This is a genomic window from Salipiger pentaromativorans (assembly GCF_024721115.1).
Lineage (GTDB): Bacteria > Pseudomonadota > Alphaproteobacteria > Rhodobacterales > Rhodobacteraceae > Salipiger > Salipiger pentaromativorans.
Genome location: NZ_JAMDHK010000001.1, coordinates 1 through 192,441, shown reverse-complemented (window position 1 = coordinate 192,441; position 192,441 = coordinate 1). Strand labels below are relative to the sequence as shown.

General features: G+C 66.6%; 172 protein-coding genes. 119 read left to right on the top strand and 53 right to left on the bottom strand.

Going from position 1 to position 192,441, the window contains the following annotated elements:
* Positions 1-43: 43 nt before the first annotated feature.
* From M4578_RS00860 to M4578_RS00835, 6 genes are all read left to right on the top strand, one after another.
* On the top strand, positions 44-1,021 hold the full coding sequence (locus tag M4578_RS00860) for an ABC transporter permease (RefSeq protein WP_258091544.1): 978 nt from the start codon (positions 44-46) through the stop codon (positions 1,019-1,021).
* Between the two features lie 3 nt (positions 1,022-1,024).
* Positions 1,025-1,858, top strand: a complete 834-nt coding sequence (locus M4578_RS00855) for an ABC transporter permease (RefSeq protein WP_258091543.1) — start codon at positions 1,025-1,027, stop codon at positions 1,856-1,858.
* Positions 1,855-3,468, top strand: coding sequence for an ABC transporter ATP-binding protein (locus tag M4578_RS00850; RefSeq protein WP_258091542.1), 1,614 nt, complete (start codon positions 1,855-1,857; stop codon positions 3,466-3,468). The genes M4578_RS00855 and M4578_RS00850 overlap by 4 nt, the downstream gene beginning before the upstream one ends.
* A gap of 3 nt (positions 3,469-3,471) precedes the next feature.
* Positions 3,472-4,371, top strand: coding sequence for a 2-hydroxyacid dehydrogenase (locus M4578_RS00845; protein ID WP_258091541.1), 900 nt, complete (start codon positions 3,472-3,474; stop codon positions 4,369-4,371).
* A 24-nt stretch (positions 4,372-4,395) separates the two neighbouring features.
* Positions 4,396-5,784, top strand: a complete 1,389-nt coding sequence (locus M4578_RS00840; RefSeq protein WP_258091540.1) for an amidase family protein — start codon at positions 4,396-4,398, stop codon at positions 5,782-5,784.
* 274 nt (positions 5,785-6,058) lie between these two features.
* Positions 6,059-7,342, top strand: a complete 1,284-nt coding sequence (locus M4578_RS00835; protein ID WP_258091539.1) for a DEAD/DEAH box helicase — start codon at positions 6,059-6,061, stop codon at positions 7,340-7,342.
* Positions 7,343-7,544: 202 nt separating this feature from the next.
* Here the strand turns inward: M4578_RS00835 and gatB are convergent, their stop codons facing one another.
* Together gatB and M4578_RS00825 are read right to left on the bottom strand one after the other, a co-directional pair.
* Positions 7,545-9,059, bottom strand: a complete 1,515-nt coding sequence (gene gatB / locus M4578_RS00830) for an Asp-tRNA(Asn)/Glu-tRNA(Gln) amidotransferase subunit GatB (protein ID WP_258091538.1) — start codon at positions 9,057-9,059, stop codon at positions 7,545-7,547.
* Entirely contained in the window at positions 9,047-10,369 is a 1,323-nt protein-coding gene (locus M4578_RS00825; protein WP_258091537.1) for a hypothetical protein, read from the bottom strand. Before M4578_RS00825 ends, gatB begins: the two co-directional genes overlap by 13 nt.
* A 218-nt stretch (positions 10,370-10,587) precedes the next feature.
* Here M4578_RS00825 and M4578_RS00820 point away from each other — a divergent pair, with 218 nt between their 5' ends.
* The 3 genes from M4578_RS00820 (at position 10,588) to M4578_RS00810 (ending at position 14,103) form a co-directional block, all read left to right on the top strand.
* Positions 10,588-11,412, top strand: a complete 825-nt coding sequence (locus M4578_RS00820) for a transglycosylase SLT domain-containing protein (RefSeq protein ID WP_258091536.1) — start codon at positions 10,588-10,590, stop codon at positions 11,410-11,412.
* A gap of 156 nt (positions 11,413-11,568) precedes the next feature.
* Positions 11,569-13,224 carry a hypothetical protein gene (locus M4578_RS00815; protein ID WP_258091535.1) on the top strand — a complete coding sequence of 552 codons (1,656 nt, stop codon included), beginning with the start codon at positions 11,569-11,571 and terminating at the stop codon, positions 13,222-13,224.
* A 111-nt stretch (positions 13,225-13,335) separates the two neighbouring features.
* Positions 13,336-14,103, top strand: coding sequence for a DeoR/GlpR family DNA-binding transcription regulator (locus M4578_RS00810; protein WP_258091534.1), 768 nt, complete (start codon positions 13,336-13,338; stop codon positions 14,101-14,103).
* A gap of 45 nt (positions 14,104-14,148) precedes the next feature.
* Here M4578_RS00810 and M4578_RS00805 read toward each other — a convergent pair whose 3' ends face one another.
* Together M4578_RS00805 and M4578_RS00800 are read right to left on the bottom strand one after the other, a co-directional pair.
* Complete coding sequence (locus M4578_RS00805) at positions 14,149-15,459, bottom strand: aspartate aminotransferase family protein (protein WP_258091533.1); 1,311 nt, start codon at positions 15,457-15,459, stop codon at positions 14,149-14,151.
* Positions 15,456-16,457: a phosphotransferase enzyme family protein gene (locus M4578_RS00800; protein WP_258091532.1), complete on the bottom strand. Its 1,002-nt coding sequence runs from the start codon at positions 16,455-16,457 to the stop codon at positions 15,456-15,458. The genes M4578_RS00805 and M4578_RS00800 overlap by 4 nt, the downstream gene beginning before the upstream one ends.
* Positions 16,458-16,663: 206 nt before the next feature.
* Here M4578_RS00800 and M4578_RS00795 point away from each other — a divergent pair, with 206 nt between their 5' ends.
* The 7 genes from M4578_RS00795 (at position 16,664) to M4578_RS00765 (ending at position 23,740) form a co-directional block, all read left to right on the top strand.
* Complete coding sequence (locus tag M4578_RS00795; RefSeq protein ID WP_258091531.1) at positions 16,664-17,794, top strand: ABC transporter substrate-binding protein; 1,131 nt, start codon at positions 16,664-16,666, stop codon at positions 17,792-17,794.
* Between the two features lie 80 nt (positions 17,795-17,874).
* Complete coding sequence (locus M4578_RS00790; RefSeq protein ID WP_258091530.1) at positions 17,875-18,945, top strand: ABC transporter ATP-binding protein; 1,071 nt, start codon at positions 17,875-17,877, stop codon at positions 18,943-18,945.
* The gene (locus M4578_RS00785; protein ID WP_258091529.1) at positions 18,932-19,783 is read left to right on the top strand and encodes an ABC transporter permease; all 852 of its coding nucleotides are present in this window, start codon (positions 18,932-18,934) and stop codon (positions 19,781-19,783) included. The genes M4578_RS00790 and M4578_RS00785 overlap by 14 nt, the downstream gene beginning before the upstream one ends.
* Positions 19,783-20,589, top strand: coding sequence for an ABC transporter permease (locus M4578_RS00780; protein ID WP_258091528.1), 807 nt, complete (start codon positions 19,783-19,785; stop codon positions 20,587-20,589). Before M4578_RS00785 ends, M4578_RS00780 begins: the two co-directional genes overlap by 1 nt.
* A 22-nt stretch (positions 20,590-20,611) precedes the next feature.
* Complete coding sequence (gene fabG, locus M4578_RS00775) at positions 20,612-21,391, top strand: 3-oxoacyl-ACP reductase FabG (RefSeq protein ID WP_258091527.1); 780 nt, start codon at positions 20,612-20,614, stop codon at positions 21,389-21,391.
* A gap of 62 nt (positions 21,392-21,453) precedes the next feature.
* Entirely contained in the window at positions 21,454-22,122 is a 669-nt protein-coding gene (locus M4578_RS00770; RefSeq protein WP_258091526.1) for a cysteine hydrolase family protein, read from the top strand.
* Positions 22,123-22,465: 343 nt separating this feature from the next.
* Complete coding sequence (locus M4578_RS00765) at positions 22,466-23,740, top strand: hypothetical protein (RefSeq protein WP_258091525.1); 1,275 nt, start codon at positions 22,466-22,468, stop codon at positions 23,738-23,740.
* 400 nt (positions 23,741-24,140) lie between these two features.
* Here the strand turns inward: M4578_RS00765 and M4578_RS00760 are convergent, their stop codons facing one another.
* The 9 genes from M4578_RS00760 to M4578_RS00720 form a co-directional block, all read right to left on the bottom strand.
* Positions 24,141-24,587, bottom strand: coding sequence for a MarR family winged helix-turn-helix transcriptional regulator (locus tag M4578_RS00760; RefSeq protein ID WP_258091524.1), 447 nt, complete (start codon positions 24,585-24,587; stop codon positions 24,141-24,143).
* Between the two features lie 185 nt (positions 24,588-24,772).
* Positions 24,773-25,474, bottom strand: coding sequence for an ABC transporter ATP-binding protein (locus tag M4578_RS00755; protein WP_258091523.1), 702 nt, complete (start codon positions 25,472-25,474; stop codon positions 24,773-24,775).
* Complete coding sequence (locus M4578_RS00750) at positions 25,467-26,237, bottom strand: ABC transporter ATP-binding protein (protein WP_258091522.1); 771 nt, start codon at positions 26,235-26,237, stop codon at positions 25,467-25,469. The genes M4578_RS00755 and M4578_RS00750 overlap by 8 nt, the downstream gene beginning before the upstream one ends.
* Positions 26,237-28,093 (bottom strand): ABC transporter permease, encoded by a 1,857-nt coding sequence (locus M4578_RS00745; RefSeq protein WP_258091521.1) that lies wholly within the window; start codon positions 28,091-28,093, stop codon positions 26,237-26,239. Before M4578_RS00745 ends, M4578_RS00750 begins: the two co-directional genes overlap by 1 nt.
* A gap of 103 nt (positions 28,094-28,196) precedes the next feature.
* The gene (locus tag M4578_RS00740) at positions 28,197-29,405 is read right to left on the bottom strand and encodes an ABC transporter substrate-binding protein (RefSeq protein ID WP_258091520.1); all 1,209 of its coding nucleotides are present in this window, start codon (positions 29,403-29,405) and stop codon (positions 28,197-28,199) included.
* Positions 29,406-29,611: 206 nt separating this feature from the next.
* Entirely contained in the window at positions 29,612-30,190 is a 579-nt protein-coding gene (locus M4578_RS00735; protein ID WP_258091519.1) for an amino acid synthesis family protein, read from the bottom strand.
* On the bottom strand, positions 30,187-30,771 hold the full coding sequence (locus M4578_RS00730; RefSeq protein ID WP_258091518.1) for an amino acid synthesis family protein: 585 nt from the start codon (positions 30,769-30,771) through the stop codon (positions 30,187-30,189). Before M4578_RS00730 ends, M4578_RS00735 begins: the two co-directional genes overlap by 4 nt.
* A complete protein-coding gene (locus M4578_RS00725; protein ID WP_258091517.1) occupies positions 30,764-31,627 on the bottom strand; it encodes a UPF0280 family protein in 864 nt (287 codons plus the stop codon). Before M4578_RS00725 ends, M4578_RS00730 begins: the two co-directional genes overlap by 8 nt.
* Entirely contained in the window at positions 31,624-33,063 is a 1,440-nt protein-coding gene (locus M4578_RS00720; protein WP_258091959.1) for a 6-hydroxynicotinate reductase, read from the bottom strand. The genes M4578_RS00725 and M4578_RS00720 overlap by 4 nt, the downstream gene beginning before the upstream one ends.
* Before the next feature lie 339 nt (positions 33,064-33,402).
* Between M4578_RS00720 and M4578_RS00715 the strand changes: the two genes are divergently transcribed.
* The 4 genes from M4578_RS00715 to M4578_RS00700 all read left to right on the top strand — a co-directional run bounded on the left by M4578_RS00715 (position 33,403) and on the right by M4578_RS00700 (position 40,840).
* Positions 33,403-34,245: an FAD binding domain-containing protein gene (locus tag M4578_RS00715; protein WP_258091516.1), complete on the top strand. Its 843-nt coding sequence runs from the start codon at positions 33,403-33,405 to the stop codon at positions 34,243-34,245.
* The gene (locus M4578_RS00710; protein ID WP_258091515.1) at positions 34,235-36,946 is read left to right on the top strand and encodes a molybdopterin-dependent oxidoreductase; all 2,712 of its coding nucleotides are present in this window, start codon (positions 34,235-34,237) and stop codon (positions 36,944-36,946) included. Before M4578_RS00715 ends, M4578_RS00710 begins: the two co-directional genes overlap by 11 nt.
* Complete coding sequence (locus M4578_RS00705) at positions 36,943-39,000, top strand: hydantoinase/oxoprolinase family protein (protein WP_258091514.1); 2,058 nt, start codon at positions 36,943-36,945, stop codon at positions 38,998-39,000. The genes M4578_RS00710 and M4578_RS00705 overlap by 4 nt, the downstream gene beginning before the upstream one ends.
* Positions 39,001-39,157: 157 nt before the next feature.
* On the top strand, positions 39,158-40,840 hold the full coding sequence (locus M4578_RS00700) for a hydantoinase B/oxoprolinase family protein (RefSeq protein WP_258091513.1): 1,683 nt from the start codon (positions 39,158-39,160) through the stop codon (positions 40,838-40,840).
* Positions 40,841-41,063: 223 nt separating this feature from the next.
* On the opposite strand, the gene acnA is transcribed toward M4578_RS00700, so the two are convergent.
* A complete protein-coding gene (gene acnA, locus M4578_RS00695; protein ID WP_258091512.1) occupies positions 41,064-43,808 on the bottom strand; it encodes an aconitate hydratase AcnA in 2,745 nt (914 codons plus the stop codon).
* Positions 43,809-44,036: 228 nt separating this feature from the next.
* Here acnA and M4578_RS00690 point away from each other — a divergent pair, with 228 nt between their 5' ends.
* Positions 44,037-44,735, top strand: a complete 699-nt coding sequence (locus M4578_RS00690; RefSeq protein ID WP_258091511.1) for a DUF1223 domain-containing protein — start codon at positions 44,037-44,039, stop codon at positions 44,733-44,735.
* On the opposite strand, the gene M4578_RS00685 is transcribed toward M4578_RS00690, so the two are convergent.
* From M4578_RS00685 to purB, 4 genes are all read right to left on the bottom strand, one after another.
* A complete protein-coding gene (locus M4578_RS00685) occupies positions 44,699-45,634 on the bottom strand; it encodes a lysophospholipid acyltransferase family protein (protein WP_258091510.1) in 936 nt (311 codons plus the stop codon). The genes M4578_RS00690 and M4578_RS00685 overlap by 37 nt on opposite strands.
* A 307-nt stretch (positions 45,635-45,941) precedes the next feature.
* Positions 45,942-46,988 carry a flagellar motor switch protein FliG gene (locus tag M4578_RS00680; protein WP_258091509.1) on the bottom strand — a complete coding sequence of 349 codons (1,047 nt, stop codon included), beginning with the start codon at positions 46,986-46,988 and terminating at the stop codon, positions 45,942-45,944.
* A gap of 136 nt (positions 46,989-47,124) precedes the next feature.
* Positions 47,125-47,283 (bottom strand): carbohydrate-binding module family 14 protein, encoded by a 159-nt coding sequence (locus tag M4578_RS00675; RefSeq protein ID WP_258091508.1) that lies wholly within the window; start codon positions 47,281-47,283, stop codon positions 47,125-47,127.
* Positions 47,284-47,462: 179 nt separating this feature from the next.
* Positions 47,463-48,770, bottom strand: a complete 1,308-nt coding sequence (gene purB / locus M4578_RS00670; RefSeq protein WP_258091507.1) for an adenylosuccinate lyase — start codon at positions 48,768-48,770, stop codon at positions 47,463-47,465.
* Positions 48,771-48,921: 151 nt separating this feature from the next.
* Here purB and M4578_RS00665 point away from each other — a divergent pair, with 151 nt between their 5' ends.
* Together M4578_RS00665 and M4578_RS00660 are read left to right on the top strand one after the other, a co-directional pair.
* Positions 48,922-49,329 carry a DUF6314 family protein gene (locus M4578_RS00665; protein ID WP_258091506.1) on the top strand — a complete coding sequence of 136 codons (408 nt, stop codon included), beginning with the start codon at positions 48,922-48,924 and terminating at the stop codon, positions 49,327-49,329.
* Between the two features lie 130 nt (positions 49,330-49,459).
* On the top strand, positions 49,460-50,761 hold the full coding sequence (locus tag M4578_RS00660; protein ID WP_258091505.1) for a DUF3422 family protein: 1,302 nt from the start codon (positions 49,460-49,462) through the stop codon (positions 50,759-50,761).
* A gap of 16 nt (positions 50,762-50,777) precedes the next feature.
* Here M4578_RS00660 and M4578_RS00655 read toward each other — a convergent pair whose 3' ends face one another.
* Positions 50,778-51,524 carry a hypothetical protein gene (locus tag M4578_RS00655; RefSeq protein ID WP_258091504.1) on the bottom strand — a complete coding sequence of 249 codons (747 nt, stop codon included), beginning with the start codon at positions 51,522-51,524 and terminating at the stop codon, positions 50,778-50,780.
* A 101-nt stretch (positions 51,525-51,625) separates the two neighbouring features.
* On the opposite strand from M4578_RS00655, the gene M4578_RS00650 reads away from it, so the two are divergent.
* Complete coding sequence (locus tag M4578_RS00650) at positions 51,626-52,525, top strand: glycosyltransferase family 2 protein (protein WP_338054466.1); 900 nt, start codon at positions 51,626-51,628, stop codon at positions 52,523-52,525.
* A 129-nt stretch (positions 52,526-52,654) separates the two neighbouring features.
* Here the strand turns inward: M4578_RS00650 and M4578_RS00645 are convergent, their stop codons facing one another.
* From M4578_RS00645 to M4578_RS00630, 4 genes are all read right to left on the bottom strand, one after another.
* Positions 52,655-53,533 carry an alpha/beta fold hydrolase gene (locus M4578_RS00645; RefSeq protein ID WP_258091503.1) on the bottom strand — a complete coding sequence of 293 codons (879 nt, stop codon included), beginning with the start codon at positions 53,531-53,533 and terminating at the stop codon, positions 52,655-52,657.
* 46 nt (positions 53,534-53,579) lie between these two features.
* Positions 53,580-54,119, bottom strand: coding sequence for a hypothetical protein (locus tag M4578_RS00640; protein ID WP_258091502.1), 540 nt, complete (start codon positions 54,117-54,119; stop codon positions 53,580-53,582).
* A 293-nt stretch (positions 54,120-54,412) separates the two neighbouring features.
* Entirely contained in the window at positions 54,413-55,786 is a 1,374-nt protein-coding gene (locus M4578_RS00635) for a M20/M25/M40 family metallo-hydrolase (RefSeq protein ID WP_258091501.1), read from the bottom strand.
* 74 nt (positions 55,787-55,860) lie between these two features.
* A complete protein-coding gene (locus tag M4578_RS00630; protein WP_258091500.1) occupies positions 55,861-56,193 on the bottom strand; it encodes a 5-aminolevulinate synthase in 333 nt (110 codons plus the stop codon).
* 303 nt (positions 56,194-56,496) lie between these two features.
* On the opposite strand from M4578_RS00630, the gene hemA reads away from it, so the two are divergent.
* From hemA to M4578_RS00610, 4 genes are all read left to right on the top strand, one after another.
* The gene (gene hemA, locus M4578_RS00625; protein ID WP_258091499.1) at positions 56,497-57,720 is read left to right on the top strand and encodes a 5-aminolevulinate synthase; all 1,224 of its coding nucleotides are present in this window, start codon (positions 56,497-56,499) and stop codon (positions 57,718-57,720) included.
* A gap of 360 nt (positions 57,721-58,080) precedes the next feature.
* Positions 58,081-59,697, top strand: coding sequence for a helix-turn-helix domain-containing protein (locus M4578_RS00620; protein ID WP_258091498.1), 1,617 nt, complete (start codon positions 58,081-58,083; stop codon positions 59,695-59,697).
* A gap of 138 nt (positions 59,698-59,835) precedes the next feature.
* A complete protein-coding gene (gene ispG / locus M4578_RS00615) occupies positions 59,836-60,966 on the top strand; it encodes a flavodoxin-dependent (E)-4-hydroxy-3-methylbut-2-enyl-diphosphate synthase (protein ID WP_258091497.1) in 1,131 nt (376 codons plus the stop codon).
* 4 nt (positions 60,967-60,970) lie between these two features.
* Positions 60,971-62,323, top strand: coding sequence for a sensor histidine kinase (locus M4578_RS00610; protein WP_258091496.1), 1,353 nt, complete (start codon positions 60,971-60,973; stop codon positions 62,321-62,323).
* A gap of 4 nt (positions 62,324-62,327) precedes the next feature.
* Here M4578_RS00610 and M4578_RS00605 read toward each other — a convergent pair whose 3' ends face one another.
* Together M4578_RS00605 and M4578_RS00600 are read right to left on the bottom strand one after the other, a co-directional pair.
* Entirely contained in the window at positions 62,328-63,101 is a 774-nt protein-coding gene (locus M4578_RS00605) for a DsbA family protein (RefSeq protein WP_258091495.1), read from the bottom strand.
* Positions 63,102-63,150: 49 nt separating this feature from the next.
* On the bottom strand, positions 63,151-64,485 hold the full coding sequence (locus M4578_RS00600; protein ID WP_258091494.1) for a M48 family metalloprotease: 1,335 nt from the start codon (positions 64,483-64,485) through the stop codon (positions 63,151-63,153).
* A 56-nt stretch (positions 64,486-64,541) separates the two neighbouring features.
* Here M4578_RS00600 and M4578_RS00595 point away from each other — a divergent pair, with 56 nt between their 5' ends.
* The 4 genes from M4578_RS00595 to prfB all read left to right on the top strand — a co-directional run bounded on the left by M4578_RS00595 (position 64,542) and on the right by prfB (position 71,017).
* Complete coding sequence (locus tag M4578_RS00595) at positions 64,542-65,687, top strand: pyridoxal phosphate-dependent aminotransferase (RefSeq protein WP_258091493.1); 1,146 nt, start codon at positions 64,542-64,544, stop codon at positions 65,685-65,687.
* Between the two features lie 142 nt (positions 65,688-65,829).
* Positions 65,830-67,041 carry an N-acetylmuramoyl-L-alanine amidase gene (locus tag M4578_RS00590; protein ID WP_258091492.1) on the top strand — a complete coding sequence of 404 codons (1,212 nt, stop codon included), beginning with the start codon at positions 65,830-65,832 and terminating at the stop codon, positions 67,039-67,041.
* 103 nt (positions 67,042-67,144) lie between these two features.
* Positions 67,145-69,682 (top strand): penicillin-binding protein 1A, encoded by a 2,538-nt coding sequence (locus M4578_RS00585; protein ID WP_258091491.1) that lies wholly within the window; start codon positions 67,145-67,147, stop codon positions 69,680-69,682.
* A 213-nt stretch (positions 69,683-69,895) separates the two neighbouring features.
* Positions 69,896-71,017 carry a peptide chain release factor 2 gene (prfB, locus tag M4578_RS00580; protein ID WP_258091490.1) on the top strand — a complete coding sequence of 374 codons (1,122 nt, stop codon included), beginning with the start codon at positions 69,896-69,898 and terminating at the stop codon, positions 71,015-71,017.
* Between the two features lie 82 nt (positions 71,018-71,099).
* On the opposite strand, the gene M4578_RS00575 is transcribed toward prfB, so the two are convergent.
* Positions 71,100-71,924, bottom strand: coding sequence for a LysR family transcriptional regulator (locus tag M4578_RS00575; protein WP_258091489.1), 825 nt, complete (start codon positions 71,922-71,924; stop codon positions 71,100-71,102).
* Positions 71,925-72,022: 98 nt separating this feature from the next.
* Between M4578_RS00575 and M4578_RS00570 the strand changes: the two genes are divergently transcribed.
* Positions 72,023-72,448 carry a nuclear transport factor 2 family protein gene (locus M4578_RS00570; RefSeq protein ID WP_258091488.1) on the top strand — a complete coding sequence of 142 codons (426 nt, stop codon included), beginning with the start codon at positions 72,023-72,025 and terminating at the stop codon, positions 72,446-72,448.
* Positions 72,449-72,541: 93 nt separating this feature from the next.
* A complete protein-coding gene (locus tag M4578_RS00565; protein WP_258091487.1) occupies positions 72,542-73,348 on the top strand; it encodes a DUF2189 domain-containing protein in 807 nt (268 codons plus the stop codon).
* A 10-nt stretch (positions 73,349-73,358) separates the two neighbouring features.
* On the opposite strand, the gene M4578_RS00560 is transcribed toward M4578_RS00565, so the two are convergent.
* Entirely contained in the window at positions 73,359-74,177 is an 819-nt protein-coding gene (locus M4578_RS00560; RefSeq protein WP_258091486.1) for a helix-turn-helix domain-containing protein, read from the bottom strand.
* A 232-nt stretch (positions 74,178-74,409) separates the two neighbouring features.
* On the opposite strand from M4578_RS00560, the gene M4578_RS00555 reads away from it, so the two are divergent.
* Positions 74,410-74,775: a cold shock domain-containing protein gene (locus tag M4578_RS00555; protein WP_258091485.1), complete on the top strand. Its 366-nt coding sequence runs from the start codon at positions 74,410-74,412 to the stop codon at positions 74,773-74,775.
* Between the two features lie 12 nt (positions 74,776-74,787).
* On the opposite strand, the gene ilvN is transcribed toward M4578_RS00555, so the two are convergent.
* Together ilvN and M4578_RS00545 are read right to left on the bottom strand one after the other, a co-directional pair.
* Positions 74,788-75,351, bottom strand: coding sequence for an acetolactate synthase small subunit (gene ilvN, locus M4578_RS00550; RefSeq protein WP_258091484.1), 564 nt, complete (start codon positions 75,349-75,351; stop codon positions 74,788-74,790).
* 105 nt (positions 75,352-75,456) lie between these two features.
* Positions 75,457-77,211: an acetolactate synthase 3 large subunit gene (locus tag M4578_RS00545; protein WP_258091483.1), complete on the bottom strand. Its 1,755-nt coding sequence runs from the start codon at positions 77,209-77,211 to the stop codon at positions 75,457-75,459.
* A 460-nt stretch (positions 77,212-77,671) separates the two neighbouring features.
* Here M4578_RS00545 and M4578_RS00540 point away from each other — a divergent pair, with 460 nt between their 5' ends.
* Positions 77,672-77,884, top strand: coding sequence for a hypothetical protein (locus M4578_RS00540; protein ID WP_258091482.1), 213 nt, complete (start codon positions 77,672-77,674; stop codon positions 77,882-77,884).
* Between the two features lie 50 nt (positions 77,885-77,934).
* On the opposite strand, the gene M4578_RS00535 is transcribed toward M4578_RS00540, so the two are convergent.
* Both M4578_RS00535 and M4578_RS00530 read right to left on the bottom strand, forming a co-directional pair.
* Positions 77,935-78,579 carry a response regulator transcription factor gene (locus M4578_RS00535; protein WP_258091481.1) on the bottom strand — a complete coding sequence of 215 codons (645 nt, stop codon included), beginning with the start codon at positions 78,577-78,579 and terminating at the stop codon, positions 77,935-77,937.
* Positions 78,576-79,997 (bottom strand): cache domain-containing protein, encoded by a 1,422-nt coding sequence (locus M4578_RS00530; RefSeq protein WP_258091480.1) that lies wholly within the window; start codon positions 79,995-79,997, stop codon positions 78,576-78,578. The genes M4578_RS00535 and M4578_RS00530 overlap by 4 nt, the downstream gene beginning before the upstream one ends.
* Positions 79,998-80,224: 227 nt before the next feature.
* Here M4578_RS00530 and M4578_RS00525 point away from each other — a divergent pair, with 227 nt between their 5' ends.
* The 3 genes from M4578_RS00525 to M4578_RS00515 all read left to right on the top strand — a co-directional run bounded on the left by M4578_RS00525 (position 80,225) and on the right by M4578_RS00515 (position 84,741).
* Complete coding sequence (locus tag M4578_RS00525) at positions 80,225-81,310, top strand: TRAP transporter substrate-binding protein (RefSeq protein ID WP_258091479.1); 1,086 nt, start codon at positions 80,225-80,227, stop codon at positions 81,308-81,310.
* 132 nt (positions 81,311-81,442) lie between these two features.
* A complete protein-coding gene (locus tag M4578_RS00520) occupies positions 81,443-82,372 on the top strand; it encodes a TRAP transporter small permease subunit (RefSeq protein ID WP_258091478.1) in 930 nt (309 codons plus the stop codon).
* A gap of 14 nt (positions 82,373-82,386) precedes the next feature.
* Positions 82,387-84,741 carry a TRAP transporter large permease gene (locus M4578_RS00515; RefSeq protein WP_258091477.1) on the top strand — a complete coding sequence of 785 codons (2,355 nt, stop codon included), beginning with the start codon at positions 82,387-82,389 and terminating at the stop codon, positions 84,739-84,741.
* Positions 84,742-85,050: 309 nt separating this feature from the next.
* Here the strand turns inward: M4578_RS00515 and edd are convergent, their stop codons facing one another.
* A complete protein-coding gene (gene edd, locus M4578_RS00510; protein WP_258091476.1) occupies positions 85,051-86,856 on the bottom strand; it encodes a phosphogluconate dehydratase in 1,806 nt (601 codons plus the stop codon).
* 351 nt (positions 86,857-87,207) lie between these two features.
* Here edd and M4578_RS00505 point away from each other — a divergent pair, with 351 nt between their 5' ends.
* The 3 genes from M4578_RS00505 (at position 87,208) to M4578_RS00495 (ending at position 90,131) form a co-directional block, all read left to right on the top strand.
* Positions 87,208-88,404: an RSP_2647 family RNA methyltransferase gene (locus tag M4578_RS00505; protein WP_258091475.1), complete on the top strand. Its 1,197-nt coding sequence runs from the start codon at positions 87,208-87,210 to the stop codon at positions 88,402-88,404.
* Positions 88,401-88,943 (top strand): RSP_2648 family PIN domain-containing protein, encoded by a 543-nt coding sequence (locus M4578_RS00500; protein ID WP_258091474.1) that lies wholly within the window; start codon positions 88,401-88,403, stop codon positions 88,941-88,943. The genes M4578_RS00505 and M4578_RS00500 overlap by 4 nt, the downstream gene beginning before the upstream one ends.
* 108 nt (positions 88,944-89,051) lie before the next feature.
* Positions 89,052-90,131, top strand: coding sequence for an ABC transporter ATP-binding protein (locus tag M4578_RS00495; protein WP_258091473.1), 1,080 nt, complete (start codon positions 89,052-89,054; stop codon positions 90,129-90,131).
* 350 nt (positions 90,132-90,481) lie between these two features.
* On the opposite strand, the gene M4578_RS00490 is transcribed toward M4578_RS00495, so the two are convergent.
* On the bottom strand, positions 90,482-91,324 hold the full coding sequence (locus M4578_RS00490; RefSeq protein WP_258091472.1) for an AAA family ATPase: 843 nt from the start codon (positions 91,322-91,324) through the stop codon (positions 90,482-90,484).
* 478 nt (positions 91,325-91,802) lie between these two features.
* Here M4578_RS00490 and dksA point away from each other — a divergent pair, with 478 nt between their 5' ends.
* Both dksA and M4578_RS00480 read left to right on the top strand, forming a co-directional pair.
* Positions 91,803-92,225, top strand: a complete 423-nt coding sequence (dksA, locus tag M4578_RS00485; protein WP_258091471.1) for an RNA polymerase-binding protein DksA — start codon at positions 91,803-91,805, stop codon at positions 92,223-92,225.
* A gap of 133 nt (positions 92,226-92,358) precedes the next feature.
* The gene (locus M4578_RS00480; protein WP_258091470.1) at positions 92,359-93,534 is read left to right on the top strand and encodes an FAD-dependent monooxygenase; all 1,176 of its coding nucleotides are present in this window, start codon (positions 92,359-92,361) and stop codon (positions 93,532-93,534) included.
* Positions 93,535-93,683: 149 nt separating this feature from the next.
* Here M4578_RS00480 and M4578_RS00475 read toward each other — a convergent pair whose 3' ends face one another.
* Positions 93,684-94,145, bottom strand: coding sequence for a CreA family protein (locus tag M4578_RS00475; RefSeq protein WP_258091469.1), 462 nt, complete (start codon positions 94,143-94,145; stop codon positions 93,684-93,686).
* 165 nt (positions 94,146-94,310) lie between these two features.
* Between M4578_RS00475 and M4578_RS00470 the strand changes: the two genes are divergently transcribed.
* A complete protein-coding gene (locus M4578_RS00470; RefSeq protein WP_258091468.1) occupies positions 94,311-95,474 on the top strand; it encodes an isovaleryl-CoA dehydrogenase in 1,164 nt (387 codons plus the stop codon).
* A 73-nt stretch (positions 95,475-95,547) separates the two neighbouring features.
* On the top strand, positions 95,548-96,000 hold the full coding sequence (locus tag M4578_RS00465) for a lysozyme inhibitor LprI family protein (protein WP_258091467.1): 453 nt from the start codon (positions 95,548-95,550) through the stop codon (positions 95,998-96,000).
* 59 nt (positions 96,001-96,059) lie between these two features.
* Here the strand turns inward: M4578_RS00465 and M4578_RS00460 are convergent, their stop codons facing one another.
* Positions 96,060-96,668 (bottom strand): OmpW/AlkL family protein, encoded by a 609-nt coding sequence (locus M4578_RS00460; RefSeq protein WP_258091466.1) that lies wholly within the window; start codon positions 96,666-96,668, stop codon positions 96,060-96,062.
* A 155-nt stretch (positions 96,669-96,823) separates the two neighbouring features.
* Between M4578_RS00460 and M4578_RS00455 the strand changes: the two genes are divergently transcribed.
* From M4578_RS00455 to M4578_RS00240, 44 genes are all read left to right on the top strand, one after another.
* On the top strand, positions 96,824-98,404 hold the full coding sequence (locus M4578_RS00455) for an AMP-binding protein (protein WP_258091465.1): 1,581 nt from the start codon (positions 96,824-96,826) through the stop codon (positions 98,402-98,404).
* Complete coding sequence (locus tag M4578_RS00450; RefSeq protein ID WP_258091464.1) at positions 98,401-100,002, top strand: carboxyl transferase domain-containing protein; 1,602 nt, start codon at positions 98,401-98,403, stop codon at positions 100,000-100,002. Before M4578_RS00455 ends, M4578_RS00450 begins: the two co-directional genes overlap by 4 nt.
* 88 nt (positions 100,003-100,090) lie before the next feature.
* Complete coding sequence (locus M4578_RS00445) at positions 100,091-100,510, top strand: ASCH domain-containing protein (RefSeq protein ID WP_258091463.1); 420 nt, start codon at positions 100,091-100,093, stop codon at positions 100,508-100,510.
* 93 nt (positions 100,511-100,603) lie between these two features.
* Positions 100,604-102,553, top strand: a complete 1,950-nt coding sequence (locus tag M4578_RS00440) for an acetyl/propionyl/methylcrotonyl-CoA carboxylase subunit alpha (RefSeq protein ID WP_258091462.1) — start codon at positions 100,604-100,606, stop codon at positions 102,551-102,553.
* Entirely contained in the window at positions 102,550-103,209 is a 660-nt protein-coding gene (locus M4578_RS00435) for a glutathione S-transferase family protein (RefSeq protein ID WP_258091461.1), read from the top strand. Before M4578_RS00440 ends, M4578_RS00435 begins: the two co-directional genes overlap by 4 nt.
* 161 nt (positions 103,210-103,370) lie before the next feature.
* Positions 103,371-104,222, top strand: coding sequence for a hydroxymethylglutaryl-CoA lyase (locus tag M4578_RS00430; protein ID WP_258091460.1), 852 nt, complete (start codon positions 103,371-103,373; stop codon positions 104,220-104,222).
* Positions 104,219-104,731, top strand: a complete 513-nt coding sequence (locus tag M4578_RS00425) for a P-loop nucleotide/nucleoside kinase family protein (protein WP_258091459.1) — start codon at positions 104,219-104,221, stop codon at positions 104,729-104,731. Before M4578_RS00430 ends, M4578_RS00425 begins: the two co-directional genes overlap by 4 nt.
* On the top strand, positions 104,728-105,507 hold the full coding sequence (locus tag M4578_RS00420) for a crotonase/enoyl-CoA hydratase family protein (RefSeq protein ID WP_258091458.1): 780 nt from the start codon (positions 104,728-104,730) through the stop codon (positions 105,505-105,507). The genes M4578_RS00425 and M4578_RS00420 overlap by 4 nt, the downstream gene beginning before the upstream one ends.
* Positions 105,508-105,679: 172 nt before the next feature.
* Positions 105,680-106,051: a hypothetical protein gene (locus M4578_RS00415; protein ID WP_258091457.1), complete on the top strand. Its 372-nt coding sequence runs from the start codon at positions 105,680-105,682 to the stop codon at positions 106,049-106,051.
* A gap of 234 nt (positions 106,052-106,285) precedes the next feature.
* Positions 106,286-106,651, top strand: a complete 366-nt coding sequence (locus M4578_RS00410) for an NADH-quinone oxidoreductase subunit A (RefSeq protein WP_258091456.1) — start codon at positions 106,286-106,288, stop codon at positions 106,649-106,651.
* Entirely contained in the window at positions 106,642-107,175 is a 534-nt protein-coding gene (locus tag M4578_RS00405; protein ID WP_258091455.1) for a NuoB/complex I 20 kDa subunit family protein, read from the top strand. The genes M4578_RS00410 and M4578_RS00405 overlap by 10 nt, the downstream gene beginning before the upstream one ends.
* A gap of 13 nt (positions 107,176-107,188) precedes the next feature.
* Entirely contained in the window at positions 107,189-107,794 is a 606-nt protein-coding gene (locus tag M4578_RS00400; protein WP_258091454.1) for an NADH-quinone oxidoreductase subunit C, read from the top strand.
* Positions 107,794-107,994: a hypothetical protein gene (locus M4578_RS00395; RefSeq protein ID WP_258091453.1), complete on the top strand. Its 201-nt coding sequence runs from the start codon at positions 107,794-107,796 to the stop codon at positions 107,992-107,994. The genes M4578_RS00400 and M4578_RS00395 overlap by 1 nt, the downstream gene beginning before the upstream one ends.
* Positions 107,994-109,223, top strand: coding sequence for an NADH-quinone oxidoreductase subunit D (locus tag M4578_RS00390; RefSeq protein WP_258091957.1), 1,230 nt, complete (start codon positions 107,994-107,996; stop codon positions 109,221-109,223). Before M4578_RS00395 ends, M4578_RS00390 begins: the two co-directional genes overlap by 1 nt.
* 93 nt (positions 109,224-109,316) lie before the next feature.
* The gene (locus M4578_RS00385) at positions 109,317-109,625 is read left to right on the top strand and encodes a hypothetical protein (protein ID WP_258091452.1); all 309 of its coding nucleotides are present in this window, start codon (positions 109,317-109,319) and stop codon (positions 109,623-109,625) included.
* Positions 109,626-109,719: 94 nt separating this feature from the next.
* A complete protein-coding gene (nuoE, locus tag M4578_RS00380) occupies positions 109,720-110,808 on the top strand; it encodes an NADH-quinone oxidoreductase subunit NuoE (RefSeq protein ID WP_258091451.1) in 1,089 nt (362 codons plus the stop codon).
* Positions 110,809-110,844: 36 nt separating this feature from the next.
* A complete protein-coding gene (locus tag M4578_RS00375) occupies positions 110,845-111,684 on the top strand; it encodes an endonuclease (protein WP_258091450.1) in 840 nt (279 codons plus the stop codon).
* 150 nt (positions 111,685-111,834) lie between these two features.
* Positions 111,835-112,053: a DUF5337 domain-containing protein gene (locus M4578_RS00370; protein ID WP_258091449.1), complete on the top strand. Its 219-nt coding sequence runs from the start codon at positions 111,835-111,837 to the stop codon at positions 112,051-112,053.
* Positions 112,054-112,057: 4 nt separating this feature from the next.
* Positions 112,058-113,353 carry an NADH-quinone oxidoreductase subunit NuoF gene (gene nuoF, locus M4578_RS00365; protein WP_258091448.1) on the top strand — a complete coding sequence of 432 codons (1,296 nt, stop codon included), beginning with the start codon at positions 112,058-112,060 and terminating at the stop codon, positions 113,351-113,353.
* A 4-nt stretch (positions 113,354-113,357) separates the two neighbouring features.
* Positions 113,358-113,855 (top strand): DUF3291 domain-containing protein, encoded by a 498-nt coding sequence (locus tag M4578_RS00360; protein ID WP_258091447.1) that lies wholly within the window; start codon positions 113,358-113,360, stop codon positions 113,853-113,855.
* Positions 113,852-114,346 (top strand): DUF3291 domain-containing protein, encoded by a 495-nt coding sequence (locus tag M4578_RS00355; protein ID WP_258091446.1) that lies wholly within the window; start codon positions 113,852-113,854, stop codon positions 114,344-114,346. The genes M4578_RS00360 and M4578_RS00355 overlap by 4 nt, the downstream gene beginning before the upstream one ends.
* Positions 114,343-114,777, top strand: coding sequence for a DUF5333 domain-containing protein (locus tag M4578_RS00350; protein WP_258091445.1), 435 nt, complete (start codon positions 114,343-114,345; stop codon positions 114,775-114,777). Before M4578_RS00355 ends, M4578_RS00350 begins: the two co-directional genes overlap by 4 nt.
* 17 nt (positions 114,778-114,794) lie before the next feature.
* Entirely contained in the window at positions 114,795-115,148 is a 354-nt protein-coding gene (locus tag M4578_RS00345; protein ID WP_258091444.1) for a hypothetical protein, read from the top strand.
* A 128-nt stretch (positions 115,149-115,276) separates the two neighbouring features.
* Entirely contained in the window at positions 115,277-115,690 is a 414-nt protein-coding gene (locus M4578_RS00340; RefSeq protein WP_258091443.1) for a DUF5333 domain-containing protein, read from the top strand.
* 91 nt (positions 115,691-115,781) lie between these two features.
* Positions 115,782-117,803: an NADH-quinone oxidoreductase subunit NuoG gene (gene nuoG / locus M4578_RS00335; protein ID WP_258091442.1), complete on the top strand. Its 2,022-nt coding sequence runs from the start codon at positions 115,782-115,784 to the stop codon at positions 117,801-117,803.
* A gap of 2 nt (positions 117,804-117,805) precedes the next feature.
* On the top strand, positions 117,806-118,201 hold the full coding sequence (locus M4578_RS00330; protein WP_258091441.1) for a hypothetical protein: 396 nt from the start codon (positions 117,806-117,808) through the stop codon (positions 118,199-118,201).
* 10 nt (positions 118,202-118,211) lie between these two features.
* Positions 118,212-119,249: an NADH-quinone oxidoreductase subunit NuoH gene (nuoH, locus tag M4578_RS00325; protein WP_258091440.1), complete on the top strand. Its 1,038-nt coding sequence runs from the start codon at positions 118,212-118,214 to the stop codon at positions 119,247-119,249.
* 3 nt (positions 119,250-119,252) lie between these two features.
* Positions 119,253-119,747 carry an NADH-quinone oxidoreductase subunit NuoI gene (nuoI, locus tag M4578_RS00320; RefSeq protein ID WP_258091439.1) on the top strand — a complete coding sequence of 165 codons (495 nt, stop codon included), beginning with the start codon at positions 119,253-119,255 and terminating at the stop codon, positions 119,745-119,747.
* Positions 119,748-119,901: 154 nt separating this feature from the next.
* The gene (locus M4578_RS00315; RefSeq protein WP_258091438.1) at positions 119,902-120,309 is read left to right on the top strand and encodes a carboxymuconolactone decarboxylase family protein; all 408 of its coding nucleotides are present in this window, start codon (positions 119,902-119,904) and stop codon (positions 120,307-120,309) included.
* Positions 120,306-120,908: an NADH-quinone oxidoreductase subunit J gene (locus tag M4578_RS00310; protein ID WP_258091437.1), complete on the top strand. Its 603-nt coding sequence runs from the start codon at positions 120,306-120,308 to the stop codon at positions 120,906-120,908. The genes M4578_RS00315 and M4578_RS00310 overlap by 4 nt, the downstream gene beginning before the upstream one ends.
* Before the next feature lie 194 nt (positions 120,909-121,102).
* On the top strand, positions 121,103-121,408 hold the full coding sequence (gene nuoK / locus M4578_RS00305; protein WP_258091436.1) for an NADH-quinone oxidoreductase subunit NuoK: 306 nt from the start codon (positions 121,103-121,105) through the stop codon (positions 121,406-121,408).
* Positions 121,409-121,586: 178 nt separating this feature from the next.
* On the top strand, positions 121,587-123,680 hold the full coding sequence (gene nuoL, locus M4578_RS00300) for an NADH-quinone oxidoreductase subunit L (RefSeq protein ID WP_258091435.1): 2,094 nt from the start codon (positions 121,587-121,589) through the stop codon (positions 123,678-123,680).
* The gene (locus tag M4578_RS00295; protein WP_258091434.1) at positions 123,680-125,230 is read left to right on the top strand and encodes an NADH-quinone oxidoreductase subunit M; all 1,551 of its coding nucleotides are present in this window, start codon (positions 123,680-123,682) and stop codon (positions 125,228-125,230) included. The genes nuoL and M4578_RS00295 overlap by 1 nt, the downstream gene beginning before the upstream one ends.
* A 12-nt stretch (positions 125,231-125,242) precedes the next feature.
* Positions 125,243-126,685, top strand: a complete 1,443-nt coding sequence (nuoN, locus tag M4578_RS00290; protein WP_258091433.1) for an NADH-quinone oxidoreductase subunit NuoN — start codon at positions 125,243-125,245, stop codon at positions 126,683-126,685.
* Between the two features lie 123 nt (positions 126,686-126,808).
* On the top strand, positions 126,809-127,555 hold the full coding sequence (locus tag M4578_RS00285) for a biotin--[acetyl-CoA-carboxylase] ligase (protein ID WP_258091432.1): 747 nt from the start codon (positions 126,809-126,811) through the stop codon (positions 127,553-127,555).
* Positions 127,556-127,570: 15 nt separating this feature from the next.
* A complete protein-coding gene (locus tag M4578_RS00280) occupies positions 127,571-128,350 on the top strand; it encodes a type III pantothenate kinase (RefSeq protein ID WP_258091431.1) in 780 nt (259 codons plus the stop codon).
* A complete protein-coding gene (locus M4578_RS00275; RefSeq protein ID WP_258091430.1) occupies positions 128,347-130,014 on the top strand; it encodes a ribonuclease J in 1,668 nt (555 codons plus the stop codon). The genes M4578_RS00280 and M4578_RS00275 overlap by 4 nt, the downstream gene beginning before the upstream one ends.
* Before the next feature lie 288 nt (positions 130,015-130,302).
* A complete protein-coding gene (locus tag M4578_RS00270) occupies positions 130,303-130,872 on the top strand; it encodes a helix-turn-helix domain-containing protein (RefSeq protein ID WP_258091429.1) in 570 nt (189 codons plus the stop codon).
* A 93-nt stretch (positions 130,873-130,965) separates the two neighbouring features.
* Complete coding sequence (locus tag M4578_RS00265) at positions 130,966-132,153, top strand: glycine C-acetyltransferase (protein ID WP_258091428.1); 1,188 nt, start codon at positions 130,966-130,968, stop codon at positions 132,151-132,153.
* Entirely contained in the window at positions 132,150-133,190 is a 1,041-nt protein-coding gene (gene tdh, locus M4578_RS00260) for an L-threonine 3-dehydrogenase (RefSeq protein ID WP_258091427.1), read from the top strand. Before M4578_RS00265 ends, tdh begins: the two co-directional genes overlap by 4 nt.
* 94 nt (positions 133,191-133,284) lie before the next feature.
* Positions 133,285-133,929 (top strand): paraquat-inducible protein A, encoded by a 645-nt coding sequence (locus tag M4578_RS00255; RefSeq protein WP_258091426.1) that lies wholly within the window; start codon positions 133,285-133,287, stop codon positions 133,927-133,929.
* Positions 133,896-134,522 (top strand): paraquat-inducible protein A, encoded by a 627-nt coding sequence (locus M4578_RS00250; protein WP_258091425.1) that lies wholly within the window; start codon positions 133,896-133,898, stop codon positions 134,520-134,522. Before M4578_RS00255 ends, M4578_RS00250 begins: the two co-directional genes overlap by 34 nt.
* A gap of 6 nt (positions 134,523-134,528) precedes the next feature.
* Complete coding sequence (locus M4578_RS00245) at positions 134,529-136,634, top strand: MlaD family protein (RefSeq protein ID WP_258091424.1); 2,106 nt, start codon at positions 134,529-134,531, stop codon at positions 136,632-136,634.
* Between the two features lie 5 nt (positions 136,635-136,639).
* The gene (locus M4578_RS00240) at positions 136,640-137,191 is read left to right on the top strand and encodes a PqiC family protein (RefSeq protein WP_258091423.1); all 552 of its coding nucleotides are present in this window, start codon (positions 136,640-136,642) and stop codon (positions 137,189-137,191) included.
* A 75-nt stretch (positions 137,192-137,266) separates the two neighbouring features.
* Here M4578_RS00240 and M4578_RS00235 read toward each other — a convergent pair whose 3' ends face one another.
* The 4 genes from M4578_RS00235 to M4578_RS00220 all read right to left on the bottom strand — a co-directional run bounded on the left by M4578_RS00235 (position 137,267) and on the right by M4578_RS00220 (position 139,822).
* The gene (locus tag M4578_RS00235) at positions 137,267-138,079 is read right to left on the bottom strand and encodes an arginyltransferase (RefSeq protein WP_258091422.1); all 813 of its coding nucleotides are present in this window, start codon (positions 138,077-138,079) and stop codon (positions 137,267-137,269) included.
* 125 nt (positions 138,080-138,204) lie between these two features.
* The gene (locus tag M4578_RS00230) at positions 138,205-138,654 is read right to left on the bottom strand and encodes an RDD family protein (RefSeq protein WP_258091421.1); all 450 of its coding nucleotides are present in this window, start codon (positions 138,652-138,654) and stop codon (positions 138,205-138,207) included.
* A gap of 74 nt (positions 138,655-138,728) precedes the next feature.
* Positions 138,729-139,169, bottom strand: coding sequence for a DUF2852 domain-containing protein (locus M4578_RS00225; RefSeq protein WP_258091420.1), 441 nt, complete (start codon positions 139,167-139,169; stop codon positions 138,729-138,731).
* Positions 139,170-139,360: 191 nt separating this feature from the next.
* Positions 139,361-139,822 (bottom strand): Lrp/AsnC family transcriptional regulator, encoded by a 462-nt coding sequence (locus tag M4578_RS00220; protein WP_258091419.1) that lies wholly within the window; start codon positions 139,820-139,822, stop codon positions 139,361-139,363.
* A 109-nt stretch (positions 139,823-139,931) separates the two neighbouring features.
* Between M4578_RS00220 and M4578_RS00215 the strand changes: the two genes are divergently transcribed.
* The 10 genes from M4578_RS00215 to M4578_RS00170 all read left to right on the top strand — a co-directional run bounded on the left by M4578_RS00215 (position 139,932) and on the right by M4578_RS00170 (position 150,479).
* Complete coding sequence (locus M4578_RS00215; RefSeq protein ID WP_258091418.1) at positions 139,932-141,392, top strand: aminotransferase class V-fold PLP-dependent enzyme; 1,461 nt, start codon at positions 139,932-139,934, stop codon at positions 141,390-141,392.
* Entirely contained in the window at positions 141,389-142,726 is a 1,338-nt protein-coding gene (locus tag M4578_RS00210; protein ID WP_258091417.1) for an MFS transporter, read from the top strand. Before M4578_RS00215 ends, M4578_RS00210 begins: the two co-directional genes overlap by 4 nt.
* 39 nt (positions 142,727-142,765) lie before the next feature.
* The gene (locus M4578_RS00205) at positions 142,766-144,229 is read left to right on the top strand and encodes an NAD(P)-binding domain-containing protein (protein ID WP_258091416.1); all 1,464 of its coding nucleotides are present in this window, start codon (positions 142,766-142,768) and stop codon (positions 144,227-144,229) included.
* Positions 144,226-144,705, top strand: coding sequence for a hypothetical protein (locus M4578_RS00200; RefSeq protein WP_258091415.1), 480 nt, complete (start codon positions 144,226-144,228; stop codon positions 144,703-144,705). The genes M4578_RS00205 and M4578_RS00200 overlap by 4 nt, the downstream gene beginning before the upstream one ends.
* Complete coding sequence (locus M4578_RS00195) at positions 144,702-145,289, top strand: peroxidase-related enzyme (RefSeq protein ID WP_258091414.1); 588 nt, start codon at positions 144,702-144,704, stop codon at positions 145,287-145,289. The genes M4578_RS00200 and M4578_RS00195 overlap by 4 nt, the downstream gene beginning before the upstream one ends.
* Positions 145,286-146,386, top strand: a complete 1,101-nt coding sequence (locus tag M4578_RS00190) for an NAD/NADP octopine/nopaline dehydrogenase family protein (RefSeq protein WP_258091413.1) — start codon at positions 145,286-145,288, stop codon at positions 146,384-146,386. The genes M4578_RS00195 and M4578_RS00190 overlap by 4 nt, the downstream gene beginning before the upstream one ends.
* Before the next feature lie 56 nt (positions 146,387-146,442).
* Positions 146,443-147,549, top strand: coding sequence for an ABC transporter substrate-binding protein (locus M4578_RS00185; protein ID WP_258091412.1), 1,107 nt, complete (start codon positions 146,443-146,445; stop codon positions 147,547-147,549).
* 75 nt (positions 147,550-147,624) lie between these two features.
* Positions 147,625-148,611 carry an ABC transporter permease gene (locus M4578_RS00180; RefSeq protein ID WP_258091411.1) on the top strand — a complete coding sequence of 329 codons (987 nt, stop codon included), beginning with the start codon at positions 147,625-147,627 and terminating at the stop codon, positions 148,609-148,611.
* Entirely contained in the window at positions 148,608-149,393 is a 786-nt protein-coding gene (locus M4578_RS00175) for an ABC transporter permease (RefSeq protein ID WP_258091410.1), read from the top strand. The genes M4578_RS00180 and M4578_RS00175 overlap by 4 nt, the downstream gene beginning before the upstream one ends.
* Positions 149,394-149,396: 3 nt before the next feature.
* Complete coding sequence (locus M4578_RS00170) at positions 149,397-150,479, top strand: ABC transporter ATP-binding protein (protein WP_258091409.1); 1,083 nt, start codon at positions 149,397-149,399, stop codon at positions 150,477-150,479.
* 108 nt (positions 150,480-150,587) lie between these two features.
* Here M4578_RS00170 and M4578_RS00165 read toward each other — a convergent pair whose 3' ends face one another.
* The 4 genes from M4578_RS00165 to M4578_RS00150 all read right to left on the bottom strand — a co-directional run bounded on the left by M4578_RS00165 (position 150,588) and on the right by M4578_RS00150 (position 155,415).
* Positions 150,588-151,973 (bottom strand): DEAD/DEAH box helicase, encoded by a 1,386-nt coding sequence (locus tag M4578_RS00165; protein WP_258091408.1) that lies wholly within the window; start codon positions 151,971-151,973, stop codon positions 150,588-150,590.
* Between the two features lie 295 nt (positions 151,974-152,268).
* Positions 152,269-153,204, bottom strand: coding sequence for a glycosyltransferase family 2 protein (locus tag M4578_RS00160; RefSeq protein WP_258091407.1), 936 nt, complete (start codon positions 153,202-153,204; stop codon positions 152,269-152,271).
* Complete coding sequence (locus M4578_RS00155; protein WP_258091406.1) at positions 153,201-154,985, bottom strand: glycosyltransferase family 2 protein; 1,785 nt, start codon at positions 154,983-154,985, stop codon at positions 153,201-153,203. The genes M4578_RS00160 and M4578_RS00155 overlap by 4 nt, the downstream gene beginning before the upstream one ends.
* A 127-nt stretch (positions 154,986-155,112) precedes the next feature.
* Positions 155,113-155,415: a hypothetical protein gene (locus M4578_RS00150; protein ID WP_258091405.1), complete on the bottom strand. Its 303-nt coding sequence runs from the start codon at positions 155,413-155,415 to the stop codon at positions 155,113-155,115.
* Positions 155,416-155,557: 142 nt separating this feature from the next.
* On the opposite strand from M4578_RS00150, the gene tgt reads away from it, so the two are divergent.
* The 4 genes from tgt (at position 155,558) to lon (ending at position 160,885) form a co-directional block, all read left to right on the top strand.
* Positions 155,558-156,685, top strand: coding sequence for a tRNA guanosine(34) transglycosylase Tgt (tgt, locus tag M4578_RS00145; RefSeq protein WP_258091404.1), 1,128 nt, complete (start codon positions 155,558-155,560; stop codon positions 156,683-156,685).
* Positions 156,686-156,832: 147 nt separating this feature from the next.
* Positions 156,833-157,927, top strand: a complete 1,095-nt coding sequence (locus tag M4578_RS00140) for an alkene reductase (RefSeq protein WP_258091403.1) — start codon at positions 156,833-156,835, stop codon at positions 157,925-157,927.
* A 73-nt stretch (positions 157,928-158,000) separates the two neighbouring features.
* A complete protein-coding gene (locus M4578_RS00135) occupies positions 158,001-158,165 on the top strand; it encodes a hypothetical protein (protein WP_258091402.1) in 165 nt (54 codons plus the stop codon).
* 311 nt (positions 158,166-158,476) lie between these two features.
* Positions 158,477-160,885, top strand: a complete 2,409-nt coding sequence (gene lon / locus M4578_RS00130; RefSeq protein ID WP_258091401.1) for an endopeptidase La — start codon at positions 158,477-158,479, stop codon at positions 160,883-160,885.
* Between the two features lie 71 nt (positions 160,886-160,956).
* Here lon and M4578_RS00125 read toward each other — a convergent pair whose 3' ends face one another.
* From M4578_RS00125 to M4578_RS00095, 7 genes are all read right to left on the bottom strand, one after another.
* On the bottom strand, positions 160,957-161,415 hold the full coding sequence (locus M4578_RS00125) for a tail fiber domain-containing protein (protein ID WP_258091400.1): 459 nt from the start codon (positions 161,413-161,415) through the stop codon (positions 160,957-160,959).
* Positions 161,416-161,621: 206 nt separating this feature from the next.
* Positions 161,622-163,211, bottom strand: a complete 1,590-nt coding sequence (locus M4578_RS00120; RefSeq protein WP_258091399.1) for a gamma-glutamyltransferase family protein — start codon at positions 163,209-163,211, stop codon at positions 161,622-161,624.
* A gap of 59 nt (positions 163,212-163,270) precedes the next feature.
* The gene (locus M4578_RS00115; protein ID WP_258091398.1) at positions 163,271-164,299 is read right to left on the bottom strand and encodes an oligopeptide/dipeptide ABC transporter ATP-binding protein; all 1,029 of its coding nucleotides are present in this window, start codon (positions 164,297-164,299) and stop codon (positions 163,271-163,273) included.
* 2 nt (positions 164,300-164,301) lie between these two features.
* The gene (locus tag M4578_RS00110) at positions 164,302-165,276 is read right to left on the bottom strand and encodes an ABC transporter ATP-binding protein (RefSeq protein WP_258091397.1); all 975 of its coding nucleotides are present in this window, start codon (positions 165,274-165,276) and stop codon (positions 164,302-164,304) included.
* Positions 165,273-166,151 carry an ABC transporter permease gene (locus tag M4578_RS00105; RefSeq protein WP_258091396.1) on the bottom strand — a complete coding sequence of 293 codons (879 nt, stop codon included), beginning with the start codon at positions 166,149-166,151 and terminating at the stop codon, positions 165,273-165,275. The genes M4578_RS00110 and M4578_RS00105 overlap by 4 nt, the downstream gene beginning before the upstream one ends.
* Positions 166,148-167,098, bottom strand: coding sequence for an ABC transporter permease (locus M4578_RS00100; protein WP_258091395.1), 951 nt, complete (start codon positions 167,096-167,098; stop codon positions 166,148-166,150). Before M4578_RS00100 ends, M4578_RS00105 begins: the two co-directional genes overlap by 4 nt.
* Positions 167,098-168,705 (bottom strand): ABC transporter substrate-binding protein, encoded by a 1,608-nt coding sequence (locus tag M4578_RS00095; RefSeq protein ID WP_258091394.1) that lies wholly within the window; start codon positions 168,703-168,705, stop codon positions 167,098-167,100. The genes M4578_RS00100 and M4578_RS00095 overlap by 1 nt, the downstream gene beginning before the upstream one ends.
* A 221-nt stretch (positions 168,706-168,926) precedes the next feature.
* Here M4578_RS00095 and M4578_RS00090 point away from each other — a divergent pair, with 221 nt between their 5' ends.
* From M4578_RS00090 to M4578_RS00075, 4 genes are all read left to right on the top strand, one after another.
* Positions 168,927-169,568, top strand: a complete 642-nt coding sequence (locus M4578_RS00090) for a GntR family transcriptional regulator (RefSeq protein ID WP_258091393.1) — start codon at positions 168,927-168,929, stop codon at positions 169,566-169,568.
* 49 nt (positions 169,569-169,617) lie between these two features.
* Positions 169,618-170,442 carry a sulfite exporter TauE/SafE family protein gene (locus M4578_RS00085; RefSeq protein ID WP_258091392.1) on the top strand — a complete coding sequence of 275 codons (825 nt, stop codon included), beginning with the start codon at positions 169,618-169,620 and terminating at the stop codon, positions 170,440-170,442.
* A 103-nt stretch (positions 170,443-170,545) separates the two neighbouring features.
* Positions 170,546-172,333, top strand: coding sequence for a sensor histidine kinase (locus M4578_RS00080; protein ID WP_258091391.1), 1,788 nt, complete (start codon positions 170,546-170,548; stop codon positions 172,331-172,333).
* Positions 172,330-172,941, top strand: coding sequence for a response regulator transcription factor (locus M4578_RS00075; RefSeq protein ID WP_258091390.1), 612 nt, complete (start codon positions 172,330-172,332; stop codon positions 172,939-172,941). Before M4578_RS00080 ends, M4578_RS00075 begins: the two co-directional genes overlap by 4 nt.
* A 138-nt stretch (positions 172,942-173,079) precedes the next feature.
* Here the strand turns inward: M4578_RS00075 and M4578_RS00070 are convergent, their stop codons facing one another.
* Positions 173,080-173,949 carry a S1 family peptidase gene (locus tag M4578_RS00070; RefSeq protein WP_258091389.1) on the bottom strand — a complete coding sequence of 290 codons (870 nt, stop codon included), beginning with the start codon at positions 173,947-173,949 and terminating at the stop codon, positions 173,080-173,082.
* A gap of 307 nt (positions 173,950-174,256) precedes the next feature.
* On the opposite strand from M4578_RS00070, the gene dsrO reads away from it, so the two are divergent.
* The 9 genes from dsrO to M4578_RS00025 all read left to right on the top strand — a co-directional run bounded on the left by dsrO (position 174,257) and on the right by M4578_RS00025 (position 187,245).
* A complete protein-coding gene (gene dsrO / locus M4578_RS00065) occupies positions 174,257-175,030 on the top strand; it encodes a sulfate reduction electron transfer complex DsrMKJOP subunit DsrO (protein WP_258091388.1) in 774 nt (257 codons plus the stop codon).
* Positions 175,030-176,139, top strand: coding sequence for an NrfD/PsrC family molybdoenzyme membrane anchor subunit (gene nrfD, locus M4578_RS00060; RefSeq protein WP_258091387.1), 1,110 nt, complete (start codon positions 175,030-175,032; stop codon positions 176,137-176,139). Before dsrO ends, nrfD begins: the two co-directional genes overlap by 1 nt.
* A gap of 12 nt (positions 176,140-176,151) precedes the next feature.
* A complete protein-coding gene (locus tag M4578_RS00055) occupies positions 176,152-179,223 on the top strand; it encodes a molybdopterin dinucleotide binding domain-containing protein (RefSeq protein ID WP_258091386.1) in 3,072 nt (1,023 codons plus the stop codon).
* A 240-nt stretch (positions 179,224-179,463) separates the two neighbouring features.
* On the top strand, positions 179,464-180,483 hold the full coding sequence (locus M4578_RS00050; protein WP_258091385.1) for a TRAP transporter substrate-binding protein: 1,020 nt from the start codon (positions 179,464-179,466) through the stop codon (positions 180,481-180,483).
* A complete protein-coding gene (locus M4578_RS00045) occupies positions 180,480-180,992 on the top strand; it encodes a TRAP transporter small permease (RefSeq protein ID WP_258091384.1) in 513 nt (170 codons plus the stop codon). The genes M4578_RS00050 and M4578_RS00045 overlap by 4 nt, the downstream gene beginning before the upstream one ends.
* Before the next feature lie 4 nt (positions 180,993-180,996).
* Complete coding sequence (locus M4578_RS00040) at positions 180,997-182,277, top strand: TRAP transporter large permease (protein ID WP_258091383.1); 1,281 nt, start codon at positions 180,997-180,999, stop codon at positions 182,275-182,277.
* 129 nt (positions 182,278-182,406) lie between these two features.
* The gene (locus tag M4578_RS00035) at positions 182,407-183,414 is read left to right on the top strand and encodes an HlyD family secretion protein (protein WP_258091382.1); all 1,008 of its coding nucleotides are present in this window, start codon (positions 182,407-182,409) and stop codon (positions 183,412-183,414) included.
* Between the two features lie 4 nt (positions 183,415-183,418).
* Positions 183,419-186,124: a ribosome-associated ATPase/putative transporter RbbA gene (gene rbbA / locus M4578_RS00030; protein WP_258091381.1), complete on the top strand. Its 2,706-nt coding sequence runs from the start codon at positions 183,419-183,421 to the stop codon at positions 186,122-186,124.
* A 2-nt stretch (positions 186,125-186,126) separates the two neighbouring features.
* Positions 186,127-187,245 carry an ABC transporter permease gene (locus M4578_RS00025; RefSeq protein WP_258091380.1) on the top strand — a complete coding sequence of 373 codons (1,119 nt, stop codon included), beginning with the start codon at positions 186,127-186,129 and terminating at the stop codon, positions 187,243-187,245.
* Between the two features lie 240 nt (positions 187,246-187,485).
* Here the strand turns inward: M4578_RS00025 and M4578_RS00020 are convergent, their stop codons facing one another.
* Complete coding sequence (locus M4578_RS00020; RefSeq protein WP_258091379.1) at positions 187,486-188,859, bottom strand: FAD-binding oxidoreductase; 1,374 nt, start codon at positions 188,857-188,859, stop codon at positions 187,486-187,488.
* A 74-nt stretch (positions 188,860-188,933) separates the two neighbouring features.
* Here M4578_RS00020 and M4578_RS00015 point away from each other — a divergent pair, with 74 nt between their 5' ends.
* Complete coding sequence (locus M4578_RS00015) at positions 188,934-190,610, top strand: chloride channel protein (RefSeq protein WP_258091378.1); 1,677 nt, start codon at positions 188,934-188,936, stop codon at positions 190,608-190,610.
* A gap of 287 nt (positions 190,611-190,897) precedes the next feature.
* Positions 190,898-191,449 carry a CHAP domain-containing protein gene (locus M4578_RS00010; protein WP_258091377.1) on the top strand — a complete coding sequence of 184 codons (552 nt, stop codon included), beginning with the start codon at positions 190,898-190,900 and terminating at the stop codon, positions 191,447-191,449.
* 100 nt (positions 191,450-191,549) lie between these two features.
* On the opposite strand, the gene M4578_RS00005 is transcribed toward M4578_RS00010, so the two are convergent.
* Positions 191,550-192,395, bottom strand: a complete 846-nt coding sequence (locus M4578_RS00005; RefSeq protein ID WP_258091376.1) for a restriction endonuclease — start codon at positions 192,393-192,395, stop codon at positions 191,550-191,552.
* Positions 192,396-192,441 lie beyond the last annotated feature (46 nt).

Sequence of the window (192,441 nt, the reverse complement as noted above, 5' to 3'; positions counted from 1 at the left end):
GCCCCGGCCCCCGTTCCCCTCTGACACGGAGAAAGCGACCGGCATGTCCGTTCTCGCCGCTATCCTCACACGTCTGGTCAAGGCCGGGCTCACGCTCTTGGCCATCGCCGTGCTGAACTTCTTCCTGCTGCATGCCGCGCCGGGCGACCCTGCGGTGGTGCTGGCGGGCGAGGCGGGGGCCGCCGACGAGCAGATGATCGCGCAACTGCGCGAACGCTTCGGCCTCGACCAGCCGCTCTACGTGCAGCTCGGGAAATATATCGCCGGGATCGTGCAGCTCGATCTGGGCTATTCCTTCCGTCAGGGCGCGCCGGTGATCGACCTTATCGCCGAGCGGCTGCCCGCAACGCTGCTGCTGACCCTGACCGCCTTCGTCATCTCGCTGAGCGCGGGCATCGCGCTGGGCGTGGCCGCCGCCGCACGGGTGGGCAAGGTCTCGGACTCGCTGCTGACCACGCTGGCGCTGCTGTTCTACGCCACGCCGCTTTACTGGCTGGCGCTGATGGCGGTGCTGGTGTTCTCGGTCTGGCTCGGCTGGCTGCCCGGTTTCGGTTACGAGACCGTGGGGGCGGGCTATGGCGGGTTCGCGCGCGCCTGGGACATTCTCAAACACCTGATCCTGCCGGCGCTGACGCTGGGGCTGTTCTTCATGGCGGTCTACATGCGCATGACGCGGGCCTCGATGCTGGAGGTCTCGACCGCCGATTTCGTCAAGACCGCCAAGGCCAAGGGCCTCTCGGGCGCGGTCATCCGCCGCCGCCACATCCTGCGCAACGCGATCCTGCCGGTGGTCACGCTGGCCGGGCTTCAGGCTGGCCAGCTCGTGGGCGGCGCGGTGCTGACCGAGACGGTCTTTGCCTGGCCGGGCATCGGGCGGCTGATGTTCGAAAGCCTCGCCGCGCGCGATTACAACACCATTCTCGGGGTGTTCCTCGTCTCTGCCGCCATGGTGATCCTTTTCAACATCGTGACCGACATCGTTTATCGCATCGTCGATCCGCGGATCGGAGCGAAGGTCTGAGCCATGTGGAACCGTTTCAGATCCAATATCGGAGCCATGGTGGGCGTGCTGCTGCTGCTCGCCGTGATCCTCATCGCCATCTTCGCGCCGCTGCTGTTCGCCCATTCCCCCTGGCAGATGGTGCAGCGGCCCTTCCTGCCGCCCTTCTCGATGGACGGGCTGCCGCTCGGCACCGACACGCTGGGCCGCGACGTGGCCTCGCAGCTCGCCTATGGCGCACGGGTGTCGCTGCTGGTGGGGCTGGTCTCGACGCTGGTGGCGTTGCTGATCGGCGTGCCGCTGGGGGCGCTCGCAGGCTTCTACGGCGGCTATGTCGACGAGGGCGCCATGCGCTTCACCGAGTTCTTCCAGACCATCCCCAATTTTGCGCTGGCCATCGTGCTGGTGGCGATCTTCGAACCGACGCTGGCCTCGATCACGCTGGCCATCGCCATCGTGAGCTGGCCGCCGGTGGCGCGGCTGGTGCGGGCCGAGGTCATGTCGGTGCGCAAGCGCGAATTCGTCGATGCCGCCACGCTGGCGGGGCTGTCGAAACCGCGCATCCTGGTACGGCAGGTGTTGCCCAACACGGTTTCGCCGATCATCGTCATGGCCTCGCTGATGGTCGCCACCGCGATCCTGCTGGAAAGCTCGCTCAGCTTCCTCGGCCTCGGCGATCCCAACGCCATGAGCTGGGGTTACATGATCGGGGCCGCGCGCACGGTGATCCGGTCGAGCTGGTGGCTCAGCTTCTTTCCCGGCATCGCCATCGTGATCACGGTGCTGGCGCTGAACCTGATCGGCGAAGGGCTGAACGACGCGCTGAACCCGCATCTGTCGCGGAAGGGCAAGGCATGAGCACGACGCTTGCCATCGAGCATCTGACCATCGGTCTGCCGGAAGGTGCCGACCGGCCCTTTGCGGTCGAAGACGTGACCATGTCCATCGAGAAGGGCGAGATCCTCTGTGTTGTGGGCGAAAGCGGCAGCGGCAAATCCATGACCGCCAACGCGCTCATGGGGCTTTTGCCGCCGGGTGTGACGGTCAAGGCGGGCCGGGCGATGTTCGAGGCGCGCGACGTGATCCGCCTGCCGGAGCCCGAGAAACAGGCGCTGCGCGGCGCCTCCATCGCGATGATCTTTCAGGAGCCGATGACCGCGCTCAACCCGCTGATGCGCATCGGCGAGCAGATCGCCGAGGTCTTTGCCGCGCATGACCGTTACACGCAGTCCGAGCGGCGCGAGAAGGCGCTGGCGCTCATCCGCGAGGTGCAGCTGCCCGACCCGGAAAAGATCATCCGCGCCTATCCCTTCCAGCTGTCTGGGGGCCAGCGGCAGCGGGCGATGATCGCCATGGCGCTGGCGCTGGAGCCGAAGCTGCTCATCGCCGACGAGCCGACCACGGCGCTCGACGTGACGACCCAGGCGCAAATCCTGAAGCTGATCCTCGACCTGCGCGAGAGACGCGGCATGGCGGTGATGTTCATCACCCATGATTTCGGCGTGGTGGCCGAGATCGCCGATCAGGTGATCGTCATGCGCGAGGGCAGGGTGGTCGAACGCGGTATTGCCGCCGATGTTCTGGGCAATCCCCAGCACGAGTACACCAAGCGCCTGCTCGACGCGATCCCCACCGGCACGCTGCCGCAGGCGCGGCAGCTCAGCGACACCCCGGCGCTCGAGATCAAGGGGCTGCGCAAGGTCTACCGCACCGGCGGCGGGCTCTTCAAACCGGTGCGCGAGGTGCGGGCGGTGGACGATGTCTCGCTGACCGTGGCGCGCGGCGAGGTGCTGGGGCTGGTGGGCGAAAGCGGCTCGGGCAAATCCACGCTGGGCCGCACGGCGGTGCGGCTGGTCACCCCCGACGGCGGGCAGGTGCTGGTGGGCGGCACCGATCTGGCGGCGCTCAGCGACGAGGAGCTGCGCAAGCAGCGCCACAAGGTGCAGATGGTGTTTCAGGACCCTTATGCCTCGCTCAACCCGCGCCAGCGCATCATGGGGGCGATCACCGACGGGCCGATCACGCGCGGCATCCCGCGCAAAGAGGCCGAGGCGCGCGCCCGCGAGCTGCTGGAGATCGTGGGGCTCGGCGCCGAGGCGGCGAGCCGCTTCCCGCACGAGTTTTCCGGCGGCCAGCGCCAGCGCATCGGCATCGCCCGCGCGCTCGCCATGGACCCGGAGCTGATCATCGCCGACGAGGCGGTCTCGGCGCTCGACGTGTCGATTCAGGCACAGGTGCTGGACCTTCTGCGCGCGCTGCGGGAAAAGCTGGAACTGTCGATCCTCTTCATCACCCACGACCTGCGCGTCGCCGCCCAGCTTTGCGACCGCATCGCCGTGATGCAGAAGGGCAAGCTGGTGGAGATCGGCACGGTGCACGAGATCTTTCTGGAGCCGAAACAGGACTATACCCGCCAGCTTCTCGCTGCCGTGCCCGGCGCCGGCTGGGACAGACAGGGAGCCGCCTGACCCATGATCGGCGTCATTACGAATACCGGGTTCGAGATGTTCAACCGCTACAGGCCGCATTTCGAAACCGAGGCGCCGGAGATCCGTGTCGTCACGCCCGAGATGGTCGAGCGGCCCGAGGACGTGTCATTCGTCTTCACCTTCCGCCCGTCGCCGGATGCCTTTGCCCCCTATCCCAACCTGCGCGCGATCTTTTCCGCAGGGGCGGGAACGGATGCGATCATGGCATGCCCGTCGCGCCCCGAAGGCGTGCCGGTCTTCCGGGTCGAGGATGACGACCAGGCCTTGCAGATGGCGGGATATGCGGCATTTCACGTCCACTGGCACCACCGCCACATGGCGCAATATCTGCAACAGCAGCGCGCGCGGGACTGGGGCCGGGAGCTGAGCGGGCTGTCGCCCAGCCACAAACATGTGGGCATTCTTGGCTTCGGCCATATGGGGCGGGCGATCGCAAAGGGCCTGATGGCGCTGGGCTATCCGGTCTCGGGCTATTCCCGGTCGCTGCCGCAGCCGCCGGAGCCGGGCGTCACCCATTATACCGAAGGCCAGCTCGACGCGTTTCTGGCCCAAAGCGACATGCTGGTGAACGTGCTGCCGCTCACCGACGAGACGCGGGGCCTCATCGACGCGGAGTTCCTGCGCAAGCTGCCGCAGGGCGCGGCGCTGATCCATATGGGTCGGGGCGGGCAGGTGGACCAGACGGCGCTGGTGGCGGCGCTGGACGCGGGGCGCCTTTGCGGTGCCACGCTCGACGTGTTCGAGACCGAGCCGCTGCCCGCCGACGATCCGATCTGGTCCCACCCCAAGGTGGTGATCACCCCGCATGTGGCTTCCATTCCCGAGGCCGTCTTCGTTGTGCGCGGCATCCGTGACCGGCTGCGCGCGCTGCCGGACGGCTGACCCATGATCAAAGGCATCTGACTTATGGACCTCAACGCCCTTTCCGCCCGCGAACTCTCGGCCCGCATCCGGCGCGGCGAGCTGTCTGCCACTTCTGTGATCCGCGACACGCTCGACCGGGTGGCAAAGGTCAATCCGCAGATCAACGCCATCGTGCAGGACTGCGGCGCCGATGCGCTGGCCGAGGCCGATGCGCTGGACCGCCGCATCGCGGCAGGGCAGCAGGTGGGGGCGCTGGCCGGGGTGCCGGTGACGGTCAAGGTTGTGTCGGACCAGAAGGGTTATGCCACCACCAACGGCACGCGGATCTTCAAGGATGTGATCGCGCCGCAGGACAACCCGTTCCTGCGCCACATGCGCGAGAAAGACGCCATCGTGATCGGGCGCACCAACACGCCCGCCTTTTCCTATCGCTGGTTCACCACCAACCAGATGCATGGCGAGACGAAGAACCCGCACAATCCGGCGCTGACCGCCGGGGGCTCGTCCGGTGGTGCAGCGGCGGCGGCGGCGGCGGGGCTGGGCCATATCGCCCATGGATCGGACATTGCCGGGTCGATCCGCTATCCCGCCTATGCCTGCGGCATTCAGGGGCTGCGCCCGACGCCGGGCCGGATCCCGCAGTTCAACCATTCCGGCCCCGACCGGGGGATCGGGCCGCAGATCATGGCGGTTTCCGGTCCCATCGCGCGGCGGGTCGACGATCTGCGGCTGGGGCTCGAAGGGATGGCGGGCTATGCGCCCGACGATCCCTGGACAGCACCCGTGCCGCTCACCGGCCCGGCGTATCGCCGCCGCGTGGCGCTGGTCAAACGCCCCGGCGGGATCGCCACCGATCCGCGCATCCTCGACGATCTCGACCGGGCGGCGGCGATGTTCCGCGCCGCCGGATGGGGGGTCGAGGAACCCACCGAGATCCCCGAGATCCGCGAGGCGGTCGATCTTCAGATCGACCTCTGGCTGTCCGACGGCCATGCGGACAAGATGGCGCTGGCGGAACAGGAGGGCGATCCGGGCGCGCTGGCGCTGCTCACGCATTACGCCGACCGCGCCGCCGCCATCGACGTGAAACGCTTTGGCGAGATTTTCGCCCGCCGCTCGGCGCTGATCCGCGCCTGGCGCGGGTTCCTCCAGGACTACCCCGTGGTGCTGATGCCGGTCTCGGCGGAGCTGCCCTTCCGGCAGGACGAGGATCTGGAGGGCAGCGCCGTGCTGGCCCGCCTGTGGGAGTCGCAGCTGCCTCAGATCGCCATCCCGCTGCTGGCGCTGCCGGGCATCTCCATCGCCTCCGGCGTGGTCGACGGCATGCCCTCGGGCGTGCAGCTTGTGGCGCCGCCCTGGCGCGAGGACATCTGCCTTGAGGCGGGCGAGCTGCTGGAGCGCGGTTTCGGCTTTCCGGCGCTCGCGCTCTGAGAAAGCTTGACAGAACGGCGCAAAAGCCCCACATGCGAGGGTGACGCTGCGCTGCCGCGTGAGCCAGCCGCGCCCCTATGTCCATATGCATGGGCGCATCAGCGTTGAAACCTCCGGTTCCCCATCACGCAGGGTTCTGAACGCGACGGCCGGATGGCACGGGAGACGCCCGCGCATCCAGAGGCCGCGCGGCACCCTGTCCGGCCCGCCACATATGGTGGGCGGCACGCTTTGCCGCTGCCCAATGGGGTTGCGGTCCGACAAAGGATAACACTTGTTCGATTTCGACATGCTCGGCCTCGCGCCGGCACTGACCGAGGCGCTGAAGCGCCTGAACTTCACCCAGCCCACCCCGATCCAGAACCAGGCCATTCCGCTGGCGCTCGAAGGCCATGACGTGCTGGGCCTCGCCCAGACCGGCACCGGCAAGACCATGGCCTTTGGCCTGCCGCTGATTGACCACCTGCTGGCGCAGCCCGGCAAACCCGCGCCGAAGACCGTCAAGGCGCTGGTGCTGGCGCCCACCCGCGAGCTGGTCAACCAGATCGCCGACAACCTGCGTGTGCTGACCGACGGCACCAGGATCCGCGTCGGCACCGTGGTCGGCGGCCAGTCGATCAACCGCCAGATCAACTTTCTGTCGCGCGGCACCGACATTCTGATCGCCACGCCCGGTCGTCTCATCGACCTGATGGACCGCAAGGCGGTGGATCTGTCGACCGTGCGCCATCTGGTGCTGGACGAGGCCGACCAGATGCTCGACCTGGGCTTCATCCACGCGCTGCGCCGCATCGCGCCGGCGCTGGGCACGCCGCGCCAGACCATGCTGTTCTCGGCCACCATGCCCAAGCAGATGGAAGAGCTGTCGCAGGCCTATCTCAACAACCCGCGCCGCGTGCAGGTCTCGCCGCCGGGCAAGGCGGCGGACAAGATCACCCAGTCGGTGCATTTCGTGGAAAAGCCCGCGAAGCCGCACAAGCTGCGCGAGATCCTGTCGATGGATACCGAGGCGCTGACGCTGGTCTTTGCCCGCACCAAACACGGCGCCGAGAAGCTGATGAAAGGGCTTGTGGCCGACGGCTATAACGCCGCCTCGATCCACGGCAACAAGAGCCAGGGCCAGCGCGACCGCGCCATCAAGGCGTTCCGCGACGGCGACATCAACGTGCTGGTGGCCACCGATGTGGCGGCGCGCGGCATCGACATTCCGGGCGTGGCCTATGTGGTGAACTATGATCTGCCCGAGGTGCCCGACAACTATGTGCACCGCATCGGCCGCACCGCGCGCGCCGGGCGCGAGGGCGAGGCGATTGCCTTCTGCGCGCCGGACGAGGCGGATCTGCTGCGTCAGATCCAGAAGCTGATGAAGATCGAGATCCCCGTTGCGAGCGGCGAGGCGCCCGAGGCGCTGAACGGCAACGAGGGGCAGGGGCGCCGCCGGGGCGGTGGCGGTTCGCGCCGGAACGGCCCGGGCAAGGGCGGGTTCAAGCCGAGCGGATCGGCGCGGCCGGGCGGCGGCTCGGGCAGAGGGCGCCGGCCCCGCCGCCGCGCCGCCTGAGCGATGCCTGGGCCCAACACTCTTCGTTCGAAGAGTGTTGGGGAGGCGCGTTTGGGAAGGCCGAGCGGCAAGATTTTTCGGACGAAAAATCTTGCCGTGTTTCGCGGAACGGATCCTGCCGGCGCCGGTCGGGGGATGGAAACGGAAAACGCCCGGGCGTCGGGGCGCCCGGGCGTTTTGCCGTTTTGCGATTGCGTGGGGATCAGAGCCCCAGCTTCTGCGCCACCAGCTCGTTCACGGCCTTCGGGTTGGCCTTGCCGCCGGTGGCCTTCATCACCTGACCCACGAACCAGCCCGCGAGCTTGGGGTTCTGCTTGGCCTTCTCGACCTGCGCCGGATTGGCGGCGATGATCTCGTCCACCGCCGTCTCAATGGCGCCGGTGTCGGTCACCTGCTTCATGCCGCGCGCTTCGACGATCTCTTCCGGGTCGCCGCCTTCGGTATAGACGATCTCGAAGAGATCCTTGGCGATCTTACCGGAAATCGCGTCCGACTTGATCAGCCGGATGATGCCCGCGAGTTGTGCCGGGGTCACCGGGCTGTCCTCGATGACATGGTCTTCCTTCTTGAGACGCCCGAAGAGCTCGTTGATCACCCAGTTGGCGGCCAGCTTGCCGTCGCCTGCCTCGCCCGCGACCGCTTCGAAATAGGCGGCATTCGCCACCTCGGCGGTCAGCACGCCCGCGTCATATTCCGACAGGCCGAAATCGCCCACGAAGCGCGCCTTCTTGGCATCCGGCAGTTCGGGCAGGTTGGCGGCGATATCATCCACCCAGCCCTGCTCGATTTCCAGCGGCAGCAGGTCGGGGTCGGGGAAATAGCGGTAATCATGCGCCTCTTCCTTGGAGCGCATCGACCGCGTCTCGCCCTTGTCCGGATCGTAGAGCCGGGTTTCCTGATCCACCGAGCCGCCCGCTTCCAGAATGGCGATCTGGCGGCGCGCCTCGTAGTCGATCGCCTGCTGGATGAACCGCATGGAGTTCATGTTCTTGATCTCGCAGCGCGTGCCGAGATGCGAGAAATCCTGCGTTTCCTGATATTTCTCGTACTGGCCCGGACGGCAGACCGAGACGTTCACATCCGCCCGCAGGTTGCCGTTCTGCATATTGCCGTCGCAGGTGCCGAGATAGCGCAGGATCTGGCGCAGTTTCGCGACATAGGCGGCGGCCTCTTCCGGGCCGCGAATGTCGGGGCGCGAGACGATTTCCATCAGCGCCACGCCGGTGCGGTTGAGATCGACGAAGGACATGTTCGGGTCCATGTCGTGGATCGACTTGCCCGCGTCCTGCTCGATATGGATGCGCTCGATGCGCACGAGGCGGGCAATCCCCGGCTCCATATCCACGATCACCTCGCCCTCGCCGACGATCGGGTGGTAAAGTTGCGAGATCTGATAGCCCTGCGGCAGATCCGGGTAGAAATAGTTCTTCCGGTCGAAGGCCGATTTCAGATTGATCTGCGCCTTCAGCCCCAGACCGGTGCGCACCGCCTGTTCCACGCAGAACTCGTTGATGACGGGCAGCATGCCGGGCATGGCGGCATCCACGAAGGACACGTTGCTGTTCGGCTCGGCGCCGAACTTGGTCGAGGCGCCCGAGAAGAGCTTCGCCTCGGAAGCGACCTGGGCATGGACCTCCATGCCGATCACCAGTTCCCAATCGTATTTCGCCCCGGCAATGACCTTGGGTTTGGGGGTCTCGAAGCTCAGGTCAAGCATGGCGTGTCCTCGTCTCGCAATTCGGGACGGGGATACGCCAGAGCGGCACAGGGAGCAAGGGTGCAGGAGGCACAGGGTGTCGGCTCGAGTAGGACGCCCCGGTCGGTAAAGCGCAGCTTGCGGCCGCGCCGCAGGTGATGCGCGAAATGTTCCGCCAGGGCCGAGAGCGCGCGGCTGCGGCCCCGGCGCAGGGCGTCGCCGCCATCGGCGCCACCGGGGAGAGGGCGGGCCCGGGCCCAGAGATCGGGATGCACCTCGCGCAGATGGTCCTGCGCGATCCAGCCGAAACAGCCGGCGATCCGCGCCCGGGCCGAGCCCGGCGCGGCGGCGCCCGACAGCGTCAGCCCGCAATAGGCGGCGAGCAGGTTGACCATATGCTGATCCGGGCGGCGCTGGAGAATATCGTGCAGCCCCTCGGCGAAAAGCTCCGCATCGACATGGGCAAAGCCGCCGCCATCGGCGCCCGCCAGCGCGTCGAGCCAGACCCAGACATAGCCGCCGGTGCCCCAGAGATCCGCCGTGCGCCCGGCGGTGCGCCGCGCCTCGCGGTCGAGCCGGTCCCAGCTACCGAACCGGGCGGGGGTCAGGTCGCGCCCGAGCGCGCGCATGTGATCGGGACAGGCGGGATCGAGGTCGATCAGATCCTCGTAATCGTCGATGACCCGGCGGTCCGGGCGCGGGTCGAGCTCGAGCAGCCCGCAGCGCAGCGCCGCCAGCGCGGGCGAGTCGCATTCCAGCGGGTCGAAGCGCGCGGTCAGGCGCTGCGCGGTTTCGAGATGCTGGGCGCGGGCGTCGAGACGCAGCGCGGTGAGGGTGGGTGCGCCGGGGCGGGCGGTCCAGGCGCGGGCCACCGACAGATGCGCCAGCGCCTGCGTATAGGCGAGCCAGGGATCGCGATCGACCCGGTCGATGGCGTCGCGCAATCCGAAGAGGATGCTGCGCGCGGCGGTCGGATCGTCGCGGGTCACCGCCGCCAGCGCGCTGTCCAGTGCGTCCGAATGGGCGCCCTCGGCCAGCAGGCGGACCACCGGCGTGCCGCCGGTGGTGGCGGCGCGCTGGCTGTCGGCCTCGTGCAGACCGCGCGCGAGCGTGTCCCAATCCTCCTGACGGGCAAGAAAGCGCCCCTGGGTGCGCAGCCGGCCGCGGTCCGCCGCGTCGGGGGCGGTGTCGCGGACCGGGATCTCGATCTGCGGCGGGGTGATCCCGGCAGGGCAGGCGGGGTCCGCCGCCCTGACCGCGCGGGGCCGCGCGGCCGGGCGCCGCAGGGCCGAGAGCAGACGGACGGAGGGGAGCTTGGCGGTCATCAGCATGCGCCGATCATGGCGATGGATTCGGGCGCATTGAGGGCGAGAGGGGGAAGAAGCGGCGGCATTCCGCCCATCCGCGCCCGACCGCTGCCGTATTGGATTCCAAAGGGTTAACGGTTGCGGAAAACCATATGTGTCGCGCCGCGCCGCAGCGGCCGGAGCCCCGCGCTTTACCCGCGGGGCGCAATATGCCAAACGTCCCGGCCATGCTGCCGCGTTTCTTGAGTATTCTCGCCCTGTTGCTGTCCGCAACCGTCGCCTGGTCCGACCCGGTCCCGCTTCCGCCGACCCAATCGGTGCGGGCGGTTTACGAGTCCCTGCGCCCGCAGGCCCGCCGCATGGCGATCCCCGAGGCGCGCTGGGGCAGCGACGGCGGCCGCAAGTCCTGGTCGCTTGCGGTGCTCACCGCGTTGCGCAGCCATGCCAGCCACCTGCCCGAAACCGTGCCCGACGACATCGCCACCTGGTGCCCCGCCTATCCGAGCGCCGGGCGTGCCGATCGCGAAGCGTTCTGGCTCGGGCTGGTCTCGGCGCTGGCCAAGCATGAAAGCACCTACCGTCCCACAGCCGTCGGCGGCGGCGGGCTGTGGTACGGGCTGCTCCAGATCCTGCCCTCCACCGCGCGGCTCTATGGCTGCGAGGCGCGCAGCGGCGCGGCGCTCAAGGATCCGCGCCTGAACCTGTCCTGCGGCCTGCGCATCATGGCCAAGACCGTGGCGCGCGACGGGGTGGTCAGCCGCAACATGCGCGGCGTGGCGGCCGACTGGGGCCCGTTCCACTCCAGCAAGAAACGTCAGGACATGATCGCCTGGACGCGCGCGCAGCCCTATTGCGCCGGCCTGCCGCGGTCGCTGCGCCCGATCGCGCGGCCCGATGCCTGGGGCCAGCCGGCGCTGATGGCGACGGCCGGCCAGACCCGCCCGCAGGTGCCGGCCACCGACGGGGTCGTCGCCCGCACGGTCGATGGCACGGTGCTGCGCAAGGGCGATGGCATCATCGCCACCTCGGGCATGACATCCGAACAAAAGCTCCTGCGCGCCCGCTGAGCCGGAGGGGCTGCGGCGGACGGACCGTGCCAGTGCCTGCTGCGTGATCATCCGGGCGTTTGGCGCGCGTTGAGCCTGTGCTTTTGCGCGACCTTCGGCGCGGCGCCGCCTAGACTGCGGGTCAGCGGAAGACGCGCCAGCAGCAGGGGACAGGGAATGGACGGCTATTACGATCTGGGCGGCTACAGCCGGACGGTCTCGACGGAGTCCGCCGAGGCGCAGCGCTGGTTCGACCGGGGTCTGGTCTGGTGCTACGGTTACAATCACGACGAGGCGGTGGCCTGTTTCGAAAAGGCGCTGGTCGCCGATCCCGGTCTGGCCATTGCGCATTGGGGCGCCGCCTATGCCTCGGGCTGCAATTACAACAAGCCCTGGGAGGCGTTCGACGACGCCGACATGACCGCCTCTCTGGCCCGCGCCTATGACCATGCGCAGGCGGGGCTGGACAAGATCGCGGGCGCCTCGCCCGCCGAGGCGGCGCTGATCCGCGCCGTGGCGACCCGCTACCAGACCCGCACCCCGCCCGCGGCCGAACGGTTCTGCGTTTGGAACGACACTTTCGCCGATGCCATGCGCGAGGTGCACCGCACATATCATTGCGACCTCGACGTCGCGGCGATCTTTGCGGAATCCATCATGAACCGCACGCCCTGGGCGCTCTGGGATCTCCAGACCGGCGCGATTGCCGAGGGCGCCAGCACCGCCGAGGCCATCGAGGTGCTGGAGCGCGCGCTGGACAAGGAGGCCGCCTGGCGGCATCCGGGCATCCTGCACATGTATATCCACCTGATGGAGATGTCGCCGCATCCCGAACGCGCGCTGCGCATGGGTGACGCGCTGCGCCATCTGGTGCCCGATGCCGGGCATCTGTGCCATATGCCCACGCATATCGACGTGCTGTGCGGGCATTACGAGCGGGTGGTCAGCTCCAACGAGGCGGCGATTGCGGCGGATCGCAAATATCTCGACCGCGAGGGGGCGCTGAATTTCTACTCGCTCTACCGCTGCCACGATTACCACTTCAAGATCTACGGGGCGATGTTCCTCGGCCAGTACAAGCCGGCCATCGAGACCGCCGAGGAGATGATCGCGACGCTGCCCGAGGAGCTGTTGCGCATCGACAGCCCGCCAATGGCGGATTGGCTGGAAAGTTTCGTGCCGATCAAGCAGCACGTCTATATCCGCTTCGGCAAATGGGAGGAGATCGTCGCGCAGGAATTGCCGGCGGACCCGGAGCTGTTCTGCGTCACCACGGCGATGATCCATTATGCCAAGGCGGTGGCCTATGCCGCCACGGGACGGGTGCAGCAGGCCGAGGTCGAGGCCGAGCTGTTCCTTGCCGCCTATGCGCGGGTGCCGGCCAGCCGGTTCCTCTTCAACAACACCTGCCGCGATATTCTGGCGGTGGCGAAAGAGATGATGCTGGGCGAGCTGGAATACCGCAAGGAGAACTACGATCTGGCCTTCGCGCATCTGCGGGCCTCGGTCGCGCTGGACGATGCGCTGCCCTATGACGAGCCCTGGGGCTGGATGCAGCCCACGCGGCACGCGCTGGCGGCGCTGCTGCTGGAACAGGGCCGGGTCGAGGATTCGGCGGCGGTCTACCGCGCCGATCTGGGGCTGGACGACACGCTGTCGCGGGCGGTGCAGCACCCGGACAATATCTGGAGTCTGCACGGCTATCACGACTGCCTGACGCGGCTGGGCCGCGATGCCGAGGCCGGGGTCATCGGCCAGCGGCTCGAGATCGCGCGGGGCCGGACCGATGTGCCGGTGAAATCCTCCTGCTTCTGCAAGATCGGCAGTTTCTGACCCCGGCGGGCGGCAACGGGCCCTAGGGCTTGAATGCCGCCGGGGGCTCTGGTTTGGATTGAGGGACGGAGAGGGTGCCCGTGGCGGGCGCCTTCCGGGGCAGAGGGCGGCATGTCGCGCAAAAAGGACAAGCGCCAGAAGGCGATACTGGATCAGTTGTCGATCAATCCGACGATGCGGGTGGGGCGGCTTTCGGAGGCGCTGGAGGTGACCACCGAAACCATCCGCCGCGATCTCGAGGAGCTGGCGGCACAGGGGCTGATCAGCCGCACCTATGGCGGGGCCATGCTGCGCCAGCCGGTCGAGCCGGTGCTGTCGGAGCGCCACAAGGAGCTGGTCGAGGAACGCGCCGCCATCGGACGCGCGGCGGCGCCGCTGCTGGTGGGCGCGCGGGTGATCATGATCGGGTCTGGGGCGACGACGACGCAGCTTGCCAAGCGCGTCGCCTTCGAGATGAACAATGTCACAGTGATCGCGCATAGTTTCAGCGTGGCCACGGCGCTGTCGTTCAATCCGACGATTCAGGTGGTCATGGCGCCGGGGCTCTACCATTCGGGCGAGGGCGCGCTGCATGGCGCGCAGACCGTGCGCTTCCTGTCGGATTACTCGGCGGACTGGTCGGTCACCGGCGCCAGCGCCATGTCGCCGCTGGGCCCCTCGGATGCGCTGATGGAGGCGGGCGACGTCTATGCCACGATGCTGCGGCAGAGCGCGCGGCACATGGTGGTGGCGGATCATTCGAAATTCGACCGCATCGCCACGGCGCGCTATGCCGACTGGGGCGAGATCGACGTGCTGGTCAGCGACGCCCGTCCGCAGGGCCCGCTGCAACGGGCGCTGAAGACGGGCGGTGTGGATCTGCGGCTGGCGCGGATGTAGCGCCGGGGCAGGGACCTTTGGTCCGGTCCCCGCCGCCGGATGGCTTCAGAGCGCCACCGCGCCGGCAAAGGCCTCGATGAACCGGTCGGCCTCGGCGCGGGTCAGGCAGAGCGGCGGCCGCACCTTGAGCGTGGCGCCATAGCGCCCGGCGGCCCCGATCAGCACGCCTGCATTGCGCATCGCGTCGATGACCTTGACGGTGACTTCCGCATCCGGGCGCTCCGGGGCGTCCGGCGCGCAGAGATCGACGCCGATGAACAGCCCCGAGCCGCGCACCTCGGCCACCTGCGGGGCGTTCGCGGCGACCTCTTCCAGCCCGGCCTTGAGATGCGCGCCCACCACGCGGGCGTTTTCCTGAAGACCTTCCTCCTCGATCACCTGCAACACCGCGAGCCCCGCCGCCGCCGCCACCGGATTGCCGCCGAACGTGTTGAAATAGCCCACGTCCTGGCAGAAGGCGGCAAGGTGATCCGGCCGCGCCGCCATGCCCGCCATCGGAAAGCCGTTGCCCATGGGCTTGCCCATGGTGACGATGTCCGGTGCGATGCCGTGGCGCTCGAAGCCCCAGAAGGCGGTGCCGGAGCGGGCGAAGCCGGGCTGCACCTCATCGGCGATGTAAAGCCCGCCCGCCGCCTGCACGGCCTGCACCGCAGGCAGCAGGAAGCCCGGAGGATCGGCGAAGATGCCATCGGAGGAAAAGATCGAATCCGCCAGCAGCGCGGCGGGTTTCAGGCCGCGCCGCTTGAGTTCGGCCATCGCCGCCTCGACGGCGCGGGCAAAGCCGCCCGCGATGTCCGCGCCATAGGCGGCGCTGCCCGGCGCGGGCACGGTGACCACGAAATCGGGCAGAGAGCCGCGTTTCAGCGCCGAGGGCGAGGCATCGGTCACCAGCGCGGTGTTGCCGTGATACGCGGTCTCGGTGACGATGAACCCGGTGCCGCCGGTCGCCCGCCGCGCCACGCGCATCGCCAGATCGTTAGCCTCGCTGCCCGAGCAGGTCAGCACCACATTCGACAGATCCGCCGGCAGCTTCGCCTTCAGCGCCTCGAGATAGCGGTCCACCACCTCGACCAGATAGCGCATATTGGTGTTCAGCGTGCCGATCTGCTGCGTGACCGCCGCAACCACGGTCGGGTGCGAATGCCCGACCGAGGGCACGTTGTTGTAGAAATCCAGATAGCGCGTGCCGTCCTTCGCCACCATCCAGGCGCCGCTGGCCGAGACCATCTCGATCGGCTCGCGGTAGAACAGCACCGAAGCGGCGCCGAGATTGGCCAGCCGCCGCCCCACCGGGCCCGCGCCGCCCTTGCGGATGTCGAAGGCGTTCATCTCGAGGATCTGCCGGATCTGGGTCATGCGCCGTGCTCCGCCAGATAGGCCTCGGCCAGTGCTACCGTGCCTTCGGTATAGGCGGCATGCCCCGCCATGGCGGCGGTCTCGGTCTCGGCATGGCTGGCGATCCAGGCCGTCAGCAGCAGCCGGCGGAACAGGATGAAGGTGGGGATCATCGCCACATGCTCGTCCGAGAGCGGTGCCACCGAGCGATAGCCCTTGATCCACGCCTCTTGCAGCGCCGGCACGATGGGATCGGTTTCCAGGAAGGAGATCGCCGCAGCGAAATCGTAGATGAACCAGGAGAAGCCGCAATCGTCGAAGTCGATCACCCCCAGCCGGTCGCCCTCGACCAGCAGATTGGCAAGCCGCAGGTCCGCGTGCACCAGCCCGAACCGGTCGGCCCCCGCGCCATAGGCGGCGAGCTTGGCCTCCAGGACCGTGCAGAGCCGCTCGAGCACCTCTTTCTGCGCCGGGGTCAGCCCCAGCGCCGCGCGCCAGTCGCCCCAGAGCGGGGCGGGGCCGAAGGCCGTCTCGAAATTCCATGTCTTGCGGACAAAGCCCGCCGGCGGCGTCCAGCTGCGCACATGGCCGTGCAGCCGCGCCGAGATCGCCCCCAGCATCTCGAAGCCGGGCACGAGGCTGGCGTCGGCGTCGGGCTCTTTCCCCGACATGAAGGAGAAGCCCACCACATGGCGGGTCTGTCCGGCATCCTCGAACGAGGCGATATGCGTGCCGTTGCGCACCAGCAGGGGTTCGGGCGTATCGACTGCGCCGCTGTCGCGCAGCGCGTTGATCCAGGCCAGCTCCGATTCGATCTCGGCCTTGCTGTGATAGTCCGGGCGGTGCACCCGCAGGATCAGCGGCGTGTCGCGCGCCGGATCCTCGGCGATGAAGGTCGCGTTCTCGGACAGGGTCAGCAGGCGAATCCGGGCCTCCGGGCCCAGATCCCATTCCGCGGAAAGCCCCTCGGCGCCGCGCCGCAGCCGCTCTACGAAACCCTCGTCGTACAATCCTGACATCGGCCTGCCCTTTTCTTTTGCATCCCACATTCAGCTAAGCAGAAAATCTTTGTCTTGCAACATTTTTGCTTGCTCATCTCAACATTAGACGGATTCACTTGGATCAGATGTCGCAAATCGCGCATCTCGATACAAACCGGGCCGCGGATCAACGCGGCCACGGCCGGGCCGGGAGGCCGGCCGGCACATGCAGAGAGGATACCGCCATGAATCTGACACGCCGCGCCTTCACCGCCGGTCTCGGCGCCGCCGGTGCCACGTCGCTTCTGCCGCGCGCCGCCCGTGCCGCGCGCGAGACCGAGCTGAACATCCTGTGCTGGGAAGGCTACAACACCGACGATGTGCTGGGCCCGTTCCGCGACCTGCACCCGGGCGCCACGGTGCGCGCCGAAAGCGGCACCTCCGATCCCGACATGATCAACAAGCTGCGCGCCGGCGAGGTCAATGTCTGGGATCTCATCAACCTCAACCAGCCCTGGGCGCGTGGCCAGCTTTTGCCCGAAGGGCTGATCAAGCCGCTGAACAAAGAGCGCTTCCTGCCCTATTTCGAAAAGATGGCGCCGGAGTTCTCCGATCCCGCCTATCCGCTGGCCTTCTCGCCCGAGGGCGAGCTGATCGGCATGCCGCAGCGCTATGGCCCGTTCTCCTTTGTGGTGAACACCGACAAGATCTCCAAGGAGATGGCCGAGGACGAGGGCTGGAAGATCTTCCTCGATCCGGCGATGGCGGGGCGCTACGGCATCCTGACCTATGACAACTGGAACCTCATCCACATGTGCCTGACGGGCGATCTGAACCCGTTCGAGCCGCTGGACGAGGCGGGGTTCGCCGAGTTCGACGAGGTGGCCAAGACGCTGTTCAAGGGCGCCAAGCTGATGACCGACGATCTGGTCGCGATGAACACCGCGCTGATCAACGGCGAGATCGACGCCTATTTCACCGGCGGCACCTATACCGCCTCGCCAGCGCGTCTGGACGGGCTGACCAATGTGCGTGCGGTCACGCCGAAATCCGGCCCCATCGGCGGCAAGGGCGGCGTGGTCTGGATCGAGCTGACCTCGGTGGTCAACAACCCGCAGGGCTCGCCGCTGGCCGAGGATTTCCTGGAATTCGTGCAGAAGCCCGAGATCTGCAAGGCCGTGGGCTTTGCCGAGGGCACCTATAACCCGGTGGCGCAGATGGGCGACCCGGAGGTGTTCAAGCTGTGGGATGCCGACGAGCTCGACGCCATCCAGTGGGACACGCTGGAAGAGGAAATGGCCAATTCCGTGGAGTATGACGTGGTCGCCGATTACGACAAGCTCATGGAACTCTACACCGCTGCGCGCCGGTCCTAAGCGCGCTGTCCCTGGGGTCCCGCGCAGCTTTCGGATGCGCGGGGCCTTCCGGTTTCACAACGACAAGACCAAGAGGCCCCATGAGCGACATGCCGATCCTGCGCATCAACGCGCTGACCAAGCGGTTCGACGATTTCACCGCGCTGCACGGCATCAATCTTAACGTCCGCGACGGCGAGTTCCTGGCCATCGTCGGCCCCTCGGGCAGCGGCAAGACCACGCTCATCCGGCTGCTGGTGGGCATGGACGAGCCCACCGACGGGTCGATCTGGCTGCGCGACCGGCGCATCGACGAGGTGCCGGCCAACAAGCGCCCCACCTGCATGGTGTTCCAGTCGCTGGCGCTGTTCCCGCACCGCTCGGTCGGGCAGAACATCGAGTTCCCGCTGAAACTGCGCAAGGTGCCGGCGGCGAAACGCAAGGCCCGCGCGCTGGAGCTGCTCGAGCTGCTGCGCCTGCCTGCGCATTACTACGACAAGCGTATCGACGAATGTTCCGGCGGCGAGCGGCAGCGCGTGGCGCTGGCGCGCGCGCTGGCCTTCGATCCCGAGATCCTGTTTTTCGACGAGCCGCTTTCGGCGCTCGACTACCGGCTGCGCAAGACGCTCGAGAAAGAGCTGAAGGATCTGCACCAGCGCACCGGCAAGACCTTTATCTACATCACCCATTCGCTCGAGGAGGCGATGGTGATGTCCGACCGGATCGCCATCATGAAGGCGGGTCATTTCGAACAGATCGCCCCCGCGGAAGAGATCTATGCCCGCCCGGTCTCGCGCTTCGTGGCGGAGTTCATGGGCGAGGTGAACCTGTTCGACATGACCGGCGGCGCGGTGCCGGGCCTGCGCTTCGGCCCCGAGGCGACAGCGCTCTATGGCGGACAGAGCGGCGCGCTGATGGTGCGGCCCGAGAGCCTCTCGGTCCTGGCGCCGGGGCAGGGGGCGGAGATCGCCTTCGACGGGGTGATCGAGGCGGAATATCTGCTGGGCTCGCGCGTGCAATATACCGTCGCGCGCGACGGCGCGGCGCCGGTGATCGTCGAGGTGCTGCGCGAGAACGCGGTGTCCGGCGGCCCGGGCACGCCGGTGACGCTGGGCTGCCCGGCCTCGGCCTGTCATCTCATCGCGCAAGAGGTGCAAGATGCAGCGGCGTGACCGCCAGCTCGGCGCGCTTTACGCGCTGCCGCTGGGCGTTTTCCTGGCGCTCGCCTTTCTTGCGCCGATCCTGCTGGTCGCGGCGTTTTCCACCATGCCCGCCAAGGTGTTCTCGCTCGCCAACCTGCCGGATTTCAGCGCCTATTACACGGTGCTCACGCAGGGGTACTGGAAATCGGTGATGTGGTCTCTGGGCATGGCGCTGGCGGCAACGGCGATCCTCTTCGTGATCTGCTGGCCGCTGGCCTATGGCATGGCCAAGGTGTTCGGCCGCTTCTCGCTGGTGCTGACCATCGGTGTGGTGATGACGCTGTTCGTGTCCGAGAACATCCGGCTGTTCGGCTGGGTGCTGACGCTGATGAAGGGCGGGCTGATCGAGGGCTATGTGCGCCACTGGACCGGCGCGGGTTTTGACGGGCTGCTCTATAACGTGCCGATCATCGTCTTCGGCCTCTGCTACGTCTATCTGCCCTTCATGCTGTTCCCGCTGGCGCAGGGCATCGCCATGGTGCCCGACGATGCGCGGCAGGCGGCCTATGATCTGGGCGCCACGCGCTGGCAGATCCTCAGGGAGATCGAGCTGCCGCTGGCCATGCCGGGTATTCTCGTCGGCAGCCTGCTGACCTTCGTGCTGGCCGCCGGCGCCATCGCCGAGACCAAATTGCTGGGCGGGCAGGCGGTGATCGTCATCGCCGAAGAGGTCGAGACCGCCTTCACCTACGGCCAGAACTGGCCGCTGGGCGCGGCGCTGGCCATGGTGCTGATCGCCATCGTCGGCGGCATCGCGATCTGGGGCATCGGCAAGGCCGACCTCGACCGCATGATGGGGAGGCGCTGATGAAGACCTCGCGTTTCGCCGCATGGGCGCTGGTGGCCTATGGCTGCCTGATCCTCGCCTTTCTCTACGTGCCGCTGGTCTCGGTCGGGCTCGCCTCGATCTCCAAGGCGCGCTACCTCAGCTTTCCGATCCGGCGCTATTCCTATGACTGGTATGGCGAGGCGCTGGCCTCGGACACGGTGCGCGACCTGCTGGTCATCTCGCTCAAGGTGGCGGGGATCGTGACCGTCGTCTCGATGGTGATCGGCTTTCTGGGCGCGCTCGCCTTCGCGCGCTATTCCTGGCGCTTCCGCAAGACCTATCAAAAGCTCATCCTGCTGCCGATCTTCTTTCCGCAGACGGTGCTGGGGCTGGCGCTGCTCATGTGGTTCAACACGCTGGGCGTGGTGCCGTCGTGGAAGACCGCCGTCATCGCGCATCTGGTCTGGATCGCGCCCATCGCCACGCTGGTGATCTCGATCCGCGCCTACAGCTTCGATCCGGCGCTGGAAGAGGCCGCGCGCGACATGGGCGCCAGCACCTGGGACACGCTGCGCGAGGTGACCATCCCGCTGCTGATGCCGGGCGTGGTCTCGGCGGGGCTTTTTGCCTTCCTGCTGAGCTGGGGCAATTTCCCGCTGTCGCTGTTCACCACCGGAGCCGACAGCACGCTGCCCGAATGGCTCTATGCCAAGATGGTGGCGGGGTACTCGCCGCTGGTGCCGACGGTGGGAATCCTGACGGTCTGCACCTCGGCCGTGCTGCTGGCGGTCGGCCTGACCGCCGCCTGGATCTTCAAGCGCGCCCGCGCGGCGCGCGTCTCATAAGAAAACACTGGGAGAAACACTCATGCTTACATCCATTGCCGGGAAATCGGTGATCGTCACCGGCGGGTCCAAGGGGATCGGCAAGGGCATCGCCATGGTCTTTGCCAAACAGGGCGCCAAGGTGATGATCGCGGCGCGCGGCGAAGAGGCGGCCAAGGCCGCCGTGGCCGAGATCGAGGCGGCAGGCGGGACCGCCGCCTATCATCTGACCGATGTGGCCGACTGGGACAGCGTGCAGGAGATGGTCGCCGCGACCGCCGACGCCTTTGGCGGGGTGGACATCCTCTGCGCCAATGCGGGGATCTTCCCGCAGGTGAAGCTGGTGGATATGTCGCCCGACGACTGGGACACGGTCATGTCCACCAATCTCAAGAGCAGCTTTCTCTGCGTGAAGGCCTGCATCCCGTATTTCGAGAAGGCCGGCAAAGGCCGCGTGGTGCTGACCTCGTCGATCACCGGGCCGGTAACGGGCTTCCCGGGCTGGGCGCATTACGGCGCGTCGAAATCGGGTCAGCTCGGGTTCCTCAAGACCGCGGCAATGGAGCTGTCGCGCTACGGCACCACGATCAACGCGGTGATGCCGGGCAATATCTATACCGAGGGTCTGCAGGATCTGGGCGAGGAGTATCTCAAGACCATGGCCGCCTCGATCCCGCTCAAGCGGCTGGGCGCGGTGGAGGACATCGGCAATGCCGCGCTGTTCTTCGCCAGCGACGAGGCGGGCTATATCACCGGCCAGCAGATCGTGGTGGACGGCGGGCAGATCCTGCCCGAAAGTCTCGAGGCGATCGAAGAGATCTGAGCAGCGCCCGTGCGCGCCGGGTCTGGCATCGGGCGTGCGCGGGAGACGGAAAGGAAGATCGCATGAGCTGGAAGACCGCCTGGCGCTCGTTTTACTACGAGACCGCCGAAGAGCCCGAGGACATCGTTCTGGAGGCGCCGAAGACGGCGCTTCTGGTGATCGACATCCAGAACACCTATCTGGAGCTGCCGGACGACCCGGCAGAGGCCGCGCGCTGGGCGCCGTTCTTCGAGCGGATGCAGGGCACGGTGATCCCGAACACGGCGGCGCTGCAGGCTTGGGCGCGGGCGAATGGCATCGAGGTGATCCATGCGCGCATCGCCTGCCAGAAAGAGGACGGGCGCGACCGGTCGCTGTCGCAGAAGAAGCCGGGTTTCAACTATCTGCTGCTGCCCAAGGACCGCCCGGACAGCCAGATCGTCGATACGGTCGGCCCGGTGGGCGACGAGATTGTGGTGACGAAGACCACGGATTCGGCGCTGACCGGCACCAATCTGCGGATGATCCTGCACAATATGGGCATCCGCGATGTGATCGTGGCGGGGATTTTCACCGACCAGTGCATTTCCTCCACGGTGCGCTCGCTGGCGGACGAGAGCTTTGGCGTGGTGGTGGTCGAGGATTGCTGCGCGGCAGCGACGATGGAGCTGCACGAGGCGGAGCTGCGGATCATCAATATGATTTATTGCCATGTGGCGAGCAGCGCCGAGGTGCGGGGGTTTCTGGGGTGAGGTGCCGCAGACGCATGGCCGGTTAGGGGGCGGGCCCCGTTCGGCGCCCTGCGCATTCGATGCCCGCCCGCCTATCATTGTGTCTAGGGCCAAGAATGTGGTCGTGGCGATCCCCGACGCGCGGCCCATGCGGCACAGGCGTTACCAGGGGAGCCGGAGAGGCCCGCTCTGATGGGCTCCTGTCCGGGATCGAGGCGCGCGTTGGCGACGATCCAGGCATTGCGTTTGCCGGACGCCGCAAAATCTGAACTCATCGGTTCAAAGAGGTGGTGGCCATCAAAGCGGTTTGATAGCATTCAATAATCATTGACGAATGCATGCTCAGAAAGTGTCTAGGGTTCCCATGCAATACTTGAAGACCACCGCTTTTCTCCTGTTCGCAGCCGCCGCTTCGAATGCTCAGGCGCAAGCCTTTAAGCCCTTCATCACAACGACTGAGGAGCGTCAGACCGAGAAGCAGCAGGATGAAAACCCACCTGCCGCGCTAGAGGCGCAATCCCTTCAGTCCATCATCGAAACGGCTGAGGGCGAATATGGCGCCAAACTGTCCATCGGAATGGGATATGCCGATTTCCTCGTTTCGGTGACGCAGGAGGGGGTTCAGGTCGACATCAATGGCACGATGTGGAAGTGCACGCAGGTGGTCGATCCGGAGACGGCGGAAACCTATGTCTCGGAACAAGGCAGGGGCACCTGCGAGACCGGCAAGTTCGAGGCCGTCCGGAACGATGACAAAAGCCTGACCTTCAATATCGACACGATGCAGAAGCCGGTCACGCTACCCTTCCTGTCGGGGAACATGGGGGCCGGCTGGATCGAGACGGTGCCGTCCGTCGCGACCATCAAGGGGGTCACGCTCGGTCAGCCCATGCCGACCACGGCCGCCGATGTCGACGGGTACAGCGTGTTCCGGGATCGCGGTCGGCTTTCCAGATTTTCGGAAACCTCTATTGGCATGATGGGTTTCCGGAAAACCAATTATTTCGAGGGCGCGACCTATGTTCAGCTGACCGAGCCGCGCGATCTGCCCGATACGGCCGGTTCCGTCTCTCTCGATCACTTGGGGGTCTATGGCGTCAATGGCCGCGTCGTTGCCGTGCTGCGTCGCCAGGAGCCTTTGGCAGATGAAGCGCCAAGATATGAGGCGGTCCAGGAGGCTTTGGGTTCCACCTACGGGACGCCGACCATCACGCGCCGTTCCGGGGCCGGATCCGTCTATGAGTGGCATTTCAACGCTCAGGGCCAGCTCCTCGACAGTCAGGCCGGCAGCACCTGCCAGTCGCGGTTCGATTCCGATCGGACGGATTCCCGCTATGTCCTGCTCGAGCAGAAGGAGCTCAAGACCACTTTACAGGAAATCATGGAGGGCCAGCCCGTGAGGGTTGTGGATGCGGTTCAGGTGATGAAGCTGCGCGTGGCCGCTGCATGCAGCTATTCGATCCGCTACCACATCCATCCGAGCGATGAAGGGCTGCTCAAGACCATGACCGCCTCGATGTATGCCTACGATCCGGTTCGCACGGACATCTGGGGAGAGCGGAAGAAGACGCTGGAAAAGGAGATCGCGGAGAATCTCAGCCTTCAGAAGTCGTCGCGAAAGGTCGCGCCGGACCTCTGAGGTCCGTCGCAAAATCCACGGCACGCTGTCGATCACGCGGGGGAGGTGTTGGGCAGCGTCAGGACCCGAAGATAGGACCTGCGGGCCGGGCCGCGTGTGCCCAAGGGCGGTTTCTACTCAGGAAACGGGATGCGGCCCACTCGTCACGCAGAGCAGGCGCACCTTCCGCCTCAATGCCGGGAGCGGGCGATACGGCAGCCCTGGCGGTGTTGTCATCTGCGGGCCTTCGCGCCGGTTTAGGCCCCTGCGGGCACTCCTTTCAACCTGGAGCTCCCCCCTTCAGAGCCAGCCCTGCCGTCGTCCACGCAGAGGCGCCCTGTGCGACCGTTGCAGGATGTGCGGCGCATTTATCGGGGCGGACCGACAGACACCCTGTTCTGTCCGACCTGCAAACAGCGCGTTACCCCAGCTTCTTCAAAAGCCGCAGCAGCGTCTCGCGCTCGCGTTCGCGCAGCGGGGCCAGGGTTTCGGCGCTGACCTCGATCGCCGCCTCCACCGCCTCGTCGATCAGCGCCACGCCCTGCGCCGTCAGCGAGACCAGATGGCGCCGGCGATCATCGGGGTCGGGGGCGGTGCGCAGCAGCCCACGCGCGATCAGCCGGTCGACCACACCCTTGGTGGTCGCGCCGTCCATCGCCACCGAACGGCCCAGCCGGTTCTGAGACATCGGTCCGTCCTCGGCCAGCCGGTGCATCACCGAGAACTGCGTCGGCGTCAGCTTGCCCGGCACCGTCTCGGCAAAGATGGTGGAGTTGCGCTGATAGGCCTTGCGCAGCAGAAATCCGATCTGTTCGTCCAGCAGATAGCCGTGCTCGGCGCTGGTGCGGGCTTTGGGGAAATCGTTCAAGGGCTACGGTCTCCTGTTCGGTGGGTTGCCCTAGCGTTAATGTCGTCCGAGGGCAATGCCGCAGCGGCGTGTTAGCGACGAAGGCCGCATGCGTTGTGGGCGATTCCTTGCGGGGGGTGTGCCTGGCTCTCCTTGCGGTCGAATGCGACGCGCTCCTCGATCTCATAGGGGGCGCCAGACCCGCCTCAGACCGAAAGATAGGCGTCGCGGATTTCGGGGTGTGCCTCCAGCTCGGCAAAGCTGCCGTCGAATTTCTTTTCCCCGCCCTCGATGATGATCGCGCGATCCGCCACGGCGCGGGCGAAATGCAGGTTCTGCTCCGAGATCATCACCGTCAGCCCCTCGGCCTTCAGCGTCTTGATGGTCTCGGCCATCTGCTCGACGATCACCGGCGCGATGCCCTCCGAAGGCTCGTCGAGCAGCAGCAGCGCCGGGTTGCCCATCAGCGTGCGCGCGATGGTCAGCATCTGCTGCTCGCCGCCCGACATGTGCTTGCCCCGGTTGGCGCGGCGCTCGAAAAGGTTGGGGAAGATCTCGAAGAGCTGCTCCTGCGTCCAGAACGGCGCGTCCTCGCGCTTTGGCTGGCGGCCCACCTCAAGGTTCTCAAGTACCGTCAGATCGGTGAAGATGCGCCGGTCCTCGGGCACGTAGCCGATGCCGCATTTGGCGACGCGGAAGGCGGGCTCGCCCACCAGCTCACGGCCCTGAAACGTCACCTGTCCCTGACGCGGGCGCACCAGCTGCATCACCGATTTCATCGTGGTGGATTTGCCGGCGCCGTTGCGGCCCAGCAGCGCCACCACCTCGCCGCGCCGCACCTCGAAGGACAGGTCGTTGAGGATATGCGCCTTGCCGTAATAGCTGTGGATGCGCTCGACGCTAAGCATTTGCGTCCTCCTTGAAGAGCGTGCCGCCGCCCAGATAGACCTCTTGCACCTGCGGGTTGTTGCGCACCTCGGTCGCGGAGCCGTCGGCGATCAGCTCGCCCCGGTTCAGCACCATGATGTGATGGGCATGGGCAAAGACCACGTCCATGTCATGCTCGGTAAAGAGCACCGAAACGCCCTGATCCCGCACGATGTCGGCCACCAGCTGCATGAGTTCGATCCGCGCCGAGGGCGCCATGCCCGCCGTGGGCTCGTCCATGAGCAAGAGGCGCGGGCGGTGGCAGAGTGCAATCGCCAGCTCCAGCCGCTTGAGATCGCCATAGGCCAGCACCGAACAGGGCCGGTCGGCTTGATCGGCCATGGACACGGTGTCGAGAAACTCGAACGCCTCGTCGCGGTAGAGCTTCCAGGCGCGGGGCGCGATGGAAAAGATCCGCTTGTGGTGGCTCATCAGCGCCATCTGCACATTCTCGATCACGCTCATCGATTGATAGGTGCCGGTGATCTGGAAGGTGCGCCCGACGCCGCGCCGCCAGATTTCGCGCGGACGCTTGCCGGTGATGCGCTGGCCGTCGAGATAGACCTCGCCGGCGCTGGGTTTGAGCTGCCCCATGAGCATGTTGAAGCAGGTGGATTTGCCCGCCCCGTTGGGGCCGATCAGCGCCTTCAGCTCGCCCTTCGCCACCGCGAAGGACACGCCGTTGACAGCGAGAAAGCCGTCATAGCTCTTTCTGAGGTTTTCGACACGCAGGATCTCGGACATCAGACCGCCTCCTCATCGCTGTGGCGGATGCGCCGCCAGAGCGTGCGCAGGGTGCCGACGATGCCTTCGGGCATCACGATCACCACCGCGATGATCACCAGCCCCAGCAGCAGGCGCCAGTATTCCAGCCGCACCAGCCAGTCCTCGACCACGGTCATGAAGCTGGCGCCCACGACGCCCCCCGCCAGCGTCTTCACCCCGCCGAGAAAGACCACGATCAGCGCGTCGAAGCTCTTGGCGATCTCCAGCTCCGTCGGGAAGACCGAGCCCTTGGAGAAGACAAAGATCCCGCCCGCGAGCCCCGCCATGGCGCCCGCCAGCGCGAAGGCCACAAATTGCACGCGCTTCACGTCGATGCCGGTGGCCTCGGCCTGGCGCGGGCTGTCGCGCCCGGCGCGCAGGGCGTAGCCGAAGGGCGCGTGAATGACATGGCGCAGGAAAAGGATGCCGCCGACGCCAAAGGCCAGCGCGAAATAGTAATAGGGTACGCTGCCGTTCAGCCAGTCGGCGGGCCAGATATTGACCAGCCCGTCATCGCCGCGCGTGACCGAGCGCCACTGGAAGGCGAGGCTCCAGACGAGCTGCGAGAAGGCCAAGGTCAGCATGGCGAAATAGACGCCTGTGAGGCGGATGCAGAACCAGCCGATCCCCAGCGCCAGCAGCCCGGCGGCGAGCGGCGCGAAGAGAAAGGCCAGCTCCATCGGCGTGCCGGTGTGATAGACCAGCAGCGCCGCCGCATAGGCGCCGCCACCGAAAAACGCCGCATGGCCAAAGCTGACCAGCCCGCCGGAGCCGAGGATGAAATGCAGGCTGGCGGCGAACAGCGCAAAGACCACCATATCGACCACCAGCGTCAGCACGAAGGGCTCGGCAAAGGCGGGCAGCAGCGCCAGAAGGGTGAGCAGGGCGGCGACCAGCGCCATGCCCTTGGGGCCGTAGGGGCGGATCGGGGTTTCCGGCGCGCCGACCTGACCGTGTTCGCCCGCGACCTCCTCGCGGCCCAGAAGGCCGTAGGGGCGCACGATCAGCACCACGGCCATGACCACATACATCAGCACCAGCGTCGATTGCGGCAGGTAGGTCACGCCGAAGACGTTCAGCACCGAAATCAGCACCGAGGCGATGAAGGCGCCGGGCAGGGAGCCCATGCCGCCGATGACGACCACGACGAAGACCGCGCCGATGATGTTGAAATCCATCAGCAGATCGGCGCCGCCCTTGGGCAGTTGCAGCGCGCCGCCGAGCCCCGCCAGCGCCGAGCCGAGCGCAAAGACCCCGGTGAAGAGCCAGGCCTGGTTGACGCCGAGCGCGCCGACCATCTCGCGGTCCTGCGTGGCGGCGCGCACCAGCACGCCCAGCCTTGTGCGGGCGATGAGATACCAGAGCGCGAAGAGGATGAAGGGGGTGATGGCGATGAGCACGATGTCGTATTTCGGCACCGGCTCGCCGAAGATCCGCCAGACGCCGCGCAGGCCGGGGGCGCGGGGGCCGAGCCGGTCTTCGGCGCCCCAGATCATCAGCGCCAGATCCTGGATGACGAGGATCACCCCGAAGGTGGCGACAAGCTGGAAGAGCTCCGGCGCGCGGTAGATCGGGCGCAGCACCACCATCTCGACCACGGCGCCGATGAGCCCCACCGCAAGGCCGGTGAGCAGGATCGCGCCCCAGAAGTCGACATGGCCGGGCAGCAGATCCATCAGCACGATGCCGATGAAGGCGCCGAGCATGTAAAAGGAGCCATGCGCGAAATTCACGATCCGGGTAACGCCGAAGATCAGCGACAGGCCGGAGGCCACGAGGAACAGCGCGGCGGCATTGGCAAGCCCGGTGAGGAACTGGGCGAAGAAGAAGGCCATGGGAGGGACTTTCGTGCAGGCGCGGTGGGGCGGTGCTCGTCAAGCCCTTGCGGGCTTTCCTCGCAGGGGGGCGGTAGCCGTCCCCCCTGCGAGGCGAAGCGTGTCACTCGGCGGGGCGCATCGCCTTGATGTCCTCGTCGGAGGGCGTGTAGGGCGCGGGGTCGTTATATGTCCAATCGACCATCACGCCCTTGCCGTCCACCACCGCCGTGGTGCCGGTCCAGGCGCCCAGCGTCGACTGGTTGTCGATCTCGCGGTAATGCAGCGTGCCGATGGGGGTGTTTTCGACCTCGAGCCCCTCGAAGGCCATGCGCAGCGCCTCGGTATCGGTGGCGCCCGCCTTGGCAATCGCGGCGGCGATGCTCTGCGCGGTCATGTAGCCCACCAGCGAGCCGATCTTCGGCGTCTCGCCGGTAAAGGCCTCATAGGCATCGACAAAGGTCTTGCCCGGTGTGCCGTCCTCGAACCCGTACCAGGGGAAGCCGGTGACGAACCAGCCCTCGGGCGCCTCGTCCTCCAGCGGTTCGAGATATTCCGGCTCGCCGGTCAGCAGCCCGTAGACGGGACGGCCGTCGAACAGCCCCCGGTCGGTGCCCTCGCGCACGAATTTGGCAAGGTCGGTGCCGAAGGTGACGTTGTAGATCGCGTCGGGCTTGGCGCGTTCGATGGCCTGCACCTCGGCGCCCGCGTCGATCTTGAACAGCGCCGGCCATTGCTCGGCGACGAATTCCACCTCGGGCTTCAGCATCTTGAGGTTGGCCTTGAACGCCTCGACCGCATCGGTGCCATAGGCGTAGTTCGGCGCGATGGTGGCGTAGGTCACCGCGTCGGTCTTGGCGGCCTCCTCGGCCAGCATGGCGGCCTGCACCCAGGTCGAGACGCGCAGGCGGAAGGTGTAGGGGTTGCCGGATTTCCACACCAGCGTGTCGGCCAGCGGCTCGGAGGCGAGGTAGAGATATTTCTTCTCGTTGGCGAAGCTCGACAGCGCCAGCCCGACGTTGGACAGGATCGAGCCGGTGAACATCACCGCGCCGTCGCGGGTCATCAGTTCTTCGGCGATCTTCACCGCCTCGGCGGGGTCGCCCTGGTCGTCGCGGAAGATGAATTCCAGATCCTTGCCCAGCACGCCGCCATCGGCGTTGATCTCGCTCAGCGCCAGTTCGATGCCCTTCCTGTAGGGCTCGGCAAAGGCGGCCATCCGTTTGTAATGGTTGATCTCGCCGACCTTGATCGTGTCCTGCGCAAAAGCTGCGGCAGGGGTCAGGGCCAGGGCGGCGGCCGTGGCCAGCACGGTGCGTCTCATCAGGTTCATCGCGTATCACTCTCCTGTTGGTCGGGGCCCTCGGGGCTCCCTGGGATGATCCGGTCTTTGTGCCGGGTATCGGGTTCTGAAAGGGGCGCCGGACGGGCGGCGGGTCGGGACGGGGCGTCCGCCCCGAGCTTGGGCGATCGCCGCCGGCCAGGCAAGCCGGGCGCGGCGCGAAGCGGCGCCAAGGGCCTGTGGTGGCGCGCAGACGGTCATCGCAGCCCGTCCTCGCCAAGGACCTCGTCATGTCGCAGCCCGCCGACGCGGGGCAGCGGGCGGCCGGTCTGCTGCAACGCCACCGCCACCACGATCTCGCGCGGGCGCGGGGCGTCGGGCAGGCGCAGCCGCATGCCGTCGAAATGGCTGCGCACATAGGCGGCGTCCTTGTGCCCCAGCGGAATATCGAGAATCTCGCCCGCGCGTCCGATGGCCTTGGAGGAGGGCACCAGCGCCTTGCCGCCGCCTAGCACCGCGCGCAGCGGCGCGCCGAGCCTGGGGTGCAGCAGGGCGGCGGCATGTTCCAGCTCGCCCAGTTCGCCCACCAGCGCGGCCTTGCCATAGCCCTCGACCGCCTGCGCGCCGCAGCCGAGCGCCGCCAGCGCCTCGCGGCCCAGCAGATCGCCCAGCGTGGCGCCGGTGTCGATCAGCTCCGACAGATCCTCTGCATAGCGCCCGGCAAACGGGTTCTCGATCACCGCCGCCGCGAGCGCCCGGCGGGCGGGCGGCGTCACCGCCCGCCCCATCTCCGAGCGGGTCTCCTCGACCTGCGTGATGATCTTGCGCAGTTTCACCGCAATCCGTCCTCGCCCTTGACGTCCTCTTTCGTCAGGCCGCCGACACGGGCATGCACCCGGCCGCCGGTGGTCATCACCAGCACCAGCACCAGTTCGTCGGGGCGCGGGGCGTCGGGGATGCCGACCTCGACCGCATCGTAATGCGAGCGCACGTAAGAGGCGTTGGTATGGGTCACCGGCACGTCGAGCCGTGTGCCCGCCGCGCCGACCTTCTTGGTCGAGGGCACGATGGCCATGCTCTTCTCGATGGAATCGCGCATCGCATAGCCGCCGGGCACATGCCAGAGCGCGCCATGTTCGACCTCGCCGTTCACCCCGACGATGGCGCCCTTGCCATAGCCCTCGATTGCCGTCGCGTCGCCGCCGAGCGCGGCGATCAGCTCGCCAGCCATCTGCACCCCCAGGGGTTCCAGATCCTTCATGAACGGCGCGATGTCCTCGGTGTAGCCGCCGGCGAAGGGGTTTTCGATGACCGCAAGCGCGGCGGCGCGTTTCTGCGGCACCTCGGGGGCGGGACCGCCCTCGTGATAGATGGTCTCGACCTGAATCAGCGTCTTGCGGAGTTTGACGTCAGCCATGGCATGGCTCCTTTTCGGCAATCATGGACCCGAGCACCACCCGTTCGCCGGCCAGCGCAAGGCAGGCGGCATGGAGGAGACCCCGGCTGCTGTACTCTTCGGCCAATGTCCGCCCGGCGTCCAGCGCCTTGCGGATCTCGGCCGCGCCCAGCGGGCCGACCGCGACCGTGACCGGGCGGTCGCCCAGATCGCTGTCGGGCGCGAGGGCCGAGGCGGGCCGGCGCGCGATGGCGGGGTGGCCGGGCAGGTCCACCGCATTGGCGATCAGCGTGGCGGCGGCATCGGCCTGCGCCGCGTCGCGCGCCAGCACGGTGACCGCATCGGCGATGCCCAGCGACTGGGACCGCCCGCGCCAGCCCGAGGTCGCCACGCCGCCGATGCCGGCGCCGGCGGCGATGGTGGCACGGGCGCCGGGGGCGCGGGTCAGCGGGTCTTCGCAGACCGCCAGCCGCAGCGGCGCGGCGCCGGTCCAGAGCGCGATGTCGCCGCCATTGTTCACATGCGCGCGCTCGAGCCCGTGGCCGGGGATCAGCATCGCTGCAAGCAGGTGATCGGCGATCGCCCCGGCCACCGCCGCCATCGGCGTCACGAAGGCGGGCGCGAAACGATCGGTCGCGCGCTGCATCCGGCGGGCGACGGCGCCGCGTGGCGCCGGCCCCTGCGCCGCGCGCAGCCGGGGCAGTTCGGCGCAAAGATCGTTCAGCACCGGATCGAAAGCCACATGCGCCCGGCGCAGCGCGGCGCGGGCCGCCTCGGCCGGGCCCTCGGCGGTCACGATCACGTCGATGGGGCCGTGGCTCAGCCGCATCCGGCCATCCCGGGCCATCCGCACGATGGGCGCCTCGTGAAAGCTCATTCCCGGCGCTCCCCGGGCAGCGGCCAGGGCGCGCCCGACTTGCGGCTTTCGGCGCGGCGTCCGGAGAGCCGGTGATCGCTCTGCCGTCCGGTAACGCCCTTCAGTGCGTCCTCCAGCGGCATCACGTAATCCATATGTCCGCCAAGCGCCTGATAATCGGCGCGCGTCATGGTGAATTCGATGGGGGCGACCAGCGCCGGGGTCGGCACGTAGCCGAAGGCGTTCTTCGGCATCTGCGTCACGTCCGACATGAAGGTGATGCCGCCGCCGGGCCACATCATCACCGGCGCGCCGCCGCAGGTCACCCGGGTGAGCCGCGACTGCACCGAGCGCGTCAGGCCGACGGGGTTCTCGGTGACGCCGGAGCGCAGCGAGCCGCCGGCGCCGGCCATGAACAGCACCGAGGCCAAGGAGGGTTCGCAATTCTCCTCGATCCGCCGGACCGAGGGCCGCAACCGCGCCGGCATCTCCTGCTGAACCGGGCGCAGATCGTCATCCAGTTCGTAATAAGCGGCGTGCTCGCCGGTGGTCGAGACCATGAGCAGCGACAGGCCGGGCCAGGCGATTCCGGTCTTCCACGGCCCCAGGATCGTCAGCGGGTCGGTCAGATCGGTGCCGCCCCAGCCGGTGCCGGGCTCGGCCACCTGGAAATAGCGCCCCGGGGTGGAGCGGCGCCCGTTGATCTTGATCCCCGTGGGGCGCCAGCCGATCACCTTGCCCGCCTGATGTTCGGACATCACGCCGGTGATATGATCATCGACCACGACAACCTCGTCCACCAGCCCCTTCCACTGCGCCGCGAACATGCCCACCGTGGCCGAGCCGCAGCCCACGCGCATGCGCTCTTCACGCTGGCCATTGACCACCGGTGCCTGCCCGGCGGCAATCTCCAGCTCTGCGCCATTGTCGATGCTCAGCGCGACGCTTTCGCCATTGCATAGCGCCAGCAGCGCGGCGCAGGTCGCGCGGCCCTCTTTCTTGGAGCCGCCGGTGAGGTGATTGACCCCGCCGAGGCTCAGCATCTGGCTGCCGTATTCCGAGGTGGTCACATGGCCGATCACCTCGCCTTCGGCGCGCACCCAGGCGCATTCGCTGCCCAGATGCCGGTCGGTGTCGATCTTCACCTTGGCGCCGCAATAGGAAAAGATCCCCTCGGTCACCACGGTGATCATATCCGCATCCGCCGCCTTGGAGGCGACGATGAAGGGCGCGGGCTTGTAATCGGGATAGGTCGTGCCGGAGCCCACTGCGGTGATGAAGGTCTCTTCGCCCGACACGATGTCGCCGTCCCATTCATGTTCGAGAAACGGGACCAGCGCGATGTCTTCGTCGGCGCGGTTTTGCAGGATGGTCAGCGGGTCGAGCCGCACCAGCGTGCCGCCCTCGTTGGCGTAGCGGTCGCAGGCGCCGGCGCGGCCCTCGGCGATGAAGCACATCACCGGGCAGGCGTCGCAGCGAATCTTCTCCGGACGGTCCGGGCCGCTGCGGTTCACTGAAGACGTCTCAGCCGTCACGTCGCGGGCTCCTGTCGCTGGCCTGGTGGCGTCAATTCGTTTGTATACGAACGCATGTTCGGGGGCTTTCTGTCAAGCGGCGGCAGGGCGGGGGCGGGGGCGGGCCGGCGCCGTGGTGAGAATTTCAGCATTCCGCGCGGCGGCGGGGCATGCCGCGTGCAAGCGGATTGACAGGTTCCGCGCCGCGCTCATAGGCTGCGGGTATCTTCGTTTGCATACGAATGAAAAGACTCGTCCAAGCGACAAGCCCGGAGACTCGCCATGTCCTTGCATCGTCCCGAATCGCTCGACGCCGCGCTGGCCCTGATGCGGGCGCCCGGAGCGGTGGTGCTGGCGGGTGGAACCGATCTATATCCGGCGCTGCGCGATGGCCCGCCGCCCGGCGAGATGGTCGATCTGACGCGCGTTGCCGGGCTGCGCGGCGTGACCTCCGGGCCGGAGGGCTGGCGTATCGGCGCCGCGACCACCTGGAGCGAGCTGCTGCGGGCCGATCTGCCGCCGCTCTTCGACGGGCTCCGGGCCGCCGCGCGCGAGGTCGGGTCGGTGCAGATCCAGAACGCGGGTACGGTGGCGGGCAATCTCTGCAACGCCTCTCCGGCGGCGGACGGGGTGCCGGCGCTGCTGGCGCTGGATGCCGAGGTCGCGCTGCAATCGGAGACGGGCACGCGGCGGCTGCCGCTCGACGCCTTCATCACCGGCCCGCGCGCCACCGCGCTGCGCCCGGGCGAGATCGTGACCGCGGTGCATGTGCCCGCCGCCGAAGGGCGGGGGGCGTTTCGCAAGCTCGGGGCGCGGCGCTATCTGGTGATCTCCATCGCCATGGTCGCGGCGACGGTCGAGACGGAGGCGGGCCGCATCGCGCGCGCGCGCATCGCCGTGGGCGCCTGTTCGCCGGCGGCGCGGCGGCTGCCCGATCTGGAATCCGTCCTGAGCGGCAAGCGCCTTTCGGACGTGCCCGAAATCGCGCAGGACTATCCGTTTCCAGAGCTGGCGCCCATCGGCGATGTCCGGGCGCCGGCGGCCTATCGCGACGAGGCGGTTCGCATACTTGTGACCCGCACGCTCGTGGACGCCATGGCAGAGGAGGCCGCTCATGTCGCTTGATGCACCGCAGGGCCATATCGGCTTTGTCCTCAACGGCGCCGAGGTCACCGTGCCCGCCGAGGCCACGGCGCGGCTGTCGGATGTGCTGCGCGAGGTGGCCGGGGCGAAGGACGTCAAGGTCGGCTGCAACGCGGGCGATTGCGGCGCCTGCACGGTGCTGGTCGATGGCGCGCCGGTCTGTTCCTGCCTGATGGCGGCGGGGCAGGTGCAGGGCTGCGCGGTGGAAACCCAGGCCGGGCTTGTGGCGGCGGATCGCGACGCGGCGCGGCTGGCGCAGAGCTTTCAGCGCCATCAGGCGGCGCAATGCGGGATCTGCACGCCCGGCATGATGGTCTCGGCGGTGGCGCTGCTGCGCTCGGGGGCGGCACTGAGCGAGGAGAATGTCGCGGATGCGCTCGGTGGCGTGCTCTGCCGCTGCACGGGGTATCGCAAGATCGTCGCGGCGGTGCTCGATGCGTCCGGCACCGAACCGCTGACCGAGGGCGGCGTGGGCGCGCCCATCGCTCGGCTCGACGGCGGGCCTAAACTCTCCGGCGAGGAGCGCTTCGGTGATGATGTGGCGCCCAGCGACGCGCTGGTGGTGCGGGTGATCCGCTCGCCCTATCACCGGGCGACCTTTCGTTTCGGCGATCTTGAGGCGTTTCGCGAGGCCAACGGGCTCGACCTGATCCTCACCGCCGCCGACATCCCCGGCGAGAACCGTTTCGGCGTCATCCCCGGTTTCGAAGACCAGCCGGTCTTTGCCGAGGGCGAGGCGCGATTCAAGGGCGAGGCGGTGGCGGCGGTGGTCGGCACGCAGGAGGCGCTCGACGCCATGGCAGCGTTTCCGGTCGAGTGGGAGGAACGGCCCGCGATCCTCACCCCGGAGGGGGCCGAGAGCGCCGCGCAACTGCACCAGAGCCGCGCCGAAAACGTCATGTGCCGGGGCTATGTGGCGCGCGGCGATGCCGATGCCGCGCTGAAGGGTGCCGCGCATGTGGTCTCGGGCCGCTTCTCCACCGGTTTCATCGAGCATGGCTATATCGAGCCCGAGGCGGCCTCGGCCCGCCGGGTCGGGGACCGGATCGAGATTTCCTGCTGCACCCAGGCGCCCTATATGAACCGCGACGGCATCGCCACGATCATGGGGCTCGCGCCCGAGGCGGTGCGCATCCTGCCCACGGCGGTGGGCGGCGGCTTCGGCTCCAAGCTGGATCTCACCGCGCAGCCCTATGTGGCACTGGCCGCCTGGCATCTGAACCGCCCGGTCCGCATCGCCTATACGCGGGGCGAGTCGATCTCGACCTCGACCAAGCGCCACCCCTCGGACATGGTGATGGAGATCGGCGCCGATGCCGATGGCCATATCGTCGCCGCACGCTTTGACGGCGTGTTCAACACCGGCGCCTATGCGAGCTGGGGGCCGACCGTGGCGAACCGCGTGCCGATCCACGCCAGCGGGCCGTACCGGACGCCGAATTATCAGGCGAAAAGCGCGGGGATTCACACCAACACCGCGCCCGCCGGGGCCTTTCGCGGCTTCGGCGTGCCGCAATCGGCGCTGGCGCAGGAGCAGCTCTACGACATGCTGGCCGAAAAGTTGGGCCTCGACCGGCTGGACTTCCGCCGCCGCAACTGCCTGGTGAACGGCGATCCGACCGTGACCGGGCAGGTCTTTGACACCGGCATGGGCATCGACGCCTGTCTCGACGCGCTGAAACCGCATTGGGACAGGGCGCAAGCCGAGGTGGCGGCGTTCAACGCCAGCCATGAGGACCGCAAGCGGGGGGTCGGCGTGGCGGCGGGCTGGTATGGCTGCGGCAACACCTCGATGTCGAACCCCTCGACCATCCGCGCGGGGGTGACGGCAGAGGGCATGCTGATGCTGCATCAGGGTGCGGTGGACATCGGGCAGGGCTCGAACACGGTCATCACCCAGATCTTTGCCGAGGCCCTGGGCGTGCCGGTCTCCGCCGTGACGCGGGTGGGGCCGGATACCGACATCACCCCCGATGCGGGCAAGACATCTGCCAGCCGCCAGACCTATATCTCCGGCAATGCCGCCCGGCTTTGCGGCGAAGCGCTGCGGGCGCAGATCCTGCGGCTGGGCAATGTCTCGGACGCCGCCGAGATTGCGTTCACCGAAGAGGGCATCCTGCTCACCGACGGGGGCACCACCGTGCGGGTCGAGCTGCCGCCGGGCGCGCCTTATGCGCTGGAGGCTATCGAGAGCTACGATCCACCGACCACGCCGCTCGACGCGAACGGGCAGGGCGACCCCTACGCCGTCTTCGGCACCGCCGCGCAGATCTGCGAACTGGAGGTCGATATGGCGCTTGGCACGGTGAAGCTGCGGCGTATTGTGGCGGCGCATGATGTCGGCAAGGCCATCAACCCGCTGCTGGTCGAGGGCCAGATCGAGGGCGGCGTGGCGCAGGGCATCGGCATGGCGCTGATGGAGGAATTCCTGCCGGGCCGCACCGAGAACCTGCACGATTACCTCATCCCCACCATCGGCGACGTGCCCCCCATCGACACGCTGATCGTCGAGAGCGGCGACGCGCACGGGCCTTACGGCGCCAAGGGGTTGGGCGAGCATTGCCTCATCCCCACCGCGCCCGCCGTGCTGAACGCCATCGCCCATGCCACGGGCGCGCGCATCCACCATCTGCCCGCGACCCCGGACAAGATCCGCGCGGCCATCCTGTCGAGGACCACATGACAGACGAGCTGACCGGCGCCTTTGCCGGGATCGACGTGGGCGGCACCTTCACCGATCTGGTGTTCTATGACAGCCGCGCCGCGGCGGTGAAACTCGCCAAGGTGCCGACCACGCTCGACAATCAGGCGATGGGGGTGCTGGCGGCGCTGGATGCGGCCTCGGTCGATGCCGCCGCGCTGGATCTCATCGTGCACGGCACCACCACCACCACCAACGCGGTGCTGGAGCGTCGGCTCTGCAAGACCGGGCTGATCACCACGCAGGGGTTCCGCGACGTGCTGGAGCTCGGCCGCCGCACAAGGCCGCATGCCTATGGCATGACCGGCCAGTTCCGCCCGATCATCCCGCGCGACCTGCGGCTGGAGATCCCCGAGCGGCTGCTGGCCGATGGCAGCGTCTATCTGCCGCTCGACGAAGACGCCCTGCGCGTCGCGCTGTTCGCACTGGTGGAAAAGGGCTGCGAGGCGCTGGTGATTCATTTCCTGCACGCCTATGCCAACCCCGCGCATGAGATCCGCGCCGGAGAGATCGCCCGCGAGATCTGGCCCAACGGCAATATCACCCTCGGCCACGCGCTGATTTCGGAAAGCCGCGAATACGAGCGCGGGGTGACGGCGGCGGTCAACGCCTCGGTGCAGCCGCTGCTGCGCCGCTATGTGGAGCGGCTGGCCGACCGGCTGTCGGAGCGCGGTTACGGGCGCGACCTGCTGGTGATGAACGGCAATGGCGGCATGGTCTCGGCACGGGTGGTGGCGGAGGAGGCCGCCAAGACGGTGATGTCCGGCCCGGCCTCCGGCGTGATGGCGGCGGCCTATACCGGGCGCCGCGCGGGCATCCCGGACCTGCTGACCTACGATATGGGCGGCACCAGCACCGATGTGGCGATGATCCGGGGCGCCGACCCGGCGGTGAGCCACGAGATCGAGATCGAATACGCCATGCCGATCCATGTGCCCATGGTCGATGTGCGCACCGTGGGCGCGGGCGGCGGCTCCATCGCGCGGGTCGATGCGGCGGGGCTGTTGCAGGTGGGGCCGGAAAGCGCGGGCTCGGTGCCGGGACCGATCTGCTACGGCAAGGGCGGCACGGAGCCGACAATCTCGGATGCCAATATGCTGCTTGGACGGATGAACCCGGAGCGGCTGAACACCGGCGCCGGAGGGGTGTCGCTGGAGACGATCCGCGCCGCCTTTGCCGAAACGCTCGGCGACCGGCTGGGGCTCGATGCGACAGAGGCGGCGGCGGCGGTGCTGCGCATCGCCACGGCGAAGATGGCCGATGCGGTGCGCATGGTCTCCGTTTCGCTGGGCGAAGACCCGCGCGATTTCGCGCTCTTCGCCTTCGGCGGCGCCGGGCCGCTGCATGCCTGCGCCATCGCCCGCGAGCTGGGCGTGCCGCGCGTGCTGGTGCCCGCGCGCCCGGGCATCACCAACGCTCTGGGCTGCATCGTCGCCGATCTGCGCCACGATTACGTCGCCACGGTGAACAAGCCGCTCGATGTCTGCGACATGGAGGAGGTGCATGCGCTCTTCGCACGCCAGACCGGGGAGGGCCGCGCCGCCATCGCCCGCGAGCGGGTCGAGATCGCCGAGCTGCACGTGACCCATTCGGTTGAGATGCGCTTCATCGGCCAGACCCATCTGCTGCGCGTCCCGCTCGCCTCCGCCACGCCCACACGCGACGATCTGCAAGCGCTCTTCGAGGAGGCCTATTTCCGCCGCTTCCAGGTGCGCCTGCCGGAAATCCGCCCGGCGCTGGTCAATCTCAACACCTCGGTGATCGGCCGCCGCCCGGAGATCGACCTCTCGGCGCTGATCGACGCGGCGGGCCGCAAGGCCACGCTGGCCGAGGCGCGGACCGGCACGCGCAGGGTCTATTTCGAGAGCTGGACCGACACGCCGGTCTACTGGCGCGATTTTCTGCCGCCCGAGGCCACGCTCACCGGCCCGGCGATTGTCGAGCAGATGGACTGCACGCTGGTGCTGGAACCGGGCGACCGGGCCACCCAGGATGGCGACGGCAATCTGATCGTCACGCTGGGGGGCGGATCATGAGCGCCGCGCCCTCGACCGGACCCGCGACCCTGCCATGGCCGATGCCGCATGCGTATTTGTCAAAGAGAAGAAGGGGCAAAGAGGCGCCCCTGTCTTCTTCTCTTTCCAAATACGCACGGCGCGCCCCTGTGGCCGGGCGATCCTTTGGAGGAAGGTCATGAGTCTCGATCCCATCACCCTCACCGTTATCCAGTCGGGGCTGCAACAGGTCTGCGACGAGATGGATCTGAGCTTTTCCCGCGCCGCGTTTTCGCCGGTGATCGCCGAGGCCAACGACCGCTCGGACGGAATCTATGCCGCCGAGGATGGCAGCCTGATCGCGCAGGGCTCGCAAGGCTTGCCGGTCTTTGTCGGCGTCATGCAGCATTCCACCCGCAAGATCATCGAGATGATCGCCGAGGGGCGCGTCGCGGCGCCGCGGCCGGGGGACATCTATATCGTCAACGACCCCTATCTCGGCGGCACCCATCTGATGGATGTGCGCTTTGCCATGCCGGTCTGGCGCGGGGGCGAGATTTTCTGCTGGCTCAGCAATACCGGCCACTGGCCCGATACCGGCGGCGCGGTGCCCGGCGGGTTCTCGGCCAGCGCCACGGCGGTGGAACAGGAGGGGCTGCGCCTGCCGCCGGTGCGACTCTTCAAGCAGGGCGAGCTCGATCCGGAGATCTACGCGATCATCTGCTCCAACATCCGCGTCGCCGATCAGCGCATCGGCGATGTGAAGGCGCAGGCGGCGGCGCTTTACGTGGGGCAGGCGCGGCTGACGCGGCTGCTCGACCGCTATGGCGACGACACCGTGCGCGAGGCCATTGCCGAGCTGCGCCGCCGTGCCGCCGAGCAGATGCGGGCGCAGATCGCGGCGATTCCGCCGGGCGTCTATCGCTCGACGGCCTGGATCGACAGCGACGGGGTGGTGAACGACCCCCTGGAGATCCGGCTTGCGATCACCGCCGACGGGGAAAAGCTGACCTTCGATTTCACCGGGTCCAGCGCGCCCTGCGCCGGGCCGATGAACTCGGTTCTGGCGACCACGCACAGCTCGGTCTATCTCGCCATGCGGCACATCTTTCCCGATGTGCCGATCAGCGCCGGGGCCTTCGAGCCGCTGGAAATTATCCGCCCCGAGGGCACATTCCTCGATGCGCATTATCCGCGGCCGGTCTCGGGCTGCGCGGCGGAGGTCAGCCAGCGTATCGCCGAGGCGGTGTTTGCCGCGCTGGTGGACGCGCTGCCCGACAGGGTGAGCGCGTCGCCGGCGGGCTCTTCGGGCAATTTCGCGCTGGGCGGCGAGGTGGCCGAGACCGGGCAGAGCTATGTGATGTATCAGATCTCGGGCGGCGGCTATGGCGGCTATGCGGGGGGCGACGGTATTTCCAACGGCTGCTCGACCATCGGCATTTCCAAGGCGCCGCCGGTGGAGATCATGGAGCAGCAATTCCCGGTGCTCTATCACCGCTACGCGCTGCGCGAGGGCTCGGGCGGGGCCGGGGCGCATCGCGGCGGGTTCGGGCTGGATTACGAGGTGGAGATCCTCAGGGGCACGGCGCGGGCGAGCTTCGTGATGGATCACGGGCGGTTCGGCCCGCAGGGCGTGCTGGGCGGCGGCGACGGCGCGGTGAACGAGGTCGCGGTGACGCGGAGCGGCGAGACATTCACGCCGGAGCATCTCTCGAAGGCGCAGGACATTGCGCTGAGTGCCGGCGACCGGGTGCGGGTCAAGACGCCGGGCGGCGGCGGCTACGGCGATCCGGCGGCGCGCGACAGGGCGCTGGTGGAGGAGGATGTGCGGCTGGGGCGCTACAGCGCGGAAGAGGCGGAGCGGCTGTTCGGCGCAGGGTGAGTTCCGGCCTCCGGGGCGGCGCGCGGGACTGTCACGCCATGAAGGGCAAACCATGCCCGACACCCGGCACGCTGCGCTGGCCGCGGGCAGGAGCACGCCGGACCTCTCGGCGACGTGCTCGCGAAAGAGACAGAGCAACAAAAAAGCCTGCCGGACCATCCGGCAGGCTTTTTTGTCTGTCACCCGCCCGCTGGGTCGCGGGCGGGGATCGCTTCTGTGCCGATCAGGACTTGGCGAGGTTGCGCAGCACGTAGTGCAGCACGCCGCCGTGCTCGACATATTCCTTCTCGATGGCCGTATCGATGCGGCACTTGAGCTGGATCGTCTTGGTCGACCCGTCCGCGAAGGTGATGGTGCAGGGCACCTCGGCCAGCGGGGTCACGGTGTCGAGCCCGGCAATCGCCACGGTCTCGTCGCCGGTCAGACCCAGCGATTTGCGGGTGTCGTCGCCGGTGAACTCGAAGGGAATGACGCCCATGCCCACCAGGTTCGAACGGTGGATCCGCTCGAAGCTTTCCGCGATCACGGCCTTCACGCCCAGCAGAGCGGTGCCTTTTGCCGCCCAGTCACGCGAGGAGCCCGCACCGTAAAGCTCGCCACCGAAGATGACCAGCGGGGTGCCGGCCTCCTGATAGGCCATCGACGCTTCGTAGATCGAGGTCTGCGCGCCATCGGGCCCTTTGGTGTAACCGCCTTCGACGCCGTCCAGCATCTCGTTCTTGATGCGGATGTTGGCGAAGGTGCCGCGCATCATGACTTCGTGGTTGCCGCGACGCGAGCCGTAGGAGTTGAACTCGCGGACCGGAACCTGATGCGAGACCAGATACTGACCTGCGGGGGTGCTTTCCTTGAACGAACCGGCGGGCGAGATGTGGTCGGTGGTGATCATGTCGCCGAGGACCGCGAGGATGCGCGCGCCTTCGATATTGGTGATCACGCCCGGTTCCTGGCTCATGCCCTGGAAATACGGCGGGTTCTGCACATAGGTCGAGGTCGGCGGCCAGTCATAGGTTTCGCCGCCTTTGACTTCCACGCCCTGCCACTTCTCGTCGCCCTTGAAGACGTCGGCGTATTTCGACTGGAAGGCCTCGCGGGTGACGACTTTCTCGACCAGCTCGGCGATCTCCTGGTTGGAGGGCCAGATGTCTTTCAGATAGACGTCCTTGCCGTCCGGCGTCTGGGCGATCGGGTCGCTGGAGATGTCGATGTTCATGTCACCGGCCAGCGCATAGGCGACGACCAGCGGCGGCGAGGCCAGGTAGTTGGCGCGCACGTCGGGCGAGATCCGGCCTTCGAAGTTCCGGTTGCCCGAAAGCACCGAGGTCGCGATCAGGTCGTTTTCGTTGATCGCCTTCGAGATTTCCGGCTGAAGCGGGCCGGAGTTGCCGATGCAGGTGGTGCAGCCATAGCCCACGAGGTTGAAGCCCACCGCGTCGAGATCTTCGGTCAGGCCGGCGGCGTCGAGATATTCGGTCACCACCTGCGAGCCGGGCGCCAGCGAGGTTTTCACCCAGGGCTTGCGGTTCAGGCCCAGTGCACGGGCCTTGCGGGCGACAAGGCCCGCGCCGATCAGCACATAGGGGTTCGAGGTGTTGGTGCACGACGTGATCGAGGCGATCACCACCGAGCCGTCTTTCAGCTCGTATTCCTCGCCCTCGACCTTGGCGGTCTTGTGGACGTTGACCGGCTTGGTGGCCACCGGGCCCTCGTCCGCCATGTCCTTGGCCGCATCCGAGATGTCGATGCCGCGATAATCCGCGACGACCTTGGTGAAGGCCGGGGCGGCATCGGTCAGCTTGACGTAATCCTGCGGACGCTTGGGGCCGGAGATGGCGGGCACGATGGTGCCCATGTCGAGTTCCAGCGTGTCGGTGTAGATCGGATCGTAATCCGAGGTCCGCCAGAAGCCGTTCTCCTTGGCATAGGCCTCGACCAGCGCGATGCGGTCTTCGTCACGGCCGGTCTGGCGCAGGTAACGCAGCGTCTCGTCGTCGATCGGGAAGAAGCCGCAGGTGGCGCCGTATTCCGGGGCCATGTTGGCGATGGTGGCACGCTGCGCCAGCGGCAGGGTGTCGAGGCCCGCGCCGTAGAATTCCACGAACTTGCCGACCACGCCCTTGGCGCGCAGCATTTCCACGACCTTCAGCACGAGGTCGGTGCCGGTGGTGCCTTCGACCATCTCGCCGGTCAGCTTGAAGCCGACCACTTCGGGGATCAGCATGGAGACCGGCTGGCCCAGCATCGCGGCCTCGGCCTCGATGCCGCCCACGCCCCAGCCCAGAACGGCGGCGCCGTTGACCATGGTGGTGTGGCTGTCGGTGCCCACCAGCGTGTCGGGATAGGCGACTTCCAGGCCGTCCTGATCGGTGTCGGTCCAGACGGTCTGGGCCAGATATTCCAGGTTCACCTGGTGGCAGATGCCGGTGCCCGGCGGCACAACGCGGAAGTTGTTGAAGGCCGACTGACCCCACTTGAGGAATTCGTAGCGCTCGATGTTGCGCTCATACTCGCGATCCACGTTCATCTGGAACGCACGCGGGTTGCCGAACTCGTCGATCATCACCGAGTGGTCGATCACGAGGTCAACGGGGTTCAGCGGGTTGATCTTCTGCGCGTCGCCGCCCAGAGCCTTGATGCCGTCACGCATGGCGGCAAGATCGACCACGGCGGGAACGCCGGTGAAGTCCTGCATCAGCACGCGGGCGGGGCGATAGGCGATCTCGCGAGGGTTCTTGCCGCCAAGGGCACCCCATTCCGAGAACGCCTTGATGTCGTCCACCGAGACGGTCTTGCCGTCCTCGAAGCGCAGCATGTTCTCCAGCACCACTTTCAGAGCGGCGGGCAGGTGCGAGAAGGCACCGAGCCCCGCTTCCTCGGCGGCGGGGATGGAATAATAGGCATAGGTCTTGCCGTTCACCTCAAGCGTCTTGCGCGTCTTGGATGTGTCCTGACCGACTGTGATGGGCATAGGTGGCTCCCTTGCAAGGACTGAAAAAAAGGGTTCGCTTGCCCTGCCTTCTGCCCGAAGCCTTCTTTGCATTCAAGAGGGATGCGGTGTTTTGTATACCGTAGAATACTAAAAAACGCCCATCTGCCACAGTTCCGGGGGTTCACTGCCTCTCGCAAAACCTTGATTGGTTATTTCACACGCGCTTCGATACCCCGGACAGGGGCAGAAACAGGGATGACAGAGCCTATGAACCGACTCACCTCCTGGATTGCGGCGGCATGCTGTGCGCTAAGCGGCGCGGCGGCTCAGGCAGAGGACAATCCGGTCGTGGTGGAGCTTTTCACCTCGCAGGGCTGCGCCTCCTGTCCGGCGGCGGATGTGGTGCTGGCCGAGCTGGGCGAGACCGAGAACGTCATACCGCTGGCGCTGCATGTGGATTACTGGGACTATATCGGCTGGCCCGATGCCTTTGCCGATCCGGCCTTCACCAAACGGCAGAAAGGCTATGCGCGCGCCTCGGGGCGGCGGTCGATCTACACGCCGCAGATGGTGATCGGCGGGCGCTACGATGTCGTCGGGTCGCGCCCGATGAAAGTGGTCGATGCAATCCGGCACGCCGCGGCGAAACCGGCGCTGGTGCGGCTGACGCTCACGCGCGACGGCGCGACGCTGCTGGTGCAGGCCGAGCCGCTGGGCACCCTGCCGATGATGCTGGTGAACATGGTGCGCTACACGCCGCAGGCGCGGGTCGAGATCCTCGATGGCGAGAACGCCGGGCATGCCTTTACCTACACCCATATCGCCCATGGCTGGCAGGTTCTGGGCGAATGGGACGGTGCCGCGCCGCTGGAAATGTCGGTGCCCGTCGAAGGCGACGATCCGGTGGTGGTGATGGTGCAGGAAGAGGGTTACGGACCCATCCTGGCCGCCGCGCGCTTGCGCTGACGTTTCGCCTGCCGTCTGGGCTTCCAGCGGCGGTGAATCCAGAACCATTGCCCGGGGTCCGCCGCGATGCGCGCCTCCAGCCGCCGCGTCGCCTCTTTCATCATCTCGACCGGGTCGCCATGCGGAATCGGCGCCTCGAACACCGCGTCGAAACTCTGCCCGTCCGGTCGGCGGATGCCGAAGAAGGGCACAAAGAGCGCCCCGGTCTTCAGCGCGATCTCGGCGGCGGAGGTGAGCGTGGGAGCGGGCTGGCCGAGAAAGTCGATGGGCACGCCGTCGCTGCTGTAGACATCGAAGAGCAGCACGCCCATGCCGCCGCCGCGGATATGTTTCAGCAGCCCCATGGTGCCCCGCCGGCCCTGTTCGAAGACCGGATCGGAGAGCGCATGCATATTGGCGGCGTAATGTTCGTTGAAGAACGGGTTGGCCATGGGTCGGTAAAGCCCGCCGATCCGCCAGCCGCGCGCCACCAGCGCGGCGCGCGGGGCTTCGAAATTGCCGTAATGGCCGGTGACGAAGAGGATGGGGCGGCCCTCGGCGCGGGCGCGTTCGATCTCGGCCAGGCCGTCGCCGGTGACCGGCGCGTCCGCCATCCGCGCCAGCAGGCCCGTCACGTCGTAATTCTCGATCATCGTGCGACCGGCATTGTCGGCCACGCGGTCGGCGATGGCGCGGCGCTCGGCCTCGGGCATCTCGGGCCAGACATGGGCGAGGTTCTCCATCGCCCGCCGTCGGTAGCCCGCCAGCGGCGCGATGATCCGGCGCACGGCCCAGCCCATCAGCCGCAGTCGCGTGCGGTGGGGCAGGGCGAGCGCCAGCCCGATCAGCCCGCGCAGCACCCGGTCCGAGATCCAGTCGGCCCAGCCGCCGCGTGCCTTGTCGTCCTCGCGCTTGCCCACTCGCCGTTCCCCTCGTTGCGGGCGAAGAAATAGGCCGCCCGGCGCCGGGGCACAAGCGCAGCCGGCCGGGCGCGCGCCGCAGGCGCTGGCCGAGTCGGCGCGCTCTTGCCGGCGCCGTGCGGTCGGGACGTTCAACCTCTCCGGTGCGCGACCGAGGGCGCAACCTTGTTGAGAGGTGTGTCCGCCAGCTCAAACATTTGCGAAGGGTTGTGGCCCGTTTCGAGAAGACCGCCCACAACCTCCTTGCCTCCGACCTCCGCGTATTCTCCCGCCTATGGCTCAGATTTCATGAGTGCGCGTCCTGGTCCTAGTCCTCGTCGTCGTTGTCGGGATCTTTCAGCTCGATTTCTCCGGCGCTCACCAGATCGCGGATCGCGGCGACGACCTGGTTCATCGCCGCCTCGCCCTTCTTGGCGTTCACCGTCAGCCCCGCCGCATCCTCGCGCAGCGAGCCCGACATGCGTTTCGACATGTTCTCGAGCAGATACTCCGCCGCTGCCAGATCGGCCTCGCCGTTTGCGGCGGCGATGGCCGCGGTCAGCACATCCACGGGCACGTCGCGGGTGATCTTGGGCACGTCGAGCTTTTTCAACCGGTCGGGAATGTTGGCGAAGGTGAAGATCGCCTTGCGGACCGCCTCGGCAAAGGCCTTGTCGGTCTCCTCCAGCCCCTCCAGAACCTCGTCGCGCTTGGCGCTGGCGGCGAAATTGAGGATCGCGCCGACCCGTTCGTCTGGCTTTTTCGCAAAGGCCTTTGGCGGTTCCGCATCCAGCTGGGCGGCCAGGCTCAGCCCGATCCGGTCCACCGCATCGGGGCTGACCCCGGCGGTCATGGAAATCGCATAGGAAATGCGCCGCGCCCGGTCGCCGGGCAGCCGGGCCAGCACCTTGGCGGCCTTGGCGGTGTCGATCTTGGACATGGCGACCGCCGCCACCTCGGTCGATTCGCCAAGGATCAGCCGTTCGATCCGCTCTTCCTCGAGCGCGTTGATCCGCTCCCACGGGTCGCCGGTCTGCCGCACGCCCGCCTCCTTGCGCAGCCGCGCGGCGGTGCGATGGCTGATCTTGCCGTCGAGCGCGGACAGCGCGCCCGCCATGTCGCCGGGAAAGGACAACCCCACCGAGTCGAGCTCGTCGGAAAACTCCTGCACCACCGCGTTCAGCGTCTCGCGGTCGACATAGCGCATGCGCCCCAGCTGCTGGGTCAGTTCGGCCTGCAGCGCCTCGGGCAGCGCGGCGAGCGGCACGTCGGCGCCCTCGTTCAGCAGGAACTGCACGATGATCGCCGCCTTGGCGCGCCGTGTCAGCGGCGGCCGGGACTCGCCGGCGAGGGCCATGGGGGGGAGAGAGGACATCTGAAACCGCTCCGTAATCGTCTCCCCAGAGCTATCGCGCCGAGGTTAACGAAGCCTCTCCAGCACCGCGGCCCACTTCAAAACGAAAAAGGCGGCCTCGCGCGGCCGCCTCATCCGGTCCGGTTTTCCGGGCGGGTCAGCCCGACACCACCTTGCAGCTGTTGGTGGCGGCGTCATACATCTGGCCCGCCGCGCAGGTCATGGTGACCTCCTGCTTCGACGGGCATGTGGCCATGGCGAGGGCCGGCGTCACCGCGAGGGCGGCGGCGGTCAGTAGCGTCTTGATCGTCATCATGCGTCCTCCTGTTGGAATATTCCAAAGCTAGCATGGACTGACGTAACGGCAAAAAGATTCCCGCAAAAGGCGAGGATCACAGGGGCGTGAGCGCCGGATTTCGCGCCGCTCCCCTGTTTCTTCTCTTTCTAAAATACGCAACTCCGGCAGCGCCGTTTGCGCCGCCGCCGGAGGGTCGCTCAGGCCTCGCCAAAGACCCGCTTGAAGATCGTGTCGACATGCTTGGTGTGATAGCCCATGTCGAATTTCTCGTTGATGCCATCGACGCCAAGCGCCTTGACCACATCCGGGTCGGCCAGCAGCAGTTCGCGGAAATCGAGCCGCTCTTCCCAGACCTTGAGCGCGTTGCGCTGCACCATGGCATAGGCGTCCTCGCGGCTGACACCGGCCTGGGTCAGCGCCAGCAGCACCCGCTGCGACATCACGAGGCCGGGGAATTTGTTCATGTTGTCCAGCATGTTCTGCGGATAGATGATCATCTTGTCCACGACGCCCGCGAGACGGTTCAGCGCGAAATCGAGGGTGATCGTCGCATCCGGGCCGATGCCGCGCTCGACCGAGCTGTGCGAGATGTCGCGCTCGTGCCAGAGGGCGACGTTCTCCATCGCCGGGATCACCGTCATGCGCACCAGCCGCGCAAGGCCGGTCAGGTTCTCGGTCAGCACCGGGTTCTTCTTGTGCGGCATCGCCGAAGAGCCCTTCTGGCCCATCGAGAAGAACTCCGCACCTTCCAGCACCTCGGTGCGCTGCATGTGGCGGATCTCGATGGCGACGTTTTCGATGCTGCTGGCGATCACCCCCAGCGTGGCAAAGAACATCGCATGACGGTCGCGCGGGATCACCTGGGTGCTGATCGGCTCGGGGCGCAGGCCCAGCTTTTCGCAGACATGCTCCTCGACCGCCGGGTCGATATTGGCAAAGGTGCCGACCGCGCCGGAAATCGCGCCGGTGGCGATCTCCCATTTGGCCTTTTCGAGCCGGTTCTTGTTGCGGTCCATCTCGGCGTAGAAGCGCGCGAAGGTCAGGCCCATGGTGGTGGGCTCGGCGTGGATGCCGTGGCTGCGGCCGACGCGGACGGTGTCCTTGTGCTCGAAGGCGCGTTTCTTCAGCGCGGCGAGGACCTTGTCCATATCGGCGAGCAGGAGGTCGGCGGCGCGCACCAGCTGCACGTTGAGGCAGGTGTCGAGCACGTCCGAGCTGGTCATGCCCTGGTGCACGAAACGGGCTTCTTCAGAGCCCACATGCTCGGCCAGATGGGTGAGGAAGGCGATGACATCGTGTTTGGTGACGGCTTCGATCTCGTCGATGCGGGCGACGTCGAACTCTACATCCCTAGCTTTCCAGACGGCCTCGGCGTTCTCTTTCGGGATGACGCCAAGCGCGGCCTGGGCGTCGCAGGCGTGCGCCTCGATCTCGTACCAGATGCGGAACTTGGTGGCGGGCTCCCAGATCGCGGTCATTTCCGGGCGGGCATAACGGGGGATCATCGGCTATCCTCGGCTTGTGGCGGGTTGTGTGGGCGTCGCGGGCGTCATAGGGCGTGCGGCGCGGGGCGGCAAGGGTTTGAGGGGGCTTCGCCCCTCGCGCGCCGGAGCGCGCTTCCCCCGCGTATTTGGAAAGAGAAGAAGGGCAGAGGGCGTGTGCGGGCTGGAGGCGTTTTTCGGAGAGTGGCGGCTGGAGCGGGAGATCCGTCAGGGCGACGGCGGCGACGGGCGGTTCGAAGGCGTGGCGCGCTGGCTGCCCGAGGGGGAGGGCGCGCTTTATGTGGAGGAGGGCGCGCTGCTGCTGCCGTCCGGGCGTTTTGCGGCGGAGCGGCGCTATCGCTGGGACCGGGATCTGCGGGTCTTTTTCGAGGACGGGCGGTTTTTTCATCAGGTCCCGGCAGAGGGCGGTCCGGCGGGGCATTGGTGCGATCCCGACCAGTATGACGTGGAGTACGGCTTCGGCGACTGGCCGGTCTGGTGGGCGCGCTGGCGGGTGACCGGCCCGCGCAAGGATTACGTCATGCTGTCGCGCTATGCGCGTTTGACGGCGGCAAAGCGGTGAGATTTCCGGGACTTGCCGCTCGGTATACAGCGGCATTCCTGTAACGTGCTGAAACCGCTGGAAAAAATTTCTTTACTTTGAGGCGCGCGACGGTAGGTTGCGGCGACATTCCGCCCGAAGGACGCTCCCGATGCCGCCGATCCAGGACCACCCGCTGCGCTATCAGCTTGCCAATGAGCTGCACGCCCGCCCGTTTCCGGCGCTGCGCGCGCCCTGCCGGGCGGTCTATCTGGCGGTGAAGAAGGCGCAGGACGCGGCCTCGCGCGACCGGGCGCTGGATGTGGCGCATCTTTGCGATCTGCTCGACCGCTACGGCACCCAGCATCCGCAGCCCGGCGCCACGCATTTCTCGGCGCCCATCGGCCAGCATGTGCTGAAATGGGAGCAGCATACCGAATTCGTCACCTACACGGTGTTTCTGAACGGGCTGGGCGAGCGGCCTTTCGATCCGGCGGATTTCGAGGTCTTCCCCGAGGACTGGCTGGAGACGGCGCCCGGCGTGCGGGTGACCTCGGCGATGATCCGGATCTGCGAGCGGCCCGAGGATGAGGACGAGGTCAACGCGCTGGCCAACCGCTGGCTGGTGGCCGACAGCATGGCGGTGAGTCGGGTGCTGGACGACGCGATGATCGTGGCGGGGGATTTCCGCATCGACCAGGGCGGCCATCTGCGCTTTGCGGTCTTTCCCGAACGCGGGCTCGGCGAGCGGCGGGTGGGCCGCGTGGTGCAGCGGCTCTGCGAGATCGAGACCTACAAGGCTCTGTCGATGCTGGGCTTTACCCGCATCCGCGGGGTCTCGCCCCGGATGACCGAGATCGACGAGGAACTGACCCGGCTGATGACCGTGATGACCCATGGCGACGCGCCGGAGGAGGAGACCTTGCAGGCGCTCTTGCGGGTCTCCTCGGAGCTGGAGACGCTGGCGGCGCAGACCGCCTTCCGGCTGTCGGCCACCGGGGCCTATGAGGCGCTGGTCACGCAGCGCATCGCGGTGCTGCGGGAAGAGCGGTTCCAGGGTCGGCAGACCTTTCGCGAATTCATGGCGCGGCGGTTCGAGCCCGCCATGCGCACGGTGAAAAGCGCCGAGAAGCGGCTGGAGGCGATGTCGGCGCGGGCGATGCGGGCGGGGGATCTGCTGCGCACGCGGGTGGAGGTGAAGCGCTCGGCGCAGAACCAGGAGCTTCTGGAGAGCATGGACCGGCGTGCGGATCTGCAACTGCGGCTGCAACACACGGTCGAGGGGCTCTCGGTGGTGGCGATCAGCTATTACGCGGTGTCGCTGGTGGGCTATCTGCTCTATCCGGTCGCCTCGGCGGTGGGGATCAGCAAGGGCATGCTGACCGCGCTGGCGGTATTGCCGGTGATGGCGGCGGTCTGGCTGGGGATCCGGCGGATCCGACATTCGGTCGAGAAGGCCGGGCCGGGGCACTGACGGCGCGCGGGCGCGCTCAGTAGCGATAGCCCAGATCCGCCTCCTGCCCGAGATCGAGCTGGCAGCGCAGAAAGGTGAGGTCGTCTTCGCTGAGTTGCACGGGGGAGGCCGGGCGGGGTTCAACCGCTGGCAGGAACCTGGACCCCAGACGTTTGACCACCGGGCGATAGCCCTGTGGCGCGGGGGGCAGGGAAAGCTGCGTTTCGAGCGCCGAGAGAAAGCTCTGCGGGGCGCCCTGAACCGCCTCGAGACGGCAGAAGATCACCGAACAGCCCCGGTTGAAGAAGCTCAGCAGACCTTGCAGCTTGGCGCGGCGCAGCGCGAAGAGATTGGCATAGGGCAGGCCGGTCAGCGGATCGCGGTCGAGTTGCAGCGCCTCTCCCACGCCGCCAAGCGCCTTGACCTGCGGGAAATAGCGCGCGCGGTCGGCGATGGTTGCCCATTCCGCACGGAGGAAGTCGGAAAAACCGAGCCGCTGCATCTCGGGCGGGCAATGCCAGGGTTTGGCATGCATCGAGCGGGCCCAGTCTCCGGCATGGCGCAGCACGCAGACGATGGCCAGATCCGCCGGGATCGCGGTCATGTGGGGCAGCGCGTGCTTCCAGCCCAGATCCTCGGTCGGGGCCAGCGGGGTGTTGCGCCCGATCAGGCGCTTGATGAAATTCGTGCCCGAGGAGCGCTCGCCGAAGACCTGAAACCGGGTGATCGGATGGCCGGTGAGGGCGAATTGCCAGCCGGTTTCGGGGAAATTCTCTGCAATCATGCGCGCCTGCCTCACGTGTTTTGCACGCAACGATAGCCGCCGCCCGCGCGATTGGCGATTCTCTTTCGCCGGGCGCGCGGGTAAGCTCGGGCGCAAGACCCATGTCAGAAGAAGGGCTGGAGCAGATGCAATCGGTGGCCGCCGCGGTAACCATGGTGCGCGACGACGCGTTTTTCCTGAAGGCCTGGGTGCGCTATTACGGCGATCTGCTGGGCCGCGAGAACTGCTATGTGGTGAACCACGGGCGCGGGGCCGAGGTGGCCGAGCTCGCCGAAGGCTGCAATATCGTCGGCATTCCCGGCGATCCGCACCCGAATTTCGACATGAAGCGCTGGCGGCTGCTGAACGGGCTCGTGGCCGGGCTGCGCAGCTATTACAGCCATGTGATCGTGGGGGATGTGGACGAGCTGGTGGTGCTCGACCCCGCCGAGGGGCGGTCGCTGCGCGACTGGCTGGCCGATCAGCCGATCCGCCGGGTGCTGACGCCGCTGGGGCTGGAGGTGATCCATCGCATCGACCTCGAACCCGAGCCGGTGGCGGCGCAGATCCTCGGGCCGCGCCGTCACGTTCGGCTGGCGCCGCATTACTCCAAACCCTGCGTGCTGTCGCTGGGGACCAAGATCGCGCGGGGCGGGCATTTCACCCAGGCCTCCAAGCTTTTCACGCCGGAACCGCTCTATCTGTTTCATCTGAAGTTCTGCGATTTCGAGAATTACGTGGCGGTGATGGACCGGCGCAACGCGGTCACCGAGGCGGTGGGCGCCGGGGTGAAGGAGGCGGCCATCGGGCGGCACTGGTTCGCCGAGGCGCGGGGAGAGGACCGCGCGGTGTTCGAGGGGTTCGCGGCGCTCAGGCAGGAAGACGGGTTCGCGCTGGACTGGGTGCGCAAGCGCATGCAGCGAAGCTGGAAACCGCGCGGCGAGACCGGGTTCTGGCAGTTCGACCGGCCGGAGTACGATCTGCAATACGCGCTGCCGGAACGGTTTTTCGGGCTGTTCTGAGGCTCCGTTGCGCTTGCGAAAAGCGCGGGCCTTTCAAACGTCGCAGAACGATGTGTGCGACTGTTCCCCGGCCAGAGGCGCGGGGATGGACCGGGCTGCCAGAGAGCGGCATGCCCCAGAGATCGGGACCTACCCGTCCCCCGCATGTTTCAGATGAAACGCCCGCAGCGCCTCTGCCGTCTCGCGGGGCGACTGGTCGGGGAAGAAATGCCCGCCGGGGATCGCCTGCGCCTCCATCCGCGCCAGCCGGTCGGCCCAGGTGGCGGGCACATCCATCAGCCGGGCCATGGCCCCTTCGGCGCCGTAGAGCACCTGGGCGGGGCATTCGACGCGGCGCCCAAGATCGGCGGCATCGTGGTGGAAATCCACGTCGATGGCGGCACGATAATCGTTGCAGCCCGCACGGATCGCGCCGGGCTGCGCCCAGGCGCGGCGGTATTCCGCCAGCAGCTCGGGGTCGAAATCCGACAGCGCCGCCTTGCCGAAGCCCAGCAGGCAGCGTTCGAAATAGGTTTGCGGATCGTGGCCGATCAGCGTTTCGGGGAAGGGGGCGGGCTGAGCCAGAAAGAACCAGTGGTAATAGGCGCGGGCCACCTCCTGCGTGCAGTGGCTGAGCAGGTGATGCGTGGGCACGATGTCGAGCAGCGAGACCGCGACGGGCCGGTCCGGGGCATCCAGCGCCAGCCGGTGGCTCACCCGCGCACCCCGGTCGTGACCGGCCAGGTGGAAGCGGCCGAAGCCCAGATGATCCATCAGCGCCAGCATATCCTCGGCCATGGCGCGAAAGCTCATCGCCTCGACGCTGTCGGGCATGGAGCTGTCGCCGTAACCGCGCAGATCCGGTGCAATCACCGTGAAGGCATCGGTCAGCAGCGGAAAGACCGGACGCCAGAGCGCGCGGCATTGCGGATAGCCATGCAACAGCAGCAGCGGCGGGCCGTTTCCGGCGATGTCATAGGCGATGGTCTGGCCGTTGACGGCGGCTTGCTGCGCAGAGGACTGGGTCATGGCGGGTACAGAAGCGCAGCCCGCCCGGAGCGTCAAGCGCGGGGGCTCAGTAGTTGCCCTGCGAAGAGACGAAGGCGACCGATGCGAAATCGACCGGTACGGCGTTCTTGACGCCGCTCGAGGCGGCCAGGATCACCGCGCGGGAATTGTCGTCGAGCATGCCGAACCCGGTCTCGAAGACGCCGGGCGGGGTATAGACCAGCAGCGCGGCGGCGGTGGCGCCCATCAGCAGCCCGCCGGAATTGCGCTTGGCGGGACCGCTGCGGCGCAGGCAGTAGCGGAAGAGATGCAGCAGCATCATCACGGCCGAGACCGACAGCAGCGCCGCCAGCCCGTGGAAGATATAGCCGTGATATTCCGCCGGCAGGCTGCCTTGCAGCAGGCTCTGTTCGACATAGGCGCGGTTGCGGGCGACGGAGATCACCAGATAGGCCCAGGCAAAGCCCATCGACAGGAACAGGAAGGGGCGCGCGGTGCCGGATTGATGGATTTTACGGGGACCGTGACGGAAATACTGAGGATCGACACGCTTCACACGTGCCTGGAAGTCTTCGCGAGTCATTTTGCGAAAGGCGTACTTCCTCATCTTCCTTGTCCTGACCGCTCCGCTTGTCTGCTTCGGCGAGAGGGTTTCCCGTATCCGATGATTAAGGGCTAGGCCGAGATTGTGGCAAATTCATGTGTCGAATACGTCTGACAAACGGTTTGATATTGTCACTTTTACCGAACTGGGCCGTGGCGCCCCAAATTGGTCAAATTGATCGGGAAATTCCCTAAAATAAGCGCAAAACATGGCGTTACGACGGGGATTTGATCTGTCGCACAAAGAAAAAAAGCACCGGAGACCGGTGCTTTCTGCATCGTTTTTGGGCAAGCGCCTCAGGCGCTCATCGCCGCCAGGATCCGGGCCCAGCTCCGGATGCCCTTGTGAAAGCTCTCGAGGTCGTATTTCTCGTTCGGCGAGTGGATCTGGTCGTCGTCCTTGCCCCAGCCCACCAGCATCGCATCCATGCCCAGGATGGTCTTGAAATAGCCCGCGATCGGGATCGAGCCGCCGCAGCCGGCATAGGCCGCCGGATCGGGCCATTCGTCGGAGAGCGCCATGCGCGCGGCTTCGAAGGCGGGATGCTCGGTCGACATCTGCGAGGCGGGCGAGCAGCTATGATCGGTCCAGGCGATCTTGCAGTCGGCGGGGAGCTGCGCCTCGACCCAGGCGCGGAAATTCTTGCGGATCGCCTGCGGATCCTGCGTGCCCACCAGGCGGAAGCTCACCTTGGCATGCGCCTTGGAGGGCAGCACCGTCTTGAACCCGTCGCCGGTATAGCCGCCCCAGATGCCGTTGATCTCGGCGGTGGGACGTGCCCAGATCATCTCGAGCGGCGTGACGCTGTCCTCGCCCGCGGGGATCGACAGGCCCACATCCTGGAGGAAGGCGTCGTAATCGAAGCCCAGCCCTTCCCATTGTGCCTTCAGCTCCTCGGTCAGCACCGGCACGCCGTCATAGAACTCGGGCACCTGGATCACGCCGTGATCGTCGAACAGCCCGCCCAGGATCCGGGTCAGCACGCGGGCGGGGTTCATGGCGACGCCGCCATACATGCCCGAATGCAGATCCTTGTCGGGGCCGGTGATCGTTATCTCCTCGCCCAGCAGCCCGCGCAGCATGGTCATGATCGCGGGCGCCTTGGACTGGAAGAGGCCGGTGTCGCAGATCAGCGCGAGATCGGCTTTCAGCTCCTCGGCGTTCTCCTTCATGAAGGGCACCAGCGAGGGCGAGCCGGATTCCTCCTCGCCTTCGAGGAAGAAGGTGATCTTGCAGGGCAGGGTGCCGTATTCCGCCTTCCACGCCCGGCAGGCCTCGATAAAGGTCATGAGCTGGCCCTTATCGTCCGAAGAGCCGCGCCCGCGGATGACCTTGCCCTTGGCGGTCTCCTCGATGGCGGGATCGAACGGATCGCGGTCCCAGAGCTCCAGCGGATCGACCGGTTGCACGTCGTAATGGCCGTAGAACAGGATATGCGGGCCGGGGCCGTCCACATGGCCCACCACCATCGGATGGCCGGGGGTGGGGCGTTTCTCGACCGTTACACCCAGCGATTGCAGATCGGTCACCAGCCAATCCGCCGCGCGGTCGCACTCGGCCTTGAAGGCCGGATCGGTGGAGATCGAAGGGATTCGCAAAAGCTCGATCAGCCGGTCGGTCGCGGCGGGCAGGTCGGTGTCGATACGGGCAAGAACGGCGTCGAGGGACATGGAGGGGCTCCTGTTCGGGATCATTTCGGCGCGAGCCTAGCAGCGCCGCCCCGACTGTCCAGAGCGCCCGGGCGTCACACCGCCACCACCGCCAGCCCCGCCAGCACCATCAGCGCGCCGAGCGTCTGCCGCAGGCTGAGCCCCTCGCCGATCCAGGAGGCGTAAAGCATCACCAGCAGCGTTTCCGCGGCGATGATCGCGATATAGACGACCGAAAGATCGGCCCGCCGCATGAGCAGGATCTTGGCCACAAAGGCGGCAAGAAAGCCAAGCCCGGCCAAGAGGATACCGGGGTTTGTATGCCCTTGAGAGACGAGCTTCATGCCGACGGTGGCAAGCGCGTAGCCGATGGCGGTGCCAAGGATCAGCAAGGGCGAAGGGGGCAGGATGGAAAGCGCAGAGGGCATGGAAAAGCCTGAAATAATGACTGGACCGCAAGACGGAAAAGCGCCGCGCGGCGAAAGGAATGAGACCTGGTGAAGATGCGCCTATCGGCGCCGGCTGACGAGTATGGGAAACCTGACTTGGCCGACCCGCGCCGAAAGTCTTGATGCAAATCAAGGCCGCGACTCTTAGTCTCTTTCTAAACCGTGGACAGAAAGATGTGTGAGCGTTATCCATTCACGAACCTGAATGCGGATGTATACAGCCGCAGAGACGCCACGCAGCCCGGAAAACGACGTGGCCCGAAGATGAAGGAGGAGACCACGGTGGACTACACCGCGAAGCTCGACGAAGCCCTGAACCGCCTGCATGAAGAGGGGCGTTACCGCACCTTCATCGACATCGAACGCAAGAACGGCCAGTTCCCCCACGCCACCTGGCGCAAGCCCGATGGCAGCGAACAGCCGATCACCGTATGGTGCGGCAACGATTATCTGGGCATGGGCCAGCACCCGGTGGTTCTGGCCGCCATGCACGAGGCCATCGACGCCACCGGCGCCGGCTCGGGCGGCACGCGCAACATCTCGGGCACCACGGTCTATCACAAGCGGCTCGAGGCCGAGCTCGCCGATCTGCACGGCAAGGAATCGGCGCTGGTCTTTTCCTCGGCCTATATCGCCAACGACGCGACGCTCTCGACCCTGCCGAAGCTGTTTCCGGGGCTCATCATCTATTCCGACGAGCTGAACCACGCCTCGATGATCGAGGGGATCAAGCGCAACGGCGGCGCCAAGCGCATCTTCCGCCACAACGATCTGGCGCATCTGCGCGAGCTGCTCGAGGCCGACGATCCCAAGGCGCCCAAGCTCATCGCCTTTGAATCGGTCTATTCGATGGACGGCGATTTCGGCCCGATCAAGGAAATCTGCGACCTGGCCGACGAGTTCAACGCGCTGACCTATCTCGACGAGGTGCACGCGGTGGGCATGTATGGGCCCCGCGGCGGCGGCGTGGCCGAGCGCGACCGGCTGAGCCATCGCATCGACATCATCAACGGCACGCTGGGCAAGGCGTTCGGCGTCTTCGGCGGCTATATCGCGGCCTCGTTCAAGATGTGCGACGCGATCCGCTCCTATGCGCCGGGTTTCATCTTCACCACCTCGATCCCGCCGGCGGTGGCGGCGGGGGCGGCGGCCTCGATCGCGCATCTGAAGACCGACCAGGCGCTGCGCGACAAGCATCAGACCCAGGCCAATATCCTCAAGACCCGGCTCAAGGGCATGGGGCTGCCGATCATCGACCACGGCTCGCATATCGTGCCGCTGATCGTGGGCGATCCGGTGCATACCAAGCAGCTCTCCGACATGCTGCTCGACGGTTACGGCATCTATGTCCAGCCGATCAACTTCCCGACCGTGCCGCGCGGCACCGAGCGTCTGCGCTTTACGCCTTCGCCGGTGCACGGGCCCAACGAGATGGACAAGCTGATCCGCGCCATCGACGAGCTGTGGTCGCATTGCGCGCTCAACCGTCAGGAACTGAGCGCCTGATCACGGCCCGCGCCGGGGCGCGTGTCCTGCCCGTTTCGAAACCTCCCGCGAAAGACCGCGGGAGGTTTTTTCTATCCGGTCTCCAACAGGGCCGGGGCGGCGGCGGCCCGGGAAGGGCGAAAGAGGGAAGGGGATTCGCGTGACATATGAACGGGTTCGGGAAAGACGCTCTGAAACGGGCGCGGCCTGCACGATCCAGGGCAAGACGGGGGCGGCTGCGCAGAACCACGCTCATGCCCCTTGGAAACCCTGTAAAACGGGTTGTGATGTGCTAACGTTGTATCAATAAAACACGCAGCGCGAATCGCGAAAGCGTGAAGTGGGCAGGCAGACTGGGACATCGGTAACTGGGTTGAGCGCATGATCGGGCGGAAATCCACACGCAAGCCGGAAGAGGTGGCTGAAGACGGGCCGCGCGGCTTTGACGATTTCGCGCTGCGTCTTGGCGACGTGATGCGCGGCGAACGTGCGACCATGGGGAAATCCCTGCTCGACGTGCAGCGCGAATTGCGCATCAAGGCGAGCTATATTGCCGCCATCGAGAATTGCGATCCTTCCGCATTCGATACGCCGGGCTTCATCGCCGGCTATGTCCGCTCTTACGCTCGGTATCTGGGGATGGATCCGGACGAGTGTTTCCAGCAGTTCTGCGCCGAAAGCGGGTTCTCCGTGGCGCATGGCATGTCGGAAAAGGCCTCGACCATCCGCAAGCCGCATCCGGGCGACCTGCCGCGCCCCGCGGCGCGCGACCCGTTCGAACAGCCGCGCCTGCCGTTCGCTCCGTCCGGAGACTCGGTGCTGTCGCGGATCGAACCCGGCGCCATCGGCTCGGTCCTGGTGCTGATCGCTTTGATCGGCGGGATCGGTTATGGCGGCTGGACGGTTCTGCGCGAGGTGCAGCGCGTGCAGCTCGCCCCGGTGGATCAGACCCCGGTGGTGCTGAGCGAGCTGGATCCGCTGGACGGCGCAGCATTGCCCGTCGAGGACGAGACCGGCGCCGAGGATGTGGCTCAGGCCGAGGGGGTGGGGGCGTTCTCGCCGCCCGGCTCCGAGGCGATGGACCGTCTCTATCGTCCGCAGGCGCTGGATGTGCCGGTGCTGATTGCGCGGGATGCGCCGATCTCTTCGCTGGACCCGGCAACCGTGGGCGCCTTTGCCCAGCGGGGCGTGACCGCGCCCTCGCCGGTCATGGCGCCGGACGGGTCCGAGCGCCGGCTGGCACAGATGCCCTCGCCGCAGCGGCCCGGGGCCTCTGCGGCGCTGCCGGGGGCGGTGACGCTGGTTGCGGTGCGCCCGGCCTGGGTGCGGGTGCGCGGCACCGAGGGCGATGTGATCTTTGAACGCGTGATGGCGGCGGGCGAAACCTGGACCGTGCCGCGCGACGAGGCCGAGGCCAAGCTCAACGTGGGCGAATCCGGCGCCGTCTATTTCGCGATGAACGGCCGGACCTATGGCCCGGTGGGCCCGAACGGTGCGGTGACCAGCGATCTGCCGCTGGTGCCCGAACTGCTGAACGCCGCCTATACGCCCGCAGATCCGCAGCGCGATGGCGATTTGCAGCGCGTGCTGGCCGATATGACCCAATTCGCGGCGGTGCCGGCATCGCCCTCGATGCCCAAGGTTCTCGAAGACGGCGCGCCCGGGGTGATGATGATCGCCGTGCGCCCGGCCTGGGTGCGGGTGCGCGCCGCCGACGGATCGGTGATCTACGAATCGATCATGAACGCCGGCGACACGTTCAAGCTGCCCGCCACCGAGGATCCCGCCACGCTGCGCGTCGGCGAATCCGGGGCGATCTATTTCGCGGTGAACGGCCAGACCTACGGTCCTGCCGGTCCGCGCGGATCGGTCACCGCCAATCTGGCGCTCTCGGTCGATCACCTGACGCAGACCTATCAGGTTGCGGATACCGCGCGCGATGCGGATCTGGAGCGGGTGGTGGCCGAGCTGAACGGCGGGCTGCCGGTCGCCGACTGACCCGCCGCCCGCGCGGCGGGCGGCCGGAGCGTCACATCTTGCACAGCAGATGTCACATGGCGGTGACTGGTCTTGGCGCCGCCGGGGCGGTAAAGTCGTTTCCGAAACGTATCAGCGCCTCAGCAGGAGCTTTGCGGCATGAGCCATAACCCCATCCGTCCCTGGCGCAGCATTGCGCGGCGCAAGTCGCGCCAGATCATGGTGGGCAACGTCCCCGTCGGGGGCGACGCCCCGATCAGCGTGCAGACGATGACCAATACGATCACCTCCGACGTGGCGGCGACGGTGGCGCAGGTGCAGCGCGCCGCCGAGGCCGGCGCCGACATCGTGCGGGTCTCTGTCCCGGACGAGGCCAGCTCGAAGGCGCTGAAGGAGATCGTGCGCGAAAGTCCGGTGCCGATCGTCGCGGACATCCATTTCCACTACAAGCGCGGCATCGAAAGCGCCGAGGCGGGCGCCGCCTGCCTGCGCATCAACCCCGGCAATATCGGCAGCCCCGAGCGTGTGCGCGAGGTCATCGCGGCCGCCCGCGATCACGGCTGTTCCATGCGGATCGGGGTGAACGGCGGCAGCCTGGAAAAGCACCTGCTCGACAAATACGGCGAGCCGTGCCCCGAGGCGATGGTGGAGAGCGCGCTCGACCATATCCGTATCCTCGAAGACAACGATTTCCACGAGTTCAAGATCTCGGTGAAGGCGTCGGACGTCTTCCTTTCGGCCGCCGCCTATCAGGGGCTGGCCGAGGTCACCGACAAGCCCATCCATCTCGGCATCACCGAGGCGGGCGGGCTGATGTCGGGCACGATCAAATCGGCCATCGGGCTGGGCAACCTGCTCTGGATGGGCATCGGCGATACGCTGCGCGTTTCGCTTTCGGCCGATCCGGTGGAAGAGGTCAAGGTCGGCTACGAGATCCTGAAAAGCCTCGGGCTGCGCCATCGCGGCGTGAACATCATCTCCTGCCCCTCCTGTGCGCGGCAGGGGTTCGACGTGATCAAGACCGTCGAGGCGCTGGAAAAGCGGCTGGAACATATCAAGACACCCATGAGCCTCTCGATCATCGGCTGCGTGGTGAACGGCCCGGGCGAGGCGCTGATGACCGATGTCGGCTTTACCGGCGGCGGCGCCGGCAGCGGCATGGTCTATCTGGCGGGCAAGGCGAGCCACAAGATGTCGAACGATCAGATGATCGACCACATCGTCGAGGAGGTCGAGAAGAAGGCCTCGGAGATCGAGGCACAGGCCGCCAGGGCCCAGGCGGCGGAATAAGCCGATGGCGGACGGGCTCGGCAAGCTGCTTGGCACCGCCCCGACCGTCCCGAATGTGCTGGACTACGCCCAGATCAAGCGGTTCGAAGAGCCTTTCGCCGGCGGGCGCTATCTGCGCTTCGTGCTGCTGGGGGTCTGCTGCCTGCTGTATTGGCGCGCCTATGGCGGTGCGTTGCTGCTGTGGTGGTTCGCCGGCCTGATGGCGGCGCAGCTTCTGCATTACGCGGCATTGCGCAGCCTGCCGGATGCCGGGCCGCGCCAGTTGATGTGGCGCATTCTCGTGACCCAGGCCCTTGGCAGCGCGGTCTTCTGTCTGCCGGGCCTCTATCTCTGGACGCTCGATACGCCCGATGCGCGGATTTTCTCGCTGCTGTTCCTGGTGGCGGGGGCGCTGAACGCGATCACGCTGCGGTCGCATCTGCGGGAGCCGCTCTGGATCGACCTGGGATTGCAGAGCTTCACCGTTCTGGCGCGGGTCGGCTGGGTGCTCTGGCAGGCGCCGGGGGCGGCGGAAAGCTGGGCGCTGGTCGTGGCGCTGATGGCCTTGCATCTGTTTTTCGTGAAGGCGGTCTGCGATCTGCGCGGGACGCGGGTACAGCTACAGGCACGGCTTGCCGAGCAGACCGAGCGCGACCGGCAGCGCGCGCTGACGCAGTTCACCGGCGGGGTGGCGCATGATTTCAACAACCTGCTGACCGTTGTGCTGGGCAATATGGAGCTGGCGCGGCTGAGCGAGGCGCCGGGCGAGCGCGACGCGCTGATGAACGAGGCGGAGCTTGCGGCGCGGCGCGGTGCCGAGCTGACGAACCAGTTGCTGACCCTGTCGCGCAAGGCGCATCTGAGCCCGGTTTCGGAACGCCCCGAGCGGCTGCTGGGCCCGGTGCATGAGATCGCGCAGGGTCTCGTGGGGCCGGGACACCGGCTGCGGCTGGCGCTGGCGCCCGATCTGCCGGCGGTCTTTGTCGATCCCGCCAAGTTCCAGGCGGCGCTGCTGGAGCTGATCTGCAACGCCCGCGACGCCATGCCCGAGGGCGGCGAGATCGTCCTGAGCGCGCAGACCGCACCGCAGCAGGATGGCGGGGGTGCCGTGCGCTTCGGTGTCGCGGACAGCGGCAGCGGCATTCCCGGGCATATGCTCAAGACGGTGTTCGAACCCTATTTCACCACCAAGCCGCGGGGCAGGGGCTCGGGGCTGGGGCTGCCGATGGTGCGGGGGTTCATCGAGCAATCCGACGGTGAACTGCTGCTCGAGTCGGTCAATGGCGCGGGCACGCAGGTCTGGATCGACCTGCCCGCCCGGCCGGAGAACCTGTCCGCGCCGCCGCCCGGATCCGGGCGGGGCAGGGACCGGGTCTGAGGGGTCAGCCTTTCGAGCGGAGCTCGTCGACGAGCTGGCGCATCCCGTCGAGCGGCACGTAGCCGCGCAGCATCTCGCCACCGAAGACAAAGCTCGGCGTGCCGTTGATCTGAAGCCGGGCGGCCAGCGACCGGGTCTCCTGGATCCGGCGGGTGATTTCCTCGTCCGACATGCGGGCGATGATCGCATCGGCATCCAGACCGAGCGTGCCCGCCAGCCGGCGCAGCACCGGCTCCGACGGGTCGCCCTCGAGCGTGATCAGCGCATCATGCATCGCCTTGTAGGCATCGGGGCCGGCCTCGAGCAGCGTGGCGATGGCGAATTGCGACGACACCAGCGAGGCGTCGCCCAGGATCGGGAATTCCTTGACGATCAGGCGGATATTGCCGTCGCTTTTCACCAGCTCCTCGACCTCGGGAAAGGCCTTGCGGCAATAGCCGCAGCGGTAGTCGGAGAATTCCACGATGGTGATGTCGCCCTCGGGGTTGCCGCCGACCCAGGAATAGCCATCGCGATAGAGCGCGTCGGCATTGTCGGCGACGATCTGGTCGTCGGCGGCGGCCTGTTGCTCGGCCTGTTTGGCCTCGAGCACGCCCACCGCTTCCATGATCACCTCGGGGTTCTCCATCAGATAGGCGCGGACCTGCGCGCCGAAGGCCTGGCGCTGCTCGGGCGTCATGGCCTCGAAATCGAAATCCTGCGCCAGCGCAGGCACCGAGGCGAAAAGCCCGGCGGCGAGGGTGAGCGCGGTGGCGGGGCGGGTCAGTCGGGTCAGCATCGGATCTCCGTTTGTCTGTCTTGTCCGGTGTCGGCCTTCCGGCCTGTGATCAGCGGGCCTTGGCGGCGCGTTCCGCCGCATCTAGCACGTCTTGCGCGCGGCGCCATGGGGCGGAACCGCGCGGCAGCAGGCCAAGCGCGCGTTTGGCGTGAATGCCCGCATCCTTCGGCCGTCCCTCCAGCGCATAGCGCTGTGCGGTGGCCTCCGAGGCCATGCCGGGATTGCCGGTCTTGGCATAGGCCACGGCCAGGTCGCGCAGCACCCGCGAATCGCGCCAGTCGCGGCCGCGCGCCTCTTCCAGCGTGCGGAGGGCGGCGCTGTATTGTCCGGCGGCAAGCTGCGCGCGGCCCAGCCCGCCAAGGATCTGCGCGTTGCGCGGGGCGAGCCGCCGGGCCTGGTCATAGACCTGCACCGCCGGGCCCGCCTTGCGGGACTCGAGCAGGATCTGGCCCTTGAGATCGTGCAGGAACGGGTCGCGGGGGCGCAGGGCGATGGCGCCGTCGATGGATTTCAGCGCGCGCGTCAGATCGGATTGCCGGTGCCGCGCCACCGCCTCGCTCATCAGCGCGATGTCGCGGCTGGGCGCGCGATCGAGCCGGCGCAGCGTCCAGTTCGGGGCGCGCAGAAAGGCCGAGAGCTTGGCGCGGGTGCGGGCGAACCAATAGTCGGCCTCGGGATCGTCGCGGGCCTTGTCGCCGGCCGCGGCGACCAGCCCCTTGAGCGCGCGCAACCGGTCGCGGGTCAGCGGGTGGGTGAGCATGTAGGGGTCCTGCCGGCTGGACGAGAGCGCCTCCTGGCCGCGGAACAGCTCCTGCACGTCGAGCGCGCCCTGCGGGTCGATGCCGGCGCGGATGAGGGTGCGGATCGAGGTGAGGTCGGCAGAGCTTTCCTCGGCCCGGGTATGGGCGAGAAAGTTCCGCATCGCCGCGCTTTGCGTGCCCAGCAGCACGCCGGCCATCGCGTCGCCGTTGCCGGTGGCGGCGCCGGTGGCCGCCGCGAGCAGCATCCCCAGCGCCGAGGCGGTGCGGGCGCTGCGCATATTGCCGAGCCGCCGGGTGATATGTCCGTTGGTGATATGCGCCGCCTCATGGGCGATCACCGCCTGCAGTGCCGCGGCGCTGTCGAGCTTCATGATCAGCCCGGAATGGATGAAGATATGCTGGGTGTCGGCGATGAAGGCGTTGAGGCTGCTGTCATGCACCACCAGCACCTGCACCTGCGACGGGCTGAGCCCGGCGGCGCGCAGCACCGGGGCGGCGAGTTCGCCCAGGGCATATTCGATGTCGGCATCGCGCAGCAGGCTGACGGCACGCGCGGGCATTGCCACCAGCAACAGCGTTGCGGCGATCAGCAGCACGGCCAGCGGTCTTGCAGCGGTCGACATTGACCCTCCCTTGCATCGCCCGTAATCGGAGATCCGGGCCACCATGGGAGAGCGGGATGCGAAACTCAAGCCGGGGGGCGGTCGATGCCTTCATTGTGATGGACGTGATGGAGGCGGCCCGCGCCGCCGAAGCCGCCGGGCGCCACATCGTGCATATGGAGGTGGGACAGCCCTCGTCGCCGGCGCCCGCCCAGGCCCGCGCGGTGCTGGCCGAGACGATGAAGACCGACCCGCTGGGCTATACCGTCGCGCTGGGGCTGCCGGCGCTGCGCGCGCGCATCGCCCGGCTCTATGGCGAGTGGTACGATGTCGACCTCGATCCCGCCCGCGTGGTGGTGACGCCGGGATCGTCGGGCGGCTTCATCCTGGCCTTCACCGCGCTGTTCGATGCCGGCGACCGGGTCGTGGCGGGGCGGCCGGGCTATCCCTCTTACCGGCAGATCCTGAAGGCGCTGAACCTGGAACCGGTGGAGGTCCAGGCGTCGGCGGAGAACGGGTATCAGCTTGTGCCCGAAGATCTGGCGGGGCTGGACTATCAGGGGCTGATGATGGCCTCGCCGGCCAATCCCACGGGCACCATGCTCGACCGGGCGCAGCTCGGGGCGATGATCGGCGCCTGTCAGGAGGCGGGGGCGGCCTTTCTGTCGGACGAGATCTATCACGGTATCGAATACGATCAGCGCGCTGTGACGGCTCTGGAACTGTCGGACGATGTCTGCGTGATCAACTCCTTCTCGAAATATTTCTCGATGACCGGCTGGCGCGTGGGCTGGCTGGTGGTGCCCGAGGCGCAGATCCGGCAGGTCGAGCGGCTGGCGCAGAATTTCTTCATCTGCCCGCCGCACGCGGCGCAGGTCGCGGCGCTGGCGGCGCTGGATGCGCGCGAGGAGCTGGATGCGAATCTCGCGGTCTACAAGCGCAATCGCGCCCTGATGCTGGAGGGCTTGCCCAAGGCCGGGTTCGACCGCATCGCGCCGCCGGACGGGGCGTTTTATGTCTATGCCGATGTGAGCCATCTGACCTCGGACAGCCACGCCTTTGCCGCCGAGATCCTCGACAAGGCCGGGGTCGCGGTGACCCCGGGGCTGGATTTCGATCCCGACCGCGGCAAGGGCACGCTGCGGTTCTCCTACGCGCAGGGCACCGCCGAGATCGAGGAAGGTCTGGACCGGTTGCGCCGCTTCATGGCGGCGCGGGGCTGACCCGAGATTTTTTCGCAGGAAAAAATCTCTTCGGCACGGGCGGCGGAGAGATTTTTCGGACGAAAAATCTTGTGAGGGGGGCGTGGGGTGCGAATCTCCGGCGCCCGTGCTAGGCTGCCCGAAACACTAATCGAACGGGCGGATGAGCAGGATTTTCCTTTTTATGGCAGCGCTTTGGCTGGCCGGAGCCGCCGTGGCGCAGGAGCTGGGCGGGCGCGCACGCTTTGAAGAGGGCGCGGCGACCGATGCGCGCTGGGGCGGCGGCGCCGAACTGACGCTCACGCTCAGTCAGGGCGTGCCCTGGCGCGCCTTCACCCTGACCGATCCGGCCCGTCTCGTGCTGGATTTCCGCGAGGTCGATTGGACCGGTGCCGATCCCGAGGCGATGGACCGCTCGGACGCGGTGGGCGCGCTGCGCATGGGCGGGTTCCGGTCGGGCTGGTCGCGGCTGGTTGCCGTGCTGTCCGGTCCCATGGTGATCGGCGAGGCGGGCATGCGCGTGACCGAGGGCTCGGGCCGCGCCGAGCTGGCGCTGCGCCTGATCCCGGCAAGCGCCGACGAGATGGCCCGCGCCTCGGGCGTGCCGCGCGATCCGCGCTGGGATCTGCCCCGGCCCGCCGCCGTCGCACCCGCGCCGCGCCGCGCCGAGGGCCCGCCGTTGCGCATCATGCTCGACCCGGGCCATGGCGGCATCGACCCCGGGGCCGAACGCGCCGGGGTGAGCGAGGCGGCCCTGATGCTGATCTTCGCCCGCGAGCTGCGCGATGTGCTGCGCCGGGCGGGCTATGACGCCCTGCTCACCCGCGACGACGATGTCTTCGTGTCGCTCGAAGGCCGGGTCGCGCGGGCGCATGAGGCGCGCGCCGATCTATTCGTGTCGCTGCACGCGGATGCGATCGAGGAGGGGGTCGCCCATGGCGCCACCGTCTACACGCTGGCCGAGGACGCCTCGGACGCCGCTTCGGCCGCGCTGGCCGAGCGTCACGACCGCGACGATATTCTCGCCGGGCTCGATCTGTCGGGCTCGGACGACCGGGTGGCCAATGTGCTGCTCGACCTCGCCCGTCTCGACAACACGCCGCGCAGCCTGTCGCTGGCGCGCCATCTGGTGGACGGGATCGAGAACGCCGTGGGTCATGTCCACAAGCGGCCGCTGCGCCGGGCGGGATTTTCGGTGCTGAAGGCGGCAGACATCCCCTCGGTGCTGGTCGAGGTCGGGTTCCTGTCGACCGAGGCGGATCTCAAGAACCTCGCGGATCCGGCCTGGCGCGCGGGCATGGCGGCGGGGCTGCGCGACGGGATCTCGGCCTGGGCCATCGAGGATGCGGCGCTGGCGCGGCTGCGCCGGCAATGAGACGTTGCGTCAACCGGCGATCCGTCGCTGTCACGCGCGCGTGTGTTTTGACCGCCGTGCCCCCGGGGTATAAGAGGAACGGCAATCTGGAAGGGCTTCCTGCGTGACTCGGTTTATTCTGTCTTTCTTCGGCGGCATCTTCAGCGTGATCACGCTGGGGGCGATGATGGTCGCGCTGACCATCGGCGCGGTGTTCTGGATGTACGGCCGCGACCTGCCGAGCCACGAGAGCCTCGCGCAATACACCCCGCCGACGATCAGCCGGATCTATTCGCAGCAGGGCCGGGTCATCGACGAATTTGCCCAGGAACGGCGGCTTTTCACCCCCGCCGACCAGATCCCCGATCTGGTGAAACAGGCCTTCATCTCGGCGGAAGACAAGAATTTCTACACCCACCAGGGCTATGACATCCGTGGCATCGCCGCCGCCGCCATCGACGCGGTGCGCTCGCGCGGGCGCGACGTGCGCGGCGCCTCGACCATCACCCAGCAGGTGATGAAGAACTTCCTGCTCTCGGGCGACCGCCGGGCAGAGCGCAAGATCAAGGAGATCATCCTGGCCTCGCGGCTGGAGAAGACGCTCTCGAAAGACAAGATCCTCGAGCTTTATCTGAACGAGATCTTTCTCGGCCAGAACTCCTATGGCGTGACCGCCGCCGCGCAGGTCTATTTCAACAAGACCCTGTCCGAGCTGGCCCCGCACGAGGCCGCGACCCTGGCCTCGCTGCCCAAGGCGCCCTCCGATTTCCATCCCGTCCGCCGCAAGGACCGGCTGCTCGCGCGGCGGAACTTCGTGCTGAAGGAGATGATGGAGAACGGCTATATCGACGAGCCGACCTATGAGACCGAGGTCGCTCAGCCCTTGAAATCGGTGCAGAACGGCGATTACGAGCCCTATCAGAAATCGCTGCCGCCGCGCGATTACTTCACCGACGAGATCCGCCGCCAGCTCTCGCAGGATTTCGGCGAGGGCGAGTTCTTTTCCGGCGGGTTCAGCGTGCGCGCCACGCTCGATCCGGAAATGCAGGTGGAGGCGGCCAAGAGCCTGCGCATCGCGCTGGAGCAATACGACCGCAGCCTGGGCCGCTGGCACGGCACCGGCAAGACCATCGCCGAGGACAGGCTGGGCAGCGAAGAGACCTGGCGCGCGGCATTGGCCGAGGTGCCGGTCGCCCGCGACATCGACCTCGAAAGCAAGTGGCTGCCGGCGGTGGTACTGGAGGTCGGCGACCAGTCGATGCGGCTGGGCATCGAGGATGTGGCCAGCGACGACCCGCGCGGCACCTCGGTGCCGCGCAAGGACATCTCGTGGATGCGCGGCAGCTTTCGCGACAATTTCGAGCGCGGCGACGTGGTGCTCGTGCGTGAGATGGTGGCCGATAACGACAACAGCTTCATCCGCTGGACGCTGCGCCAGGTGCCGCGCGTGCAGGGCGCCTTCATGGCGATGGACGTGAATACCGGCCGGGTGATCGCCATGCAGGGCGGTTTCTCCTATCAGGATTCGGTCTTCAACCGCGCCACCCAGGCGCAGCGCCAGCCGGGCTCGTCCTTCAAGCCCTTCGTCTACGCCTCGGCGCTCGATTCCGGCTATGCGCCTTCGACCATCATTATCGACGCGCCGATCGAGATCGACACGCCGCAGGGGGTGTGGCGGCCCAAGAACGCCTCGAACACCTATTACGGCCCGACGCCGCTGCGCACCGGGATCGAACGGTCGCGGAACCTGATGACCATCCGTCTCGCGCAGGAGATCGGCATGGACACGGTGGCGCGCTACGCCGAGAAATTCGGCGTCTACGATCACATGGGCCGGGTTCTGGCCAATGCGCTCGGTGCCGACGAGACCACGCTTTACAAGATGATCTCGGCCTATGCGATGTTCGCCAATGGCGGCGAACGGGTGGAGCCGACGCTGGTCGACCGGGTGCAGGACCGCTACGGCCGCACGATCTACAACCACGAAAGCGCCAAGGGCAACGAGCGGGTCTGCGAGGATTGCGCCGATCCGAACCTGCCGCCGGGGCGCGGCCCGACCATCCGCAACAATCGCGAACGCATCATGGACGCGGTGACCGCCTATCAGCTCACCTCGATGATGCAGGGCGTGGTCGAGCGCGGCACCGCCGCCAAGACCGTGAATCTGCCGGTGCCCACCGCCGGCAAGACCGGCACCACCAACGACGCCAAGGACGTGTGGTTCCTGGGCTTCACCTCGAACATCGTCGCCGGCTGCTACATCGGCTACGACACGCCGCAGTCGCTGGGGCGGGGCGCCTCGGGCGGCGGCATGTGCGGACCGGTGTTCCAGCGCTTCATGACCGAGGCGGTCAAGAAATACGGCGGCGGCAGGTTCAAGGTGCCCGAGGCCTGCGAATTCATCAATATCGACCGCTTCACCGGGGCCCGGCTTGGCGCCGGCGCGTCGGGGCCGAATGTGGTGGCCGAATGTTTCCGCCGCGGCGAAGAGCCGATCTTCGGCATTCAGCTCGATGGCGGCTGGGCAATGACCGGCAATTTCGATCTGATCCGCCCCGATGGCAGCACCCAGGCGCGCCAGGTGACCACCTCGACCGGCAAGAAGGCCGTGGTGGGCCCGAAGGCGGGTTTCGGCACGCTCAGCTCGGGCGGGCTTTACTGACGCGGGAAGGTGGGCAGGATTGCCCACCCTACGGGGCGCGAGGCGTCTCTGCCTTTCATCTTTCTGAAAATACTCAAAAAAAATCCTGCGGATCCGACAGTGCCTCCGGCGGGAGTATTGTCTGGAAAGATGAAGACAGGGGCTGGGCGCTTGAAGGGCGCGCGGCGCTGGTTTATGTCCGCCTGACCATTGTTTTGCCGAAGAGAGCCTCTCATGCGCGCCGAGACCCAGAAAACCGTCGACAAGATCGAGAAGTCGCTCGACCTGCTGGGCCAGCGGCTCGACTGGGAGACGGCGCCGCACCGGCTCGAGGAGTTCAATGCGCGGGTCGAGGACCCGAACCTGTGGGACGATCCGCAGGCGGCGCAGAAGCTCATGCGCGACCGGCAGATGCTGGTCGATGCGATGGAGACCTACAATTCGATCAAGCAGGAGCTGTCCGACAATGTCGAGCTGATCGAGCTGGGCGAGATGGAAGAGGACGAGGAGGTTGTCTCCGAGGCCGAGACGGCGCTGAAAGCGCTGGCCGAGAAGGCGGGCCAGAAGGAGCTGGAAGCGCTGCTGGATGGCGAGGCGGACGGCAACGACACCTTCCTCGAGATCAACGCCGGCGCCGGCGGCACCGAGGCCTGCGACTGGGCGCAGATGTTGCAGCGCATGTATGTCCGCTGGGCCGAGAAGCGCGGCTATGACGTGGAGCTGCAATCGGAGGAAGCGGGCACCGAGGCGGGGATCAAATCGGTGGCCTACAAGATTTCCGGCCCCAACGCCTATGGCTGGCTGAAATCGGAAAGCGGCGTGCACCGGCTGGTGCGGATCTCGCCCTTCGGCAAGGGCACGCGCGAGACCTCCTTTGCATCGGTCTGGGTCTATCCGGTGGTGGACGACAATATCGAGATCGACGTGGCGCCGAACGACATCCGCATCGACACCTACCGCTCTTCGGGCGCGGGCGGGCAGCACGTGAACACCACCGACTCGGCGGTGCGGATCACCCACATCCCCACCGGGATCGTGGTGACCTCGTCGGAGAAATCCCAGCACCAGAACCGCGACATCGCCATGAAGGCGCTGAAATCGCGGCTCTATCAGATGGAGCTGGACCGGCGGAACGCCGAGATCAACGCCCAGCACGAAGCCAAGGGCGATGCGGGCTGGGGCAACCAGATCCGCTCCTACGTGCTGCAACCCTACCAGATGGTGAAGGACCTGCGCACCAGCCACGAGACCAGCGACACGCAAGGGGTGCTCGACGGCGATCTCGACCCGTTCATGGCGGCGACGCTGGCGCAGCAGGCCTCCGGCAAATCGCGCGCGGACGCGCAGGCGGAATAGGGCCGGGACGCCCGGGTTTTCCCGGCACGGCGCGCGTTTGACGGTCTTCGGGGGGCGGGGCCGGCGGTGCGGAACGCTGCGCCTAGACCAGCTCCGACCGTATTCCGCGCAGGGCGTCGGCCAATGCCTCGGCCATCCGGCGGATGCGCGGGCTGCGCGCCTTGTCTTCGTGCAGCACCAGATAGAGCGGACGGGTGAGCACCGCGTTGCCCACCGGCAGCAGCCCTGCGGGACGCGCAAGAAAGACCGGCAGGACCGCGATCCCCAGCCCGGCCCGCGCCGCCGCCAGCATGCTTGGCACGTCTCCGGTATAGAGCGCCACCGCACGGTCCTCGGCCCAGTCGCGCGCCCAGGCAAAGACCTCGCCGGCGCTTTTCTCGGGCCGGATCACCGCCTCCGTGGCAACGCCATCCGCGCGATAGGGGCGATAGGCGACCTCGGCCAGCTTGCGGGCGCGCAGCGTCTGGCCCTCGGGGGCGCCGACCCGCAGGGCGAGGTCGATCTCGCCGCTTTGCAGGTTGCTGCGGGCCGCCAGCCCATCGAGCCGGATCGACAGATCCGGATGCGCCGCGCGCAGGTTTGGGAGCAGCGGCACCAGGATCTGCGCCTGGAACTGCGGCGGGGCCGAGATGCGCACCGGCCCGCCCGCATCCGCGCCGCGCGCGCGGCGGGCAAAGCTCTGCGCCGCGCGCTCCATCTCTTCCGCCTCGGGCAGCAGCGCCCGGGCCTCGGCCGTGGGGTGCCAGCCGCGCGGCAGGCGGTCGAAGAGCTTCAGGGCCAGGGCGCGTTCGAGCCGGTCCACCCGGCGCGCGACCGTGGCGTGTTCGACGCCGATCTCGCGCGCTGCCCCCGACAGGGAACCCTGCCGCATCAGCGCCAGAAAGACGGTCAGATCGTCCCAGTTCATCCGGTCGTTTTCTCCCCATGACTGGGAGAAAATCCCAGGTTTCGGTGAAAATTCTCCCCTCTATCCTTGGCGTCGTTCAGACAGAAAGGAAAGCTCTCATGCTGGATGTCAAAGATCCTGCCGCCCCGGCCGAAACCCTGGCGCGCCGGTTCATCGACCATATCTTTGCCGGCGACATGGCGCGGGCGCTTGAGATGGTCGCGCCGGAGGCGCAGCTTATCCCCGCCCGGGCCGAAGCCTCGGACGCCAACCCGATGTTCGGCCGGTTCACCGGGCCGGAGGGGGCGGCGGAGTTTTTCGGTCGCTTCGGCACGCTGCTCGAACCGCAGGCGTTCGAGATTGCCGCCGGCTTCGGCGATGACACGCATGCCTGCCTGTTCGGGCAGCTACGCCACAGGGTCCGGGCCACGGGCAAGCCTTTTGCGTCGGATTGGGCGCTGGTCACCGAATGGCGGGCAGGCAGGCTGGTGCTTTATCATTTCTACGAGGATACGGCGGCGCTGGCCGACGCCATGGCTGTCTGAAATCCAGGACGCGCGCAAATCTCTTGCGCGCGTCCCCGGTTCCCGGGTTAGACTTCTCCCCAGAGGAGAGGTCGGACCAAAGGGAGGGCTGGGATGACCGTGATGCCGGAGCCGGGGGTGCCCCCGCTGGCAGAGGTGGGGGTCGCCACCTTGAAGGAAGCGCTGCGCCGGGGCGTGGCCGATCTGAAACGGGCGCCGGGCTTTGCCCTGGTTTTTTCCGGCTTCTATGTGCTGGCCGGGCTGGCGATGAGCTGGATCACCTGGGTGACCGGGCAAAGCTACTGGCTGGTCCTGGCCGCCATCGGCTTTCCGCTGCTCGGGCCCTTTGCCGCTGTCGGATTCTACGATGTGAGCCGGCGGCTGCAACTGGGGGCGCCGCTGGACTGGATGCAGATCTTCAGCGTCATCCTGCGGCAGTCGAAGCGCCAGCTTCCCTCGATCTGCGCGGTGATCGTGATCGTCTTCCTGTTCTGGTTCTTTCTTGCGCATATGATCTTTGCGCTGTTCCTCGGGCTCTCGGTGATGACCAATGTCTCGTCGAGCTACGAGGTCTTCCTGACCATGAACGGGCTGACCATGCTGGCGGTGGGATCGGCGGTGGGGGCGGGGTTCTCGGCGCTGCTCTACATGATCACCGTGCTGGCGCTGCCGATGCTGCTGGACCGCGAGATCGACTTCGTCACCGCGATGATCACCTCGTTCCAATATGTCGCCAGGAACCCGGCAGTGATGTTCGCCTGGGCCTTCTTCATCGCGGCGGTGACCTTTCTGGCCATGCTGCCGGCGTTTCTGGGGCTGTTCCTGGCGCTGCCGCTGCTCGGCCACGCCACCTGGCATCTGTACGACCTGCTCAAGACCGGCGCGGCGCCGCAGACCGCGGGCGCGCCGGTGACCGTCTGAGCCCGGGGGCTCAGACGAAGGGTTCGTCGATGCGCAATTGCTTGCGGTGGAAGGGCACGAGGTCCTCGGCATTCGCATAGCCCGCGCTGCGCGCTGCCGTGAGGATCTGCTTGGTGTCGCGGCCGAGATATTCGTAGATCAGCCGCGCCGCGCGCCGTCCGGTGGGGTTTTCCTGCGTGGTGCGCACGGTGTAGCCGACCCAGTAGGTCTTTGCGAGCGCGGGCATCCGGGCGAGGTAGTTGAACGAGGTGGTCACCGCGTCGCGGCGGCTCACCAGCATTGCGAGCCCCTCGGCCTGCGGCATCACCAGCCCGCGGAATTCCCGCGTGCGCGGGTCGGTCGGCATGGCGTGGTTCGACAGCGCCTCCTTGGGTTCGAACCCGCGCAGGAAGGTGAAGCCGTCATCGCGGCTGATCCGGACAAGCCCGACGACAAAGCGGTTTTCCTCGGAAAACGCCGCTCGCGAGAAGCGGTAGAACCCCGACGGGAACTCGTCTTCGGCGAGGCCGGTCATGCCGGCGCCGATGAAGTCGGAAATGAAGGGGTGGCTTAGCAAGGCATTGGGTTGGTTGCGGATTTTCTCGACGGGTTCGAGCAGAATCCGGGCATCGACGCCGAAGAACCGGCAGATCCGGTGCAGCACGTCGGGCCTCGGGAAACTCTCGCCCGCGAGATAACGATTGAACTGCGTTCGGTTTATGCCAAGATCGCGACAGAGAGCCGAGATCGACGGGGCATCGCGCCCCAGACGTCGTAGATTGGCGCCGAAGACGCTGCGCAGCTCAGCCGGGCTTGGTTGCAGATCGTCTCGGCGCAGGTCTTTGGTCATTCCGTTCCTCTCCCGCCAGCGGGGCTCTTCCGGCGGGATTTTCCGCCTTTATTGGGGTCGTGGGGTGCACGGGTTACCGGAACTGATGCTGATTGACGTCACATGTGACGCCCAATCGCGCCACTTCATAGCGTAATGGTCACAAATTGCAACCCGAAGACACTTTTCTCCACATGTGCGGGCGACAGGAAATGCGCAACCCTGTGTCAGACGGAACGGTAAGGGCGTGACAATGTCACAGAAGATGTATGGGGTTGTGCTTTGGGCCGACCACAGAGATCAGAAAGCTGTTATTTGGTGCGAAGACCACGGCGATCTTGCGTTCTATCACGACACGGGTGTGAGCGCGCATGACGGTCTGTCTCTGGATGCCGGGGATCTGATACAATTCGATCTCAAGCAGGAGCACAACCTGCGCTATGCGCGCAATCCCGAGCGTCTGGCGCATCAGCAATATGCCGGGCTGGCACAAAATCTGCGCTCCGCGGATCGGGGCAGGGGCGCGGGCGCGCCGCGCCCGGCCGGGATCCGTCCGGCGGGGAACATCGTCCCGTTCCCCGGCCAGCGGATGTTGGTGGAGACGCTGCAAGCCTCCTGAGGCGCGCCGGCGTCAGTCCTGGCCGCGCGCCAGGGCTGCCACACCGGTGCGCGCCACCTGCACCAGACCGAGCGGGCGCATGAGATCGGCGAAGGCGTCGATCTTTTCGGGTGCGCCGGTGAGCTGGAAGATGAAGCTCTCCAGCGTCGAATCCACCACATTGGCGCGGAAGATATCGGCGAGGCGCAGCGCCTCGACGCGCTTGTCGCCGGTGCCGGCGACTTTCATCAGCGCCAGTTCGCGTTCGACCGAGCTGCCTTCGGCGGTCAGGTCGTGCACGTCGCGGACCGAGACGATGCGGCCGAGCTGGGCCTTGATCTGCTCGATCACCTGCGGGGTGCCGGTGGTCACGATGGTGATGCGGCTCAGATGGCCTTCGTGGTCGACCTCGGCCACGGTGAGGCTGTCGATGTTGTAGCCGCGGCCCGAGAACAGGCCGATGACCCGGGCCAGCACGCCCGGTTCGTTTTCGACCAGCACGGTGATCGTGTGCGATTCCTGCACATCCGAGAAGGTCGGGCGCAGGTTGTAGGCCGAATGCTTGCTCGACCCTTTTTTGATCTGTAGCGCGGACATGGGCATTCCTTTCCGGTCGGAACCGAGAATTTTCGTTCGAAAATTCTCGTATGGGCAGGGGAGGGAGCAAGAATTTTCGGACGAAAATTCTTGCTCTCCAGAGCGTCAGACGAGCACGGCACCCTTGCCGGCAATCGCGTTCGTGGCCTTGGCATCGCCGAGCAGCATCTTGTTATGCGGCTCGCCCGACGGGATCATCGGGAAGCAGTTCTCGTGCTTCTCGACCAGGCAGTCGAAGATCACCGGCCCGTCGTAATTGATCATCTCCATGATCGCATCGTCGAGATCCTTGGGATCCTTGCAGAGAATGCCCTTGGCGCCGAAGGCCTCGGCGAGCTTGACGAAATCGGGCAGCGCCTCGGACCAGCTATGCGAATAGCGCTCGCCATGCAGCAGCTGCTGCCACTGACGCACCATGCCCAGCCGCTCATTGTTGAGGATGAACTGCTTGACCGGCAGGCGGAACTGCACCGCCGTGCCCATCTCCTGCATGTTCATCAGCCACGAGGCCTCGCCCGCCACGTTGACCACCAGCGCGTCGGGATGCGCCACCTGCACGCCGATCGAGGCGGGGGTGCCGTAGCCCATGGTGCCCAGGCCGCCGGAGGTCATCCAGCGGTTGGGATCCTCGAAGCCCAGGAACTGCGCCGCCCACATCTGGTGCTGGCCGACCTCGGTGCAGATATAGCGGTCCATGCCCTTGGTCAGCGCTTCCAGCCGTTCCAGCGCATATTGCGGTTTGATGGTGGTCTCGGAGGGTTTGTATTTCAGGCAGTTGACCTGTTTCCATTCCTCGATCTGCCGCCACCATTTCGCCAGCCCCTCGCGGTTGACCTTGCGGCCGCGCGCCTTCCAGACCTTGAGCATGTCTTCCAGAACATGCGCCACGTCGCCGACGATTGGCAGGTCGGCCTTGATCACCTTGTTGATCGAGCTCGGGTCGATGTCGATATGCGCCTTCTTCGACTTCGGCGAGAACGCGTCGATGCGGCCGGTGATCCGGTCGTCGAACCGCGCGCCGATATTGATCATCAGGTCGCAGCCATGCATCGCGAGGTTGGCCTCGTAAAGCCCGTGCATGCCCAGCATGCCCAGCCAGTGCTTGCCCGAGGCCGGGTAGGCGCCGAGCCCCATCAGCGTCGAGGTGATCGGAATGCCGGTGGCATCGACCAGCTCGCGCAGGAGCTGGCTTGCCGCCGGGCCGGAGTTGATCACGCCGCCGCCGGTGTAGAAGACCGGGCGCTCGGCGTTTTCCAGCGCCTCGACCAGCTGGGTGATGGTCTCCATGTCGCCCTTGACCTGCGGCTGGTAATGGCCGACCGGCGCCTTGGGCTTGGGCGTGTATTCCGCGCTGGCGAACTGCACGTCCTTGGGAATGTCGACCAGAACCGGGCCGGGGCGGCCCGAGCTTGCGACGTGGAACGCCTGGTGGATCACCGAGGACAGGTTGGCCGTGTCCTTCACCAGCCAGTTATGCTTGGTGCAGGGGCGGGTGATGCCGACGGTGTCGGCCTCCTGAAAGGCGTCCGAGCCGATCATGAAGGTCGGAACCTGACCGGACAGAACGATGATCGGGATCGAATCCATCAGCGCATCGGTGAGCCCGGTGACGGCGTTGGTCGCACCGGGTCCCGAGGTGACAAGCGCGACGCCGACCTTGCCGGTCGAGCGGGCATAGCCTTCGGCAGCGTGCACCGCGCCCTGTTCATGGCGAACGAGGATGTGGCGGATGTCGTTCTGCTGAAAGATCTCATCGTAAATGGGTAGAACGGCGCCGCCGGGATAGCCGAATACCGTGTCCACACCCTGATCCTTCAGGGCCTGAACCACCATTTTCGCTCCGGTCATCTGACGTGTCATCGCGTGTCTCCGTTTACGACGTCATTCACATTTTTGCTGCGCAATAAAAAAGCCCCCGAGGATGTCGGGGGCGCATGGGGATCCGTTATGGTTCCGAGTTACCGGCCCATGCGCCATTTTCCTACGATAAGTACCAGCCGTGCCACTGGGGTGACTCCTTCTTGTGCGCGGCGGACCTTAGGAGCATGGGGCAGGGGCGTCAACCTTGGATTTCGCAAAATATTCATCGGTGCGCGGGAATATGTTTTCGAAAATGTCTTTCGGGAGAGGATATGGGACATTTTCGGAAAGAATTTCCGGGTTTTTCGAAATAGGACAGCATCTCTCACTCATTTGCGGCGCATATGGCGGAGCCGTGAGTGGCCCGTCTCGGCGGTGCGCGCGGCTTCGTGAATTGCGTGAAACATGGTTTCGGGGCAAGGTGAACCTAACGGTTCAGTTTTCGCCGAGGGAGGGTGACATGGCCATTTATCGAACACTTCGCCGGACAGCCCGCGATTTCACCATGGTGAGGGCGGGACTGCTGCTTGCGCTTCTGGCGCTGGTGCAGCTTCTGGGCGCGGTGCAGGACAGCCGCGGTGAGATGGCAAGCGGCATGATGCTGCCTTTCGAGGCCATCCCGGCGCTGCTGCAGGATTGCGACAAGGCCGCTGAGCCGGGGCCGCTGATCTAGGCTTTTCATCGGGGGGCGGTGGGCAGATTGCCCACCCTACGGGCTCTGCGTCAGACGTTGACGCCGGTGCCCTGCAATACCCCGTGTTCCAGCGCGTAGCGGGTAAGTCCGGCGGTGGAGCTGATGCCGAGCTTGCGCTTGATGTTCTTGCGATGCGTCTCGACCGTGCGCACGGAAATATCCAGCGTCTGCGCCACTTCCTTGTTCGACTTTCCCTGCGCCAGTTGCAGCAGCACCATCTGTTCGCGGTTGGTGAGCTGTTCGCGCCCGCCCGACATCACGGGGCGCAGTGCGCCCTCGGCGCCGGTGCAGAGATAGCGCTCGCCGGCCATCACCGTGTCGATCGCATGCTTGATCTCGTCGGTGGGCACGTCTTTCAGCACATAGCCCACCGCGCCATGGCCGAGGGCGGTGGAGATATATTCCGGCGTGTCATGCATCGACAGCACCAGAATCCGCGTCTCCGGGCGCTGTTCGAGGATCATTTCCGTCGCCGACAGCCCGTTGAGGCCGGGCATGTTCAGATCCATCAGGATCACATCCGGGGCCAGCTCTTCCAGCCGGTCGATCATGTCCTGCCCCGAGGAGAGCGTCGCGGCGACTTCGATGTCGTCATAGCTTTCCAGGATCGCCTCGATCCCCTCCGCCACAAGCGGGTGATCGTCGACGATGGCGACACGGGTGGGGCGGGTCATGCGCGGGCCCTCGGCGGTTGAGCGCTGCTCTCTTCGGGAGGCAGCAGATGCGACAGCGGAATTTGCGCTTCGATAACGGTGCCGGACTGCGAGGACAAGACGCGCAGGCTGCCGCCGAGCTGGTCCATGCGCTCCTGCATATTGCGCAGGCCGATGCCGGGGTGACCCTTGTGCCGCTCGGGGTCGATGCCGCAGCCATTGTCCGACACCCGCAGCGTCGCCCCCTTGCGGTGGCCGCGCAGATCCATCTCGACGCGGCTGGCGCCCGAGTGACGCTCGATATTGGTCAGCGCCTCCTGCGCGATGCGGTAGAGCGCGATGCGCCCCTCCTGGTCGATGCGGTTGCGGAAGACCACGGTCTCCAGGCTGGTTTCGATCCCGGTGCGGGCGCTGAAATCCTCGGTCAGCGATTTCAGCGCCGGGCCGAGGCCCAGATCGTCGAGCACACCGGGCCGCAGGTCGCGGCTGATGCGGCGCACCTCCTGTATGGCGCCCAGCAGGTTGTCCTGCCCGCGCTCAAGCGCTTCGGAGGCGCGCGTATCGCCGGTGGCCAGCCGCCGGCGGGCGATGTCGAGCGCGTATTTCACCCCCACGAGAATCTGGCTGATGCCGTCATGCAACTCGCGCGCCACGCGCCCGCGCTCTTCCTCCTGCGCGTCAAAGACCCGCTGGGTCAACTCCTTGAGCTTGGCATCGGCCAGCCGCCGTTCGCGGATATTCATCACCAGACCGGAGAGGAACACCGTCAGCAGCGCGGTTAGGGTGATGCCGCCGATATAGAGAAAGGTGCGCCGCACGCGCTGTTCCACCCCGGCCCGCGCCACCGCCACCTGTTCGACGATGTCGTCGATCCACACGCCGGTGCCCACCGCCCATTGCCAGTCCTGAAACCCCAGAACAAAGGTGATCATTCGCGCCTCGTCCCCGGTCGAGGGCTTCGGCCAAAGATAGGTGTGATAGCCCGAGCCCTGCCGCGCGATCTCGATCAGCCGGTCGGTGATCGGCGTGCCTTCGCTGTCGGTGAGGCCCGTCCAGTTGCGCCCGATCAGCTCGGTGCGGCGGGGAGAGACGAGATTGGTGCCGTCGTAATCGTAGACAAAGAACGACCCGTCATCGCCGTAGATCATCGCGGCAAGGATCTGCGCCACGCGGGTCTTGGCCTCTTCGTCGTCGGGGGCAGCCACCCCGTAGATGAAGTAAAAGCCGTTGCGCGCCTGGGTCACGTAATTGCGCAGCTCGGCCTTCTTGGTCTCGATCAACTGGCGCTCGAGCTCGCGGATTTCGCGATCGGCCATGGCGCGGGACTGATAGGCGACCAGCACGGCAATCGCCGCCGCCGCCAGGATCAGCGGCACCGAGGCGAGCAGAAAGAGTTTCTGCCCATAGCTGAGGCGCAGACGGTCGAGAAGCGCGGGCATGAGGCTCCGAAGATGATTCGCACCGATTCAAGCACGTTCCAGTGCCTTGCCCCAAGAAAATGCCGTCGTTTCGTTGCGGAAACCCTGAACAAACCCGCAATTTTCGTGCCCGTCTCAGGGGCATTGGGTATTTTCCGGCCCCGGGTCCACGGATAGTCTGCCGGCACTTCACGATCCGCGCGGCCCGGAGGAGCGGGGCGCGCCGTTAATACCATGGGAGGATATTCATGGATCGTCGTTCTTTTCTGAGGGCCACCACTGCCGGTGGCGCTGCCGCTGCCGCGACTGCTCTGGCCGCTCCGGCCTATGCGCAGGGCAAGCGCACGCTGACCCTCGTCACCACCTGGGGCCGCGGCCTCGCCGGGGTGCATGACACCGCGCAATATTGCGCCGACCAGATCACCGCCGCCACCGACGGCGCGCTCACCGTCGAGCTGAAGGCCGCGGGCGAGCTCGTGGGTGCCTTCGAGGTGTTCGATGCGGTCTCCGCCGGCCAGGCCGACATGTATCACGGCGTGGATTACTACTTCCTCGGCCAGCACCCGGCGCTGAGCTTCTTCAGCCAGGTGCCCTTCGGCATGACCTTCATGGAATATGCCAACTGGTACTACCACGAGGGCGGCGAAGCGCTTTGCGACGAGCTCTATTCGATCTTCGGCCTCAAGGCGTTTCCCTCGGGCAACACCGGCCCGCAGTCGGGCGGCTGGTTCGCCAAGGAGATCAACTCGCCCGAGGATTTCCAGGGCCTCAAGTTCCGCATGCCGGGCCAGGGCGGCCAGGTGCTGGGCAAGCTCGGCGCCTCGGTGCAGAACCTGCCGGGCTCGGAAGTGTATCAGGCGCTGTCCTCCGGCGCGATCGACGGCACCGAGTGGATCGGTCCCTGGGCGGACGAAAAGGCCGGCTTCCAGGAGATCACCAAGATCTACTACACCGGCGGTTTCCACGAGCCGGGGCCGAACCTGAACCTGACCATGAACCTCGAGATTTTCGAGAGTCTGTCGCCGATGCATCAGCAGATCGTGACGCAGGTGGCCCGCGCCGCGAACATCTGGTCGATGTCGCTCTTCATGGCCAACAACTCGGCCGCGTTGCAGCGTCTTCAGGCCGGTGGCGTGAAGCTGATGGAATTCCCCGACAGCGTCTGGGATGCCTTCGGCGCCGCGGCCAAGGAAGTGGTCGAAGAGCCGATGGGCGACGAGCTTTATGCCAAGTGCTACGAAAGCTACATGGCCTCGCTCCAGTCCTCGGCACAGTGGATCGCGAAATCCGAGGGCACCTTCTCGGCACAGCGGAACCGCGTGATGGGCATCTGAGCCCGCAGACAGGGTTCAAGACGCCCCCGCTTTATGCGGGGGCGTCTGCATTCAATAAACGACGCCGCACCACCCGCTTGGGGATGTGAAAGCGGCGGCTGGGGATAGCACCACAAGAGGGAGGCCCGCGCCATGGAAGAGGCGGCCACGGGCGGAGCGTTCAGCGCAATCCTGAACGGCTTGGTCTGGTTTTTCGGCAATATTGCCATGTCCTTCTACAATCTCGGCTACGCTGTGACGCATCCGTCAAGCTGGCTGGACTGGTCGGACAAGGAATCGATCATGCGCTTTGTGTATTACGGCGCATCGACCGAACTGTTCTTTGTCGTGTTCACCACGTTCCTGGTGCTGACGGCCATCGGCATCTGGCGCAACAACGTCATGTGGGCCATGGTCCGGGGGCTCGAGGCCTTTGGCAACACCGTCGGCCGCACCGCCGCCTGGGCGGGGCTCATCATGGTGCTGCAGCAGGTCGTCATCATCTTCGTGCAGCGCATCTTCGCGCGGCCCGACATGGCCTTCGGCTTTGGCGTGCCGGTGACCTTCGACATCAGCTGGTGGTCGGAAGAGCTGAAGCTCTACAACGCCATCGTGGTGACGCTGTGCCTTGCCTACACCTTCATCCAGGGCGGGCATGTGCGGGTCGATCTGGTCTACGCGCCGGTGAAATACCGCACCAAAAAGATCATCGACATGACCGGCAGCCTGATCTTCATGCTGCCCATGGCGACGCTGATGTGGCTTTATTCGTGGTTCTTCCTGTGGCGCCACCTCATCGTGCCCAAGCCCTCGGCCTCGGAAACGCTGGAGCGGCTGGTGGGCAAGGCCCGTGCGCTGCGCTGGAACGTCGAGACCATCGGCTTCAGCCCCAACGGCTTTTCCGCCTATTTCCTCTTCAAGATCCTCATCGTGCTGATGTGCGGCTTTATCTTCCTGCAGGGCGTGACCTTCTTCTGGCGCTCCTATCTGGAATGGAAGGAAGGCGAGGAGAGCGAGGGGAAATACCACGATCACGACCGGGTCGAGGCAGGCGAAGAAGCCTACGACCACGCAGAATTCTGAGAGGGGCAGGGTAAATGCTATTCGGACTCGATGGCGTCGAGATCGGCCTGATCATCGTCTTTCTCACGCTCTTTTCCGCCATTCTCTCCGGCTTTCCGGTGGCCTTTGCCATCGGTGGCGCGGGGGTCATCTCCTTCGGCATCATCGCTGCGCTGGATAGCGCGGGGCTTTTGGTGCACCAGGCCATCGACAGCAGTTCGGACGCCTATCGCGAGCTGGTCGCGAGCGGGGTCAAGGAGGATCTGATCTCGATCTTCCGCTACCCGGACCTGCCGCGCTACGCGACACCGGTGTTCGAACGCGGCTGGGAAGTGGCGCTGGACCGCAACGTCTCCTTCATCGTGAACCGCATCAACGAGCGGGTCATCGCGGGCCAAAGCATCGAGACGCTGCTTGCGGTGCTGATGTTCGTGATGATGGGCATCGTGCTGGAGCGCTCCAAGATCGCCGATGATCTGCTCAAGACCATGGCGCGGGTGTTCGGCCCGCTGCCCGGCGGTCTGGCGGTGTCCATCGTGGTGGTGGGTGCGTTTCTTGCCGCCTCCACCGGCATCGTCGGCGCCACCGTGGTGACCATGGGCCTGCTGGCCCTGCCCACGATGCTGCGCAACAACTATTCGCCCGAGCTGGCAACCGGGGTCATCGCGGCCTCGGGCACACTGGGGCAGATCATCCCGCCCTCCATCGTGATCGTGCTTCTGGGCACGCTCGCGGGCGATCTCTACTCGACCGCACAGGAGGCGCGGGCGCAGGCCGCGGGCTGTACCGATGCGCTCACCTATCTGGGCAAGCCCGCGGTGGTCTCGGTCGGCACGCTCTTTCAGGCGGCGCTGCTGCCGGGGATCCTGCTGGCGGTGCTCTACGCAGCCTATGCCTTCGGCTTCGCCATGCTGAACCCGTCCAAGGCGCCGCCGGTGCGCAGTGCGGCGGCCATGGGCGAGCCGGTGACCCGCAGCGAGGCGCTGACCTGGTATCTGCTGGTGCCGGTGCTGATCATCGTGGGCACCATCGGCCTTGGCCAGATCAACGTGGTGGGCTCGCAATCGCTGACCGTGTCGAGCTTTTCCGATGCCGGCCAGAACGCCACCCTGCGCACCAATGTCGGTGAGCAGTGCCAGGCGTCGATGATCGAGCTGCACGGGCAGTCGGCCTGGGACGAGGCCGTCGCGCAGCAGGCCGAAATCGACGCCGCCGGCGGTGTCGAGGAAAGCCACCGTCTGAGCGCGGAAGAGCTGGTTGCCGCCCGCGACGCCAAGATCGCCAATGCCGCGCCGATCGGCACCGGCATCGCGGTGATCTCGGTGCTGATGGGCATCGTGCTGGCCTGGGGGCGGGCGGTGTCGCCCAGCTCCGATCCGCTGCCGCTTTATGTCGGCGCGGGCGGGATCGTGCTGGGGCTCATCGTGGATGCGCTCTTCATCTCTCCCGTCACCTCTTCGGGCGTGACCGTCGTGCTGATGGCGGTGCCATGGCTATTGACGCTCTGGGGCGCTAAATATGCGGCGCAGCGGCTGGGGCAGAACGATCTGATCCGGGTGGTGTTCCCGCCGCTGGTGCTGATCGTGGCGGTTCTGGGTTCGATCCTCGGCGGCATCACCAACCCGACCCCTGCGGCGGCGCTGGGGGCGGCGGGCGCGATCATGCTGGCCGCCTATCGCAAGCTGGGCGATCAGGAGAAATCGCCCCGCATCGTGCTCTGGTCCACCTTTGCCGTGGTGATCATGATCCTCGTGGGGGTGAATTTCGACCTGCGGGTGAACGCGGAAGAGGTCAGCGCAGAAAGCTGGATCGCCTTCTTCGTGGCGCAGGCCGCCTATCTCTACGCGCTCTTCGGGCTGTTCTTCTCCTGCTGGGTGCTGCTCAAGGCCGGGGTGCTTGGCCCGGCGGTGCGCGAGACGGCGAAGGTGACCTCAATGGTCTTCACCATCCTCGTGGCCTCGCAGCTTCTGAACCTCGTGGTGATCTCCTTCGGGGGCGAGCATTACATCCAGGGCTTCCTGAAAAGCTTCGATGACGAGCACAAGGTCTTCCTGATCGTCATGCTGGTGCTGTTCATCCTGGGCTTCGTGCTGGATTTCCTCGAGATCATCTACATCGTGGTGCCGATCGTGGGGCCGGTGATCTATGGCGGGTCCTTCGATCCGAAATGGGTGACGATCATGATCGCGGTGAACCTGCAAACCTCGTTCCTGACCCCACCCTTCGGCTTCGCGCTGTTCTATCTGCGCGGCGTGGCGCCGGCGAGCGTGACCACGGGCCATATCTATCGGGGGGTGCTGCCCTTCGTGGCGATCCAGGTGGCGGGTCTGGCGCTCTTGTGGTTCGCGCCGGGGATCGTGACGATCATCCCGGACCTGATCCCGAACTGATCGGGGATGCTGGTTGAGACATGGAAAAGCGGACCCTCGGGTCCGCTTTTTCGGTTCTTGGGGGCGTGTCCGGCAAAGCCCCTAGCTCAATCCTCGCACCCAGGCCCGGAACAAGGCGCGTAGCGCCGCCGGGCCCAGCGGCTGCCCGTCCCGGCGGGCTGCCGCTTTGGTGACGTGGGCGCTGAGCTGGGAGGTCCTTCGGATCTGGCCGGGATAAAGTACGGGATTCAGCGGGCAGAGCGTCAGCCCACGGGCCGCCGCTGGGCCCGGCTTCCGTTGTGTATATGGTGCATGATCCGACAGTAGGGGTTAGACCACCACCGCCGCCCCGTTCGATGCCAGCCCCACATTCTGCCGGAACGCCTCGAACAGCTCGCGGCCCACACCGTGACCATTCCCCGTGAGATCCGCCGTCACCGGCTCCCGCGCCTCGAAGCCCTCTTCCAGACAGCTCAGCGTGCCTGCCACCGCATCGACCCGCAGCAGATCGCCGTCGCGCAGCTTGGCCAGCGGCCCGCCATCGGCGGCCTCGGGGCAGATATGGATCGCCGAGGGCACCTTGCCCGAGGCGCCCGACATACGCCCGTCGGTCACCAGCGCCACCTTGAGCCCGCGATCCTGCAACACCGCCAGCGTCGGCGTCAGCGAGTGCAGCTCGGGCATGCCGTTGGATTTCGGCCCCTGAAAGCGCACCACCACAATCGTGTCCTCGGTGAACTCGCCCGCCTTGAAGGCCTCCTTCACCGCCTCCTGATCCTGGAAGATCCGCGCCTTCGCCTCGATCACATGGCGCTCGGGCGCCACGGCGGAGATCTTCATCATGCCGTGACCGAGATTGCCGTAAAGCTGCTTGAGCCCGCCGGTGGGCTGGAACGCCTCTCCGGCCGGGCGCAGGATCTTGTCGTTCTGGCTGCCCTTCGGCGCCTCCTCATAGCTCAGCACGCCCCCCTTCAGCTTGGGCTCCTGCGTGTAAAGCGACAGCCCGTCGCCGGCGACGGTTTTCACATCCTCATGCAGCAGCCCCGCGTCCAGCAGCTCGCCGATGAGGAATTGCAGCCCGCCGGCGGCGTGGAAATGGTTCACGTCGGCAAGCCCGTTGGGATAGACCTTGGCCATCAGCGGCGTGACCGAGGAAATCGCGTCGAAATCCTCCAGCGTCAGCTCGATCCCCGCGGCGCGCGCCATGGCGGGCAGGTGCAGCACGAGGTTGGTCGAGCCGCCGGTGGCCATCAGCCCGACAATGCCGTTCACGAATGCCTTGGCGTCGAGGATGTCGCAGACCGGGCGATAATCATTGCCGAGCCGGGTGATCTCCAGCGCCCGCGTCGCACCCACCGTGGTCAGCGCGTCGCGCAGCGGCGTGTTGGGGTTCACGAAGCTCGCGCCCGGCAGGTGCAGCCCCATGATCTCCATCAGCATCTGGTTGGAATTGGCGGTGCCATAGAAGGTGCAGGTGCCCGGCCCGTGATAGGAGGCCATCTCCGCCTCCATCAGCTTGTCGCGTCCGATCTCTCCGGCGGCGTATTGCTGGCGCACCTTGGCCTTTTCGTCATTGGGCAGCCCGCTGGTCATCGGGCCCGCGGGCAGGAAGATGCCGGGGATATAGCCGAAGGTCGCCGCCGCGATCACCAGCCCCGGCACGATCTTGTCGCAGACGCCGAGATAGACCGCCGCATCGAAGGTGTTGTGCGAGAGTGCCACCCCCGCCGCCAGCGCGATCACGTCGCGCGAAAACAGCGACAGCTCCATGCCGGTCTGGCCTTGCGTGACCCCGTCGCACATGGCGGGCACGCCGCCCGCCACCTGCGCGGTGCCGCCCGCCGCGCGCGCCGCGTCGCGGATGATCTGCGGAAAGCGCTCGAAGGGCTGATGCGCCGAGAGCATGTCGTTATAGGCGGTGACGATGCCGATATTGGCCGCACGCCCCTCGGCCAGTGCTGCCTGATCCGCGCCCATCGCCGCATAGGCATGAGCCTGGTTGCCGCAGGTCAGATGCGCCCGGCGCGGGCCTTCCTCGGCGGCGCGGCGCATGCGGTCGAGATAGGTGGCGCGGCGGGATTCCGAGCGCGCTTCGATGGCCTCGGTGACTTTGGCGATCGTGGCGTCGAGCGGCATGGCGGGCTTCCCTCCTCTGGCCGCCGTGCGGGGGCGGCGGAATTTCACGATGCCCCAGCATGTAATTTGGTTAGCGCTAACAGTAAAGCCATATGCGCCGTGAGACCGATTATCGGCGCGCAATGGCCGCGATTGACGGAAAGACAGGCCGGGTCTGCTCTGATTCTGATCGCTTTGCGGGCTGGGCGGCAACCGGCGGCGCATTTGGGGCATCGCACGGCAGGGGCGAATCCCGTGGCGGCCCGTCCTTGGGGCAAAGCGGCGGCAGCGCTGTGAAAAGGCGCGTTTGCGCAGGGGCATATCCGATTTCGGCGCTTTCCCTCGGACGGCGGGGCAGGGTATAGGAGCGGCATGAGTGACGCCCTTTTGCCCGTCGTCCGTCTGACGCCCAAAGCCAATGTCCGCGCCATCCGCCGCGGCTTTCCCTGGATCTATGCCAACGAGCTGGTACTCGACCGCCGCACCAAGGCGCTGGCCCCCGGCACCGTGGCGGTGCTGGAAGACAGTGCGCGCATGCCGGTGGGGCTGGTCGGGGTCACCCCGGCCTCCAAGATCGCCGCGCGCATGCTCGACCGCGATGCCCAGGCCGAGATCGGGCGCGACTGGCTGACGGCGCGGTTGACCCGCGCGCTGGCGCTGCGCGAGCGGCTCTATCCCTCGCCGTATTACCGGCTGGTGCATGCGGAGGCCGACGGGCTGCCCGGTGTGATCATCGACCGTTTCGGCGACACCGCCGTGATCCAGCCCAACGCCGCCTGGGCCGAGCTGCTGCTGACCCCGCTCGCCGAGGCGTTGGCCGAGGTCACCGGCGTGACCAATATTCTGAAAAACGCAGGCTCGCGCGGGCGCCAGCTCGAAGGGCTCGACGACGCCAATGCGGTGCTCCTGGGTGCCGCGCCCGAGGCGCCGCTGCCGGTGGAGATGAACGGCGCCACCTATATGGCCGACCTCACCGGCGGGCAGAAAACCGGGCTTTTCTACGACCAGCGCCCGAACCACGCCTTTGCGGCGCGGCTCGCCGGAGGGCAGGCGGTGCTGGATGTGTTTTCCCATGTGGGCGGCTTTGCCCTTGCGGCACTGGCCGGCGGCGCAAGCTCGGCGCTGGCGGTGGACGGCTCGGCGCCCGCGCTGGCGCTGGCCGAGCAGGGGGCGGGGCAGATGGGCGCCAGCGCGCGGTTCAGCACCCGTCAGGGCGATGCGTTCGATGTGCTGACCGCGCTTGGCGGGGAAGAGGCCCGCTTCGGCCTCGTGATCTGCGACCCGCCGGCCTTTGCGCCCTCGAAACCGGCGCTCGATGCCGGGCTGCGCGCCTATGAGCGGGTGGCACGGCTCTCGGCGCCGCTGGTCGACGAGGGCGGCTATCTGGTGCTCTGCTCCTGCTCGCATGCCGCCGATCTCTCCAGCTTCACCGGCGCTTGCCTGCGCGGCATCGGCCGCGCCGGGCGTCGCGCGCAGCTTTTGCACACGGGCTTTGCCGGGCCGGACCACCCGCTGCTGCCGCAGCTGGCCGAGTCGGGCTATCTCAAGGCGCTGGTGTTCCGGCTGTGAAGGTACTGCTCGACACCTGCGTGCTTTACCCCACGGTGATGCGCGAGGTGCTTCTGGGCGTGGCGCGGGCGGGCGCCTATACCCCGCTCTGGTCGGCGCGCATCCTTGAGGAATGGGCGCGGGCAGCGCGCAAGCTGGGGCCGATGGGAGAGGTGCAGGCGCGCGGCGAGATCGCGCAGCTGCGCGCGCAATGGCCCGGGGCCGAAGTCAGCTGGAAACCCTCGCTGGAGGCGCGGCTCTGGCTGCCCGATCCGGCGGATCTGCATGTGCTGGCCGCCGCCATCGCGGGCAGTGCCGATCTCATCATCACCGAGAACGCCAAGGATTTCCCGCGCGGCATTCTTGCCGAAGAGGGGCTGTCGCGGGTCGATGCGGACGGCTTTCTGCGCGGGCTCTACGAGGCGCAGCCGGGGCTCGTGCGCGGCGCCTGCGAGTCGGTGCTGGCCGAGGCGCGGCGGCTCTCGGGCGAGGACTGGACCATGCGGTCGCTGCTGAAGAAGGCGCGCCTGCCGCGTCTGGGAAAGGCGCTGGAACATTAGGCGCGCGTGCCAAGCGCGGGATGTGCCGGGTTGCGGCACGGCGCGCCCGCTGGTAATCGCCTAGGGAATTCCGATACTTTTCATCGGATAGAACAGAGGCAGGGCTGCGTGCAGACACCCCGGTTGGAAATCCGCGATCTTGTGCGCCGCTTCGAGGGGCGGCCGGTGGTGGACCATGTGTCGCTGACGATCCAGCCGGGCCATGTGACCTGTCTTCTGGGCCCCTCGGGCTGCGGCAAGTCGACCACGCTGCGGATGATCGCCGGGGTCGATATGCAGGACGAGGGCACCATCCATGTGGATGGCAAGCTGATCTGCGACACGGTCTTCCGGATCCCGCCCGAGCGCCGGCAGATCGGGCTGATGTTCCAGGATTTCGCGCTGTTCCCGCATCTTTCCGTGGGCGAGAACGTGGCCTTCGGGCTGAAGGGGCCGAAATCGGAAAAGCGCGCCCGCGCCGAGGATCTTCTGAGCCGGGTGGGGCTTGCGCATTTCATCGACGAATACCCCCACCAGCTTTCGGGCGGCGAGCAGCAGCGCGTGGCACTGGCCCGTGCGCTGGCGCCGCGGCCCAAGATCATGCTGATGGACGAGCCCTTTTCAGGGCTCGACAACCGGCTGCGCGACGGCATCCGCGACGAGACGCTGGCGCTGCTCAAGGAGGAAGGCGCCTCGGTGCTGCTGGTCACCCACGAGCCGGAAGAGGCGATGCGCATGGCCGACGAAATCGCGCTGATGCGCGGCGGCCGCATCGTCCAGCGCGGTGCGCCCTACAATATCTACAACGCGCCGGTGGACAAGGCGGCGGTGGCGTTTTTCAGCGACATCAATGTGTTGCGCGGCAAAGTTCGCGGGGCCCTGACCGAAACCCCCTTTGGCCAGTTCCTGGCGCCCGGGGTGCCCGACGGCGGCGAGGTCGAGATCGTCTTCCGACCGCAGCATGTGGGCATCGACTTCGACCGCGCCGGACGCGGCCCCAACCCCACTGCCATGGCCGGCACGCCGGCGCGCGGCGTGGTGGAGCGGGCGCGGTTCATGGGCTCGGAAAGCCTGGTGGAATACCGGATGGATTTCAACGGCGAGGTGCTGAAGGCGACCGTGCCCAACGTGTTCCTGCCGAAACCCGGCACGCCGATGTGGCTGACGGTGCGGCGCGACCGCTGTTTTGTTTTTCCAGTCAAAGGGTAAGGGGTTTACCTTAATCTTCTTTCGCAGCCGACCTGCAAAGATAAGTCCCGTACCTCCATCCTGGCACCGGCGGCCCGGAATAAGGCGCGCAGCGTCGCCGGGCCCAGCGGCTGCCCGTCCGGGCGGGCTGCCGCTTTGGGGAGGTAAGCGCATAACTGAGAGGTCTTTCGGATTTGGCCGGGATAAACCGAGGGATTCGACGCTCGGCGCGGCACCCCACGGACAGCGGCCGGGCCCGGCGACGCTGCGCGATTGGATGTGAGAGACGTTCTCGATGCGACCCGAGGCGCCCTCAGTCTTTTTGGCATCAAGCTCGAGTTCCTCGACCGCCCGCGCGGTGTCGGGCAGAGTTACCGCCCCTGCCGCCGCGCCATGAAGGCGAGCCGTTCGAACAGATGCACGTCCTGCTCGTTCTTCAGCAGCGCCCCATGCAGACGCGGCAGCGCCGAGGCGCCGTCGCGCTTGAGATCCTCGGCATCGAGATCCTCGGCCAGCAGCAGCTTGAGCCAGTCCAGCACTTCCGAGGTCGAGGGTTTCTTCTTCAGCCCGCTCTGCTCGCGCAGCTCGTAGAACTGGGTCAGCGCGGCGGTGAGCAGCGTTTGCTTGATGCCGGGGTGATGCACCTCGACGATGCGGCGCAGCGTGTCGGGATCGGGGAACTTGATGTAGTGAAAGAAGCAGCGGCGCAGGAAGGCGTCGGGCAGCTCCTTCTCGTTGTTCGAGGTGATGATGACGATGGGGCGCACGCGCGCCTTCACGGTTTCGCCGGTCTCGTAGACATGGAACTCCATCTTGTCGAGCTCCTGCAACAGATCGTTGGGGAACTCGATATCCGCCTTGTCGACCTCGTCGATCAGCAGCACGACCTTGTTTTCCGCCTCGAAGGCCTGCCAGAGCTTGCCCTTGCGGATGTAGTTCGACACGTCATGCACGCGTTCGTCGCCAAGCTGGCTGTCGCGCAGACGGCTCACCGCGTCGTATTCGTAAAGCCCCTGCTGTGCCTTGGTGGTGGATTTGATGTTCCACTCGATCATCGGCAGCCCCAGCGCCGAGGCGACCTGCCGCGCGAGCTCGGTCTTGCCGGTGCCGGGCTCTCCCTTGACCAGAAGCGGCCGCTCCAGCGTGATCGCGGCATTCACCGCCATGGTCAGATCGTCCGTGGCGACATAATCGTCGGTGCCGTCGAAACGCATCGCGTCCCCCTCTGTTGCAGCCTTCCCAGAGGGGTAATGAGACGGCGGCGGCTTTGCAAGCGCCGCCGCCGACGTGTGCGGGTCGGGGCAGGGGCCGCTCGGAACGCGGTTTGCCGGACAAGCGCGACAAGCCCCGTGCGATGGCCGGTTTTTCCCTGAGACATTTCCGTTTTCCACCTGTGTGCGCTGCCTGAAACCCCGGCGGCTCGATCACTGACAACACGGGCGCGAAAGCACGGCTTCCCGGCTGGCGGAGCTTGGCGGGAAAAGGTAACGAATTCATATGCACAGCAATGGATCTTCTGCGATTTCCGGCGCTTTCGCCTGCGTTTGTGCAGGTCGCGGAAAAAACGCCTGGCCGCTGTGTGATTGTGTAGTGACAACCCTCCGGCCTTGGGATAAGTGCTGCCTCGCAAGGGGTGCCGGACCCGTTTCGGGGTCAACCGACTGGGCGTTCGGCTTTTCAGAGGGAGCAGAAATGAAGCCCGAAACCTTCCTTCCTGACGACTATCGTCCCGCCGAGGACGAGCCGTTCATGAACGAGCGCCAGCTCGAATATTTCCGCCGCAAGCTGCTTGCCTGGAAGAACGACATTCTTGCCGAAAGCCGCGACACGATCGAGGCGCTGCAGGAAGCCACCCGCAACATTCCCGACGTCACCGACCGCGCCAGCGAAGAGACCGACCGCGCCATCGAACTGCGCACGCGGGACCGCCAGCGCAAGCTCGTCGCCAAGATCGATTCCGCCCTGCGCCGGATCGACGAAGGCGAATACGGCTATTGCGAGGTGACCGGCGAACCGATCTCGCTCAAGCGCCTCGATGCGCGCCCGATCGCGACCATGAGCCTCGAGGCTCAGGAGCGCCACGAGCGCCGCGAGAAGGTGCATCGCGACGACTGAGGCCGGGGCCCCGGGCGGGGTTCGGACCATATCGCATGACCAAAGCGCCGGGGCGGTCCGCTCCGGCGCTTTGTCTGTCTGGGGGCGGGGCAGGCGGCGGCAATCGCCGCGAAGAGGGACGAGAGGAGGCGCAATGGCGCTGACAGGCAGGGAGATCGTTGTCGCGGGCGGCGGCATCGGAGGGCTGGCGGCGGCGCTGGCGCTGCGCCAGCGCGGCGCCGAGGTGCGGGTTCTGGAACGGGCCGAGGCGATCACCGAGGTGGGCGCCGGCATCCAGGTGAGCCCGAACGGGCTGCGCGTGATCGAGGCGCTGGGTCTGGGCGCGGCGCTCCGGGCCCGCTCTTGCCGGGGCCGGGCGGTGGTGCTGCGCGATCACCGCGCCGGGGCGCAGGTGCTGCGGCTCGATCTCGGGCGGCTGCCGGCAGGGCAGGAATATTACTTCGTGCACCGGGCGGATCTGATCGGGATGCTGGCGGATGCCGCTCGCGCGGCGGGGGTCAAGATCCGTTTGTTGCAGCGGGTCGAGGCCGTCACCCCGGGCGCGCGCCCCGAGCTGGATCTGGGCAATGGCGACCGGGCGTCGGGCGACCTGATCGTCGGGGCGGACGGGCTGCACTCGGTGCTGCGTCAGGCGCTGAACGGCGTGGTTGCACCCTTCTTCGCCCATCAGGTGGCCTGGCGTGCGGTGGTGCCGAATGTCTTCGGCCATCCGCCCGAGGCGCAGGTGCATATGGGGCCGGGCCGGCACATGGTCAGCTACCCGCTGCGCGACGGCACCATCGTGAACATCGTCGCCGCCGAGGAACGCCGGGGCTGGGTCGAGGAGGGCTGGTCGCACGAGGATGCGCCCGAGAACCTGCGGGCGGCGTTTGCGGCCTTCGGCGGCGAGGTGCCGAAGATGCTGGCGGCGGTGGATCGGGTCGGGCTTTGGGGGCTGTTCCGCCACCCGGTGGCGCGGCACTGGCACGCGCCGGGGGTGGCCCTTCTCGGCGACGCGGCGCATCCGACGCTGCCCTTCATGGCGCAGGGCGCGAATATGGCGCTGGAGGATGCCTGGGTGCTGGCGGCCTCTCTCGCGGAGGAGCCGGATCAGGATCGGGCGCTGGCGCGCTATCAGGCGCGCCGCCGCGCGCGCTGCGAAAAGGTGGTGGCGGCGGCCAATGGCAATGCCTGGAAATACCATCTGCGCAACCCGCTGCTGCGCGGTGCCGCGCATCTCGGGCTGGGCCTTGCCGGGCGGCTCGCGCCCGAGCGGATGATGGGGCAGTTCGACTGGATCTACGGGCACGATGTGACGGCGCAGGCATAAGCGCCGTCGCGTGATCGCCGGGGTTTTGCCGCGCCAGAGGGCAGGGGCAAAGGCAGGCCGGGCGCCGGGCCTTCGGCGGAGAGGGGGGGGGGCGGGGACCGCCTTCCCGATTGCGGGGGCCGGTGGCCGGGCAAGCCCGTGGCGCGGCGTTATTCCATCCCCGAGCCGTAAAGCGGCACCGTCGAGATCGCCAGCTTGGCCGATCCGTCGGCCAGCTCGCGCGCATGCACGAGATAGATCAGCGTCTGGTTCGCCTCGTCGAAGATGCGCTTCACCCGCAGGCTTTTCAGGATGATCGAGCGCGATGCGCGGAACACGTCCTCGCCGCTTTCGCTGCGGTCGATGTCGCCGATGGTGATCGGCCCGGTCTGACGGCAGGCGATGGAGGCGTTGGACGGATCCTCGAACCAGTTGCCCTTGGACAGCCGGTCGATCAGGCCACGGTCGAAATAGGCGACGTGGCAGGTCACGCCCGCCACCTTCGGATCGGCAATCGCCTCGATCAGAATGTCGTTTCCGGTCCAGTCGACGCCCACCTCGCCCACCTGTTCGGCCAGCGTCAGCGTCGGGGCAAGGCACAGCAGGGCGGTAGCAAGGGCAGTGCGGAACATCGGGCGGGTCTCCTTGGCCGGAGCCCGGCGCAGGCCGGGCGGGATGCGTCAGATATGTGGGGCGGAAGCGACAAAGGAAACCCCTGTGCCTTGCCTCTTGACGGATCGCCCCTCCCGCGCTTAGATTTGAACAAGCGTTCAATAACCGCCAGGAGGAGGGCAGGAATGTTCAACGCGGTCATGACATACGACCTGGGAGAAGATGTGAACGCGCTGCGCGAGATGGTGCATCGCTGGGCGCAGGAGCGGGTGAAGCCGATGGCGGCGCAGGTCGATTCGGAAAACGCCTTTCCGAACGAGCTGTGGCGCGAGATGGGCGCGCTCGGGCTGCTGGGCATCACCGTCTCCGAGGAATATGGCGGTGCGGGCATGGGCTATCTGGCGCATACCATCGCGGTGGAGGAGATCGCCCGCGCCTCGGCCAGCGTCTCGCTGAGCTATGGCGCCCATTCCAACCTCTGCGTGAACCAGATCAAGCTGAACGGCACCGACGAGCAGAAGCGCAAATACCTGCCCGGGCTCATTTCGGGCGAGCATGTGGGCGCGCTGGCCATGTCCGAACCGGGCGCCGGCTCGGACGTGGTGAGCATGAAGCTGCGGGCCGAGAAGAAGAACGACCGTTACGTTCTGAACGGCAATAAATACTGGATCACCAACGGCCCCGACGCCGACACGCTGGTGGTCTATGCCAAGACCGACCCGGAGGCGGGCTCGCGCGGGATCACCGCCTTTCTGATCGAAAAATCCATGACCGGATTTTCCACCAGCCCGCATTTCGACAAGCTGGGCATGCGCGGCTCGAACACTGCCGAGCTGATCTTCGACGATGTCGAGGTGCCCTTTGAAAATGTGCTGGGGCAGGAGGGCAAGGGCGTGCGCGTGCTGATGTCCGGGCTCGATTACGAACGGGTGGTTCTGGCGGGTATCGGCACCGGCATCATGGCTGCCTGTCTCGACGAGATCATGCCCTATCTGGCCGAGCGCAAGCAGTTCGGCCAGCCGATCGGGAATTTCCAGCTCATGCAGGGCAAGATCGCCGATATGTACACGGCGATGAACTCGGCGCGGGCCTATGTCTACGAGGTGGCCAAGGCCTGCGACCGGGGCGACGTGACCCGTCAGGACGCGGCGGCCTGCTGCCTTTATGCCAGCGAACAGGCGATGGTGCAGGCGCATCAGGCGGTGCAGGCGATGGGCGGTGCGGGCTTTTTGGCCGATGCGCCGGTGGCGCGGCTCTTCCGCGATGCCAAGCTCATGGAGATCGGCGCGGGCACCTCGGAAATCCGCCGCATGCTGGTGGGCCGCGAGCTGATGGCGGCGATGGGTTGAGCCATGGGTTTGGAGACGCCGGGGCTCTCTGCTAGGCTGGCCGGACCGTTGTCTTTGTCCGGAGCCCGTCGCCGTGAAGCCCTTTCTCATCCTCTGCCTGTCTCTGGCGTTGCCAACGCCGGCCCTGGCCGCCTCGCGCGATGCCACGATGCTCGAGCGCTGCGTGCAGAGCTATGGCGCGGGTCCGCAATCGGAGGTGATCGAACGCTGTGTCGGCATGTTCCAGCCGCGCTGCAAGGAGCAGACCACCATCGGGATCGCCGAATGCCTGATGCGCGAGCAGAGGGCCTGGGACGAGCTGTTGAATCTCTGGTGGGCGCCGATGAAGGCGCGGGCGCAGGCGAATGGCACCTGGGACGCGCTGCTCGCGGCGCAGCGGCAGTGGATCAAGGACCGGGATGCGGAATGCGCGCGGCGCTACGACGCTGCGGATGGCGGCTCGATCCGCGTGATCTGGGGCGCGGCATGCCAGCGCGACCTGACCGCCGCGAAGGCGGTGGCGTTCTGGTACAGTCTCAACAGATAGTCCCGGAACGGGCAGGGACGGGGCGCGCCGCATGGGCCCGCCCCGCACCGGGTCGCGGCTCAGAACTTGAAGATGTAGGACATCCCGATGACCCAGGGGTCCACCTCGACGGTGCCGATGTCGGTGCCGTTCAGGTCCACATCCAGGTCGATGTCGATATAGCGCGCGTCGAGCCGCAGCGCGGCCTTGTCGCTGATCGCGTAATCGACGCCGATATGGCCGGCGAGGCCCCAGGAATCGCTGATGTCGAGCCCGGGGATCTTCTGATCGTCGAGATCGAGGATCGTGGTGTAGTTCACGCCGAGGCCGAAGAACGGCGTCCAGGCGCTGTTGGTCGGCATGTGGTAGTTCACCGAGACGGTGGGCGGCAGATGCTTGACCTTGACCACATCGGCGCCGTTCAGCTTCACCTGATGGGTGAAGGGCGTGGCGGCCAGCACCTCGACGCCCCAGTTGTCGGCGAAGAAATACTCGAAGGTCAGAGAAAGCTGGGTGTCGTCATTGACGTCGGTGTCGAAGGCGCCATTGGCGAGGCTGCCATTGTCTTCCGCGGGGTTCACCCAGGCAAGGCCGAGGCCAAGGGTCATGTCGCCCTTGGATTGCGCCAGCGCGCCAGTGGCCGAGAGGGCCAGTATGGCCGCGGCGGAGAGCAGGGTTGTCGTGTTCATCTTTGTCCCTTTCCAGATCGCGCACCGGATCCTTCGCCTGCCGGGGCGGTTGCGAACGTTGATCTGAATCAATCAAGAAAACCTGTGACTTACGCTGTTGCCGGAATGTCATATTCTATGTTCGGCGTGCACCTTTCGCGCCCGGAGCGCGGCGCATGAGACGGGATCTTGACGAGACGCGCCGCCGGCGGCGGCTGGCGGACGGGGTGAGCTATGAGGCGCTTTGCGCCGCGCCCTGCGCGCCGCATCCGGCGCGGCTGAATCTGGCCGAGCAGGTCTGCGACAGCTGGGCGGCGCTGGCGCCCGAGCGCCCGGCGATCCTCGACTGGCGCAACGGCGGGCTGCGGGTGTGCAGCTACGGCGCGTTGCGGGAATTGTCGCTGCGGGTCGAATCCTGGCTGCGCGCGCAGGGCGCGGCGCGGGGCGACCGCGTGGGGGTGTTGCTGTCGCAGGGCCCGCTTTGCGCGGCGGCGCATATCGCCGCCTGGCGCATGGGCGCGATCTCGGTGCCGCTCTTCAAGCTCTTCAAGCACGATGCGCTGGCCTCGCGGCTGGGCGACAGCGGCGCGCGGCTTGTGGTGACCGATGGCGAGGGGGTGGCGATGCTGGCGCCCTTCGACGTGCAGACCGTGACGGAAGAGGATCTGCCCGAGGACTGGCTGTGGCAGCCGGTCGAGACCGGGCCCGAGGATCCGGCGGTGCTGATCTATACCAGCGGCACCACGGGCAAACCCAAGGGCGCGCTGCATGGGCACCGGGTGCTGGCGGGGCATATGCCGGGGGTCGAGATGAGCCACGACCTGCTGGGGCAAGAGGGCGATGTGCTCTGGACGCCGGCGGACTGGGCCTGGATCGGCGGGCTGTTCGATGTGCTGATGCCGGGGCTCTATCTGGGCGTGCCGGTGGTGGCGGCGCGCATGGCCCGTTTCGAGATCGAAGAGTGTCAGAGGATCTGCCGCGATGCCTCGGTCCGCAATGTCTTCTTCCCGCCGACCGCGCTGCGGATGCTGAAGGCCGAGGATGCGCGTATCCCGGGGCTGCGCTCGGTCGGGTCGGGCGGCGAGCCGCTGGGCGCCGAGATGCTGGCCTGGGGGCGCCGGGCCTTCGGGGTGGAGATCAACGAGTTCTACGGCCAGACCGAATGCAACATGGTGGCGAGCTCTTGCGGCGCGCTGTTTCCGGCGCGGCCCGGCTGCATCGGCAAGCCCGCGCCGGGGATCCGTCTGGCGGTGATCGACGCCGAGGGGCGGGAGACGGCGGCGGAGGGCGACGTGGCGATTGCCCGGGACGCCGACTCGATGATGCTGGAGTATTGGCGGAACCCGCAGGCGACGGCGGAGAAGTTTCGCGGCGACTGGCTGGTGACCGGCGACCGGGGCGTCTGGGAAGAGGGCTATCTGCGCTTTGTGGGGCGCGAGGACGATGTGATCACCTCGGCAGGTTACCGTATCGGCCCGGCGGAGGTGGAGGATTGCCTGCTGACCCATCCCGGCGTGGCGACGGTGGGCGTGGTGGGCAAGCCCGACGCGCTGCGCACCGAGATCGTCAAGGCCTATGTGGTGGTGAAACCGGGGCAGGCGCCGTCGGTGCAAGAGTTGCAGGACTGGGTGAAGCAGCGGCTGGCGGGCTATTCCTACCCGAGAGAAATCGCTTTTCTGGAGGCGCTGCCCATGACGGTGACGGGCAAGGTCATCCGCAAGGAACTGAAGGCCCGTGCGGCCAAGGAGGTCACATGAAACTGGCATCGCAGGCAATTCCCTCGTCCGAGGCGTTTCTGGCCAACCGGGCGGCGCATCTCGAGGCGCTGGACACCGTGCGCGCGGCGGCGGCGCTGGCGGCGGCGGGCGGCGGCGAGAAGGCGCGCGAGCGTCACCTGGCGCGCGGCAAGATGCTGCCGCGCGAGCGGGTGGCCAACCTGCTCGATCCGGGCTCGCCCTTTCTCGAGGTGGGCGCCACGGCGGCGCATGGCATGTATGACGGCGCGGCTCCGGCGGCCGGGGTGGTCGCGGGCATCGGTCGCGTGATGGGGCGCGAGGTCATGGTGGTCTGCAACGACGCCACGGTGAAGGGCGGCACCTATTACCCGCTGACCGTCAAGAAACATCTGCGCGCGCAGGAGATCGCCGAGGAGAACCGTCTTCCCTGCGTCTATCTGGTGGACAGCGGCGGCGCCAACCTGCCCAGCCAGGACGAGGTCTTTCCCGACCGCGACCATTTCGGGCGGATCTTCTACAATCAGGCGCGGATGTCGGCCAAGGGCATCGCGCAGATCGCCGTGGTGATGGGGTCGTGCACGGCGGGCGGCGCCTATGTGCCGGCGATGTCGGATGTGACGATCATCGTGAAGGAGCAGGGCACGATCTTTCTGGCCGGGCCGCCGCTGGTCAGGGCGGCGACCGGGGAAGTGGTCACGGCGGAGGATCTGGGCGGCGGCGACGTGCATACGCGGCTTTCCGGCGTGGCGGATTATCTGGCCGAGGACGATTCCCATGCGCTGGCGCTGGCCCGCCGGGCGGTGGGCTCGCTGGGGCGCGCGGACCGTGCGCCGCTGCTGCCGGGCGGGGCGGAGCCTGCCTATGACCCCGAGGAGATTCTGGGCGTGGTGCCGGGGGATCTGCGCACGCCCTATGACATTCGCGAGGTCATCGCGCGGGTGGTGGACGGGTCGTATTTCGACGAGTTCAAGCCGCGCTACGGCGAGACGCTGGTGACGGGCTTTGCCGAGGTGCAGGGCTGTCCGGTGGGGATCGTCGCGAACAATGGCGTTTTGTTCTCGGAGGCCGCGCAGAAGGGCGCGCATTTTGTCGAGCTTTGCTCGCAGCGGCGGATCCCGCTGGTGTTTTTGCAGAATATCACCGGCTTCATGGTGGGGCGGAAATACGAAAACGAGGGGATCGCACGGCACGGCGCCAAGATGGTGACGGCGGTGGCGACGACCTCGGTGCCGAAGATCACCATGCTGGTGGGCGGCTCCTTCGGGGCGGGGAATTACGGCATGGCGGGGCGGGCCTATCAGCCGCGCTTTCTCTGGACCTGGCCGAACAGCCGGATCTCGGTCATGGGCGGCGAGCAGGCCGCCGGCGTGCTCGCCACGGTGAGGCGCGACGCCATCGAGCGGGGCGGCGGGGCGTGGTCTGTCGAGGAGGAGGCCGAGTTCAAACGCCCGACCATCGAGATGTTCGAGCGTCAGTCGCATCCCCTTTATGCCTCGGCGCGGCTCTGGGACGACGGGATCGTCGATCCGCGCAAGACGCGGGAGGTGCTGGCGCTGTCGCTCTCGGCCTGTCTGAACGCCCCCATAGAAGAGACACGCTTTGGCGTGTTCCGCATGTGAGCCGGGCGCTGTGCCTGTGGCGGGGCCGCGCCCCCGGCGGCGGTGCTCCCGCCCGCCCACCCCGCACCGCCGCCGGGGGCGCGGGATCATGAGCGGGGTGCCCGACCGGGTGTCGCGGCGCTGGCAGGGGGCGCAGGCCTACCGGCCGGGGGACAGCGCGGGGCTGAATGCGGAGATCCTGGCGCTGATGCGGGCGGGGGTGAAGACCGCGAGCTGCGAGGCCTGGGACTATTTCGCGGACACCGGCGAGGCGGTGCCCGAGGTCGGGCGCGTGGACATCGCGCTCGACTGGCAGGGGCGCCCGGCGCTGGCGCTGCGCACGCTGGACGTGTCGCGGCTGCGCTTTGACGAGATGAGCGAGGAGCTGGTGGCGGCGCAGGGCGAGTTTCGCGATCTGGCGGCGTGGCGGCGGGGCTACGAGGCCTATCTGACGCGGGCGGGGCGGTTTCGTCCGGATGTGGAGATGCTGCTGGAGCGGTTCGAGCTGGTCGCGGATCTGGCGCGGTGAGGGGTGCGGGGAGAGGTGTGCCTCTCCCCGGCCGGCTGCGCCGGGTGCGCGTATTTGGAAAGAGAAGAAGGGCGGGGTCTGGAGAGGGTGGAGATGTTCGACACGATTTTGATTGCCAACCGGGGCGAGATCGCCTGCCGGGTGATGGAGACGGCGCGCAGGCTGGGGCTGCGCTGCGTCGCGGTCTATTCCGAAGCGGATGCCGGGGCGAAACATGTGGCTTTGGCGGATGAGGCGGTCTGCATCGGCGGGGCGGCGCCGGCGGAAAGCTACCTGCGCGGCGCGCGCATCATCGCGGCGGCGCTGGAGACGGGCGCGGGGGCGATCCATCCGGGCTATGGGTTCCTGTCGGAGAATCCCGATTTCGTCGAGGCGGTGGAGGCGGCGGGGCTGGTGTTCGTCGGGCCCTCGGCAAAGGCGATCCGGGCGATGGGGCTGAAGGACGCGGCCAAGCGGCTGATGGCGGAGGCGGGCGTGCCGGTGGTGCCGGGTTATCACGGCGAGGCGCAGGACGCGCGGTTTCTCGCGGGCGAGGCGGAGGCCATCGGCTATCCGGTGCTGATCAAGGCCGTGGCGGGCGGCGGCGGCAAGGGCATGCGGCTGGTGGAGCGCGCGGAGGAGTTTGCCGAGGCGCTGCGGAGCGCGCAGGCGGAGGCGCGCGGGGCCTTCGGCAATGAGGCGGTGCTGATCGAGAAATTCGTGACCAAGCCGCGCCATATCGAGGTGCAGGTCTTTGGCGATGGCGAAAAGGCGGTGCATCTCTTCGAACGGGATTGTTCCTTGCAGCGGCGCCATCAGAAGGTGATCGAGGAGGCGCCGGCGCCGGGCATGACCGCGGAGATGCGCCAGGCGATGGGGGCGGCGGCGGTGCGCGCCGCCGAGGCCATCGGCTACAAGGGCGCGGGTACGGTGGAGTTCATCGTGGACGGATCGCGCGGGCTGCGCCCCGACGGGTTTTGGTTCATGGAGATGAACACCCGGCTGCAGGTGGAGCACCCGGTGACCGAGGCGATCACCGGGGTCGATCTGGTCGAATGGCAACTGCGCGTGGCGGCGGGCGAGCCGCTGCCTTTGCGGCAGGAGGATCTGGGCATCAACGGCCATGCCTTCGAGGCGCGGCTTTATGCGGAGGACGTGCCGGCGGGGTTTCTGCCCGCCACCGGGCGGCTGGCGCATCTGGGGTTCCCGGCGGATGTGCGGGCCGACAGCGGGGTGCGTTCGGGCGATGTGATCTCGCCGCATTACGATCCGATGATCGCCAAGCTCATCGTGCACGGGGCCACGCGGGAGATCGCGCTGCGCAAGCTGGCGCGCGGTCTGGCGGAGACGCAGGTGGCGGGCACGGTGACCAATCTGGCCTTTCTCGGCGCGCTGGCGCGGCATGAGGGCTTTGCCGCGGGCGAGGTGGATACCGGGCTGATCGGGCGGGATCTGGAGAGACTGACCGGGAGCGGGGCCGCGTCGCCGCAGGTGCTGGCGCAGGCGGCGCTGGCCGCCGCCGGGCTTTGGGAGACCGGCGACTGGGCGCGGGGTTTTGCGCTTTGGGCGCCGCTGGCGCGGACGGTTCTGCTGCGGCAGGGCGACGAGGCGCAGTCTCCGGTGCTGCGGGTTCTGGCGCCGGGCAGGGTCGAGATCACGCTGGGCGATACGGTCGTGCTGGCGGAGCGTGTGGACGGCGGCTGGCGGCTGGACGGCCGGCCCGCGCCGGCGTTGTTCTGCGCGGGCGAGGAGATCACGGTGTTTGCCGAGGGCGGGCAGGTGTTGCGGCGCGTCGATCCGCTGGCGCGGGCGGGGGCTGCGGGCGCGGGCGGCAATCTGATCGAGGCGCCGATGCCGGGACGCGTGGTGGCGGTGCTGGCCGAGGCCGGGCAGGCCGTGAGGGCGGGCGACCGGCTGGCGGTGCTGGAAGCGATGAAGATGGAGCACACGCTGACCGCCGCGCGCGACGGGGTGGTGGCCGAGGTGCTGGTCGCCGAGGGGGCGCAGGTCGAGGCGGGCGCGGCGCTGATCCGGCTCGAGGAGGAGGCGGAGGAGGCCGCATGATCCGGCTTTATCATGTGCCGCAATCGCGCTCGATGCGGGTGCTCTGGCTGCTTTATGAGCTGGGGGTGCCGTTCGAGCTGGAGCTGCGCGCCTTCGACAAGAGCCTGCGCGATGAGGATTTCCGCGCGCTTTCGCCCGCCGGGCGGGTGCCGGCGCTGGAGATCGACGGCGGATGCATGTTCGAGAGCCTCGCGATGATGGAATATCTTTGCGAGCGCTTTCCGGAGGCGGGGCTGGGCCGGGCGCCGGGGACGCAAGAGCGCAGGGGCTGGCTGAGCTGGCTGCAGTTTTCGGAGACGATCTCGCAGCATGTGGCGGCGCTGACCCAGCAGCATCTGATGCTGCACGAGGATCATATGCGCTCGCCCATCGTGATGCGGCTGGAGGCGAAGCGGCTGGAGAAATGTTATGCCGCGCTGGAGGCACGGCTGGCGGAGACCGGAAGCGGGGCGTTGTTGGTCTCCGGGTTTTCGGCCTGCGACATTGCCGTGGGGCAGGCGGTCTATATGGCGCGGCATTTTGCACCGGTCGAGGGGTTTGCGGCGGTGTCGGACTGGTACGCGGGCATCACCGCGCGAGAGGCGTTCCGGCGCAGCCTGCCGGGCGAGGGCGCGCGGCTTTACGGGGCGGCGTTCTACCCGGCCTGGGACGGGTGATCCGGCGGGGCGCGCCTTGCGGCGCGCGCTGGATGTCTCACCGCCCGCCTGTGGCGGGCGGTTCGGGCCGGTGCCTCTGGCGGGAGAGGCGAGACGGCTGAGCACCGGTGCCCGTGGCGCGGGCGGTGGTGCGTATTTGGAAAGAGAAGAAAGGGCAAGGGATGAGCGGGTTTGTCGAGATCTTCGAAGTGGGGCCGCGGGACGGGCTGCAGAACGAGAAACGGGCGATTCCCACGGTGGAGAAGATCGCGCTGGTGGAGTGTCTGGGCCGGGCCGGGTTCCGGCGGATCGAATGCGCCAGTTTCGTGAGCCCGAAATGGGTGCCGCAGATGGCGGATTCGGCGGAGGTGCTGGCGGGGATCGCGCGCGTGCCGGGGGTGTCCTATGCGGCGCTCACGCCCAATATGAAAGGGTTCGAGGCGGCGATGGCGGCGGGGGCCGATGAGGTGGCGATTTTCGGCGCGGCCTCGGAAGGGTTCAGCCGGGCCAATATCAATGCAACGATTGCCGAGAGCCTGGAGCGGTTCCGCCCGGTGGCGGAGGCGGCGCGGGCGCGGGGCGTGAAGGTTCGGGGCTATATCTCCTGCGTGGTGGAGTGCCCCTATGACGGCGCGGTGGCGCCCGAGGCGGTGGCGCGGGTCGCGGCGGCGCTGCGGGAGATGGGCTGCTATGAGATCTCGCTGGGCGACACCATCGGGCGCGGCACCGCGGAAGCGGTGGACGCGATGCTGGGCGCGGTGCTGGAGGAGATGGCGCCGGCCGCACTCGCGGGACATTTCCACGACACCAGCGGGCGGGCGCTGGAGAATATCGAAGCCTCGCTGGCGCGCGGGCTGCGGGTCTTCGACGCGGCGGTCGGCGGGCTCGGGGGCTGCCCCTATGCGCCTGGGGCCGCGGGCAATGTGGCGACCGAGGCGGTGGCGGCGCGGCTGGTCGAGCTGGGGTATGAGACCGGGCTCGATATGGCGGTGCTGGACGAGGCGGCGGCCATGGCGCGCACGATGCGCGGGTGAGGGGGCTTGTGGTGCTCTCCGGCCTGCCGGGCGTGGGTAAGAGCACGGTGGCGCGGGCGCTGGCGGTGAAGACGGGCGCGCTCTGGCTGCGGCTCGACGCCATCGAGCAGGAGATGCGCGGGTCGCATATGGTCTGCGCGGATCTGGCGGATGGCGGCTATGCGGCGGCGCGGGCGGTCGCGGCGCAGGCGCTGCGCCAGGGTTATGGGGTGATCGCGGACAGCGTGAACCCGCTGGAGATCACCCGCGCACCCTGGATGGCCGTGGCGGAGCGGGCAGGGGTGCCGCTTTGCACGGTGGAACTGGTCTGTTCGGACGCGGGCGCGCACCGGCGGCGGGCGGATACGCGCGTGGCGGAGGTGCCGGGGCTGGCACTGCCCGATTGGGCGGCGGTCTCGGCGCGGGCCTATGAGTGTTGGGAGGCGGCGATGCTGGCACTGGATCTGGCGAAGATGGCGCCGGAGGACGCGGCGGAGGCGATTTTGCGGGAGATGGAGGGAGAGGCATGACCCTGATCACGGTGGCGCGCGATGCGCGCGGGGTGGCGACGCTGACGCTGGCGCGGGCGGAGAAGCACAATGCGCTCTCGGCGCAGATGATGGGCGAGCTGGAGGCGGCGGCACGGGCGCTGGCGGCAGACGACTCGGTGCGGGTGGTGGTGCTGGCCGCCGAGGGGCCGACGTTTTGTGCGGGCGCCGATCTCGGCTGGATGCGGGAGCAGTTCGGCATGGACGGCGAGACCCGCAAGGCCGAGTCGCGCCGCATCGCCACGGCGCTGGAGGCGCTGGTGGCCTTGCCGCAGCCGCTGATCGGGCGGGTGCAGGGCAATGCCTTTGGCGGCGGCGTCGGGCTGGCGGCGGTCTGCGATGTGAGCATCGGCGCGCAGGCGGTGAAGATGGCCTTCACCGAAACCCGGCTGGGGCTGATTCCCGCCAATATCGGCCCCTATGTGGTGGCGCGCATGGGGGCGGTACGGGCGCGCGAGGTCTTTATGAACGCGCGCGTCTTTGACGCCGAAGAGGCGGTGCGGCTGAACCTGCTGACCCGCGCGGTGCCGGCGGAGGAGCTGGATGCCGCGGTGGAGGCGGAGGTGGCGCCCTATCTGTCCTGCGCGCCCTTTGCGGTGCGCGAGGCCAAGGCGCTGCTCAACGCGCTGGCGGGCGGCGTGACGCCGGAGCAGGTGGATTTCGCCATCGACGGGCTGGCCGCGAGATGGGAGACCGAGGAAGCGCAGGCGGGAATCGCCGCGTTTTTCGACAAGCGCAAGGCGCCCTGGCTGGGCTGATGTCTTGCCCGGCCGGCGCGGCCGGAGCGGGTGACGTCGCGGCAGTGCGATCCGGGCGGGACGGTGGCGGACCTGCTGCGTCACCGCGTGCCCTTGGCGCAGCGGGGGAGGGCGGGCTATGGCCGCTGTCATCGGCGGGGTTTGCGCCAGATGCGGGCGGGGAGAGGCAACCGTGACCACACAGATCGCACATCTTTATGCAACGCTTTGTCTGGCCACGATCTTTTTCCAGATCGCGCTGAGTGCGGGGGCGCCTCTGGCAGCGCTCGCACCGGGGGGACAGGGGGCGGGAGCCTTGCCTCCGGGGGCACGGCTGCTGGCGGTGCTCTATATCCCCTTGCTGCTCTTTCTCGCGCTGGCGGTGCTTTCGGCGGCGGGGTTTCCCGGGCTGGACTGGCCGCGCTGGACCGGCTGGGCCGCGCTGGTGGCCCAAGCCCTTCTCAGCGCGCTGCATTTCCTGTCGCGCGCGCCGGTGGAACGGCGCTTCTGGGGGCCGCTCGGAGGGGTGATGACGGCGATGATCCTGGTGGTGCTCAGCGCGTGAACCGGATGCAGCGCCGGATTTGTATGCAAAAGTAGACGATAAAATTGACGCATGACGGGGATTTTGCCCGGCATACGCCGGTATCCCGTTAATATTTCAGCAGTTTAACGTTTCTTGAATATGTTCCGCGCTTGTTGACCCCGTCCCGTCACAGGGATAAGTCACGGAGAGCAAGGCAACATCGCCATGGTCTCCGCGCCGGCCACACGGCGCGCCTCGCAAAGGAGCCAGCACGTGGAAGAGATGCTGCGGGAATATCTCCCGATTCTCATTTTCCTTGCCGTAGCCATCGCGCTCGGTGTCATTCTCATCCTCGCCGCCGTGGTCCTGGCCGTGCGCCACCCCGACCCGGAAAAGGTTTCGGCCTATGAATGCGGCTTCAACGCGTTCGACGACGCGCGGATGAAATTCGACGTTCGGTTCTACCTCGTGTCGATCCTCTTCATCATCTTCGATCTCGAGATCGCCTTCCTGTTCCCCTGGGCCGTGGCCTTCAAGGATGTGAGCATGGTGGGCTTCTGGTCGATGATGGTGTTCCTCGCGGTGCTGACCATCGGCTTTGCCTATGAGTGGAAGAAAGGGGCCCTGGAATGGGAGTGATGACCGGGGCGAACACCGCCCAGGGGGACCGCGAGGTCGCCACCCAGGCGCTGAACCGCGAACTTTCCGACAAGGGGTTCCTGCTGACCTCGGTCGATGACGTGATCAACTGGGCGCGCACCGGCTCGCTGCACTGGATGACCTTCGGTCTGGCCTGCTGCGCGGTCGAGATGATGCAGGCCTCGATGCCGCGTTACGACCTCGAACGCTTCGGCACCGCGCCGCGCGCCTCGCCGCGCCAGTCCGACCTGATGATCGTGGCCGGCACGCTGACCAACAAGATGGCCCCGGCACTGCGCAAGGTCTACGACCAGATGCCCGAGCCGCGCTATGTGATCTCCATGGGCTCCTGCGCCAATGGCGGCGGCTATTATCACTACAGCTATTCGGTGGTGCGCGGCTGCGACCGGGTCGTCCCGGTCGATGTCTACGTGCCCGGCTGCCCTCCGACGGCGGAGGCGCTGATGTACGGGCTGATGGCGCTGCAAAAGAAGATCCGGCGCACCGGAACGATCGTGCGCTGAGGGAGAGCGAGACATGACCAAGGCACTGAGCGAACTGGGCGCCCATCTCGAGCTGAAACGCCCCGATTGCGTGCTGGGCTGGGACGTCGCCTTTGGCGAGCTGAACGTCGATGTCGCCCCGGTGAACATCGCGGGCTTTGTCGAGTTCCTGAAGACCGACCCCTCCTGCCGCTTCTCCTCGCTGGTCGATGTGACGGCGGTGGATTACCCCGAGCGCGCCAAGCGCTTCGATGTGGTCTATCACTTCCTCAGCATGTACCAGAACCACCGCATCCGCCTGCGCGTCTCGGTGCGCGAGGACGAGACGGTGCCGTCGATCAGCGCGGTGCACCCTTCGGCCAACTGGTTCGAGCGCGAAGTCTTCGACATGTTCGGGATCGTGTTCTCGGGCCATCCGGATCTGCGCCGCATTCTCACCGATTACGGCTTCCGCGGCCATCCGCTGCGCAAGGATTTCCCGACCACCGGCTATGTCGAGGTGCGCTATGACGAAGAGCTCAAGCGCGTGGTCTACGAGCCGGTGAGTCTGGTTCAGGAATACCGGCAGTTCGATTTCATGTCGCCCTGGGAAGGCGCACAATACGTGCTGCCCGGCGACGAGAAGGCGGAGGCGAAGTGATGGGCGGATATGGCATGGGTGGCGGCGGCCTGATCTGGCTGATCGTCCTCGGTGTTCTGGTCGTTGTGCCGTTCTGGCGCCTGCTGCCGAAATTCGGCATTCCGGCATGGGTGGCGCTTGTGTCGATCATTCCGCTCGGCGCGCTGATCCTGCTCTGGATCATGGCCTTCAAGGACAAGACAAGCGGGGGCATCGCATGATGGACGGTTCGAAATTCGACGACGGCAGCACCGACGCGCTGTCCGGCGAGCAGAAAATCCGCAACTTCAACATCAACTTCGGCCCGCAGCACCCGGCGGCCCACGGCGTGCTGCGTCTGGTGCTGGAGCTCGACGGCGAGATCGTCGAGCGCTGCGACCCGCATATCGGTCTGCTGCATCGCGGCACCGAGAAGCTGATGGAAAGCCGCACCTATCTGCAGAACCTGCCCTATTTCGACCGGCTCGACTATGTCGGCACGATGAACCAGGAACACGCCTGGTGTCTGGCCATCGAGCGGCTGACCGGCACCGAGGTGCCGCGCCGCGCCTCGCTGATCCGGGTGCTTTACTGCGAGATCGGCCGTATCCTGAACCACCTGCTGAACGTGACCACGCAGGCCATGGACGTGGGCGCGCTGACGCCGCCGCTCTGGGGCTTCGAGGAGCGCGAGAAGCTGATGATCTTCTACGAGCGCGCCTGCGGGGCGCGGCTCCACGCCGCTTATTTCCGCCCGGGCGGGGTGCATCAGGATCTGCCGCCCGAGCTGCTCGACGATATCATGGACTGGTGCGGGACCTTCCCCGAGCTGCTCGACGACATCGACGGGCTGCTGACCGAGAACCGGATCTTCAAGCAGCGCAATGCCGATATCGGCATCGTCTCCGAGGAGGACATCCAGGAACACGGCTATTCCGGCGTCATGGTGCGCGGCTCCGGCCTCGCCTGGGATCTGCGCCGCGCGCAGCCCTATGAGTGCTACGACGAGTTCGAGTTCCAGATCCCGGTGGGCAAGAACGGCGACTGCTACGACCGCTATCTCGTCCGCATGGCCGAGATGCGCGAGTCGGTGAAGATCATGAAGCAGGCCATCGAAAAGCTGCGCCTGCCGGAGAACCAGGGCGACGTGCTGGCGCGCGGCAAGCTGACGCCGCCGAAGCGGTCCGAGATGAAGACCTCGATGGAGGCGCTCATCCACCACTTCAAGCTCTATACCGAAGGGTTCCACGTGCCCGCGGGCGAGGTCTATGCCGCTGTCGAGGCGCCCAAGGGCGAATTCGGCGTCTATCTTGTCGCCGATGGCAGCAACAAACCCTACCGTGCCAAGATCCGGGCGCCCGGCTACCTGCATCTCCAGTCGATGGATCACATCTGCAAGGGCCACCAGCTTGCGGATGTGGCGGCGATCCTGGGATCGCTCGACATCGTGTTCGGCGAGGTTGACCGCTGAGACGCATGATATAGGGCAGGGGCGGGTTCCGCGCCCCGGTCCATCCCGGCCTCTGCGGCCGCAACAAAGGAAAACGAGGGATTTGGGGACGTGATGCTGAAGAAAAGCCTGGCTCTGCTGCCGCTCTTCGCCACCGCCGGCTGTCTGGGAATGCCTCCCGAGGGCACCGACGCCGAGGATCTCGCCGCCTTTGACGAGGCCGTCGCCTCGGTGGGCTGCTCGCTCGAGATGGAATCCGATTACCTGCCGGTCGAGCTGCAAACGGGGCTGACCCGCGAGCAGCTCCAGCAGGTCGCCCAATACCGCATCGGCGCGAAGCAGGGGGTGCTGACGGAAAGCGGCGGCTTCCGTCTGCTCACCGGGCCCTGTGCGCCGACCGAGCAAGTGGCCGAGGCGGGCTGACCCGGGTGCCGGGCGCCGCCGCCATATCCTTTCCGGGCCGATGGGCCCCCGCGCCGAGCGCGGAACCGACAACTTACGAGAGGCCATCCGACTGATGCTGCGCCGTCTTCACCCCGAACAGCCCGAGAGCTTTGCCTTCACCCCCGCCAACCTGGCCTGGGCCGAGGGGCAGATCAGCAAATATCCCGAAGGCCGTCAGGCCAGCGCGGTCATCCCGCTGCTGTGGCGCGCGCAGGAACAGGAAGGCTGGCTGACCCAGAAGGCGATCGAGACCGTCGCCGAGATGCTGGGCATGGCCTATATCCGCGTGCTCGAGGTCGCGACCTTCTACTTCATGTTCCAGCTTCAGCCGGTGGGCTCGGTGGCGCATGTGCAGATCTGCGGCACCACCACCTGCATGATCTGCGGCGCGGGCGACCTCATGGCGGTCTGCAAGGACAAGATCGCGCCGAAGGCGCATATGCTTTCGGCCGACGGCAAGTTCTCCTGGGAAGAGGTGGAATGCCTCGGGTCCTGCGCCAACGCGCCGATGGCGCAGATCGGCAAGGATTATTACGAGGATCTGACCGCCGAGCGGATGGCCGAGATCCTCGATGAGCTGGCTGCCGGCAAGGTGCCGGTGCCGGGCCCGCAGAATGGCCGCTACGCCTCCGAGCCCAAGGGCGGGCCGGTGGTGCTGACCGCCCATGCCGAGGGCCGCGCGCCCTATAACGCCTCGGTGGCGCTGGCGACCGAGATCGGCGATACGGTCAAACGCATCGACGGCACCGAGGTGCCGCTGCGCACGCCCTGGCGCGACGCCGCGCCGAAAGCGGCGCCGGCAGCGGCGGCACCCGCCGCGCCTGCACCTGCCGCGCCGGCGGCGGAGACCGTGGCGGACGAGAATGTCGGCACCCGGCCCGAGGCGCTGGAGGCGCCGCGCGAGGGCGGGGCGGACGATCTCAAGATGATCAAGGGCGTGGGGCCGAAGCTGGAAGACCTGTGCCACAGCCTGGGCTTCTACCATTTCGACCAGATCGCCAACTGGAGCGACGCGGAGGTCGCCTGGGTCGATGCCAACCTGACCGGCTTCAAGGGCCGGGTGACGCGCGACGACTGGGTCGCGCAGGCCAAGGTTCTGGCCGCAGGCGGCGAGACGGAATTTGCAGCGCGTGTTAAGAAAGGCGATGTCTACGATACGTGACATCCGCCGCAAGACCGGTGACGAGGGAGTTCGGGAATGACAGACGCAACGATTGACGGGGCCTGCCGGGGCAAGTGCTGGGCTTTGGCCGCGGTGATCGGCCTGATTGTGGCGCTGTTCGCGCTGGGGGCTCACAAGGGCATCGTCGCGGCGATCCTTCTGGGGGCGCTTGCGCTGGGTCTTCTGGGTCTGTTGTTCATCTGGCTGTTCTGCGCGCCGGTTCCCAAGCTCGGCGCCCGCACGCCGGCCCCCGTCGTGCCGGTTCCCGCTGCCGCTCCTGTCGCTGCTGCCGCGCCGGTTGCTGCTGCTACGCCGGTTGCGGCCGAGGCGCCCGCACCGGTGGCGGCGCCCGCTGCCGAGGCTCCGGCGCCCGTCAAGGCCGACACCGCTCCTGCCGAGGTGGAGGCCGAGACGGTTGAGGTCGAGGCCGCGCCTGCCGCGGCGCTGGTGACGCCGAGCAAGGCGCTGGCCGGCGAGGAAGAGCTTGCCGCGCGCAAGGGCACCTGGCGCTACGAGGGCGAGGCAGAAGAGAAGGCCGAAGCCGCTCCGGCTCCGGTCGCGGAAGAGGCAGAGGCAGAGGATGCGGCGGAAACCCAGCCCGAGGCACTGACCGCCGCGCGTGAGGGCGGGCCGGACAACCTCAAGGAAATCAAGGGCGTGGGCCCCAAACTTGAATCGCTTCTGCACGCGCTCGGGATCTATCACTTCGATCAGATCGCCGGCTGGAGCGCCGCCGAGGTCGCCTGGATGGATTCCAATCTCAAGGGGTTCAAGGGCCGTGTCTCGCGCGATGACTGGATCGGTCAGGCCAAGGTGCTGGCGGCGGGCGGGGAGACGGAGTTCTCCAAGCGCGTGGACGACGGCAAGGTCTATTAAGGCCGCAGGATACAAGAGCGCACCCGGGCGGTATGGGCCGGGTGCTGGACGGAACAGGCAGACGGGCAGGGCCCGCGCGATGGAGACGAGCGTGATCGACGATATGATCCTTTCGCCCCGCGCATTCCCGCCGGCCCGGAGGCCGCAGGGATGAGCGACCAGGACCGCCACACCCGGCAGGGGCGCATCATCGCGCTGGTGATCGCCGGAACCGGGCTGGCCTGGATCGCGGCGACGGTTGCGGGCGAGACGCTCGGCTGGAGCCAGCGCACACGGGCTTTCTTCGATCTGGCCGCGCTGGCCGGGTTCGGGACGGCGATTTGGATGATCTACGGGCTCTGGCGTGCCCGCCAGAAGGACAAGGACTGATGCGATGCTGAAGGACGAGGACCGCATTTTCACCAATCTCTACGGCATGCACGACCGCACGCTGGCAGGGGCGAAAAAGCGTGGCCATTGGGATGGAACCGCCGGGATCATCGCCAAGGGGCGCGACTGGATCATCGACGAGATGAAGGCTTCGGGTCTGCGCGGCCGGGGCGGCGCCGGGTTCCCGACCGGCCTCAAATGGTCCTTCATGCCCAAGGAAAGCGACGGCCGTCCCGCCTATCTGGTGATCAACGCCGACGAATCCGAGCCCGCGACCTGCAAGGACCGCGAGATCATGCGCCACGATCCGCATACGCTGATCGAAGGCGCGCTGATCGCCTCCTTCGCGATGAACGCGCATGCCTCCTATATCTACATTCGCGGTGAATACATCCGCGAGCGCGAGGCGCTTCAGGCGGCCATCGACGAATGTTACGACGCGGGGCTGCTGGGCAAGAACGCCGCCGGTTCCGGCTGGGATTTCGACCTCTACCTGCACCACGGCGCGGGCGCCTATATCTGCGGCGAGGAAACCGCGCTGCTGGAAAGCCTCGAAGGCAAGAAGGGCATGCCCCGGATGAAGCCGCCGTTCCCGGCGGGCTCGGGCCTCTACGGCTGCCCGACCACGGTGAACAACGTGGAATCCATCGCGGTTGCGCCGACCATCCTGCGCCGCGGCGCCACCTGGTTCTCGGGCTTCGGGCGCAAGAACAACGCCGGCACCAAGCTGATGGCGCTCACCGGCCATGTGAACACCCCCTCGGTCTTCGAGGAGGAGATGTCGCTGTCGGTGCGCGAGATCATCGAAAAGCACGGCGGCGGCATTCGCGGCGGCTGGGACAATCTCAAGGCGATCATCCCCGGCGGGGCCTCCTGCCCGGTGCTGCCCAAGGACAAGCTGGAAGACGCGATCTTCGATTTCGACTGGATGCGCGAGAACAAGTCGAGCTTCGGCACCGGCTGCATGATCGTCATGGACAACTCGGTCGATGTGGTCAAAGCGGTCTGGCGCCTGTCGAGCTTCTTCAAGCACGAGAGCTGCGGCCAGTGCACGCCCTGCCGCGAAGGCACGGGCTGGATGATGCGGGTCATGAACCGCCTGGTGACCGGCGAGGCCGAGGTCGAGGAAATCGACATGCTGCTCGACGTGACCAAGCAGGTCGAGGGGCACACGATCTGCGCGCTCGGCGATGCGGCGGCCTGGCCGATCCAGGGTCTGATCCGGCATTTCCGCGAGGAGATCGAGGACCGCATCAAGGCCAAGAAGACCGGCCGCATGGGCGCGATGGCGGCGGAGTGAAGTGATGCAGCCTGACGGGCATCATCTGGCGGAATTCAACCTCGGGGTCCTCAAATACGATTGGGACGACCCTCGGGTGAAGGATTTTGTCGACGGGCTGGATCTCGTCAACGGGATCGCGCAGCGCAGCGCGGGCTTTGTCTGGATGATGAGCGGCGACGAGATGGAAGCCGAACAGCTTGCGCCCGAGGGCGCGCTGGGGGGCAATCCGCGCCTCGCCTCGACCCTGTCGGTCTGGGAAGACGCGGCGAGCCTCGAACATTTCGTCTGGAACACGGTTCACAAGCGATTCTATGACCGCAAGGCCGAATGGTACGACGCGGTTGACAGTCTGCGGCTGGTGATGTGGTGGGTGCCCGAGGGGCACCGGCCCACGACCGCCGAGGCGATGGCGCGGTTCCGGCATCTCGAAACCCATGGCGACAGCGCGTTTGCCTTTGGCTGGGCGCATCTGAAAGAGGCGGAGCTGTGGAAGACCAAGCAATGCGGAGAGGCGGCATGAGCGAGGGCATGCATCTGGCCGAGCTGAACGTGGGCCGCCTGCTGGCGCCGACGGACGATCCGCGCGTGGCCGATTTCATGAACGCGCTCGACCGGATCAACGGCATGGGCAAGCGTATGCCGGGCTTTGTCTGGATGATGGAGGGCTCGGGCGAGCCGGGCACCGGCAACACCGAGAACAACATCGGCGACGATCCGCAATTCGTGGCGAACCTGACCGTCTGGGAAGACGTGAAGAGCCTCGAAACCTTCGTCTGGAAGACGGTGCACAAGCAGTTCTACGACCGCCGCGAAGAGTGGTTCCAGATCCTCGGCAAGCAGCATTTCGTCATGTGGTGGGTGCCCGTGGGGCACAAACCCTCGCTCGACGAGGCGCTGGGGCGGCTCGAGCATCTGCGCGAGAACGGGCCGTCCGAGCATGCGTTCGGCTGGGCCGAGCTGCCGCAGGCCACCGCCTGGCGCGACAAAGGCTGCCGCGAGGTGGCGGCATGAGCCTGCGCTATGTCCTCCCCGCCGCCTTTGCGCTGCTCGCCGCGTGCCAGAGCACGACCGGCGCCGTGCCCGCGTCCAACGCGCCCGCGCGCGGGGCCACGCTGGCCGAGCGCTGGGAACAGCGGGTGGTGACGCTGAGCGTGGCCGAGCGCATCGCGGATCAGTGCTATGCGCAGGGCATCTCGCTGGCGCCCGCGCCCTGGAACGGCGCGGTGACGCGCGCCACCGAGGAACTGGCCGCTGCCGGCGCCGACCGCGCCGCGCTGAGCGCGATCTATGCGAACCATGACTTCAACAGCTCCGCCGCGCAGGCAGAGGCCTATCTGATGGCGCGCGGCGCCATGCCGGATGTGCCGGAAAGCCTTTGCGCGGTGGGTGAGGCCGAGATGGCGCAAGGCTCCGACGTGGGCCGGGCGCTACAGAAACTGTGACGGGTACGGTGAAGAACGTGACGACTCGGATCGAGATCAAGACACTGGTGATGCTGGGCTGCCTGGCCCTGTCTCTGACCGCCTGCAGCAAGCTGGGTGGCGGCGCGAACCGGTTTGAATATGGCGGCGTCTATTTCAGCGGCAATGCCAAGGCGGTAAAGGGCGACCGGGCGAGCTTTGTCGCCACCGCCAAGCCGGTCAGCGCCTCGCTGGACGGCGCCATCGAGGCGGCCCGTTACGAGGGCGTCAAATACTGCATCAAGTATCTGGGCACCTCCAACATCGCCTGGCAGGTCGGCCCCGATACGCCGAAAGAGCAACTGGTGGTCGAGAAGAATGGCCTGACCTTCCGGGGGACCTGCGTCGAGTGAGACAAACGGATGTCATATCAGGAGGTTGCGGGGCGTGTTATTGCATAACCGCCGGCCGGATCTCCACGTACCGGAGCGGAGGAGTCCGTCTTGCGGCGGGCTCCGGTTTCGCAAACGGGAGATATGACATGCGCAAGTTCAAAGCGGTTCTGCTTTCGGCCCTGCTGGCCCTGACCGCGCTGCCGGCCGCCGCCACGGCCAAATCCTCGCTGGGCGAGGTGCGCGAGATTCATGACGGGCTGCTGGCCGTCGGCATCGCCGACGAGATCCGCAACAAATGCGACAGCATCGGTGCCCGGATGATCCGGGCCTACAGTTTTCTCGGCGATCTCAAGGCGCGGGCCCGCAGCCTGGGATATTCCGACGACGAGATCGAGGATTACGTGACCTCGAAAGCCGAGAAAAAGAAATACCGCGCCGAGGGCGAGGCCTGGCTTCGGGCCCGCGGCGTGACGCTGGGCGTGGCAGAGGGCTATTGCCGCGTCGGGCGCGAAGAGATCGAGAAGGGCACGCCGATCGGCGTGCTGCTGAGGGCTTGGTGATGGGCGGCGCGGCTCAATATCCGCGCGCCGGGGCCATGCCCGCGACGGCCGGCCTGCCGGTCCGAGAGGAATTCTGTCTGGGAAGATGCCAATGAGTGACCTGCGCAAGATCGTCATCGACGGGAACGAGATCGAGGTGGACGGGGCGATGACTCTGATCCAGGCCTGCGAGCAGGCCGGGATCGAGGTGCCGCGCTTCTGCTATCACGAGCGGCTCAGCATCGCGGGCAACTGCCGGATGTGTCTGGTCGAGGTCGTGGGCGGCCCGCCGAAACCCGCCGCCTCCTGCGCCATGCAGGTGCGCGACCTGCGCCCCGGCCCGGAAGGCCAGCCGCCGGTGGTCAAGACCAACTCGCCGATGGTCAAGAAGGCCCGCGAGGGGGTGATGGAGTTCCTGCTCATCAACCACCCGCTGGACTGCCCGATCTGCGACCAGGGCGGCGAATGCGATCTGCAGGACCAGGCCATGGCTTACGGCGTGGACTTCTCGCGCTTCCGCGAGCCCAAGCGCGCGGTGGACGACCTGAACCTCGGCCCGCTTGTGGAAACCCACATGACGCGCTGCATCTCCTGCACCCGCTGCGTGCGCTTCACCACCGAGGTGGCGGGCATCACCCAGATGGGCCAGACCGGGCGCGGCGAGGATTCCGAGATCACCTCCTATCTGAACCAGACGCTCGATTCGAACATGCAGGGCAATATCATCGACCTGTGCCCGGTCGGCGCGCTGGTCTCGAAACCCTATGCCTTCACCGCGCGGCCGTGGGAGCTGACCAAGACCGAAAGCATCGATGTGATGGATGCGCTCGGCTCGAACATCCGCGTGGACACCAAGGGCCGCGAAGTGATGCGCTTCCTGCCGCGCAACAACGACGGCGTGAACGAAGAGTGGATTTCCGACAAAACCCGGTTCGTCTGGGACGGTCTGCGCCGCCAGCGGCTCGACAAGCCCTATATCCGCGAGAACGGCAAGCTGCGCCCCGCCACCTGGGGCGAGGCGCTGACCAAGACCGCCGAGGCGCTGAAAGGCGCCGCGAAACCCGCCGGTCTGGTGGGCGATCTGGCCTCGGTCGAGGCGGCCTTCTCGCTGAAGACGCTGATCGAGGGGCTGGGCGGCAATGTGGAATGCCGCACCGATGGCGCCAAGCTGCCCGCCGGCAACCGCGCCGGCTATGTCGGCAATGCCTCCATCGAGGACATCGACAGCGCCAAGTTCATCCAGCTGATCGGCACCAACCCGCGCGACGAGGCGCCGGTGCTGAACGCGCGCATCCGCAAGGCCTATCTGGCGGGCGCGCAGATCGGTCTGGTGGGCGAGGCGGTGGACCTCACCTATGATTACGCCCATGTCGGCACCGACCGCGCGGCGCTGCAAAGCCTGCTCGGCAAGGAGTATGGCGCGGTGCTCGACGCGCCGTCGGTGGTGATCGTGGGGCAGGGCGCGCTGCAGGAGGCCGATGGCGCCGCCGTGCTCGCGGCCGCGATGAAACTGGCCGAGGACACGCAGTCGAAATTCATGGTGCTGCACACCGCCGCGTCGCGTGTCGGCGCGATGGATGTGGGCGCCGTGACCGAGGGCGGCATGACTGCCGCGATGGACGGCGCGGATGTGATCTTCAACCTCGGCGCCGACGAGGTGGACATCGCCGCAGGGCCCTTCGTGATCTATCAGGGCAGCCACGGCGACCGGGGCGCGCACCGTGCCGACGTGATCCTGCCGGGCGCCGCCTATACGGAAGAAAACGGGCTCTTCGTGAACACCGAAGGCCGTCCGCAGCTCGCCATGCGCGCAGGCTTTGCGCCGGGCGAGGCCAAGGAGAACTGGGCGATCCTGCGGGCGCTCTCGGCCGAGCTGGGCGCGACGCTGCCCTGGGACAGCCTGGCGCAGTTGCGTCAGGCGCTGGTCGGGGCCGTGCCGCATCTGGTGCAGATCGACGAGGTTCCGGGCAACACCTGGTCGGCGGTCACCCCCGCCACGCTGGGCGATGCGAGCTTCCGCTACGCGGTCAGGGATTTCTACCTGACCAACCCGATTGCGCGGGCCTCGGTGCTGATGGCCGAGCTTTCGGCCAATGCCAAGGCGCGCAAAGAGCAGCCGCTGGCTGCGGAGTAAGCATGTGGGCGCGTCTCTCCATACCTCTGCTGGCGCTGACGGCGCTTTGCTCCTGCGAGGAAGCCCCTGCGCAGGACGAGGCGCCGTTCATGCCGGTCTACGAGGGGGTGGAGACGCGGCTGCTCGACGGGGATCTGGTGAATTTCTTCGTCGAGATGCGCGGTGCGCGCGGGTCGTCGGACGTGGAGGATTACGCGCGCTGCGCTGCGGCGCAATATGCGCTGATCCGCGGCTACGGCTTTGCGCGCCATCTGCGCACGAATGTCGCGCAAGAGGGTGGCCTCTGGCGCGGAGATGCTGTTTACACGATCTCGGCGGCGCTGCCCCGAGGGCTCAAGACCATCGACGCGGAAGTCGTCGCTCTGGCCTGTGCCGAGAACGGAATACCGATGGTGTGAGGGACACTTGATGGCAGACTTCTTTTCCAACACCGGCCTTGGGATCGCTCTCGTCATAGTCGGACAGATCCTGCTGGTTCTGGTCCCGCTTCTCGTGGCGCTGGCCTTTCTGATGTATATGGACCGCAAGGTCTGGGCCGCCGTGCAGATGCGGCGCGGCCCCAACGTGGTGGGCGTTTTCGGCGTGCTGCAAAGCTTTGCCGACTTCCTGAAATACATCGTCAAGGAAGTGGTGTTCCCGGCGGGCGCCGACAAGGCGGTGTTCCTGCTGGCGCCGATGATCTCGCTGGTGATGGCCTTCATCGCCTGGGCGGTGATTCCCTTCAATGACGGCTGGGTGATCTCGGACATCAACGTCGCCATCCTCTATGTCTTCGCCATCTCCTCGCTCGAGGTCTACGGCGTGATCATGGGCGGCTGGGCGTCGAACTCGAAATACCCGTTCCTGGGCTCGCTGCGCTCCGCCGCGCAGATGATCTCCTACGAGGTGTCCATCGGCCTGATCATCATCGGTGTGATCATCTCCACCGGCTCGATGAACCTGACCGACATCGTGCATGCGCAAGACGGGGCGGGGCTGTTGTCCTGGTACTGGCTGCCGCATTTCCCGATGGTCTTCCTGTTCTTCATCTCGGCGCTGGCCGAGACCAACCGCCCGCCCTTCGACCTTCCCGAAGCGGAATCCGAGCTGGTGGCCGGCTATCAGGTGGAATATTCCGCGACGCCCTTCCTGCTCTTCATGATCGGCGAACTGACCGCCGTGGTGCTGATGTGCGCACTGGTCTCGCTGCTCTTCTTCGGCGGCTGGCTGTCGCCCATTCCGGGGCTGCCCGACGGCATCCTGTGGATGGTGGCCAAGATGGTGTTCTTCTTCTTCATCTTCGCGATGGTGAAGGCGATCACCCCCCGCTATCGCTACGACCAGCTGATGCGGCTGGGCTGGAAAGTGTTCCTGCCGTTCAGCCTCGTCTGGGTGGTCTTCGTTTCCTTCGCTGCCAAATTCGGCTGGTTCTGGGGTGTGTTCACCCGCTGGACCACGGGAGTCTGATCCATGACGCAAATCGACTACGGCCGCGCCGCCAAGTATTTCCTGCTGATGGACTTCCTGAAGGGGTTCCAGCTTGGCATGAAATACTTCTTCCGGCCCAAGCCCACGCTGAACTACCCGCATGAAAAGGGCCCGCTGAGCCCGCGCTTCCGGGGCGAACACGCGCTGCGCCGCTACCCCAACGGGGAAGAGCGCTGCATCGCCTGCAAGCTTTGCGAGGCGATCTGCCCGGCGCAGGCCATCACCATCGACGCGGAACCGCGCGACGACGGCTCGCGCCGCACCACGCGCTACGACATCGACATGACGAAATGCATCTACTGCGGCTTCTGTCAGGAAGCCTGCCCGGTGGATGCCATCGTCGAGGGGCCGAACTTCGAATTCTCCACCGAGACCCGCGAAGAGCTGTTCTACGACAAGCAGAAACTGCTCGACAACGGCGCCCGCTGGGAAGCCGAGATCGCCCGCAACCTGGAGCTGGACGCGCCCTACCGATGAGCCCGGACCTGCCGCAGATGAACGCCTGTGCGCGTGGCAAGACCTTCACCGGGGGGAGCACTCCCCGGATGGACGCGGTTTTGCCTGCGTATGACGTGTCGCTGCGGCCGGGGCTGGCCGGTGGCCTTGACGCCATGGATCCGGAGGGGACCGCATGAGCGACATGAAGACCCCTTTCGAGCTGATGATGCAGCAGGCGCATGAGATGGCGCGGGCCTTCAACCCGGCGCTGGAAAGCTTCAGCCCCCGCGAGTTCGAGAAACTCTGGCCGACCATGCCCAAGGACTTCATGGAGTTCTGGTTCGGGCGCGGATTGTCGAAAGACGGGCTCGATTCAAAAACCCGTCTGCTGCTGACGCTTGCGGGGTTGACGATGCAGGGCGCGCAGGCCGATACGGCGGTGCGCATGACCGTGCGCCACGCCCTCGAGGCCGGCGCCACCAGGGACGAAGTTGCCGAGACCATCGCCCAGATGTCGGTTTTCGCCGGAATACCCGCCATGACCCGCGCCATGGAACTTGCGCGCGAGGTGATGGAAGACAACAAGGATGACGCTTCATGACCGTGTTCGCCTTTTACCTCTTTTCGCTCAGCGCCATCGTGGGCGGGCTGTTCACGGTGATCAGCCGCAACCCGGTGCACTCGGTGCTCTGGCTGATCCTGGCCTTCCTCAGTTCGGCGGGGCTCTTCGTGCTTTTGGGCGCCGAATTCGTGGCGATGCTGCTGGTGATCGTCTACGTGGGCGCCGTGGCGGTGCTGTTCCTCTTCGTGGTGATGATGCTCGACGTCGATTTCGCCGAGTTGCGCGCGGGGATGGCGAAATACATGCCGCTGGCGCTGCTCATCGGTCTGGTGTTCCAGATGGAGCTGGGTATGGCCTTCGGCGTCTGGGAAACCTCGGAGCTGGCGGCCTCGCAGCTCACCGCGCCGGTGCCCGCCGACATGCAGAACACCGCAGCCCTCGGCGTGCTGATCTATGACCGTTACTTCCTGCTGTTCCAGCTTGCCGGGCTCATCCTGCTGGTCGCCATGATCGGCGCCATCGTGCTGACCCTGCGCCACCGCACCGACGTCAAGCGCCAGAACGTGCTGGCGCAGATGTGGCGCGACCCGGCCAAGGCGCTGGAGCTGAAGGACGTGAAACCGGGGCAGGGGCTCTAAGCCTCCGCCCGCGCCCCGGACGTGATCCGGGGGACCGACCCGTCCCGGACCTGATCCGGGACCTCGCCGCCCGAGATGCGCGCGGCGGAACCAACAGGCCCCGCGCAGAAGCGCAGGGCGCACAAGACCCAGACGCCACCCGCAGAGGCGGCGTTTTGAACGGAACGATCAGGGCGAGGGCCCGGAGGGACAGTATGATCGGATTGGAGCATTACCTGACAGTGGCGGCGGTGCTGTTCGTCACCGGCATTTTCGGGATCTTCCTGAACCGAAAGAACGTGATCATCCTGCTGATGAGCATCGAACTGATCCTTCTGTCGGTGAACATCAACCTTGTGGCCTTCTCCTCCTACCTGGGGGATCTGGCGGGGCAGGTCTTCACGCTCTTCGTCCTGACCGTGGCCGCTGCCGAGGCCGCCATCGGCCTCGCGATCCTCGTCTGCTTCTTCCGCAACCGCGGCTCCATCGCCGTGGAAGACGTCAACGTGATGAAAGGCTGAGGCTGATGGCTCGATACAAGCCCAGAACTACGATTACCGGGCATTCGGAGGTCGAGACCAGCCACGGCATGACCAAGTTCAAATGCAACTTTTGCGGCTTAGAGTATCACTATCCTGCGGGCACGACTCCGCCAGTATGTGACTCTCCCAAGTGCCTCGAGATGAGGAGAAAAGACTAATGGAGACGATCATTCTCTTCGCCCCGCTGGTGGGCGCCATCGTCGGGGGCTTCGGCTGGAAGTTCATCGGCGAGACGGGGGCCCAGTGGGTCACCACCGGGCTGCTGTTTCTCGCCTGTATCCTGTCCTGGATCGTGTTCCTCACGCTGGGCGACGCGCATACCGTGCCGCTCTTCCGCTTCATCGAAAGCGGCACGCTTTCCACCGAATGGGCGATCCGCGCCGACCGGCTGACCGCGATCATGCTGATCGTGGTGACCACGGTCTCGGCGCTCGTGCACCTCTACAGCTTCGGCTACATGGCGCATGACCCGCAGTTCGAACACACGCCCTACAGGGCGCGCTTCTTCGCCTATCTGTCGCTCTTCACCTTCGCCATGCTGGCGCTGGTGACCTCCGACAACCTGGTGCAGATGTTCTTCGGCTGGGAGGGCGTGGGTCTCGCCTCCTACCTGCTGATCGGCTTTTACTACAAGAAACCCTCGGCCAACGCCGCCGCCATCAAGGCCTTCGTGGTCAACCGGGTCGGCGATTTCGGCTTCTCGCTGGGGATCTTCGCGCTGTTCTTCCTGACCGACAGCATCCAGTTCGACCAGATCTTCAACGAGATCCCGCGCATCGCGGAAACCCAGATCTCCTTCCTCTGGACCGAGTGGAACGCCGCGAACCTGATCGCCTTCCTGCTCTTCGTGGGCGCGATGGGCAAATCGGCGCAGCTTTTCCTGCACACCTGGCTGCCGGACGCGATGGAAGGCCCGACCCCGGTGTCGGCGCTGATCCACGCCGCCACCATGGTGACGGCGGGCGTGTTCCTCGTCTGCCGCATGTCGCCGCTGATGGAATACGCGCCGCAGGCCACCGCCTTCATCACCTTCCTGGGCGCCACCACGGCCTTTGTCGCGGCGACGATCGGTCTGGTGCAGAACGACATCAAGCGCGTCATCGCCTATTCGACCATGTCGCAGCTCGGCTACATGTTCGTGGCCGCCGGCGTCGGCGTCTATTCGGCGGCGATGTTCCACCTGCTGACCCACGCTTTCTTCAAGGCGATGCTGTTCCTCGGCGCGGGCTCGGTCATCCATGCGATGCATCACGAGCAGGACATGCGGAACTACGGCGCGCTGCGCAGCAAGATCCCGCTGACCTTCTGGGCGATGATGATCGGCACGCTGGCGATCACCGGGGTGGGCATCCCGCTTTCGGGCTGGATCGGCTTTGCCGGTTTCGTCTCCAAGGACGCCATCATCGAAAGCGCCTGGGCGGGCACCGAGGGTGGCTATGCCTTCTGGATGCTGGTCATCGCGGCGCTCTTCACCTCCTTCTACTCCTGGCGGCTGATGTTCCTGACCTTCTACGGCAAGGCGCGCGGCGACAAGCACACGCATGAGCATGCGCATGAAAGCCCCAAGGTGATGCTGATCCCGCTGGGCGTTCTCGCCATCGGCGCGGTGTTCTCTGGCATGGTGTTCTACAGCGTGTTCTTCGGCAACCACGACAAGGTGCTGAGCTTCTTCGGCATGCCCGCGCATCACGCCGAGGCCAGCGAAGCGGGCCACGGCACCGAGACGGCCGCCGCCGGTCATGGCGAAGAGGCCGCGCCCGCGGCCGATGAGCATGTCGCCGCCGAGACCATGGGGCTCGAATACGGGGCGATCTACATGGCCTCCGACAACACCGTCATGGACGATGCGCACCACGCGCCGGTCTGGGTGAAACTCTCGCCCTTCATCGCCATGGTGCTGGGCTTTGTGGTCGCCTACTGGTTCTACATCGTGAACCCGGTGCTGCCGCGCAAGCTCGCCGAACAGCAGCGTCCGCTCTACCTGTTCCTGCTGAACAAGTGGTATTTCGACGAGGCTTATGACTTCCTCTTCGTGCGTCCCGCCAAGGCGGTGGGCCGGATCTTCTGGAAGCGCGGCGACGGCAACATCATCGACGGCACCATCAACGGCGTCGCCATGGGGATCATCCCCTTCTTCACCAAACTCGCGGGACGCGCACAGTCCGGCTACATCTTCACCTACGCCTTCGCCATGGTGATCGGGATCGCGATCCTGGTGACCTGGATGTCGATCCTCGGAGGGGCCCACTAATGGATAACCTGCTGTCCATCGTCACCTTCCTGCCTGCGCTCGCGGCGGCGATCCTCGCGCTGTTCATGCGTGGCGGCGACGCCGCGGCGGACCGGAACGCCAAATGGCTGGCGATGGTCGCCACCACGGCGACCTTCGTGATCTCGCTCTTCATCCTGTTCCAGTTCGACGCCTCCGACACCGGCTTCCAGATGGTGGAAGAGGGCGACTGGATCATGGGGATGAACTACAAGATGGGCGTCGATGGCATTTCGGTGCTGTTCGTGATGCTCACCACCTTCATGATGCCGCTGACCATCCTGGCCAGCTGGGACGTGAAGACCCGCGTCAAGGAATACATGATCGCCTTCCTGCTGCTGGAAACGCTGATGCTCGGCGTGTTCATGGCGCTGGACCTGGTGCTCTTCTACCTGTTCTTCGAGGCGGGCCTCATCCCGATGTTCCTGATCATCGGCATCTGGGGCGGGCAGAACCGCATCTACGCAAGCTTCAAGTTCTTCCTCTACACCTTCCTCGGCTCGGTGCTGATGCTGGTCGCCATGGTGGCGATGTATGCCGATGCCGGCACCACCGACATTCCGACGCTGCTGGCGCATGAATTCGCCTTCGCCGATTTCGAGGTGCTGGGCATCCATATCGTCGGCGGCATGCAGACCATGCTGTGGCTGGCCTTCTTCGCCAGCTTCGCGGTCAAGATGCCGATGTGGCCGGTGCACACCTGGCTGCCCGACGCGCACGTTCAGGCGCCCACCGCGGGCTCGGTCGTGCTGGCGGCGATCCTGCTGAAGATGGGCGGCTACGGCTTCCTGCGCTTCTCGCTGCCGATGTTCCCGGTGGGCTCCGAGGTCATGGCGCCGCTGGTGTTCTGGATGTCGGCCATCGCCATCGTCTACACCTCGCTGGTGGCGCTGGTGCAGGAGGACATGAAGAAGCTCATCGCCTATTCGTCCGTGGCGCACATGGGCTACGTGACCATGGGCATCTTTGCCGCCAACCAGCAGGGCGTGGACGGCGCGATCTTCCAGATGATCAGCCACGGCTTCGTCTCGGGCGCGCTCTTTCTCTGCGTCGGCGTGATCTACGACCGCATGCACACGCGCGAGATCGACGCTTATGGCGGTCTGGTGAACCGGATGCCCGCCTATGCGCTGATCTTCATGCTCTTCACCATGGCCAATGTCGGCCTGCCGGGCACCTCGGGCTTCATCGGCGAATTCCTGACGCTGATGGGCATCTTCCAGGTCAACACCTGGGTGGCGGCGGTCGCGGCCACGGGCGTGATCTTCTCGGCGGCCTATGCGCTCTGGCTCTACCGCCGGGTGGTCTTTGGCGATCTCATCAAGGAGAGCCTCAAGACCATTCAGGACATGACCCCGCGCGAGCGCTGGATCTTTGCACCGCTGGTGGTGATGACGCTCTGGCTGGGCGTCTACCCCTCGGCGGCGCTCGACATCATCGGGCCCTCGGTCGGGGTGCTCGTGGACAATTACGACACCGCCGTCGCGGCCGCCGATCTTGGCGGGCCGGTCGTGGCGGAAGCCAACCACTAAGGGGGCGGGGATATGATCTCGGCTGATCTGAACATCATCCTTCCGGAGATCGTGCTGTCGGTCTTTGCCATGCTGGCGCTGGTCGGCGCGGTCTATACCGGCAAGGACAAGCTGGCCCCGGTGCTGGTCTGGGCCAGCGCGGCGCTGTTCCTGGCCGCTGCACTCTGGATCGGCACCAGCGGCGGCGGCGACCGGACGGCCTTTTCGGGCATGTTCATCGACGACGCCTTCTCGCGCTTCGCCAAGGTGATCATCCTGGTCTCGGCGGCGGCGGTGCTGCTGATGTCCGAAGGCTATATGACGCGCCACAAGATCCTGCGTTTCGAATACCCGGTGCTGGTGGTGCTGGCGGTTGTCGGCATGATGATGATGGTCTCCGCCGGAGACCTGATGTCGCTCTACATGGGGCTCGAACTGCAGTCGCTGGCACTTTACGTGGTCGCCGCCCTGCGCCGCGACAGCGAGCGCTCGACCGAGGCGGGCCTGAAATACTTCGTGCTGGGCGCGCTTTCCTCCGGCCTGCTGCTCTACGGCGCCTCGCTGACCTACGGGTTTGCCGGCACCACGCTTTTCTCCGGCATCATCGCCGCGGCGAGCGAGGGGCATCTCTCGGTGGGCCTGCTGATCGGCCTCGTGATGATGATGTCGGGCCTGGCGTTCAAGGTCTCGGCCGTGCCGTTCCACATGTGGACGCCGGATGTCTACGAAGGCTCGCCGACCCCGGTCACCGCCTTCTTCGCCACCGCGCCGAAAGTGGCCGCCATGGGTCTTTTTGCCCGGCTGCTCTTTGACGCCTTCGGCGGCGCCGTGGCGGACTGGAGCCAGGTTGTGGCGCTTCTGTCGCTGCTGTCGATGTTCCTCGGTTCGGTCGCGGCCATCGGCCAGCGCGACATCAAGCGGCTGATGGCCTATTCCTCGATCACCCACATGGGCTTTGCGCTGATGGGTCTGGCCTCGGGCACCGAGCTGGGCGTGCAGGCGATGCTGGTCTACATGGCGATCTACGTGACCATGAATGTCGGCGTCTTCGCCTTCATCCTGTCGATGAGCCGCGACGGCCAGCCGGTGACCGACATCAAGGCGCTTGGCATGTATTCCAAGAAGGAACCGGGCCGGGCGCTGGCGATGCTGGTGCTGCTGTTCTCGCTGGCCGGTGTGCCGCCGCTGGTGGGCTTCTTCGGCAAGCTCTACGTGCTTCAGGCCGCCTATGGCGCGGGGCTCGTCTGGCTGGCGGTGGCCGGTGTGATCGCCTCGGTGATCGGCGCCTTCTACTACCTGCGGATCGTCTACTACATGTATTTCGGCGAGGACCGCGAGGATGCGCTGGACGCGGGCGGCTCGCCGGTGCTCTGGGGCTTCCTGATGGCCTCGGCGCTGATCATGGTGGTGGGCGTCGTGAACCTCTTCGGGGTCGAAGGGGCGGCGGCGGCGGCGGCGGCGACGCTTGTCAACTGAGCCTGAAATCCTGGCCTTGCCAGAGAGTGACGCGCCTCTGGCGCGTCGCTTTTTTCATGGGGGTGCCTTTGGCACCGACGCCTCCGGCGGGAGTATTTTCCGAAAGATGAAAGAGCGGGTGCGATGAGCTGGCCGGCGGGCTATGGGCGGCGGGTGCTGGCGGAGGTCGACAGCACCAATGCCGAGGCCGCGCGGCTGGCGGGCACGCTGGCCGGGCCGGAGTGGATCTGCGCGCTGCGCCAGACCGGGGCGCGCGGACGGCGCGGGCGGGCCTGGTCGATGCCCGAGGGGAATTTCGCCGGCACACTGGTGCTGATGCCGCGCGAGGCGCCGCAGGTGGTGGCGCTGCGCAGCTTCGTGGCCTCGCTGGCGCTTTACGATGCCTTTGCCGCGGCCACGGGCCGGGTCGAGGGGCTGGCGCTGAAATGGCCCAACGACGTGCTGCTGAACGGCGGCAAGGTGGCGGGGATCCTGCTGGAAAGCCTTGGCGCGCCGCGCGGGCTGGCGCATCTGGCCATCGGCATCGGGGTGAACCTGGTGGAAGCGCCGGATGTGGCGCAGGTGGAGCCCGGCGCGCTGCGCCCGGTGTCGCTCTTGTCGGAGACGGGCGTGTCGGTCACGCCGGAGGAGTTTCTGGACCTGCTGGCCACGGCCTATGCGGAACATGAAGCGCGCTTCGTGACCTACGGGTTCGCGCCGCTGCGCGAGGCCTGGCTGGCGCGCGCCGCGCGTCTGGGCGAGGTCATCACCGCGCGCACCGGCACCACCGAGATCACCGGCACCTTCGAGACGGTGGACGAGGGCGGACATCTCATCCTGACCACACGCGCGGGCCGGCAGGCCATCGCGGCGGCGGATGTGTTCTTCTGAGGAGGAGGGGACGCCATGCTTCTGGCGATTGACTGCGGCAACACCAACACGGTCTTTTCGATCTGGGACGGGACGAAGTTCCTCGCCACCTGGCGCACCTCGACCGAACATCAGCGCACGGCGGATCAGTATTACGTCTGGCTCTCGTCGCTGATGAGTTTTCAGAAGATCGAGGCGGACATCACCGATATGATCATCTCCTCGACGGTGCCGCGCGTGGTCTTTAACCTGCGGGTTCTGGCGGACCGCTATTTCAATACGCGCCCCTATGTGGTGGGCAAGCCCGACTGCCTGCTGCCCGTCGATGTGCGGGTGGACATGGGCACCGCCGTGGGGCCGGACCGGCTGGTCAACACCGTGGCGGGTTACGATCTTTTCGGCGGCGACCTGATTGTGGTGGATTTCGGCACCGCCACCACCTTCGATGTGGTGGCGAGTGATGGCGCCTATGTGGGCGGCGTGATCGCACCGGGGGTGAACCTGAGCCTCGAGGCGCTGCACCTCGCCGCCGCCGCGCTGCCGCATGTGGACATCTCCAAGCCGCAGCGCGTGGTCGGAACCAACACCGTCGCCTGCATGCAATCGGGCGTGTTCTGGGGCTATATCGGCCTCGTCCGGGAAATCTGCAACCGCATCAAGGCCGAACGCGACCGGCCGATGAAGGTTATATCGACAGGCGGGCTGGCGCCGCTCTTCCAGCAATCCGAAGACCTGTTCGACGAATGGGTCGATGAACTGACCATGCACGGCCTGACCGTGATTCACGATTACAACAAGAGGCAGGAATCCTCATGAGCACTGAACGGATCATCTATCTGCCCCTTGGCGGCGCCGGCGAGATCGGCATGAACTGCTATGTCTACGGCTATGGCAAGCCGGGCGAGGAACGGCTGATCGTCGTCGATCTGGGCGTGGCCTTTCCGGATATGGACACCACGCCCGGCGTGGACATCATCTTTGCCGACATCGCCTGGCTGGTGGAGAACCGCGCCCGCATCGAGGCGGTGTTCATCACCCATGCCCACGAGGACCATATCGGCGCCGTGGGCCATTGTTTCGAACGGCTGGGGGTGCGGATCTACGCGCGCGCCTTCACCGCCAATCTGGCGCGGCAGAAGCTGGGCGAATACGGGCTGTCCGAGGACACGGTGCAGACCTGTTCGAAATGGCCCGAGACGGTGACGGTGGGGCCGTTCAGGGTCGGCTTCCTGCCGATCTCGCATTCCATTCCCGAAAGCTCGGCGCTGGTCATCGACACGCCCGGCGGGCGGGTGATCCATTCGGGCGATTTCAAGCTCGACCCGCACCCGGTGGTGGGCGAGGCCTTCGACCCGGATCTCTGGGCCGAGGTCTCGGCGCCCGGCGTGCGGGCGCTGGTCTGCGATTCCACCAATGTGTTCTCGCCCAATCCCGGCCGCTCGGAAATCGAGGTCGGCCCGGAGATCGAGAAACTGATCGAAAGCGCGCCGCAGATGGTGGTGGCGACCACCTTCGCCTCCAACGTGGCGCGGGTGAAGACGCTGGCCGAGGCCGGGGTCAAGGCGGGGCGGTCGATCTGCCTGCTGGGCCGCGCCATGCGGCGGATGGTCGAGGCGGCGGTGGAGACCGGCGTGCTGACCGGGTTTCCGAGCGTGGTCAGCGTCGAGGACGCCGCCGCGATCCCGCGCGAGAACCTCATGCTGATCGTCACCGGCAGCCAGGGCGAGCGGCGCGCCGCCAGCGCGCAGCTGTCGCGCGGCAAGTATAACGGGATCGAGCTGAAGGAGGGGGATCTGTTCCTGTTCTCCTCCAAGACCATTCCGGGCAACGAAAAGGACGTGATCCGCATCGTCAACAATTTCTCCGAACGCGGGGTCGATGTGGTCGATGACAGCAGCGGGCGTTACCACGTTTCGGGCCATGCCAACGGGCCGGATCTGGCGCGGCTGCACGACATCGTGCAGCCTCAGATCGTCATCCCCATGCATGGCGAGCACCGGCATCTGCGCGAGCATGTGAAGCTGGCGAAATCGAAGGGGCGGACCGGGGTGCTGGCGGTCAACGGCATGATGATCGACCTGAGCGGCAACGAACCCACGGTGGCCGAATGGATCGACGCGGGCCGCACCTATCTGGATGGTTCGGTGCAGATCGGCGCGATGGACGGCATCGTGCGCGACCGCATCCGCATGGCGCTGAACGGCCATGTGGTGGTGACGGTGATCCTCGACGAAGACGACGAGCCGCTGGGCGAGCCCTGGTGCGAGGTGAAGGGCCTGCCCGAGACTGGGCGCAGCCATGCGCCGCTGGTCGAGGTGCTGGAAGAGGATCTGAGCCAGTTCCTGGGCCGCGCGGGCGACAAGACGCTGATGGATGACGACAAGATCGAAGAGGGCATGCGCCGCATCGTGCGCAACACCGCCCAGAACGAGATCGGCAAGAAGCCCGAGGTGACGGTGGTCGTCAGCCGTCTGAGCTGAGGCCGTCGTCAGATCCCCGCGCCCCTGGCCCGGAACAAGGCGCGCAGCGCCGCCGGGCCCAGCGGCGGCCCGTCCGGGCGGGCTACCGCTTTGGTGACATATGCGCCTTGCTGTGAGGCCCTTCGGATGTGGCTGGGATAAAGTCAGGGATTCACCGGGCCCAGCGGCACCCCACGGGCCGCCGCTGGGCCCGGCTACCGTTGCATTTGCGAGCGCATCCGCCCACGCAAGCCGCCCAACCTGTCAGACCCCGTTGACGCAGACGCGGCTTTGCGCAATCTCTCCGTTATGACGGATCGTGATGCAGAGGCGGTGCTTGGCCGCATTCCCGGAAAGCTCAAGGAAGCGCGGCAGGCGCGCGGGCTGTCGCTCGACGCGGTGGCGAAGCTGTCCGGCGTGAGCCGTTCCATGGTCAGCCAGATCGAGCGCGGCGAGTCGAACCCGACGGTGGCGACGCTGTGGAACCTCACCCGCGCGCTCCAGGTGGATTTTGCCGGGCTGCTCGATCTCAACACCGCCGCGCGCGAGATAGAGGTGGTGCGCGCGGCGCAGGCACCCACGATCACCGGGCATGGGCGCGGCTGCCATATCACCATCCTCTCGGAGCCCGAAAATGTCGGCCGTTACGAGGTTTACGACATCCGCTTCACGCCGCGCGGGGCGCTGGAGAGCGAACCGCATGGCAGTGGTGCGCGGGAACATCTCACCGTCCTGGACGGGTCGCTGACCGTGCGCTCGGGTGACACGGAAGAAACGCTGCGCCCCGGCGATACCGCACGCTACGCGGCCGACCGGCCCCATGCGATCCATGCCGAGGAGCAGGGCGCGCGTTGCTTTCTGATTGTGGAGACGCCATAGCGGACGATTTTCCGTAATAGCGTATCTTTTATATTGACCGAAAATCCGTAATCGCGGATTAATGGGGCGATCCAGAAAAAAGGAGTCGCCCCCATGTCCGATGCTTTCCTGACCCATCTGCGCGAGACGCTGAGCCAGATCGCCGCCGAGGGGCTGATGAAGACCGAACGCGAGATCACCTCGCCGCAGGGCGCCCGTGTCGATGTGGCCGGGCGCGAGCTCATCAACCTTTGCGCCAACAATTATCTCGGGCTTGCCGATCACCCGGCGCTGATCGCGGCGGCGACGCAGGCGATGGCGGATCATGGCTATGGCATGGCCTCGGTGCGCTTCATCTGCGGCACGCAGGATCTGCACCGCGAATTGGAGCAGCGGCTGGCGGCCTATCTCGGCACCGAGGACAGCATCCTTTTCGCGGCCTGTTTCGACGCCAACGGCGCGCTGTTCGAGCCGCTGCTGGGGCCGGAGGATGCGGTGATCTCGGATGCGCTCAACCATGCCTCGATCATCGACGGCATCCGGCTCTGCAAGGCGAAGCGCTATCGCTACGCCAATTCCGACATGGCGGATCTGGAGGCGCAGTTGCAAGCCGCCCGCGCCGATGGGGCGCGGCATATCATGATCGCCACCGACGGCGTGTTCTCGATGGATGGCTATCTGGCGAAGCTGCCCGAGATCCGCGCGCTGGCCGACCGCTACGAGGCGCTGGTGATGGTGGACGATTGCCATGCCACCGGCTTCATGGGCCCCAAGGGGCAGGGGACGCCGGCGCATTTCGGCATCCGCGCGGATATTCTCACCGGCACGCTGGGCAAGGCGCTCGGCGGGGCGCTCGGCGGTTATATCGCCGGGCCGCAGCCAGTGATCGACCTGCTGCGCCAGCGCGCGCGGCCCTATCTCTTCTCCAACGCGCTGCCGCCGGCTGTGGTGGCCGCCGGGCTCGCGGCGCTCGATCTGGTGGAGCGGGGCGACGACCTGCGGGCAAAGCTCTTCGACAATGCGCGCCACTGGCGGGCGGGGCTCACCGAGGCGGGGTTCGATCTGCTCGACGGCGCGCACCCGATCGTCCCGGTCATGCTCTATGACGCGCACAAGGCGCAGGCCATGGCGCAGCGGCTTTACGAGCTGGGCGTCTATGTCTCGGGGTTCTTCTTCCCGGTGGTGCCCAAGGGCCGCGCCCGAATCCGCACCCAGATGAACGCGGCGCTGAGCCGCGACGATCTCGACCAAGCGCTCGCGGCCTTCGCACAGGCGGGCCGCGATACCGGGGTGCTGTCATGACCAACCAGATGATTGCATTGGAGAAATCGAAACCCGAGCCAGGGCTCTGGCAGGTCGAGGCGCCGGTGCCCGAGATCGGGCCGGAGGATGTGCTGATCCGGATCAACAAGACCGGTATCTGCGGCACCGACATTCATATCTGGAACTGGGACGACTGGGCGCAGCGCACGGTGCCGGTGCCGCTGATCACCGGGCACGAGTTCGCCGGCGAGATCGTCGAGCTGGGGCGTGACGTCACCGGGCTGGAGATCGGCCAGCGCTGCTCCGGCGAGGGCCATCTCATCGGGCGCCACAGCCGCCAGAGCCGGGCGGGGCGGTTCCATCTCGACCCGGAGACGCGCGGCATCGGGGTGAACGAGCAGGGGGCCTTTGCCGAATATCTGCGCCTGCCCGCCTTCAACGTGGTGCCGCTGCCCGACGCGGTGGATGACGAGATCGGCGCGATTCTCGATCCGCTGGGCAATGCGGTGCATACCGCGCTGAGCTTCGATCTGGTGGGCGAGGATGTGCTGATCACCGGCGCCGGCCCGATCGGTATCATGGCGGCGGCGGTGGCGCGCCATGTGGGGGCGCGGCATGTGGTGATCACCGATGTGAACCAGACGCGGCTGGATCTGGCCGCGCGGGTCGTCGATGTGGTGCCGGTGAATGTGGCGCGGGAGGATCTGCGCGATGTGGCCGGGCGGCTGAAGATGCGTGAGGGCTTCGACGTGGGGCTGGAGATGTCGGGCAGTCAGGCGGCGCTGGACCAGATGGTGGAAAGCCTCGTGATGGGCGGGCGCATCGCGCTGCTGGGTATCCCGCCGGGCAAGAGCCCGGTGGACTGGTCGCGCATCGTGTTCAAGGCGATCACCCTCAAGGGCATCTACGGGCGCGAGATCTTCGAGACCTGGTACAAGATGATCGCCATGCTGGAGAACGGGCTGGATGTGCGCGAGGTGATCACCCACCGCTTTGCCGCGCGCGATTTCCGCGACGGGTTCGAGACCATGCGCGGTGGCGCTTCGGGCAAGGTGGTGCTCGACTGGCGGCGCTGAGCCGGGCGGGTCCGGCGGGGGGCGGGTGCCACGGGGAAAAATGCTGCACCGCGGCCACTTTCCCCGACCGCCCTCGCGGGCTAGATTGGGGGTCATGACTGCCGAACCCTCCGCGCTGCCGCCCGATCCCGACGGGCTGATTGCCTGCCCGTCCTGCGACGCGCTGCACAGGCTGCGCGATGTCGCGCCCGGCGAGACCGCGCGCTGCGTGCGCTGCCACACGGTGCTGGAGGCGCCGCGCCGCACGGCGATGACGCGGATCATCATGCTGGCGCTCGCGGCGCTGATCCTGATGGTCGCGGCGATCTTCTTTCCGTTTCTGGAGCTCGAGGCGGCGGGGCGCATCCATCGCGCCTCGCTGCTCGACACGGTGATGGCGTTTTCCTCGGGGCTGACCGCGCCGCTGACCCTGGCGATGGCGGCGCTGATCGTGATCCTGCCGGTGACGCGCTTTCTGGCGCTGATCTATGTGCTGGCGCCGATGGCCTTCGGCTGGCGCCCGGCAGCACATGCGGCGCCCGCCTTCCGGCTGGCCGAGGCGCTGCGCCCCTGGGCCATGGCCGAGGTCTTTATCGTCGGCGTCGCTGTGGCGCTGGTCAAGGTGGCGGGGCTGGCGCATATCTTCATCGGGCCGGCCTTCTGGGCCTTTGTGGCACTGGTCATCGTGACCGTGCTGAAAGACAATTTCATGAGCAGGGTGACCGTATGGAAAACGCTGGAAGCGCGCCGCGCGTCCTGACCGCAAAGGCGGCGGGGCTGGTGGGCTGCACCCAGTGCGGCCGCGTCCACGCGCCCGGGGTTGCGCTGTGCAGCCGCTGCGGCGCGGCCATTTCCAGCCGCGACGGCACCAGCGTCCAGCGCGTCTGGGCCTGGCTTTTCGCCGGGCTGGTGGTCTATATCCCGGCCAATCTCTATCCGATGCTGCGCACCACGCTGCTGGGCAAGACCACCGACAGCACGATTTTCGGCGGGGTCGTGGATCTGATCCACCACGGATCCTATGGTGTTGCGACCATCGTCTTTGTCGCCTCGATCGTCATTCCGGTGTCGAAATTCATCGCGATCGCCTATCTGGCGCTGAGCGTCGAGCGCAAGGTCAGCCTCTCGGCGCACCGGCGCCATGTACTTTACGAGGTGGTGGAATTCATCGGGCGCTGGTCGATGATCGACGTTTTTGTGGTGGCGATCCTGTCGTCGCTGGTGCAACTCGATTTCGCAGCGCAGATCAATCCGGGGATTGCAGCGGTCAGCTTTGCGCTTTCCGTTGCCTTTACCATGGTTTCGGCCCAGAGCTTCGACTCGCGGCTGATCTGGGACGCAGACGGGGAGTAAGTCAGGATGAGTGACCCGCGACCGGCGGAGATGGAGATCGAGGGCCCGAAGCGGTCGGTCTGGCGCAACCTGTCGCTGGTCTGGCTGGTGCCCTTCGCGGCGCTCGCGGTGACGTTGTTCATCGCCTGGCAAAGCTGGGCCGAACGCGGCACCCGCATCGAGATCCGTTTCGAGAATGCCGCCGGCGTGGTGCCCGACGAGACCGCCATCCGCTACCGCGATGTGAGCGTGGGCTTTGTCGAGGATGTGGAATTCTCCAGCGATCTCGCCTCGGTGCTCGTGCATGCAAGGATCGACAATACCGTGGCCGGTTCGCTGCCCGCCGACGCGCAGTTCTGGGTGGTGCGGCCCGAGGTCAGCGCCTCGGGGATCTCGGGTTTGTCGACGGTGCTGTCGGGGGTCTATATCGAGGCCGCCTTCGAGCCGCAGACAGGTGCCGGGGCCACCGCGTTCGAGGGGCTGAACGAGACGCCGCTGGTCAAGCCGGGGATGAAGGGCACGCGGATCGTGCTGCGCGCCTCGGACGGCACCATGCTGACCGCCGGCGCGCCGATCTTTCATCAGGGCATCGAGGTCGGCCGGATCGAGACGCCGCGGCTGCTCGACTCCGGCAAGGGGGTGATCGTCGATGCCTTCATCGACGCGCCCAATGACAGACGCATCACCACCGCCACCCGCTTCTGGGACACTTCGGGCTTTGACGTGAATGTGGGGCCCAGCGGGATCAACCTCTCGGTGGGCTCGGTGGCGGCGCTGATCCGGGGCGGCATCGCCTTCGATACGGTGTTTTCCGGCGGCAGCCCGGTGCCGTCGCGCTATGTCTTCGATCTGTTCGGCGACGAGGCCTCGGCGCGCGACAGCGTGTTCAGCGAATCCATCGACAACGCGGTCGATCTGGTCGTCGAGTTCGACGAATCCGTGCGCGGGCTCGAGGCCGGCTCGCCGGTCACCTATCGCGGGCTCAAGGTCGGCTCCGTCATGGCGCTGGGGGCCTTCATCGAAGAGGTCCAGGGCCAGCAGCGGGTCAAGCTGCGCGCTTCGATCTCCATCGACCCGCGCGCGCTGGGGCTGTCGCCCGACGCGCCGCAGGCACAGACCATCGCCTTTCTGGCCGAGGCGGTGCAGAACGGTCTGCGCGCCCGGCTCGCGGCCGAGGGGCTGTTCAGCCAGGCGCTGATGGTCGAGCTGGCCGAGATCCCCGACGCCGCGCCCGCCGCGCTGGGGATCTTCGATACCGAGGCGCCGGTGATCCCCTCGGTGGCCTCGGATCTGCCGGATGTCGCCGCCACCGCCGAGGGGCTGTTCCAGCGCATCGACAACCTGCCGGTGGAAGAGCTGATGGATCAGGCCATCGCCACGCTGGCCTCGATCGAGAACCTCGCCGGAGACGAGAACCTGCGCAGCGCACCGGGCGCCTTCACCGCGCTTCTGGACGATGCGCGCGGGCTGATCGGTGGCGAGGCCGCGCAGGCGCTGCCCGGAGAGCTGACCGCGGCGGTGAGCGAGCTGCGCGGCATCGCCGAGGATCTGCGCCGCGCCGATATGGTGGGCAAGCTGGTGGAGACGCTGGAAAGCGCCTCGGCGGCCACCGATACGGTCAGCGCCGTGGCCGATGCCTTTTCGGAAGCCACCGGCGAGGTGCCGGATCTCATCAGCGATCTGCGCGGCCTGACCGCCAAGGCCAACGAGATGGAACTCGATGCCTTCATCGAGAAGGCCACGGCGCTGCTCGACAGCGCCGACCGGCTGATCGACAGCGACGCGGCGCGCGGCCTACCGGGCAGCCTGTCGGAGATGCTGGACGAGGCGCGGGCCGCGCTGGCCGAGCTGCGCGAGGGCGGGGTGGTGGAAAGCACCAATGCCACGCTGGCCTCGGCCCGCGATGCCGCCGCCGCCATCGAGGAGGCGGCGCAGAGCCTGCCGCGCCTGTCGACGCGGATCGAGCGTCTGGTGGCCGAGGCGGAAACCGCGCTGCAAGGCTACGGTGCCAATTCCTCCTTCAACCGCGAGACCGTCGCGGCGCTGCGCGATGTGCGCGAGGCGGCGGCGGCGCTCACCAAGCTCGCCCGCGCGATCGAGCGCAATCCCAATTCCCTTCTGTTCGGACGCTGACCCTCATGTATCGTATCCTGCCTCTCGCCCTGATCCTCGCCGCCTGTTCCGGTGCCGAGCCGCGCTATCTGATCGACACGCCGGTCCAGGCAGGCAGCGCGCGGCTGCGCGTGGCGACATTGGAGGTGCGCGAGGTCTCGCTGCCGGCCTATGCGGAGGCTTCCGAGATCCTGCTGGAAGGGGAGGATGGCGGGCTTACCCAGATCGACAACGCGCTCTGGGCCGACGATCCGTCCCGCGCGGTGACGCTGGCCATTGCCGATCATATCGGACGCGCCTCGACGGCGACGGTCGCCGCCGAGCCCTGGCCGCTGGAGGAAGACGCGCAGGCGGCGGTGCAGGTCACGGTGGCGCAGATGGTGGCGCGGGCCGACGGCACGGTGGCGCTGAGCGGGCAATACGCGATCTCGTCCTATGACCGGGTGGTGCGCGAGCGCATCGAGCGCTTTGCGATCTCGGTGCCGCTTGCCGAGGCGACGCCCGCGGGCATCGCCCAGGCGACCGGCGCGGCGATTGCGCAGCTTTCCGGAGAGATCACCGCGCGCCTGTCGCGGTAGGGCGGAGCGTCACAGGGTGGCGGTGGGCAAATTGCCCACCCTACGACTGCCCGGGTGCGGGATCGCAGCCGGGCGTTACCCCCGGCTGTCGGGCAGCGAGATATTCGCGACCTGCTCGGCGATGGGATCGGTGGAGAGCGGGTGGCGTTCCTGCTCGTACTCCGCCGGGTCCTCCATCCGCTCCCAGCAGCCGCGCCGATAGACCTCGAGCGCGTCGAACTGCGCCTTGTAGCCCATCTTGGAACTGCCCGGCACCCAATAGCCCAGATAGACATAGGGCAGCCCGGCCTCGCGGGCGATCTCCACATGATCGAGGATCATCCAGGTGCCGAGGCTTTTGCGCTGCAACTCGGGCTCGTAGAAGGAATAGACCATCGACACGCCGTCATCGAGCACATCGGTCAGGCACACGGCCTTGAGCGCGCCGCTGGTCGTGTCGCTGTATTCCACCACCCGAGAGCGGATCGGCGTTTCCTCGATCATCGCGGCGAATTCGAAAATATCCATATCGGCCATGCCGCCATCGGCATGGCGCGCGTCGAGATAGCGGCGGAACAGCGAGAACTGTTCCTCGGTGGCCCAGGGGCTCGAGGCGCGGCGGGCGAGATTGGCGTTGCGCTTCAGCGTGCGGCGCTGGCTTTTCGAAGGCGCGAAGCGGCGCACGTCGATGCGCGCCGACAGGCAGGCCGAGCAATCGGAACAGGAAGGGCGGTAAAGCACGTTCTGCGACCGGCGGAAGCCCTGTTTCGACAGGCTGTCGTTCAGCTTTTCCGCGCTGTCGCCCTGCAATGCGGTGAACAGCTTCCGCTCCATCCGGCCCGGAAGATAGGGGCAGGGTTGCGGAGCCGTCACATAGAATTGCGGCGCGAGTGGCAGCGAATGGCGCATGTCGATCCTGTTTGCTGATCCCGGGAAAACCGTAACAACGAATCGCAAACCCGCCAACCCCCCCGGAAACGGTGAGTTGGCGGAAATTAACCAGCCATTCCAGAATGCTGCCGGTCAGGGCCCGTTCAGGCCCGTTTGTTGAGCGCGACCGTGCCGAGCACCAGGTCGGTCAGGCCCTGACCGCGCTCGGTGGCGATCATGCAGATCATCGAGACGATCTGTAGCGGCGCGACGGCGACCGAGACGGTATAGCCCAGCGTATGCAGGAACGCCTGGCCGAGATCCAGCTTCTGGCCGCGCCAGTCGCGGAACTCGATGGCCATCATGCGCATGCCCCAGGTCGCCGATCCGCTGGCGATGGTGGCGACGCGGTAACCGAAGCTGATCACCATCCAGAGCGCGAAGAAGACGAAGGCGCCCACGAAGAAGGTGAGGACAAGCGCCAGCATCACCAGCAGCGCCACGATGATCGAGTCGATCACCCAGGCCAGCGCGCGCTTGATCGCGACGCTTTCGTAGAATGCGCTCTGGCGCACCGGGTCGGGCAGGTGGGTGTAAGGGTCGTCGGAATACATCTGGGGTCTCTCGGGCCTCGGGTCAGGTCGCAGTATATCCCATGGCCCCCTGTCGGGGCCATGGGCGAGGCGCGTCAGGCGTCCTCTTTTTCCTTGGCGTCCTCGTCGCGGGGCGCCGTGGCGCGTTCGTCCATGAACTGGTCGAACTCGGCCTTGTCGCGGGCTTCGCGCAGACGCTGCAGGAACTCTTCAAAGCTCTTCTGCTCTTCCTCGAGCCGGCGCAGCGTGTCCGCCTTGTAGGCGTCGAAGGCCGAGTTGCCCGAGGGGCGCATGGCGTTGAAGCCGTGGCGATAGGCGTGATTGTGATGGCGGCGGTGGCGGCAGGATGCTCCGAACATGCGTTTGCTCCAGATCATGTAGGCGAGAAGGAAAAGGCCGATCGGCCAGAAGAAGATGAAGCCAAGCACCATGGCCACGATCCAGGCGGGTTTGCCGCGGTCGTCGAGCCAGGCCTCGGCACGCTTGAGCCAGCCGGGGTTGGCGGGGCGGGCTTCGTAATGCACGGCGGCGGTCATGTGAGGGGTCCTTTGTCTCTCGTTGATGGATGTGAATGTCTTTCACATTGCAAGAGATCGGGATTGGGGAGGGGGTTATCAAGGGGTAATGTGAACGTTTTTCACATTATGGATAAATATGATTTTTAGTCAGTGCCTTACAGCAAGAATTTTCGCGAAAATTCTTGCTGCCGCCGCGCGGATGTGAAGGGTCACATCGGGATCGGCCGCTGTTCCTCGATGGCTTCCATGGCGAAATAGGAGGTCACCGTTTCCAGCTCGACCTCTTCGATGAGCTTTTTATAGACCTCGTCATAGCTCACCATGTCGCGGGTGATGATCTTGAGCAGGTAATCGTATTCCCCGCCGATGCGGAAGAAGTCGATCACATCGGGGATCGAGGAGACATGTTTGCGGAACCGCTTCAGCCAGGCTGCCGAATGGTGCCGCGTCTTGATCATCACGAAGACCACCAGCCCGGCACCAAGCTGCTGGCGGTCGAGCACCACCGTGTGGTTGCGGATCACCCCCGCCGCGTCCAGCGCCTTGAGCCGCCGCCAGCAGGCGTTTTGCGACAGGCCCACCCGTTCGCTGAGCGCGCGCTGGGATTGCGACGAGTCGCGTTGCAGCTCTTCCAGAATGCGGTGATCAATATTATCGAGCTTTATCGCCATTCTTCGTTCATATGATAGAATATTAGGAATTTGAAGGTGAAATTAGATCAACATTTTCGGTATTACGGGTGTCATACTTTGATCCACTTATCTCAGGATCGGAGCTTCCATGGCCCCCCTCGACGACTTCGCGCAATCGCTCAAGCGTCTCGACCTTCCCGACTGGCTACGCGCCGGCCTGATCGGCGACGGGGCCGAGATCGACGGCCCGTTCGGGCCCCGTCCGCTGATCTATGCCGATTATGTCGCCTCGGGTCGCGCGCTGGCGCAGGTGGAGGATTTCATCCGCGACCGGGTGCTGCCCTGGTATGCCAACAGCCACACCCAGGCCTCCTATTGCGGCGGGTTCTCGACCCGTCTGCGCGAAGCCGCCCGGGCCGAGATCGCCCGCATGACGGGCGCGGGGCCGGGGACGTGCGTGGTCTTCACCGGCTCGGGCTCGACGGCGGCGATCAACCGGGTGGTGGGGCTGCTGGACATTGCCGGGCTGGTGGCCGGGGGTGGCCGGGCGGTGGTGCTGATCGGCCCCTACGAACATCATTCCAACATGCTGCCCTGGCGCGAAAGCGGCGCCGAGGTGATCGAGATCGCCGAGAGCGCCGCGGGCGGGCCGGATCTGGGCCTGCTGGAACAGGCGCTGACGGCGGCGCAGGGCGCCGATCTGATCGTCGGCAGCTTTTCGGCGGCCTCCAATGTGACCGGCATCCTGACCGACAGCGATGCCGTGACGCGGCTGCTCAAGCGCCACGGCGCGCTTGCGGTCTGGGATTACGGCGGCGGCGCGCCTTATGTCGCCATGGACATGGGGCAGGGCAGCGACGCGCAGAAGGACGCCATCGTCTTCTCGCCGCACAAGTTTCCCGGCGGGCCCGGCGCCTCGGGGGTGATGATCGTGCGCGATGCCATCGCGCGCCGCGCCACGCCCACGCTGCCCGGCGGCGGTACGGTGAGCTATGTCTCGCCCTGGGGGCACGCCTATTCCACCAGCCTCGCCGAGCGCGAGGAAGGCGGCACGCCCAATGTGATCGGCGACATCCGCGCGGCGCTTGTCATGCTGGTCAAGGAGGCGCTGGGGCAGGACTGGCTCGACGCCCGCCATGCGGCGCTGCGTGCCCGGGCCGAGGCGGTCTGGCGCAAGAACCCGCATCTCGAGATTCTCGGGCTGCAGGGGCCGAAGGCACTGCCGATCTTTTCCTTCCGGGTGCGCGACGGGCAGGGCGGGCTGGTGCATCACCAGTTCTTCACCCGGCTGCTCAGCGATGTCTACGGCATCCAGGCGCGTGGAGGCTGTGCCTGCGCCGGGTCCTATGCGCATCGGCTTCTGGGGCTCGACGAGGCCGCCTCGGAGGCGATGTTCGACGCCATCGCCCATGGCGAGGAGGTGGCCAAACCGGGCTGGGTGCGGCTGAACTTCTCGGCGCTGATGTCTGAGGACAAGGCAGATATGATCATCGCTGCGGTGGACAATCTGGCCCGCGAGGCGTCAGACTATTTGTCGCAGTACCGCGTGGACGTGCACACCGCCCGCTTCGCGCCGGTCGAGACCCCACAGGAAAGCCTCGCATCGTGACAAGCCCCCTCGCCAATCGCGCCTTTCGCAGCCTCTTCGCCGCTCAGGTCTGTTCGCTCCTCGCCGTGGGGCTGCTGACCGTGGCACTGTCGCTCACCGCCTACGAGATCGGCGGGCCAGAGGCCGGGGGGCGCATCCTCGGGCTGCTCCTGGCGCTGAAGATGGTGGCCTATGTGGGGCTGGCGCCCATCGCCGAAAGCCTGCTCGCGCATCTGCCGCGCAAGGGGGCGATGGTGGCGCTGGATTTCGGGCGGATGCTGCTGCTTCTGCCGATGGTTTTTGTCGCCCAGACCTGGGAAATCGCGGCACTGGCCTTTCTGTTCTTCGTGCTGGCCTCGGGCTTCACGCCGCTCTTCCAGTCGGTGATCCCCGATGTGCTGCCCGAGGAAGAGAGTTATACCAAGGCGCTCGCCTGGTCGCGCATCGCCTATACGCTGGAATCCGTGCTGAGCCCGGTGATCGCGGCGGCGGTGCTGAAGCTGGTCGCGCCCGAGGCGTTGTTCCTCTGCGCGGCGCTGTCCTTCCTCGGTTCGGTCGCCTTCCTGCTGGCGACACGCTTTCCCGAACGCGGCCATGTGGTGCGCAAGGGGCCCTTCGTCTCCCGCGCCCTGCGCGGCATGAAAATCTATGCCCGCACGCCCCGTCTGCGCGGGCTTTTCCTGCTGAACTTCGCGCTGTCGCTGGCCATGGCCTGGGTGCTGGTCAATTCGGTGGTCTATGCGGGCGCCCGGCTGGGCGATGCCGAGGGGCTCTATCCGATCCTCATGGCAGGCTACGGCTTCGGCGCCGCGTCGGGGGCGATCCTGGTGCCGCGCCTCGTGCGCCGCAGCTCGGAACGCCTGTCGATGCTGACCGGCGCCTTCGCCTTTGCCGCCGTGGGCGCGGTCTTCGCCCTGCTGCCGCAGCCGCCGATGGCCGGGCTGCTGGCGATCTGGGCGGCGTTCGGGCTCGCCTCGTCGCTGGTGCTGACCCCCGGCGGGCTGGTCATCACCCGTTCGGCGGCGCGCGAGGACCGGGCGGCGGTCTTTGCCGCGCAGTTTTCGCTCAGCCACGCGGGCTGGCTGGTGGCCTATCCGCTGGCGGGCTGGCTGGCGAGCGTGGTGACGCTGGAACACGCGCTGCTGTCGCTCTCGCTGCTGGCGGCGCTGGTCGCGCTCATCGCCACCCGCGTCTGGCCCGCGCAGGATCCGCTGGAGCGTGCGCATGACCATCCGGATCTGCCTGCCGATCACCCGCATCTTCGCAACCATCCCGGGCATGGGCCCCGCCACAGCCACGCTCATGCCTATCACATAGACGATCTGCATCCGAATTGGGCAAAAACGCCCGCTTGATGCTGAACCGCAACACGCTTTTCCTGTAGGACGATTCGTATGCACACGAATGACACTTCCCCGATCGACGCGCAGGGCCTCGCCACGCTTGAGGCCCGCCTCCACGAAGACCTTGCCTTCCTCTGCTATCCCGGCAAGGACTGGGTGCCCGCGCAGGAGGGCGTGACGGATGTGGTGATCATCGGCGGCGGCATGTGCGGCATGGTGGCCTGGCTCGGGCTGCAAACCGGCGGCGTGCGCAATATCCGCGTGCTCGACCGCAGCCCGGCGGGTCTGGAGGGGCCCTGGCTCAACTATGCCCGCATGGAGACGCTGCGCTCGCCCAAGACCCTGACCGGCCCGGCCTTCGGCCTCGGCCCGCTGACCTTTCAGGCCTGGTATCGCGCCCAGCACGGCACCGAGGCGTGGGAGAAGATGGACAAGATCCCGCGTCCGATGTGGATGGAGTACCTGCGCTGGTATCGCAAGGCGCTGAACGTGCCGGTGGAAAACGGCGTCTCGGTCGACAAGGTCGCGCCCGAGGGCGATCTGCTGCGGCTCACCGTGTCGGGCGCCGAGGAGGGCACGATCCTCTGCCGCAAGCTGGTCTTTGCCACCGGGCGCGACGGCACCGGCGGGCCGAATATTCCGGGCTTCATCAAGGATTTGCCGCGCCGCTTCTGGGCGCATAGCGCCGACGAGATCGACTTCGACGCGCTGAAAGGCAAGCGCGTGGCGGTGATCGGGGTGGGCGCCTCGGCGGTCGACAACGCGGCGGAGGCGCTGGAGCACGGCGCCGCCGAGGTCCGCCATGTGATCCGCCGCAAGGAGATGCCGACCATCAACAAGATGATGGGCATCGGCAGCTTCGGTTTCACCGCCGGCTTCGCCGATCTGCCCGACGAATGGCGCTGGCGCTTCATGCAGTACAGCTTTGCCACCCAGACGCCGCCGCCGCATGGCTCGACCCTGCGGGTAAGCCGCCACAAGAACGCGCATTTCCATTTCGGCAAGGCGACGACAAGGATCGAGCAGCGCGGCGAGGCGGTGGAGGTCTTCTTTGCCGACGGCACCTCTTACGTGGCGGATTTCGTCATCCTCGGCACCGGGTTCGTCATCGACCCGATGGCGCGCACGGAGTTCGGCGATGTGGCGGGCAAGATCCTGCTCTGGCAGGATGTCTACACCCCGCCCGAGGGTGAGGAAAACGCCGATCTGGGACGCTTCCCCTATCTCAACCCGGATTTCACCTTCCGCGAGAAGGTGCCGGGCGAGGTGCCCTGGCTTAGTAAGGTCTATTGTTTCAACTACGGGGCCTCGGCGAGTCTCGGGAAGGTCTCGGGCGACATTCCGGGCGTGTCCGAGGGCGCGGCCTGGCTGTCGAAGGCGATGGCGGCGACGCTTTACGCCGAGGATCTGGAAACGCACTGGCAGGACATGCTGGATTACGAAACACCCGAGCTTGACGGCAGCGAGTGGGAGCCGACCCCGCTGCCGCAGCCGGCGGAAGGACAGGTGGCATGAGCATTTTCGACAGCACGACGCTGAAGGCGGCGGGCATCGCGATGGGGCCGGTGGCGGCTGCCGCCGAGACCCGCGCCAAGATCATGGAGGCGACGCAGGCCGCTGAGAACGCGGTGCTGAGCCCGCGCGATCCCGGCGCCTTCCCGCACGATCTGCGCGCAGCCCTCGCGGCACGGCTGGCCACCGCAGGCGGCGAGCCCGCGCTGGCCGCGCATTATCTCGACAGGGCGGGGGCCATGGCCGCGCTGGCCGATCCGATGCAGGATGGGGTGGCCGAGGGGTTTGGCACCGTCGTGGCCTTCTTCGACAAGGCCGCCAACCGGACCCGCGACATCGCCGCCGAGGACATCGCGGCGCTGCAAGAGGCGGGGATCTCGGATGCGGACATCGTCCGGCTCTGCGAGCTTTGCGCCTTCATGGCCTATCAGCTCCGTGTCGTCGCCGGGCTGCGCCTGATGAAAGGGGAAGCGGCATGAGCCGGATCGTTCACAAGTTCACCCGCAAGGTTCCGCACTGGCAGCCGCGTGTCACCCCGGTGAAGCTGGAGGAGGCCACCGAAGAGCAGCTCGATGCGCTTCAGGTGACGCCGTCGAACACCAAGGTCTCGGACTATGTGCTGACGCTGGCGCATGACGTGGAGAGCCTCAAGGTGCGCTCGCCGCTCTTCAACGCGATCATGTACGACCCCGGCGGCATGAGCCGGGCCGAGCGCGAGTTGGGCGCCATCGGCGCCAGCATGGTCAACCGCTGCATCTATTGCGCCGCCGTGCATGCCGATCGCCACGCCAAGCTGGAGAAGGACACGTCTGTCACCGAAGAGCTTTTCGCAAAGGGTGAGAAGGCCGATCTAAACCCCCGTAATCGCGCGATTTTCGACTTTGCGCGCAAGCTCTCGGAAAGCCCGGTCGATGCGACGCCCGAGGATATGGCCGGGCTGCGCGAGGCGGGGCTCAGCGACGAGGAAATTCTTGACCTGATCCTTTCGGCGGCGCTGTTCGGCTGGGCCAACCGGCTGATGCATGTGCTGGGCGATCCGGTGCGCCACGAGGTGCCCGCATGAGCGCCAAGGTCGGCATTGCGGGCGCGGGCTCCATCGCGTTCGGCACGGCGGCGCTGCTGCATCAGAACGGCCACGACCCGATGCTGTGGTCGCCCTCGGGCGCCTCGACCGCCGCTTTGCAGGACGGGCTGCTGACCGCCACCGGGGCCATCGAAACGCAGTTCGATCCGCGCGTGGCAAGCTCGGCGCAGCAACTGGCCGAGGAAAACGACGTCCTCCTGATCGCGCTGCCGGGCTATGGCCACAAGGCGGTGTTCGACGCGCTGGCGCCGCATATCCGCGATGGCCAGCACATCCTCATCAGTTCGCACGCCTCGCTGGGCGCCGTCTATCTGATGCAGAAACTCGCCGAGCGCGGCGTCGAGGCGGCGGTCACCGCCTGGGGCACCACGGTGGTGACCGGGCGGCGGGGCGAGGGCGCCTCCGTGCAGGTCAACACCGTGCGCAAGAAGGTCGATCTCTGCACCGTGCCCGAGACCCGCAGCGACTGCGCCCGTGCAATCTGCACCATGCTCTTCGGCGATGTCTTTGTGCCGCGCGACGGGCTGCTGGCGATCTCGCTATCCAATCTCAACCCGCAGAACCACCTTGGCATCGCGCTTGGCAACATCACCCGCATGGAGCGGGGCGAGATCTGGAGCCAGGGCCAGAACGTCACCCCCAAGGTGGGGGCGCTGCTGGAGGCGCTGGATCTGGAGCGGCTGGCCATCGCCGAGGCGCTGGGGCTGAAGACCAAGACCATCTTCGAGCATTTCAGCTTGAGCTTTCATGTGCCGGTCTCGTCCATCTCGGAGATGAACCAGCAGATGCACGCGCAGGGCAACGGCGGCACCGGGCCTGCCACCGCAGACAGCCGCTATGTCACCGAGGATGTGCCTTACGGGCTGCAACTGACGGCCATTCTGGGGCGGCTCACCGGTCGCCCGGCGGAGCTGCACGAAGCGGGGATCAAGATCTTTTCCGCCATGTATGCCCGCGATTTCGCCCGTGAAAACGAGCTTTTGAACGCGCTGGAGCTGGACCGCTTCAGCCTCGACGATCTGTGCCAGGCCGCCCGTACCGGCCTGCTGCGGAAGACGCCCGAACCGGCGTCGTGACCCCGACGATACGGCAAACAGACGACACAAAACGATCCAACACGGAGACGCGCAAAATGACCAAACTCATTCTCAACCGCCGGAAGCTGCTGACCACCGCCGCCATGACCGGCGCGGCGCTTGCCAGCCCCGCCTATCTGCGCCGTGCCCACGCGCAGGGCGGCGAGGTCAATATCTGGACCTATAACGATTTCGTCCCGGCGGCTTTCAAGGAGCAGTTCGAGGCCGAAACCGGCATCAAGATCAACATCCGTCTGGTGGACGACCAGGGCAAGCAGTTCAGCCTGCTCGCCGCCGAGGCGCCGAACCCGACCGTGGACATCATGACCGTCGCGGGCCACCGCTTCCTGCAATTCATCGACAGCGACCTTCTGGCGCCGCTCGACACCGACCGGATGAGCAACTGGGGCAACATCAACCCGACCTTCTCGGAAAGCGACTGGGCCACGATCAACGGCCACAAATGGGGCGCGCCGATCCTCTCGGGCATGGAGGTTCTGGCCTACAACACCGATTACGTCACGCCGGAAGAGGCCGAGACCTGGGACACGCTCTTCAGCGAGAAATACAAGGGCCAGACCGCCTATATCATCCAGGACATGATGTCGATCGTCATGCTGATGAAGGGCTATGACGGCAATATGGTCGAATATCTCGGCGACCCGGAAAAGGCCGAGGCCATCGTGAAGGAAGCCCGCGATTTTCTCATCGAGAAAAAGCCGCTGGTGCGGAAATATTACGATGGCGGCGCCGAGGTGCAGCAGATGTTCGTGAACCAGGACATCATGCTGGGCCATAGCTGGAACGGCCCTGCGGCGGCGCTGATCAACGACGGCTTCCCGCTTGGCATGGCGATCCCGAAAGAGGGCTCCTACGGCTTTGTCTACACGTTCAACATCGCCAAGAACTGCCCGAACCCGGACAACGCCTATACCTTCCTGAACGCCATCCTCGCCAATCCCGAGATCGGCGCGGCGATGACCAAGGCGAGCGGGTTCATCTCGACCTACAAGGGCGCGTCGGAGTATCTGACCGATCTCGAGAAGAAGTCGACCTCTTTCCCGGACGAGCAACTGGCCAATCTCCAGTTCTTCCGCGCCGAGGCCAACGAGATGAAATACGGCTTCGTCGATCCGGCCGTGGAAGCCATCAAGGCCGCGTAACCGCCAGACGACCTCAAGCCCTGTCCGCGCAAGACGCGGGCAGGGCCACTGCCACGCCTTTCGAAAGGGTCTGCCATGACCTATGACGCATCCGCGCGCGAAGACCGCGGTGCCGTCCCGGCAACGGGAAGCGACCGCACCTTCTGGGGCCGGCTGGCTTCCTGGGCGCCGTACCGGGCACTGGTGCAGCTTGCGACCGCCACGCCGCGCCGCCAGTTCCTGATCCTTGCCGCCTTGCCCGTGCTCTGGGTGCTGACCCAGCATCTGGGTCCGATGCTGCAAATGCTCCGCGTCTCGCTGACCGATGCCTATCCGGTCGCCGCGGGCACCGAGCAGCATTTCACCTTCGACAATTACCTGCGCTTCTTCGGCGACCGGCTGTTCTGGATGCCGTTCTTCCGCACGCTGGGGTTCGCCTTCGTCTTCACGCTCTGCACGCTGGTCCTGACCTATCCGGTGGCCTATTTCCTCGCGCGCCATGTCAGCCCCAAGAACCGCATGCTGCTGCTTCTGATGCTGCTCATTCCCTTCTGGGTGGGCGAGATCGTGCGCACCTATGCGATCATGATCCTGCTGGGCAATACCGGCGCCGTGAACCTCGCGCTGAAATGGCTGGGGCTGATCGACCGGCCCATCCCCTTCATGTACACAAGCTTCTCCATGGGCGTCGGCATCGTCTATCTGACCGCGCTTTACATGCTGTTGCCGCTCTATTCGGCGCTGGAAAAGCTGCCGAAATCGCTGAACGAGGCTGCGGCCGACCTGGGCGCCGGCGCCTGGACGCGGTTCCGCCGGGTGACGCTGCCGCTCACCATCGAGGGGATCTCCTCGGGCTGTACGCTGGTCTTCCTGATCTCGACGGGGTTCTACGCCACGCCGGTGCTGCTGGGCGGGCCCTCGACCACGGTCTTTGCCGAGACCATCGCCGGGTTCTTCCATGTCGCGGGCGATGAATGGCCCACGGGGGCGGCCTTTGCGGTGATCATGTTCCTTGCGGCGCTGATCCTCACGACGCTGTTCCAGAAATTCATGACCGGCCTGCGCAAAGGAGAGAGAAAATGACCCGCGGCAACCGCATTCTGCTCTCCTGCACCTACTGGGCCTTTGTGGCTTATGTCTTCGTGCCGCTGGTGCTCATGGTGCTGATGGGCTTCAAGGACAGCAAGTTCATCGGTTTCCCGATCCGCTCCTATACGCTGGAGTGGTATATGGGCATCTTCGAGAATGCCGAGGTGATTTCCGCCTTCGCCTATTCGGTGGCGATCGCGGTGCTGTCGACGCTGATCTCGGTCTTTGTCGGCACCTGGATCGCGGTGCTGCTGGAGGGGCGCAAGTTCTGGGGCCGGGCGGCGATCTTCGGGCTGACCGTGCTGCCGGCGCTGATCCCCGGCATCATCTCGGCCATCGCCTTCCGCATCTATGCGCGCTATCTCGGGATCGAGCCCGGCATGGGAGCCATCGTCTGGTCCCACGCGGTGCACAACGTGCCCTTTGTGGTGCTGGTGGTGATGGCGCGGCTCTCGACCCTGCCGAAAAGCCAGATCGAGGCGGCGCGGGATCTGGGCGCCGACCCGCTGATCGCCTTCCTACGCATCACGCTGCCCTATCTGATCCCCGCGATCATGGGGGCCAGCATCTTCTGCCTGCTGCTCAGCTTCGACGATTTCGTCCGCTCCTTCTTCCTCGGCGGCTACGAGCCGACCCTGCCGGTGCTGATCTTCGCCAAGCTGAAATCGGGCATGTCGCCCGAGATCAACGCCATCGCCACGGCGGCGCTGGTCCTGACCGCCGTCGTCGGCGTCTGGGCCGAGCGTTTCACCCGCCGCATGAACAAGGAATCCTGAGCCATGACCTCCGACGCGCTCGTCCGCATCCAGAACGTTTCCAAGCAGTTCGGCGATACTGTTGCGCTGAACGACCTCACCCTCGACATCGCGCGGGGCGAGTTCGTGACCTTCCTCGGCCCCTCGGGCTGCGGCAAGTCCACCACGCTGCGCATCCTCGGCGGGTTCGAACAGCCGTCGAGCGGCCGGGTGATCCTGGACGGCAAGGATGTGACCCGCTTGCCGCCCGAGAAACGCCAGGTGAACATGGTGTTTCAGGATTACGCGCTCTTCCCGCATATGACGGTGAAGCAGAACATCGCCTTCGGGCTCGAGCTGAAGGGGATGAGCAAGACCGAGATCCGCCGCCGTCAGGACGAGATCATGTCCTTTCTCGAACTCGACGCCTATGGCGACCGCTATCCGGCGCAGCTTTCGGGCGGGCAGCGGCAGCGGGTGGCGCTGGCGCGGGCTCTGGCGCCCGATCCGGCGCTTCTGCTGCTCGACGAGCCGCTGGGCGCGCTCGACGCCAAGCTGCGCGGGCAGGTTCAGCAGGAGCTGAAAAGCATCCAGCGCCGCACGAACAAGACCTTCTTCTTTGTGACCCACGATCAGGAGGAGGCGCTGACCATGTCCGACCGCATCGTGGTGATGAACAAGGGCAAGGTGGAGCAGGACGGCACGCCGGAAGAGCTTTATTTCCATCCCGCCTCGCGTTTCGTGGCGGAGTTCATCGGCGAGACCAACCTGCTCACCGGCGAGCTGCGCGGCACCGAGGGCGGCGCGGTGGTGATGGACTGGTTCGGCCAGACCCTGCGCGGCCACGCGCCGGGCGGGGTGCCGCAGGCGGGCACGCCGATCACCGCTTCGGTGCGGCTGGAACGGCTGGGCTTTCACATCGAACGCCCCGCGACGGCGAATGCGGTGCAGGGCAGGGTGGTCGGCAAGACCTTCCTCGGCAGCCGCATGGCGCTGGATCTTCTGGTGGAAGAGGCGCAGGGCGCGACGCTCAAGGCCTATGTCGATGCCGACACCGGCCAGTCGGTGGGCGAGGCGCCGGTGTGGATCGGCTGGGAGGAAAGCAGCATGGCGGTGCTGCGGGACTGAGGTTTCCCAGAGAGAGCGAGAGAGCGGGCCTACGGGCCCGCTTTTGCGTTTCTGAGGAAGGAGCTCGGGTGTAAGCGGCGCTTACAGTCCACGCTTGGAACGCCGGCCTCAGCCGGCACGGCGTTCCTCGAAGCTCAGCGCGATGAATTCGGGCATGTGATCGCCCATGCCCACGACGTTGTTGTCGCTCCGCTCCGACCGCCGCGACGAGGATTTCTCCTGCGCCGGCTTGTCGGATTTGCGCGACCGCGAGCGGGAGCTCTTCTTCTCGGTTTTTTCGGGCTTCTCGCTCTTTTCCGGCTTGCTGGCCGTGTCCGTGTCCTCGGCAACCGCCGCGGGCTTGGGCATGTTCGGCAGCTCGACGCGCGGGATCTCTTTCTGGATCAGTTTTTCCACATCGTCGAAGTTCTTCTCGTCCTTCGGCACGATGATGGTAAAGGCCTTGCCCGCGCGGCCCGCGCGGCCGGTACGACCGATGCGGTGCACATAATCTTCCGCATGGCTCGGCACGTCGAAATTGAACACATGGCTGACCGAGGGAATGTCCAGACCGCGCGCCGCCACATCCGAGGCGATCAGCAGCCGGATCGAACCGTCGCGGAACCCGTCCAGCGTCTTCATCCGCTGGCTCTGGTCGAGATCGCCATGGATCGGCTCGGCGTTATAGCCGTATTTCTTCAGCGATTTCGCCACCACGTCCACATCGACCTTGCGGTTGCAGAAGACGATGGCGTTCGAACAGGCCTCGCCCTCGCGGTCGATGAGCTGGCGCAGCACCTCGCGTTTTTCGCTGCCTTCGCGGTCGCGGCGCGACGCCTTGAAGAACACGGCACCCTGTTCGATGGTTTCCGAGGCGGTGGCCTGACGGGCTACCTCGATCCGCGCCGGGGCGGAGAGGAAGGTGTTGGTGATGCGCTCGATCTCCGGCGCCATGGTGGCGGAGAAGAACAGCGTCTGCCGGGTGAAGGGCGTCAGCGAGAAGATCCGCTCGATGTCGGGGATGAACCCCATGTCGAGCATGCGGTCGGCCTCGTCCACCACCATGATCTGCACGCCGGTGAGCAGCAGCTTGCCGCGCTCGAAATGGTCGAGCAGACGGCCCGGCGTGGCGATCAGCACATCGACGCCCTTGTCGATCAGCGCGTCCTGCTCCTTGAAGCTCACGCCGCCGATCAGCAGCGCCTTGGTCAGCTTCACATGCTTGGCATAGACGTCGAAATTCTCGGCCACCTGCGCGGCGAGTTCGCGGGTCGGGCAGAGCACCAGGCTGCGCGGCATCCGGGCGCGGGCGCGGCCACGGGCGAGCAGGGTGATCATCGGCAGGGTGAAACTGGCGGTCTTGCCGGTGCCGGTCTGGGCGATGCCCAGCACGTCCTTGCCTTCGAGCGCAGGGGGAATGGCGCCTTCCTGGATCGGGGTCGGGGTTTCATAGCCCGCTTCCTCGATGGCCTTGAGCACCTTGGGGTTCAGGTTCAGATCAGAAAACTTTGTCATGTGTGTCCGAGTTGGGTGCGGACACTGACTTGGCCCGCGCATCTGGTCAGGGATCGGGCCCGTTTGGCCCTGCGGTTCTTGGCATTTGCGATCCCGATGACGCGGCTTTTACCTGACTCACCGGGGAAAGGTCAATCAGGGCGGCAATTTGGCAGAGAAATCGTGGGTTTCAGGGGACAATCAGCGGTTTTTGTTTCGTTTTTCTCAACGATGAGTGGGTATTGTTTCGGTTATACGCGGTTCTGAGCCAGATCCGGCGCGGTTCGACCGGCGATGCGGGGCGGCTGGCGGGGAGTCAGCCTTCGGGAAAATGTTTCCGGCGCAGCGCCGGCAGGTCCATGCGGCGGCGGCGCAGCAGCCCGTGCTCGGCCAGCTTGCCGGTAAGCTGCGGCGTGGCGGTGCAGACCTCGTCATGGAAGAGCCGCAGCGCCTCTTCTCCGCCGGAGGCTTCGATCGTGGCGAACAGGTCGTGCAGATTGACCGCGCCCGCTTGCCGGACCTGCGGCTTCAGTTCGGCCCGGTACGAGCCCTGCGCCAGACGGAACCGGTAGAGGCGCAGGAAATGCGCCCAGTCGGCGGCGTGGAAATGGCCCAGCTCGGTGTCGGGCAGGGCGACTTCGCCGGGATTCTGCACCCCGTCGAGGATCACGTTATGGATCTTGATCTGAAGCCCCGCGGTGCCGGCGCGGAAGAACAGCTTGCCCGCCACATGCGACAGGAACCCGCCCGAGAGATGGCGGCCCCAGGTGGGAAAGCAGGCCTCGGCGGCTTGCTGGCGGACGGCCTGATCGAGATGGAAGGCCTTGAACGCGGTCTCGTCTCCGGGCGCCGCCGGGGCCAGCGCCTCGACCGGGCGCACGCGGGCGCAGAGGCACTCTGCCGGCAGCGCGGCAAGCTGGTCGGCGAGGGGGCGGGCCGGCAGGAGGAACTCATCGGTGTCGATATGGGCGAGCCAGTCGGTCTCGGGCTTGCGGTTGTTGGCGTGGCGGGCGTTGGCGGACTGGCGTGCCTGATGTTTCGCGGGACGGCCGTTGCGTTTCGCCCACCAGCGCTCATCGGTGCGGAAGACCCGGCATTTGGGGTGGGCCGAGAGCGCGGCCTCGGCCTCCGGCATGTCGGCGTCGAGATAGAGATAGATCCGGTGGGCGCCCAGTTCGAGATGCCAGGCGGCGAAGGCGAGGATCTCGGGCAGCGGGGCATTGGTGGTGGTGACGGTGCCCCAGCGGGTCATGGCAGCGCCCCGAAGACGCGGGCGACCGCCGCGTCGGGATCGAAGGGCCAGCTCACCAGCATGTCATGCGCGACGAGCCGCGCGCGCAGCTCGGGGGTGTCTGCGCAGACCTCGTCGAAGAGCAGGCGCAGACCGGCCTCGCCCTCGTCCTCTGCCAGAAAGGCGATGAGCTGGGCCTGACCCATCTCGACCCGCTCGGAGCGCGGCCGGTAAGATCCCTTTTCGCGCCGGAAGCTCAGGTGGGTCAGGAAATGCTCCCAGGAGGGGGCGTGCAGATGGGCGAGGCGGATGTCTGCGGGCCGTGCGCGGTTGGTCGCGTCGGCGCCGTGATATTTCATCGTGTGGATGCCGAGACGGGTGTCGGGGATGCCGGTGCGCGCAAAGACCTTGCCCGAGGTATGGCTGAGAAAGCCGCCGTAAAGATGCAGACCGAAGGTCGGGTAGATGTCTTGCAGGACGGCCTTGGGCTGATCGGCGTGGCGGTGGGTCAGCTTGAAATGCTGTGGCGGGCCGTCGTCGCGGGCCAGCGCCTCTGCCGGGGCGATGCGGGCCAGCGCGTGACGTGGCGAGACATCGGCGAGGATCCGGGCGACGGGGCGGTCGGGCAGCAGGAATTCGTCCACGTCGATATGGCCGAGCCAGTCGAGGCTGTCGGCCACGGCGCGCAGGCAGCGGGTGGCGTTATGGGCCTGGCGGAGCTGGTGGGCGTCCATCCGGGTCTTGCCCGTGGCCTCCCAGTAGCCGGCATCGCATTGGGTGATGTGCAGGCGCGGATGACGCGAGAGGAAGGCTTCGGCCCCGGGATCGGGGCTGTCGAGATAGAGATGCAGGGCTTCGGCGCCCAGCTCGAGGTGATGCGCGGCGAAGCGGGCGATCTGCGGCAGCGGCGCGCGGATGGTGGAGACGAGCCCCCAGCGCAGGGTCTCGGGCGAGAGCCGGCGATGGGCGGCGGGGACCGGGGCGGGGTTGTCGCCTCGTGCGGCGGGCGTGGCGGCGGGGGCGGCCTTTGCCTCCTTGCGGGCCTTGCGGTTCCGCATGGTCATCAGGCGGCGGAACAGCGTGTGCTCGTCGTGGATCAGCAGATCGAGCAGGTGATGGGCGAGCGGGCGCAGGACGGGGTCGTCCTCGGCCTCGGTCCAGAGCCGTCCGATCATGTTCACGTCGAGCCCGCCATTGGCGATGGCATAGGCGTCCATCTCCAGCGGCAGCGGGCCCTTGGCCTTCTGGTCGAGCGGGAAGGGGCGGTCGGCGGTGAGCCCGGAATAGAGCCGTTCGGATTCGTAGAGTTTCATCGTGCCGAAGAGCACGGTGAGGGCCAGCCCCACGGAGCGCTGGGTGGGGGTTGTGCCGTGGTCGCCGAAGGTGGTGACGGTGGAGACCAGCCAGCGCGGGTTGAGCCGGGCCAGCAGATGCGGACCCTGTTCGGCCCAGAGCCGCTGGAACAGCGCCGGAAGATGTGCGGGAAAGTCGCGCTTGCGCAGATGCGCGATGAGCAGCCCGTTGAGGAAGACCAGCTCGGTCTCGCCGGTCAGCTCCTTGCGCAGCGCATGGCGCTTGCGGTGGTAGGAGGAGCGGAAGGGCGGCGCCTCGGCCGGGTCGTCGTCGGGGTCGGCGACGATCTGATCCGCCAGCGGGGCGAGGGCGAGATCAGCGGGCGGTGGCGCTTCGGTTTCGGCATAGCTCAGCGCGTCGCGCCGGCCCTCCATCTGGGTCAGCACGGCCGAGATGCCGCCGGGCCAGGTCGGGCGCTTGCCGGCGCCCTTGTCGTTGTCGCTGCTCATGGTGCGCAGAGTGGCGCGGTGCGCGGTCCGGCGCAATCGCCGCGTTGCGGATTGTCGCACGGTGGTGCAGCCGCGCCGCTCTGGCGGTGGCGCGGCTCCTCGCCCGTTGCCGGGCTCTTCGCTCGCGTCAGAGCCGTTCGTAATCGCCCAGCATGGTGGGGCAGCGGCGGTGGGCGTCGGTCAGCCCGGCCTCGGCACCGTTCAGGATCAGGTGCCAGGTGGGTTTGTAGCCCGGCACCTGCGCGCGGGAATAGGAGCAGCCGCCCGGGGTGACATAGACCTGCCCCTGATAGCCTGCCCCGGGGTGCGGGTTCTGGGCATTGGGGTAGAGGCTTTTCTGTGTCGAGGAAAACGCGGTGTTGCCGGCCTCCGCCGCCGGGGCGGCAAGAAGCGCGGCGGCGGCAAAGGCGGGTGCGAGACGGCGCAGCATGTCGGAACCTCCGTTTGGGTGCTTTGCGCGGAGGATGCGCCGCAAAGGTGAACGGCACCTTCAAATTTACAATGCGCGGCTTTTTCCGCCGGGCCGCGGCGCGGGCTTGGCAAGCCGCCCGCTTTGCGGCAGAGGAACGGGCATGAGCACCACATCCTTTACCCTCACCGCCACCGATGGCGCCGCCCGCAGCGGCGTGATCGCAACCCCGCGCGGCGAGATCCGCACCCCCGCCTTCATGCCCGTGGGCACCGCCGCCACGGTCAAGGCCATGCTGCCGGAAAACGTGCGCGCCACCGGCGCCGACATCCTGCTGGGCAACACCTATCACCTGATGCTGCGGCCCACCGCCGAGCGCATCGCGCGGCTGGGCGGGCTGCACCGGTTCATGAACTGGGAGCGCCCGATCCTCACGGATTCCGGCGGCTTTCAGGTGATGAGCCTGGCCGGGCTGCGCAAGCTGACCGAGGAGGGGGTGAGCTTCAAGAGCCATATCGACGGCTCGAAACACATGCTGAGCCCGGAACGCTCGATGGAGATCCAGCGGCTGCTCGGCTCCGACATCGTCATGGCCTTCGATGAATGCCCGGCGCTGCCCGCCGACCGCAAGCGCATCGAAGAGAGCATGCGGCTCTCGATGCGCTGGGCGCAGCGGTCGCGCGATGCCTTCGGCGACCGGCCCGGGCATATGCTCTTCGGCATCATGCAGGGCGGGCTCGAGCGCGACATGCGCGAGGAGAGCGCAAAGGCGCTGACGGCCATCGGCTTCGATGGCTATGCGGTGGGCGGTCTGGCGGTGGGCGAGGGGCAGGAGGCGATGTTCTCGTGCCTCGATTACGCGCCGGGCTTCCTGCCCGAAGACAAGCCGCGCTATCTGATGGGGGTGGGCAAGCCCGACGACATCGTCGGCGCGGTGAAACGCGGCATCGACATGATGGATTGCGTGCTGCCCACGCGCTCGGGGCGCACCGGTCAGGCCTTTACCCGGCGCGGGGTGGTGAACATCAAGAACGCCCGCCACGCAGACGATCCGCGCCCGCTGGACGAGCAGTGTTCCTGCCCTGCCTGCACCGGCTATTCCCGCGCCTATCTGCACCATGTGTTCCGGGCACAGGAAATGATCTCGGGCATGCTGCTGTCCTGGCACAACCTTCAGTATTTCCAGGACATCATGGCGGGCATGCGCGCGGCCATCGCCGAGGGGCGGTTCGCCGCCTGGGAGGCGGGATTCCATGCGGGCCGGGCCGAAGGGGATATTCCGCCGCTCTGAGCCGTCGCGGCGCAGGATGGTGCATCTGCGCAAACTCGACTGTGCGTCTGCGCAGGTCTGGAGGCGTTGCGCCGCCCGATGCCATGCCTACCCTTGCCGTCGATCGCGCCCCCCGGGGGCGTGCGGCTGCCCGAGGAAAGGATTCCCATGACCGAGGCTTTGTTCACCCCCTTCACCGCCGGGGCCATCGAGATGCAGAACCGCATCGTGATGGCCCCGCTGACCCGCAACCGCGCCGATGACGAGACCGGCGAGGTCAACGATCTGCACGTGACCTACTACCGCCAGCGCGCGGGGGCCGGGCTGCTGATCACCGAGGCGACGCAGATCTCGCCCGCCGGCAAGGGCTATATCCAGACGCCGGGCATCCACACCGAGGCGCAGGTCGCCGCCTGGAAGACGGTGACCGACGCGGTGCACGAGGCCGGCGGCCGGATCGTCGTGCAGCTCTGGCATGTGGGGCGCATCAGCCATGTGTCGTTGCAGCCGGACGGGCGGGCGCCGGTGGCGCCCTCTGCCATCGCGGCGAAGAGCATGACCTTTACCCGCAACGGCTTTGAAGCCACATCGGAGCCGCGCGCCCTGACCACCGAAGAGATCGCCGCGACCGTCGAGGATTACCGCAAGGCGGCGGCCTTCGCGATCCAGGCGGGATTCGACGGGGTCGAGGTGCATGGCGCCAACGGCTATCTCATCGACCAGTTCCTGAAGACCGGCGCGAACAGCCGCGAGGATGCCTATGGCGGGGGTATCGAGAACCGCGCGCGGTTCCTCTTCGAAGTGCTCGACGCGGTGACCGCCGAGATCGGCGGTGGCCGCACCGGTCTGCGCCTGTCGCCGTTCTCGCCCGCGAACGGGATCAGCGACGAGGATCCGCAGGCGGATTTCGAATATGTGATCCCCGGGCTCAATCGCTATGGGCTGGCCTATCTGCACATGGTCGAGGGGGCCACCGGCGGGTCGCGCGATCTGGAGGCGGGGCAAAGCCTCGAGACGCTGCACGGGCTTTTCGACGGTCCCTATATGGTCAATAACGGCTATGACCGGGCGATGGCGCTGGACGCGGTGGCGAGTGGCAAGGCCGATCTGGTGGCCTTCGGGCGCCCGTTCATCTCGAACCCGGATCTTGTGGAGCGGCTGCGGCAGGACGCGCCGCTGAACGCCGCCGACCAGAGCACCTTTTACGGCGGCGGCGCCGAAGGCTTCACCGACTATCCGATGCTTGGTGACAAGACCGCCTGATCCTGCCATGGCTTGTGCGGCCCCGCCGCTTGCGGCAAAAGCGGGGCCCACACCTGCGGCAAGGAGCCGGATCATGGATTATTCGAAGATGGGCGGCGCGCGGGGCGGTAGCAACGCGCCCCGCTACGACCGCCACAAGGACGCGGCGGCGGGCAAACCCGCCGCGGGCGGCAAGGCCACCAAGGCCGAGCTTCTCGAGCGGATGAAGCAGGCGCAGCAGAAGCGCAAGGAAAGCTGAGCGCGCGCAATGCGGGGCAGGCGGGGTCAAGGCCGCGACCTGCCCGCCATGCGCTTGGAGGGGCGGTCGGCACTGCGGACCGCCCTGGCCGTAGCGTCTGCGTGCCGGGCCGCCGGAACGATTTTCCCGATTTCGCCACTCTCCCAATTGGTGCCTTGCGCCCGAAGCCCGGCTTCGTCATGCTTGTCCGACCGGAGCGCGGTGAGGTTGATTTCGTCAGAAGCTGACCCCACCTTATCCGGTGAACAGGGGATGGCGGGGGCTGCCGGAGAACCGGGGCCGGGCCGTCCTGCCAAGACGAAGGAATGTTTATGCAACAGCCTCTCAATTCCTCCTATCCAGTGCTGCCGCTGCGCGACATCGTCGTGTTCCCGCATATGATCGTGCCGCTTTTCGTAGGGCGCGAGAAATCGGTGAAAGCGCTGGAAGAGGTCATGGCGGACGACAAGCAGATCCTGCTTGCCGCACAGATCGACCCGGCGGTGGACGATCCCGCATCCGATGGAATCTACAAGGCCGGCGTGCTGGCCAATGTGCTGCAACTGCTCAAGCTGCCCGATGGCACCGTGAAGGTGCTGGTCGAGGGGCAGGCGCGCGTGCGCATCACCGAATATCTGCCCAACGAAGATTTCTTCGAGGCCAAGGCCGAATATATCAGCGAAATGCCCGGCGATCCGGCGGCGATCCAGGCGCTGGTGCGCACGGTCGGCGAAGAGTTCGAGCGTTACGCCAAGGTCAAGAAGAACATCCCCGAAGAGGCGCTCTCGGCGGTGTCGGAAACCACCGAACCCGCGAAACTGGCCGATCTCGTGTCGGGGCATCTCGGCATCGAGGTGGAGCAGAAGCAGGAGCTTCTGGAGACACTGGCGATCAGCGAGCGGCTGGAGAAGGTCTATGGGCTGATGCAGGGGGAACTGTCGGTTCTCCAGGTCGAGAAAAAGATCAAGACCCGCGTCAAGAGCCAGATGGAGAAGACCCAGCGCGAATACTATCTGAATGAGCAGATGAAGGCCATTCAGAAGGAGCTGGGCGATGGCGAGGACGGCCAGAACGAGGTCGCCGAGCTGGAAGCGCGCATCGAGGAGACCAAGCTCTCGAAAGAGGCGCGCGAAAAGGCCGATGCCGAGCTGAAGAAGCTGCGGAACATGTCGCCCATGTCCGCCGAGGCCACCGTTGTGCGCAATTATCTCGACTGGATGCTGAGCATCCCGTGGGGCACGCGCAGCCGGGTGAAAAAGGATCTGGGCCGCGCTCAGGAGATCCTCGATCACGACCACTATTCGCTTGAGAAGGTGAAAGAGCGGATCGTCGAATATCTCGCGGTGCAGGCGCGCTCGCAGAAGCTCAAAGGCCCGATCCTCTGCCTCGTCGGCCCGCCGGGCGTCGGCAAGACCTCGCTTGGCAAGTCGATGGCCAAGGCCACCGGGCGCGAGTTCATCCGCATTTCGCTGGGCGGCGTGCGCGATGAATCCGAGATCCGCGGCCACCGCCGGACCTATATCGGCTCGATGCCGGGCAAGATCATCCAGGCGCTGAAAAAGGCCAAGACCACGAACCCGCTCATCCTGCTCGACGAGATCGACAAGATGGGGCAGGACTTCCGTGGCGACCCGGCCTCGGCCATGCTCGAGGTGCTCGACCCCGAACAGAACGCGAGCTTCGTGGACCACTATCTCGAAGTGGAATACGATCTGTCGAACGTGATGTTCGTGACCACGTCGAACTCCTACAACATGCCGGGCCCGCTGCTCGACCGGATGGAGATCATCCCGCTTTCGGGCTACACCGAGGATGAAAAGCTCGAAATCGCCAAGCGCCACCTGCTCGACAAGCAGATCAAGGCGCATGGTCTGAAAAAGGGCGAGTTCTCGGTCACCGACGGCGCGCTGACCGACATCCTGCGCTATTACACGCGCGAGGCCGGTGTGCGGAACCTCGAGCGCGAGATCGCGCGGCTGACCCGGAAGGCGGTCACCAAGATCGTCAAGAAGGAGGCCGAGAAGGTCGAGGTCACCTCCGGGAACCTCTCGGATTTCCTGGGCGTGCGGAAATTCCGTTACGGTCTGGCCGAGGACGAGAACCAGGTCGGTGTGGTCACCGGGCTTGCCTATACCTCGGTGGGCGGCGACCTGCTGCATATCGAGGCGCTGAAACTGCCCGGCAAGGGGCGGATGAAGACCACGGGCAAGCTGGGCGACGTGATGAAGGAGAGCATCGAGGCGGCCTCGTCCTACGTGCGCTCCATCGCGCCGCAGATCGGGGTCAAGCCGCCGCGCTTCGACAAGATGGACATCCACGTCCATGTGCCCGATGGCGCCACGCCCAAGGACGGGCCCTCGGCGGGTCTGGCCATGGTCACGGCGATTGTCTCGGTGCTGACCGGGCTGCCGGTGCGCAAGGACATCGCCATGACCGGCGAGGTGACGCTGCGCGGCAATGCCTCCGCCATCGGCGGGCTGAAGGAAAAGCTGCTCGCGGCGCTGCGCGGCGGGATCAAGACCGTTCTCATTCCCGAAGAGAACGAGAAGGATCTGGCCGAGCTGCCCGACAACGTGAAGGAGGGGCTGGAGATCATCCCCGTCAAGCACGTGTCCGAAGTGCTGAAGATCGCGCTTGTCGGTGAACCCGAGCCGGTGGAATGGGACGAGGAGGCCGAAGAGGCCGCCGCGGCGCTGACCGCCAAAGGCGAGGACAGCGTGACGGGCGCCGTCGCACACTGACGCCGGTTATTAGACAGGAAAAAGCGCCGCACCCTTGGGTGCGGCGCCTTTTTTTGCGGTTTCGCGGTGGCTCAGGGCAGCAGTTTCGGCGTCACGTCGACCTTGCTGTAATCGACCATGAGGAAACCGGTCTCGGCCATGCGCACGGCGTCGGGACGGTGCTTCTGCACGTCCTGGGCCATGACGCCCTCGAAACGGTTGGAATCGCCCCGATAGCGGAACTGATAGATGCCGAACCCGTCGGGCGAGGTGCCGACGCGGGTGATGTCGGTCTTCAGCCGGGCGTCGCTATAGGCCTCCACCGCGTGGACATAGTGGTCGCCGCCGCTGGAGGCCGCCGCCGCAGCGATGATCGCAAGCATGAGCAGCGGCAGCCAGATGCCTGCGGACGAGCCCTGCGTGGATTGCGTCGAGACGATCAGATCGTCGCGCAATTGCTTCTCGGACATGCGCGGCGTGCGCTGGCTCTCGGCAAAGGCGGTTGTGGCGACGATGCTGGCCATGGTGATGCCCAGAACGATGGATTTCATGATTTCCTCCCCTAAGAACAATGGATTGCGGTGAAAAAGCGTAGAACAGGGTAACGTTGCGAGATGACCTAACGTAAGTCACTCTACAACAGACTCGCGAAATCTCCAAAATCTTGCTGGCGCACGGGGGTGCGGGGAGGGGCGGACAGCAAAACGCGGCCCGGAGACCGGGCCGCGTGACGGGCGCGCGCGAAGCTGCGGCGCGGTCAGATTCCCAGCGCCATGCCGTCCTTGCGGCTGTCGCTGCCGCCGGTGAGCAGGCCGGTTTCCGGGCAGATGCGGATCGCCTGGCTGCCGCCGATGGGGCTGGTTTGCAGCTCCAGCTTGTGGCCGCGTGCGGCCAGATCGGCGCGGGCGGCCTCGGAAACGCCCGGCTCGATCTGCAACACGCCGTCATGGGCAAAGCTGCGCGGCGCATCCATTGCCGCCTGAAGATCCATGCCGCGATCCAGCACGCCCGAGAGGAAGGCCGCGTGGCCCGCCGCCTGATATTGCCCGCCCATCACGCCGAAGGGCATGACCGCCGCGCCGTCCTTGCAGAGCATGCCCGGAATGATCGTGTGCATCGGGCGTTTCTTCGGCGCGATGGCGTTGGGGTGCCCCTCGATCAGCCGGAAGCTCGCCCCGCGCGAATGGAACAGCACGCCGGTCTGCGGATCGAGCCGGGTGGAGCCGAAGCCGTGGAAGATCGAGTTGATGAAGCTGAGCGCATTGCCGTCGCGGTCCACCACGCAAAGATAGATCGTGTCCTTGTGCTCGGGCTCGTCCCAGAGCGCGGGCGTGCCGGCGCGGGCCATGTCGATGCGCCCGGCGAGCGTATCGACCACGGCGTCCGAGAGCAGCGTCTCGGTCACGCCGGGGCAGGCGGCCGGGTCGGCGATCAGCGCGTCGCGGTGGTGATAGGCGAGCTTGGCCGCTTCGGCGTGCAGGTGGATGCGGTCGGCCTCGGACAGCCCCTCACCCATGTCGAATTTCGACAGGATGCGCAGCATCAGCAGCGCGGCGAGCCCCTGACCGTTGGGCGGGCATTCCATCACGTCGTAGCCCGCATAGGCGGTCGAGATCGGATCGACCCAATGGGCCTGATCCCTGGCCTCGTGGAAATCCTCTTCGGTGTGCAGCCCGCCGAGCGATTTCAGATGCGCGGCCATCTTCGCGGCGGTCTCGCCTTCATAAAAGCCAGCGGCGCCTTTTGCCGCGATCTCGCGCAGCCGCGCGCCGACAAGCGGCTGGGCGTGGGTCTGCCCGACCTTCGGTGCGGCACCGCCCGGCAGGAAAAGAGCTGCGGCATGCGGGTCTTTGCCCACCAGAGCGGCATTGGCCGCCCAGTCCATCGCCACGCGCGGGGTCACCGGATAGCCGTTTTCCGCATAGTGGATGGCGCGGGCGAAGAGCCGGTCGAGCGGCAGCGAGCCGTGATCCGCGTGCAGCCGGCACCAGGCGGAAATCGCGCCGGGGATGGTGACGGCATGCGGGCTGGTCTGCGGGATCTCGTCGGTGAGGCCGGCGGCTTTCAGCGCCTCGACGGTGGCGGCGCCGGGCGCGCGGCCCGAGCCGTTCAGCGCCTTCACCTTGCCGCCCTTGGGCGCGTAAAGCGCGAAACAGTCGCCGCCGATGCCGGTCATCAGCGGATCGACCACACATTGCACGGCGACGGCGGCGATGGCGGCATCCACCGCGTTGCCGCTGGTCGAAAGCACATCCAGCCCCGCCGCCGTGGACAACGGGTGCGAGGTGGCGATCATTGCCTGCGAGGCAAGCGTGCTGGGGCGCCGGGCGGAGAAGAAGTCGAACATAATGGATCGTCCTGTCAGTCAGTAAGGGCCTTGGGTCCGTGAGTGGTGGTTTGTAACCCTTAGCGGATTTCAGAGGCTTGCGCCCCCGTTTCGGTGAGCGGGTGCAGACAAGCCACTGCCCGCCCGGCGCCATGTTGGCCGAGCTGCGGGTCACGCAGCCGGCAATCCTCTTGCGCTGCGGTGCAGCGGCTGGAAAAGCGGCAGCCCTTGGGAAGATCCAGAGGGCTGGGGATCTCGCCGGGCAGTGGCTCGGGGATCGGTTCGAAAAAGCGCGGCGCGGCGGCGCGCAGCGCGGCGGCATAGGGATGCGCCGGGTGGGAGAGCACCGCGTCGGTGGGGCCGGTCTCGACGATGCGGCCCAGATACATGATGGCGATCTCTTCGCAGAGATAGCTCGCCACGCCCAGATCGTGGGTGATGAAGACCAGCGTCAGCCCCATATCGCGCTGTAATCCGCGCAGCAGCGTCAGAAGCTGCGCCTGGGTCGAGACGTCGAGCCCCGAGACCGCCTCGTCCGCCACCAGCACCGAGGGTTCGGAGGCCAGCGCGCGGGCGATGGCGACGCGGCGGATCTGGCCACCCGAAAGTCCGGAGGGATAGCGCGTCGCGGCATCGGCGGGCAGGCCGACGCGGTCGAGAAGCTGGGCGACGCGGGCGGCCTCTTCGCCTTTGGGCACGATGCCGAAATGGCGCAGCGGCTCGGCAACAAGCGCCCCCACGGTCATGCGCGGGTCGAGTGAGCCGCGCGCGTCCTGATAGACCATGGCGACGTCGCGGGCGAAGCCGGTGCCAAAGGCGCGCGCCTCGCGGATCGGCTTGCCGCGATAAAGCGCGCGCCCGCCGCTGGGGGCGTCGAGCCCCAGCAGCACCCGCAAGAGCGTGGATTTTCCCGAGCCGCTTTCGCCCACCAGCGCCAGCGAGGCGCCCTGCGCGATGCGCAGGCGCACCCCGTCGAGCGCGCGTAGCCCCACGGTGTCGCGGCTCATGAAAGGGCGGCCGGGGCGGGGCACGGGAAAGACCTGCTCGACCTCGATCAGTTCGAAGACCGGAGCGGTGGGCGCGGTGGTTTGCGTTTGGGTCTGCGCCATGATCATTCCGGGTTCCAGCAGGCGAAGTGATGGGCGAGCGGGCTTTCAGCGCCGTCCCGCGCGGGGATCAGCGGCGGCGCCTCGCCCGCGCAGCGGGGCAGGGCGCGCGGGCAGCGCGTGGCAAAACGGCAGCCGGCGGGCATGCGGTCATGTGGCGGCACGGTGCCTTCGGGCGCGGTCAGCTCGCGGGTGCCGATCTCGAGCACGCAGGATTTGAGCTGCTGCGTATATGGGTGGCGGTGGTGTTCGAGGATGTCGCGGGCAGGCCCTGCCTCGACCACCTGTCCGGCATAAAGCACCACGATCCGGTCGCAGGCCTGGCTGGCCAGCGCCAGATCGTGCAGCACGAAGATGCAGCTCGCACCGCGCGCGCGGGTCTGCGACAGGATCAGCCGCACGATCTGCGCCTGAATGGTCACGTCCAGCGCCGAGGTCGGCTCGTCCGCCAGCAGCAGGTCGGGGTTGCAGGCGAGCGCGATGGCCACCATCACCCGTTGCTGCATCCCGCCCGAAAGCTGGTGCGGATAGGCGCTCAACCGCCCCTCGGGATCGTTGATGCCGACCGAGGTGAACAGTTCGACGGCCCGCGCCCGCGCCTCGGTTTTCGAGAGCCCGAGATTGCGCCGCAGCACGGTGATCAACTGACGTCCGACGGTATAGGCCGGGTTCAGCGCCGCGCCCGCGTCCTGAAAGATCATCGACAGGCGGCGGCCGCGCAGCGTGACCATCTGCTTTTCGGACAGCGCCAGCAGATCGCCCGCGCCCTCCAGTTCGGCCTTGCCATCGACCTTTGCGCCGTCGAGCAGCCGCATCACCGCCGTGGCGATGGTGGACTTTCCCGCGCCGCTTTCGCCGACCAGCGCCAGCGTCTCGCCCTCGGCGAGCGACAGGTTTACTTTGTCGAGGATCTTGGCCGCGCCGCGAAACACGGTCAGATCCGTGAGCGTCAGAATGGGAGAGGGGATCATATCGGTCATGCGCCCCTCCGCAGTTTCGGGTCGAATTCCTCGCGGATGCCGTCGCCGACGATGGAAAGCGCGATGAGCAGCAGCGCCAGCGCGAAACCGGGCATGGCCGACATCCAGGCGGCAAAGCTCACAAAGGCGCGGCCCTCGGCGATCATCAGCCCCCAGTCGGGCGTGGGCGGGGTGACGCCGATGCCGAGGAAGGAGAGCGAGGACGAGACGAGGATCGCCTCGGAGATGCGGATCGTCACCTGCACCGCCAGCGGAAAGATCACGTTGGGCAGGATGTGGCGCCAGATCACCTTGAGATAGGGGATCGACATCAGGGTTGCGGCCTCGACGAAAAGCTGCACGCGCACCTGCATCACGTCGGCGCGCACCGTGCGCGAGAACGGGCCGATCATCGAGAGCCCGACCGCGATGACCACCTTGTCCACCCCTTGCCCGAGGATCGCGATGAAAGCCACGGCGAGGATCAGCGAGGGCAGGGCGAGGATCGAGTCGATGAGCCGCATCAGCGCCCATTCCAGCCAGCCGCCGGAGAGCCCGGCGGCAAGCCCGATCACCAGCCCGCCCGCCGCGCCGATCAGCACCGAGAAGATGCCGATGATCAGCGCGTAGCGGGCGCCGTAAATGACGCGGGAAAGGATGTCCTGCCCATAGCTGTCGGTGCCCAGAAGATGCGCCAGCGAGGGCGGTTTCATCATCGCGTTGATGTCCTGCGCCACCGGATCGTAGGGCGCGACATAGGGCGCAAAGAGGGCTCCCAGCACATAGCCCAGTGCCACGACCAGCGCGATGGTGAAGAAGGGCCTGCGCAGAAAGATCGAGCGGCGCGACTTGCGGATGGGGGCGGCGACGGGGGCCTCTTGGGTCTGGACGCTCATTTGCGGGCCCTCAGACGCGGATCGAGGACGGGATAGGAAAGGTCCACCAGCAGGTTCACCCCGATAAAGAGCGTGGCCGTCATCATCACGCCGGCCTGCACGACCATGTATTCGCGGCCGAGCACGGCGGAGGTCAGCATCTGGCCGATGCCCGGCAGGTTGAAGACCGTCTCGGTCAGCACAGTGCCTTGCAGCAGCGTGCCGAGCTGAAGCCCGAGGATGGTGACCAGCGGCATCGCGATGTTGCGCACCCCGTGCACCCAGATCACCCGCCAGGCGGGCTCGCCGCGCGCGCGGGCGGCGGCGATATAGGGCTGCTCCATCACCTCGATCAGCGTGGCGCGGGTCAGGCGGGTGATCATCGCGATGAAATAGGTGGAAAGCGTCAGGCCGGGCAGGATGATGTGATAGATGCCGGTCCAGAAATCCTGCCAGGGCGAGACATAGCCCATGACGGGAAAGAGGCCGAGCTTCACCGCGAAGAACCAGATCAGCAGGATGCCCAGCAGGAAGGAAGGGAAGGCGGTGCCGGTCAGGGCCAGCACCGCCGCGCCCGCGTCGAACGCGGTATCCTTCTTGACCGCCGAGAGCACGCCAAGCGGCACGCCGATCAGGATCGCGAAGGCGAGGGAGAAGGAGGCGAGCGTCAGCGTGACGGGCAGCGCCTCCTTGAAGGCATAGGTGAAGATGTCGGTCCGGGCGACATAGGAAGTGCCCCAGTCGCCGGAGACGAAGCGCAAAGCCCAGTCGCCGTATTGCACGAGGAAGGGCCGGTCCAGCCCCAGCTCGGCAGTCAGCGAGTCGTAGGACTCCTGCGAGAACTCCGATCCCAGCATGATCTGGATCGGATCACCCGGCGCCAGCTTCAGAAGTCCGAAGCTGGCCACCGAGACGATGAACAGGACGACAAGCGTCTGCGCGATCTTTCCCAGTGCCTGTAGGAGCATCAGGCGAGACTCACCGTATGCAGGTTGACGAGGTCGGCCGGGATGTACTGGAAGCCCTGCACCTTGTTCGAGAACACCTTGTAGATCGGCATATGCGCCATGACGGCGATGCCGGCCTCATCCATGAGCAGGTCTTCGGCCTTGTAGTACAGCTCCTTGCGCGCCTCGGGATCGAGCAGCACCTGCGCCTGGGCGCAGAGATCGTCGAACTCGGTGTTGACCCAGCCTCCGAAGTTCCACGCACCGTCCGAGCGGAACTCGGGGTAGAGCGTTTCGTCGGGGTCGAGGTCGGCCACCCATTCGAAATCGTAGAGGTCGAAATCGCTGGCGTTGCGGCGTTTCACCCAGGCGGCGGGTTCGATCAGCTCGAGCTTGGCCTTGATGCCGATCTGCGCCAGCATCGGGGCCACGGTCTGGGCGATCCGCGTGCCGACCGGCCCGCGCTCTGCCATCATATAGACGGCTTCGACCTCGCCCTGGTTGGCGGCCTTGGCGCGGAACGCCTTGGCTTTTTCCAGATCGAACCACTGGCCGCGGCCCGAGCTGGCGATGTTGGGATCGAAGAAATCCGTCATCGGCGGCGAGATCGGGGTATAGGCCGCCTGAGCCCGCCCGAAATAGGCCTGTTTCACAATGGTGTCGCGGTCGAGCGCCCAGGCCACCGCGCGGCGCAGGTTGATGTCGTCGAAGGGGCTGCGTTTGCAGTTCATGCCGACGAAGGTGTAATTGCCTTCGATCTCGCCGTAGAGCGTGGCGTTCGGGAAGGCATCGACCTGATCCACAAGCTGCATCGGGCAGTCGGTCATGCCGTCGATCTGGCCGGCGAACAGGGCTGCCAGCGCAGTGGAGGCCTCGTTCATCAGCACGAAGGTGACCTTTTCGAGCTTCGGCAGGCCGGGCTCGAAATACTCGGTGTTGGCTTCCAGCTCGATCGCGTCGTTCTCGCGCCAGGAGACGAATTTGAACGGGCCGGTGCCCACCGGGTTGCGGCCGTAATCGGCGCCGTATTTCTGCACGGCGGCGGGGCTAACGATGGTGCCCGCACGTCCCGTGGATCCGTTCAGCGCGACCGGCAGGAAGGCATAGGGCTGGGAGAATTTCAGCTTGATGGTCAGCGGATCGACGATCTCGATCTCGTCGAGCAGCGCCAGTTTCCAGGCATGGGGCGATTTCGGTTCGCCCTCTTTGACGCGCAGCAGCGAGAACTTCACCGCCTCGGCATCGCAGGGGGTGCCGTCGTGGAATTTCACGCCGTCGCGCAGCTTGAAGACATGGGTCTTGTCGTCTTCCAGGTCCCAGGTTTCCGCCAGATCGGGTTCGAACTTCACAGCAGAGCCGTCATAGGTGATCTTGAGCAGACCGTTGTGGATATTGTTGATGATCTGGATTGCAGACAGGAACCCGGTGAAATGCGGGTCGAGCGTGTCGATCACCTTGATCGAGGCAATCTTGAGATGGCCGCTTTGCTGGGCCCGGGCGATCGAGGGGACGCCGCCGGCGGCGGTGGCGGCAAGGATGCCGGCGCCAAGCCCCTTGAGGACGGCCCTACGCCCGAATCGCGCCGAGAGGCGTTCGGCCAATACCTTCTTGTGGTCGATCTCTGTCATTTTTTGTCTCTCCTGTTGGCATGGTCTCCTCCCTTTTTTCTTCAATCGGACCAGCGCGTTTGGGTGTTCCGGTTGGTCCGGAATCGTCCCGCGCGGGCACAGATACGAGGCAGTTTCCTGTGAGCGTTCCCTTCCTTTGGGATTTGAAGCTAATTCAACTTGAAAGAACATGTATACATATGCAAGATAAAAGTGCACCTAAACCCGAAGGCGGACGACAAGTGTCCAATCGCACGGCAGAAAATATCTTCGACACGCTGGTCGACGGGATTGTCGCGGGCCGGATGACGCCCGGCGAACCCCTGGTCGAGCAGGCGCTGGCCGAGCAGTTCGGCGTGTCGCGCACGCCCGTGCGCGAGGCCCTGCACCGTCTGGAACAGGCGAATCTGGCCGAGCGGGGCGCCCGCCGGGCCTTTGTCGTGCGCAAGATGGCGCCCGAGGATCTGGCCGAGCTGTTCGAGGCGGCGGGCGAGGTGGAAAGCGCCCTGGCGGCGCTGGCGGCGAATCGCATGAGCGAGATCGAGCGGCGCCGTCTCGAGGCGATTCTCGGTGAGGGCGATGCCTGCAACGATCCGCAGAGCTATGGCGACATCAACGCGCGCTTTCACGGCACCATCCAGAGCGGCGCGCGCAACGGCATTCTCGCCGCCACGCTCGACGAGCTGAACCTGCGCACGCTGGCGTGGCGTGCGGCGAATTTCCACGAGGACAGCAGCCGTCTGGCCTCGTCCCGGGCCGAACATCGCGCCATCGCGCAGGCCATCTTCGCGCAGGACGGCGAGGCGACGCGCCGCCTGATGCGCAGCCATGTGGCATCGTCCTACATCATCGTCGCCGATATTCTTGCCAAGCGCGCGCCATGACCCAGGCGCGCCGCAGCCCGGCGGCCCGACCGCCCTTCAGGAGACTTCCATGCCCGATCTTACGCTGACGCTCGAACTTCTCGCCTTTCTGATCGTGATCGGGGGCGTTGCCGGTGTGCTGGCGGGTCTGCTGGGTGTTGGCGGGGGCATCGTGCTGGTGCCGGCCTTTTTCTTTACCTTCCAGATGATGGGCTATGACGGGCCGCAGATGATGCAGGTTTGCCTGGCGACCTCTCTGGCCACGATCATCGTGACCTCGCTGCGCTCGGTGATCAGCCACAACCGCAAGGGCGCGGTGGACTGGGGCATCCTGAGAGGCTGGGCGCCGGGGATCGTCCTCGGGGCGATCGTTGGCGTGCTGACCGCCTCGGCGCTGCGCTCGGCGACGTTGCAGATGATCTTTGGCGTTCTGGCGCTGGTGATCGGCGCCTATATGGCGCTGGGCAAGAATAGCTGGCGCATCGCCGACGAGATGCCGAGCGGTGGCAAGCAGTATTTCTATTCGCCGGTGGTGGGCTTTCTGTCGGTGCTGATGGGTATCGGCGGCGGCAGCTTCGGCGTGCCGCTGATGAGCCTGCACAATGTGCCGATCCACCGCGCGGTGGCCACGGCGGCCGGGTTCGGCGTGCTGATCGCGGTGCCCTCGGCGGTGGGCTTCCTGCTGCTGACCATCGAGCCCGGCTCGCGCCCGCCGCTGACGCTGGGCGCGGTCAACGTCCCGGGCTTCCTTGTGGTCATCGCAATGACGCTGCTGACCGCGCCGCTGGGGGTGAAGCTCGCCCATGCGATGAACCCCGCACCGCTCAAGCGGCTCTTCGGCGCCTTCCTGATCCTCGTGGCGCTCAACATGCTGCGCAAGGCGCTGATGGGCTGAGCGGGCAGGGCGCGCGGACCGCGCCATATGGACCCTTCCGTCTCAAGGCTCTAGGCTTCGGGCGAGCCCCGCCCGAAGCCGTTTTCCCTTGCACGGATCCCCGATGCCCGCCGCATTCCGACCGATGGCCCGTCTTTGCCTGGCGCTTGCGCTTTGCGCCGCCTGTCCCGCATGGGCCGAGCGGGGCGAGGCGCTGCGGATCGGGGTGCTGGATTTCATGGGCGCCGAGGCGGCGCTGGCGCGCTGGGGCGCCACCGGCGCGGCGCTGAACGCGGCGCTGCCCGACCGGCGGTTCGAGCTGGTGGCGCTCGACATCCCGGCGCTCGAAACAGCGCTGGCGGCGGGCGAGCTGGATTTCGTCATCACCAATCCCGGCCATTACGCGGCGCTGGAATACCGCCATCACATCAGCCGCATCGCCACCGCCGAGGGCGACGACCCGGTGGCCTCGACGCTGGTGGCGCGGGCTCCGCTCGGCGGGCTGGAGGCGCTGGCGGGGCAGCGTCTGGCCATCGTCTCGCCCGAGGCTTTCGGCGGGTTCCAGGTGATCTGGGCCGAGATGGCCCGCGCCGATACCGGCCTGCCCGGACGGGTCGAGCTGGTGGTGACGGGCTTTCCGATGCAGGCCGCCGCCGATGCGGTGCTGGAGGGCTCGGCGGATGTCGCGGTGCTGCGGGGCTGCCTGCTGGAAAGCCTGCAAGCCGCCGACCCGGCGCGCTACGGCGCCCTGCACCCGGTCGCGCAGCGCGACAGCGCCGGGACGGGCTGCGCGCTGTCGAGCCCGGTCTATCCCGGCTGGCCCTTCGCCAAGACGCCCACGACCCCGCCGGATCTGGCCAAGGAGGTGGCGGTGGCGCTGATGCGGATGCCGGCGGGCAATCTCTGGACCGTGCCGCTGGATTATCAGCCGGTGCACGATCTGCTGCGCGCGCTACGCATCGGCCCCTATGCGCGCACCGGCCCGGTCAGCCTGTCGGAGTTCATTGCCGATTACCGCGACTGGCTGATCGCCATCGCCATCGCGCTGGCCTTTTGGGCGCTGTATTCCGTGCGCATCGAGACGCTGGTGCGCCGCCGCACCCGCGCGCTCGACACCGCCAATGCCGGGCTCAAGCGCGAGATGGCCGAGCGCCGCCGCGCGGAAGAGGCCGACCGGCTGCATCGGCGCGAGCTGGAACATGTGGCGCGGCTGTCGATCCTGGGCGAGATGGCCTCCTCCATCGCCCATGAGCTGAACCAGCCGCTGGCGGCGATCTCGAACTACGCCCAAGGCGTGCTCATGCGCGTGAAGGTCGGCAATTGCGCCCCCGCCGACATGGAGCGCGCGGCGGGCGAGATCGCGGGGCAGGCGGACCGCGCCGCGCTGGTGATCAAGCGTATCCGCGCCTTCGTGCGCAAGCGCGAGAGCCTGCGCGCGCCGGTGTCGCTCGCCGCGCTCCTGCGCGAGACCGAGGCGCTTTACGAGGGCGTGCTGCGCCGCGCGGGCGTGGCGGCGGAGATGCAGGTGGAGAAGGATCTGCCCGATGTGATGGCCGACCGGGTGCAGCTCCAGCAGGTGCTGCTGAACCTCGTGCAGAACGCGGTGGACGCCATGGAAGACACGGTGCCGGACGAGCGCCGGATCACCCTGCGCTGCGCGCGGTTTACAGATCCGAAGCGCGGGCCGGGTCTCTGCCTGTCCGTGCGCGACCGGGGCTGCGGGCTGGGGCCGGAGGCGCTGGAGCGGTTCGCCGAAGCCTTCTACACCACCAAGCCGGAGGGCATCGGTCTGGGGCTGGCGCTCAGCCGCTCCATCGTCGAGGCGCATGGCGGCTGGATGCGCGCAGAGACGCCGGAGCAGGGGGACGGTTTGCGCGTGCTGGTCTGGCTGCCGGAAAGGGAAGAGACATGAGCGACGCGGTGATCCATATCGTCGACGACGACCGCGCGGCGCGCGAGGGGCTGGGCTTCCTGCTCTCCTCGCTGGGGCTGAGTGTGGCGGATCACGGCTCGGCGGCGGATCTGCTGGCAAGGCTCGACGACAGCGTGCCGGGGGTGATCCTCGCGGATGTGCGCATGCCGGGCATGACCGGGCTGGAGCTGCTGGACGAGCTGCAGCGGCGCGGCTGCCCGATGCCGGTCATCATGATCACCGGGCACGGGGATGTGCCCATGGCGGTGCGGGCGATGCGCGCGGGGGCGATGGATTTCTTCGAGAAACCGGTGAACGGCATGGCCTTGGTCGAACGCATCAACGAGGCGCTGCGTCTGGCGCGCGAGCGTCAGGCGGCGGCGCGGGCGCGGGCGGGGGTGCTGGCGAAGGTCGCCAGCCTGACCGCCCGCGAGGCCGAGGTCGCCCGCGCGGTGATGGCGGGACGTCAGAACAAGCAGATCGCCTTTGAGCTGGGGATCAGCCTGAAGACGGTGGAGATCCACCGCCACAACGCCATGGACAAGCTCGGCGCGGGCAGCGCGGCGGAGCTGGTCCGGCTGCTGGTGACGGCGGGGTGGGGGGAGTGAGGGCGGCGAGCTGACTTTCGCTGCGCCCTAGATGAATGGCAGCTGGACGCAGGGAAGCGGCCCCGAGCAGGTGCAGTAAGGCTCAAACTTACGCAGCACATCGTCACGCTTCTTGGCCTGGACGAGGGACGTGGCTATTCAGGTATCAAAGCTGACCTCGCCCACGTCCTCACTTTTCGGAGCGACAGCGGAAAAACGAGCTAAAACTTGTTTCTCAATTCCGTGTAGTTGCGATGATCGAATCGCATTCCCCAAGTGCATCATGGACGACACTTCAATTTTCGGATTTTGCTGCAATACGATTTTGCCGTCGCTTGCAATCAACGGACCACTATAAAGAACACCAACGAACTGGATCCTACTTGCCCCGATATGGTAATTGTTAGTCTTTCGGTCTAGGTATCCATTACGGTCATATACGAAGATTGGCGAACCAGACGAGCCTGGAAAGCAGGCCATATCTACCATGAACTCCTGCTTCCCACCGTATAGTTTGGATAACGATGAAGCTGTATTTCCTCGCCGCGTTATCGGTAGGTTGTTAAATTCGTCAAATATGCCTCTGGGGCATCCAATCATGATGACCTCTTCCAAGGCATCAAAGTATTGCCAATCGTCGTCTTGCGGCACGATGTCAAAGCCTAAGCCAGTGTAAAATAGCGGAGTGCCATTGGCCTCAGCTTGGTTCAAAATAGGTCCAAATGGTATCGCGCAGAGATCAATATCCGGATCGGGGTGCGCCAAGATAGCACCAGGTCGAGCATCTAAGTGGCAGGGGATAAACTCTCCAGAAGGCTCAGACCCCTTTGCAGTATGGCAAACAACAGTGATTTGATCGCAGCCGTTAACGACATGCTTGTTTGTAATGATAGCTGGGATGATCTGCTGATCTGAGATCTTGAAATTAAAGAAAAATCCGGTTCCGAATCCCACCTGGGCGCCGTCTTGGAAGGCTGATATGCGTGTCGTAGTTAGAGTTAAACGCTCTGCTAAAGTCAACTCAGCCATGCCGGACTCAGCTCCCCAATCATGATGGATTGCGTCTAGCATTATGCTATTGGAGGCAGGATTCAAGAGATCTTGCATCTTCTGGTTGGTGTGGTGCTATTTACTCCTGTGCAGCGCACTTCCGAGAGTGAACGTCCGAGATGGACTGGGACCGGCCATCCGCCGCGCGAGTCACGAAGGTCGGCTCAGGGCCGTTCACCATCCCCTAAGGGTTAACCCCTAACCCCTCCGGGTTTCCTCCAATACCGGGCAACGGCGGGCGGGCGTAGTCTTCGGGACAGACAGGAACCCGAAGAGGATCAGCTTTATGGACACGAACCGCCGCGGCTTTCTGGGTGCGATGGGGCGGGTGACCATCGGTGCCGCCGCCTCCATGGCGGGCGCCGGCCAGTCCGCGCAAGCCGCCACAGACCAGCCGCACATCCCGCATTGGGGCATGGTGGTCGATCTGCGCAAATGCATCGGCTGCCAGGCCTGCACCGTCGCCTGCATCATGGAAAACGACGTGCCGGAGGACAGTTTCCGCACCCATGTCAGCGTCTACGAGGTGCTGAAGGAGGGCGGCGATCCCGCCATGGTCATGCTGCCGCGCCTCTGCAACCATTGCGACGATCCGCCCTGCGTGCCGGTCTGCCCGGTCGAGGCGACCTTCAAGCTGGAGACCGGCGAGGTGGTGGTGGACAACACGAAATGCGTGGGCTGCGCCTATTGCGTGCAGGCCTGCCCCTATGACGCGCGGTTCATCAACCACGAGACGCAGACCGCCGACAAATGCACCTTCTGTTTCCACCGCACCAGCGCCGGGCTCTTGCCCGCCTGCGTGGAGACCTGCGTCGGCGGCGCCCGCAATTTCGGCGATCTTAACGATCCCGAGAGCGAGGTGTCGCGGATGCTGCGCGAGAACGAGGTCTCGGTGCTGCGCCCCGAGATGCACACCAATCCCAATGTCTATTACATCGGGCTCGATGCGGTGCTCGACGGGCGCGTGGCCGGGGAGGCGGCCTATCGTCCGCCGCTGACCGTGGAGCCCGAGCCTCACGGGCTCGCCGCCGAGCCCCAGCCCCACGGGGAGGATGCGTGATGCAGATCCATGAACTTGTCGGTGCCGTGCACGAGGCCGCCTGGCTGCCCTGGGCGGTGCAGTATTTCTTCCTCATCGCGCTCTCGGCCACGGCGCTGCTGATGGCGCTGCCGGGGCTGGCGCTGGGGCGCGTCGCGGCGCTGCCGCGCGCACGGCTGGCGCTGATGGTGGCGGTGACCACCGGCATCACCGCGCCTATCGCGCTGCTGGCCGACCTGCACCAGCCGGGGCGGTTCTGGGAATTCTTCCTCTACACCAACAGCAGCTCCTGGATGGCCTGGGGCGCGTGGTTCGTGCCCTCCTATGTCGGGCTGACCGTGGCCTTCGCCTGGGCGGTGCACCGTCCGGGGCTTTACGCGCTGGGGCAGGAGGACTGGCGGTTCAACTGGCTCTTCCGCTGGCTGTCGCTGGGCGGCGCGTCCAACGGTTTTGCGAGGCCGCTGGGGATTGCCGCCGGCGCGGCCGCGCTGCTGGTGCTGATCTATACCGGCGCCGAGGTCTATGTGGTGCGCGCCCGTCCGCTCTGGAACACGCCCTTCCTGCCGCTGCAATTCGCCGCCACCGGCTTTGTCGGTGCGCTCGGGCTGATGCTGGTGCTGGAGCGGGTGCTCTGCCGCGAGCCGGCGCTCGAGGCGCGGCTCAACCGGGCGCTGGCCGCAGCGCTCGGGGTGGTGGCGGTGCTGGGGGCGGCCTGGTTCGCGCTGGCGCTCTCGGGCCTCTCGCCCCGGCACAGCGAGGCGCTGGCCTCGGTCGCGGGCTTTCCGGTCTGGCAGAAGATCGCGCTCTGGGGCGCCGTCTCGGTGGCCGTGCCCTTCGTGCTGGCGCTGGTCTCGCCGTCGCGCACCGGCTGGGTGACCGGGCTCATCGCCATTCACGCCGCCTGGATGTTCCGCTGGACCGTCTTCATGGGCGGGCAGGCGGTGCCGAAGGTGGGCTCGGGCCTCTATGACGCGCTGCTGCCTGCGGGGCTCGACGGGCTCATGGGGGTGATCGGCACCTTCGGGCTCTGGCTCTTCCTGCTCATCGCCTACACCACCTTCATTCCCTGGACCGAGGCAAGCGCGCCCGCCGATGGCGCAGCGCCCGCCCGTCCCGCAACCTCGCATTGAGGAGAGACAGCCATGTCCACCCGCCGCAACATCCTGAAAGGCGCCGCCGCCACCGGTGCGCTCGCCACCTTCGGTGTGGGCTATGCCGACACGCTGAAGAAGCTCGCCAAAGGCCACTGGTCGGGCGAGAGACCCGACAAGGCGCTGGCCGGCAATGCGCCCGACCCGGAATACAGCATTGACCCGGAAACCGGCGATCTGGCGCTGAACCCCGATCAGGCGCTGAGCTACACCATGTGCATCGGCTGCACGACCATGTGCGGCGTGCGCGTCCGGGTCGACAAGACCCGCAACGAGGTGCTGCGCGTCGCGGGCAACCCCTATTCGCCGATGAGCACCGATCCCTTCATCCCCTACGAGACCTCGGTGCGCGACAGCTTCAGGGCGATGGCGCAGACCGGCGCGGGGCAGGGGCTGACCAATCGCTCCACCGCCTGCGGACGGGGCAATGCGGTGCTGCAACAGGTGACCAACCCGCGCCGGGTGCTGAAGCCGATGAAACGGGTCGGGCCGCGTGGTTCCGGCGAATGGCAGACGATCAGTTTCGAGCAGCTGGTCGAGGAGGTGGTCGAGGGCGGCGATCTCTTTGGCGAGGGTCGGGTGGCCGGGCTGCGCGAGATCTGCGATCTCGAAACCCCCGCCGTCGAGGGCGCGCCGGAATACGGGCCGCGCGCGAACCGGCTGGTGCTGATGAACTGCGTCGACGACGGGCGCGACAATCTGGTGCTGCGCTGGCTCAAGCAGAGCTTCGGGTCGAACAACTTCACCCGCCACGGTGCCTATTGCGGCGGGGCGTATCGCTCGGGCTCCGGCGCGCTCTTCGGCGATGTGAAGGCGATGCCGCATGCCAAGCCGGATTTCTCGGAAGCCGAGTTCATCATTTTCGCCGGCACCGCGCCGGGCAATGCGGGCAACCCGTTCAAGCGGGTGGGGGCGCTGGTCGCGCAGGCCCGCGCCAGCGGCAAGCTGAGCTATGTGGTGGTCGATCCGGTGCTGAACAATGCGCAGAACGCGCCTTCGGGCGACCGGGCGCGCTGGCTGCCGATCAAGCCGGGCACCGACGGCGCGCTCGCCATGGGCATGATGCGCTGGATGTTCGAGAACGACCGGATCAATGCTGCCTATCTCGCCCAGCCCTCGCAGGCCGCCGCCGATGCGGCGGGAGAGGCCAACTGGACCAATGCCACCCATCTGGTGGTGGTCGAGGAGGGGCACAAACGCTTTGGCCGCATGCTGCGCGGCTCTGACATGGGGCTCGCTGTCGCGGGTGAGCCCTATACCGACGCCGACCCCTATATGGTGGCGTCGGACTCCGGCCCCGTCCCTGCCGGAGCCTCGGCCGCGCCGCTCTTTTTCGACGGCGTGGCCGGGACGGCGGGCGGCCCGGTGGCGGTGAAGACCGCGCTGACGCTGCTGCGCGAGGAGGCTATGGCGCAGAGCCTCGACGCCTATGCGCAGGATTGCGGCATCCCCGCCGAGACCATCGCCGGGCTGGCCCGCGAGTTCACCTCGCACGGGCGCAAGGCGGCGGTGAACAGCCATGGCGGCATGATGAACGGTTCGGGCTTTTACAACGCCTGGGCGCTTACGATGCTCAACACGCTCATTGGCAATCTGAACTGGAAGGGCGGCACGATGATCGCGGGCGGCGGTTTCCCCGAGAACAAGGGCCCGGCCTACGATCTCGCGAGCTTCCCCGGCGCGGTGACGGCCAGGGGGCTGCCTTATGGGCGCAACGCGCCGTATGAGAAGACCGCCGAGTTCAAGGCCAAGCAGGCGGCGGGCAAGCCCTATCCGGCGGATGGTCCCTGGTATCCGCAGGCGCCCGGGCTTGCCACGGAGTGGATCAGCTCGCTGGTCAATGGCTACCCGTACCATGCCGAGGCACTGATTTTCCGCAACACCAACCCGGTTTACGGCATTCCCGGCATCGCCCATGTGATGGACAAGCTGAAGGATCCGGCGGTGGTGCCGCTGATCCTCTCGGTCGATCCGTTCATCAACGAAAGCTCGGCCATCGCCGATTACATCGTGCCGGATTCGGTGATGTACGAAACCTGGGGGTTCACCAAACCCTGGGGCGGGGTGGCGACCAAGGCCACCACGGCGCGCTGGCCGGTGATCGAGCCGCGCATGGCGCAGAATGCCGAAGGAGAGCGTGTGGGGCTGGAGAGTTTCCTCATCGCCACCGCCAAGCGCATGGGGCTGCCGGGCTTTGGCGATGCCGCGATCCCGGACGCCGAGGGCAACCTGCACCCGCTCAATCGCGCCGAGGACTGGTATCTGCGCGGCGCGGCCAATGTGGCGCTGATCGGCACGCCGGTGGATGATGCCAGCGATGACGATATCGAGCTTTCCGGCGTCTCGCGCATCCGCGCCGATCTGGAGGCGGTGCTGAAACCCGGGGAATGGCGCAAGGCCGCGACGATCTATGCCAAGGGTGGGCGCTACGAGAATATCGAGCGGAGCTATACCGGCGAGCGCGCCACCCATGCCTTTGCCGCGCCGATGCAGATCTGGAACGAGGGGGTGGGCAGCTTCCGCCGCGCCTCGACCGGCAAGCGGATGCCCGGCACCGCATGCTGGCGGGCGCCGGAGTTTGCCGACGGCACGAAGGTGGCGGAGCATTACCCCGAGGCCGACTGGCCGGTGAAGCTGGTGAGCTTCAAATCGCCGCTGCAGAACTCCTATTCGGTGGGGGCGAAGGCGCTGCTCAGGATCGTCGCCGCCAACCCGGTGATGATCGGGCGCGACGTGGCCGAGCCGCGTGGGATCGCGACGGGTGACATGGTGCGGCTCACCACGCCGGGCGGGCAGCTCGACAGCGTCGCGGTGGTGCGCGACGGGCTGGCGCCGGGCACGGTGGCCATCGAGCACGGGTTCGGCCATCGCGGCTTTGGCGCCGAGGACATCACCATCGACGGCCACACCACGCCCGCCGATCCGCGCCTTGCCGCCGGGGTGCTGCTGAACGATCTGGGCATGATGGACCCGACACGCGGGAAAGCCGGGGTCTGGGTCGATCCGGTCTCGGGCACCGCCGTGCGCCAGGGCCTGCCCGCGCGGGTGGAACGCATCGGCTGAGCGCCGGGGCTTGCAACTGGCACCTGAACCGCCCGCCGCCGGCACCCGGCGGGCGGTTTTGCGATGAGAGCCCCGGAAGGACGCCGCATTCCTCGCCAGTCAGCGCGCCGGGGGGCTTCCGGAGACACAGAATTTCCGCCGTCCCCCTTGCGCAAACCGGGCGCTTGCAGAAGAGATGAGTCATAACGGACCGGTCCCGCGCAAGACCGGCCTGACCGTCACAGAAGAGGGACCGCGCCCATGAAACATTTCCTGACCGCTACCGCGCTGAGCCTCAGCCTCAGCCTCGCCGGGGCGGCTTCCGCCGAGACCGTGCTGACCGTCGCCAACTGGCTGCCGCCCTCGCATCCTCTGGTCTCCGAGGTCATCGTGCCGATGACCGAGCAGATCGCCGAGGCCACCGGCGGCGAGGTCACCGCCAACATCCTGCCCGCGCCGCTTGGCCCGCCGGGTGCGCATTTCGACTTTGCCGTCAACGGTGTGGCCGACATCACCTTTGGCGTGCAGGGCTATAATCCGGGCCGCTTCAAGACCACCAATATCGTCGAGCTGCCCTTCCTCGGCGACAGCGCCGAGGACATCTCGGTCGCTTACTGGCGCGTCTTCGAGGACAGGCTCCAGGCGGCGGGCGAATATGACGGCGTCAAGGTGCTGGCGGTGTTCAGCCACGGGCCGGGCGAGATCTTTCTGAAATCCGGCGACGTGACCGCGCCCGATGTGATGCAGGGCCAGAAGATCCGGGTCGGCGGCGGCATCGTGCACGAGGTCGCCTCGGCACTGGGCGCCGTGCCGGTCGAGGGCCCGTCCTCCAAGGCCTACGAGCTGCTGAGCCAGGGCGTCGCCGACGGCATCCTCTTCCCCTATGAATCGGTGAATTTCTTCAAGCTGATCCCGCAGCTGATCGACGCCATCTCGGTGCCGGGCGGGCTCTATAACACCTCGTTCTACATCGTCATGAACAAGGCGAAATGGGACAGCCTCAGCCCCGAGGTTCAGGCCCAGATCGACAGCGTGACCGGCGAGGCGCTGGCGCGGATGGCGGGCCAGATGTGGGACAGCGCCGATGCAAAAGGGCTGGCGGCGATGAAGGGCAAGATTGCCATCTCCACCGCCACCGAGGCGCAGATGGCGGCCTGGGGCGAGGCGCTGGCGCCGCTGGTCGAGGCCAAGCTGGCCGAGGCGGCGGAAACCGGCGTCGATGCGCAGGCGGCCTATGACATGCTCAAGGCCGAGATCGCCAGGGAAGCCGCGGCGGAATGAGCCGCGCCGCCCCGGACGACAGGCCCGGCTCGGCCAGGGGCCGGATCGGGCTGCGCGGCGCCCTGGCGGTGCTGGGCGGCCTGCTGCTTCTGGGGCTCATGGGGATGACCGTGGTCGATGTGGTCGGCCGCTACCTCTTCAACGCGCCGCTCAGGGGCGCGACCGAGCTGACCGAGCTTTTGCTCGCGGCGGTGGTCTTTCTCGGCCTGCCGGCGGTGGCGCTGGCCGACGAGCATGTGACCGTCGATCTGCTGACCGAGCGGATGCCGCGCTGGCTGCATCCCTGGCGGCTGGCGCTGACGGGGCTGGTGTCGGCGCTGGTGCTGAGCATCGTGGCCTGGCGGGTCTGGGTCTATTCGGGCCAGATCGGCGGCTATGGCGGCACCACCACCACGCTGGCCATCCCAATCGCGCCGCTGGGCTACTTCTGCGCCATCTGCACCGGCGTGGGCGCCGCGCTCTCGGCGCTGGTGCCGGTCGCGGGGCTTTTCAAACGGAACGAGGCCTGAGCCCATGGAATCCTGGCCCATCGGAATGGCCGTGCTGGGCACGCTGCTGCTGGTCGGCGTGCCGATCTCCATCGCGCTGGCGGGGGTGGGGCTGGTCGGCGTCGCCTCGATCATCGGCTGGACGCCGGCGCTGTCGCTGCTGGGCTCGGCGTTTTTCGACAACGGGCGGGATTACTCGCTCTCGGTGCTGCCGCTCTTCCTGATGATGGGGAATTTCGTGGTGCAGTCGGGCATCGCGGAGGAGCTTTACAATTCCGCCTATGCCTGGCTGCGGCACCGCAAGGGGGGGCTTGCCACCGCCACCGTCATCGCCTGCGGCGCCTTCAGCTCGGTCTGCGGCTCCTCCATGGCGACGGCGGCGACGATGACGCGGATCGCGCTGCCCTCGATGCGGCGCTTCGGCTATCCCGACCGGCTGTCCACCGCATCCATCGCGGCGGGCGGCACGCTGGGCATCCTCATTCCGCCCTCGGTGATCCTGGTGTTCTACGGGATCATGACGCAACAGGACATCGGCAAGCTGTTCCTTGCCGGGCTGATCCCCGGCCTGATCGGCATCGCGGGCTATGCCATCGCCGTGCGGATCTCCATCGCCTGGCAGAAGATCGACCTGCCGGTGGAGCCCAAGCTGCCGCTTCTCGACCGCATTCGCGCGCTCAAGGGCACGGCGGGGGCGCTGCTGCTCTTCGTCTTCGTGATGGGCGGCATCTATCTGGGCGTCTTCACCCCCACCGAAAGCGCCGGGATGGGCGCGGGCGGGGCGTTTCTGCTGGTGTTGCTGTCGGGCCGGTTCAGCACGGAAAAGCTGATCGCGGTGCTGTATGACACGATGAAGACCACCTCGATGATGTTCTTCATCCTCTTCGGCGCGCTCACCTTCACCAATTATGTGAACATGTCGGGCATGACGCGCGACATTCAGGGCTTTCTGGCGGTCTTCGGAGACACGCCGCTGATGACGATCCTCGTGATCCTCTGCATTTATCTGGTGCTGGGCTGCGTGCTGGAAAGCTTGTCGATGATCATGCTCACCGTGCCGGTCTTTTATCCCATCGTCGCGGCGCAGGGGATCGACCTCATCTGGTTCGGTATCTTCGTGGTCATGGTGACCGAGATCTCCTATATCACGCCGCCAGTGGGCATGAACGCCTTCGTGTTGCGCTCGGTGGTGCCGGACGTGTCGCTGGGCACGATCTTTCGCGGACTGCTGCCCTTCGTGGCGATGGATGTGCTGCGGGTGGCGCTGCTCACGGCGGTGCCGGGGTTGGTGCTGCTGCTGACCTGAGCGGGACCGGTGGCGCGCCGGCGGTTTTCGGGTAGAAACGGTGTAGGGTTCTGGCGTCCGCTGCGTATCAAACTAAACTGCGCCGTACAGATCCGAGTCTGTTCTGCGATGCCATAAGGAGGCCCGCCCGTGACCCGCTCATCCCGTTTCGCCCTGTCTCTGGCGCTCCTGCTTGCCCTACCGGGAGCCCCGGCGCTGGCAGAGACGAAGTTCGAGGCGCTTCTGGCGCGGTTCGGTGGGGCGGACCGTTACGAGGGTATCGCCAGTTCCAATGGCAGGATCGAGGCGCAAAGCGTTGATGTGGCGACGAAATATGCGGGTCGCGTGACCGAGGTTCTGGCCGGGGAAGGCGATATTGTCGAGGCGGGCGCGGTGCTGGCACAGCTCGACGACCGCGATGCCAAGGCGCAGCTTCTGGCGGCGCAGGCGACGGTGCTTCAGGCGCAGGCCAGCAAGCAGATGGCCGAGGCCAGCGTCATGCAGGCGCAAAGCGCGCTGGCGGTGGCGCAGACCAGCTTCGACCGGGTGAAAACGCTGAATGCCGACGGCCATGCCAGCCAGGCGGCGCTGGACGATGCCACCAACGCGCTGAACACGGCCAAGGCGGCGCTGGCGACCGCGAAAGCGCAGATCAGCAACGCCGATGCCGCCATCGCCGCCAGCGAGGCGGATGTGGAGCGGCTGAAGATCGGGCTCGACGACCTGACGATCCGCGCGCCGATCCGGGGCCGGGTGCTCTACAAGCTGCGCGAGCCGGGCGAGGTGATGGCGGCGGGCGCGGCGGTGGTCACGCTGCTGGATCTGACCGATGTCTACATGAACATCTATTTGCCCGCCTCGGTGGTGGGCACGCTGGCCTCGGGGGACGAGGCGCGGATGGTGCTCGACCCGATCCCGCAATATGTGGTTCCCGCGCGGGTCACCTTCATCTCGCCGCAGGCGCAGTTCACCCCGAAAAGCGTCGAGACGGCGGAGGAGCGCGAGGATCTGGTGTTCCGCGTCAAGCTCGCCATCCCGCGGGAACTGCTGGAGAAATTCGAGGCGCAGGTGAAATCCGGCGTGCGGGGCCTGGGCTTTGTGCGCGCCGCGCCGGGCGCCGAATGGCCCGCCGATCTGACGGTCAACGTGCCGGAGTAGGACCATGGATCTCGTGGCCGAGCTGGACGGGGTCAGCCATCGCTATGGCAGGACGACCGCGCTCGATGCGGTGACGCTGGGCATTCCGGCGGGCGTCATGGCGGGACTGATCGGGCCTGACGGCGTGGGCAAATCCACGCTGCTGGCGCTGATCGCGGGGGTGCGGCGGCGGCAGGACGGCCGGATCGTCACGCTGGGCGAGGATATGGCGCAGGCGGGGGCGCGCGGGCGGGTGGCGCCGCGCATCGCCTATATGCCGCAGGGGCTGGGGCGGAACCTCTCGACCACGCTTTCGGTGCGCGAGAACCTGGATTTCTTCGGGCGGCTCTTCGGCCAGCCCTCCGAAGAGCGCGCCGCACGGATCGCGATGCTGCTTGAGGCCACCGGGCTCGCGCCGTTCCCCGACCGTCCGGCGGGCAAGCTCTCGGGCGGGATGAAGCAGAAGCTCAGCCTCTGTTCGGCGCTGATCCACGACCCCGACCTGCTGATCCTCGACGAGCCCACCACCGGCGTCGACCCGCTGTCGCGGCGGCAGTTCTGGGATCTGATCGACCGCATTCGCGGCCACATGCCGGGCATGAGCGTGATTGTCGCCACCGCCTATATGGAAGAGGCCGAGCGCTTCGACTGGCTGGCGGCGATGGATGCGGGCCGGGTGATCGCGCAGGGCGCGCCCGCCGAGCTGCGCGCGCAGGGCGGCGGCAACACGCTGGAGGAGGCGTTTATCCGCCTGCTGCCGCAGTCCGACGATCACAGCCCCGTGGTGCTGCCCCCGCGCGAGGACAGGGACGGCGCCACGCCAGCCATCGAGGCACAGGGGCTGACCAAGCGCTTCGGCGATTTTACCGCCGTGGACAACGTGAGTTTCACCATCCCCGAGGGCGAGATCTTCGGCTTTCTGGGCTCGAACGGCTGCGGCAAATCCACCACCATGAAGATGCTCACCGGGCTTCTGGACCCCAGCGAAGGCGAGACCCGGCTCTTCGGGGAGGAGCTGAAAGCCTCCGACATGCAGAGCCGGCTGCGCATCGGCTACATGTCGCAAAGCTTTTCGCTCTATACCGAGCTGACCGTGCGCCAGAACCTGACGCTGCACGCGGAGCTTTACGCCATTCCGCCCGAGACCCGCGCCGCGCGGGTGGACGAGGTGCTCGACGCCTACGGGCTGCGCGACGAGGCGGACATGCTGCCCGACGGGCTGCCGCTGGGCCAGAAGCAGCGGCTGCAACTGGCGGTGGCGGTGATCCACAAGCCGCGCATCCTGATCCTCGACGAGCCGACCTCGGGCGTCGATCCGCTGGCGCGGGACGATTTCTGGCGCAGGCTGATCCGGCTGTCGCGCGAGGAGGGGGTGACGATCTTCATCACCACCCATTTCATGAACGAGGCTGAGCGCTGCGACCGCATTTCGCTGATGCACGCGGGCAAGGTGCTGGAGATGGGCGCCCCGGCCGAGATCGTGGCGCGGCGGGGCGCGGAGACGCTGGAAGGCGCCTTCATCGACGCGCTGGAAGACGAGATGGGCCGCGACGAGGCGGGCGCCGAACCGCCGGTCTACAACGCCGCGCCGCGCAGGCGCAGCGCCGCGCGGCAGGCGCTGACCCGGCTCTGGGCCTATAGCTGGCGCGAGACGCTGGAGCTGATGCGCGACCCGATCCGGCTGTTCTTTGCGCTGGCGGGGCCGGTGATCCTGCTGCTGACCATGGGCTACGGCATCTCCTTCGACGTGGACGAGCTGAGCTTTGCCGTCAACGATCAGGACCGCAGCCCGGAAAGCCGCGCGCTGATCGACGAATTCGCCGCGATTCGGCAATTCGCCGAGGGGCCGCCTTTCGCCTCCTTCGACGAGATGAACGACCGCATGGGGCAAGGCGAGCTGGCCGTGGCGCTGGAGATCCCCGACGGCTATGGCCGCAGCCTGCATCTGGGCGAGGTGCCCGAGGTCTCGATCTGGATCGACGGCGCCATGCCGTTCCGGGCCGAGACCGCGCGCGGCTATGCCATGGGGCTGCTGCAATCCTATGCGGCGCGTCAGGCCGCCGAGACCGGCACCTCCGGCGCCACCCCGGTCGACATCGAGACGCGGTTCCTGTTCAATCAGGCCTTCCGCAGCGCCAACGCCATGGTGCCCTCGCTGATCATGCTGATCCTGATGCTGATCCCGGCGATCATGTCGGCGGTGAGCGTGGTGCGGGAAAAGGAAACCGGCACCATCGCCAATTTCCGCTCGACCCCGGTGCGGCGGACCGAATTTTTGATCGGCAAGCAGATCCCCTATGTGGTCATCGCCTGGGGCAGTTTCTGGGTGCTGGCGGCGCTGGGGCGGTGGCTGTTCGACGTGCCCTTCAGCGGCAGCCTGACGGCGCTGTCCGGGATCGCGGTGCTCTATGTGATCGCCACCACCGGGTTCGGGCAGCTCATTTCCAGCTTCACCCGCACGCAGGTCTCGGCGGTCTTTGCCACGGCGGTGATCAGCATCATCCCCACGGTGAATTTCTCGGGCCTCATCATCCCGGTCTCGTCGATGAGCGACACGGGCCGCATGGTCGGGCTCGCCTTTCCCGGCGGCTGGTTCCAGCCGGTCACGGTCGGCACCTTCGTCAAGGGCTTCGGCTGGTCCGAGGTGGCGCTGAACGCCACGGTGCTGGCGGGGTTCTGCCTGATCTATCTCGCGGTCGCGGCGCTGGCGCTGCGCAAGCAGGAGGCATGAGCATGCAGGCGGTGATCAATACCCTGCGCCTGACGCTCAAGGAGCTGCGCGCGATCCGCCGCGACACGGTGATGATCGTGCTGATGATCTATGTCTTCACCGTCGCGGTCTATCTGGTGACCAACGCCGCCTCGACCGAGGTCAAGGATCTGTCGGTGGCGGTGGTGGACGAGGATCATTCGCAGCTCTCGCGCCGCCTGACCGATGCCATAAGGGGGCCGCTCTTCCTCGATCCGGTGCCGCTCTCGCCCGAGGCGGCGGCAGCGGAGCAGACCGTGGGCAACTATGTGCTGGTTCTGGCGATCCCGCCGGAGTTCGAGCGCGACCTGCGGTCGGGCGGCAGCGCCACGCTTCAGATCCTCGTCGATGCCACGGCGGTGGCGCAGGCGGGCAACGGCGCGAGTTTTCTGCAGCAGGTGCTGGCGCAGGAGATCTCGGACTATGCCGATCCCGGCGGCGACAGTGCGGCGCTTGTGGATGTGGTCTACCGCACCCGCTTCAACCCGAATTTCACCGCAAGCTGGTTCACCGCCGTGATGCAGCTCATGAACAACGTCACCATCCTGACGCTGATCCTCTCGGGCTCCTCGATGATCCGCGAGCGCGAGCATGGCACCATCGAACATGTGCTGGTGATGCCGATCCGCCCGGTGGAGATCGTGCTGTCCAAGATCCTGGCGACCGGCGCGGTGATCCTGCTCGGCTCGGTCCTGAGCCTGACGATCGTGGTCGAGGGGATCATGGGCGTGCCGGTGCAGGGGGCGCTCTGGCTTTATGTGCTGGGGGCGGCGCTTTACGTGGTGGCGGTGGCGAGCATGGGGCTGATGATGGCGAGCTTCACCAGCAATATGGGCCAGTTCGGGCTGCTGGTGATCCCGGTGATCATCGTGATGTTCATGCTCTCGGGCGGGATCACGCCGCTGGAATCCATGCCCGCCTGGCTGCGTGTCGGCATGCAGTTCGTCAGCCCCTCGCCGCATTTCGTGGCGTTTTCGCAGACGGTGCTCTATCGCGGCGGCGGCTTTGGGCTGGTGGTGGGCCATCTGGCGGCGATGGCGGTGATGGCGGTGCTGGCGCTGAGCATCGTGCTGGCGCGGTTCCGGCGGGTGCTGGCGAATTGAGCGCCTCTGTTTGAGGCGTTGCCACGTCCTTGCCCTGCACAAGCGCAACGCCCGCCGGCAACACATCGCTTTGCGATGTGTGAGAGGCGCCTTCGACCTGATCCCGGGCCGGAGGCGCGGGGATTGATCGACGTGATCGGTGGCGTTCCTGCCGTCGCGGAGACCCCGGCGCGACACCGCGCGCTTGGGCAGGTAGGGTGGGCAATTCTGCCCACCGCCCGCTAACCGCTCCGGCGCGTCTTATCCCTGCCGCACCAGCTTGCCCGGGTTCATCAGGTCCTTCGGGTCCAATGCGCGCTTGATCTGCCCCATCACGTCCCAGCCCTCGCCATGCTCGGCCTCCATATAGGCCATCTTGCCCAGACCCACCCCGTGCTCGCCGGTGCAGGTGCCGCCCAATCGCAAGGCGCGTTCGGCCATGCGGTGCGACAGCCGCTTGGCCTCCTCCATCTCGGCGGGCTGGTCGGGATCGACCAGCAGGATCGCGTGGAAATTGCCGTCACCCACATGGCCGAGGATCGGCCCCGGCACGAGGCTCTGCGCGATGTCCGCCTGGGTTTCCTCCACCGCCCGCGCAAGCTGCGAGATCGGCACGCACATATCGGTCACCACCGCCCGGCAGCCCTTGCGCGCGGCCAGAATGGCGTAATAGCCGTTGTGGCGCAGTGCCCAGAGCGCCCGGCGCTCCTCTTCCCGCGCCGACCAGCGGAACGGCGAGGCGTCGTGATCGGCGACGATCTCGCCGAAGCGCGCGGCATCCTGCGCCACGCTTTCCGGCGAGCCGTGGAATTCCACCAGCAGATGCGGCGCCTCTTCCATCTCCATCCCGGAATAGGCGGTGAAGGCCCGCGCCGTCGCGGCATCGACGAATTCGATCCGCGCCATGGGGATCCCCATCTGGATCACCTCCATCACCGCGGTGACCGCCGAGCCCATGTCGGGGAAGGCGCAGATGCCCGCGCTGGTCGCCTCGGGGATGCCATGCAGCCGCAGCGTCAGCTCGGTCACCAGCCCCAGCGTGCCCTCCGAGCCCACCAGCAGCCCGGTCAGATCGTAGCCTGCCGCCGTCTTGCGCGCCCGCGTGCCGGTGCGGATCACCCGCCCGTCCGCCAGCACCGCCTGGCAGGCCAGCACATTGTCGCGCATCGTGCCGTAGCGCACCGTTGTGGTGCCCGAGGCGCGCGTCATCGCCATGCCGCCCAGCGAGGCGTTGGCGCCCGGATCCACCGGAAAGAACAGGCCGGTCGCCCGCAGCTCTTCGTTCAGCGCCTCGCGGGTCACCCCGGGCTGAACGGTCACGTCCATATCGGCGGGGCGGATCTCCAGCACCTTGTTCATGCGCGAGAAATCCACCACCACGCCGCCCTTGACCGCGAGGCCGTGGCCCTCGAGCGAGGTGCCGGCACCCCATCCGATCATCGGGCAGCCATGCTCGGCGCAGATCCGGACAAGCGCCTGGACCTCCGCGACGCTCTCCGGATAGGCCACGGCATCCGGCGGTGTCGGCGGGAAATGCGATTCCGACCGTCCGTGCTCGGTCAGTTCGGACTTGGACCGGCTGAGCCGTTCGCCTAGGAGTAGGGCAAGAGCCTCGAGGGCTGTAGCGATGGACATTAAGAACCTCCGGGTCGATCGGAGGCGACTTTAGCCTCGCCGCGCGCCCTGCGAAAGCCAAAGGGGACAGGGGAATGCTGCGCGACATCGCCCGGCAATGGCGGGAAACCCGCGCCGCCTGCGGGCGGGGATGGGACATGCTGCGGCACAAGGCGCCGGGGCAGATGACCTTCTGGCTGATCGCGCTGGTGGTGGGCGCGGCAGCGGGCTTTTCTGCGGTTCTTTTCCGGTTCGCGATCAACAGCTTGCAGGCGTTTCTTTACGGAACCGAGGACGTCAACACCCTGGCGAGCTTCGCCGAGACGCTGCCCTGGGTCTGGGTGCTGCTGATCCCGGTCTGCGGCGGGCTCGCGGTCGGGCTGATCGTGCAGTTCCTCACCCCGGACGGGCGCGTGCGCTCGGTCTCGGACGTGATCGAGGGCGCCGCGCTGACCGACGGGCGGGTGGAAAAGAAGGCGGGGATCGCCTCGGTCCTGTGCTCCTGGATCACGCTGTCCACCGGAGGCTCCACCGGCCGCGAGGGGCCGGTGGTGCATATTGCGGCGATGATCTCGTCCTGGGTGTCGAACCTGCTGCGGGTCGATGGCATCACCGGGCGCGACCTGCTGGGCTGCGCTGTGGCCGCCGCCGTCTCGGCGAGTTTCAACGCGCCGATCGCGGGCGCGCTCTTCGGGCTCGAGGTGGTGCTGCGCCATTTCGCGCTGCACGCCTTCGCCCCCATCGTGGTGGCCAGCGCCGCCGGCACGGTGATCAACCGCCTCAGCTTTGGCGATGTCACCGAATTCGTGCTGCCCGGCACCACCACGGTGGAATTCTATCTGGAGCTGCCGGCGTTCTTTCTGATGGGGCTGGTCTGCGGGCTGGTCGCCGTGCTGATGATGCGCGCGATCTTCTGGTCCGAGGACATCGGAAACCGCGTGCAGCGGCGGCTGGGCCTGCCGCACTGGCTGCGTCCCGCCGTGGCCGGGCTGCTGCTGGGCGCCATCGCGATCCGCTTTCCGCATATCATCGGCGTCGGCTACGAGACGACCTCGCGAGCGCTGACGGGCAATCTGGTGCTGGCGCAGGCCACCGTCTTTGCGGTGATCAAGGTGGCGGCGGTGTCGATCACCATGGCCGGCCGCATGGGGGGCGGGGTGTTCTCGCCCTCGCTGATGCTGGGGGCGCTGACCGGGCTGGCCTTCGGTCATATCGCGACCGGGCTCTTTCCCGATCAAAGCTCGGCCTTCACGCTCTACGCATTGGCGGGCATGGGGGCGGTGGCGGCGGCGGTGCTGGGCGCGCCGATCTCGACCACGCTCATCGTCTTCGAGCTGACGGGCGACTGGCAGACCGGGCTCGCGGTGATGGTCTCGGTGTCGATGTCCACGGCGGTCGCTTCGCGGCTGGTGGACCGCAGCTTCTTTCTCACCCAGCTCGAACGGCGCAACGTGCATCTGGCGGCGGGGCCGCAGGCCTATCTGCTGGCGATGTTCCGGGTGGCGGGCGTCATGCGCAAGCCCGACGATCCCGGCGCGGCGGATGAGGAGGCCTGCCTGCGGATGATCGAGCAGGGGCTTTACGTGCAGGTCTCGGCGACGCTGGAAACCGCGCTGCCGCGTTTCGACAAATCCGGCGTGGCCTTTCTGCCGGTGGTGGTACTCGAGGGCGAGGCGCAGACCCCGTTGCTACAGGGCGCGCTGTTCCATGTGGATGCGCTCAAGGCCTATAACCGGGCACTGGCGGCGACGGCGGCGGAAGAGCATTCCTGACCCGGCAGCGGGCCTTCCCGGTGAGCAGGGCGGAGAGAATCGGGGCCCGCAGGTGTGCTTTGGCAGACCGGTACACGCCAGGGGAGAGGCGGCGGCGGCGAGCGGGGGAGACCCGGTTTGACCGTTCCGCAGGCGAAACGGCCTTCAAAACCGTAACATATTCAGGAAAATGCGCGGATTTTTGCCGAGTGACTCCACGTCCTCTTTGCAAAATCCCAAGGATCGACAAAGACTTTGTCAGCTTCGGAGACAACGAGGCAAGGCAGATTAGTATCGTCGAGGGACTCATGAGCGTGACTGGCGCGCGAAAGGCACGGCTTGGCCTGCCGATTCTCTGTGCACTTCTCCTGACCACCGCGGCCTGTTCGACCAAGGGGCCGGACATCGCCTATACATCCGAAGGCATCGACCTCGACCGCCGCGCCATGGCGCTGCGCGAGGTGGACGTGCTGCATGCCAAGGGCCAGCGCGTCTGGTGCGTGCCCTTCGCGCGCAATGCCAGCGGGGTCGAGATCCGCGGCAATGCCGACACCTGGTGGGGCAAGGCCCGTGGCCTTTACGAACGCGGCAAGCAGCCGGTCGTGGGCGCGGTGATGGCGTTCTCTGCGACCCGGGGCATGCCGATGGGCCATGTCGCCGTGGTCTCGGATGTGGTGTCCGAGCGCGAGGTCCGTGTCGATCACGCCAACTGGACCCACAATCAGGTGTCGCTGGGCATGTCGGTCAAGGACATCTCGGCGAATAACGACTGGTCCTCGGTCCGGGTGGAAAGCACTCCCGGCGCTTATGGCAAACCCTATCCGATCAGCGGATTCATCTATCCCAGCCGAGTGAACTGAGCTCTCTTTCGCGAGGATTGCCCTGGCGAGTGGTGGGCAGCATTGCGCACCCTACCGGCTTTGGTCTCCCAAGTGTAGGATAGCTTCCGCTGAAAGTAGCTCAGTCTGATATGTAGCGAGAGGCTGTTGTCCGAATGCGGTCGGCATGGTCGTAGATGTCGGCCAAGGACGAAATTGCGACGCGCTCTTCTCGTTCTGAGTCGAAAAGCCCCAGATACCACTGCTTTCGATTAAAATGCAGTCTTGCCAGAGGTTTGCGGTTGTTGTCGTCTACTAGGATAGCACAGTACGACTTCGCATCTCGGAGACCGACCCGCGATGCTGCGATTACATCTCGGACAATCGCACGCACAGTCAGCATGCCCTCGACCTCGTCCTGTGTCGTTTCGATGTCGCTTTCCGTATCGTCGTTGGTCAATGTGGAATCTTGTGTTTCCTCTTCAGCGTTTTGATCTAGCGCCGTTGACAAACGCGACCGAACCGCATCGCGGATAATTTCTGTGAATGCGGCCTTCGTTGCGCTTGAGACCGTTTCCTTCACGCTCGCAGTGATGCGCCCTTCATGCACATGCGATGCAATCAGGCGCACCAAATCTTCGCTGGGCGCTTCCATCTCCACAGCAATGAACTGCTTTATTGAGGAGGTGTACTTGAGTCTTTCGGCTGTTGCGAGAATGCGGTCGACATCGAAGCTGCTCTTTTCAAACTTCTTTAGCTCGTTGGCGTTTGACGTGCTATAATCCAATAGATCAATTGAAAAGAATGGACGATTGTCGAGCTTGTTCGGTTCTTCCAGGTCCGAATAGAACTGAAATACCTGACCATTTGTTAGGATTGCGAACTTGGCGTGGGTGACCGAGAAATATCGGTAGAGCTGCGAAAGATGCTTCTTGTCGAGCTTTGGAACGTCTGATCTACCGTTTTGGCTGTGCCGATTTCCATGCAATCGGGCTTTGATTTAGCATACAGGGACCGATTTTGGGCTCGTAGCG

Bases quoted from the DNA above. Each gene is read 5' to 3' on its own strand.
- M4578_RS00755 (WP_258091523.1), bottom strand. From the start codon at position 25,474: ATGCTTAGCGTCGAGCGCATCCACAGCTATTACGGCAAGGCGCATATC.
- M4578_RS00340 (WP_258091443.1), top strand. From the start codon at position 115,277: ATGCGCAAGTTCAAAGCGGTTCTGCTTTCGGCCCTGCTGGCCCTGACC.
- M4578_RS00770 (WP_258091526.1), top strand. From the start codon at position 21,454: ATGAGCTGGAAGACCGCCTGGCGCTCGTTTTACTACGAGACCGCCGAA.
- M4578_RS00315 (WP_258091438.1), top strand. From the start codon at position 119,902: ATGAGCGACATGAAGACCCCTTTCGAGCTGATGATGCAGCAGGCGCAT.
- M4578_RS00150 (WP_258091405.1), bottom strand. From the start codon at position 155,415: ATGCTGCGCCGTCTCGCACCCGCCTTTGCCGCCGCCGCGCTTCTTGCC.
- M4578_RS00565 (WP_258091487.1), top strand. From the start codon at position 72,542: ATGACCGTGATGCCGGAGCCGGGGGTGCCCCCGCTGGCAGAGGTGGGG.
- M4578_RS00110 (WP_258091397.1), bottom strand. From the start codon at position 165,276: ATGACCGATATGATCCCCTCTCCCATTCTGACGCTCACGGATCTGACC.
- M4578_RS00795 (WP_258091531.1), top strand. From the start codon at position 16,664: ATGAATCTGACACGCCGCGCCTTCACCGCCGGTCTCGGCGCCGCCGGT.
- M4578_RS00505 (WP_258091475.1), top strand. From the start codon at position 87,208: ATGAGTGACGCCCTTTTGCCCGTCGTCCGTCTGACGCCCAAAGCCAAT.
- M4578_RS00245 (WP_258091424.1), top strand. From the start codon at position 134,529: ATGAGTGACCCGCGACCGGCGGAGATGGAGATCGAGGGCCCGAAGCGG.
- M4578_RS00545 (WP_258091483.1), bottom strand. From the start codon at position 77,211: ATGACACGTCAGATGACCGGAGCGAAAATGGTGGTTCAGGCCCTGAAG.
- M4578_RS00375 (WP_258091450.1), top strand. From the start codon at position 110,845: ATGACAGACGCAACGATTGACGGGGCCTGCCGGGGCAAGTGCTGGGCT.
- M4578_RS00850 (WP_258091542.1), top strand. From the start codon at position 1,855: ATGAGCACGACGCTTGCCATCGAGCATCTGACCATCGGTCTGCCGGAA.
- nuoK (WP_258091436.1), top strand. From the start codon at position 121,103: ATGATCGGATTGGAGCATTACCTGACAGTGGCGGCGGTGCTGTTCGTC.
- nuoH (WP_258091440.1), top strand. From the start codon at position 118,212: ATGGCAGACTTCTTTTCCAACACCGGCCTTGGGATCGCTCTCGTCATA.
- M4578_RS00355 (WP_258091446.1), top strand. From the start codon at position 113,852: ATGAGCGAGGGCATGCATCTGGCCGAGCTGAACGTGGGCCGCCTGCTG.
- M4578_RS00190 (WP_258091413.1), top strand. From the start codon at position 145,286: ATGAGCGCCAAGGTCGGCATTGCGGGCGCGGGCTCCATCGCGTTCGGC.
- M4578_RS00700 (WP_258091513.1), top strand. From the start codon at position 39,158: ATGAGTCTCGATCCCATCACCCTCACCGTTATCCAGTCGGGGCTGCAA.
- dsrO (WP_258091388.1), top strand. From the start codon at position 174,257: ATGGACACGAACCGCCGCGGCTTTCTGGGTGCGATGGGGCGGGTGACC.
- M4578_RS00100 (WP_258091395.1), bottom strand. From the start codon at position 167,098: ATGCTCCTACAGGCACTGGGAAAGATCGCGCAGACGCTTGTCGTCCTG.
- M4578_RS00740 (WP_258091520.1), bottom strand. From the start codon at position 29,405: ATGAACCTGATGAGACGCACCGTGCTGGCCACGGCCGCCGCCCTGGCC.
- M4578_RS00780 (WP_258091528.1), top strand. From the start codon at position 19,783: ATGAAGACCTCGCGTTTCGCCGCATGGGCGCTGGTGGCCTATGGCTGC.
- M4578_RS00445 (WP_258091463.1), top strand. From the start codon at position 100,091: ATGAGCGGGGTGCCCGACCGGGTGTCGCGGCGCTGGCAGGGGGCGCAG.
- prfB (WP_258091490.1), top strand. From the start codon at position 69,896: ATGCGCGCCGAGACCCAGAAAACCGTCGACAAGATCGAGAAGTCGCTC.
- M4578_RS00535 (WP_258091481.1), bottom strand. From the start codon at position 78,579: ATGACCCGCCCCACCCGTGTCGCCATCGTCGACGATCACCCGCTTGTG.
- M4578_RS00010 (WP_258091377.1), top strand. From the start codon at position 190,898: ATGAGCGTGACTGGCGCGCGAAAGGCACGGCTTGGCCTGCCGATTCTC.
- M4578_RS00115 (WP_258091398.1), bottom strand. From the start codon at position 164,299: ATGGCGCAGACCCAAACGCAAACCACCGCGCCCACCGCTCCGGTCTTC.
- M4578_RS00175 (WP_258091410.1), top strand. From the start codon at position 148,608: ATGACCCGCGGCAACCGCATTCTGCTCTCCTGCACCTACTGGGCCTTT.
- M4578_RS00040 (WP_258091383.1), top strand. From the start codon at position 180,997: ATGGAATCCTGGCCCATCGGAATGGCCGTGCTGGGCACGCTGCTGCTG.
- M4578_RS00575 (WP_258091489.1), bottom strand. From the start codon at position 71,924: ATGAACTGGGACGATCTGACCGTCTTTCTGGCGCTGATGCGGCAGGGT.
- M4578_RS00460 (WP_258091466.1), bottom strand. From the start codon at position 96,668: ATGAACACGACAACCCTGCTCTCCGCCGCGGCCATACTGGCCCTCTCG.
- M4578_RS00590 (WP_258091492.1), top strand. From the start codon at position 65,830: ATGAGCAGGATTTTCCTTTTTATGGCAGCGCTTTGGCTGGCCGGAGCC.
- M4578_RS00020 (WP_258091379.1), bottom strand. From the start codon at position 188,859: ATGTCCATCGCTACAGCCCTCGAGGCTCTTGCCCTACTCCTAGGCGAA.
- M4578_RS00570 (WP_258091488.1), top strand. From the start codon at position 72,023: ATGCTGGATGTCAAAGATCCTGCCGCCCCGGCCGAAACCCTGGCGCGC.
- M4578_RS00120 (WP_258091399.1), bottom strand. From the start codon at position 163,211: ATGTTCGACTTCTTCTCCGCCCGGCGCCCCAGCACGCTTGCCTCGCAG.
- M4578_RS00705 (WP_258091514.1), top strand. From the start codon at position 36,943: ATGACAGACGAGCTGACCGGCGCCTTTGCCGGGATCGACGTGGGCGGC.
- M4578_RS00515 (WP_258091477.1), top strand. From the start codon at position 82,387: ATGCTATTCGGACTCGATGGCGTCGAGATCGGCCTGATCATCGTCTTT.
- M4578_RS00215 (WP_258091418.1), top strand. From the start codon at position 139,932: ATGGCCCCCCTCGACGACTTCGCGCAATCGCTCAAGCGTCTCGACCTT.
- M4578_RS00395 (WP_258091453.1), top strand. From the start codon at position 107,794: ATGGGCGGATATGGCATGGGTGGCGGCGGCCTGATCTGGCTGATCGTC.
- M4578_RS00680 (WP_258091509.1), bottom strand. From the start codon at position 46,988: ATGTCCTCTCTCCCCCCCATGGCCCTCGCCGGCGAGTCCCGGCCGCCG.
- M4578_RS00815 (WP_258091535.1), top strand. From the start codon at position 11,569: ATGGACGGCTATTACGATCTGGGCGGCTACAGCCGGACGGTCTCGACG.
- M4578_RS00455 (WP_258091465.1), top strand. From the start codon at position 96,824: ATGAGACGGGATCTTGACGAGACGCGCCGCCGGCGGCGGCTGGCGGAC.
- gatB (WP_258091538.1), bottom strand. From the start codon at position 9,059: ATGCTTGACCTGAGCTTCGAGACCCCCAAACCCAAGGTCATTGCCGGG.
- M4578_RS00810 (WP_258091534.1), top strand. From the start codon at position 13,336: ATGTCGCGCAAAAAGGACAAGCGCCAGAAGGCGATACTGGATCAGTTG.
- M4578_RS00015 (WP_258091378.1), top strand. From the start codon at position 188,934: ATGCTGCGCGACATCGCCCGGCAATGGCGGGAAACCCGCGCCGCCTGC.
- M4578_RS00620 (WP_258091498.1), top strand. From the start codon at position 58,081: ATGATCGGGCGGAAATCCACACGCAAGCCGGAAGAGGTGGCTGAAGAC.
- nuoF (WP_258091448.1), top strand. From the start codon at position 112,058: ATGCTGAAGGACGAGGACCGCATTTTCACCAATCTCTACGGCATGCAC.
- M4578_RS00050 (WP_258091385.1), top strand. From the start codon at position 179,464: ATGAAACATTTCCTGACCGCTACCGCGCTGAGCCTCAGCCTCAGCCTC.
- M4578_RS00480 (WP_258091470.1), top strand. From the start codon at position 92,359: ATGGCGCTGACAGGCAGGGAGATCGTTGTCGCGGGCGGCGGCATCGGA.
- M4578_RS00080 (WP_258091391.1), top strand. From the start codon at position 170,546: ATGCCCGCCGCATTCCGACCGATGGCCCGTCTTTGCCTGGCGCTTGCG.
- tdh (WP_258091427.1), top strand. From the start codon at position 132,150: ATGACCAACCAGATGATTGCATTGGAGAAATCGAAACCCGAGCCAGGG.
- tgt (WP_258091404.1), top strand. From the start codon at position 155,558: ATGAGCACCACATCCTTTACCCTCACCGCCACCGATGGCGCCGCCCGC.
- M4578_RS00715 (WP_258091516.1), top strand. From the start codon at position 33,403: ATGTCCTTGCATCGTCCCGAATCGCTCGACGCCGCGCTGGCCCTGATG.
- M4578_RS00600 (WP_258091494.1), bottom strand. From the start codon at position 64,485: ATGTCGACCGCTGCAAGACCGCTGGCCGTGCTGCTGATCGCCGCAACG.
- M4578_RS00825 (WP_258091537.1), bottom strand. From the start codon at position 10,369: ATGCTGATGACCGCCAAGCTCCCCTCCGTCCGTCTGCTCTCGGCCCTG.
- M4578_RS00045 (WP_258091384.1), top strand. From the start codon at position 180,480: ATGAGCCGCGCCGCCCCGGACGACAGGCCCGGCTCGGCCAGGGGCCGG.
- M4578_RS00185 (WP_258091412.1), top strand. From the start codon at position 146,443: ATGACCAAACTCATTCTCAACCGCCGGAAGCTGCTGACCACCGCCGCC.
- M4578_RS00690 (WP_258091511.1), top strand. From the start codon at position 44,037: ATGAACCGACTCACCTCCTGGATTGCGGCGGCATGCTGTGCGCTAAGC.
- M4578_RS00275 (WP_258091430.1), top strand. From the start codon at position 128,347: ATGAGCACTGAACGGATCATCTATCTGCCCCTTGGCGGCGCCGGCGAG.
- M4578_RS00785 (WP_258091529.1), top strand. From the start codon at position 18,932: ATGCAGCGGCGTGACCGCCAGCTCGGCGCGCTTTACGCGCTGCCGCTG.
- M4578_RS00730 (WP_258091518.1), bottom strand. From the start codon at position 30,771: ATGGCTGACGTCAAACTCCGCAAGACGCTGATTCAGGTCGAGACCATC.
- M4578_RS00645 (WP_258091503.1), bottom strand. From the start codon at position 53,533: ATGACCCAGTCCTCTGCGCAGCAAGCCGCCGTCAACGGCCAGACCATC.
- M4578_RS00790 (WP_258091530.1), top strand. From the start codon at position 17,875: ATGAGCGACATGCCGATCCTGCGCATCAACGCGCTGACCAAGCGGTTC.
- M4578_RS00330 (WP_258091441.1), top strand. From the start codon at position 117,806: ATGTGGGCGCGTCTCTCCATACCTCTGCTGGCGCTGACGGCGCTTTGC.
- nuoE (WP_258091451.1), top strand. From the start codon at position 109,720: ATGCTGCGCCGTCTTCACCCCGAACAGCCCGAGAGCTTTGCCTTCACC.
- M4578_RS00085 (WP_258091392.1), top strand. From the start codon at position 169,618: ATGCCCGATCTTACGCTGACGCTCGAACTTCTCGCCTTTCTGATCGTG.
- M4578_RS00230 (WP_258091421.1), bottom strand. From the start codon at position 138,654: ATGTATTCCGACGACCCTTACACCCACCTGCCCGACCCGGTGCGCCAG.
- M4578_RS00255 (WP_258091426.1), top strand. From the start codon at position 133,285: ATGACTGCCGAACCCTCCGCGCTGCCGCCCGATCCCGACGGGCTGATT.
- M4578_RS00610 (WP_258091496.1), top strand. From the start codon at position 60,971: ATGGCGGACGGGCTCGGCAAGCTGCTTGGCACCGCCCCGACCGTCCCG.
- M4578_RS00180 (WP_258091411.1), top strand. From the start codon at position 147,625: ATGACCTATGACGCATCCGCGCGCGAAGACCGCGGTGCCGTCCCGGCA.
- M4578_RS00390 (WP_258091957.1), top strand. From the start codon at position 107,994: ATGGACGGTTCGAAATTCGACGACGGCAGCACCGACGCGCTGTCCGGC.
- M4578_RS00235 (WP_258091422.1), bottom strand. From the start codon at position 138,079: ATGCGCCATTCGCTGCCACTCGCGCCGCAATTCTATGTGACGGCTCCG.
- M4578_RS00765 (WP_258091525.1), top strand. From the start codon at position 22,466: ATGCAATACTTGAAGACCACCGCTTTTCTCCTGTTCGCAGCCGCCGCT.
- M4578_RS00225 (WP_258091420.1), bottom strand. From the start codon at position 139,169: ATGACCGCCGCCGTGCATTACGAAGCCCGCCCCGCCAACCCCGGCTGG.
- M4578_RS00195 (WP_258091414.1), top strand. From the start codon at position 144,702: ATGAGCCGGATCGTTCACAAGTTCACCCGCAAGGTTCCGCACTGGCAG.
- M4578_RS00250 (WP_258091425.1), top strand. From the start codon at position 133,896: ATGGAAAACGCTGGAAGCGCGCCGCGCGTCCTGACCGCAAAGGCGGCG.
- M4578_RS00800 (WP_258091532.1), bottom strand. From the start codon at position 16,457: ATGTCAGGATTGTACGACGAGGGTTTCGTAGAGCGGCTGCGGCGCGGC.
- nrfD (WP_258091387.1), top strand. From the start codon at position 175,030: ATGCAGATCCATGAACTTGTCGGTGCCGTGCACGAGGCCGCCTGGCTG.
- lon (WP_258091401.1), top strand. From the start codon at position 158,477: ATGCAACAGCCTCTCAATTCCTCCTATCCAGTGCTGCCGCTGCGCGAC.
- edd (WP_258091476.1), bottom strand. From the start codon at position 86,856: ATGCCGCTCGACGCCACGATCGCCAAAGTCACCGAGGCCATCGAAGCG.
- nuoI (WP_258091439.1), top strand. From the start codon at position 119,253: ATGACGCAAATCGACTACGGCCGCGCCGCCAAGTATTTCCTGCTGATG.
- M4578_RS00405 (WP_258091455.1), top strand. From the start codon at position 106,642: ATGGGAGTGATGACCGGGGCGAACACCGCCCAGGGGGACCGCGAGGTC.
- M4578_RS00350 (WP_258091445.1), top strand. From the start codon at position 114,343: ATGAGCCTGCGCTATGTCCTCCCCGCCGCCTTTGCGCTGCTCGCCGCG.
- M4578_RS00745 (WP_258091521.1), bottom strand. From the start codon at position 28,093: ATGGCCTTCTTCTTCGCCCAGTTCCTCACCGGGCTTGCCAATGCCGCC.
- M4578_RS00170 (WP_258091409.1), top strand. From the start codon at position 149,397: ATGACCTCCGACGCGCTCGTCCGCATCCAGAACGTTTCCAAGCAGTTC.
- ispG (WP_258091497.1), top strand. From the start codon at position 59,836: ATGAGCCATAACCCCATCCGTCCCTGGCGCAGCATTGCGCGGCGCAAG.
- M4578_RS00220 (WP_258091419.1), bottom strand. From the start codon at position 139,822: ATGGCGATAAAGCTCGATAATATTGATCACCGCATTCTGGAAGAGCTG.
- M4578_RS00635 (WP_258091501.1), bottom strand. From the start codon at position 55,786: ATGTCCCTCGACGCCGTTCTTGCCCGTATCGACACCGACCTGCCCGCC.
- M4578_RS00720 (WP_258091959.1), bottom strand. From the start codon at position 33,063: ATGTGCTTCATCGCCGAGGGCCGCGCCGGCGCCTGCGACCGCTACGCC.
- M4578_RS00655 (WP_258091504.1), bottom strand. From the start codon at position 51,524: ATGATTGCAGAGAATTTCCCCGAAACCGGCTGGCAATTCGCCCTCACC.
- M4578_RS00360 (WP_258091447.1), top strand. From the start codon at position 113,358: ATGCAGCCTGACGGGCATCATCTGGCGGAATTCAACCTCGGGGTCCTC.
- M4578_RS00520 (WP_258091478.1), top strand. From the start codon at position 81,443: ATGGAAGAGGCGGCCACGGGCGGAGCGTTCAGCGCAATCCTGAACGGC.
- M4578_RS00055 (WP_258091386.1), top strand. From the start codon at position 176,152: ATGTCCACCCGCCGCAACATCCTGAAAGGCGCCGCCGCCACCGGTGCG.
- M4578_RS00135 (WP_258091402.1), top strand. From the start codon at position 158,001: ATGGATTATTCGAAGATGGGCGGCGCGCGGGGCGGTAGCAACGCGCCC.
- M4578_RS00105 (WP_258091396.1), bottom strand. From the start codon at position 166,151: ATGAGCGTCCAGACCCAAGAGGCCCCCGTCGCCGCCCCCATCCGCAAG.
- M4578_RS00160 (WP_258091407.1), bottom strand. From the start codon at position 153,204: ATGACCCGCTGGGGCACCGTCACCACCACCAATGCCCCGCTGCCCGAG.
- M4578_RS00660 (WP_258091505.1), top strand. From the start codon at position 49,460: ATGCCGCCGATCCAGGACCACCCGCTGCGCTATCAGCTTGCCAATGAG.
- M4578_RS00490 (WP_258091472.1), bottom strand. From the start codon at position 91,324: ATGCGTTTCGACGGCACCGACGATTATGTCGCCACGGACGATCTGACC.
- purB (WP_258091507.1), bottom strand. From the start codon at position 48,770: ATGATCCCCCGTTATGCCCGCCCGGAAATGACCGCGATCTGGGAGCCC.
- M4578_RS00555 (WP_258091485.1), top strand. From the start codon at position 74,410: ATGTCACAGAAGATGTATGGGGTTGTGCTTTGGGCCGACCACAGAGAT.
- nuoG (WP_258091442.1), top strand. From the start codon at position 115,782: ATGAGTGACCTGCGCAAGATCGTCATCGACGGGAACGAGATCGAGGTG.
- M4578_RS00595 (WP_258091493.1), top strand. From the start codon at position 64,542: ATGCGAAACTCAAGCCGGGGGGCGGTCGATGCCTTCATTGTGATGGAC.
- ilvN (WP_258091484.1), bottom strand. From the start codon at position 75,351: ATGTCCGCGCTACAGATCAAAAAAGGGTCGAGCAAGCATTCGGCCTAC.
- M4578_RS00070 (WP_258091389.1), bottom strand. From the start codon at position 173,949: ATGGCTGAGTTGACTTTAGCAGAGCGTTTAACTCTAACTACGACACGC.
- M4578_RS00165 (WP_258091408.1), bottom strand. From the start codon at position 151,973: ATGACAAAGTTTTCTGATCTGAACCTGAACCCCAAGGTGCTCAAGGCC.
- M4578_RS00140 (WP_258091403.1), top strand. From the start codon at position 156,833: ATGACCGAGGCTTTGTTCACCCCCTTCACCGCCGGGGCCATCGAGATG.
- M4578_RS00560 (WP_258091486.1), bottom strand. From the start codon at position 74,177: ATGACCAAAGACCTGCGCCGAGACGATCTGCAACCAAGCCCGGCTGAG.
- M4578_RS00155 (WP_258091406.1), bottom strand. From the start codon at position 154,985: ATGAGCAGCGACAACGACAAGGGCGCCGGCAAGCGCCCGACCTGGCCC.
- M4578_RS00805 (WP_258091533.1), bottom strand. From the start codon at position 15,459: ATGACCCAGATCCGGCAGATCCTCGAGATGAACGCCTTCGACATCCGC.
- M4578_RS00095 (WP_258091394.1), bottom strand. From the start codon at position 168,705: ATGACAGAGATCGACCACAAGAAGGTATTGGCCGAACGCCTCTCGGCG.
- M4578_RS00675 (WP_258091508.1), bottom strand. From the start codon at position 47,283: ATGATGACGATCAAGACGCTACTGACCGCCGCCGCCCTCGCGGTGACG.
- fabG (WP_258091527.1), top strand. From the start codon at position 20,612: ATGCTTACATCCATTGCCGGGAAATCGGTGATCGTCACCGGCGGGTCC.
- M4578_RS00525 (WP_258091479.1), top strand. From the start codon at position 80,225: ATGGATCGTCGTTCTTTTCTGAGGGCCACCACTGCCGGTGGCGCTGCC.
- M4578_RS00475 (WP_258091469.1), bottom strand. From the start codon at position 94,145: ATGTTCCGCACTGCCCTTGCTACCGCCCTGCTGTGCCTTGCCCCGACG.
- M4578_RS00075 (WP_258091390.1), top strand. From the start codon at position 172,330: ATGAGCGACGCGGTGATCCATATCGTCGACGACGACCGCGCGGCGCGC.
- M4578_RS00265 (WP_258091428.1), top strand. From the start codon at position 130,966: ATGTCCGATGCTTTCCTGACCCATCTGCGCGAGACGCTGAGCCAGATC.
- M4578_RS00435 (WP_258091461.1), top strand. From the start codon at position 102,550: ATGATCCGGCTTTATCATGTGCCGCAATCGCGCTCGATGCGGGTGCTC.
- M4578_RS00440 (WP_258091462.1), top strand. From the start codon at position 100,604: ATGTTCGACACGATTTTGATTGCCAACCGGGGCGAGATCGCCTGCCGG.
- M4578_RS00025 (WP_258091380.1), top strand. From the start codon at position 186,127: ATGCAGGCGGTGATCAATACCCTGCGCCTGACGCTCAAGGAGCTGCGC.
- M4578_RS00630 (WP_258091500.1), bottom strand. From the start codon at position 56,193: ATGCCCTCTGCGCTTTCCATCCTGCCCCCTTCGCCCTTGCTGATCCTT.
- M4578_RS00725 (WP_258091517.1), bottom strand. From the start codon at position 31,627: ATGAGCTTTCACGAGGCGCCCATCGTGCGGATGGCCCGGGATGGCCGG.
- M4578_RS00385 (WP_258091452.1), top strand. From the start codon at position 109,317: ATGCTGAAGAAAAGCCTGGCTCTGCTGCCGCTCTTCGCCACCGCCGGC.
- M4578_RS00400 (WP_258091454.1), top strand. From the start codon at position 107,189: ATGACCAAGGCACTGAGCGAACTGGGCGCCCATCTCGAGCTGAAACGC.
- M4578_RS00450 (WP_258091464.1), top strand. From the start codon at position 98,401: ATGAAACTGGCATCGCAGGCAATTCCCTCGTCCGAGGCGTTTCTGGCC.
- M4578_RS00860 (WP_258091544.1), top strand. From the start codon at position 44: ATGTCCGTTCTCGCCGCTATCCTCACACGTCTGGTCAAGGCCGGGCTC.
- M4578_RS00295 (WP_258091434.1), top strand. From the start codon at position 123,680: ATGGATAACCTGCTGTCCATCGTCACCTTCCTGCCTGCGCTCGCGGCG.
- rbbA (WP_258091381.1), top strand. From the start codon at position 183,419: ATGGATCTCGTGGCCGAGCTGGACGGGGTCAGCCATCGCTATGGCAGG.
- M4578_RS00420 (WP_258091458.1), top strand. From the start codon at position 104,728: ATGACCCTGATCACGGTGGCGCGCGATGCGCGCGGGGTGGCGACGCTG.
- M4578_RS00310 (WP_258091437.1), top strand. From the start codon at position 120,306: ATGACCGTGTTCGCCTTTTACCTCTTTTCGCTCAGCGCCATCGTGGGC.
- M4578_RS00370 (WP_258091449.1), top strand. From the start codon at position 111,835: ATGAGCGACCAGGACCGCCACACCCGGCAGGGGCGCATCATCGCGCTG.
- M4578_RS00710 (WP_258091515.1), top strand. From the start codon at position 34,235: ATGTCGCTTGATGCACCGCAGGGCCATATCGGCTTTGTCCTCAACGGC.
- M4578_RS00640 (WP_258091502.1), bottom strand. From the start codon at position 54,119: ATGAGGAAGTACGCCTTTCGCAAAATGACTCGCGAAGACTTCCAGGCA.
- M4578_RS00845 (WP_258091541.1), top strand. From the start codon at position 3,472: ATGATCGGCGTCATTACGAATACCGGGTTCGAGATGTTCAACCGCTAC.
- M4578_RS00280 (WP_258091431.1), top strand. From the start codon at position 127,571: ATGCTTCTGGCGATTGACTGCGGCAACACCAACACGGTCTTTTCGATC.
- M4578_RS00750 (WP_258091522.1), bottom strand. From the start codon at position 26,237: ATGTCCGAGATCCTGCGTGTCGAAAACCTCAGAAAGAGCTATGACGGC.
- M4578_RS00605 (WP_258091495.1), bottom strand. From the start codon at position 63,101: ATGCTGACCCGACTGACCCGCCCCGCCACCGCGCTCACCCTCGCCGCC.
- M4578_RS00530 (WP_258091480.1), bottom strand. From the start codon at position 79,997: ATGCCCGCGCTTCTCGACCGTCTGCGCCTCAGCTATGGGCAGAAACTC.
- M4578_RS00650 (WP_338054466.1), top strand. From the start codon at position 51,626: ATGTCAGAAGAAGGGCTGGAGCAGATGCAATCGGTGGCCGCCGCGGTA.
- M4578_RS00855 (WP_258091543.1), top strand. From the start codon at position 1,025: ATGTGGAACCGTTTCAGATCCAATATCGGAGCCATGGTGGGCGTGCTG.
- M4578_RS00470 (WP_258091468.1), top strand. From the start codon at position 94,311: ATGTTCAACGCGGTCATGACATACGACCTGGGAGAAGATGTGAACGCG.
- M4578_RS00540 (WP_258091482.1), top strand. From the start codon at position 77,672: ATGGCCATTTATCGAACACTTCGCCGGACAGCCCGCGATTTCACCATG.
- M4578_RS00285 (WP_258091432.1), top strand. From the start codon at position 126,809: ATGAGCTGGCCGGCGGGCTATGGGCGGCGGGTGCTGGCGGAGGTCGAC.
- dksA (WP_258091471.1), top strand. From the start codon at position 91,803: ATGAAGCCCGAAACCTTCCTTCCTGACGACTATCGTCCCGCCGAGGAC.
- M4578_RS00200 (WP_258091415.1), top strand. From the start codon at position 144,226: ATGAGCATTTTCGACAGCACGACGCTGAAGGCGGCGGGCATCGCGATG.
- M4578_RS00125 (WP_258091400.1), bottom strand. From the start codon at position 161,415: ATGAAATCCATCGTTCTGGGCATCACCATGGCCAGCATCGTCGCCACA.
- M4578_RS00840 (WP_258091540.1), top strand. From the start codon at position 4,396: ATGGACCTCAACGCCCTTTCCGCCCGCGAACTCTCGGCCCGCATCCGG.
- M4578_RS00205 (WP_258091416.1), top strand. From the start codon at position 142,766: ATGCACACGAATGACACTTCCCCGATCGACGCGCAGGGCCTCGCCACG.
- acnA (WP_258091512.1), bottom strand. From the start codon at position 43,808: ATGCCCATCACAGTCGGTCAGGACACATCCAAGACGCGCAAGACGCTT.
- M4578_RS00240 (WP_258091423.1), top strand. From the start codon at position 136,640: ATGTATCGTATCCTGCCTCTCGCCCTGATCCTCGCCGCCTGTTCCGGT.
- nuoL (WP_258091435.1), top strand. From the start codon at position 121,587: ATGGAGACGATCATTCTCTTCGCCCCGCTGGTGGGCGCCATCGTCGGG.
- M4578_RS00430 (WP_258091460.1), top strand. From the start codon at position 103,371: ATGAGCGGGTTTGTCGAGATCTTCGAAGTGGGGCCGCGGGACGGGCTG.
- M4578_RS00270 (WP_258091429.1), top strand. From the start codon at position 130,303: ATGACGGATCGTGATGCAGAGGCGGTGCTTGGCCGCATTCCCGGAAAG.
- nuoN (WP_258091433.1), top strand. From the start codon at position 125,243: ATGATCTCGGCTGATCTGAACATCATCCTTCCGGAGATCGTGCTGTCG.